The following is a 230,101-nucleotide window of genomic DNA, read 5'->3' as shown; positions in this document are numbered from 1 at the left end:
GCTGCGCAGAGCCGCCGAGCTCGCCCCGCAGGCCGCCATCGACTCCAACCCGGCGTGGGCCGCGAACGCCGAGGCGACGGCAGACATCCCCGAGGTCTCGCCGGACGACATGCTCTGGGCGGACGCGGTGATCCTCGGCACACCCACCCGGTTCGGCAACGTCACCGCCCAGCTCAAGCAGTTCCTCGACACCCTGGGCGGCCTCTGGCAGGCGGGAAAGCTCGCCGACAAGGTCTACAGCGGCTTCACCTCCACCAGCACGGCCCACGGAGGCCAGGAGTCCACGCTGCTCGCGCTCTACAACACCGTCCACCACTTCGGCGGCATCCTCGTCGCCCCCGGCTACACGGACCCGTCGAAGTTCGTCGACGGCAATCCGTACGGCACCTCGCACGTCGCGGGGCAGGGTGACATCCCGGTCGGTGAGCAGACCCTGACCGCGGCCAGGGTCCAGGCCGAACGCGTCGTGAAGTTCACCCGGGCCCTCAAGGCCGGACTCGCGGCCGAGAACTGAGAGGGATTTCCACAGGTGGCTCTCCACAAGGGTTCCCACGACAAGGTCCCGTCCGAGCAGCAGCGAAGGCTCGCCCTCAACCCCTTCTTCGGGGAGGCGGACCCCACCGCCCCGATGGACACCGCGCCGCCCAGGCACCAGCTGCCGGACGGTCCGCTGCCGCCCTCGACCGCGTACCGGCTCGTCCACGACGAGCTGATGCTCGACGGCAACTCCCGGCTGAACCTCGCCACGTTCGTCACCACCTGGATGGAGCCCCAGGCCGATGTGCTGATGAGCGAGTGCCGCGACAAGAACATGATCGACAAGGACGAGTACCCCCGCACCGCCGAACTGGAACGGCGCTGTGTGGCGATGCTCGCCGACCTCTGGCACGCCCCGGACCCGGCGACCGCCGTGGGCTGCTCGACCACCGGTTCCAGCGAGGCCTGCATGCTGGCCGGGATGGCGCTCAAGCGGCGCTGGGCGGCAAGGAACAAGGACCGCTACCCGGCGACCGCACGGCCCAATCTGGTGATGGGCGTCAATGTGCAGGTCTGCTGGGACAAATTCTGTACGTTCTGGGAGGTCGAGCCGCGGCAGGTCCCCATGGAGGGCGAGCGCTTCCATCTGGACCCGCAGGCGGCCGCCGATCTCTGCGACGAGAACACCATCGGCGTGGTGGGCATCCTCGGCTCCACCTTCGACGGTTCGTACGAGCCGATCGCCGAGCTCTGTGCCGCGCTGGACGATCTCCAGGAGCGCACCGGGCTCGACATCCCCGTCCATGTGGACGGGGCGTCCGGGGGAATGGTGGCGCCCTTCCTCGACAAGGACCTGGTGTGGGACTTCCGGCTGCCCCGGGTCTCCTCGATCAACACCTCCGGACACAAGTACGGTCTGGTCTACCCGGGGGTCGGCTGGGCCCTGTGGCGCTCACCGGCCGAACTGCCCGAGGACCTCGTCTTCCGCGTCAACTACCTGGGCGGCGACATGCCGACCTTCGCCCTGAACTTCTCCCGGCCCGGCGCGCAGGTGGTGGCCCAGTACTACACGTTCCTGCGGCTGGGCCGGGAGGGCTACCGGGCGGTTCAGCAGGCGTCCCGGGATGTGGCACGCGGGCTGGCCAAGGAGTTCGAGGCGCTGGACGGCCTCCGGCTCCTCACCCGGGGCGACCAACTGCCGGTGTTCACCGTGACGACGGAGCCCGGGGTGGACGCGTACGACGTCTTCGACGTGTCGAGGCGGCTGCGTGAGCACGGCTGGCTGGTGCCCGCGTACACCTTCCCCGCCAACCGCCAGGACCTGTCGGTGCTGCGGGTGGTGTGCCGCAACGGGTTCTCCTCGGACCTCGCGGAGCTGCTCATCGAGGACATGCGCAGACTCCTGCCCGAACTGCGCAGCCAGTCGGGACCGTTGAGCCGCAAGCACGGGACGCAGTCCGGCTTCCACCACTGAGTGAAGGCGCCGGTCAGCGGCTGAGCCGGGCGAACTTCCCTACAGCCAACGGGAGGAACAGGGCGGTCAGTGCCACCGGCCAGACCACCGCCAGCAGTTCGGCGTGTTCGGCAGCCCAGGATCCCCCGGCCCCGCCCGGGTTGCCGAACAGGTCGCGCACGGCCGTCGCCGTGGCCGACATCGGGTTCCATTCGACGACCGCGCCCAGCCAGCCCGGCATCGACTCCGGCGACGCGAAGACGTTGGAGAGGAAGCCGATCGGCCAGACCAGGATCTGCACCGCCTGCACCATCTCCGGCTTCCCCGCGACCATCGCCAGGTGGATGCCGATCCACAGCATCGCGAACCGCAGGAGGAGCAGCAGCCCCACCGCTCCCAGCGCGGCGGCCGGCCCGTTGTGCCAGCGCCAGCCGACCGCGTAGCCCACACCGATCATCACGGCGAGCGCGGCCACCGACTGGAGCATGTCCGCGACGCTCCGCCCGACCAGGACCGTGCCGGAGACCATCGGCATGGAGCGGAACCGGTCGATGACCCCCTTGTTGAGGTCCTGGGTGACGGCGAGCATCGTCCCCTCCAGGCCGAAGGCCATGGTGAGCGCGAGCATGCCGGGCACCAGGAACTCGGTGTTGTCCCCGTTGACGCCCTGGCCGCCGCCGACCAGGTAGTTGAACATCAGGAGCAGCATCACCGGGAAGACCAGGCCGACGACCATCTGCACCGGCTGCCGCGCCCAGTGCGCCAGTTCGCGCCGGGTCATCGTCCAGGAGTCGGTGAGCGCCCAGCCGATGGCGCTCCCTCCCGCCGTCGCCGTACTCATACCGCCACCGCCGCATCCGTTGCCATGTGCATCGCCTCGTCCGTCCCGGTGAGGGACAGGAACACCTCGTCGAGCGTCGGGCGGCGCACCGCGATGTCCTCCGCCTCGATGCCCGCCTCCTCCAGCGCCCGTACCGTCCGGGTCAGTGCCGCCATCCGGTCCGGGGCCGGGGCGCTGAGCAGCCGCCGGTCCTCGTCCACGCTCACGCCCTCCCCCAGGAGTCGCGCGGCGGCACCGAGCAGGGTCACGTCGTGGACGACCACATCGATCCGGTCCCCGCCGACCATCGCCTTGAGCTGGTCGGCCGTCCCTTCCGCGATGGCCCTGCCCTTGTCGATCACCGAGATCCGGTCGGCCAGCTGGTCCGCCTCCTCCAGATACTGCGTGGTCAGCAGTACGGTCGTGCCGCCCGCGGCCAGCGAGCGCACCGCACTCCACACCTCGGTCCGGCCGCGCGGGTCGAGTCCGGTCGTGGGCTCGTCCAGGAAGAGCACCTCCGGATCCGTGATCAGGGACGCGGCCAGGTCGAGGCGGCGGCGCATGCCTCCGCTGTACTGCTTGACCGCCTTGCGTCCGGTGTCCGCGAGCCCGAACCGGTCGAGGAGCTCGTCGGCCCGCGCGCCGGCCCGGCGTGCGCCCAGGTGGTACAGCCGGCCGAACATCTCCAGGTTCTGCCGGCCGCCCAGTTCCTCGTCGACGGCGGCGTTCTGCCCGAGCAGCCCGATCCTCCGGCGGATCTCGGCGGCCTTGTCCCGCACGTCGAACCCCGCCACCTCGGCCCGGCCCTCGTCGGGCCTCAGCAGGGTCGACAGGATGCGTACGGCGGTGGTCTTGCCCGCCCCGTTGGGGCCGAGCACTCCGTGTACGGCGCCGCTGCGGACGGTGAGGTCCAGTCCGTCCAGGGCCCGCTTCTCCCCGTACCGCTTGTGAAGTCCTTCGACGACGATCGCGTCGCTCACGCTCCCACCAGCCCTCCGGATCACGTAGTCAAACTTGACTAGCTCGTCGAAGGTAAGTCATCCGACCGCATTCGTCAAACTTGATTAGACGGAGTCCCCCGGGTCGGGAACCCCTGTCGCGTACGGGTTCTCCTGCCCCTCGGACAGCACCCCGACGAAGGGCTCCCCCTCGCCCGCGAAGGTGTACGCCCCGCCCTCGATCCGCTCGATCAGACCGCGGGTCCACTCGGCTCCCGCGTCCGCCGAGTGGACCCACAGATTCATGATCTCGCCGATGTGCCCGAGCGACTCGGGGCCGTCCGCCGGCGTGTAGTACTCCGTGACCGAGGCCCGCCAGCCCTCGATGGCGGCGATGCGCTCACGCAGCAGGGCGACCGCCTCGGACCGCTCGAGGTCGACGATGAAGCCGATGCCCGCGGAGAGCACGTCCATGCCCTGGTCGTACGACGTGAGCGCCGCGCGCAGCAGGGAGAGGAATTCCTCGGTGCCCTGCTCGGTGATCTCGTACTCGGTACGGGGCGGGCCACCGGCCGTGGAGGGGGCGGTCTCGTGCGCGAGGAGCAGGCCCTGCTTCGCCATCTGCTTCAGCGCGTGGTAGATCGAACCCGGCTTGGCGTTGGACCACTCGTGCGCGCCCCAGAACTCGAGGTCGTTGCGGACCTGATAGCCGTGCGCGCGGCCGTGCTGACGTACCGCACCGAGGACCAGCAGCCGGATCGCGGACATACCACCCACCCTTTGTATTCAACTTTGACTAGGGTAGCCCGCCTCCTCGGCGACCAGCTGGAGGGCGGTCCTGCCGTCCAGCGATTCGCGGATGATGTCGGCGTGACCCGCGTGGCGTGCGATCTCCTCGACGAGATGGACCAGCAGCCAGCGCATCGAGCAGCGCTCGTCCTTCGGGTACCAGGGCGCCTCGGGAAGCGGAAAGGTGTCGTTCATGCTGTCGACCCCGTGGATGAAGGCCTCGGTCTCCGCAGCGACCTTCGACCAGAACTCGACCACCTGCGGAACCGTCTCGTCACCCACGAGACGGAAGCTGTCGGCCCAGGTCTCCGCGTCGCGCTGGCGCTCGTTCGGCAGCTGCTGGGCCATCCGCAGCCAGTTCAGCTCCGTCTCGGCCACGTGCTTGACCAGCCCGGACAGGGAGAGCTCGCTGACACTGGGCCGGCTTGCCGCCTGCTCCTCGGTGAGCCCCAGAACGGAGCGCCGGACCGCGCCGCGCTGCGCCTCGACGAAGGCCAGGAGCGCACCGCGCTCGTCGCCGGGGGCCTCTGAGGGAACGTGAGTGACCATGATGTCTGCCTTCGGTGGTACGTGACGGTATTGCCTACCCCGTCAACGTACGGACCGATCAGGCCGGCCTCTGTCCCCAACCCGCGGTGTCAGAAGGGAAAAACCGTTCGCCCGTACTGGATCGAGATCCACCTCTGGGTGGTGAAGGCCTCCACGACGGCCTCCCCGTTCAGCCGTCCCATGCCGGACATCTTCTCGCCCCCGAACGCGACCAGCGGATCGTCCTGCACGGTGGCGTCGTTGACGTGGAACATCCCGCTCGTGATGCGCCGGGCGAACCGCACCCCGCGCTCCGCGTCCGCCGTGTGCACCGCGCCGCTCAGCCCGTAGGGACTGTCGTTGACGATCCGTACCGCCTCGTCCTCGCCGTCGAACGGCACGAGCAGCGCGACCGGGCCGAATATCTCCTGCTCGAGCAGCGGCGAGTCGTCGGGCAGGCCGGTCAGCACGGTGGGCTCGACGAGACTGCCGCGGGTACGGCCCCGTACGAGCGCGGTCGCTCCCGCCGCGAGCGCCTCGTCGACCAGCGTCTTGAGCGCGTCGGCCTGGAACTCGCTGATGACCGGGCCGATGCGGGTGTCCGGGTCGCGCGGGTCGCCCGTCGTGAGCGCGGCCACCGCCGCGGTGAACCTCTCGGTGAACTCCCGCTCGACCGACCGGTCGACCAGGATGCGGTTGGCGGCCATGCTGACCTGCCCCTGGTACAGGAAGCGACTGAAGACGGCCGCGCGGACCGCGTAGTCGATGTCCGCGTCCTCCAGCACCACCAGGGCGCTGTTGCCGCTCAGTTCGAGGATGGCCTTCTTGAAGAGTCCGGCCGCGGTGGCCGCGACGTGGCGCCCGACCCGGTCCGAGCCGGTGAACGAGATCACCCTGGGTACGGGGTGCTCGATGAACGCGTCGCCGATCTCCGCGCTGTCGGTGATCACGATGTTGAGCAGCCCGGCCGGCAGCCCGGCGTCCTCGAAGATCTTGGCGACCAGCCCTCCGCCGACGACCGGGGCGCTCTGGTGGGGCTTCACCACCACCGCGTTGCCGAGCGCGAGAGCGGGGGCGACGGTCTTCATCGTCACCAGGAAGGGGAAGTTGAAGGCGCTGATCACGCCTATGACACCGACAGGCAGCCGGTAGACCCGGTTCTCCTTGCTGTCGGCGACCGAGGGCAGCAGCCGCGCCGAGGGGCGGAGCGTCTGGCGGACGGCCTCGCGCAGGAACTCCTGGGCGGCATCGACCTCGTACTCGGCCTTGAACCGCGTGCCGCCGAGCTCGTCGATGATCGCCTCGACGATGTCGTTCCTGCGCTCACCTATCAGGCGTACGGCGCTTTCGAGAACGGCCCTGCGCTCGTACGCCGTGGCCGCCGCCCACCCGGTCTGGGCGCGCTCGGCAGCCCGGTAGGCGCGGTCGACCTCCGCCGCGGTGGCCACCGTGATGGCCCCGAGCTTTTCGCCGTTGTAGGGATTGAAATCAATGATGTCCCACGAGCCGCTGCCGGTCAGCCACTCGCCGTCGATGTACTGGTGGGCCAGTTCATTGAAGAAGGACATGCAATCCCTTACTGCAGGCGCAGACTCCTGTCGGTAGTCCATCGTACGTGTGAATCACGTCAGTTGAAGGAGACCGCGAAGGAGATCCCGGCTCTCTTCGGGCCCGGGGCTCTCCGCGTGCAGCCGCGCCATGGCCTTTTCGTACTGGGCGACTTCCTCGGCCTTGTCCAGATAGAGCGCACTTGTCAGCTGCTCCAAATAGACAATGTCCGACAGGTCGGATTCCGGGAAGCTCAGCATGGTGAATGCGCCGCTCTCACCCGCATGGCCGCCGAAACTGAAGGGCATCACCTGAAGCGTGATGTTCGGCTGTTCCGACATGTCGATCAGATGCCGCAACTGGGCGCGCATCACGTCGCGCTCGCCGTAAGGGCGGCGCAGCGCCGCCTCGTCGAGCACGGCGTGGAAGCGGGGCGCCCGCTCGGAGACGAGCACCTTCTGGCGCGCCAGCCGCAGCGCGACCCGGCGGTCGATCTCCGCCGCGGGAGCACCGCGCATGCCGCGCGAGACGACGGCATGGGCGTACGCCTCGGTCTGCAACAGGCCGTGGACGAACTGGACTTCGTAGATCCGGATGAGCGAGGCCGCCCCCTCCAGACCGATATACGTCTGGAACCAGCCGGGCAGCACATCGCCGTAACTGTGCCACCAGCCCGCCACATTGGCCTCACGGGCCAGACCGAGGAGGGAGTCCCGCTCCGCCTCGTCCGTGACTCCGTACAGCGTGAGCAGGTCCTCGACGTCCCTGGCCTTGAAGCTCACCCGTCCCAACTCCATGCGGCTGATCTTCGATTCGGAGGCGCGGATGGAGTAGCCGGCCGCCTCACGGGTGATGCCGCGCGACTCGCGCAGGCGCCTGAGCTGTGAGCCCAGCAGGATGCGCCGCACCACAGATCCACTCGACTCGCCTGCCGGCACTGGTCCAACCCTCCCCATCGCTTCCCGGACTCCGGGGTCCCCCCGAACCCCGGAGCCGGATTCTGCCACCAAAACGCTTCAGCCCGTACTCATTCGATTACGGAAATGGCAAGAGTTCGGGAAAGCTCCGAAACTTGATGCCGGAAGAAATGAGTAAGAACCGGCACGCTACCGGGCAGGTCCGGCGCGTGCACGTGCATCTGCCCTTGCATCTGCCGTGCGCATTCGGAACCATGGTCCTCGCGCACCTGCGTGCTCGTTCGTGTTGTGCCGCTGTACCCCGCAGTACCGCTACAACCAGCAGTGCCGCTACAGCCGCGAATCCCGGGAGTGCCTCGCATGGGGACGAATGGATCGACGATGCTCGAGCCGTTACGGCAGGGGCTTCCACCCATCGACCCCTCGGCGGTCGCGGGTTCGGCCTCCTGCGCGTTGCCGGCCCGGTTCGAAGCGGTGGGCGGCGCGCGAAAGTTCACCCGTACGACTCTGACCTCGTGGGATCTCGGCGACCACTTCGACGATGTCGCCCTGGTCGTCTCCGAGCTGGTCACCAACGCGCTGCGGCACGCCCTTCCCGCCGACCTCGCGCGTGAGCGCCAGGACACGTCCGTACGGCTGCACCTCATGCGCTGGACCTCACGGCTGGTGTGCGCGGTGCGCGATCCCAGCGACAAGAGCCCGGTGGCGGGCGAAGCCGCGGACTCGGCCGAATCGGGCCGGGGTCTCTTCCTCGTGGAGTCGTTCAGCGACGGCTGGGGCTGGCACCCCTCCCCCGTGCTGGCCGGCGAGCAGCAGACGGCCGGCGCGCGCCGCGGCAAGGTGGTCTGGGCACTGTTCCGGCTGTCGGACAGGACCGCGGCGGACGGTGCGGTTCCGGAGTGCCCGCGCCTCGACAGCGCGGTGCCGGCCGAGGCAATTCCCGACAGCGTGTAGGCAGGGCGGCGGAAGCGACGCTTTCAGCCGCCCGTCGCCAGATGGTCGAACTCCCCGTCCTTGACGCCCAGCAGCAGCGCCTCTATCTCGGCCGGCGTATAGACCAGGGCCGGCCCGTCGGGGTGGCGCGAGTTGCGCATCGCCACATTCCCGCCGGGCAGTTTCGCGAACTCCACGCAGGACCCCTGGGAGTTGCTGTGTCTGCTCTTCTGCCAGACGACTCCGCGAAGCTCTGTGGCCGCCATGCCGTTGTACACGTGGTGCACAGGACGCTCCCCGAGTTGCAAGGTGCAAGTGTCAACTAGCTCGGATCATAGCTGTGTTCATATGCCAATGCATGAGCAGATGCACGTGCACGGGGGGTATGCGCGCGATTACAGCTTTCCCGGCCGACCGGGGCACCCCGCTGAGGGAGAGACGAACGGCACGCCTATTTGGCTCCCTCTTCCGGAAGTTGTTCAGTTTTCCCCTGGTAGCTTGGCGCGGACTTTTGACCGCGAATCAACAAGGGGGAACTCCACATGGACAGGCTCGTACGTTCCGGCGCCGTCCTGGCCGCCGGCCTCGTCGCCGCTCTCACGCTGACCGCGTGCGGCAGCGGGGACGACAGCGGCAAGGCCAAGGACTCCGGCACGGGATCGGACGCCGGGCAGAGCGCGTCACCCGGCGCCGGCAGCGAGGAAAGCGGCGCCCCGGGTGCCGAGGCGGCCGCGCTGGACGGTACGTGGGCGGGTCTGTCCGACGGCAAGGCCGTCGCCCTTTCCGTCGCCTCGGGCAAGGTGGCGCTCGTCGCCGACCAGCATGTCTGCCAGGGTGATGTGAAGGACATGGGCGAGGTGATGCTCGCGCTGACGTGCACCGACGGGAACAAGGACCGCACCATGGGGTCCATCGAGTCCAACGACGGCAAGACGCTCGTCGTCTCCTGGGACGCCGGAGCCAAGGACACCCTGACGAAGACCGATCCCGGCAAGCTGCCGACCGGTCTGCCGGACGTCCCCGCCCCCTGACGCACCGCCGGCCCCGGATCCTGCCGGGCGGCCTTCGATCGCCCGGTCGGACGTCGCCCGGCCGGCTCTCACACCCTGCGCTTGCCCTTGGGGAGGTCCAGGCCCCGCGAGAACTCCTCCAGGGCGTCGAGCAGCATGGCGGCTCCGCTGCGCACGAAGGCGTTGGGCGGGGGCACCGCCTCCGGGTGGCCCTCCGGCCTGTCCCAGCCCGCGAGTACCTGGCGCACCGGTTCCCAGTCCGGCACACGGCGCTCCCGCACCGCCTTCGCGCCCTGTTCGGAGACCCGCCGCAGCGTGGCCGCCAGGTCCGCCGCCCCCGGCACCGGGGTGGCCGTACCGGGTGGCAGATGGGCCTCCATCAGCATCGTGACCCTGCCGAACTGGGCAAGGGCGTGCTGCGCCTCGTCGGCGGAGAGGCGGGAGATGCCGCGGTGGCGTACGGGTTCGTGCCGGGCGGTCGCCAGCGCCTCCTGCCAGGCGATGCGCGCCTCACGGGTGGCGAGCAGCGCGTTCCGCACATCGGCGTCGCTCCGGGAAGCCGGATCGGCGTACCCGTCGAGGACGGTCGCCGCGTACCGCGCGTCCGTGATCAGCCAGCGGGCCAGCCGGTTGCGCAGCCGCGGGGTCTCCCAGGCCGGGAAGACGGCGTACGAGACCATCGCGAGCATGCCTCCGGCGAGCGTGAGGACCACCCGTTCGGTGACGGTCTGCGACCAGTCCTCCCCCGCCATTCCGAGCAGGAAGACCACGTAGGCGGAGACGCAGGCCTGGGCGACCGCGTATCCGCTGCGCATCAGCAGGTACATCAGCCACGCGCAGATCACCGCGAGGACCGCGGCGAGCGTCACGCCCGGCTCGACCGCCTGGACGAGGCCGGTGGCCAGGGCCACTCCGACGACGGTGCCGCCGAACCGGGCGACGGACCGTGAGTAGGTCTGCGAGAAGTCCGGGCGCATCGCCATCACTGCTGCCATCGGCGCCCAGTAGCCGTGCCCGAAGGGCAGTGCGGCGCCCAGCAGGAAGCCGAGGGTGGCGACCGCCGAGAGCCTGATGGCGTGCCGCAGGATCGGCGACTCCCTGCGCAGCTCGCGACGCATAGCCGTCAGCGCCACCGGGACGAGCCGCAGCAGGCTCTGGCGGCGCCGGGTGTCCGCGGCGTGCCCGGCCGGCTCACGGGTGCCGGCGCCCTCGGCGATCTCGATGACGTCCGCGAGCAGTGCGTCGAGCCGGTCGGCGGCGCGGCGCGGCGGCCCGGCCAGGATCACCTCGTTGTCGGGGGTCCCCAGGACCCCCAGGTCGGTGGCGGCGAGGTGGACGGGCTCCCCGTGCCGGACCGCTTGGGCCGCCGCGTCCAGTACGGATCCGGCCGCGCCGAGCAGCTCCCGCACCCAGACCCGCTCCAGCCCGTCGCCGGGCACTCCCAGTGCCGGGTCCGCCAGTGAGGCGAGGACCGGCCGCAGCCGCTCGGCGACGCCCCGGGCGCCGTGCAGTTCGACGGGGAGCCGGCGGGCCTCACGGGGGGTGATGGCGGCGGCGCTGCGGGCGGTCATCAGCGGTACGGGGTCGAAGGGCGCGACCGGATCGTGGCGCAGTCTGCGGGCGTAGTCGGCCTCGGCGGCGAGGGCGTCGGCGAGCGCGTCGCGCTGGGCGCCCCATCTGCGTACCGGGAACAGCACGATCATGGCCGCCTGGACCAGCCCGCCGAACGCCATCATCGCGGCGTGTGCGGCGGCTTCGGCGACGGAGCCGGGAAGGGTGATCGTGACCAGCATGATCGCGACGTTGGATCCCGCGAGGATGCCGGCCGTGGGTCCCACTGCCCAGGTCATCCCGGCGGCGAACGTCCAGAGTGCCAGCAGCGTCAGGAACACGGCGGGCTGGCTGACGCTCACGTAGCCGACGAACGTCGAGACGGCCAGGCTGCTGCCGGAGATCAGGGCGAGCACGGGCCGGGGGCGCCAGCTGCGCTCGAAGGTGGCGATCCCCGCCTGGAAGGCCCCGAAGGCGGAACTGGCCGCGATCACCGGGCCGAAGAAGGCGAGGGACAGCCCGACGACGAGGGCGAGGCCCGCGGCACCCCGCAGAGCGATCAGCGGTTCGAGACGCTGCCGCTCGATGCTCAGCCCCGAGCGAGCGGTCTCCTTCAGCGCCCGGAGCCAGCTCATGAGGGCGAGCCTAACCGCATTCCCGCGCAAGCCCGACTTATGCCGCTCCCTCGGTGTTATCTGTCGATTTCCGGCCCTCTGCCGCCCATCCTGGCCCGGTCCGCGGCGGCTGTGCCGTGGGTCCAGCCCTCGGCGTCCGTGACGCCGCGCACCCGGGAGGTGGTGGTCCGCGGGAACATCCGCTCCGCCGTGTCCGTGACCGCGACGTCCCGGGCCGCGAGGACGGGCAGCAGACCACCGCCGGGGGCGTCGCCGGGTTCACCCGCCGATCGGCTGCCGGCATCGGCCGCCGCCGTGACGCGTGCGGTGTCGTCGGCGAGCCGACTGCCCAGACGCTGGGCGTACGCCATCAGGAAGGATTGCCGGAAGGGCTTGGTCCGCTTGCGCCCGCCGGCCCTCTGCCCTGCCTCCGCCTTCGTCATCGCGGCCGTGCCCTGCACCAGCAGTGAGGTGAAGAGCAGCTCCACGGCCTCCAGGTCCGGTTCGAAGCCGACGACCGTGGTGAAGCCGAGATCGCTGTTCCACACGGCCCGGCAGCGGTTCGCGGAGGCGATCGAGTCGAGCAGGATCGCCTTCGCGCTCTCGTACGGGGCATCGACCCCGATCCGGCAGGCTCCCGGCGTACCGGAGCCGTGGGTACGGGCGGCGAGCAATGCCTCGTCGATGCTGTGCCGGGCCATCAGCTCCTGCGCCTTGGTGGTGAGCGCCTCCGCCTCCTCCGGGAAGCCGGTCGCCTCCGCCTTGGCGAGCAGGGCACGGATCCGGGTGAGCATCCGGGGTTCCCCGTGGGCGGGCGGCCGGTGGAGGTCGTCGGCGGCGGTGCCGGGCGGCGGGCCGACCGGCTCGATCACCGGCAGCCGCAGGAGGAGGCGGTACAGCTCCAGCAGCCCGGAAGCGTACGTGAAGCGGTCGGGCCGGTTGCGCGGCGCCGGGGCGGGCAGCCCGGCGAGCTGGTCGGCCCAGCGCGGCGGGAGCTGGCCGTAACGCGCCGTCTCCGCGGTGATCAGCGCGGCGACGAGCCCGGCCCCGGCCTCGTCCAGCTCGCGCCGGACGATCCGTACGACATCGGCGGGCTGCCAGCCGCGCGCCCAGGCACGCCGCAGGAACTCCTCGCCGCGCAGGTGCAGCGCGTCGTCGGCCGACGGATCGGCGGCGAGGAGGGAGGCCCCGGTGTCGAGTCCGGCGTCACCGTCCGAGTAGAGGGCCGTCGCGCATGCCTGGTCGATCACCGATTCCATCAGGTCAGGGTAGGCGGGACGGGGCGGCCGGGGCCGGTCGGCCCGGGGCCGCCGTGCCTCTCAGTGCGCCCCGGGGAGCAGCACGAGCTTTCCGCGTACGTGCCCCGCCTCGCTCAGCTCGTGCGCCCTCGCCGCATCACGGAGCGCGAACGTCTGCGCGACCGGAATCCGCAGCTCGCCGACCGCGGCCAGCGCCGCGTACTCCGCGAGGCGTTCGGCCTCGTCCTGACGTTCGCCACCGCCCGCGGAGAAGGCCACGCCGTACTTCGCCGCGTCCGCGTCGGCGATGGTGACGATCCGGTCGGCCGTGCCTCCGCGCAGCTCGACCGAGGCGGCCAGCGCACCCTTGCCCGCGGCGTCGAACACCGCGTCCACGCCCTGCGGCGCCACCGCGCGGACCCGTTCCACGAGCCCGTCCCCGTACTCCACAGGGATCGCGCCGAGCACCCGCAGGTAGTCGTGGTTGGCCGGCGATGCCGTCCCGATGACCGTGGCGCCCCGGGACGCGGCCAGCTGGACCCCGGCGGAACCCACCGCTCCGGCCGCTCCGTGCACCAGCAGGGTGTCGCCCTCGGTCACCGCGAGCTCGTCCAGCACCCGGGCGGCGGTCGCCGTCGCCACCGGCAGGGCCGCGGCCTCCTCCCAGCCCAGCTCGTCCGGCTTGGGCGCGACGGCGTCCGCGTCGGCCAGGGCGTGGGCGGCGTACGCGCCGGTGGCGCTCCGGCCGAGGACCTCGTCGCCGACCGAGAACCTCGTGACCCCCTCACCCGTCTCGTCGACGACACCGGCGAACTCACTGCCGGGTGTGGCGGGCAGCGGGGTGGGGAAGGCCGCCTCCATCCAGCCGTTGCGGATCTTGTAGTCGACCGGGTTGACCCCGGCGGCCCTGACCGCCACCCGGATCTGCCCGGGTCCTGCGTGGACGTCGTCGGTCCGGACAAGGCGCAGTACCTCCGGGCCGCCGAACTCCTCGTACACGATCGCTTCCATCACCTGTCTCCTCCGCACTTCGCCGCACGCCGGGACACGCGGCGCGTCCCTCACCGATACTCGCGGCTGACCCGCCCTCCCGCCCGGCGAGCCGGGCCCGCCGCACCCCTGTCGATGTCAGTGCCGGGTGCCAGACTCGGACCATGACCGAACGTTGGGCTCTGGCCACCGCGGAGGCGGGCGCCGCACTCCTGGTGCCGCTGGGGCGCGACGGCCTGCCCGCCGGACCGGTCGTCTCCGAGCCCGACCTCGTCGAGTCCGTCCGCTCCCGCCCCGACGTGTTCCGGTGGGTCTGGCGGTCGACCGCGGAGATCTACCCGAGGCTGCTCGCGGCGGGCGTGCGCGTCGAGCGCTGCTACGACATGGAGTGTGCCGAGCTGCTCCTGCTCGGCCACGAGGGGCGGCTCGGGGAGCCCCGCTCCGCCGCGGCCGCCTGGGCCCGGCTGCGGAACGCCGCGGTGCCGCCGGATCCGCCGGCCCGTTCCGCCGAGCCCGGTTCCCAGTCCTCCCTCTTCGAGCCGCAGTCCGGTACGGACGTGCCGTTCGAGGCGCTGCTCCAGGTGTACGCGGAGCAGCTGCGCCGCCACGACGCGACGGAGCATCCCGACAGGATGCGACTGCTCACGGCCTCCGAGTCGGCCGGCATGCTGGTCGCCGCCGAGATGAACAGGTCCGGGCTCCCCTGGCGGGCCGACGTGCACCGGGAGGTGCTCAACGGCCTGCTGGGCGAGCGCTACGCGGGCGGCGGCGAGCCCCGCAGGCTGGCCGAGCTGGCGGACGAGGTGTCGACCGCGTTCGGCAGACGGGTGCGCCCCGATCTTCCCGCCGATGTGGTGAAGGCCTTCGCGCAGGCCGGGATCAAGGTGAAGTCGACCCGGCGCTGGGAGCTGGAGGAGCTGGACCACCCGGCGGTCGAGCCGCTGATCCAGTACAAGAAGCTGTACCGCATCTGGACGGCCCACGGCTGGAGCTGGCTCCAGGACTGGGTCCGCGAGGGCCGCTTCCGCCCCGAGTACCAGCCGGGCGGCACCGTCAGCGGGCGCTGGACGACCAACGGCGGCGGCGCGCTGCAGATCCCCAAGGTGATACGGCAGGCGGTCGTCGCCGACGAGGGCTGGCGCCTGGTCGTGGCGGACGCCGATCAGATGGAGCCGCGGGTGCTGGCCGCGATCTCCCGCGACCCGGGGCTGATGGAGGTGGCCGGCCACGACGGCGACCTCTACAAGGCCCTGTCCGACCGGGCGTTCCAGGGCGACCGCGAGCACGCCAAACTCGCGCTGCTGAGCGCCGTGTACGGTCAGACCTCCGGCGACGGCCTCAAGAACCTGGCGGCGCTGAGACGACGGTTCCCGCACGCCGTCGCCTACGTCGACGACGCGGCGAAGGCGGGCGAGGAGGGCCGCCTCGTCCGTACGTGGCTGGGCCGGACGAGCCCGCCGGCGGCGGGGGCCGGCGAGGACGAGGAGGCGGGCATCCCGCAGGAGAGCGAGGAACCGCCGGCCGGGGAGAGCTCCGGCGAGTACGGGTTCGTCCCGGGGTACGCGTCGTCCAACACCCGGGCCCGTGGCCGCTTCACGCGCAATTTCGTCGTCCAGGGCAGCGCCGCGGACTGGGCGCTGCTGCTCCTGGCGGCGCTGCGGCAGACGCTGGCCACCGGTCGCATGCGGGCCGAGCTGGTCTTCTTCCAGCACGACGAGGTGATCGTGCACTGCCCTGCCGACGAGGCGCCCGGGGTGGTGGACGCGATCCGGGCGGCGGGGGAACTGGCCGGACGGATCGCGTTCGGTGAGACGCCGGTGCGGTTCCCGTTCACGACGGCTGTCGTCGAGCGGTACTCCGACGCCAAGTAGCGGCCGTTCCTGCCGGGCCGCCGGCTGTTCCCGGTGCAGGAAAGCCGGACGGCCAGGACCGGGATCCCGGTCCTGGCCTCTGCCGCGTATCTACCCGCGTTCCCACAGCGCGGGGACCCGCGGCGGTTCCCACCCGGCCATGGCCGAGTGTGCCTGGAGGCAGCGATAGGCCACACCGTCGTACGTGACGCCGTCCCCGGCACGGTAGGAGGTCCCGACCGCCCACGTACCGGGGGAGCCGGTCGGCGGGTCCGTCGGCGGATCGGTCGGATCCGGCTGCTGGTCGACGTCGAGTACGAAGTCGAACGTGCCCTGTCTCCCGGATCCGACGGTGCGGACGTTCATCAGCAGCGCCGGATCGTAGAGGGGATCCGTGCTGTTGCGCGGCTCACCGGGGAAGTACAGCTGGGTGGTCAGCACGGGCCGGCCGGGTGCCTGGGCCTTCACGTGGATGTGCCGGGTACGCCCCGGATACAGGCCCGCCACCACGGTGGTGAGCGTGAAGGAGCCGTCCGCACCGGTGAACTGGTGGCCGCGGAAGGCGAACCCCCGCATGTCGTACGCCCCGTTGGCGTCGGCCTGCCAGAAGTCGAGCAGCACTCCGGCGACCGGCCTGCAGGCCCGGCCGAAGACGTAACCGCTCACCGTGAGCGGGGTACCCGGGGTGCTCGGTGTCACCAGGACGGTACGCAGGGGTGAGGCGGGCTTGAAGTACGGGCCCTCCATTTGCGGCGGGGTCGGGTCGTCCCCGTCGTCGCAGGCGGGAGTGGGGGCCAAGGGGCTCCCTGCGGAACCGGTGTCACGGGCGAGAGCGACACCGCCGCCCGCGATCAGTGGGGCCGCGCTCGCGGCAACGGCCGCTTTCAGGAGGCTCTTGCGGCTGATCCGGCGGTCGCCGGGGGTGCCGTCGGGGGCTTCTGGAGTCATGGCTGATTCCTCGGAGTTCCTCTGAACGGGGAAGCGGAACGGGGAAGCGGATCGGGGGGGCGAGAGGACGGGCGTGGTGGCGCCGGATCAGAGGCGCTGCCAGAGCGCGGGCACGTTCGGCGGCTGCCAGCCCGCCTGGGCCTGGTGGCCCTGCAGGCAGCGGTAGCCGGCACCGCCGTACGTGACCGTGGCGCCGGCCGCGTAGGTGGTCCCTGCCGCCCAGGTGCCGCCCGGCTCGGTCGGCGGGTCCGTCGGGTCGGTGGGCGGGTCCGTCGGCGTACCGCTGGTCATCAGGGTCAGCCCGTAGACCTGGAGCGCGGCGTTGACCGGCTGGAAGTACGTCGTGCCGCCCGAGGAGCAGTTGCCGGAGCCGCCGGACGTGACCCCCTGGGCCTGGCTGCCGGAGATGAACGAGCCGCCGGAGTCGCCGGGTTCGGCGCACACACTCGTCCGGGTCACCGGGGAGATGGTCCCCTCGGGATAGGTGACGCTGGTGTTGCGCTGCTGGATCGTGCCGCAGTGCCAGCCGGTCGTCGATCCGGAGCGGCAGACCGAGGAGCCTTCGAGCATCTCGGTGGAACCGGCCACGGTCACGTCTCCCCGGCCGTATCCGTTGACCAGGGCGCGCGGGGTCCAGTTGGCGTTGGTGGCGACCCAGGCGTAGTCGCGGCCGGGGAAGGTGGAGGCCTGGAAGGAGCCCTGGGCCTGCTGGTTGACGCCGTTGGTCGTCGTTCCGGCCCTGCCGCAGTGCCCGGCGGTGACGAAACCGTTCTGTGTGCCGCGCTTCACCGGGAAGCCTATGGAGCAGCGGCCCGAGCCGTTCATGTAGTACGCGTCGCCGCCGCGCAGGTCCGCGAGGGCACGGGGCCGCTCGCCGGACCGGTTGACCTTCACCACGGAACGGGAGACCCCCGCGGCGGTGAGGAAGGTGTCCGCCGCGGAGGTGTCGGCCGCGTTGACGACGACCCGGTTGGTGCGCACATCGACGTACCAGGAAGGCACACCCTTGGGGGTGGCGTTCCGAGCCGCCTCGTCGAGGGCGGCCTTGGCTGCTTCGAGGCGGTCGAGGCTGTGGCCGACGACTTCGGCGTCGGCGCCGGCCCCGGTGATCCGGGCGGCTTCGGAGGCGTCGGTGGTGGCGACGGTGAGAGCCGCGCCGTCACCGCTCACCCGGGCTCCGGCGAAGCTGGCGCCGAGGGACTTCTCCAGCCCTGCGGCGATGGTGGCCGCCCGGTACTCGTTGCCGGTCCGGGCGGCTGCCTCGCCGGCGTCGAGGCCGAGGTCCCGCTGCAGGGCCTTGATCAGCCCGGGCGGGAGGGTGCCGGGTGCCTCGGCCCGGACGGTGGTGGTGGTGCCGGCCGGGTCCGCCGATGCGACACCGGTCAGGCCTGCGAGGGCGAGCGCGCCCACCGCCAGGGCGGCGGTACCTGCGGTGAGTGCGCGTCTGCGGAGCATGGTTCTCTCCACGTAACTCTCCTTGGGGTAAGGGATGTCGAGCCCTCGGGTGCAGGGCGCTGTGGGGGTGGGGAACTGCCGGAAACGTAGCCGCGTCACACGTCTGCCGAGGAGATCCCGTCCGCCCCCTCCCATCGCGTTATGGGGTGCCCGCGAGCGCGCCCCGAGCCGTACCGGAGTACGGTCCGGCGCCCGCTATAGGCTCCGCCCATGGCGACGCACGAGCACGAGATCACCGAGCCCGTCGACCTCTGCCTGCCCGACGGCAAGCTGAATCCGGCAGCGGTCGGCTGGTCCAGGCAGCCGCTACACCGGGCCAATCTGCGCGGCTGGGGCCGGACCAAGCGGTGGGAGTACTGGTGCGTGACCACGCCCACCCACCTGGTGGCGCTGACCGTGAGCGACCTCGACTTCCTGGCGCTGAACGCGGTCTACGTGCTGGAGTACGGGCCCCGGGGCCGCGAGTTCGAGTGCTCCTCGATCGTCCCCGCCGGCCGTGGGGTCCATCTGCCGGACACCGTCGCGGGGGCGCCGGGCTCCGAGGACGTGGTCGTCGGACCCGCCCGGCCGAGCGGCGGCAAGGTGCGGATCGAGATCCGCGACGAGAACGCCGGCACCCGGCTGCGGGCCCGCTGCCTGACCCGCGACCGGCTGCCGCTGGAAGTCGACATCCTCGTCTCGCGGCCGGCGGGGCACGAATCGCTCTCCGTCGTCGTGCCGTGGAGCGAACAGCGCTTCCAGTACACCTCCAAGCACACCGCGCTCCCCGCCGCGGGCCGGGTCCGTATCGGCTCCGAGATCCTGGAGTTCGGCGCGTCCCGGACGAAGAACGCGGCCGACAGCGACACCTGGGCCGTCCTGGACCACGGCCGGGGCCGCTGGCCGCGCGCGGTCGACTGGAACTGGGGTGCCGCGTCCGGCCGTACGGACGGGCGCACGCTGGGCCTCCAGTTCGGCGGCCGCTGGACGGCGGGGACGGTTTCCACCGAGAACGGCCTGTGCGTGGACGGCCGGCTCACCAAGATCGGCGAGGAGCTGGACTGGCACTGGTCCGCCTCCGATCCCCTCTCCCCCTGGACCGTCCGTACGGCGTCGTCCGGCCAGGTGGACCTGACGTTCACCCCGTTCCACAACCGGTCCACCCACACGGACGTCGGACTGATCGCCAACCGCACCGACCAGTGCTTCGGCCACTACAACGGCCGGGTCCGGACCGACGACGGCACCGAGATCGCCGTGACGCAGCTCCTCGGCTGGGCCGAGGATGTCCGTATGCGCTGGTGACTCCCCCTCGCGCGGCGGCCCGGGTAGGTTTCCCCCATGCACATAGGCCATCTTCTGGGCTCAGGACGCACCGCCGATGTGTACGCACTCGACGAGTCCTGGGTCCTTCGCCGCTACCGCGACGGCGCCGACGCCACCGCGGAGCTGGCCGTGATGTCGTACCTCTCGGCTTCCGGGTTCCCCGTCCCGCGCATCGGCCCGCCGTCCGGGACGGCACTGCCCACGGACCTGGTGATGCAGCGGCTGACCGGGCCGACCATGGCCGAGGCACTTCTGGCGGGCACGCTCACCGAGGCCGAGGGGGGCGAGCTGCTGGCACGGCTGCTGCGGGACCTGCACGCGATCCCGCCCCGGCTCTCCCAGGATCCCGAGGACCGGATCCTCCACCTGGATCTGCATCCGGAGAACGTGATGCTGACTCCGCAGGGCGCCGTGGTGATCGACTGGAGCACGGCCGGCGAGGGACCGCCCGCCCTGGACCGGGCGATGTCCTCGCTGATCCTGGCCCAGGTGTCGCTCGACCCGTCGTTCGCCGCCGGTGAGCGCGTCCGGGTCCTGCTCGCGACGATGCTGGCCCGGCTCGCGGACGACGGCGGTGTCCCCTCCTGCGCCCTGGTCCGCGCCACCGCACGGCGAGCGGCGGATCCTCGGCTCTCCGCGCGGGAGTCGGCGGTGCTGGACGAGGCGGCGGATCTGGTCTCTGCGCTCGCGGGCTGACGGGATCTCGCCGCGAGCCCGGCCTGATCCGAACTAGCCCCGGAGATAGGCCAGCACGGCCAGCACGCGGCGGTTCGTCGCGTCCGTCAGGGAGAGATCGAGCTTCGTGAGGATCGAGCCGAAGTGCTTGCTGACCGTGCCTTCGCTGACGGTCAGCGCCTCGGCGACCGAGGCGTTCGACCGGCCCTCGGCCATCAGGGCCAGCACCTCCTGCTCCCGCGCGGTGAGCCTGGACAGCGGGTCACGGCGGTGCCTGAGCAACTGCCGCACCACCTCCGGGTCGACGACGGTGCCACCGTCCGCGACCCGCTGGAGGGCATCGACGAACTCCTCGACGTTCCCGACGCGTTCCTTCAGCAGATAGCCCACGCCCCGGCCGTCGCAGGAGTCGAGCAGCTCCTCGGCGTAGGCCCGCTGGACGTACTGGCTGAGGACGAGGACGGGCAGCTGCGGGCGGGCCTCGCGCAGGGCGACCGCGGCTCGGAGCCCCTCGTCCGTGAAACCCGGCGGCATCCGCACATCCGTCACCACGATGTCCGGGGCGTGCGCGGTCACCGCTTCGGTGAGCTCGTCGGCGCTGCCGGCACCCGCCACCACCTGGTGGCCGAACCGCTCCAGCAGGCCGATGAGGCCCTCCCTCAGGAGCACACTGTCCTCGGCCAGCACGATACGCAGCATCAGACCCTCATTCGACCAGGTGGGCGGGGGAGCGGGGGACGTCCAGCCGGAACACTGTCGGCCCGCCGGGCGGGCTGGAGATTAGCAGTCGGCCGCCCACCACGGAGATGCGGTCGGCCACGCCCTGGAGGCCGCTGCCCCCCGCGGTCCCGGCCCCGCCCGATCCGTCGTCCCGGACCTCGACGGTCAGCTGTTCCCCGTCGGTCCGGCCCGTCACCTGCGCCCGGCTCGCCCCGCTGTGCTTGGCGACGTTCGCCAGTGCCTCGCAGACCGCGAAGTACACCGCGGTCTCCACCGCTTGCGGAAACCTGCCCGGAATCCCGAAGTCCACATCGACCGGCACGGCCGAGCGGTCGGCGATGTCCTCGACCGCGGCGGCCAGGCCCCGGTCGGTGAGCACCTGGGGGTGGATGCCCCGGATGAGTTCCCTGATCTCCACGAGGGCCACCCCCGCCTCCTCGTGCGCCTTGGCCAGCAGGCTGCCCAGCGGCTCGGCGGGAGCTTCGAGCCTGGCCAGTCCGAGCGTCATCGAGAGGGCGACGAGCCGCTGCTGGGCGCCGTCGTGCAGATCGCGTTCGATCCGGCGGCGCTCCGCCTCGAAGGCGTCGACGAGCCGCATCCGGGAGCGCCCCAGCTCCTCCAGCCGGCTGTCGAGTCCGCCGGGCCCTGCGGACAGCAGCGTCCGGGTCAGCGCGGCGCGCGCCGCGGCCGCCCACCCCAGCGGGTAGGCGAACAGCGGCAGCAGCACCAGCCCGAGGAGCGCCAGCGCGAACGCCTGCGGGTACGAATCGGCCAGCCAGAGCTTCATGACCCGCACCTCCTCCCCGCCGGTGACGGTGGCCATGACGACGGGCGTCGCCAACAGCCCGCCGCAGACGGCCAGTACGGCGCCGACCACCAGCCCCTCCAGGGGCCACAGCACGAAGGCGAACAGCAGCACGTACCCGAACTCCCGCCAGGTGGCCTGCTCCCGGAGCCGGGTGCGCAGCCAGGCCGTCAGGCCGGTGCGCGCGGGCGCCCGGTGCGGATCGCCGAGGGGAACGGGGTCGATGAGCCGCAGCCTGCGCCGTTCCACCGCGGCCACCGGAATGCCGATGAGGGCCAGCATCAGCAGGAGCAGGACGCCGACGAGTACGAGGGTCAGCGCGCTGCCCACCACGGCGAGCAGCACGACCGACGCGAGGAGGGCCGCACCGATCGGGACGCTGCTCAGCAGGTAGAGCGCCGCGCGCCAGGGCCGGCCGCCCAGGAGGTAGCGGCGCCGGCGAAGGGCCTGCCGGAGGGTGAGGGAGCTCATGAGCGCACGGTAGACAGCGCGGGCCGGACCCCACCACCCACCTGGCGGGTGGCCGGAGGTGGAGCTGGCTCCACCCCGCAGACTCCCCCTCGCTGCGATGTGTGCGCCGCACGCCGCCGATTGACTTGAACGCATGACGAACCAGCCAACCGCCGTCAGGCTCGACTCGGTCACCCGGTCCTTCGGGAAGCATTCCGACGCGGTCACCGCCCTCGACGCTGTCAGCCTGACCATCCCCCGGGGCTCCTTCACCGCGATCATGGGCCCGTCCGGCTCCGGGAAGTCGACGCTGCTCCAGTGCACGGCCGGACTCGACCGTCCGACGGCCGGCCGGGTGTTCCTCGGCGACACGGACCTGACCGGACTGAGCGAGCGGAAGCTGACACTGCTGCGCCGGGAACGGATCGGATTCGTCTTCCAGGCCTTCAATCTGCTGCCCGCGCTCACCGCGGAGCAGAATGTGGCGCTCCCGCTCCGGCTGGCGGGCCGCAGGCCCGAACGGTCCGAGGTACGCGCGGTCCTGGAACGGGTCGGCCTGGGCGACCGGGCGCGGCACCGGCCCGGCGAGCTGTCCGGTGGGCAGCAGCAACGCGTCGCGCTGGCCAGGGCATTGGTCACCCGCCCCGAGGTGCTCTTCGGTGACGAGCCGACGGGCGCGCTCGACTCGCAGACCGGCCGCGAGGTCCTGACGCTGCTGCGGGCCATGGCCGACGGCGGCCAGACCGTGATCATGGTGACGCACGATCCGGTGGCCGCCTCCTACGCGGACCGGGTGGTGTTCCTGGCCGACGGTTCGATACGGGACGAGCTGGACGACCCGTCGGCCGAGCAGGTCGCCGCCCGGATGACCGCCCTGGCGGTGGTCCCGTGCTGATCCTGGCACTGCGCTCGATGCGGGCCCGCTGGGTCACGTTCGTCGGTTCCTTCGTCGCGCTCGCCCTGGGCGTCGGGCTGATCGCCATGACGGGCCTGGCGCTGGCGGCGACCTTCGACGCCCCGGAGCACTCCCCGGAACGGTTCGCCGCCGCCCCCGTGGTGGTGCGGGCCTCGGAGACCCTGCGGGTCGCCACGCCCGTCGGGGACCGTACCGCCCGGCTCTCCGACCCCCGGCCCGTGCCGGGGAGTCTCGCCGCCGCGCTCACCGGGCTGGGCCGTACGGCCGAGGACCGGACCTTCCCGGTGCAGCTCGCCGGAAAGAGCCTGACGGGCCACCCGTGGTCCATCGCCGCCGCCACCCCGTACCGACTCACCACGGGCCGTGCTCCCCGGACGGCCGACGAGATCGTCGTGACGGCGGGCGGCGCCACGGTCCCGCGAGTCGGCGAACGCGTCCGGGTCACCGCGCCGGGGCACATCCGGGTACGGACAGTGGTCGGCACGGTGGCGGACGCGGGCTTCGAGACCGCGGTGTTCTTCAGCGATGCCGAGGCCGCCCGTATCCACCCGGACGTCGACGCCGTGGTGGTGCACGCCGGCGCCGACGACGTACGTGAGCTGACCGGGTCCGTTCCCGGAATGAGCGTCCTCACCGGCGACGACCGGCGCCGGGCCGACCCCGATCCCGACCGGGACAGCGAGGCACTGACCGCCGTCAACGCGATGCTCGGAACGGCGGCAGGCATCACCGGCTTCGTCTCGGTCTTCGTCGTCGCCTCGACGTTCTCCTTCGCGGTGGCCCAGCGCAGGAGGGAGTTCGGGCTGCTCCGCACCGCAGGAGCCACCCCCGGGCAGGTACGGCGCATGGTCGTCGCCGAGGCGTGCGTGATCGGTGTGCTGGCCGCCGCCGCCGGATGTCTGCTGGGCGAGGCAGCCGCGCCGCGGCTGGCCGCGTGGCTCGTCGACGAGGGTCTCGCCCCGGCGTGGTTCGCCATCGGGGACGCCAACTGGCCGCTGCACACCGCGTTCTGGACGGGCCTCGGCGTGGCACTCGCCGGAGTGGTCGCCTCCTCGTACCGGGCAGGGCGGATCCGGCCCGTGGAAGCACTCCGCGAATCCGCTGTGGACAGCAGGCCCATGCCGCCGAGCCGCCTGCTGCTGGGGGCGGCGGTCCTGCTGACCGGCCTGGGACTGCTCTTCTGGTCCCTGCTGACCGACCCGGGGGACGTACTGAAGCGGAAGACGTACATCCTCCAGCCGCTGTGGCTCATCGTGGGCTTCGCCCTGCTCGCCCCCCTGTTCCTGCGCCCGCTGACACGCCTGCTCACCTGGCTGCCCGCCCGGCTCCCCGGCGCCACGGGCCTGCTCGCCCGGCAGAACGCCTCCACCTCGATCCGCCGCACCGCGGCCGTCGCCGCGCCCGTCCTCGTCACCGTCGCCCTGGCCGCCTCGCTGCTGGGCACCGTGGCCACGATCAACGAGGCAAAGGCCACCGAGACGGCGCAGCAGACCCGGGCGGACTACGTGGCAGGCGGGAACGGCCCGCTGGACCCGCGCTTCGTGCAGCGGGTACGGGGCATCCCCGAAGCCATCAGCAGCGCCTCCCGTTCCACGTCCGTCACCGTCCTGGAGGAAGGCACCGCGCTCATCAGGTCGGACGCCCGAGCGGTCGACCCGGCCGCCCTGGCCGCGACCGCGGACCTCCCCCTCGCCGCCGGCCGCATCGGCGACCTCGACGACAACTCCATCGTCGTCAACGAGGAATGGGCGACCAGGACCGTCGGGCACCGGGTGAGCGTCTGGCTGGGCGACGGCAGAAAGGTGTCGCTGCGTATCGCGGCGGTGCTGCGGGTCGGCACGGGGAACAACGGCGTGTACGTGACCCCGAAGAACGCGGCGGGCGCGGCCGTCGACCGTGTCGACATCAAACTCCGTGACGGAGCGGACCGTTCGGCTGTCGGCGCCCTGCTCGGGCAGACCGGCCGGGCCAGCGGCACCCCGGTCCTCACGAAGGACGCCTGGATGGCTGCGCACCACCCGGGAACCAGCGGGAACACCCGCGCGGGCCTGCTGCTGATCCTGGGAATCGCCCTGCTGTACACGGGCATCGCCCTGGCGAACACCCTGGTCATGGCCACCTCCGACCGGATTCGCGATCTGGCGGTGCTCCGGCTGACCGGCGCCACGAAGGCACAGGCCGTCGGACTGGTCGCGGCCGAGGCGCTGATGGTGGTGGCGGTGGGCGCCGTCCTGGGGGGCGCGGTGGCCGGGCTGAACCTGCTGGGCGTCAAGGGCGCACTGGAACTGCTCTCCGTGAGCTCCCCGGTGGTCGTGCCCTGGGCGGGTCTCGGAGCCATGGTGGCCGCGAGCGCCGTACTGGCGACGGTCTCCGCCGTACTGCCCGCGCTCGCCGCGATGCGCACCCGGCCGGTAGAAACGGCGGGCGCCCGCGAGTGACCCGGTGCCGGTTCAGCTGTTGAGCGCGTACGCCAGGGTGATCACCGGGAACGGCCACACCACCGCGCCGAGCAGGGCCAGCCGTCCCATCGGGGTCATGCGGCGCAGCGGAGGGGAGCGGTACAGGCCGGTCAGTACGGCGGCCCCCGCGGCGAGCACACCGGCCGCACCCAGCAGGAACGACGCGGGGGACTCACCGGATGCCGCGCCCCAGAGCGCCACCATCAGCACCAGGAAGCCCAGGATGCCCAGGGCGGCGAGGGGTACGCACCAGATCACGGCGACCAGGACGACCTGCCGGGTAGATGCGGGGCGGGGGCGGGCCACGGGCGGAGCGGGGGCGGGGGTGCAGGGAACATGCGCGGCTGCCTTTCAGCGCTGCGGAGTACGTGCGTCCACCGTGCGGGAGACGGTCCCACCGCAGCATGCGCGCACGTACTCAGCCGCGCGGTCCACGGCACTCATTCCGGCGTCCCTCGACGCCACCGGCCGAACAGCTCTACTCGCCGGTCACGACCGGCAGTTCCGACGGCCGCCCCCACTCGCTCCACGAACCGTCGTACACGGACACCTCGCGGTATCCGGCGAGTTCGGCACCCAGCGCCAGGACACAGGCGGTGACACCCGATCCGCAGCTGACGACCAGGCGTTCCCGCTCCCCCGCCAACGCACGGTAGGAGGCGCGCAGTTCTTCGGCCGGAAGCATCCGGCCGTCACGCTGGATCTCCCCGAACGGCAGGTTCAGCGCCCCCGGCATGTGGCCAGGCCTGAGCCCCGGCCGCGGCTCGGCCCCCGTACCGGCGAACCGCTCACGGGAACGCGCGTCGAGGACTGCGGAACGCGGGTCGGCCAGGGCGGCGACCACCGCACCGCTGCCGACCAGCATTCCGTCGCGCGGGAGGGCGGTGAAGTCACCGGCGCGCTCGGCGCCCCCCTTCGCGCAACCCGCCTCCTGCGCCGCCTGCGCCTTCCCTGCCCTTTCGACCGGCAGACCTGCCGCGGTCCATGCGGGCAGGCCACCGTCGAGCACCGCGACCCGGTCGAAGCCCATGGCCCGCAGCATCCACCAGGCGCGGGCACTGGAGTAGATCCCGGCAGCGTCGTAGACGACCACGGTGTCCGTGCCGTCGACCCCCAGGGCGCGCATCTCCTCGGTGAAGCGACGGGCACCGGGCATCGTGTGCGGCAGCGGCCCGGCGTCGTCGGACATCACCCCGTCGATGTCGAAGCGCCGCGCCCCGGGAATCCGCAGACCCGCCTCGCGGTGCGCACCCACCGAGGCGTCGAGGACCACGAGGCCCGCATCCGCGATCCGCGCCGCGAGCCAGTCGGCACCGACGAGCGGCCCCGGCAGGCTTCCGACGCCGCCGGCCGTTCCCGAGCCATCCGTCGTTCCCGTGTCGTCGGTCATGCCCGTTCTCCCCCTGGTCGTCCGTCGTCAGTTCACGTCCGCCGTACGTATCAGCCTCACCACGCGCAGCAGATCCCGGTGATGAAAATACGTGGCCGCGTCATCCCGGTAGGCGGGCGGCTCCATACCCCGCTCCAGGGCTTCGGCGCAGGCTGCCAGTCGAGCCCGCTCCCGCTCCCCCGACGCCCCGTCCGCCTCCAGGCAGTCGGCGGCACAGAGTTCCACGGTGCGGCTCAGCTCGTCGGTGAGCCCCGCGTTGCGCAGCCGTACCCGCCAATGGCCCACGGCGTGCAGCGCCGCCTCGCGCCGCGCGCCGTACCAGTACTCAGGGCTGTTCGGATTGCGCTCGCGGGGGCCCGGGGTACGGAGCCCGCGGCGTTTCGCCTCTGCCCGCTCCGCCGCGTACTCCCCCAACTCCAGCTGCCACGCCGCCCTGCTGGCCTCGATCACGCCCAGGGCGCGCAGCAGGGCGTCCTCGTCCGTGCGGAACGGGCCGGCCTTGTGCGCGAGATAGCTCACCGTCGCCTCGAAGCCGATCGGCCGGTAGAGCTGCACGCAGGAACGGAGCGAGACCACCCGGTGCCCGTACGGCAGGGAGGAGTCGCGGACCTTGCGTGCGAAGTTGGTGAAGCCCACCCACGGGAGGCTAACCGTGCCTTCGGACTTAAGGCCGAATTAAAAGCGCCTTAAGCGATCCAGGCTTTGTGACGCTCGCTCAAATAACGCCAGGTCAGGGCGATTTCATCGTTGAAACCACAGTTGGCCGAGCCGGGGCATCTGCGTACCATCAGGCTCCGTCGGCGGCGAACACCGCAGGACGAGAGCGCTCTCAGAACGCTCCCGCACGCGCTTCCGCACGTCCCCCGCCGGCTCCGCGTCCTGCTCTTCCCCACAGAAAAGGTACGTAGCCCATGGCCGCTCACCGCTCACGCAGATGGTCACTAGGCGGACTGGTCCTCCTGCTCTCCGCCGCGCTCTCCGCCGCACTCCTGATCACCACGACCGGGCCCGCCACCACGCGGGCCAACGCCGCCTCCGCCGCCGCGCAGACGTGGTCCGACGAGTTCAACGGTGCCGCGGGCAGCGCGCCGGACGCCTCGAAGTGGACCCTGGAGACCGGAGGTTCGGGCAACGGCAACAACGAATTGCAGTACTACACCAACAGCACCCAGAACGCGTCCCTGGACGGCAACGGGAACCTGGTCATCACCGCTCGCAAGAGCAGCGGCTCCGGCCTCCAGTGCTGGTACGGGGCCTGCCAGTACACCTCGGCCCGTCTGAACACCGCGAGGACGTTCACACAGGCGTACGGCCGCTACGAGGCCCGGATCAAGATTCCGCGCGGCCAGGGCATCTGGCCGGCCTTCTGGATGCTCGGCGACGACCTCGGCAGTGCGGGATGGCCGAACAGCGGCGAGATCGACATCATGGAGAACGTCGGCTACGAGCCCAACACCGTCCACGGCACCATCCACGGTCCCGGCTACTCCGGCGGTGCCGGCATCGGCGCCTCGTACAGCCTGCCGGGCGGCAAGGCGTTCGCCGACGACTTCCACACCTTCGCGGTCGACTGGAGCCCGAACGCCCTCGTCTGGTCGGTGGACGGTCAGACCTACCAGACCCGCACACCCGCCGATGTGAACGGCAACAAGTGGGTCTTCGACCACCCCTTCTTCATCATCCTGAACCTGGCCGTCGGCGGTAACTGGCCCGGCAGCCCTGATGGTTCCACCGCCTTCCCGCAGACCATGACCGTCGACTACGTACGCGTCTCCACCTCGGACGGCTCCGGCGGCGGCACCGGCAGGACCGGCCCGATCAAGGGCATCGGCGGCATGTGCGTCGACGTCGCGGGTGCCTCGAACGCCGACGGCACCCCGATCCAGCTGCACGGCTGCAACGGCGTCGACGCCCAGAAGTGGACCCTGGGCACCGACGGAACGGTGCGCGCTCTGGGCAAGTGCCTGGATGTGCAGGGCGGTTCCACCGCGGACGGCGCGGTCGTCCAGCTCTACACCTGCAACGGCACCGGGGCCCAGAAGTGGGTCCACACGCAGGCCGGCGACCTGACCAACACCGGGGCGAACAAGTGCCTCGACGCCAAGGGCGGTTCCTCGGCCGACGGCACCCGGCTCCAGATCTGGACGTGCACCGGGGCAGCCAACCAGAAGTGGACCGTCGGCTGACCCCCGGAGTCCGGCCCCCACACATCCGCCGGGGGCCGGACTCCACACAGCTCCCCACACGTACCCGCACGAAGGAAGAACCCTCACATGACCCCCCGCCACCAGCGCAACGTCTCCCGCCGCAAGCTGCTCACCGCTCTTGCCGGAGCCGCTGTGGCCGTCCCCGCCATCGCCGTGATCGCCCCGCACGCCCTCGCCACGGTCGACTCCGACGACTCGGCCGGCAGCGGTACGAAGGCCGCGGCGGCCGGCGCCCTCCCGCTGACGATCGTCAACAACTCCGGTTCGTTCGCCAACTCCTCGGTGTTCGTCTACATCGTGGGCAACCAGGACGGCAAGCAGGTCCGGGTCACGCCCGAGGGCACCCTGGCTCCGATATCCCTCTCGGACAACGGCGCGGACGGCTTCACCGACTACGCCATCGCCCTGTCTGGCAGCGGGGAGACGAAGCTGTCGCTGCCGTACATGTCCGGCCGCATCTACGTCGCCCTGGGCGACAGGCTGAAGTTCAAGGCGGTGGCGGACGGCAACGGCAACGCCGCCCTTCAGTACCCCGCGGGCTGGGTGACCTCCGACCCCAACTACTCCGTGCTGCACGACTGCGCGGAGTTCACGTACAACTCCTCCGGGATGTTCTGCAACACCACCATGGTCGACATGTTCAGCGTCCCCATGAGCATCGGTCTGACCGGCGCCAAGGACCAGACGACCGGCACCCTGCGCGACGGCGGACGCGCACAGGCCTTCGCCGCCGTCAGCGCCATCCCCGAGTTCGCACCCCTGGTCGTGGCCGACCGGCGCATCATCGCCCCCGGGCACGGTCTGGACGCGGGGATCTTCGCCAAGGACTACTTCGCCCCGTACATCGACGAGGTGTGGAGCACCTACACGGGCAAGGACCTCACCGTGACCACCAACGCGGGCGCCTTCACCGGCCGGGTCCGCGGCGACAAGTTCGTGTTCGGCGGACCGGCGTCGGTCTCGTTCAGCAGGCCGACCACCCGCGACGTGCTCTTCTGCGACGGCAACCTCGCCGCCCCCAACGACGGCACCACCGGCCCCGTCGCCGCCGTCCTCGGCGCGGGCTTCAACCGCTCCACGCTGATCAGCAACCCGTCCCAGCCCACCACGGACCCGGCCGCCTTCTACCGGTCCTCGCCGCTGACCAACCACTACTCGGCGGCCATCCACGCGGCAACCCAGGACGGCAAGGCGTACGGCTTCGCCTTCGACGACGTGGCCGACTTCGCCTCGTACATCCAGGACACCGCACCCACGGGGGCACGGCTGACCCTGACACCGTTCTAGCAGGCTGACGCCGTTCCGGTCGGCGGCCGGCGGCGCCTGCCCGGCACACGGAAAGCCCCAGGTCACAGGGGGACCTGGGGCTTTCGGACGTCCGCACCCGGAGGCGTCACCACATCGGGAAAAAGCAAAAGCCCCAGGTCACGGCGAGTGAGTCCTGAGGCTTCTACAGAGCCGCCTTCGGGATTCGAACCCGAGACCTACGCATTACGAGTGCGTTGCTCTGGCCAACTGAGCTAAGGCGGCACCGCTCTGTCGCACCATGGTGCGGTCAGCAGCGACGCCAAGTCTACACAGTTTCGAAGGGTGCTCCGTACCGCCCGTCCCCGCGGCCTTGTCCGCAGGTCAGGAGCACTTCTTGCCGTCCTTGGGCGGGGTGCCTTCGAGCAGGTACGTGTTGATCGCCGTGTCGATGCAGTCGCTCCCCCGGCCGTACGCCGTGTGCCCGTCGCCGTCGTAGGTCAGCAGGGTTGCCGAGGAGAGCTGGTCCGCGAGGGACTCGGCCCACTTGTAGGGGGTGGCGGGGTCGCGTGTGGTGCCGACCACAACGATCGGGGCGGCCCCCTTCGCCTCGGTGCGGTGGGGGGTACCGGTGGCGTCGACCGGCCAGGAGCCGCAGTTCAGGGCGGCCCAGGCGAAGCCCCTGCCGAAGACCGGGGAGGCCTTCTCGAAAGCGGGGACGGCTTCCTCGACGGCGCCGGGGCCGGAGAAGGCGGGGGGCAGGTCGAGGCAGTTCACGGCGGCGTTGGCGAACATCAGATTCGCGTACTTGCCGCTCGGGTCCCGCTCGTAGTAGCTGTCGGCCAGGGCGAGGAGCCCGGAGCCGTCACCGTGCTGGGCCCCGGCGAGGGCCTCGCGGAGCTGCGGCCAGGCCGCCTCGTCGTACATGGCGGCGATCACACCGGTGGTCGCCAGGGACTCGCCCAGTTGCCGGGTCTCGCCGGTCGGCACGGGCTTCGCGTCGAGGTCGGCGAAGAGCTTCTTCAGGGCGGTCGCCGCGTCCGCGGCGGACGTGGTGCCCAGGGGGCAGTCCGGCTGCTTCACGCAGTCCGCGGCGAAGGACTGGAACGCCGCCTCGAAGCCGGCGGTCTGGTCGCGGTTGATGTCGACCGCGGGGAGCGAGGGATCCATCGCCCCGTCCAGGACGAGGCGGCCCACCCGGTCGGGGTACAGCTCCGCGTAGGTCGCCCCCAGGAAGGTGCCGTACGAGGCGCCCACGTAATTCAGCTGCTCGTCGCCGAGCAGGGTGCGCAGGATGTCCATGTCGCGCGCCGTCTCGACGGTGGAGACATGCGGGAGGACCTCGCCGGAGTTCTTCTCGCAGCCCTCCGCGAACGCGTCGAAGGCCTTGTTCAGCTTCGCGACCTCGGCGTCGTCGTCAGGAGTCTGGTCCACCTGCGTGTACGCGTCCATCTCCTTGCCCGTCAGACACCTGACCGGCTCGCTGCGGGCCACCCCGCGCGGGTCGATCGCGACCATGTCGTACCGGGCACGGACCGGGGCCGGGTAGCCGATGCCCGCGTACCCCTGGAGGTAGTCGACGGCCGAGCCGCCGGGGCCGCCCGGGTTCACCAGGAGCGATCCGATCCGCTTGCCGGGTCCGGTGGCCTTCTTCCGGGAGACGGCCAGCTTGATGTCTCCGTCATCGGGCTTCTCGTAGTCCAGCGGCGCCTTCATCGTGGTGCACTGGAAGCCCTCCACACCGCAGTCCCGCCAGCGCAGCTTCTGCCCGTAGTACGGCTCGAGGTCCTCCGGGACAGCCGAACCGGTGGCCGACGCGCTGGGCGCCGAACTTCCGCTGCTGCAGCCGGAGACGAGGAGGCCGGCAGTGCCGAGCGCAGTGGCGAAGATGCGGAGCAGGCGCCTGGTGTCCATCCCCGGAGCGTAACCGCCGCGTGATGACTCAACCGATTCCCTACTCATACGGGTGAATTCGCGCACCCTTCGGCATTTCGCGGGTGTCAGCCCGCTCGGAGCGCCATCGTCATCGCCTCCACCGCGAGCAGCGGCGCCACGTTACGGTCCAGGGCCCGGCGACAGGCGATCACGGCCTCTATCCGGCGCAGGGTGCGCTCGGGTCCCGAGGACTCGGCGATCCGCTCGAGGGCGTCCCGTACATCGGTGTTGGAGAGGGCGATCTGCGAACCGAGCTGGAGGGCAAGGACGTCGCGGTAGAAGCCGGTGAGGTCGGTGAGCGCGAGATCGAGACTGTCGCGCTGTGTACGCGTCTTGCGGCGCTTCTGCTTGTCCTCCAGCTCCTTCATCACCCCCGCGGTGCCACGGGGCATCCGGCCCCCGGCGACGCCGCCGAGCGCGGCCTTCATGTCCTCGGTCTCCTTGACGTCGACCTCCTCGGCCACCTGCTTGGCGTCGTCGGAAGCCGTGTCGATCAGCTCCTGGGCCGCTTTGAGGCAGCCGCCTACGTCATGGACGCGGAGCGGGAGCTTGAGAACGGCGGCGCGGCGGGCGCGGGCCCGCTCGTCCGTCGCGAGGCGGCGCGCCCGGCCGATGTGGCCCTGCGTGGCACGGGCTGCCGCGGCGGCACGCTCGGGGTCGATGCCGTCACGCCGGATCAGCACATCGGCGACGGCGTCGACCGGCGGCGTACGGAGGGTGAGGTGGCGGCAGCGCGAGCGGATCGTGGGCAGCACGTCCTCGAGCGAGGGCGCGCAGAGCAGCCATACCGTGCGGGGTGCGGGCTCCTCCACCGCCTTCAGCAGGACGTTGCCCGCGCCTTCGGTGAGGCGGTCGGCGTCCTCCATGACGATGACCTGCCAGCGGCCGACGGCCGGGGAGAGCTGGGCGCGGCGGACCAGCTCACGGGTCTCCTTCACGCCGATGGAGAGGAGGTCCGTGCGGATCACGTCCACATCCGCGTGCGTACCGATCAGCGAGGTGTGGCAGCCGTCGCAGAACCCGCAGCCCGGCGCCCCGCCCAGCGCCCGGTCCGGGCTGGTGCACTGGAGGGCGGCGGCGAAGGCACGGGCGGCGGTGGACCGTCCCGAGCCCGGCGGACCGGTGAACAGCCAGGCGTGGGTCATCCTCGACCCCGGGGGCACCGGCTCCCCCGCCGAATTGGCGGTGACCAGCGCATCGGCGTCCCGGGCGGCGGCACCGAGCTGCTCCTGCACTCGGTCCTGTCCGACCAGGTCGTCCCATACGGTCATGGGTCACCGCCCTTCCGGTGGTGTGGTGCTGGGAAAGCCGGATTCCCATTGTGCGGGAAGGGTCTGACAATCCTGACTTTCCGGCTTCCGGGCATTGACGGCTCCGGGGCCGGACGGCTCAGGGCCCGGGACCCGACGGCCCGGGGCCCAGGGGCCTGACGGCTCCCCGGCTCCCGGGCTTCACGGTCTCGCGGTTCCGGGCTCCGGCCCGCCCACCTGTCAGCGGCGCGGTCGGCGCCCATCGCGCCCGGAGGTGCCCGGGTCGTCGTCCTGGCCGCCGAGCAGTTCGTCGGCCAGGGACGGCAGATCGTCGAGCGGCGTCTCCTCCGCCCAGTCGGAACGAGGACGCTTCTTGGCGCCCGTACGGCCCTGAGCAGCACGCCCGGCCTGCGGGTCGTCGCTGACCTGGGGCAGTTCGCGGGTGCGCTCGTTCTCGTTCTCGCCGGGCGCAGCAAGGCGCTCGTCACGGAAGACGCCCGGCGGCACCCGGTCCGCCGGGTCCTCGTCCCGCACGGGCGGCAGGACGGCGGTCTCGTCCGCGTCACGGGCCGGACGGGCCGGGCGGGCTGCCGGACGGTCTGCCGGGCGGTCTGCCGGGCGGTCGGAGGGCTGGGCGAGCGGGACCGGCTGCGTGATCTCGTTCGGGTTCACGACCGGGGTCGGAACCGTGAGCTCGTTGTCCGGTGCGGACGGCGCGGACCGCTTCCTCGCGGCCTCGTCCGCCTCGGCACGGGCAGCCTCCGCCTCCGCACGGGCAGCCGCCTCGGCCTCGGCACGGCGACGGGCCTCCTCGGCCCGTACCAGCGCCTCCTCCGCCTTGCGCTGCTTCTCCAGGCGCAGTGCCTCCGCCTCCTGGCGCAGCCTGGCCTCCTCCTGGGCCTGCCTGCTCAGCCGCGCCTGCTCGGCCTCGCGGACCCGCTCCTCGGCTTCGAGGCGGCTCCGCTCCTCCTCCGCACGGCGGCGGGCGTCCTCCGCACGCAGACGGGCCTCCTCGGCCTGCCGCTCGGCCTCGCGCTGCCGCGCGTCCTCCTCCTCGCGGCGCCTGCGCTCCTCCTCCTCGGCGCGGAGCTTGGCGAGCTGCGCCTGCCGCTCGCGCTCCAGCCGCTCCTCCTCCGCCTTGCGGGCGGCCTCTTCCTCCGCCTTGCGCCTGGCCTCCTCCTCGGCTGCCCTGCGCGCCTCCTCCTGAGCCCTGACCTCGGCCTCGGAGAGCGGGAGGAGCTGGTCGAGCCGGTGGCGTACGACGGTGGTGATCGTCTCCGGCTCCTGGCCGGCGTCCACCACGAGGTACCGGGACGGGTCGGCCGCGGCAAGGGTGAGGAAGCCGGACCGTACCCGGGTGTGGAACTCGGCAGGCTCGGACTCCAGCCGGTCCGGTGCCTCCGTGAAACGTTCCCGCGCGGTCTCCGGGGCGACGTCGAGGAGCACCGTCAGATGCGGTACGAGACCGCTCGTCGCCCACCGCGAGATCCGGGCGATCTCGGTCGGGGAGAGGTCGCGGCCCGCGCCCTGGTAGGCGACGGACGAGTCGATGTAGCGGTCCGAGATGACGATCGCGCCGCGCTCGAGCGCCGGGCGGACGACCGAGTCGACGTGCTCGGCGCGGTCTGCGGCGTACAGCAGGGCTTCGGCCCGGTTGGACAGCCCGGCCGACGACACGTCGAGCAGGATCGAACGCAGACGCTTGCCGACCGGGGTGGCCCCCGGCTCGCGCGTCACGACGACCTCGTGTCCCTTGGCCCGGATCCACTCGGCGAGCGCTTCGACCTGGGTCGACTTCCCGGCCCCGTCGCCGCCCTCCAGAGCGAGGAAGAAGCCGTTCGCCGCGGGCGCGACCGCCGGGTCGCCGCCACGCAGCGCCTCCCGCAGATCACGGCGGAGCGGCACCCCGGCGCGGTCGTCCGTCCTGGCGAGGACGATCACGGCGACGGGCAGCAGCAGGGCGCCGATGAGCATCAGCGCGAACGCGGCTCCGCCGTGGGCGAAGACGAAGTCGCCGGAACCCAGCCGGTGCCGTCCGATGGCGGCGGCGAGCAGCGGACCGCCCACCGCGCCGAGCGCGACCAGCACCCGGACGACGGCCTGGAGGTGCTCGGTGCTCCTGGCCTGCCGGAACTCCTCGGTCTCCTGCTCGACGATGACGTGCCCGACGCGCGCGGCGACACCAGCCGAGTAGCCGGCGAGCAGGGCGATCAGCAGCCCGGTCGCCGTGTCCGGCACCAGGCCGAGCGCGAGGAGCGCGATGCCGGTGACGGCCGTGGACAGGGCCAGCAGCCTGCGCCGCGACAGGGCGGGCAGCACCTTCTGCGCCGTACGGATTCCGAGCGCGGTGCCGCCGGTCAGGACGAGGATCAGCAGCGCGAAGGTGGCGGGGCCGCCGCCCAGGTCCGCCGCCTGCAGTACGGAGACGGCCGCGGCGGCCGAGATGGCTCCGGCGACCGCCGCGCACGCGGCGACGACGAGCGGGGCCGTGCCCGTGCGGCCCTTGTCGGGCCCCGTTCCGGTGGTCGGCCTGCGCAGGCCCTCCAGCGGGGACCGCGGGCGGGGCGTCGGAATGCCCGGCAGCTCGAGGAAGTACAGGGTCGAGATCGAGGCCGAGAAGAGGCCGGCCGCGACGTACGAGCCGAGGGCGGCCTGGTGGAAGGAGAACCAGTCGAGTCCCGAGCCGAGCAGATTGCCGACCAGCGTCGCGACCACGAGGACGGCCGCGGCTGCGGGGATCGCGAGGAAGTCCGTCCGCAGGGAGAGCCTGCGGAGTGCGTCGAGGTGGTCGGGCAGGGGGCGCACCGTGGCGCCCTCGGGGGGCGGGGCGGGGAGCAGTGCGGGGGCCGCGCTCTCCTTCGCCACCGTCCACAGACGCTCTCCGACACCGGTCACGAAGACGGTGATCAGGATCATCATGAGCGCCCTGTCCGGCATCCAGTCGATCCACAGCGGCGCGACGACCAGCAGCGCGAGCCGCAGCCCGTCCGCCCCGATCATCAGCCAGCGGCGGTCGACCGGACCGCCGGGCGCCGTGAGCGCCGTCAACGGCCCCAGGAGTACGGCTCCGAAGAGCACGGTGGAAATAATCCGGGCACCGAACACGGCGGCGACGGCAAAGGCCGCCCCGCGGTATCCGGCTCCGAATGAGCCCTCAAGGACCGCCGCCTGCAGCGACAACAGCACAAGCACAAGAACGGCGAGTGAATCGCCGATACTGCCGACGAGCTGGGCGCTCCACAACCGCCTGAGCGGGGGAACACCCAAAAGGGCTCGTACGGCGCGCTCGCGTGAGTCTGCGGCAAGTGTGTCGGAGGTGGGGCTCACGACCGGTGGCTGCTCGGCTCGCGTCATCCGCCCAGCCTATCGGGAGCGGTGCGGTGCTCGGGGGCCGCGTCCGAACATACGGCCGCCGACTGCGGGCGGGGTGCTCGCGGTGGGCACCTGCCTGCCCCGTGGCCCGCTCTTCGTAGTGCCCCGGACGCTGTCCGGGCGCCCCAGGGGCTGGATCTCCAGCCCCTGGGTTCAGGAAGCGCGAATCAGTCGTCCGAGGACGACGACGCGGGGGCGGTCTTCTTGGCCGGAGCCTTCTTCGCCGTGGCCTTCTTCGCCGTCGTCTTCTTCGCAGCCGTCGTCTTCTTGGCGGCCGTCGTCTTCGCCGCGGTCGCCTTCTTCGCGGGCGCCTTCTTGGCCGGGGCCTTCTTCGCCGTCTTCTTCTTGGCGGGTCCCTTGGCGCGCTTCTCCGCCAGGAGCTCGTAGCCGCGCTCCGGCGTGATGTCCTCGACGCTGTCGTCGGTCCGCAGCGTCGCATTCGTCTCGCCGTCGGTGACATACGCGCCGAAGCGCCCGTCCTTGACGACGACCGGAGCACCGCTCACCGGGTCCGTGCCCAGTTCCTTCAGCGGCGGCTTGGCGGCGGCCCGCCCGCGCTGCTTCGGCTGGGCGTAGATCGCGAGGGCCTCGTCGAGCGTGATGTCGAAGAGCTGGTCCTCGGACGTGAGCGAGCGCGAGTCCGTCCCCTTCTTGAGGTACGGACCGTAGCGGCCGTTCTGCGCGGTGATCTCCACACCCTCGGCGTCCTCGCCGACGACCCGGGGCAGCGACATCAGCTTGAGCGCGTCCGCCAGCGTCACCGTGTCCAGCGACATGGACTTGAAGAGGGAGGCGGTCCGCGGCTTCACCGCGTTCTTGCCGGTCTTCGGGGTGCCCTCGGGCAGAACCTCGGTGACGTACGGGCCGTAACGCCCGTCCTTGGCGATGATCTGGTTCCCGGTCACCGGGTCCGCACCGAGCTCGAAATCGCCGCTCGGCTTGGCCAGCAGCTCCTCCGCGTACTCCACGGACAGCTCGTCGGGTGCGAGGTCTTCCTGCACATCGGCGCGCTGGTGCCCCTCGGAGTCCTTCTCGCCCCGCTCGATGTACGGGCCGTACCTGCCGACCCGGAGCTTGATGTCGTTGCCGACGGGGAAGGAGGAGATCTCCCTGGCGTCGATCGCACCGAGGTCGGTGACGAGCTCCTTCAGGCCGCCGAGGTGGTCGCCGTCGCCGTTGCCCGCGTCGGAGGCCGCACCCGCACCGGCCGCACCCTCGGCACCGGCGCCGAAGTAGAAGCGCCGCAGCCACGGCACGGACTGGGCCTCACCCCGCGCGATGCGGTCGAGGTCGTCCTCCATGCGGGCGGTGAAGTCGTAGTCGACGAGCCGGCCGAAGTGCTTCTCCAGCAGGTTGACCACGGCGAACGAGAGGAACGACGGCACCAGGGCCGTGCCCTTCTTGAACACGTAGCCGCGGTCCAGGATGGTCCCGATGATCGAGGCGTACGTCGACGGGCGGCCGATCTCGCGCTCTTCGAGCTCCTTGACCAGCGAGGCCTCGGTGTAGCGGGCCGGCGGCTTGGTGGCGTGGCCGTCGACCGTGACCTCGTCGGCGGTCAGCGCGTCGCCCTCGGCCACCTGCGGCAGGCGCCGCTCGCGGTCGTCGAGCTCGGCGTTCGGGTCGTCCGCGCCTTCGACGTACGCCTTCATGAAGCCGTGGAAGGTGATCGTCTTGCCGGACGCGGAGAACTCGGCGTCCCGGCCGTCGCTCGCCCGGCCGCCGATCTTGACGGTGACGGAGTTACCGACGGCGTCCTTCATCTGGGAGGCGACGGTCCGCTTCCAGATCAGCTCGTACAGCCGGAACTGGTCACCGGTGAGGCCGGTCTCGGCCGGGGTGCGGAAACGGTCGCCGGAGGGGCGGATCGCCTCGTGCGCCTCCTGGGCGTTCTTGACCTTCCCGGCGTAGACGCGGGGCTTCTCCGGGAGGTAGTTCGCCCCGTACAGCTGCGTGACCTGCGCCCGGGCCGCGGAGATCGCGGTGCCCGAGAGCGTCGTGGAGTCGGTACGCATGTAGGTGATGAAGCCGTTCTCGTACAGCTTCTGCGCGACCTGCATCGTGGCCTTGGCCCCGAAGCCCAGCTTGCGGCTCGCCTCCTGCTGGAGGGTCGTCGTACGGAAGGGCGCGTACGGCGAGCGGCGGTACGGCTTCGACTCGACGGACCGTACGGCGAACGTGGAGTCGGCGAGCGCGGCGGCCAGGGCGCGGGCGTTCGTCTCGTCCAGGTGCAGCGTCTGGGCGGCACCGGACTTCAGCTGCCCGTCCGGACCGAAGTCGCGGCCCTGGGCGATACGGCGCCCGTCGACCGCGCTGAGGCGGGCGGTGAGCGTCGAGGGGTCGGACGCGTCACCGGTGCGGCCGGTGGCGAACGTGCCGGTCAGGTCCCAGTACTCGGCGGAACGGAAGGCGATGCGCTCGCGCTCCCGCTCGACGACGAGGCGCGTGGCGACGGACTGGACACGGCCCGCGGAGAGCCGCGGCATGACCTTCTTCCACAGGACCGGCGAGACCTCGTAGCCGTAGAGGCGGTCGAGGATACGACGGGTTTCCTGGGCGTCGACCATGCGCTGGTTCAGCTCGCGCGGGTTGGCGACGGCTGCCCGGATCGCGTCCTTGGTGATCTCGTGGAAGACCATCCGGTGGACCGGGACCTTGGGCTTGAGCACTTCCTGCAGGTGCCACGCGATGGCTTCGCCCTCGCGGTCCTCATCGGTGGCGAGGAAGAGTTCGTCGGATTCGGCGAGGAGCTGCTTGAGCTTCCTGACCTGGGCTTTCTTGTCAGCATTGACGACGTAGATCGGCTGGAAGTCGTTGTCGACGTCCACGCCGAGGCGGCGGACCTCACCGGTGTACTCGTCAGGCACCTCGGCGGCGCCGTTCGGCAGGTCGCGGATGTGCCCGACGCTCGCCTCGACGACGTATCCGGGGCCGAGGTAGCCCTTGATCGTCTTCGCCTTGGCAGGCGACTCGACAATGACGAGTCGGCGGCCTGCGGTCTCGCTGGTCGGGGACAACTTCGCTCTTCTCTCCGGTCGGCACTCGTGGGGCATCCGGGCAGCGCAATGACGCTGCTCGCGGTGCTGTCGCTGCGGAGTGTGACGGTACAACCCGCCCCCGTGTCAAACGGCAAAAGCCCGCAACGGCCACTCGAACGGTAACCCGACTTCCGCCATTCCTGCCGCCCGGACTGCCCGGTCCGCGCTTCGCAGCACTGTCGCCTGCGGGTTTCGGGGTGCCTGCGGGGCGGTGGCAGGGCCGGTGAGTCGACCCTGCCGGAGGTCTGGATCAGATGCGGGTGAAGCACCACACGCCGAGGACGAGGAAGAGTACGCCGAAGAGCGTGGCGAGAGCGGTGGAGGCGACGGGGCTCACACCGTGCGCCACCGGCGCACGGTGGATGGCGCGCGCCCCTGTCCAGATAAGGAGAGCGGCGCCGAACAGCGCGAATGCCGATCCGGCGAAGACCGCTGAGACGCTCTCCATGTCCCGTACCCCTCAAAGTCGTCGCATCGGCTGTCGCACGGCTACCAGGTACCAGCTATCCGCACCGAGGGGACGGTGCCACGCCGGGGCGTCGCCGATGCGAACCCCGGGTGAACAGCACGCTCCGAAGGCGATTCACATCACGTCGAGAGTCGCGCGGCGCCGGCTGCCGCGCTCGAATGCGGCGAGCAGGGCGACCGCGAGCAGCGCATACCCCGCCCCGACCGCGAGCTCCGCCCCGAGGAGCCCGCGGTCCAGCCCGCCGCCTGCGGACAACTGTCTGGCGGCATCCGCGGCATGGGTGAGCGGAAGCATGTCCCCGGCGGCCCGCATCCACCCGGGCAGGGTGTCGCGCGGCACGTTCGCCCCGGTCAGCAGGAGCAGTACGGATCCGGCCACATTCGACACGAGGAAGACATCCCGGAATCGGAGCCCCAGCGCCCCCAGCGCCAGTCCGAACGCGGAGCAGCCCGCGGACGCGGCGAGCAGGACGGCGGCCAGGCCGGGCACCGCCCCGAGCGGAATCCGCAGACCGAGCAGGAGCAAGCCGGCCGTGAGCGTGAAGACGCTGATCAGAAGGCCGTTGAGCACATACGGCAGAGCGCGGCCGAACCAGAGCGGAGCGCGACGGCGGGGGCTGAGGAGGACCGCGCCGAGGGTGCCGTAGCGGCGCTCGTTGGCGATGGCCATGGTGCCGCCGTAGACGCATGCGGTGGAGGAGGCGATCACGGCGTTGCCGAGCAGGTAGAACCGGTCGTCGGCAACCCCGAGCTCCCGCCCGAGGAAGACGAAGAACAGCAGTTGCAACAGCGGCCCGACGAGCAGTGTGCCGATGAACATCGGGGGTGTCGTCCAGTTGAAGAGCGCACGGTACGAGATGCCGCCGCCCACGACGACAAGTCGGGCCGTGCGGACGGCTCCTGAAACGGCGCGGGACGTGAGGGAGGGCATGCGAAGGCTCCTGAAGAGGTCCGGGGGCCGCCTGGTCGTCAGGCGAGCGAGAGAGTGGCGGCGGCCCGGGCGCGGTGTTCGACCCGGCCGAGGACCAGCACCGCGAGCAGTGCGTAGAGCGCGCCGAGGGCGAGCGCCGCACCCATCGGGATCAGCACGCCGGAGACGGCGGGACCGCCCGAGACCGCCGCGTGCACGGCCCGCGAACCCCAGGTGGTGGGCAGGACCCAGGAGACCGGCCGCGTCCAGTCCGGCAGCACGGTGATCGGCACGAGCATTCCGGACAGCAGCCACACGGGTGCGTCCAGCGGGTTGGCGAGCGCGTTGGCGTTGCGCAGCAGAACGAAGGTCGCCGCGAGCAGCAGGCCCATCAGCCCGAGCGCCAGGACGCAGACCGGCACGGCGACCAGGAAGAGCACCGGATGCGCGAAGTCGAGCGGCACATCGAAGAGCACGGCTCCCCAGAGCACGGTCGCGCCCATCGCGTACGTACCGATGACGGCAGTGGCGAGAGTGATCGGCAGCAGCACGAGCGACAGCGGGGTCGGCGAGCTGACGAGTGTTTCCAGGGTGCCGAGCCAGCGCTGGTTCTGGACGGCGCCGCCGGAGCCGAACAGCACCGAGGACCAGATGCCCATCAGCCCCGCTCCGACGGCTGCGGTGAGGAGCCGGTCGGGGTCGTCGGCGGCGCGGAAGAGGTAGACGGCGAGGGTCGCGTGGACCAGTGGGACGAGGACGGCGAAGGTGATTTCGAGCGGGGAGCGGCTCATGTACGAGACATGGGTGCGCACGCCCACGACGATCAGCCGCAGGACCCGGACCAGCGTCGTTCCCGTCGTGCCGGTCGGCCCCGTCGTGCCGGTCGGCCCCGTCACAGCGCGGCCTTCTCCCGGCCGGCGGTCTCCGCATCCTCGACGATCGCGATGTACGCGTCCTCCAGAGTGGGTTCCCGGGTGACGACCCGTCCGATCCGGATCCCTTCCAGCGCCGCAAGCACCTGCCCGTGCGGCTCCGTACCCCGGTCGGTCTGCACCGTGACCGTCTGCCCGCTGCCCCGCTCCTCGGCGGCCACGCCCCGCACACCGGGCAGGGCCCGGATGCGGTCGAGGTGTTCGGCGGCCGCCCCGTACGCCTCGATTTCCAGGATGTCGCGTTCCTGGACGCGCGACTTGAGCCGGCCGGGGGTGTCGAGTGCCCTGATCGTGCCTCCCGCGATCACCGCTATCCGGTCGCACAACTCGTCGGCCTCGGCCATGTAGTGCGTCGTCAGCAGCACGGTGGTGCCGCCGGTGCGCAGGTCCGCGACGGTACGCCGCAGGTCGCGTGCCGCGACCGGGTCGACGCCGATGGACGGCTCGTCGAGGAACAGGACCTCGGGCTTGTGCAGCAGACCGCGGGCGATGTGGAGCCGCTGGCGCATGCCCCGCGAATAGCCCTCGACCCGCTCCCCCTCCCGGCCCGCGAGACCGACGAGGTCGAGCAGTTCGGCGATGCGGCGTTTCCGGTCGCGGGGCTCGACGCCGTACAGCTCGGCGAAGTAGCGCAGGTTGTCGAGGGCGGAGAGGCGGTCGTAGAGACCTCGGTCGCCGCCGAAGACATATCCGATGCGGCGGCGCACGGCGACCGGCTCGGACGCCACGTCGTAGCCGAGCACCCGGGCCGTACCCGAGGTCGGCAGGAGAAGGGTGTTGAGCATCTTGATGGTGGTGGTCTTGCCCGCGCCGTTGGGACCGAGAAGCCCGAAGAGTTCGCCCCGTGCCACCTGGAAGCTGACGCCGCGAACGGCCTCGGTCCGGGTGCGGCGGGGGCGCAGAAAGCCCGTGCGGGCGGTGTAGGTGCGGCGGAGATCTCTCGCCTCGATGGCTGGCATGGCGGTGAGGCTAGGGCCGGCGCAGCCGCCGAGGACATCGATTCGGGGGCGGCCGAATCGTGGCGGGCGAGGCGGTGCCGGTGGCCCCGGGCCGTACGGTCCGGGGTCTCAGGACACCGCGCGCAGTACGTCCTCCCCCGACAGCAGTGCGAGCAGGGCCCTTCCCGTGTCGGTGAGTTGGTAGTACACACTGCGCCCGACACGGTGCCTGGTCACCACATCCGCGTCGGCAAGGACCGACAGATGCTCGGAGACCGTGCTCTGCGCAAGCCCCAGCCGGTCGGCTATCCCAGCCGTCGTGAGGGGCCCGCCGAGCTGGCGCAGGACCGATGCCCGGCCGCGGCCGAGCAGCAGCCCCAGCCGGTCGGCCGACCCGGCCCCCGGCTCCACGGGGCGTTCGCGCAACGCGGCGGCGCCCCGGGCCTGGAAGGACACGGCCATGACTTCGGGGTCGTCCGTGGAGTAGAGCCGGCAGCCCTCCGCGAAGACCAGCGGGACCAACAGCAGCCGCCGCTCGCCCGCCCGGTACTCGGCGTCGATGTGCTTCGTCAGTTCCAGAACGGGCGGCGTCCACCTCGCCCGCGCCTCCAGGCCGGCGAAGAGCGCGTCGATGCCTTCGGTCGCGAAGGTCCGGGCCCGGATGAGCACCTCGTCCTCGACGAGGCGGCGCATGGTCGGCCAGTGCTGTGCCAGCGCCCCGTCCCAGTAGGCCGCGTAGGCATCCGCAAGCGAACCGCAGGCGGCCTCCGGATCGTCCAGATACGGGCGGACGTACGGGTGGTCCTCGAGCCCCGCGTAGTGCTCGGCTATCCCCGCCCGCACCACACCGGCCGGCGTGGCCCGGATCAGGTCCAGCTCCGCCTCGACCGACGAGGCACCGATCGGTTTCGGCAACAGGAAGTCCGGGAAGCCGGTCGGTCCCTCACTCAACAGCCGCAACGGACGCGTCCGGTCGTCCTCCTTCAGGACCTCACGGGCCCGCACCACCCACGCCTCGTACGGCCAGGAAGGAACCCGGTGCGCCCGTGCGAGGTGCATGCTGCAGAAGGCGTCCCACAACGGGCTGATGGCGATCCGGGTCGCACCGAGTGCGGCCTCGTCCAACTCGATACGGATCACGGGGCCTGCGCCTCGTCCAGCTCGACACGGATCACGGGGCCTGCGTCACCGCGCTCACGCACCGCCCCTCACCGGCTCCAGGAAGCCCTCCTCCACCAGCAGCCGGATCGCCTGCGGGGTGCGGTCGCGCAGCAGCACCGGGTCCTCGGCCATGAGCTGGGCGATGGCGTCCAGGATCCTGCCCGCGGGCAGCGAGCCGTCGCACACACCCGCGAACCCCGCCCCGACCGCGTCGACCTTGGTGGCCCGCCGCATCCCGCGGTTCTGACGCAGCACCACATGCTCGGGGTCCTCGGCGCCCGGCAGGCCGACCTGCTCCTGCACCACCTCGTCGGAGAGGGTGAAATGCGCTGCCAGCAGCGCGGCGTCGTCATGCTCACGCAGATAGTCCTGCCGGACGAAGTGGGCTTCGACGGCCGGTCCGAGGGGCTGCTCCACGGAATGCGGCCACTCCTCGATCACGACCGACGGATCGCCGGCAGCCGCGGCAGCGGACTTCCTGAGGGTGATCCACCCGAAGCCGACCGCCTTGGTGCTGCGGGCCTCGAACTCGTCCAGCCAGGCTTCGTACCGCTCGGCGTAGGCGGCAGGGTCCGTACGGTGGTCGCCGCTGTCGCGCAGCCAGAGCTCGGCGTACTGCGTGATGTCCTGCACCTCGCGCTGCACGATCCAGGCGTCACAGCCCTGCGGCACCCAGGAGCGCAGCCGGTCCTGCCACTCCTCGCCCTCCACGTGCTGCCAGTTGGCGAGGAACTGCGCGTAGCCTCCCTCGTTCAACCGGTCGCCGGCCTGCTGCACCAGCGTCCTGCACAGGTCGTCGCCGCCCATGCCGCCGTCGCGGTACGTCAGGCGGGCGCCGGGCGAGATGACGAAGGGCGGGTTCGAGACGATCAGGTCGTACGTGCTCGTGCCGACCGGCTCGTACAGGGAACCCACACGCAGATCGGCCGGAGCGGCGCCGGACAGGGCGAGCGTGAGCCGCGTGAATTCCAGGGCGCGCGGATTGACGTCCGTGGCCGTGACCTGGGTGGCGTGCTGAGCGGCGTGGAGCGCCTGGATGCCGGAACCCGCACCCAGATCGAGGGCGGAGGCGACGGGCCTGCGCACGGTGATCCCGGCGAGCGTGGTGGACGCCCCGCCGACTCCGAGGACGACGGCCTCCTCGTGCGAGCCGATCCCGCCCGCACCGCCGACAGCACAACCCAGGTCGGAGACGATGAACCAGTCCTCGCCCTCGGGCCCGCCGTACGGCCGGACGTCGACGATCGCCCTGACGAGGTCTCCCTCACGGACCACCCAGCCGTCCTCCACGCACTCCTCCAGCGGGAGCGCTGCGGCAGCCCGGGCGGCCGGGACGGGGCTCTGCAGAAGGAACAGCCGCACCAGCGTGTCGAGCGGCGAATCCCCGCGGGTGGCCCGGAGTGCCGGGACGGTCTCGCTGCGGGCGAGCGCGGCGTAGGCGGGCGCGCCGAGCAGCTCCAGGAGGCCGTCGGCGGTGAAGGCCGCGGCGATCAGGGCCTCGCGGAGTCGGGGTGTGCGGGCGGATGCGGGAAGGCTGGTCGTACTCACCCGCCCATTGTGTCCGCTCCCACCGACAACGGCAGCGGTCCGGCACCCACGAGGGGCGACCGGACCGCTTCGAACGGGTCCCGCGGCGGCTTCTCATCCGCCGCAGGCCCTCGCTCGCAGCCGGCTTCTCACTCGGCCACGACTTCTTCCGTGCTTCTTGCTCTGCTTCCCGCTCCGCTACGCCTTCTTGCTCGCCGAGGCGGAGGGGGAGGCCGGCTTCGATGCCGGGGCGGACGGAGCGGCCGCGGGCGGGGCGGAGGCCGTCGGCTTCTGACAGCCCTTCTGCTTCGCCATCGCGGAACCGACCTCACCGGACTGGAGCTTCTTCAGAGCCTGGTCACCGTTGGTGCTGATCTTGTTCAGCTCGTCGGCGATGCCCTTGAGCCCGTCGGCGAACTTCGACTGGTCCTCCGTGTCGAGCGCGTCGACCTTCGTCTTCAGGCTCGCGTAGGCAGCCGAGGAGGCGTTGAGCTCCTTCACGGCCTCCTGCTGCGTGGTCTCGCCGTCGTCCACGGGCGGCGGGCCCGCGGACTCCACGGCTGTGCCCAGCGACTTGTACGCCTGCGAAATCTGCTGGAAGGCGGCCGAGTCGGTCTTCTGGACGTCGGCGGGCTTGCTGTTGTCGGCCGTCTGCTGCTGGATCGCGGCATTGGCGTTCGCGATTTTCTGCAGCTGCGGCTGGACCTGGTCGCAGACCTTCTTCGCCCAGTCGTTCACCTTGTCGTCGCCGTCATCGCTGCAGCCCGACAGCGTCAGTACGAGTACCGCACCGCCGGACAGTGCGGCCGCAAGCTTCTTGTTCACCGGATTGGGTCCCTTCCAAGGCTCTCGGCCCCGGAACTTACACGCCAAGTGGGCGACATTCTGGCGCCGGTCATCCGATGTGCGTGCTTTTGCAGCCATTTGCACCAAGGGGAATGAGGGAGATACAACTCACCTGAACGCTCGGCCACTCGTGCGGACACTCCCTCGCACGAGTGAAATCTCCGGGCCCGCAAAAAAGGCGGACGGCGCATCAGAATGCGCCGTCCGCCCATGCGCCACCCAGGTGCTGCCTACGCGGTCACCCGCCCGTCCCGGCGCGACTCACGAAACAGCGGCAGGATCAGTGGACTTGACGGGACGGCCACCGTCTCCGCCGTCGCCGCCCGATCCGTCGTCGTCGCCCATGGCGATCCCGCGCCGCTTGGAGACGTAGACCGCCCCGATGATGACAACGATGGCGAACACGGCCACCACCGCTCGAACTCCCGCACTCGCGTCATCGCCGTAGCTGAACTGCACCACCGCAGGGGCGATGAGCAGCGCCACCAGGTTCATCACCTTGAGGAGCGGGTTGATCGCCGGGCCCGCCGTGTCCTTGAACGGGTCACCGACCGTGTCACCGATGACCGTCGCGGCGTGGGCCTCACTGCCCTTTCCGCCGTGGTTGCCGTCCTCGACGAGCTTCTTGGCGTTGTCCCACGCCCCGCCGGAGTTGGCGAGGAAGACGGCCATCAGGGTTCCGGTGGCGATCGCTCCCGCGAGATACGAGCCGAGCGCGCCGACCCCCAACGTGAATCCGACCGCGATCGGCGCCAGGACCGCGAGCAGCCCGGGGGTGGCCAGCTCACGCAGCGCGTCCTTGGTGCAGATGTCGACGACGCGCCCGTACTCCGGCTTCTCCGTGTAGTCCATGATCCCGGGATGCTCACGGAACTGGCGCCGCACCTCGTAGACCACGGCACCCGCGGAACGGGAGACCGCGTTGATGGCCAGCCCCGAGAACAGGAACACGACGGCAGCACCGAGGATCAGACCGACCAGGTTGTTGGGCTGCGAGATGTCCAGACTCAGCCCCAACTCCCCCGCCTGGGCCCCGACGTCGTCGACCGCCGTCGCGATCGCGTCCCGGTACGAGCCGAAGAGCGCCGAAGCCGCCAGCACCGCGGTGGCGATCGCGATGCCCTTGGTGATGGCCTTGGTGGTGTTGCCGACGGCGTCCAGGTCGGTGAGGACCTGAGCCCCCGCGCCAGTGACGTCGCCCGACATCTCGGCGATGCCCTGAGCGTTGTCGGAGACCGGGCCGAAGGTGTCCATCGCCACGATGACACCCACGGTGGTGAGGAGTCCGGTTCCGGCGAGAGCCACGGCGAAGAGCGCCAGCATGATCGATGTCCCACCGAGCAGGAACGCCCCGTAGACACCGAGACCGATCAGGAGCGCGGTGTAGACGGCCGACTCCAGGCCGATGGAGATGCCGGCGAGGATCACGGTCGCCGGGCCGGTCAGGGAGGACTTCCCGATGTCCCGGACGGGGCGGCGGTTGGTCTCGGTGAAGTAGCCCGTGAGCTGCTGGATCAGTGCGGCGAGCACGATGCCGATGGCGACCGCGACCAGGGCGAAGACCCGCGGGTCGCCGCCGTGCGAGGTGATCGCACTGTCGGTGACCCCGTCCAGGTCCGCGTACGAGGACGGCAGGTAGACGAAGACCGCCACCGCGACCAGGACCAGTGAGATCACCGCGGAGATGAAGAATCCGCGGTTGATGGCCGTCATCCCGCTGCGGTCGGACCGCCGCGGGGCGACCGCGAAGATCCCGATCATCGCGGTGACCACGCCGATCGCCGGGACGATCAGCGGAAAGGCCAGCCCGGCATCACCGAAGGCCGCCTTGCCGAGGATGAGTGCGGCGACGAGCGTCACCGCGTACGACTCGAAGAGGTCGGCGGCCATCCCTGCACAGTCACCGACGTTGTCGCCCACGTTGTCGGCGATGGTGGCGGCGTTGCGCGGATCGTCCTCGGGAATGCCCTGCTCCACCTTGCCCACGAGGTCGGCACCCACGTCGGCGGCCTTGGTGAAGATGCCACCGCCGACCCTCATGAACATGGCGATCAACGCCGCGCCGAGGCCGAATCCCTCCAGCACCTTGGGCGCGTCGGCGGCGTAGACGAGGACGACACAGGAGGCGCCGAGCAGACCGAGGCCCACCGTGATCATGCCGACCACACCGCCCGTACGGAAAGCGATCTTCATCGCTTTGTGCGAGACAACGGTGAGATCCTTTTCCGGTTCGCCCTCCGCCGGAGTCGCCTCACGCGCTGCAGCGGCGACGCGCACATTGCTGCGCACGGCGAGCCGCATGCCAATGTATCCGGTGGCCGCCGAGAAAAGCGCCCCCACCAGGAAGAACAACGAGCGGCCCGCACGCTGCGACCAGTTGTCGGCCGGCAGCAGCAGAAGCAGGAAGAACACAACGACGGCAAAGATGCCGACGGTACGCAGCTGCCGGGCCAGATAGGCGTTCGCGCCCTCCTGGACGGCCGCCGCGATCTCCTTCATCCGGTCGGTGCCCTCACCGGCCGCCAGGACCTGGCGGACCAGCAGCTGGGCCACGACCAGCGCGGCGAGGGCGACGGCCGCGATGACGACGACGATCAGCCGGTTGTCATCGGTGAGTACCGCGGCTGCGAGTGAGGTGGGCCGGCCGGAAGGTACGGAAACGTGCGTCAGTTCTGCGAGTGGGGTGTTGAAGAACTCCGCCATACGTCCTCCTTGACGCTCAGCGCTCAAGACGTGGACGGATTGTAGGGAGCAGAACCGGATCAAAACAGTGGGTGGTCAATGAAATCGGCTACCGCCCACACAATGACAAATGATCTCTTCCGGGATTCCACCCGAATGCAGTAATGGGACAGTCGCATGGCACCCGTCGGGAATTCATAGATCATCGATCAAGCAGACATGAAAAAGGCCCTGCTCAGCAGGGCCAGATAATCCTGATCACATGTCTCACCCGAGGGCGCGGCACACCTCAGGGAAGCACTACCGCCGACGCCGTCGGCCAGGTCATACGGATCACTCCGCCGTCCGTGCCAGAACGGACTTCCACGTCATCGACCAACCCGCTGATGACGGCGAGGCCCATCTCGTCCTCGACATCGGCATCCGGCTCGTCGAGCCCCCCGGCTCCGCCGCCCGCCAGTGAGGTGTCACTGCCGGGGCCCGGCACTCCGTCGCCGACCTCGATGGAGAACGCCTTCTCCTCCTCGGTGAGCACGACCGTGACCGGAGCGGTGATGTCATGACTGCGGTGCAGCCCGACAGCACGACTGCACGCCTCGCCGACGGCGAGTCTGACCTCGTCGAGCACCGCCTCGTCGACGCCGGCCCTGCGTGCCACGGCGGCTGCCACAAGGCGGGCCGTCCTGACGTGTTCGGGCTGAGCGCTGAAGCGGAGTTCAACGGTTGGCATGCCATCCCCCTCAAACGTACGGGCGTGCTTCTCAGGGGCCCGGGCGTGGCGCCCGGTACCCCTGCTCTCAATTCTCCACCGGAAACCGACGAAGCCGGCAGTCGACCAAATGGGTCGACCGCCTGCTCCTGGCGGCCCGTCTGCTGCCGCCTGTCGGCCTGTCACAACCTGCCGGCCGGCCGAAGAACGGCCGGCCTGCGCCGACGTCAGTCGGTGGCCGCTACAGCCTCGTCGACCGTGGTGTGAATGGGAAACACCTTGGTCAGGCCCGTGATCCGGAAGATCTTGAGAATGCGCTCCTGGTTGCACACCAGTCGCAGCGAGCCCTCATGGGCCCGCACACGCTTCAAGCCGCCCACGAGCACGCCGAGACCGGTGGAGTCGAGGAAATCGACACCTTCCATGTCGACAACCAGGTGGTAGCTGCCGTCATTCACCAACTCGACCAACTGCTCGCGCAGCTTGGGCGCGGTATACACATCAATCTCGCCACCGACCTCGACGACCGTACGGTCGCCACCAGGGCCGGACACATTGCGAGTCGACAGGGACAGGTCCACGGATCCTCCAGCACCTTGCTATCGAGCGGTCGCCCCTCAGTCTCCCCGACGGAGGCCAGGGGACGGATCGCCAGCCGCGATGGCATTCAATCACTTACCAGCAGCCATGCACGACGCCTTGGGACCATTGTCCGTCACGCCAGTGACACACTCGATGCCGATGGCCAAGAATCACCGCCCCAGTCGACCGCCCGAGAGCGAGGGTTCCCGCCCCTCTCCGGACATGGTCCTCGACCGGCTCGCCGCAGGGGCGGGCCGGGCTGCGCGCATCACTCATACGGAGCACTTGCCCCCGCGCACGGGAACCCATGCCATCTGGCCGGATCGCATCCGGCCAGAAGTGATCGCGGCAATTGCCCAGGCAGGAATCGACCATCCGTGGGCGCACCAGGCCGCCGCCGCCGAGTACGCCCTCGACGGCGAATCCGTCGTGATCGCCACCGGAACCGCGTCCGGCAAGTCCCTCGCCTACCTCGCCCCGGTCCTGAGCACCCTCCTCGACGGCTCACAGGCCCCGAACGGCCGAGGCACCACCGCCCTGTACCTCGCGCCCACCAAGGCCCTCGCCGCCGACCAGCGGCGCTCGGTGAAGGCGCTGGCAGCACCGCTCGGCACCGCGGTCCGCCCCGCCGTCTACGACGGAGACACGCCGGTCGAAGAACGCGAATGGGTGCGCCAGTACGCCAACTACGTCCTGACGAACCCCGACATGCTGCACCGGGGAATCCTGCCCTCCCACCCCCGCTGGGCCTCCTTCCTGCGCGCCCTGCGCTTCGTCGTCATCGACGAATGCCATACCTACCGGGGCGTGTTCGGGTCCCACGTCGCCCAGGTACTACGCCGTCTGCGCCGCCTGTGCGCCCGCTACGGCTCCGATCCGGTCTTCCTCCTCGCCTCGGCCACCGCGGCCCAGCCCTCGGTCGCGGCGGGCCGCCTCACAGGCCTGCCCGTCAAGGAGGTCGCCGACGACGCCTCGCCCCGTGGCGAGACCGTCTTCGCCCTCTGGGAGCCGCCGCTGACGGAGCTGCACGGCGAGAAGGGGGCCCCGGTGCGCCGTACCGCCACGGCCGAGACCGCCGAGATCCTGACCGATCTGACCCTCCAGGGAGTCCGCTCGGTTGCCTTCGTACGCTCCCGGCGCGGCGCCGAGCTCATCTCCGTCATCGCCAAGGAACGCCTGGGCGAGGTGGACCGCTCCCTGCCGAAGCGGATCGCCGCCTACCGCGGCGGCTACCTGCCCGAGGAGCGCCGCGCCCTGGAGCGCGCCCTGCACTCCGGGGAGCTGCTCGGACTGGCCGCCACCACGGCCCTGGAGCTCGGCATCGACGTGTCGGGCCTGGATGCCGTCGTCATCGCCGGATATCCGGGTACCAGGGCGTCCCTGTGGCAACAGGCCGGCCGCGCCGGACGCTCCGGCCAGGGCGCTCTGGCCATCCTCGTCGCCAGGGACGACCCGCTGGACACATTCCTCGTCCATCACCCCGAGGCCCTGTTCCAGCAGCCCGTGGAGTCGACGGTCCTCGACCCGGACAACCCGTACGTCCTCGCCCCGCACCTGTGTGCCGCGGCCTCGGAGCTCCCGCTCACCGAAGCCGACATCGCCCTCTTCGGTCCCGCGGTGCCCGAGCTGCTACCGCAGCTGGAGGCGGCGAAGCTGCTGCGCAGACGGGCGGCGGGCTGGCACTGGACCCGCCGCGAACGGGCCGCCGACCTCACCGACATCCGCGGCGGGGGCGGCCGCCCCGTCCAGATCGTCGAGGAAGGAACCGGCCGGCTGCTGGGCACCGTCGACGAATCGGCCGCGCACACCGCAGTCCACGAGGGCGCCGTCCACCTCCACCAGGGCCGCACCTACCTGGTCAGGAAACTGGATCTGGAGGACTCGGTGGCCCTGGTCGAGGAAGCCGTCCCGCCGTACTCGACCACCGCCCGCGACACCACCGCCATCGCCGTCCTGGAGACCGACACCGAGATCCCGTGGGGCGACGGGCGGCTCTGCTTCGGCTCGGTGGAGGTCACCAACCAGGTCGTCTCCTTCCTGCGTCGCCGGGTGATCACGGGGGAGGTCCTCGGCGAGACGAAGCTCGACCTGCCTCCCCGCACCCTGCGCACCCGGGCCGTGTGGTGGACGGTCACCGAGGATCAGCTCGATGCGGCCCGGATCAATCCCGAGATCCTCGGTGGCGCCCTGCACGCCGCCGAACACGCTTCGATCGGGATGCTGCCGCTCTTCGCCACCTGCGACCGCTGGGACATCGGCGGTGTCTCCGTGCCGCTCCACCCGGACACACTCCTCCCGACCGTCTTCGTGTACGACGGACACCCGGGCGGCGCCGGATTCGCCGAACGGGCCTTCCACACCGCCCGCACATGGCTGACGGCGACCCGCCAGGCCATCGCTTCCTGCGAGTGCGAGGCGGGCTGCCCCTCCTGCATCCAGTCCCCCAAATGCGGCAACGGCAACGAACCGCTGCACAAACGCGGTGCCGTTCGCCTGCTCACCGAACTCCTCAGAACCGCGCCCCCGGACCCCGGAGAGAACCGCCCCGAGACGAAACCCGCCGAAGGCTAGACACCCGCGCGACTGTCCGGGCCGGTGCCGAGGCCTAGACACCCGCACGGCTGTCCGAGCTTGTGCCGAGGGGCTGAGCCGGTGGCGCCGTGCAGAGCAGGCCCGCAGGGCTGGGCCGGGGTCGCGGGCCAGGCCGGGGTCGCGGGCCGGGCCGGTGCCGGTGTCCCGGGCCTGTGCGGCAGGAGCCTGGCCGGAGCGGCTGTCCCCGACCGGTGCGGCAGGGCCGAACGGTGCCGCAGAACTGGGCCGGTGTCGCAGTCCCAGCCGGCTTCACTGCCCCGGCCGCGTCGGCGTGGCGGGCGGCCGGGCCGAGCGCCGGCCTGGCCGGCTTACGGCGGTGACGGCGATGGCGTGGCGGACTGCGGCGGGTTGGACGGTCCGGTCGCCGGTGGCCCGGCTCGGGACCTGACCTGCGGCGCATAGGGGCCAAAACGCGCGCGGGCCGTCACATCGGCGATCTCGCCCTGGATCGCGCACCGCACCACCTCTGCCCCCTGTGCGCCCGCTACACGCCTCGCCGCCCCGCACGCCTCAGATGAGCCCCTCAGTGCCCTGTCCGCCGCAGCGAGGGCTGCCAGGTCCGCCGCACCGGCCGCCTTGTGGCGGGCACCCACGGCCTGCCCCAGGGCAAGCACCACCGCGAACACCGCGCACAGGGTCGCCGTCGTCATGGCCACCCACACCGTCGCCAGCCCCTGGTCCCCCGCTCCGGCCCTCTTCCCCGGCCTGAGCCACTTCCCCGCTCCCTTCACGTCGCCGCCCCCTTCACGTGGCCGCCCCTTTCACGACTCGGCCCCTTTCATGACTCGGCCCCCACCGGCTCGGCTCCCACCGTGTCCTCGGCCGACGCAACCGCCTCTGCACTCAACGTCAGGGCAAGTGGCCCCGGTCCTGGGGTCGGGGCCTCCACCCGGACCCGCCACAGCTCCCCGGTCCGCTGCACATCGACCCGTGCCCTGCCCGGGGCCGCCTCCCGCGCCGCGGAGAGCACCGCCGCCTCCGGCTCCGAACGTGCCGCCGCACGCGCCCCGGCCCGTGCGGCGTCCACACAGCGGATCTGGTCCGCCGCCGCAACCAGCGCCCACACCAGGGCAAGGGCGAAGGCCACCAGCACGGGGATGGCCATGGCTGCCTCCGCCGTCACCGCGCCCCGATCCCAGTCCCGGCCCCGGTCTTGATGCCGGCCTCGGTCCCGGTCCGGGCCCCGGTCCTGGCCCCTGGGTCGGCCCTCCCTGCGAGCCGTCTCAGAACTTGGCATCGAGCGCGTCCTTGATCAGCGACTGCATCGCCGAGAGCACAGGCCCACTGGTGACCACCTTGTAGAGCACCGCCGCGAACGCACAGGCAGCGATGGTTCCCACCGCGTACTCGGATGTCGTCATCCCTCGGTCCTGCCGGCCGGACCGGACGAACCTGTCGACCCACACGCGGCGCACCGCGCTCAGTGCTCGTCCCATGACGTTCTTGCCCATCTCAACCCCCGTTGACCTTCGAATTTGGTTCGGAGCAGGTGCCCGAAGCGGCACCTGCAACTTCTGTCAGTTGCCGTGCAACAGGCCCGTCGCCAGCCCGATCACCACCGGCGCCACTCCCACCGCCAGAAAGGCGGGCAGGAAGCAGAGCCCGACGGGCGCGGTGATCAGAACGCCCGCACGCTGGGCACGTGCCACGGCGGCACTCGCGCGCTCGGCGCGCATCTCGTCCGCCAGCCGGGAGACCGATTCCGCTGCCGGCGCCCCCGTTGCCCCGGCCCGTTCCAGACAGCGGGCCAGTGGACCGGCGCCCGGTATCTCTCCGAACCGCCCCCACGCATCGCCTGGTTCGCCCCCCAGCCGGATCTCAGCCGCCGCACGGGACAGCCGGTCGCCGACGGGACCGCCCAGGGATTCCCCAACGGCCTCCGCCGCCTCCCGGGGCCCGGCGCCCGCTGAGATGCAGGCCGCCAACAAATCTGCGGCCAGGGGCAATTGCCGGGTCACCAACGTGGCCTCCGCCGCCTCCTGGGCACCGGCCTCCCGGCTTTGTCCGGATCGCTGCCACCGCCACATCCCGTACGCCACAGCCAGACCGGTCCCCCAGCCGGCCGGCCCGCCCACAAGGATCCAGCCGGTCGCCCAGACGCCCAGGAGCACCGCCCACCGCTGGGCACGGCTCCTGCCCTTCGCTCCCCGGAACTTCCACACCCGCCGCGGACCGGAGCAGACGGCCAGCAACAGCGCGCCCCTTCCGCGTATCGCCCGCTCCCGCCGCCGTCCGGCAAGAGCCAGCGCCACATACACAGCCGCGCCCAGAACTGCTCCGGCCACACCGAGCCGGTGCGCCTCTTCGGGCAGTCCGCTCACGGTGCCTCCCCGGCCCGGACGATCCGCCCCGCCCAGAACAGCCCCGCCGTTTCCAGGAGACCGCCCGTCACCAGACAGACCAGCCCTCCCGGGCTGTGCAGCAGCACCCTCAGCGGGTCCGCACCGAGCGCCGCCCCCAACCCCAGACCCACCACCGGCAGCAAGGCCAGCACCACGACCGTGGACCACGCGCCCGCCAACTGCGCCCGTAACTCCTCCCGTCGACGCCGCTCGGCCCTCAACGCCCCTTCCAAGCGGTCCAGACCGGCGGCGAGACCCGCCCCGCCGTCGACCGCCACCCGCCAGCAGGCCGCCACCCCCGCGAGCCCGTCCAGACCCGGTCCGGCCGACGCCTGCCGCAATGCGCCAGGCACATCGCCGCCGAACCGCGCAGCCGCCAGCACCGCGGCCTCGGCCGTGCCCAGAGCTCCCGCGTTCCGCCCGGCGGCGAGTAACGCCTGCCCCGGCTCTCGCCCTGCCCGCAGCTCACCCACCACGGCCCCGCAGAGCGCCGCCACCGCTTCGGCCGCCCGCTCCCGCTCGCCCCGCAACGCCCGCCGTCGCAGCCATCGCCGCACCAGAGGCACCGCCACGACCCCCGCGAGCAGGGGCAGCACCGACTCGCCAAGCACCGCGAGAAACACCGCTACAGGGGCACACAGCCATTCACGCCGCGTGTCGAAGTACGTACGGACCATGGCCCCCACGGCCCCGAGCCCCCGCCGCTGCGCCCCTCCTGCCCCGAACAACGCCCGCGCCCGCCGCACGCCCGGGTCCCGCAACACCGTCAACCCGGCCGCCAGGCCGGCGCAGACCGCCATCACCAGTGCCAGCACCTGCATCAGGGAACCCGGACCGGCGGCCGTCACGGCGCACCCCCGACCAGCGCCCCCAACTGCTCCCAGCCGCGGTCCCGGACGAATCCGTCAGCGCCCCAGCGCAGCGCGGGCACCGTGACCACCAGCCCCGCCGGATCCCGCTCCAGCACGTGCAACTCGGCGAGCTTCCGTTGCCCCGAGCGGTCCCGTACGAGATGGAGCACCACGGACAGCGCGGCGGCCAACTGGCTGTGCAGCGCTGCCCGGTCGAGCCCCGCGGCAGTTCCCAGGGCCTCCAGGCGGGCCGGGACGTGCTCCGCAGCGTTGGCGTGCACCGTGCCGCATCCGCCTTCGTGTCCGGTGTTCAGCGCGGCCAGCAACTCCGTCACCTCGGCACCTCGCACCTCTCCCACCACCAGCCGGTCGGGGCGCATGCGCAATGCCTGGCGAACCAGGTCCCGGAGCGTCACCTGCCCCGCCCCTTCCTGATTGGCGGGGCGAGACTCCAGGCGCACCACGTGCGGGTGATCCGGGCGCAGTTCCGCCGAGTCCTCGGCGAGCACGATGCGCTCCCGCTCCCCGACCGCGCCCAGCAGGCTCGACAGCAAGGTCGTCTTGCCCGCGCCGGTTCCTCCGCTGATCAGGTACGAGACCCTCGCCTCGACCAGCGCTCTCAGGAACCGGTCACCGCCGGGCGGGACCGTGCCCGCCCCGACAAGTTCCGCCAGAGCGAAGGCCCGGGGCCGAACCACCCGCAGCGACAGGCACGTCGAGCCGACGGACACCGGCGGCAGCACCGCATGCATCCGGGTCCCGTCGGGCAGTCTCGCGTCCACCCACGGCCGGGCGTCATCCAGCCGGCGCCCCGCCACTGCGGCGAGCCTCTGCGCCAGTCTCCGGACGGCTGCCGCATCCGGGAACATGACTCCGGTCAGCTCGAGTCCGCCTCCCCGGTCCACCCACACCCGGTCCGGCGCGGACACCAGTACGTCGGTCACCGCCGGGTCTGCGAGCAGCCTTTCCAGCACGCCCGTACCGACCAGCTCGCCACGCAACTCCTCTGCTGCACCCAGTACTTCCGCATCGCCGAGCAGGCGGCCCTGCGCCCTGAGGGCGGCCGCCACCCCTGCCGGGGTCGGCGCCTCGCCACTGCGGGCGAGACGTTGGCGAACCGCGTCGAGCAGGGCTTCGGTCATGACACGCCTCCCCCGGAATGCCCTGCGACAAGGCCGCCCCCGCTGCCCGGGGCGTCCGCCAGATCCCAGAACGCCGTACAGAACCGGGCCAGCGGACCGCGGGGATCGGACCCCGGAGGCCTGCCACCGTCCTGGGACGCCGGCAGTCCGGCTTCCCGGGGCAGATCTCCGACGAGGGGGAGGCCCAGCGCGTGCGCCACCCACTGCTCGTCGAGCCCCGCCGCATATGGGCCCCGCGCGACGACCCTCAGGTCCTCAAGCACCATGCCGGCCGCCGACGCGACGCGTTTGGCTGCCGCAACCGCCCTGAGCTCGCCAGGCACCACCAGAAGCCCGAGGTCCAACTGCGCAAGCGCCTCGGAGACACTTTCGTCGACTCTGCGCGGCAGGTCCACGACGACCACCCCGCCGAGCCGACGGGCGGCCGCGAGCACCGCGTGCATGGCCTGCGGCGGGATGACCACCTCGTCGTCCCGCCCCCAACTGAGCACGCGCAGGCCGTGCAGCGCGGGCAGGGACTCCTCAAGTGCGCCACTGCCGACCCTGCCTTTGGAACGGGCGAAATCCGGCCACCGCATTCCGTCGTTCCCTTCGCCCCCGAGCAGTACGTCGATGCCTCCGCCCAAGGGGTCGCCGTCGATCAGCATCGTTCGCCTGCCCGACCTGGCTGCGGTCACCGCGAGCGCACAGGCGAGCGTGGATGCGCCGGAGCCTCCCCGTCCTCCCATCACTCCGACCGTGAGCGCGGGACGGCCCACACCTTCCGCCGCATTGGCGATCTGATCGACGAGCCAGCCCTCGGAATCAGGAAGCCGCAGCACATATTCGGCCCCGATCTCCACCGCCCGGCGCCACACGCCCGGGTCGTCCTGGTTGCGCCCGACGAGCATCACCCCTCGTCTGCGGGCGGCCCCGCGACACCGAAGGACCGCGTCATCACCCACCAGAACCATCGGGGCCTGTTCCCAGCCGCCCCTCCGTCCGAGGGGGCCCTGATGAACTTCCGGCACCGCCCCGGCAGCCGCGCACAGCCTCAGCAGATCGTCCAGCAACTCCACGTCCTCGGTCACGATCAACGGTCCGCCCCGCCGCTCTTCGTCGATCGGCAGACCTTCTTGTGCGAGGGATCCAGCCACGATCTCCGCCCCCTTCTCACTGCCCCGTCAGTACGGTTCGCGGCGATCTCGGACCGATCCGAGAAGCGCGATTCCGGAACCCGCGGACTTCGCGGGTGGAATCAACATGCAGCGCCTCGGAAAAACATGTGGATCTTGCTCGAAAACTGTGGACAACTTCAGCATTGTGAATATCTCGGTAGCTCATACCGGCGACTTTCGGAGCGCAGCCCTTCCGCTACACAGCGTGACGAGGCATGCTCTGGTGAGCCCGCTACAGAGTCCGGGCCGCACAGGCGCGAAGGGAGGGGAAGGCTTGATTCCGGGCGCCGAAAACGCATCCGGACATGCGACGACCCCCGCCGGGGGGGAGAGCGGGGGTCGTCCCCACGGCCGACTCGGGGGGGGAGGAGCCGGACCGGGTTAGCACGGTCGCGAACGATCCGTGACTTCCATGGTGTACCCGAGAGCCTTCTCAGGCAAACCCACCCGCCGGAGTTTACGCCGAATGGTGGGCCCCTATGCTCACCTTTGTGGAAAACTGCTTCTCGCCGCGCACAGCAGCCTTCTTTGACCTGGACAAGACGGTCATTGCGAAGTCTTCGACGCTGACCTTCAGCAAGTCCTTCTACCAAGGCGGGCTGATCAACCGCCGTGCCGTACTGCGCACCGCGTACACACAGTTCGTGTTCCTCGCCGGGGGCGCAGATCACGACCAGATGGAGCGGATGCGCGAATACCTCTCAGCGCTCTGCAAGGGATGGAACGTCCAGCAGGTCAAGGAGATCGTCGCCGAGACCCTTCACGATCTGATCGACCCGATCATCTACGACGAGGCGGCAACCCTCATCGAGGAACACCACACAGCCGGACGGGACGTGGTCATCGTGTCGACCTCGGGCGCCGAAGTCGTCGAGCCGATCGGCGAGCTGCTCGGTGCCGACCGTGTCGTCGCGACCCGGATGGTCGTCGGCGACGACGGCTGCTTCACCGGCGAGATCGAGTACTACGCCTACGGACCGACGAAGGCCGAGGCCATCAAGGAGCTCGCCGCATCGGAGGGATACGACCTTTCGCGCTGCTACGCCTACAGCGACTCCGCCACCGATGTACCCATGCTGGAGTCCGTCGGCAACCCCCACGCGGTCAACCCCGACCGGGCATTGAGGCGCGAGGCCACCCTCCGGGAATGGCCAATTCTCGTCTTCGACCGACCGGTCCGCCTCAAGCAACGACTGCCCGCGTTCTCGATGCCGCCGCGTCCGGCACTCGTGGCCGCCGCAGCAGTCGGAGCTGCCGCCCTCACAGCGGGACTGGTCTGGTACACCAACCGCCGCCGCGCCGCCTCACTCACCACCTGACGGCGGCCGCCCCGACCCGGCCCCCGACAGAAGCCGCACGATGGCTCAGCGGACACCGCCGGACAGTGTCCGACTCACCCTTATTTGAACCTAAAAGTAAAGAAGTGCAGCCAGGGCTTCCGCTACTCCCGGTCCTGGAGTACAAAGGACTCAACGGCCCGCGAGACCAAGGACATCCGAGAGGATGACCTTCGAACGCAGAGTTGGCCCCACGGACCGCGCATGAAAGCCGAGCACCCACGCGACGTCGACCCGTCGATTACGGGCCAGCCGCACCAGGTGACGGGCAAAGTACCCGACCTGATGGGCATACATCGAGGACGCTTGGTAACTGGGCGGACATGCCAGCGGCGGTACCGGAACCGGTACCGCCGCAACCCTTTTCCGGCCACCGCCCCAAGAGCGTCCGGCGGGCTACCGACGCCCTACGCAGCGCCTCGCTGCAGTGCTTCGCACACCGCGGTCGACTCCCTGGTGCCGAGCTCCACCGAGCGTCCACAGTGCGCGATCCAGGCAGCCATACCCTCCGGCTTCCCGGAGAGATAGCCCTCGAAGCCCGCGACGTACGCCGCCCGCCCCTGCTCAGCGTGGCCGACTTCGGCGGGGCAGATCGACTTCGGGTCGAGTCCGCTGCCGATCAGCACGATCCGCTCGGCAGTCCGGGCCACCAAGCCGTTGTGCGAGCCGAAGGGGCGCAGCGCCAGCAGTTCACCGTGCACGATCGAGGCCGTCACCAGCGCAGGCGCCTCACTCCCGGCGATGATCAGCTGGGACAGCCCCTCCAGACGCCCGGCGACTTCATCGGCGTCCGGCACAGGCGCCTCGATGAGCGGCTCGTCCACCGGCTCACCTGACAGCCGCGGGCGCCCGACGGCATCGTCAGGAGTTGCGCCGCCGGCCGCCACCAGGTGCAGCCGCGCCAGGACCCGCAGGGGTGACTGCCGCCAGATGGAGAGCAACTGCCCCGCCTCCGCGGTCAGCCTCAGAGCCGCCCCGATCGTGCGCGCCTCGTCCTCGCCGCTGAAGTCGGTACGCCGGCGCACCTCCTCCAGGTTCCAGTCGGCGCCCGAGAGCGCCGCCGAGCCACGCGCACCCCGCAGGGCCGCCTCCGCGGTGACCTCGTTACTGCGGCGCCGCATGACACGGTGGCCGTACACCCTGTCCACGGCCTTGCGTACGGAGTCCACCGCATCGGCGACGCCCGGCAGGGCGCCAAGGGCAGCGAGCGGGTCTGAGGCAGTCGTACTCATAAGTAGGGAGGCTACGCGCCCCCCGCACGGATCCCTCCCCGGAGTGGCCTTCTTCACGAACTTTGACAGCAGGGAGCGACAACACCGCTACCCTAGGTGAACATGAAGATCGCTTTCGTGGGGAAGGGCGGCAGCGGAAAGACCACGCTGTCCTCGCTCTTCATCCGCCACCTCGCTGCCAATGAAGCTCACGTCGTCGCGGTGGACGCCGACATCAACCAGCATCTCGGGGCCGCGCTCGGCCTGGACGAGGCGGAAGCCGCCGCGCTGCCCGCCATGGGGGCGCAGCTGCCTCTCATCAAGGACTACCTGCGCGGCAGCAACCCCCGCATCGCGTCCGCCGAGACGATGATCAAAACGACGCCGCCGGGCGAGGGCTCACGGCTGCTGCGGGTACGCGAGGACAACCCCGTCTACGAAGCCTGCGCGCGGACGGTCAGGCTCGACGACGGGGACATCCGGCTGATGGCCACCGGCCCGTTCACCGAGTCCGACCTCGGCGTGGCTTGCTACCACTCCAAGGTCGGAGCGGTCGAGCTGTGCCTCAACCATCTGGTCGACGGTCCGGACGAATACGTGGTGGTCGACATGACGGCGGGATCGGACTCGTTCGCGTCCGGGATGTTCACGCGCTTCGACATGACATTCCTGGTGGCCGAGCCGACCCGGAAGGGAGTCTCGGTCTACCGCCAGTACAAGGAGTACGCACGGGACTTCGGCGTCGCCCTGAAAGTTGTCGGCAACAAGGTGCAGGGCGAGGACGATCTCGAATTCCTGCGCGCGGAGGTCGGCGACGACCTGTTGGTCGGCATCGGCCAGTCCAACTGGGTGCGGACCATGGAGAAGGGCAGGCCGGCCCCGTTCGATCTGCTGGAGGCCGACAACCGGATGGCCCTGCAGGCCCTGCAGAACGCCGCGGAGGACTCGTACGAACAGCGCGACTGGGAGCGCTACACGCGCCAGATGGTGCACTTCCACCTGAAGAACGCGGAGAGCTGGGGCAACGAGAAGACGGGTGCCGACCTGGCTGCCCAGGTCGACCCCGCCTTTGTGCTGAAGGAACGCTTCACGGACGTAGGCGCAGCCCAGCCGGCCTGACCCCCGAGCAGGCGGCCCGCCCACCGGCGGCCTGCCCACCGGCGACCGCTGAGCGGCGAACCACTCCCCGGCCGACGAACCCCTGACCGTCGGCGGGCCCACGACCCGATGACGGGGCGGTCGACCGGCCGGGCATGCCCCGGACGAGGGGGCCTACTCCGCGCTCCCGTCGGCGCCCTTGCCCGCCGACCGGCCGTCAGGCCCGGCCGGCACGGGGCTGCCGGCGGGCTTCCTCGGGGCGGCTCCGCCGAGGAAGGACGTCCAGCCCTGCTTGGGCTCCTGACCGACCTGCAGCGTTCCGAGCTTGGACAGCGTCGCCGGGTCCTGCGCATCCAGCCAGTCGGCAAGCTGGCGGAAGGAGACACACCGCACGTCCTGCTGGGTGCAGACGGTTTTGATCGTCTCCTCGATGGCACGCATGTAGGTGCCGCCGTTCCAGGACTCGAAGTGGTTGCCGATGATCAGAGGTGCCCGGTTGCCCGTGTACGAGCGGTTGAAGGCCTGGAGCAGACCGTCCCGCATCTGGTTGCCCCAGTAAGCGTGCTGGTTCGGGTCCCCCTGCGTCGTGCCGGACTGGTTGAACATGAAGTTGTAGTCCATCGAGAGGGTCTCGAATGCGCGGCCGGGAACCGGCACGAGCTGGAGGGGAAGGTCCCAGACGCCGTCCTTCTTCGCGGGCCAGACCTGGTTGCCGATGCCGCTCGAGTCATAGCGGAATCCCATCGTCCGAGCCGCTGCGACCATGTTCTTCTGCCCTTCGAGGCAGGGCGTGCGCGCGCCGACAAGTTCCTTGTCGTAGTCGAAGGGCAACGGCGCTTCGGTCTTGAGCAGCGGGGCGTTGGTCTTCCAGTTCTTCACGAAGGACTTCGCCTGGCTGATCTCGCTCTTCCACTCCTCGACGGACCAGGTCCCCACACCACCGTCCGGACCGCAGAAGTGTCCGTTGAAGTGGGTGCCGATCTCGTTTCCGTCGAGCCAGGCGGCACGGAGTTCGTCCAGCGTGTCGCGGATGCCCTCCGTGTCGTTGAAGCCGATGTCGGAGCGGCCGGCCGAGTGCTGCGGCGGGTTGTAGAGGGCCTTCTTCTCCTCCGGCAGCAGATACACGCCGCTGAGGAAGTACGTCATCGTCGCGTCGTACTTCTTCGCGACACTGCGGAAGTGCGAGAAGAGCTTCTGGCTGTCCTCCCCCGCCCCGTCCCAGGAGAACACGACGAACTGCGGTGGCTTCTGGCCTGCCTTCAGGCGCTTCGCCACGGGGAGTTTCGGCTGAGATCCGGTGTAGGCCGTCGAGCCGTCACCGATGACCTTGACCGCGCCCTTGGGCGCTGCCGCCGGGGAGTGCTCCTCCGCGTCGGCGGCCGACTTCTTCCCGGTGCCGGAACCGGCACCACCGGCTCCCGTACCCGAGCAGCCCGCCAGGCCGGCAATCAATGCAGTGGCTACGGCGCCCAGGGCGATCCTCTTCGTGGCGGCCATCATTCCGTCCACCCTCTTCCTTGCAGAAGTCGTGCGTTGAAGTGCCACACGGCGCCGTCAACGTCGCACGCAGTTCCGGGTGAATCAGTACGACAAGCCGGATGAAAAGCTGCTTATTCACTTGAATGAGTGACTCAATGGGCTATGTGATCGAAAACGTGGACACAGTTCTTTACTCTGCATTACGATCCGTTTACTGAGAGTTGAGAAATCCCGCCGCTGCACGCCGTGACCCACGGCCGCGTCATCACGTTCCGCGACCGCGCTGCCCCGGAGGAGACGGGAACATGTCTGCCTGCGTCCCTACCCGCAACGACCACACGTCCCGCAGTTCGCGCCCGCCCCGAGCCTCGGGGATCAAGCGACCGCACAGCCCCCCACCGCCGCCCGGAGCCCGTCGTTTCCGCATCTCGGGCGCCAATCTGTCCGCATCGATCACTGTCTTTCTGATCGCCGTCCCCATGTCGCTCGGCCTCGCCGTCGCCATGGATGCCCCGCTCGAAGCCGGACTGGTCTCAGCGGCCATCGGCGGCATCGTCGCCGGACTGCTCGGCGGCGCTCCCCTCCAGGTCAGCGGCCCGTCCGCCGGACTGACCGTGGTCACAGCCGAGCTGATCCAGATCTACGGCTGGCGAACCACCTGCGCGATCACCATCGGCGCGGGGCTCCTGCAAATCCTGCTGGGCTCGTTGAGAGCCGCCCGCAGTGCACTGGCCGTCAGTCCTGCCATCGTCCACGGCACTCTCGCCGGCATCGGTGTGGCCATCGCGCTCGCCCAGCTGCACATCGTGCTCGGCAGCACACCGCAGAGTTCCGTCCTCGACAACGCCCTTTCGCTTCCTGCCCAGTTGACACAGCTCAGCCCGGCCGCGCCCTTCATCGGCGGACTGACCATCGCCCTGCTCGTCCTGTGGCCACGACTGCCTGGACGCCTCGGGCTCATGGTGGGCAGGATTCCGGCAGCACTCGCCGCCGTGGCGATCGCGACAGCCGTGGCCGCCGTGGCCACACCCGGAATCGCCCGGGTCGATCTGCCGTCCTGGAGCTCGCACGCGCTGCCCGAACTGCCGCAAGGGCCTGCTGCCGCCCTGGCCACCGCAGTGCTCACGGTCATGCTGGTTGCCAGCCTGGAATCCCTGCTCTCCGCAGTCGCGGTGGACAAACTGGCGGCCGACCGGGCAGCCGCCCCGCCCAAGGACGGCACAACACCGGCCACGCCCGTAAAGCGCTCCGATCTCGACCGCGAGCTGCGCGCCCAGGGCATCGCCAACGCGCTGGCGGGAATGTTCGGAGGGCTCCCCGTGTCCGGGGGTGCGGTGCGCAGTTCGGCGAATGTACGCGCGGGAGCGACGGGGCGATCCGCCACGGTGCTGCACGGCGTCTGGGTGCTGCTCGCCGCCATGCTGCTGGTCGCGGCTCTCGAGTGGATCCCGCTGGCTGCGCTCGCCGCTCTGGTGATGGTGGTCGGCATCCAGATGGTCAGCTTCGCTCACATCCGTAACGTCCATAAGCACCGCGAATTCCCGGTGTACGGAGCCACGATCACCGGGGTGATCCTGGCCGGCGTCCTCAAGGGTGTGGCGATCGGAATCGCCGTGGCCGTGGTCATCGCGCTGCACCGGCTGGCCCGCACCAGGATCACGGTGTCCGAGCAGGAGGGCAGGTATGTGGTGACCGTCCGGGGGCAGCTGACCTTCCTGGCTGTTCCCAGGCTCAGCCGGACGCTCGGGCGGCTCCCCCAGGGGGCCGACGCGATCGTCGAGTTGGACGGCTTCTTCATGGACCACGCGGCGTACGAGACGATTCAGGAGTGGCGTACCAGCCAGACCGCCCTGGGCGGCCGGATCGTCTTCACCGGGCGGTCCGGGGGCCGGATCGGGGAGCCTGCGTCGGCGGCCCATTCCTGCTGCCGCCCGTGGACCCCGTGGCGCAACCACCACTGCCACGACCGGTCCGAGCACGCCATCGAGAGCGCGGCCTCCACGGCGTCGGCCTCCCCGACGACACCCTCCACGGCGGCCCCTGCGTCGACCGCCGCTGCAGGCGACCGACGCGGCGCGCACTGGCTGCTCAGGGGCCTGAGCTCCTTTCAGCGCACCACGGCCCCCTTGGTTCGCGAGGAGCTGGCCCGGCTGGCAGCCGAGGGCCAGCGGCCCTCCCAGTTGTTCCTCACCTGCGCCGATTCCCGCCTGGTGACAAGCATGATCACCTCAAGCGGCCCCGGGGACCTCTTCACCGTGAGGAACGTCGGCAATCTTGTTCCGCTGCCGGATACGGAGAGCGAGGAGAGCAGCGACGACTCCGTGGCTGCCGCGATCGAGTACGCGGTGGATGTGCTGAAGGTCGAGTCGATCACCATCTGCGGTCACTCCGGATGCGGCGCCATGCAGGCGCTGCTGGGGGGCGCACCGGATGCTCCCAGAACCCCCCTGTGGCGTTGGCTGCGGCACGGCCTGCCGAGCCTGGAACGCATGAGGTCCCGCCACCACACCTGGGCACGCATCTCCGGCCGGCTGCCCACCGATGCGGTGGAGCAGCTCTGTCTGACCAACGTGGTCCAGCAGTTGGATCATCTGCGGGCCCATGAGTCGGTCGCGCGCCGGCTCGCCGCGGGCACCTTGCAGCTCCACGGCATGTATTTCCACGTCGGCGAGGCGCAGGCGTACCTGCTGACCGAGGGAGAGAGTTCCGGCACCGGCCCCGACGAGGTCTTCGCCCGGGTCGCACCCGGCCCGGAGCCCGGCCCGGAGCCCAGCTGGGACCCCAGCCGGGGCCCCGGCCCTGAGCTCACCGCTGAACTCGCCCCTGAGCCCAGCCCCCAACCCTGCGGTTCCCCTGTCCGAGCTGCCCACGCAGTACCCGGCACAGCGGTCGACGCCTGAACCGCATGTGTCCCAGGTCCGTGAGACCTTGTGGTCCCGCTTCCACAGTGCGCAAAAGCCACTTGTGGAAGCGGGGCGCGTGCCCCCATACACGAGACACAGGTCTAAACCAATTCCCGGCAGACACTTGTCACCTGGCCTGCGGCCTGATGAGCTGTCCTCCGGGACACAACGGACACCCTGGGAATGGGAGATGTCGTGAGCAACGAAAGCCTGGCCAATCTGCTCAAGGAGGAGCGGCGGTTCGAACCGCCTGCCGATCTGGCCGCGAACGCCAACGTGACAGTGGAGGCGTACGAGCAGGCCGATGCGGACCGGCTGGGCTTCTGGGCCGAGCAGGCCCGCCGCCTGACCTGGGCCACTGAGCCGACCGAGACGCTCGACTGGAGCAACCCGCCCTTCGCGAAGTGGTTCGCGGACGGCAAGCTCAACGTCGCGTACAACTGCGTGGACCGCCACGTCGAAGCAGGGAACGGCGACCGGGTCGCCATCCACTTCGAGGGCGAGCCCGGAGACACGCGCGCGATCACCTACGCGGAGCTGAAGGACGAGGTCTCCCGCGCCGCCAATGCGCTCACCGAGCTCGGTGTCGGCAAGGGCGACCGGGTCGCCGTCTATCTGCCGATGATCCCCGAGGCAGCCGTCGCGATGCTGGCCTGCGCCCGCATCGGCGCCGCCCACTCGGTCGTCTTCGGCGGCTTCTCCGCCGACGCCATCGCGGCCCGCATCCAGGACGCGGACGCCAAGGTCGTCATCACCGCCGACGGCGGCTACCGCCGCGGGAAGCCGACCGCGCTCAAGCCCGCCGTGGACGACGCGGTCTCCCGTTTCGACAGCGTCGAGCATGTCCTCGTGGTCCGCCGCACCGGGCAGGACACCGCCTGGACCGAGGGCCGGGACGTCTGGTGGCACGAGATCACCGGCCGGCAGTCCGTCGAGCACACCCCCGAGGCCTTCGAGGCGGAGCACCCGCTCTTCATCCTCTACACCTCGGGTACGACGGGTAAGCCGAAGGGCATCCTGCACACCTCGGGCGGATACCTCACGCAGGCGGCGTACACGCACCACGCGGTCTTCGACCTCAAGCCCGAGTCGGACGTGTACTGGTGCACCGCCGACATCGGCTGGGTCACCGGACACTCGTACATCGTCTACGGCCCGCTGGCCAACGGCGCGACCCAGGTCATGTACGAGGGCACGCCCGACACCCCGCACCAGGGGCGCTTCTGGGAGATCGTCCAGAAGTACGGCGTCACGATCCTCTACACCGCGCCGACCGCGATCCGTACGTTCATGAAGTGGGGAGACGACATCCCCGCCAAGTTCGACCTGTCGTCGCTGCGTGTCCTCGGTTCGGTCGGTGAGCCGATCAACCCCGAGGCATGGATGTGGTACCGCAAGCACATCGGTGCCGACACCTGTCCGATCGTGGACACCTGGTGGCAGACGGAGACCGGCGCGATGATGATCTCGCCGCTTCCCGGGGTCACCGCGACCAAGCCCGGTTCCGCCCAGCGCGCGCTGCCCGGCATCTCGGCCACCGTCGTCGACGACGAGGCCCGCGAGGTACCGGACGGCGGGGGCGGCTACCTCGTCCTCACCGAGCCGTGGCCGTCGATGCTCCGCACCATCTGGGGCGACGACGAGCGCTTCATCGACACCTACTGGTCGCGCTTCGAGGGCAAGTACTTCGCCGGCGACGGTGCCAAGAAGGACGACGACGGCGACATCTGGCTGCTCGGCCGGGTCGACGACGTGATGCTCGTGTCCGGGCACAACATCTCGACCACCGAGGTCGAGTCGGCTCTCGTGTCGCACCCGTCGGTCGCCGAGGCGGCCGTGGTCGGCGCCAACGACGAGACCACCGGTCAGGCCATCGTCGCGTTCGTGATCCTGCGCGGCACGGCCACCGCTTCCGAGGAGCTCGTCGCCGAGCTGCGGAACCACGTCGGCGCCACGCTCGGCCCGATCGCCAAGCCCAAGCGTGTCCTGCCGGTCGCCGAACTGCCGAAGACCCGCTCCGGCAAGATCATGCGGCGTCTGCTGCGTGACGTCGCCGAGAACCGTGAGCTGGGCGATGTCACCACGCTCACCGACTCCTCGGTGATGGACCTCATCCAGACGCAGCTGCCGTCGGCGTCCGCGGAGGACTGAGCCGATCCGCGGAGGACTGAGCCGATCCAGTTCCTTCCGTACGGCTGCGAGGGGCATCCGGCAACGCGCCGGGTGCCCCTTCGCGTGTCCAGGGGCGAAGATGAGCTTCGATGGACGTCGATGGGCGACGAGCACTGGATACGTCCATCGGCGCCCCGGGTACAGTGACGACGGCGACCTGTTGGTCAAGGGAACAGGTCGACAACCTCATATCAAATCTTCACAGGGGCGCCGGGAAGTCTGGTCGGCACGTGCATCTGCCATGCCATCGCTGCCGTAACCGACCCGGAGGTCTCCCCTCGTGGCCGCGCCTGTACCCCCGCCCCCCCGCCGTGCGCTGCTCGGCCGCCTCTCCCTGCCCGAGCGGAACTACGTCGCGGAGGCGCTGCGTGCCGAGACGGTCGGCGGCATCATCCTGCTGCTCGCCGCCGTCACCGCGCTGATCTGGGCGAACACCCTCGGTTCCAGCTACGAAGCCGTCAGCGACTTCCACTTCGGACCCGAATCGCTGGGGCTCGATCTCTCCGTGTCCCACTGGGCGGCCGACGGACTCCTCGCGATCTTCTTCTTCGTCGCAGGCGTCGAACTCAAGCGCGAACTGGTCGCGGGCGAACTGCGCGACCCCCGGGCAGCGGCCCTGCCCGTGGCCGCCGCGCTGTGCGGAATGGCCGTTCCCGCCGTCGTCTACACCCTGGCCGCCGTGTTCGGGAAAGGCTCCACAGCCGGCTGGGCGGTACCCACCGCCACCGACATCGCGTTCGCCCTGGCAGTTCTCGCGGTCATCGGTACCTCGCTGCCGGCGGCGCTGCGCGCGTTCCTGCTCACGCTCGCCGTGGTCGACGACCTGTTCGCGATCCTGATCATCGCGATCTTCTTCACCGATAGCATCAACTTCCTCGCCCTCGCGGGGGCCTTCGCCGGCCTGGCCGTCTTCTACCTCCTCCTGCGCGTGGAGGTCCGGGGCTGGTACGTCTATCTGCCGCTCGCCCTGGTGATCTGGGGGCTGATGTACAACAGCGGCGTCCACGCCACGATCGCCGGTGTCGCGATGGGCCTCATGCTCCGTTGCACCAAGCGCGAAGGCGAGTCGCAATCCCCCGGCGAACACATCGAGCACCTGGTGCGGCCCCTTTCCGCCGGGTTCGCGGTGCCGGTGTTCGCACTCTTCTCGGCCGGCGTCACCCTCAAGGGCGATGCCCTGGCAGGCGTTTTCACCCGGCCCGAAACGCTCGGCGTGGTCCTCGGACTGGTCGTCGGCAAGACGATCGGCATCTTCGGCGGCACCTGGCTCGTCGCCCGCTTCACCAAGGCGGAGCTGAACAAGGACCTGGCCTGGGCGGATGTGCTGGCCGTCGCGGCGCTCGCCGGTATCGGCTTCACCGTTTCGCTGCTCATCGGGGAGCTCGCCTTCGCGGGCGACGAGGACATGATCAACGAGGTCAAGGCCGCGGTCCTGCTCGGTTCCCTCATTGCCGCCGTACTCTCCGGTGTACTGCTGAAAGTCCGGGTACGCAGATACAGGGCCCTGTACGAGGCGGAGGAGCGCGACGAGGACGAATCGGGAGTGCCCGACATCTACGAGCAGGACGATCCGGAGTACCACCTGCGGATGGCTGCGATCCACGAGAGGAAAGCTGCCGAGCACCGCCGCCTTGCCGAACAGGCGGGGGCAGCGAGCAGCAAGCCGGACAGTCCGGCATGATCTGACATCGGATGTACTGAAGAGGAGAGGGAGTCAGGGATGAGCGACCCCGGCAACTACGCGGGCAGCGCCGACCGTAGTCTCGGACAGCTGTTCGCGTCCGCGACGGCTGAGATGTCCGCGCTGGTGCACGACGAGATCGCCCTGGCCAAGGCCGAGGTACGCCAGGACGTCAAGCGCGGCGTGATCGGCAGCGTGGCGTTCATCGTCACAGGGGTGCTGATCCTCTTCGCGATCCCCGTGCTCAGCTTCGCGGCGGCCTACGGGATCCACAATCTGGGGCTGGGGCTCGCCTGGTCGTTCCTGATCGTGGGCGGCGCGTTCATTCTGCTGGGGATCCTTCTCGCCCTCTTCGGGCTCGCCAAGTTCAAGAAGGTCAAGCCGCCGGAGAAGTCCATCGCTTCGGCCAAGCAGACCGCGGCGGTCCTGCAGGGCGTCAAGCCGCACCCCCGCCCCGCCGAACCCGTAGGTGCGCTCGGCCGGGCGCAGGGCAGCACGCTCGCTGACAGGGCCATCGAGAGCCGCCCGGTCCAGGACAAGGCGGCCTCTGTGGCACGCTCATCGACATGACCGACCCCGATTTCAGCGCATCCGGCCCGTACGTCCCAGTGGGACCGTTGGGACCGGCTGCCGGTTCCGGCGGTCCCGTACGGCTCGAAGGTCCCTGGACCCACCGCGATGTGGCGGCCAACGGTGCGCGCTTCCACATCGCCGAGCTCGGCGACGGACCGCTCGTGCTCCTGCTGCACGGCTTCCCGCAGTTCTGGTGGACCTGGCGCCATCAGCTGACCGCGCTCGCCGATGCCGGTTTCCGCGCGGTCGCGATGGACCTGCGCGGGGTGGGCGGCAGCGACCGTACGCCCCGGGGCTACGACCCGGCCAATCTGGCGCTCGACGTCACCGGTGTGATCCGCTCGCTCGGTGAGCCCGACGCGGCGCTGGTCGGACACGACATGGGGGGCTATCTCGCCTGGACGGCCGCGGTGATGCGGCCCAAGCTCGTACGGCGTCTCGCGGTGTCGTCGATGCCGCACCCTCGGCGGTGGCGGTCCTCGATGCTCTCCGACTTGGCACAGTCCAGGGCCGGCTCGCACATCTGGGGGTTCCAGCGTCCGTGGGTGCCGGAGCGTCAGCTCGTCGCGGACGAGGCGGCGTTGGTGGCACGGCTGATCCGGGACTGGTCCGGTCCGCGGACCTCGGACTTCCCCGACGACAAGACGGTGGACGTCTACCGCCGCGCCATGTGCATCCCTTCGACGGCTCACTGCTCGATCGAGCCGTACCGCTGGATGGTGCGTTCGCTGGCCCGTCCGGACGGCGTCCAGTTCAACCGGCGGATGAAGCGCCCGGTGCGCGTACCGACGCTGCACCTGCACGGTTCACTCGATCCGGCGATCCGTACACGTAGTTCGGCGGGATCCGGGGAGTACGTCGAAGCGCCGTACCGTTGGCGACTTTTCGACGGTCTGGGGCACTTCCCCCACGAGGAGGATCCGGTCGCGTTCTCGACCGAACTCATCAACTGGCTCAAGGATCCCGAGCCCGACCGGTAGCGGACAGGTACGGGTGTCCGACGAACAGCCAATTGCCTGCCGCATAAGCCAATTGGCTGACTCCCACGCGATTACCGACCTTGGGTCACGGGCAGACGTCGGGGTATGGGCTGGACGCGCGACTTCAGTGACGCAGCACGCAACCACCGCTCGACCGCTCCTGCTGGTCCGAGCACTCATGAGGGGGGCGGCTCTCCGAGCCGGGTGCATGATGTGAGTGATTTCCATGATCTCCGGCTGGGCATTCCGCGCATTCTGCATCGCCGGGCCCGCTGGGTCTCGGCGCGGCTGCGGCATCCCCGTGGATGACAGAGCGGTCCTCCGACGCACCGCGGCGTAGACGCAGGGCGGGCCGTGGCTGACGACGTACCCGGCGCACCTGCCTCGCGGACGCGCCGGGTGTCGCGTCACTTCCCGGTCAGAGCGCGCAGCCCTGACTGTCGACCTGCTGATTGGCGGCCTTGCCGAGCTCGATGTCCTCGCGGATCTCGTCGGCCGTCAGCGCGTATCCCGTGTCCGGGTCGTCGAGCGACTTGGCGAACACCACTCCGTAGACCTTGCCGTCCGGAGTGAGCAGCGGGCCGCCGGAGTTGCCCTGACGCACGGTCGCGAACAGGGAGTACACATCGCGCCGCACTGTGCCCCGGTGGTAGATGTCCGGGCCGTCGGCGTCGATGCGGCCCCGGATACGAGCGGAGCGTACGTCGTAGGCGCCGTTCTCCGGGAAGCCGGCGACGATGGCGTCGTCGCCGCTCTCCGCGTCGCTCCGGGTGTCGGTGAAGCGCAGCGGCTGCGCGTCGAGGTCCGGGACGTCCAGTACGGCGATGTCGCGCTGCCAGTCGTAGAGAACGACCTTCGCGTCGTACAGCCGGCCTTCGCCGCCGATCTGCACGGTCGGCTCGTCCACGCCTCCGACCACATGGGCGTTGGTCATCACGCGGCGGTTCGAGAAGACGAAGCCGGTGCCCTCCAGGACCTTGCCGCAGCCCGGCGCCGTGCCGACGACCTTGACGATGGACTTCTTGGCGCGGGCGGCGACGGGGCTGCCCGCAAGCGCCGGGTCCGGGGCCTTGACCTCGGTGATCGGTTCATTGGCGAAGGGACTGAAGACCTGCGGGAAGCCGTTCTGGGCCAGGACCGAGGAGAAGTCCGTGAACCAGGTGGAGGCCTCGTCGGGCATCACCCGGGAGACTCCGAGCAGGACCGAGGAACTACGGACCTCCTTGCCCAGGGTCGGCAGTGACGTGCCTGCGAGCGCGGAGCCGATCAGCCAGGCGACCAGCAGCATGGCCACCACGTTGACCAGGGAGCCGCCCGTGGCGTCCAGGGCGCGCGCGGGCGACCACGTGATGTACCGGCGGAGTTTGTTGCCGAGGTGGGTGGTGAACGCCTGCCCGACGGAGGCGCACACGATCACGATCACGACCGCGACGATGGCAGCTGTGGAGGAGACTTCCGACCCGTCGGTCATCTGGTCCCAGATGACCGGCAGCAGGTAGACGGCGACGAGGCCGCCGCCCAGAAAGCCGATCACGGACAGAATGCCGACGACGAAACCCTGGCGGTATCCGATGACCGCGAACCACACGGCGCCGACCAGCAGCAGGATGTCCAGCACATTCACCGTCTATAGCCTCGCAGATTCGTCACCTGGCCCGTCCGGTTCGACGGGGTCCGGGCCAGGCCCGGAACAGCGCAGCACGGGAGTCAGCCTGTCATGCGCGCCAGTCGAGCGGCACCTGCTTGGCCCTGTCCCAGGGGCGTTCCCACCCCGCGTAGTGCAGAATCCGGTCGATCACACCGGCTGTGAATCCCCAGACCAGGGCTGATTCGACCAGAAATGCCGGACCTCGGTGGCCGCTCGGATGAACGGCCGTGGCCCGGTTGGCCGGATCCGTGAGATCCGCCACGGGGACGGTGAAGACGCGGGCGGTCTCTGCCGGGTCGACCACGCCGACGGGGCTCGGCGTCCGCCACCAGCCGAGGACGGGCGTGACCACGAAGCTGCTCACCGGGATGTAGAGGCGGGGCAGGACACCGAAGATCTGGACACCGCTCGGATCGAGGCCTGTCTCCTCCTCGGCCTCCCGCAGCGCCGCCCTGAGCGGGCCTGTGGTCGCCTGGTCGCCGTCCTCCGGGTCGAGGGAGCCCCCGGGGAAGGACGGCTGGCCGGGGTGGGAGCGCAGGGATCCGGAGCGCTCCATCAGGAGCAGCTCGGGGCCGCGCTCTCCCTCCCCGAAGAGGATCAGGACGGCCGACTGGCGGCCGGCTCCGCTCTCGGGCGGCAGGAACCGGCTGAGCTGCTGGGCCCGGACGCTCCGCGCCGCGCTCGCGACGGGGTCGAGCCAGCCGGGCAGTCCTTCGGTGGTGACGGTGACCGCGCTGTCGTGGGGCGCACCTGTCTGCGACGCGTCCGTCCGCGTCGTGGCCGCCTGTGTGGTGGCCGCGTTCCGTGCGGCCCGTGTGCTCTGTGCGTGCGTCATGGGCACCCCCGTCGTTGCAACGCCTGTCGTCGGCCATTTCGTTCCGCGTACGGGCGGGGCACCCCTGCGGGGACCCCCGCGTACGGGCGGGGCACCCCTGCGGGGACCGTGGCCGTCACCCGGCTCCCAGGGGTGGCGCGGGCATGCCCGGGTAGTCCGGGGGCGGGCTGAGGCGCTGGCCGGGATATCCGCCCATCTCGTACTTGAGGAGCTTCCTGGCCTTCTCCGGGTCCGTCTCGCCCTCACCGTACGAGGGACAGAGCGGGGCGATCGGACAGGCGCCGCAGGCGGGCTTGCGGGAGTGGCAGATGCGGCGGCCGTGGAAGACGACGCGGTGCGAGAGCATCGTCCAGTCGCTCTTCGGGAAGATCTCCGCGATTTCCGCCTCGACCTTCTCCGGGTCCTCCTGCTCCGTCCATTTCCAGCGGCGGACCAGCCGGCCGAAGTGGGTGTCGACCGTGATGCCGGGTACGCCGAAGGCATTGCCGAGGACGACGTTGGCCGTCTTGCGGCCGACGCCGGGCAGCTTCACGAGATCGGCGAGGCGGCCGGGGACCTCACCGCCGAAGTCGTCCCGGAGGGCCGCCGACAGGCCGATCAGGGACCGCGACTTGGCCCGGAAGAAACCGGTCGGCCGGATGATCTCCTCGAGCTTCTCGGGTACGGCGGCTGCCATGTCCTCGGGGGTCGGATAGGCGGCGAAGAGCGCGGGAGTCGTCTGGTTGACCCTCAGGTCGGTGGTCTGGGCGGAGAGCACCGTGGCCACCAGGAGCTCGAACGGGTTGCGGAAGTCCAGCTCGGGATGGGCGTACGGATAGAGCTCGGCCAGTTCGCGGTTGATCCTGCGGGCACGGCGGACCATCGCGAGGCGCGATTCCGGTTTCGCCGTCCTCTTGGCTGCCGGCGTTGGCCCGGTCGGGCGTTTTACGGCTTTTTTACGACCCCGTACGGGCTGTTCGCCCACAGCGGAATTCTTGTCCTCCGACACCCCATCAGCCCCCTTGGCCTGCGCTCTCACCGGCTTTCCGGACACTCCGCCAGCCTAGAGCCAGGCACCGACATCCGCCCCGGTCACTGCCCATCCACGCCCAATCGGCCCCCTGCCGTAGGGTCCGGCACGCCCGTGCGTCAAACTGGTTTGTGATTGATCGCACTGTTTTACCGTCCGGCATCATGGGGACCACGGTTCCCTGAACAGGCCGACAAGGAGAGAACTCGTGGACGACGTTCTGCGGCGCGCCCCGCTTTTCGCGGCGCTCGATGATGAGCAGGCCGCGGAGCTCCGCGCCTCGATGAGTGAGGTGACCCTCGCGCGCGGTGACGCGCTGTTCCACGAGGGCGACCCCGGCGACCGCCTGTATGTGGTCACCGAGGGCAAGGTGAAGCTCCACCGCACCTCCCCCGACGGACGCGAGAACATGCTGGCCGTCCTCGGTCCCGGCGAGCTGATCGGAGAGCTGTCGCTCTTCGACCCGGGCCCGCGCACCGCCACGGCGACCGCGCTCACCGAGGTCAAGCTGCTCGGCCTCGGCCACGGCGACCTCCAGCCCTGGCTGAACGCGCGCCCCGAGGTGGCCACCGCGCTGCTGCGCGCCGTCGCCCGCAGGCTGCGCAAGACCAACGACCAGATGTCCGACCTGGTCTTCTCCGATGTGCCGGGCCGTGTCGCCCGTGCGCTCCTCGACCTGTCGCGCCGCTTCGGCGTCCAGTCGGAGGAGGGCATTCACGTCGTGCACGACCTGACCCAGGAAGAGCTGGCCCAGCTGGTCGGCGCCTCCCGCGAGACGGTCAACAAGGCACTCGCGGACTTCGCGGGCCGCGGCTGGCTGCGCCTCGAGGCACGTGCCGTGATCCTGCTGGACGTGGAGCGGCTGGCGAAGCGTTCGCGCTGATCGCCGACGCCCACCGGGTACGAAATCGCGAGAGGCCCCACCTGCCGGTTGGGGCCTCTCGCGCGTCCGGGAAGGGCCCTGATCACTCGATCAGGCCGTGTTCCCCCAGGTACTCCAGCTGGGCACGCACCGACAGCTCCGCGGCGGGCCACAGGGAACGGTCCACGTCCGCGTACACCGCCGCCACCACCTCCGCCGGTGTCCGGTGACCGGCCTCCACGGCCGTCTCCACCTGGGCCAGCCGGTGTGCCCTGTGAGCGAGGTAGAACTCGACCGCCCCCTGGGCGTCCTCCAGCACAGGGCCGTGTCCCGGGAGCACCGTGTGCACGCCGTCGTCGACCGTCAGCGAGCGCAGTCTCCGCAGCGTGTCGAGGTAGTCGCCGAGCCGGCCGTCCGGGTGCGCGACGACCGTCGTGCCACGCCCGAGAATCGTGTCGCCCGTCAGCACCGCACGGTCGGCGGGCAGGTGGAAGGAGAGCGAGTCCGCGGTGTGCCCCGGAGTGGGCACGACCCGGAGTTCGAGGCCCCCGGTGGTGATCACGTCGCCCGCCGTCAGCCCCTCGTCGCCCAGGCGCAGCGCCACGTCCAGGGCACGCACCTTCGTACGGGTGAGCTCGGCGAAGCGGGCCGCGCCCTCGGCGTGGTCGGGATGGCCGTGCGTGAGCAGCGTGAGGCCGACGCGCCGCCCGGACTTCTCCGCGGTGTCGATGACGGCCCGCAGGTGTTCCTCGTCGAGCGGCCCCGGGTCGATGACGACCGCGAGATCGGAATCCGGCTCCGCGACGATCCAGGTGTTGGTGCCGTCCAGAGTCATCGCCGACGCGTTGGGCGCGAGGACGTTGACCGTACGGGTGGTGGCGGGGCCGGAGAGGATGCCGCCGCGGGGCTGCCCGGGCAGCGCTGCCGCGTCACTCATGCGGAATCGCCCCCGGCGTCGCCGTCGGGATGAGTTTGGTGAACTCCTCGTGCCCCGGCCAGCTCAGCACCAACGCGTCACCCTCCATACGGGCCTGTGCGAGCACAGGAGTCAGGTCCTGGGAATCCGCCGCCTTCAGCGCCTCTGCGGCCGTCCCGTACGGCCTCAGCGCCCGCAGCGTGGCCACGGTCGGCGGCATCATCAGCAGTTCGCCCTTGTCGTAGCCGTCGGCGGCCTCGCCCGGGCGGATCCACACCGTCCGGTCGGCCTCGGTGGACGCGTTCCGGGTGCGCTGGCCCTCCGGGAGCGCGGCCACGAAGAACCAGGTGTCGTACCGGCGCGGTTCGAACTCCGGAGTGATCCAGCGCGCCCACGCGCCCAGCAGGTCGGAGCGAAGGACCAGGCCCCGCCGGTCGAGGAAGGCGGCGAAGGACAGCTCACGGGCCACCAGTGCCTCGCGGTCGGCCTCCCAGTCGGCGCCCGTGGTGTCGCTCACGACGGTGTCGGCAGTGGGTCCGGCCAGCAGGACGCCCGCCTCCTCGTACGTCTCACGGACCGCCGCACAGACGACGGCCTGCGCCTCGGTGACCGTCTCCACGCCCAGCCGTTCGGCCCAGTGCTCCAGGGACGGTCCCGCCCACCCCACGAGGTGGTCGTCGTCGCGCGGGTCGACGCCGCCACCCGGATAGGCGTACGCGCCCCCGGCAAAGGCCATGGAGGTGCGCCGGCGCAGCATGTGGACGGCCGGACCGGCGGTGCCCGTCCCGGACGGGCCGTCCCGCAGCAGCATCACGGTGGCCGCACGCCTGGGGTCCACGGCCGTCAGGTCGCCGCTGGCGAGGGCCCTGATCCGTGCGGGCCATTCCGGGGGGTACCACTGACCATTGGGCATGGCCGGAGGCTATCCGGAACCGCGCCGATGTTCGAGGGCTCCCCGGCTCCGTGACTGCCCCTTACACGCAACATCCCGCCCGGTCACAGGGACCGGGCGGGATGACAGGGAAGGTGAGGGTACGGCTCAGGCCTCGACGAGCTCGACCTGGACCTCGATCTCCACCGGTGCGTCCAGGGGCAGTACGGCTACGCCCACGGCGCTGCGCGCGTGCACGCCCTTGTCGCCCAGGACCGCGCCCAGCAGCTCACTCGCGCCGTTGACCACGCCCGGCTGCCCGGTGAAGTCGCTGGCCGAGGCGACGAAGCCCACGACCTTCACGACCCGGGCGATCCGGTCCAGGTCCCCGGCGACGGACTTCACGGCCGCCAGGGCGTTGAGCGCGCAGGTCTTCGCGAGCTCCTTGGCCTCGTCCGGCGTCACCTCGGCGCCGACCTTGCCGGTCACCGCGAGCTTGCCGTCCACCATCGGCAGCTGGCCGGAGGTGTACACGTACACCCCGGACTGCACGGCCGGCTGGTACGAGGCCAGCGGCGGGACGACGCCCGGGAGCGTCAGGCCGAGCTCGGCGAGTTTCGCCTCGACGGCGCCCGCCACTACGGCTTCTCCCGCTTCAGGTAGGCCACGAGCTGCTCGGGGTTGTTCGGGCCGGGAACGACCTGGACCAGCTCCCAGCCGTCCTCGCCCCAGGTGTCCAGAATCTGCTTGGTCGCGTGCACGAGAAGGGGCACGGTCGCGTATTCCCACTTGGTCATGAGCCGACTGTAATGCCTGGCACAGGCGGCCTCGTGCGTAGCCTGCCTGCCGACTGGTTAGGCTCGAAGACGTGAGCAGGTTCCAGGTCGTCAGCGGCAAGGGCGGGACCGGTAAGACCACGGTCGCCGCCGCACTCGCGCTCGCCCTCGCGACCGAGGGCAGGCGCACCCTCCTCGTCGAGGTCGAGGGCAGGCAGGGCATCGCCCAGCTCTTCGAGTCCGAAGCCCTCCCGTACGAGGAACGCAAGATCGCCGTGGCGCCCGGTGGCGGGGAGGTCCATGCGCTGGCGATCGACGCCGAACGCGCGCTGCTCGACTACCTCCAGATGTTCTACAAGCTGGGTGGTGCCGGCAGGGCGCTGAAGAAGCTCGGCGCGATCGACTTCGCCACCACCATCGCGCCCGGCGTCCGGGATGTCCTGCTGACCGGCAAGGCCTGTGAGGCAGTTCGCCGCAAGGACAAGCAGGGCCGGTACATCTACGACTACGTGATCATGGACGCGCCGCCCACCGGCCGCATCACCCGCTTCCTCAACGTGAACGACGAAGTGGCGGGGCTGGCGCGGATCGGTCCGATACACAATCAGGCGCAGGCCGTGATGCGGGTCCTGAAGTCTCCCGAGACGGCGGTCCACCTGGTGACGCTCCTCGAGGAGATGCCGGTCCAGGAGACCGTGGACGGCATCGCGGAGCTCCGGGCCGCCGAGCTGCCCGTGGGACAGGTCGTGGTGAACATGGTGCGCCCCCATCTGCTGGACGAGGAGGCGCTGCGTACGGCGTCGGGAGGCCGCCGCAAGGAGATCGCGAAGACGCTGACCAGGGCGGGCGTGACGGGTTCCGCCGGCCTCGTACGGCCACTGGTCGCACAGGCCGCCGAACACGCCCAGCGAGTGGGCCTGGAGCGCGAACAGCGCGCGGTGCTCGCCGGGCTGGGGCTCCCCACCGCCGAGCTGCCACTGATGGGCGAAGGGGTGAGCCTCTCCGCGCTGTACGAGCTGGCGGCGGAGTTCCGTAAACAGGGCGTGGGCGACGAGACGGTGGACGCGGCGGGGCAGGGGCCCGCAAGGGGCGCGCGGCGCCCCGGACAAGGGGTGGGTTCATGACGCTTGGCACGGACATCGCACCGGGGCTGGACACCGACGCGCTTCTCGACGACCCGGGCATCCGGATCGTCGTGTGCTGCGGCTCGGGCGGCGTCGGCAAGACGACGACCGCCGCGGCGCTCGGTGTACGCGCGGCCGAGCGCGGACGCAAGGTCGTCGTCCTCACGATCGACCCGGCCCGCCGGCTCGCCCAGTCCATGGGCATCGACCAGCTCGACAACATCCCGCGCCGGGTCGAGGACATCGGCGGTGACGGCGAACTGCACGCCATGATGCTCGACATGAAGCGCACCTTCGACGAGACCGTCGAGGCGCACACGGACGCCGAGCGGGCCCGCGCGATCCTGGAGAACCCCTTCTACCAGTCCCTGTCTGCCGGTTTCGCGGGCACGCAGGAGTACATGGCGATGGAGAAGCTCGGGCAGCTGAGGGCACGCGACGAGTGGGACCTGATCGTCGTCGACACCCCGCCGTCCCGCTCGGCACTGGACTTCCTGGACGCGCCGAAACGTCTCGGCTCGTTCCTGGACGGAAAGTTCATCCGGCTCCTGATCGCCCCCGCGAAGATCGGCGGGCGGGCCGGGATGAAGTTCCTCAATGTCGGCATGTCGATGATGACGGGGACGCTCGGCAAGTTGCTCGGCGGACAGTTCCTCCGGGACGTACAGACCTTCGTCGCGGCGATGGACTCCATGTTCGGCGGATTCCGTACCCGCGCCGATGCCACGTACAAGCTGCTCCAGGCCCCCGGCACGGCGTTCCTCGTCGTGGCGACGCCGGAGCGGGACGCGTTGCGCGAGGCCGCGTACTTCGTGGAACGGCTGGCTGCGGAGGAGATGCCACTGGCCGGTCTGGTGCTCAACCGGGTGCACGGCAGCGAGGCCGCGCGGCTCTCCTCGGAGCGGGCGCTGGCCGCCGCAGAAAATCTTGACGGCGTCGGCATTGTGGATCAGACGGCCGGGAAGGCTGGCCTTTGTGACCCGGCGGACCCGGCGGCTGTCACCTCTCCCGAAGCCTCCGAGTCACCGCTCCCCCCCGAGCGAAACGAGTCGACGTCGCACGACCAAGAGCCGCACACCAAAAAGCCGCAGGAGCCGCACGACCCGAAGCCGCATGCCCAGTCCAGGAAGCCCGAGCACACGGAGGAGGACGACGCCTCCATCGCCGACACCGTTTCCGTCGAGCAGCTGACCGCGGGTCTGCTGCGGCTGCATGCTGAGCGGATGCAGGTCGTCGCGCGCGAACAGCACACACGCGACCGCTTCACCGCGCTGCACCCCGAGGTCCCGATGGCCGAGGTGGCCGCGCTGCCCGGTGATGTGCACGACCTCTCAGGCCTTCGGACCATCGGGGAACGGCTCGCGGCCGGTTCCGTTCCCGCTCCGGCCGGAGCTGTGTAGGACCGCCGCCGGGCCCCCCTTACGGGGCCGCCCCGCGTGCGGATCTACCCGACGGCTGCGTACGTCTCGTGCAGTTCGTCGTCCTCCAGGCCGACCGCTGCGGGCAGCAAGCCCGTGGACCGCTCGTACTCACTGCGTGCGGTCTCCAGCAGACGACGCCAGGACGTGACTGTGGGCCGTCTGCGCAGCAGTGCGCGGCGCTCCCGCTCCGTCATTCCGCCCCATACGCCGAATTCGACGCGATTATCCAGCGCATCAGCCAGGCACTCGGTCCGCACCGGGCAACCGGTGCACACCGCCTTGGCCCTGTTCTGCGCTGCCCCTTGTACGAACAGTTCATCCGGATCGGTAGTGCGGCAGGCTGCCTGCGCACTCCAGTCGGTTACCCAGCCCATGCCGGCGCCGTCCTCTCCCGAATCGAGGCTCCCCCACGGCGGTAGCGGCATATTCACCGCTGCCAGTTGAGGACGTTACGGAAGCAGGCGACAGCACAACACCCCCTTCGGGCCCAATCTTGAATGGCCCGAACGGACTATGCGTACGCGGCAGATCACCCAGGGGAGTGAGGTGAGGACATGCGGGACTATCCCGGCCGAACTGGGACAGTAAGCCCAAGTCGCAACGGACATTCGGTGACACATAAGGCGAATTCGGGAACGCCTCGGTGTGTGGCTGAGTTGCGCTGGGCCGTGCACGGGGGTTGCTGCAAAACCGGACTGCTGTGACAGTTGAGAGCAGCTTAGGCCAAGGCCTGTACGCGTGTCCGGCGAATGAGAACGTAGGCGCCTCACGTTGCTGTGCCGTCAGATTCGCGCGACGAGCCCCCCGAACACGGCGCGATCATGGAGCCGCTGGTGCCACTCGTCGGCGTCCGGTCCGAAACGGGGGACGAGGGCCTTCGCTTCCTCCCCCGTGACCGGCCCGGTATCGAACGGAGCTGCCGGTCGCATCTGTCGATCTCTTCCTCGCTCGCGTCCCAGTCGGGCAGCGGGCCGTCGGCGGCGAACGTACGCACTTCGGGACTTCGGGTCCCATGGGCGAATGGTCGATTGCCCCCCGCACGGAGGACAAGGCGTCTTCGCAGGCCAGGCGGCCGCCACGACCTCCCGTGACGCCGGGACCGGGACAGCGTCGGGCGTCCGTCCGGAACCCTCGTGCCCGCCACCGCCCAGGGCGCCACCACCGCGCACCCATCCACGTGGAGGCCCTGGCCTGCGGCCGCGCCCGGATGTCACGGTCTGGTACTCGAACGCTCCGAGGAGCCCCCGCCCCTGCGGAACGTCGCCAACTACGGATTAGGCTGCCCCCATGCCAAAGAAGCGCTCAGGCGGGGGTCTCACCACGACTCAGCAGGCCGCCAAGTTCCTCGGTGTCGCCGCGCTGTCCGGAGCTGTGCTGGCAGGCATCGCGCTGCCGGCCGCCGGAGCGCTGGGCCTCGCAGCCAAGGGGACGGTCGAGGGATTCGACGAGATCCCTTCCAACCTCAAGACTCCGCCGCTGAGCCAGCGGACCACGATCCTGGACAGCGAGGGCGGTCTCATCGCGACCGACTACTCCCGCGACCGGACCGTCGTCCCGCTCAAGGACATCTCCCCGTACATGCAGGACGCGATCATCGCGATCGAGGACTCACGGTTCTACGAGCACGGGGCCGTCGACCTCAAGGGCATCCTGCGTGCGATGAACCGCAACGTGCAGGCAGGCGGTGCCGCGCAGGGCGCCTCGACCCTCACCCAGCAGTACGTGAAGAACGTCTTCGTGGAGGAGGCGGGCGACGACCCGGACAAGGTCGCGCAGGCCACCCAGCAGACCCTGGGCCGCAAGGTCCGTGAGCTGAAGTACGCGATCCAGGTCGAGGAAGAGCTCGGCAAGAAGAAGATCCTGGAGAACTACCTCAACATCACGTTCTTCGGGCAGCAGGCCTACGGCATCGAGGCCGCCTCCCAGCGGTACTTCTCCAAGCACGCCAAGGACCTGAAGGTGGAGGAGGCCGCGCTGCTCGCCGGCCTCGTCCAGTCGCCGACCCGGTACGACCCGGTCAACGACACGGAGGAAGCGACCAAGCGTCGCAACACCGTGCTGCAGCGTATGGCGGCCGTCGGGGACATCTCGCAGGACGAAGCCGACAAGGCCATCGCCAACCCGATCAAGCTGAAGGTCAGCGAGCCGAAGAACGGCTGCATCACGGCCGTCGCCGGCTCCGGCTTCTTCTGCAACTACGTACGCCAGATCGTCCTCAACGACCCGGCCTTCGGGAAGACCGACGAGGAGCGCGCCAAGCTCTGGAACCTCGGTGGTCTGACGGTCAAGACGACGCTCGACCCGAAGGCGCAGCGGGCCGCCAACGAGGCAGCGACCTCGAAGGTGAACAAGGACGACAAGGTCGCCGCCTCGGTGGTGCAGGTCCAGCCCGGCAGCGGCAAGATCCTCTCGATGGCCCAGTCGCGCCCGTACGGCCTGGACCAGAAGAAGCACCAGACGATGCTGAACCTCGGCGTCAGCAACAAGATGGGCGGCAGCACCTACGGCTTCCAGGTCGGTTCGACCTTCAAGCCGATCACCGCCGCCGCGGCTCTGGAGAAGGGCATCAGCCCCGCCCAGAGCTTCTCCACCGGCTGGAAGCTCTCGCTGCCGCAGGACTCGTACCGCACCTGCTCGGGTGCCCCCGCCGGCGGTGGCAACTGGGACCTGCAGAACGAGATGGAGTCCGAGAAGGGCTCCTGGGACATGACGGGTGCGCTCGGCAAGTCCATCAACACCTACTTCGCCCTGCTGGAGCAGAAGGCCGGTCTGTGCGAGACGGTCGAGATGGCGAAGAAGGTCGGCTACGAGCGGGGTGACGGCAAGGAGATCGAGGAGCACGCCTCGATCACCCTCGGCGGCGAGGTGAGCACCCCGCTGTCGATGGCCTCCGTGTACGCCACGTTCGCCAACCGGGGCACGTACTGCTCGCCGATCGCCATCGAGGCGATCATCGACCCCGACGGCAAGAAGATCGAGGTACCGAAGTCCGAGTGCTCCCGGGCGATGAGTGAGCCGACGGCGGACACCATCAGCCAGATGCTCAAGGGCGTGGTCGAGGACGGCACCGGCACGCTGGCCGGTCTCACCGACCGCGACAACGCCGGTAAGACGGGTACGACCAACGACCGCCTGGACGCCTGGTTCGTCGGCTACACCCCGAACCTCTCGACGGCGGTGTGGGTCGGCGACGACATCGGCGAGAAGACCACCAAGATGTACAACATCACCATCGGTGGCCAGTACTACGACAAGGTCTGCGGCGGCTGTCTTCCCGGTCCCATCTGGAAGATCGCGATGACCGGTGCGCTGAGCGCTTCGGAGACGCCGTCCTTCAACCCGATCTCGGTGCCTCGGGCCAAGCCGAAGGAAGACAAGGACAAGGACAAGGGCAAGGGCCGGGACCGCGAGGACGGCGACGACAAGCCGGGAACCGACGACCCGATCGGCGGCATCACCTTCCCGCCGGGCGTCATCGGCGGAAACGACGGTGGCACGCGCGGCGGTGGCAACGGTCCCTGACCCGTCAGGGCAGGCACGGACATGAAGGAGGGCGCCCCCCGGACCGGGGGGCGCCCTCCTTCGTCACCCCGTACGCCTCGCCGGCTCTCAGCCCGCGAGGAGCTTCTTCACCGTGGCGGCGACCCGGCCGCCCTCGGCGAGACCCGTCACCTTCGGGTTCACGATCTTCATGACGGCACCCATCGCGCGCGGCCCCTCGGCGCCGGCGGCCTTCGCCTCCTCGACCGCGGCGGCGACGATGCCCGTCAGCTCCTCGTCCGTGAGCTGCTTGGGGAGGTACGCGTCGAGCAGCTCGCCCTCCGCCCTCTCCCGCTCGGCCGACTCGGTCCGGCCGCCCTGTGCGAAGGCCTCGGCCGCCTCGCGGCGCTTCTTCGCCTCCTTGGCGATCACCTTCTGCACCTCGTCGTCGGAGAGCTCGCGCGACGTCTTGCCGCTGACCTCTTCCTTGGTGATCGCGGTGAGGGTGAGCCGGAGGGTGGACGAGGTGAGCTCGTCACGCGCCTTCATGGCCGTGGTGAGGTCTTCCTTGAGCTTGGACTTGAGCGTGGTCATGCGGCGATTGTGACAGGTACGGGGCACCTGCCGCCCGCCGGTTTTCCTCTCGCCGCACCGTGTCTGCGACGATGGGCACATGCGCGCACGCTACGGAGTACCCCTGAAAGTCACGGCAGTCGGCGCAGCGGTCGGTGCCGCCGGCCTCGTGTACGCCGCCGGATTCGAGGCCCGCTCGTTCCGCCTGCGACGGATCGCGATCCCCGTACTCCCGCAAGGAGCACGCCCGTTGCGCGTACTCCAGGTCTCCGACATCCACATGGTGAGCGGCCAGCGCAAGAAGCGCGCCTGGCTGCAGTCACTGGCAGGGCTGCGCCCGGACTTCGTGGTGAACACCGGCGACAACCTCTCCGACCCCGAGGCGGTGCCCGAGCTGCTCGACGCCCTCGGCCCGCTGATGGAGTTCCCCGGCGTGTACGTCTTCGGCTCGAACGACTACTACGGTCCCAAGCTGCGCAACCCGGCCCTCTACCTCCTGGAGAAGATGCAGGGCAAGCACGGCCTCAACGGAAACGCCCCGGCGGTCGGCGTTGTCCACAACCCGTGGGAGCCGATGCGGGACGCCTTCGACGTGGCGGGCTGGCAGAACCTGTCCAACACGCGCGGACACCTCAAGCTGGACGGCCTGGAGCTCGGGTTCACCGGCCTGGACGACCCGCACATCAGGCGGGACCGCTACGCCGAGGTCTCCGGCGGCCCCGAAACGGGCGCCGACCTCTCGATCGGCGTGGTCCATGCCCCGTACCTGCGCTCCCTGGACGCCTTCACCGCGGACGGCTACCCCCTGGTCCTGGCGGGCCACACCCATGGGGGACAGCTCTGCATCCCCTTCTACGGTGCCCTCGTCACCAACTGCGACCTGGACACGGACCGAGTGAAGGGCCTCTCCAGCCACACGGTCGGCGACAAGCGCGCCTACCTCCACGTATCGGCCGGCTGCGGCACGAACCGCTACACCCCGGTCCGCTTCGCCTGCCCGCCGGAGGCGACCCTGCTGACACTGACCCCGCGCGACTGAGGGTGACCGGGTACTCACGGCGGCCCCGTGCCGACCGAGACAAAACCGGATTTCGCCTCCGGCCACCGGTGGGCTAAAGTAATCGATGTCGCCGGGCAACCGGTGGGCATCGGGGTGTAGCGCAGCTTGGCAGCGCGCTTCGTTCGGGACGAAGAGGTCGTGGGTTCAAATCCCGCCACCCCGACAGCCGAAACACCAGGTGAGGCGCCTAGGAACGTTCCTAGGCGCCTCACCTGTTTTCGTGTGCGTGACTGCCTGTGCGACTACGGTTACGGATCTGCCTGCCGCCCCTGGCCACTGTTCCCGTCCGGATCACCGGGCGGATCCGCTTCCGGTTGGCCTCCTCGATGGCGGTGGTCCGGTAACCGCACGACCGTCGTCAGGCACGGCGCTCGCCCGCTTGAAGGACGAGGGAGGCCCCGTGCACGACGTCGCCTTCCTGGTGCAGGGCCCGCTGCACCTGTATTGCCTCTTGGTGTTCGTCTGGGAACTGGACCGCCAGACCCGCGGACGGGATCCGAGGAAGCCGTGGCTCTTCTCCGCGGTAGCAGCGATCGCTCTTGCTGAACTGCTCGAAGGCTGAGTTCCTCACCGCACGACAACGGCACCGCACTTGGGCGCGGCGGACCGGGGCCCGCGACGAAAGTGCTGGCGCCGTTTCGCCGCAACTCGGTAGCCGACCGTGCGGTGCTTCAGGCAGGCTCTCGTGCATGGTCTCGGTATTGCAGAACGTGGCGGTCGACTGTGCGGATGCCTATGCGCTGGCTCGGTTCTGGAGTGAGGTGCTCGGTTCTCCGCTGCATCAGGATGACGAGCCGGGTTCGCCGGAGGCCGAGGTGATGCTGCCCGAGGGCCCGCTGCTGCATTTCAACCAGGTGCCGGAACGGAAGACGATCAAGAACAGGTTCCACCTGTGCCTGCGCCCTGAGACCACGCGCGAGGAGGAGGTCGAGCGACTGCTGAAGCTCGGGGCCACCCTCGTCGACGATCGCCGGGAACCCGATGGCGCCGGCTGGGCTGTCCTCGCGGACCCCGAGGGCAACGAGTTCTGTGTGCTCCGCAGCGAGGCCGACCGCGCAGCGATGTCTTCCTGACGCTCACCCACGCAACGGCCGGATGCTCCGCGGCAGTTGGTCACGGCCATCCGTTGACCGCAGCGACGAGGACGGTCGCTTCGTAGCGCCGGGGAGGTCGCGGGACGACGCGTCCAGGACCATGTGGCCTTCCTCACAGCGAAAGCGCACGCAGTGAAAGCAACTGCACCCTTTCGTCTTTTCTGTCTGTCCCCGTGGCGCGGCGACGGCCGGAACGGGTGAAGAAATCGTGATGAGTGATCGTTGGCGCGGCCATACGATCACCTCAAGTCGCATCTGCGTGTCCCATTCCGCTGCGACCCCTTCTTTCTTTTTCGGACCCCGAAGGGCTCTTGTGAAGATTCGCCGGATTCTTGCCACAGCCGTTGCCGCCGCAGTGACCACACCTGCCCTCCTGCTGTCGGTCACCCCCGCGTTCGCCGACGACAAGCCGGCTTCGCAGACGCAGGAAAAGCCCTCCATCGCGGAGCTGGAGAAGGCCGCGGAAGCAGCGCAGGCGGTGTACGACGCCGCCGTACTGGCCGAGAAGGCCGCCCTCGCGGCTCTGAAAGCGTTCGAGTCCGATACCCACCCACTGACCGAGGCGGTCGCGGCAGCCAAGACCGCTGCGGCCTTGGCCACTACGGCCAAGGCCGAGGCCGACCAAGCGGTCATCGACGCCCAGGCTGCGGTCGATGCCCTTCCGGAGACGGCCACCGAGGAGGAGAAGACCGCCGCGGCGACGACTCTCACCGACGCGGAAAGCGCCGCCGTCACCGCCTCCGATGCCAAGGCCGCCGCCGATGCCGAGGTCGTGGCAGCCGACGAGGCGCGTGACGACGCGCGGGTCGCCGCGGCCCGGGCAATCGGCGAGGCGCAGAAGGCCACCAAGAAGGCGCTCGCCGACAAGAACGCCGCCGACGAGGCGCTGGCCAAGGCGAAGGAAGAGGAGGCCGAGGAGGGCGAGGACTGCGTCCCCGAGGCCAAGCTCACCACGGTCGTCACCGGTCTGCCGTCCACAGTCGTCGCCGGCACGAAGGTCAACTTCAAGCTCCGGGTGACCAACGGCACCGACAAGACGATGGACGAGGTGCTTCCCTTCGTCTACGTCCACGCGACCGACCAGAGTGGGTTCAACGACATCGACGACCTGGTGCACCTGCAGTGGTCGTCCGCCTCCTCCTCGAAGTGGGAGACCGTCGACAACGAGCACTACATGGACGCCATCAGCCCGCTGAAGGCCGGCGCCCACGCCGACGTGAAGATGCGCCTCACGATCGACGCCTCGGCCCCCGCGGGCAATGGCGTCACCTTCGTCGCCGGTGACTACTTCAACGACAACGGCACCTGCGGCGGGACCCCGGACCTCGAGGGCTACGAGTTCCTGATCGCCGCCGCCGGCACCAAGCCCGGCAAGGTCCCCGATGCCAAGCCCACCACCTCGAACCTCACGCCGCAGAGCGGCGCGTCGGCCACACCCGTAAGCGGCAGCCTCGCCGCCACGGGCTCGTCCGGGACCTCGCAGCTCGCCCTCGCGAGCGGCGCGGCCATGGCGATCGGCGCCGGCGCGGTGTTCGTCGTACGCCGCCGCAAGGCCGGCTCGCACGTCTGACGCATGAGCCGGGGCGCCCGCCGGGCACCCCGGCCCACGCGCTGACCGCCCAACGGGCCCGACACCGAACGGTGTCGGGCCCGTTGTTGTGGCACGGGAGTTCGGAGCGCACGGCACGAAGGGGTCCGTAGGAGGAGGCAAGGCCCTCTTCGCGGCCCGCATGCCCCGTACGAGAATGGCGCCGTGAAGTCACCCGGTCCGATCATCGTTGCCCTGGATTTCGACAGTCGCCGAGCGGCTGAAGCGGTCGTCGACCGACTCGGCGGCGAGTGCCGCTTCTACAAGGTCGGGGAGCTGCTCACAGCGGCAGGCCCCGACCTCGTCAGGCACCTCGTCGCGCAGGGCCATGAGGTGTTCCTGGACCTGAAGCTCTTCGAGATCCCGAACTCCGTTTCCGGAGCGGTCCGTGCCGCGGGCTCACTCGGTGCGTCGATGGTGACGGTCCACAGCATGGGCGGCACCGGCATCATGGCCGCCGCGGTCGCCGCGGCCCGCGACTTTCCCCGCCTGCGTGTCCTGGCTCTGACCGTCGTCACCAGCATGACCGGCACCGACCTCGCCGACATCGGGGTCGCCGACCCGGCCGGGGAGCAGGTGCTGCGCCTGGCAGGGCTGGCGCGGAAGGCCGGATGCCATGGCGTGATCGCGTCGCCGCAGGAGACCGCGCAGTTGCGCGGCCTGTTGGGCCCCGACTCCCTGATCGTGACTCCAGGAGTCACGCTGCCCGGTGAGTCCGGGGCCGACCACGCCCGCCCCGGTACACCGCGTGCTGCCGTCGTCGCCGGTGCCTCGCACATTGTCGTGGGGCGGTCGGTCACACGAGCGGCAGACCCCGCAGCGGCGCTCCGACTGGTCCGCACCGACGCGGGGCTGTAACCCCAAGCACCTTCGGTCCGGGCCCCGTTCGTGACAACCGGCCCGGTCCGTCACGGGGCACACTGGCCGACATGCCTCTCTCGCTGCACCACATCGTCATCGACGCCCACGACCTGCCCGCCCTGGCCCGGTTCTGGGCCGAGGTGCTGGGCTGGCGCATCCTGTCCGAGCGGGAGCGTGAGGTCGTGATCGGGCCGGACGAGTCCGCCCCGGTGGGCATCTGCTTCATGCCGGTGACGGACCGCAAGGTCGTCAAGAACCGTCTGCACCTGGATCTGACCAGCGGTGCGAAGGACAGGGAGGCGGAGATCGAGCGCGTCCTGGCACTCGGCGCCCGCAGGGTGGACGTCGGGCAGAGCGGCAACGAGTCGTGGACCGTGCTGGCCGATCCGGAGGGGAACGAGTTCTGCGTCGTCCGTCCGAAGGAGACCCTCATCGGCTAGGCCCTCGGGGCGTAACCGGCGAAGCCTGCCGCCGGTTACGCGTCAGCCATGCTCCTCCGGTGCGGCGCACACAAGCACGGTCATGCCCGCGATCCGTCCTGCCAGCTGTACGCGATCGCAGGCGTAGCGGACAGAACCTGACCTAATGCCCTCCTATGGTCGAGCCATGACACAGACGCAGAAGATTCTTGTCACCGGCGCCACCGGAACTGTCGGCCGTCAGGTCGTCGCCGAACTGGTCTCCCGCGGCCACGCGGTCCGTGCCCTCACCCGGGATGCGTCGAAGGCCGTCTTCCCGGCGGGCGTCGAGGTCGTTCAGGGCGACCTGACCGAACCCGACAGTCTGATCCCGGCTCTGGAGGGCGTCACGGGCCTTCACTTGATCACCTTCGGCGCCCATTTCGCTCCGCTGGAGACAGGCCCGCGGATCATGGAGCTGGCGCGCGCGGCAGGCGTGCACCGGGTCACGGTGCTGCACGGTGGCGGTTCGTCGCCGCTGGAGGACGCCGTGCGTGCCGAGGACGGTGTGGAGTGGACCGTGCTCATGCCGGTCGAGTTCATGGCCAACGCCCTGGAGTGGGCGGGCGGGATCTCGGCCTCGGGCGAGGTTCGCGAGCCGTTCGTGTCCCGGCTCAGCGCCATGGTCCACGAGGGCGACATCGGCGCCGTCGGCGCGGTCGCCCTCACGGAGGAGGGCCACGGGGGCCAGGAGTACGTGCTCACCGGCCCCGAGCTGCTGACCGTCGGCGACAAGGTGGCGACGATCGCCGCCGCCCGCGGCAGGGAGATCGCCCTGGTCGAGCTGACCGAGGAGGAGGCTGTCGCGCAGTGGCGGGCAGCGGGCATGCCGGAGGGAGTGATCGGCTTCCTGCTCGAGGCGTACGGGAACACACCGGAGGTGGGCCGTACGGTCGTCGACACCGTCGAGAAGGTCACCGGACGTCCGGCGCGCACGTTCACCCATTGGGCTGCGGAGCACGTGGACGCCTTCGTCGCACAGCCCCTCGCGTCCTAGCCCACACCGCACGGAGCGCCGCAGGAGCGCCGCAGGACAGCAGGCCGACGGACACCGCGCAGCTGCGCCGCCCGGCGCGAGCGCGGGCGGCGCAGTGACGTGTGTACGAACGGCGGCGCGGCATCCTCGGCGCGCCGCCGTCGGGGTGAGCTGCGTCAGGCAGCCGCGGCGGCGGTCCGCTCGGTGACCTGGCGGATGACCTCGGTCAGCGAGGTGACGACCTCGGCGTCGTCGGCCGGGTGGATCTCGGCGAAGCGGGTCACGGAGCCGGCGATGGACAGCTTGGCGTCCTCGAGGACGGCGCCGCCCGCGATGCCGACTGCCTTGCGGGCATCGTCCTGGGCCCAGACGCCGCCGAACTGGCCGAAGGCGGTGCCGACCACGGCGGCCGGCTTACCGGTCAGGGCGCCCGCACCGTACGGGCGCGACAGCCAGTCGATCGCGTTCTTCAGCACGGCCGGCATGGTGCCGTTGTACTCCGGCGAGAACAGCAGGAAGGCGTCGGCCTGGCCGGCTGCCTCACGCAGTCGGGCGGCAGCGGCGGGGACGCTGCCCTCGACGTCGATGTCCTCGTTGTAGAAGGGCACCTCGGCGAGGCCCTCGAACAGCTCGACGTCGGTGCCCGTGGGCGCGTGCTTGGCGGCGGCCTCGGCGAGCTGACGGTTGTGGGAGCCGGCGCGGAGGCTGCCGACGAGGGCGAGGATGCGTACAGACATGGGGAACTCCTGGGAGACGGAGACTGCGGAGCAAGCGGACCACGGTCCGTTTAAAGTTGTACCACCTAAACGGACCACGGTCCACTTTTTCTTCCCTGGCGTTAGGCTGAAGCCATGACCGGTCCCGTCCCTCCGCCCTCCAGGCCGCCCGAAGCCGGCGAGGAGCGGACACATCTCCCGCTCGCGCCGGCCGGTGAGCCGCCGGAGCAGCTGCGGGCGGACGCGGCGCGCAATCGCACGCGTCTGCTGGACGCCGCCTCCCGCCTGCTGACCGGGTGCGGCGCGGCGGACCTCACCATGGAATCGGTGGCCAACGCCGCAGGAGTGGGCAAGGGCACCGTCTTCCGGCGCTTCGGCGACCGCACCGGCCTCCTCCTCGCGCTCCTCGACCATCGCGAGGGGCTGCTCCAGGCCGCCTTCCTCTCAGGACCGCCACCCATGGGACCGGGCGCCCCCGCAGTGGAGCGGCTGCACGCCTTCGGCCCCGCCGTCATGCGCCACGAACGAGGTCACCACGAGCTGATCCTGGCCTCCCGCACCGATCCGCTGCGCGCGTACGCCGTCCCGGCCAACCGTCTGCGACTGAGCCATATCACCATGCTGCTGCGCCAGTTGGACGTCGCCGGCAACCCGGAACTCCTCGCACACACCCTGCTGGGATCGGTCGACACCGCCCTCGTGCACCATCTGACCCGCGAACGCGGCTTCACGCTCGATCAGTTGGAGCAGGGCTGGCACGACCTCGTGACCCGCCTCGTGGAGAAGCCGCCGCAGCCCTAGGATCCGCCCCGGCCGCGCGCCTGGATCAGGGCGTGCGTGCCACTGGTGCGCCAGGCCCCGCCCGATGCGTCGAGCGCGCTCAGCGTCTGCGGCTCCAGCCCGACGACGACGTCGGACTTCAACGTACGCAGCGCGGCCACGGGCCCGGGGAAGTACGCCGTACGGTCCGCGAAGGGCGTCGTCGGGTCCCACAGCCGGTCGCCCACGAGACGGCGGTAGTTGAGGTCGCCCTTCAGGATCGTGAGCGCACCGGCCCCCCATTCCTCACGCAGGTCCTCGGGCATCTCCTCGTACGGCAGCGGCGCGCAGAAGAACGCATGGGCGCGTACCTCCAGGCGCCCCGCCCCCATCGCCTCCCAGAGACGCCGTCCGATCCCGCCAGCGGCACCCGGTGCCCGGACGAGGCGGCGCAGGGAATCGACGACGTCGGCGGTCGTCGCGTCGGAGACGTAGTACGGACCTGGCTTCACGTGCAGCACGGCACGCTCCGCACGACCTCGGCGCAGCAGGTGGTCGATCAGGACCAGGTCGGGGATCAGCTCCCGGCCGGCATTGTCCGCCACCACGGAAACAGTCGCCGGGGCCCCCACGGGAAGCAGCGACCACAGCAGGGCGCTGTCGTCGGCGACAAGCCCGGGGTCCGCTTCCCCCATGGGTTCGTCCGCGGCCACCCGGAAACCGAGATCGGCGCGGTTGCCCCAGAGCGAGGCGTGCAGCAGAGCCGTCGCCCGCTCGTCGGCCGGGGCGTCGGCGAGCCGGCCCAGGGAACGGAACTCGTCGTCGACCGCGCTGCCGTTCAGTTCCGCCAGCTTGAAGGGCGCGAAGGGGTCGATGCCCTGCCACGGTCCTTCGTCGAAGTACTCGATGGCCGCGAGGAGCCTGCGGTAGAAGTAGCTCTCGGCCCAGAGGAACGGGGCGTCGAACCACGACCGCCCGAAGTGCTCGCGCCCCCAGGCCTGCCAGATTCCGTGGTCCGGGTCCGCGGCGTCGAGCGGCTCCACGACCCCGTGCGTGATCTCGTCCAGCAGCGCATCGAGTGCCCGGTGCTGTCGGGGACCGTACGGAAAGGCATCGCGCACCTGCTTGATCAGCGCCGGATGGCGCTCGGCCAGCACGCCCCGGGCGAACGAACCGGGCTCGTTGCCGAGGATCACCGGTGCACCGGAGTCTCCTGCCGTCGCTGAAGCCGCTCGCATATCGCCCATGCGCCCCAGTCTGCCGGGTCACGAGGCGGGTCGGCCGGACGGGGAGGGCGGGGCGACCCATAGCCGTATACCCACGACTCCTAGGGGTTGAAGGTATACGGCAGCCCGTGCCACACTTCCAGCGATACCCAAGAGGGCTTGGGGCATCAACTATCAGGGGGCTGGTTCGATGATCCACATCACGTTGGGCGACATGAAGTCCGTCGAACCCGAGGACGACTTCCTCGGACGCTCGGTCATCGGCTGGAGTCCCGGCATGACCGACGATCAGCTGTACGAAGCCGGGCGCGGCTGCTGGGTCCTCGGCGCCCGCGCCGACCGCGAGCACTACGCGCTGATCAGCGCCCACGGCATCGTCCGCCAGGCCATCCGGATCGAGGGAATCGCGCCGGCCGGGCCCGCACGCCGGGCCATCGAGGGGACTGTCCTCAGGGCGGGCGAGGACCCCGTGTACGACGCCTTCGTCGGGAAACCGTCCCCCGTCGAGGGGGCGCGCAACCCCATCACCTACTTCGACTCCCCCCACGGCGCCCGCACATGCGCCTGCGGTTGCGACGCACGCGTCGCCCTCGGGCACTTCCTGCCCGGGCACGACCAGATCGCCCTCCACAAGCGTGTGGCCCTGATCGGCACGGTCTACGAGTTCATCAACTGGTTCGACGAGACCCACGGCGGGCTCGTCTACGTCACGGCCTCGGGCGACAAGTGGCACCTCAAGGAGGACTGCCCCGGCATCAAGGCCGGACAGAGGACGGCCGGCATCGACCACAAGGTCGAGGAGACCAGCCGAGCCCGGGCGGCAGCACGCGGCAAGAGCCCGTGCGGCAACTGCGCCACCGGCCCGTGAGTCCCATCGCCCCCTGTGGGCAAGCTGCTTGAGGCAGCGGGCCGGGCGCCTCCACCCCGGCGCCCGGCCCGCTGAACGCATCCGGGAACCGGCACATGAGCACCGCGAGGGCTGGTTACGATATGTCTCGGCTCAGATGACTTACCCCAGAAAGGGAACCTGCACCCATGCCGGCCGAGACATTCGAGTTCCAGGTAGAAGCGCGTCAGCTCCTGCAGATGATGATCCATTCGATCTACTCGAACAAGGACGTCTTTCTGCGGGAGCTCATTTCCAATTCCTCGGACGCACTCGACAAACTGCGCCTTGAAACTCTCCGTGACGACACACTCCAGGCGGACTCTTCCGACCTCCATATCGCCGTCGAGGCAGATAAGGAGGAGCGCACGCTGACCGTGCGCGACAACGGAATCGGAATGTCGCACGACGAGGTCGTGCAGTTGATCGGAACGATCGCGAACTCCGGAACGGCGAAATTCCTGCAGGAATTGAAGGAAGCCAAGGACTCCGCAACGTCCGAGGAACTCATCGGGCAGTTCGGTGTCGGTTTCTATTCGAGCTTCATGGTGGCCGACGAGGTCACGCTCCTCACCCGGCGCGCGGGTGAGAGCCAGGGCACGCGCTGGACGTCCAGCGGCGAGGGAACGTACACCGTCGAGTCCGTCGACGACGCCCCGCAGGGCACCGCGGCCACTCTGCGGCTCAAGCCCGAGGACACCGAGGACCAGCTCTTCGACTACACGTCGCCCTGGAAGCTCAGGGAGATCGTCAAGCGCTACTCGGACTTCATCACCTGGCCCATCCGCATGGCCGCCGCGACGGCGGGCGAGGACGGAGCAGCGCCCGAGACCGAGACGGTCAACTCGATGAAGGCGCTGTGGGCCCGGTCGAAGAACTCCGTGACCGATGAGGAGTACAGCGAGCTGTACAAGCACATCAGTCACGACTGGACGGACCCGCTCGAGACCATCCGCATGCAGGCGGAGGGCACTTTCGAATATCAGGCACTGCTCTTCCTGCCGTCCCACGCACCGCAGGACCTGTTCATGCAGGGGCACAAGCGCGGCGTTCAGCTCTACGTCAAGCGCGTGTTCATCATGGATGACTGCGAAGCGCTCATGCCGACGTATCTCCGCTTCGTGAAGGGCGTAGTCGACGCGCAGGACCTGTCGCTCAACGTGTCGCGGGAAATCCTTCAACAGGACCGCCAGATCGAGCTGATGCGCCGCCGGCTGGTCAAGAAGGTTCTCTCCACGGTGAAGGACATGATGTCCGCCGCCCCGGAGAAGTACGGGACGCTCTGGAAGGAATTCGGCCGGGTTCTCAAGGAAGGCCTGCTCCAGGACTTCGAGAACCAGGACGCGATCCTGGAGATCTCCTCGTTCGCCTCCACCCAGGACGAGGAGGGGCTGACCACGCTGCGCTCGTACGTGGAGCGCATGAAGGAGGGTCAGGAGCAGATCTTCTACATGACGGGCGAGTCACGCGCGGCCATGGAGAGCTCGCCCCACATGGAGGCCTTCCGCGCCAAGGGCTTCGAGGTCCTCCTCCTGACGGATCCGGTCGACGAGGTCTGGGTCCAGTCCGTGCCGGAGTTCGACGGCAAGCAGTTGCAGTCGATCGCCAAGGGCGAGGTCGACCTCGACACCGACGAGGAGAAGAAGCAGGTCGAGGCGGAGCGCGAGAAGCAGCAGCAGGACTACGCCGGTCTGCTGACCTGGATGACCGAGCAGCTCGGCGAGAACGTGAAGGAGGTCCGGCTCTCCTCGCGGCTCACCGTCTCACCCGCGTGCATCGTCTCGGACACGCACGATGCCACCCCTGCCCTGGAGAACATGTACCGCGCCATGGGCCAGGAGGTACCGCACATCAAGCGGATCCTCGAGCTCAACCCCTCGCACCCGCTGATCGGCGGACTGAAGAAGGCGCACGCCGAGCAGGGGGAGGGCACGGACGCCGGTACGGAGCTGGCCGAGGCGGCCGAGCTCGTCCACGGGCTCGCACTCCTGTCGGACGGTGGCGAACTGAGCGACCCGTCGCGCTTCAGCAGGCTGATGGCGGACAGGCTGGAACGCACGCTGTAGACAGACCCACCACCCGAACCGCGGCCGCCAGGTGCTCCTGGCGGCCGCAGTCGTGTTCGGGGTGCGAAGGCAGTTGTGAAGGCGGATTCCCACGGCGTACGGGCGCCGCGCGGCCGCGAATCGTACGTCTCATGGTGACGCAGAGGAGTCACGGGGATGGCTCGGATGATCCACAACTTCACCCATTCGAGGGCCAGTTGAAGGTTTATCTACGCGCGGAGCATCGACCCCCGAACGATCATTCGGGCATATCAGACGACTTCCTGCAGCGCCATTACCGGCGGGTACCGGGAGCTGCTACAAACATGCTCGCCCCACGAACTCCCCACCCGTCCCCCACACTTCGAAGGGCTGGCAGTCATGTCAGTACGAACCTTCTGGGCCTCCGCATCCACCCTCGCCATCGCCGCCGTGGCCGCACTCGGCATGGCACAGCCGGCGTCCGCCGCCGGCGACAACTACGTAGCTCTCGGTGACTCCTACTCCTCAGGTGTAGGCGCCGGGAACTACACCTCGGAAAGCGGTGACTGCATGCGCAGCACCAACGCCTACCCGTCCCTCTGGGCAGCCGCGAACGCTCCGTCGTCGTTTAAGTTCGTCGCCTGCTCGGGCGCGACGACGGGCTCCGTCTCCAGCGGTCAGCTGGGCGCGCTGAGTTCATCGACCACGTTGGTCAGCGTCACGGCCGGCGGCAACGACGTCGGGTTCGCGGACGTCATGCAGACCTGTGTCCTGCAGAGCGAGGCCACGTGTGTGAGCCGCGTGAACACGGCGATCTCACAGGTGCAGAACTCGCTGCCGGCGAGCCTCAACTCGCTTTACGGAAACATCCGTTCAAGGGCACCGCAGGCGCATGTGGTCGTGCTCGGCTACCCGCGCTTCTACAAGCTCTCGGGCAGTTGCATCGCCGGGCTCACGGAGACCGAGCGCGGGGCGATCAACAACGCGTCCAACGTCCTGAACGGAGTGCTCGCCAAGCGGGCAGCGGACGCCGGGTTCACCTTCTCCAGCGTGGTGGACGAGTTCACGGGTCACGAACTGTGCTCGGGTGACGCCTGGATCCACAGCGTGTCGATTCCGATCTCCAACTCCTACCACCCCAAGGCGATCGGGCAGTCGAACGGGTATCTGCCCGCCTTCCGCTCTGTGGCGTAACGCGCGTAGAAACCCCTCAGTCAGGCGGCGGCACCACCGGGTTCGTCCGTTCCGGTGGCGCCGCCGCACTGCTGTCGGTGGGGAAGAGCTCAGGCACGGCGGACTTCCGGCGCGGGGCGGGGCAGCGTCAGTGCCGCGGCGGCTGCGAGTACGGCGGTGGCGACCGCCACCCACCAGCCCTGGCGGAACCCGTCGAGGGCCGCTTCGGAGGCGGCGGGGGTGCCGAGCAGGGTGACCATCAGGGCTACACCCAGGACGGCACCGGTCTGGCGGGCCATGGTGGTGACGGCCGATCCGGTGGCGAAGCGGGTGGGCGGCAGGGCTGCGGCCGCCGCGCCGACCAGGGTGGGGAGCGCGAAGCCGACCCCGATGCCGGTGATCAGCATGCCGGGGAGGAACCCGGTTGCGTACCGGGGGTCGGTGCCGAGCGCCGTGGCCCACCAGGCCAGTCCCGCCCCGAACAACAGGCAGCCGAGAGCTGCCGTCCGGCCGGCGCCCAGGCGGCGCACGACGGGGCCTGACGTGACGGCGAGCAGCGGAACGACCAGGGGCCCTGGGGCGATCGCCAGGCCCGTACGGATCGCCGAGTACCCCCACACCTGCTGACACCAGAGCACCGAGGTGAGCAGCATCGCCGCGAAGGCGACCGTGAAGAGCAGGGCCGCCAGCGTGGCGGCGGCGAAGGCGGGGGTGCGCAGCAGGGGAAGTTCGATCACCGGAGCCGCGTGCCGGGCGGAGCGCAGCAGAAATGCCGCGGTGAGGACGACAACCGCGAGGAGTGCGACGACGACTCCGGGCGAACTCCAGCCCCAGGCATCCGCCTTGACCAGTCCGAGCGCCAGGGCGCCGATCGCCAGGGTGAGGAGCGCAGCTCCCACGAGGTCCGGGAGGCGGCCCTCACGGTCCGGGCGGGTGTCGGGCAGCAGCCTGGCCCCGGCGACCAGACCGACCACACCGACCGGCACGTTGACCAGGAACACCCAGCGCCAGTCGGCCTCGACGAGCAGCCCGCCGACGACCGGGCCGAGGCCGGCGGCTATCCCGCCGATCGCCGCCCAGCCGCGAATGGCCTGCGGGCGGCGCTCCGGCGGGGTACCGACGAGAAGCAGGGCGAGCGACGTCGGAATCAGGGCCGCGGCACCGGCCGCCTGGAGGACGCGGGCAGCCACCAGCCAGCCGACGTCGGGCGCGAGGGCACAGAGGGCGGAGGCGACCGTGAAGACCGCCAGGCCCAGCAGAAAGCCACGGCGGTGGCCGTACCGGTCGGCCAGCCGGCCCGCGACGACGAGCAGCGCGGCGAAGACGATCGCGTACGCGTTGAGCACCCACGAGAGCGAGGAGAGCGAACTGCCTTCGAAGGAGTCGCCCAGCGCGGGGACCGCGACGTTGACGATGAACAGATCGAGGTTCACGACGAAGACTCCGGCCGAGACGATCCAGACGGAGCCGCGAGAAGCACGGGAGGCAGTGGGTGCGGCGGATGCGGGGTCCTGGTGCGCTCGGGGGCGCGGGGAAGCAGGTGGGTTTGATTCTCCAACTGTCATGACGGCAAGCTAGCGCCAGTGAGTTTGAGATGGCAACCTAGTAGGGATGAGTGCCTCGGAAAGTCCTGCCGCCAACCACCCGGCCGACCCTGCCGCAGCCCGCCCGGCCGCGCCCCGCCCTGCCGCTGCGCTGCCCGGGCGGCCCTGTTCCGCCGCCGCCACGCTCCAGGTGGTGGGCGAGAAATGGGCGCTGCTCGCGGTGCGCGAGATCTTCTTCGGCAACCACCGGTTCGAGGCGATCGCCCGCAACACCGGTGCGCCCCGCGACCGGCTCGCCGCCCGGCTGCGCACGCTGGAGGAGGCGGGGGTGATCGAGCGGCGGCCCTACAACGAGCGCCCGCCGCGCTACGAGTACCACCTCACGCCATCCGGCCGGGATCTCGCTCCGGTGATCCGGGCCCTGCTGGACTGGGGCGACCGCTGGGTCAACGAGGAGCCGCCGGTGGTCATGGTCCACGATCCCCGCACGGCGAAAGCCGAGGAGTCCGCGCACGACCTCGATGCCGCATGGGTCTGTCGTACCTGTGGCGAGGAGGTCGCCATGAACACCCTCACCGTGGACGTCCGCGCCCCCGGCTGGGACCGGGCAGGCCCGGTCGCGGCGTCGTAAGCAGCCGCGGTTCGGCCGGCAGGAGGGACGGGGTGGTTCAGTACCGCTCGACCAGGTGCTCCCGCCCCGCCGGGGGCTCGTAGGGCTCGGGCCAGAAGTCCGTGACCGCGGTGATCAGCCCCTGGGTGTCGAACGTGAAGAAGTGGATGGCGTGCATCCGGTCGGGGCCATCCGTGACCAGCGTCCGGGCGGCAGCCTGCAACCCCTCCCCGTCGGCCACGATCCGCTCGATCCGGACGTGCCAGTCCCCCGGAAAGTCCCGGTTGAACGCGACGTACCGCTCCTTGCCGAGGATCCGCTCACGGCTCTGCGGCAGGTCGTAGACCACGTCGTCGGCGAGCGTCGCGGCGAAGGCGGCCCAGTCGCGGGCGTCGGCCGCGGCCCAGTACGCCTCCACCGCGCCCCGCACCTCGGCCGTTCCGACAGCCCTGCCGGAGCTGCTTCCGGCCCCGTCCGCTCTGTCCGTCCTGCCAGCCGTGTCAGCCGTCTCAGTCATGGGAACGAGTGTGACCCCTGCCACTGACAATCGGCCGCAGATCCTGCCGGTCAGCCGCTGACCGGGCGCGACGCCTTGACCGAGTACATCATCGGGATCCGCGGACGGTCCGCCGCGAATCGGTAGTAGCCGTCCGCGTGCCGCTTCAGCGCCGGGTAGCGCGCGAAGAGCGAGGCGTCGTGCTCGTGCAGGAAGTCGATCCGCAGCCCGGCCGCGGCCAGCGCCGAAACCACCTCGCCGACCGGGTGCTGCCATTCGACGCTGCGGTTGTGGACGGTCTCGGCGTCGAAATCGGCGTACGTGCCCGGCGTCTTGTCCACCCAGGGATCACGGCTGAAGTAGTCGTACGTGATCGTCGAGCCGGTCTCGTCGTCGAGGCAGTCGGTCAGCGGATGGAACTCGGCGAGGTAGAGAAATCCGCCCGCCGCGACCAGCGAGGCGGCGATCTCCGCCCACCGGTCCACGTCCGGCAGCCAGTTCAGCGCACCGAGCCCGGTGTAGACGATGTCGTACGAGGAGTCGGGCACGGCCTGCGCCGCGTCGTACACATCGGCGGCCACGAACGCCGCTCGCTCCGGCGGCAGTCCCAGCGAACGGGCCAGCCCGCGGGCCGTCTCGACTGCGGGTTCGGAGAAGTCGAGGCCGACGACGTGCGCGGCGCCGTGACGGGCCCAGGAGAGGGTGTCGAGTCCGATGTGGCACTGCAGGTGCAGCAGCGTCCGGCCGGTGACATCTCCGACCTCGGCGAGCTCGAAGTCGCGCAGGGCGTCCTTGCCTGCGCGGAAGGCGTCGAGGTCGTAGAAGTCGCCGGCGGCGTGAATGGCCACGCGTTCGTCCCAGCGCGCACGGTTCGCTTCATGCCAGTCGTCAGGCGTCGGTGCATACATGCCGGGAAAGTTACCCACAGGCTGGGGGTGCGTGCGAACAGTTATCCACAGGCCTCCCGGCTCCGCAGCCGAATCGGGTTGGATGGGGTCATGAGCGACACACAGAACGACCCGTCCGTACCTGAGTGGGAGCAGCGCTTCCGCGCTGCCCGCGTGTCCCTGCCCGACTGGGCGGAGGACGCTCCCGACCGCTCGCTCTTCGTCTCCAACGCGACCGGCACGTACGAGCTGTACGCATGGGACCGGGCGACCGGGGAGCAGCGCCAGGTGACGGACCGGCCCAACGGGACGACCGATGGGGTGCTGACGCCGGACGGCGAGGCCGTCTGGTGGTTCGCCGACACCGACGGCGACGAGTTCGGCGTGTGGATGCGGCAGCCCTTCGGCGGCGGCGCGGACGAGCCGGCCGCACCCGGTCTGGAGCCGTCCTACCCGGCCGGTCTCGCGATCGGACGGGACGGGACAGCGGTGGTCGGCCGGTCCACGGACGAGGACGGCACGACCGTCCACCTCGTGCGCCCCGGGTCCGAGCCGGTCGTGATCTACCGGCACCGGGAGTCCGCCGGGGTCGGAGACCTGTCGCACGACGGCAGTCTGATCGCCCTCGAACACACCGAGCACGGGGATGCGATGCACTCCGCGCTGCGGGTCGTGCGGCCGGACGGTTCGACGGTCGCCGAGCTGGACGACACCGAGGGCGGTACGAAGGAGCTCGGCCTGTCGGTGCTGGGCTTCGCCCCCGTGGCAGGTGACACCCGGCTGCTCGTCGGGCATCAGCGCCGCGGCCGCTGGGAGCCGATGATCTGGGATCCGGTAACCGGGACGGAGACGGATCTCCCCGTCGATCTGCCCGGCGATGTGGGCGCCGAGTGGTATCCGGACGGGTCCGCGCTGCTGATCGAGCACGGCTTCGAGGCGCGCAGCGAGCTGTGGAGGTACGAGCCGGGCGCGAAGGGCCCGGTGCGCGTCGAGACCCCCGCCGGTACGGTGTCGGGCGCCACGGCCCGCCCCGACGGCACGGTGGAGTACCTGTGGTCGTCGGCCGCGCAGCCGCCCGCCGTACGGGCCACGACGGGCGCGGTCGTCCTCGATCCGCCCGGCGCGAAGGCTCCGGCTTCCGTGCCCGTGCAGGACGCCTGGGTGGACGGGCCCGGAGGCCGCATCCATGCCCTGGTGCAGACGCCCGCCACCGGTGACGGACCGTTCCCCACCATCTTCGAGATACACGGCGGGCCCACCTGGCACGACAGCGACGCGTTCGCGTCCGGTCCGGCCGCCTGGGTGGACCACGGTTTCGCCGTCGTGCGGGTCAACTACCGCGGGTCGACCGGTTACGGGCGCGCCTGGACGGACGCGCTGAAGCACCGGGTCGGGCTGATCGAGCTGGAGGACATCGCGGCGGTCCGGGACTGGGCGGTGAAGTCGGGGCTGGCGGACCCGGCGCGGCTGGTCCTCGCCGGCGGCTCGTGGGGCGGCTATCTGACCCTGCTCGGGCTCGGCACGCAGCCGGACTCCTGGGCGCTGGGACTGGCGGCGGTCCCGGTCGCGGACTACGTCACCGCGTACCACGACGAGATGGAGGCCCTGAAGGCGATGGACCGCACACTGCTGGGCGGGACACCGGAGGAAGTACCGGATCGGTTCGAGGCGTCGTCCCCGCTGACGTACGTGGATGCCGTGCGCGCGCCGGTCTACATCTCGGCGGGAGTCAACGACCCGCGCTGCCCCATCCGCCAGGTGGAGAACTACGTGGACCGCCTCGCCGCGCGCGGCGCCGTCCACGAGGTGTACCGGTACGACGCGGGGCACGGCTCGCTCGTCGTGGAGGAGCGGATCAAGCAGGTCCGGCTGGAGCTCGATTTCGCGCTGAGGCATCTGGGGCAGGCAGCCGGGACGGACAGCTGAAGCGGACGGGGGCGACGGGCAACGCGGACAGTCCACTCGGCGGGGCGTCCTGGTGGGCAGCCGGGACGGGCAACGGGCCCGTCCGGCAGGGGTAGGGCGCGAATAAATGGGGCACCCCGCTCCGGGCTCCCGGAGCGGGGAACCGTACCGTGGAGGGGTGTACCGGTTCCTGCTGACCCCGCGATGGTGGGGGATCAACCTCTTCGTCGTGCTGGCCATCCCGTTCTGCGTGTTCATGGGCACCTGGCAGCTCGGCCGCTTCGAGGACCGCGTGCAGTCGCACGAGGAGGCCGAGAAGCAGCCCGATCCGGGCACCCGGACCGCGAAGCCGCTCGCCGAGCTGCTGCCCGTGGACCAGGAGACCTCCGGCCGGCCCGCTGTCACGACCGGGACGTACGCCGACCAGTTCCTGGTCCCCGGGCGCAAGCTGGACGACCGTGACGGCTTCTACGTGCTGAATCTGCTGCGTACCGACAGCGGCAAGGCCCTCCCGGTCGTACGGGGCTGGCTGCCCGGCACCGCGGGTCGCGCGGACGTGCCCGCGGCTCCGGCCGGTGAGGTCACCGTGACCGGCGATCTGCAGGCTTCCGAGAACACCGGCAGCGACGGTGTCAGCACCAGGGGCGGGCTCCCCGAGGGGCAGCTCGGCATGATCAGCGCCGCGTCCCTGGTGAACCTCGTCCCGTACGACGTGTACGACGCCTGGGTGACCCTGACGGAGCCCGAGGCGGGTGGCTCGGGCGGTTCGATGAAGCCCGTGCCCGCCGCGGCGGCACAGGGCAGCGGGCTCGACCTGAAGGCCTTCCAGAACCTCGGCTACACCGGCGAGTGGTTCGTCTTCGGCGGCTTCGTTCTGTTCATGTGGTTCAGGCTGCTGCGCCGCGAGGCGGAGGCCGCACGCGACGTGGAGCTGGGACTCGCGGCCGACGCCGACTGAGGCGTACGGGCGCAGGAGGTACGCGAGAGGCAGAAGCACACAGGCCCAAGCACGCGAGAGGCCCGCCGGATCCTGTCCGGCGGGCCTCTCGACGTACGTACCGTCGTACCGTCGTTCCGTCGTTCCGTCGTTCCGTCGTTCCGTCGTTCCGTCGTTCCGGCTACGAGGCGTTCAGTACGCCCGTGCGGTAGATCGTGCCCGCGCAGGCGTGGGAGATCGTGGTCTCCGCCGTCGGCGCTCCCACCTCCGGGGTGTGCGTCACCGCGACGCTGCCGTCCGCCGGGCCATCGTCCGCGCTGCCGAACTGCGGTGCCATGTCCGCCGTCGTCCCCGCTCCGGCGGCACCACCGCCTCCGTCGCCCTCGGTGGGCGTCGGGCTGGGTGAACCGCCGGTGGTCGGGCAGTTCTCCGTCGGCACCCAGGCGAACTGCACCTCGTACGCCATCGTCGGCTTCAGCAGCACCGTGCCCGGCTCCAGCGACGGATCCGGCAGCCCGGCCGCCGGGTCACCCGCGGCATGCTGCACGACCGCGATCTTCTGCGCGTCGGCGGCACCCGCCACCTGGAAGCCGACCGTGCCGTTGCTGGTCACCGAACAGCCCTTGTCGGACGCGTTGGCGATCCTGAAGGTGCCGTACACCTTGCCTTCCGCATCCGCCTCGCCCGACTCGGCGGAGGCGACGCGGAGCTGGCTGGGGTCGCAGGCCGGCAGGGCCGCCACCTCGGACTGCGGCAGGTCGTCGACGCCCGTCCCGCTGCCCTCGGAGTCCGAGCCCTCGTCCTGCGACGGCGCCGTGGAGTTGCCGGCCTCGCCGTCGCTGCCCTCGATCTGCTGATCGGCGGGGTCGGCGTTCTGACCGCTGTCGGCCACGGCACCGGAATCATCGCCGTTGCCGCCCTGGGCCTGCTCGCCGTGACCGGCGATAGCCGGATTGGCGCTGTTCGAGCCGTCCGAATTCGCCACGTGGACGAACGCGGGCACCGCCGTGCCGATCAGCAGCGCCGCAGCCGCCGCGCCCACCACGGCCTGACGCCGCTTGGCGCGCCGCGCGGGCACCGCACGGTGCAGACGGTCGAGCGTGCCGTCCGGGGGTTCGAGGGTCCGGACCGCGCCATGGAGCATGCGGCGCAGCGCGGCCTCGTCCATGTCCGTACCGCCGCGGCCGCTCCCGAAGAGCTCGGTCAGCGTGCCGCCTCCGCCGGACGCAGCAGCATGGGCCCCGCCGGTGGTATCGGCTCCGTCCGGGGCGTCGGCCCCGTCCGTCGCGCCGGTCCCGCCGGAGGCGGCGACGCCCTCGCCCGCGGCCACGTTCTTGCCCTGCTCGCCCTGGCCGCCGTGCTCCGGCTCGGTGTTCGGGGTCTTCTCCGGCCCGTGGTTCACAATTCCGTTTCCAGTCCGGTCATCGTCGTGCCTGTGCTCGGGTCCGCTCATGCCTGCGCCTCCATCACGACGCGCAGTGCCGCAATTCCCCGGGAGCCGTACGCCTTCACCGAACCGAGCGATATACCCAGCGTCTCCGCGACCTGGGCCTCCGTCATGTCCGAGAAGTAGCGCAGCACCAGCACCTCGCGCTGGCGGCGCTGCAGCCCCTTCATCGCCTTGATCAGCGCATCGCGCTCCAGCTGGTCGTAAGCCCCCTCCTCGGCGCTCGCCATGTCCGGCATCGGCTTGGACAGCAGCTTCAGCCCGAGGATGCGGCGGCGCAGCGCGGACCGGGAGAGGTTGACCACCGTCTGCCGGAGGTACGCGAGCGTCTTCTCCGGATCGCGCACCCGGTTGCGCGCCGAGTGCACGCGGATGAACGCCTCCTGCACCACGTCCTCGCAGGACGCGGTGTCGTCGAGAAGGAGGGCCGCGAGGCCCAGCAGCGAACGGTAGTGGGCGCGATACGTCTCGGTGAGATGGTCGACCGTGGTTCCTGCCGCCACCGTCTCGTCAGCGCCCTCTCGCTGCGACGGCAGCGCGGTGGGCCGCGCAGCGGGCATGGGCGCAATCACCGGCATACCGCCGGCTGCGCGGGGCCGCCGGAGCGAGCGCACCGAAGCGCCGCGCAACGGGCCCACCACTGTGATGTCGAGAACCTCTGCCACGCCAGTTGGACACGCTTCCCCCCGTCAGGGTTGTACGCGAACGGCACCGCGTTCGATGCTGTGCGACATGCCCTCATTCGTACCTGCTCTTCCCCAAATGCCCCGAAAACGCATCCAGCCTCGCAAGAAGTGACGGCATAGACGCGCCGCATCCGGCTAGCGGTTGCAGGAGGCCAGGAGATCATCGTCGGATATGGCAACGCCCCAGCTCAAGAGGTTCAGACCAGCAAGTTGCTCACAGGGCGTACACAGATCCTACAAAACGGGTTCGATCAACCTCGAGGGAATTCCTTGGCCACGGCTTCGGCGATCTGGGCCACGTTGAGAGCCGCACCTTTTCGGAGGTTGTCTCCGCAGATGAACATCTCGACCGCCCGCGGATCGTCCATCGACTGCCGTACCCGCCCCACCCAGGTCGGGTCGGTGCCCACTACATCGGACGGCGTGGGGAAGTCGCCGGCCGCCGGACTGTCGAACAGCACCACTCCGGGCGCGGTCGCCAGGATCTCGTGCGCCCGGTCCACCGCCACCTCGTTCTCGAAGCGTGCGTGGACGGACATGGAGTGCGTCGCGATGACGGGGACGTAGACGCAGGTCGCCGTGACCTTCAGTTCCGGCAGGCCCAGGACCTTGCGGCACTCCCGGCGGATCGCGAGCTCCTCGGACGACCAGCCGCCCCCCGCGTCGGCGCCCGCCCACGGCACCACGTTCAGCGCGACAGGAGCCGCGAAGGGGCTCTTCTCCCCGTCTCCCAGCGCCCGGCGTACGTCCCCGGGACGGGTGCCCAGCTCCGTACCGGCCACCAGCGACAGCTGCTCGCGGAGCGCGGCGACGCCGTCGCGACCCGCGCCACTCACCGCCTGGTAGGACGAGACGATCAGCTCCCGCAGCCCGAACTCGGCATGCAGAGCGCCGACCGCGACGATCAGCGACAGCGTCGTGCAGTTCGGGGACGCGACGATGCCGCGCGGCCTCAGCCGCGCGGCATGCGGGTTGATCTCGGGGACGACCATGGGCACGTCGTCGTCCAGGCGGAACGCCGCCGAGTCGTCGATGACCACGGCACCCTTGGACGCGGCGACCGGCCCCCACAGCGCGGACACCTCGTCCGGCACCAGGAACAGGGCCACGTCCACGCCGTCGAACACGTCCTCGCCGAGCGCGAGGACCTCGGTCTCCTCACCGCGCACGACCAGCTTGCGGCCGGCCGAACGCGGAGAGGCGATCAGTTTCACCTCGCCCCAGACATCCGCGTGCTCGGAGAGGATCTGGAGCATGACGCCACCGATCGCCCCGGTCGCACCTACGACCGCGAGCGAAGGGCGGCGCTGCGTCATCGGCCGCTGCCCCCGTACACGACAGCCTCGTCGGAGTCGCTGTCGAGACCGAAGGCGGTGTGCACGGCGCGCACGGCCTCGTTGACGTCGTCGACCCGGGTGACCACCGAGATGCGGATCTCGGACGTCGAGATCAGCTCGATGTTCACGCCGACGTCGGACAGCGCCTCGAAGAAGAGCGCGGTGACGCCCGGGTTGGTCTTCATACCGGCGCCGACCAGGGAGATCTTGGCGATCTGGTCGTCGTAGCGCAGCGACTCGAAGCCGATGCCCGCCCGGGCGCGCTCCAGGGCGTCGATGGCCTTGCGGCCCTCCGCCTTGGGCAGCGTGAAGGTGATGTCGGTCAGACCGGTCGACGCGGCGGAGACGTTCTGGACGACCATGTCCATGTTGATCTCGGCGTCCGCGATCGCACGGAAGATCGCCGCGGCCTCGCCGGGCTTGTCGGGCACGCCGACGACCGTGACCTTGGCCTCGGAGACGTCGTGGGCGACTCCGGAGATGATGGCGTGCTCCACCTGCTGGTCCCCTTGCGGCTCGTTGCTGACCCAGGTGCCGCGCAGTCCGGAGAAGGACGAGCGCACGTGGATCGGGATGTTGTAACGGCGTGCGTACTCGACGCAGCGGTGCAGCAGCACCTTGGAGCCGGACGCGGCCAGCTCCAGCATGTCCTCGAAGGAGATCCAGTCGATCTTCTGGGCCTTCTTGACGACCCGGGGGTCGGCGGTGAAGACACCGTCCACGTCGGTGTAGATCTCACAGACCTCGGCGTCCAGCGCTGCGGCCAGCGCGACAGCGGTGGTGTCGGACCCGCCGCGGCCGAGGGTGGTGATGTTCTTGCCCTCCTGGCTCACACCCTGGAACCCGGCGACGATGGCGATGTTGCCCTCGTCGATCGAGGTCCTGATGCGGCCCGGCGTGACATCGATGATGCGCGCTTTGTTGTGGACCGAGTCGGTGATGACACCGGCCTGGCTGCCCGTGAACGACTGGGCCTCGTGGCCCAGGTTTTTGATCGCCATCGCCAGCAGGGCCATGGAGATCCGCTCTCCGGCGGTCAGCAGCATGTCGAACTCACGCCCGGCAGGCATCGGTGACACCTGCTCGGCGAGATCGATCAACTCGTCCGTCGTGTCGCCCATCGCGGACACCACGACAACCACCTGGTTGCCGTTCTTCTTGGCATCGACGACTCGCTTGGCGACGCGCTTGATGCCCTCGGCATCGGCTACGGAGGAGCCTCCGTACTTCTGCACGACAAGGCCCACGTGCGCTCCTCGCTCAATAATGTTCCGGTCGGCTCAGTTTAACGAGCAGTCCGGAATCGACCCGCCCTTACCAGATGGTGAGATGTCCCGCCCACCAGATGGTCCGGCGTGTCGACCCGAACTGCTCGTGACCGTCTGCTGCCCACTGCCCTGCCCCGCACGCCTGTTTGTGTCCCAGGCCACAGGAGTGGCCGGGTGTCACTTGACCGGCCGCAGCCCCAGTGGTCCCGCGATCTCCTCCGCCATCACACGGCCCGCCTCCTCGGCCAGGTCGTCCTCGCCCGGGTCCTGGTCCGTGTCCAGGCCGTCGAGCTCCTGGAGGGGCTGGTTCAGCCGGATGTGGGCGATCAGGGACTGGAGGGCGCGCAGGGTCGCCGACGCGGTGGAGCCCCAGTTGGAGAAGTACGAGAACTGCCACCACCACATGGCCTCGGCGGTACGGTCCGCCTCGTAGTGGGCCAGGCCGTGGCCGAGGTCCGTGACCAGGTCGGCCAGGTCGTCGGAGATGCGGTGCGGAACGGGCGACTTGCGGGGCTCGTACGGGTCGAAGACCTCGGAGTAGACGTCGATCGGCTCCAGGAGGGCCGCGAAGCGCTCACGCAGGCCGTCGGCGTCCGGTTCGGGGCCCAGATCCGGCTCGTAGCGCTCGTCCGGGAGGATGTCCTCGTACGCGCCGAGCCTGCCCCCCGCCAGCAGGAGCTGGGAGACCTGGAGGAGCAGGACGGGGACGGCCTCCTCCGGCTCCTCGGCCTTGGACACCTCGGTGACCGCGACGATGAACGTCTTGATCTGGTCCGCGATCTGGACGGCGAAGTCGTCCGGGTCCTGCGTGACGGAGTTCAGCGTGGCGTCAGACATCGAGGAGACCTCCCGTGGGCACGGTCGCGGACGGTGGGTAGAACATAGCGTCGCCGTACGTAAAACCGCCGTCAGACATCGAGCAGCCGCCTCCCCTCGAACGCGCGGCCGAGGGTGACCTCGTCCGCGTACTCCAGGTCGCCGCCCACCGGCAGGCCGCTGGCCAGCCGCGTCACCCGCAGGCCCATCGGCTTGACCATCCGCGCCAGGTACGTCGCGGTGGCCTCGCCCTCCAGGTTGGGGTCCGTCGCGAGGATCAGCTCCGTGATGGAACCGTCCGCGAGCCGGGCCAGCAGCTCACGGATGCGCAGATCGTCGGGGCCGACACCCTCGATCGGGCTGATCGCGCCGCCGAGGACGTGATAGCGGCCCCGGAACTCACGGGTCCGCTCGATCGCGACGACGTCCTTCGGTTCCTCGACCACGCAGATGACCGTGCGGTCGCGGCGCGCGTCCCGGCAGATCCCGCACTGCTCCTGCTGGGCGACGTTGCCGCAGATCTCGCAGAAGCGGACCTTGTCCTTGACCTCGAGGAGGGCATGGGCGAGACGGCGTACGTCGGTGGGCTCCGCCTGCAGGATGTGGAAGGCGATCCGCTGCGCGCTCTTGGGGCCGACGCCGGGCAGCCTGCCCAGTTCGTCGATGAGCTCCTGAACCACGCCTTCGTACAACGGAAACGCCTTTCCCTATTCGTGCTCGTACCGTAGCCCGTACGCCCGGGTAGCCACAGGTCCCTGCGTGAAGGTCAGAAGGGGAGACCGGGCATGCCGCCCAGGCCCTGCGCCAGCGGGCCCAGCTTCTGCTGCTGGAGCTGCTGGGCGTTCTCGTTCGCCGCCTGCACCGCGGCCACCACCAGGTCGGCGAGCGTCTCCGTGTCCTCCGGGTCCACCGCCTTGGGGTCGATCACCAGGGCGCGGAGCTCGCCGGACCCGGTCACGGTGGCCTTCACCAGACCGCCGCCCGCCTGACCCTCGACCTCGGTCCTCGCCAGCTCCTCCTGGGCCTCGGCAAGATCCTGCTGCATCTTCTGGGCCTGCTGGAGCAGCTGCTGCATATTGGGCTGGCCACCACCGGGAATCACTGTCACTCCTGGCATTTCGACGACGAATTGTTTCGGTACGCCGAGCCTACGTGCTCCCCGGACGCAGCGCCCCACCCGCCGGGGACCAACTCTTTCGAGTGAGTTCTGGAAATGGCCTGCTGCACTCCTATACCTGACCAGAGGCCGTGTGCACGCGGGAATCCCGCGATTTCGACCCCATGCCCCACCATTCGGCGGTAGGAAGGGCATGCGTATCCGTACGCACACGCACATCACGGGTAACGCAGAGTTACATGGGTGGGGCCCCCGTCATATGCCGGAGTCCGCCCCGACCGTGTCCAGAACCGTGCCGATCCGCGTAGTCACGCGCCGATACGCGCCGAACGCAGAGTGCAGAGGAGTGCCCCGGTGAGTCAGCCGGAGATGCAGCCCGAGGGGCCGCACCGCAAGGAGTCCGGCGGATCCGGTGCAGATACCGGAATCGAGTCGTCCGGTTCGCGCTACGGTGCGGGTTCCGGGGACCTGACCGGCCGCGCCTTCCCCCTCGGCGACTGGGGCGAACCCGCGGAACGGCTCGACGAGCTCTACCGCTGGGTCGAGGCGGGCGCCCTGGACACCGCCGACTGGTATCTGCGCGACCGGATCCGCAAGCGGCGCGCGGCCAGGCTCCTGCGCTTCGGCACGGCGGCCGGGGTGGTCGCGGGCGCCGCCCTCCCGCTGCTCGACCTGACCGGGGAGCTGACCGGGTCGGCCGGCTGGGGCTATCTGTCCCTGCTGCTGGGGGCCGCGTGCATGGCGTGCGACCGGTACTTCGGACTGACCTCGGGATGGATAAGGAACCTCGCGACGGCACAGGCCGTGCAGCGGCGTCTGCAGGTGCTCCAGTTCGACTGGGCCTCGGAGTGCGTACGGGAGATGCTCGGGCCGACCGAGGGAACGGCCAGCGAGGCCGCGGAGCGCTGCCTGGGCGTCCTGCGCCGGTTCTCGGAGGACGTCACCGAACTGGTGCGCATGGAGACCGCGGACTGGATGGTGGAGTTCCGGGCGGGGCCCGCGCCCATGGGGATGCAGTCGCTGGTCTCGGGCGGGGCCGGCCCGCGACCGGAGCAGGGGGCACCGCCGGGGCGCCTCACCATGCCCTCGGTGACCCGGCCGAACATGCCGCGCCAGCGACCGCCGGAGCCGCCCCGCTGAACCCTGCACGCCCGGCGGCCGAACGAACCTCGCCCGCCGGGCCCCCGGAGCCGCTCCGCCGGACCTCCGGAGCGGCTCACGGTCGGCCGGTCAGCTGAAGATGATCATCGAGCCCTGCGCGAGGCTGCGGGTCGCCGCCGCGTGCAGGCCCAGCCAGACGTGCCGCTCGCGCGCGAACGGACTGTCGTCGTACGGAATCGGGCCGGCCGGCTCCTCCAGCGAGGTCGGGCCGGCGGGCGGAAGCGGTGCGGCCGGCGGATTCGCCGGGTCGATGCCGATCGAGGGGCCGACCGACTCCAGTTCCCGCAGCAGCCCGTGCGAGGAGCCCAGTGGGCCACCGCCCTCCAGCAGCTGGTCGTCGGAGAGCGGGGCGGGGAAGTCGACCGGGACGTACGCCCCGGCGTGGTCGTAGTGCCAGACCAGGTGCGACTGCTGTGCGCTCTGCTCGAACATCTCCAGCAACTGCTCGTAGTCCCCGCCCAGTTCATCGACGGGAGTGACGGCGAGTCCGCTCAGCTGGAGGAGGTACGCGCGCCGCAGGAAGTGCAGTGCGTCGTAGTCGAAGCCCGCGACCGGGGCGACGTCCCCCGTGAGTCCGGGCATGTAGGCGTAGACGGGAACGGGGGGAAGCCCCGCCTCGCTCAGCGCCTTGTCGTAGATGGCGATCTCTTCGGCGAACGGATTGTCGGGGCTGTGGCACAGCACATCGACGAGGGGGACCAGCCACAGGTCACAGGCCACGAAGTCTCGCTCTCCAACGGGTTCTTGCGATGGTCGGAACAGCGTAATGCGGCCGGAACCCCGCGCACAGTGCCCGGGTCAGCCCCGGCCGGGGTGCGGGGGGTCGTCCGCGGCCAGCCGGTCCGCCCACTTCAGCCCGTGCGCGTAGTAGCCGTCGAGGATCGCGCGTACCTCGTCGCCGTCCGCGGCGATGATCGCCTCCACCAGCACCTGGTGGCCGTTCCACAGCCAGTCCCGCACATCGGTGTCGCCCCGCAGGTACGGGACGGCGAAGACCCACGCCTGCACGCGCAGCCGGTGCAGGAAGTCGGTGATGTACGTGTTCCCGACGACCGCGCCCAGCTCCCGCCAGAACCGCAGGTCGTATCCGATGAGGATGTCGAGGTCACCGCCGCGCGCCGCCCGTGCGGCCTCCTCGGCCCGGCGGCGTACGGAGACCAGGGCGTCACGGTGGGCGCCCAGGACCTCCGGCGCCGAGCCCGTACCGTCGAAGATCTTCCGGAACACCCCGTCTATGACGAGGGCGCGCGCCTCCACCATCGAGCGGTAGTCGGCGACGGTGAACTGGCGCACCCGGAAGCCCCGGTGCTGGTCGGATTCGAGGAGCCCCTGCGCGGAGAGGTCGAAGAGCGCCTCGCGGACGGGCGTCGCGGACACCCCGTACTGCTCGGCGATCTGCTTGACGGTGAACTCCAGCCCCGGCTGCAGACGCCCCGCAAGCACCTCGTCACGCAGCGCGTCGGTGATCTGCTGCCGCAGCGTACTGCGGGTCACACCTCCGCTCGCACACATGACGCCCCCTCCCGGTTCTCGGCTCCGGTCACCTTAAGCCAGGGCCCGTGCCCGGATCCGGGCACGGGGGCGGCGTTCCCTTCGGTGTCGCCTACATGTGTGCGCGGCGGACGTGTGCGCCCGGTCAGACGGTGTGCTCGTCGGCGACCGCGAGGGCCACGTCCAGGGCGGCGAGGCCTTCCTTCGCCTCGGCCTCGGTGACGTTGCAGGCGGGGACCGCGTGGGTGCGGTTCATGTTGATGAAGGGCCACAGGCCGTTCTTCTTGCAGGCCGCGCCGAAGGCGGCCATGGGGGCGTTGGCCTCGCCGGTCGCGTTGTACGGGACCAGCGGCTCGCGTGTCTCCTTGTTGCGGACCAGTTCGAGCGCCCAGAAGGCGCCGAGACCGCGGACCTCGCCGACCGACGGGTGGCGTTCGGCGAGCTCGCGCAGACCGGGGCCGAGGACGTGCTCACCGAGGTGTGCGGCGTTCTCGATGACCTTCTCGTCCTCCATGACCTTGATCGTCGCGACGGCCGCCGCACAGGCAAGGGGGTGACCGGAGTAGGTGAGTCCGCCGGGGTAGGGCCGCGTCTCGAAGGTGGCGGCGATCTCGGCGCTGATCGCGACGCCGCCGAGCGGTACGTAACCGGAGTTGACGCCCTTCGCGAACGTCATCAGGTCCGGCACGACGTCGTAGTGGTCGGCCGCGAACCACGTGCCGGTGCGCCCGAAGCCGGCCATCACCTCGTCGAGGACGAAGACGATCCCGTACCGGTCGCAGATCTCACGGACGCCCGCGAGGTAGCCGGGCGGCGGCGTCATGATGCCCGCCGTGCCGGGGATGGTCTCCAGGATCACCGCGGCGACGGTCGACGGGCCCTCGAAGGCGAGGGTGTCCTCCAGGTGCTGCAGGGCGCGGGCGCACTCCTCGGCCTCGGTCTGCGCGTAGAAGGGCGAGCGGTAGAGGAACGGCGCCCAGAAGCGGACGACACCCGCCGAGCCGTTGTCGGACGCCCAGCGGCGCGGGTCGCCGGTGAGGTTGATCGCGGTGGAGGTGGCGCCGTGGTACGAGCGGTAGGCGGAGAGCACCTTCGTACGGCCGGTGTGCAGCCGGGCCATGCGGACGGCGTTCTCGACGGCCTCGGCGCCGCCGTTGGTGAAGAAGATCTTGTCCAGGTCGCCGGGGGTGCGCTCGGCGATGAGGCGTGCGGCCTCGGAGCGCGACTCGACGGCGAACGCGGGGGCGAAGGTGGTGAGCTTGCCCGCCTGCTCCTGGATCGCGGCGACGACGGCGGGGTGCTGGTAGCCGATGTTGGTGAAGACGAGGCCGCTGGTGAAGTCCAGGTAGCGGTTTCCGTCGTAGTCCCAGAAGTACGCCCCCTCGGCGCCGGCGACGGCGAGCGGGTCGATCAGGCCCTGGGCGGACCAGGAGTGGAACACGTGCGCGCGGTCGGCGGCCTTCACGGCCGCACCGGCGGCGGAGTCGACGTACGGGGCGCGAGAGGCATGAGGGGTCATACGGCGAGAGTAGGTCGGCTCAGGGGCGGTGCTCCATGGCCACTGTGTATGGCGTGGAGCGCCCGGCTCGGCAGGATGTCGGGTCCGCGGCCGGACTCCGGAACCGGACTCGACCCGCGCCCAACAATTGACAACATGCTGTCGTCATGACAGTCTTCTGTCATAAGAGTTCCACGAGGGTCCCACATCCCCTTCCGGAGGTCACCATGACCAGCACGAGCGTCCATCTGGCCGTCTACGACACCCTCGCCGACTGGGAGCCGGGCTTCGCCACGGCCCACCTCACCCAGAACGGCCACACCGTGCGCACCGTCGGAGCCACCACCGACCCGGTCACCACCATGGGCGGCATGCGCGTCCGGCCCGACCTCGCACTCGACGACCTGCGCCCCGAGGACAGCACCCTGCTCATCCTCGGCGGCGCCGGCCTCTGGGACACCGGCGACAGCCTCGCCCCCTTCGCGCGCACGGCCCGCGCCTTCCTGGACGCGGGGGTGCCCGTCGCGGCGATCTGCGGGGCGACGGCGGGGCTGGCCCGCGAGGGGCTGCTCGACGACCGGACCCACACGAGTGCCGTCTCCTTCTATCTGGCGGCGACCGGGTACGCGGGCGGCCCGCACTACATCGACGCCGACGCGGTGACGGATTCCGGCGGTGCCTCGCGCGGCGCGCTCGTCACGGCCGGGCCGACCGAGCCCGTGGCCTTCGCCCGCGAGATCTTCGGACTGCTCGGGGTGTACGAGCCGAAGAAACTGGACGCCTGGTACCGGCTGTTCCACGACTCCGACGCGAGCGCGTACGAGGTGCTCCAGGGATGAGCAGCGAGAACCAGGACCGGTTCAGCCGGACGGCGATCGGGGTGTTCAGGCTCAACGGGCAGTTCCTGTCCGTGGCGGAGGAGCTGGCCAAGCCGTCCGGACTCACCGCGGCGTGGTGGCAGGTCCTCGGTGCCGTCCTCGGCGAGCCGCTCCCGGTGTCGGGGATCGCCCGGTCGATGGGGATCACCCGGCAGAGCGTGCAGCGGATCGCGGATCTGCTGGTGGCCAGGGGCCTCGCGGAGTACGTGCCGAACCCGGCCCACCGGCGGGCCAAGCTCGTCCGGCCCACCGAGGAGGGGCGCGCGGCGGTGAGCCGGATCGGCCCCGCTCACGCGGAGTTCGCCGCGCGGCTGGCCGAGGAACTGGGCGAGGAGGAGTTCGCGCAGACCGTACGGGTGCTGGAGCGGCTGTCGGAGGCGCTGGCGGCGGTGGACTCCGGGCCGGCCGCACCCCCGCCGGAGGGCTGAGGCCGGAACGGGTGCTGGGCAAGGGGGTGGGGGGCGCAGCTATCCTCAAGCACGGTCTGCCACGACCGCACGGGGGAGGAAGCGCACCATGGAGAAGCTGGGCTCCGGCGATCCGCAACGCATCGGCGCCTACCGGCTGCTGGGACGCCTCGGCGCCGGCGGCATGGGACAGGTGTACCTGGCACGCTCCGAGCGGGGCCGTACCGTCGCCATCAAGCTGGTCCGGCCCGATCTCGCCGAGGTGCAGCAGTTCCGCGACCGCTTCCGGCAGGAGGTGCAGGCCGGCCGCCGGGTCGGCGGCGCCTGGACCGCGCCGGTGCTGGACGCCGACATCGACGCGCCGGTGCCCTGGGTCGCCACCGGTTACGTCGCCGGCCCCTCGCTCCAGCGCACCGTCTCCGGAGTGCCGGGCACCCCGGTGACCGCGTCGGGGGCGTACGGTCCGCTCCCCGCGCGTACCGTCCGCATCCTGGGCGCCGGGCTCGCGAGCGCCCTCCAGGACATCCACCGCGCCGGGCTGATCCACCGCGATCTGAAGCCCTCCAACGTCCTGATCACGATCGACGGTCCACGGGTCATCGACTTCGGCATAGCCCGGGCGCTGGACACGGCCACCGACGGCGGCCTGACCCGCACGGGCGCGCTGATCGGCTCACCCGGATTCATGGCGCCCGAGCAGGTGCGGGGCGAGCCCGTGACTGCGGCGTGCGACGTGTTCTGCCTCGGCTCCGTGCTCGCGTACGCGTCCACCGGCAGGCTTCCGTTCGGCGGGGCGGACAGCGGGGTCCACGCCCTGATGTTCCGGATCGCGCAGGATGCCCCGGACCTCACCGGAGTCCCCGCGGACCTGGTCGAACTCATCCAGGACTGCCTGGCCAAGGACCCGGCGGCGCGGCCCTCCACCGACAGCATCCTGGAGCGGCTGGGCGGTCCCGAGACCGGGGAACCGTGGCTGCCCGGTGCGCTGATCGCCCAACTCGGCCGGCACGCGGTGGAGCTGCTCGATTCCGAGGACCCGGAAGAGGGCCCTGCACCGTCCCCGGCCGGCCCCGTGGCACCGGCACCCCCGGCCACCACGCCCGCACCCCAACCGCCGCCCGGCCAGGCGCCCCAGCTGCCGCCCGGCCAGGTACAGGCGCCCCGGCCGACGCCCGGTCAGACACCTCAGCCGACGCCCGGTCCCGCACAGGCGCCCCACGTGCCGCCCAACCGGCCCGTGCACACGCTGCCCACGATGGTCGGCCCGCCCGCACTGCCGCCGCAGGCACCCGTACCCCCGCGCTACGGCAACCCGCAGCCGCCCGCCCAGGGATACGGCTACCCGCAGCCGCCCGCCCAGGGGTACGGCCATCCGCAGGCACCCGTACCCCCGGCCTACGGCCATCCGCAGCCGCCCGCCCAGGGGTTCGGGCCCACGCCCGCGTACGGCGCGACTCCCCCGTACGGCCCGCCCCACCACCTCGCGCCCCCTCCTGCTCCCGAACCGGAGCGCCGGCGCTCCGCGGGTTCGACCGTGCTGCTGGTGGCGGTGGCCCTGCTCGTCGCGGTCGGAGTGGGCTGGTCGGTGTACGCGTTCATGAAGGACGGCGACGGGCACACCACAAGCTCCCCGGACCCCACTCCCACGCCCACCTCGTCCCGGTCCGTCTCCCCGTCGCCCTCGGCCCCGGACCCCGGACCCTCGACGGACGGGAAGAACGCCGAGGGCGCCGTCCCCAGCGGCTACCTGGGCACCTGGTCGGGCACCATCGACAGCGCTTCGGGACAGTCCACCCGTCAACTCGTCATCCAGCAGGGCGAAGTGGGCGACACCGTGCTGTCCCTCACCGCCGAGGGGCCGCTCGACACCGGAGGCTCGTACCACTGCGTCTTCCAGGCCCCCCTCCAGGGCGAACCCTCCTCCGGCTCCCCGGTCAGCATCGGTCCGTCCACGGTCACCGTCGGCGAACCGATGACGTCGTGCACCCCGGGCAAGGCCACTGTCCTGACGCTGCTGCCCGACGGCACCCTGCGCCGCGAGATCACGGACACCGGCGAGAGCCTCACGTACACGAGGACGGGCTGATCACGGGCCGGACCCGGCACCCGCCCGGTCCGGCTCACCCACCGTCAGGTCCGTCGCCCTGAACGCCATCCACAGGTCGTGGCGCGCGCTCGGGGTCTGGAGCAGCGAGCGGCGGAGCACGGCTTCGAGCCGGGTCAGGCGTTTGCGCGCACCGGGTACGGAGATGCCCAGCTCCGCTGCGGTCGGGCCCAGTTGGGCCTCGCACCGCAGCCAGGTACGCAGGGTCTCCTCGGCCGTGGGGCCTGCCGGGTCGAGGAGGCGCAGCTGCTGGGACGCCCAGTCCTGGACGCCGGGGCCGCGCAGGATCTCGTCGAGGCTCCCGGCCGCCCCGCCAGGTCGCTCACCCGGGCGCCCGGGCCGGACGAGCGCGGGGGTCGCCCTGATGCTGAGCGCCAGGTCGAGGGCCGCCTGGTCCGCGACCCGGTTCAGGTCCAGGCCGAGCAGCTCGCCGATCAGCTTGAGCCGGGCGGCGAGGGTGTTGCGGTGGATCTTCAGGTGCTGGGTGGCGTGCGAGGAGAACGCCAGCCAGGAGGCGAGGGTCGCCGCCAGTTCCTGGCTCCCGGGGTCCTGCGAGCGGCGCGGCAGATAGGCGAGCAGCGGCGCGAGCAGCGCGTCGGCCCACTGCGCTCCCGCACTGCCCACGACCAGGGCGGGTTCCGGCGAGGAGCCGAACCGGGCGTGCCTGCCGGGGAGTCCGCGGGCCACGGCCAGGGCGTGGAAGGCCTGCCGGTAGCCCGTCGCCGTGTCGGACAGCCGCACTTCCTCGCTGACGCCCACGACGCAGTCGTCCACCAGCTCGGCGACGGTCCGGTCCAGTGCGGCACCGTCGTTCGGCGTCCCGCCGTCCGGTGCCGCGTCCGTCTCCGGGACCGCCGGCATGACGAGGATCAGATGACGTGCGTACACCGGGCACCGGACGATCCACGTCCTGCCGCCCGAGGCGTCGGCGCAGACGCGCGCCACCTCGTCGCGCTGTCCGCCCGAACACTCGACGACACAGACCCGCACGGGGTCGGGGAGCTTCGGCCGCAGTGCCCCTGCCACCTGGTGGGCGATGGACAGCTGACCGGTCATGAGCAGGTGCAGAACCGCCTCGCGGCCCCGGGACTCCGCGAGGTCGACCCGGCGCCGCCTGCGTTCGAGGGTCTCCCCCGCCCAGGCCAGGGTCAGGGGCATCATCGCGTCGGCGAGCAGCACGGACAGCCCGCCGGGCAGCGGCCGGGGGGCGGCGACGGCGAGAACCGGGGCGCGGTCCTGCGGCTGTCCGTCGAGGGGGAGCACCAGCACGGTGCAGCGGTCCGCGTCGAGCGAATAGGCGCGCGCATCGCGGGACTTCAGTTCCCGGGCGGCCTCGGCGGCGAGGGCGGCGGCCTCCTGGCCGGGTTGCCCGGAGGGCCCGGCCGCGGCCTGGAGCACCGTGCCGTCACCGTCGAGCAGTCCGGCCCAGCCCTCGGCGCGGTGCGCCAGCCAGCGCAGGAGTTCCGGCGATCCGCCTGTCCGGGCGAGCCGGTACATCCGCAGGACGTCGTCGGCCCGTTCCCACCCGCGCACACATCCCCCGCTCGTACCCGAAAACCGGAGTGCAGAGTACCGGTTCGGCTGTGCGGTCTGATACCCCCGCGAGACCCTCACCATGCGAATTGAATCTCCCGGTCCACCGCCCCGTCCGCCTAGAGTCCGAGGGGTGTTCCGGGACGTCCGGGGGACGTCGGGGGACGTCAAGGCGTCCCGGATCCGGGGGACGCCGGCAGGCGTGGCGGCAGCGGCCCACGGGGGTGGTCGCTGTCGTCTCCACCGGTGATTGTCAGTGGCGGCGCCTACCGTGTTTCTCGACCGTGTCGCACACCGGACGAGAGGCCCCTGCCATGGAGTTCAGCATCGAGCGCGGCGCACTGGCCGATGCGGTGGCCTGGGCGGCGCGCGTGCTGCCGACGCGGTCACCCGTGCCCGTTCTGGGCGGCCTGCTTCTCGAGGTGTCCGGCGGCCGGCTGAGTGTCTGCGGGCTGGACTTCGAGGCCTCCGCGCGCATCGAGGTGGAGGCCCGGACCGTACGGACCGGGAAGGCGCTGGTCATGGGCCGGCGGCTGCTCGACATCTGCAAGGTGCTCCCCGACGGACCCGTGGAGTGCGCGGTGGAGGGCTCGCGGTTCACGGTGACGGGGGACGGCGTCCGGTTCGGGCTCTCGTTGCTGCCGCTCGACGACTATCCCGCGCTGCCGCCGCTGCCCGAGGTCCGCGGCGCTGTGGACGCCGCCGCGTTCGCCGCGGCCGTCGCCCAGGTGACGGTGGCCGCGGGGCGGGACGACACCCTGCCGACGCTCACCGGGATCCGGCTCGGGCTCGACGGCTCCACGATGACGCTGGCGGCCACCGACCGGTACCGCTTCGCGGTGCGCACCCTGCCCTGGAAGGCGACGGCGCCCGATGTCTCCGCCGATGTCGTGGTGTCGGCCCGCAGGCTGACCGAGATCGCCCGGTCGATGGGCCGGTCGGGTCTGGTCAGCGTCGCCGTGGACGCGGGTTCGGTCGGCTTCGAGCACGCCGGGATGCGTACGACGGTGCGCCTGCTGGACGGCCGACTGCCGCGCCACGACAAGCTGTTCGCGCTGGCGGACCCCGCGTTCGCGGTGACGGACCGCGTCCGGCTGGTGGAGGCGGTGAAGCGCGTCTCCGTCGTGGCGGACGGCGGCAGCCCGCTGCAGATGACCTTCTCGGCACCGGACGGTTCGGTGCTGCTGCAGGCGGGTTACGAGGACGATGTGGCCTCGCAGCGGCTGCCGGCCACGCTGGAGGGCGCCGAGGAGATGACGGTCGCCTTCAACCCCGCGTACCTCCTGGACGCCCTGTCCTCCTTGGAGGAGCCGACGGTCCGGATGAGCCTGATGGGGCCCGGCCAACGCGCGATGATCACGGGCGCCGAGGACACGCGGCAGCACCAGCACCTGCTGATGTCCGTGAAACCGGCGCTGCTCTGACTCCGCCCGACCTCTACGCGGGCAGCGTCGCGGTCTCGCCGACGGCGGCGAGCAGCCAGATGGGGAATTCGGGATCGGCCTGACCCACGGCCAGGCCGAGCCAGCGCCCGCCCTGCGGCTCACCGTCCCCTCCGCCCTCCCGCTCCCCCGGCGGAAGGCGCCAGACCTGCATGCTGCCCGCCAGATTGCAGAGCTGCCCCATCGGTTCCGGGGCCGGGCCGCCCAGGTCCAGATAGGGCCACAGGTCAACGGTGTCCGGCTCGCCCCACCGCTCCGTCAACGCGGTGGCGACAGCGCTGAATTCGGCTTCGATCTCCTGCTCGGCCGGTTCGACGAGCTCGGGGGAGCGGTCGTCCCAGAAGTCCTGACTCGCCCGCAGGATCACAAGGTGGTGCCCAGGGCCGCTGCTGCGTACGCCGCCGTCCTCGCTCTCCTCCCCCGCGGGGAAGGGCAGGGCGAGGACGCTGTCGATCAGGGCGAGCCGGGCCCCGGTGCTGGCGGGCGGTGTCGTGCTGTCCGGTGTCATGCTGCGTGATCCTGCCAACCGGCTGCCCCGGAAACCGAATCGGGGGGCGCACCCGGCCGCAGTGGCCGGGCACGCCCCCCGTCCGGGTGGGGGCACCGAAACGTCAGCAGCTCAGGTTGCCGCCGGGGGTCGTGCCGAGGATCTGGACGAACGCCTGGTACTTGTCGATGCGGCTCTGCACCTGGGCGGGGTTGCCGCCGTTGCACTCGATGCTGCCGTTGATCGAGCGGATCGTCTCGCCGAATCCGGCGCCGTTGACGATGGCGTTGTGGGGCGTCATCGTGCCGGGGCCGCTCTGGGTGTTCCAGTACCAGAGACCGGTCTTCCAGGCGATGGAGGCGTTCTGCTCCACCTGCCACGGGTTGCCGAGCAGGTCGATGCCGAGCGCGTCACCGGCGGCCTTGTAGTTGAAGTTCCAGCTGAGCTGGATCGGGCCGCGGCCGTAGTAGGCGGCCTGGCCTGCGGGGCAGCCGTAGGACTGGCTGGTGTCGCAGTAGTGGGGGTAGTTGGCCGTGTTCTGCTCCACGATGTGGACCAGTCCGCCGGTCTCGTGGCTGACGTTGGCGAGGAACGCCGCCGCTTCCTGCTTCTTGACGGTGTCGCTGCCCGTGTTGGCGAAGCCCGGGTAGGCGCTCAGTGCCGCCGTCAGGCCGCTGTAGGTGTAGAACGAGTTCCGGCCCGGGAACATCTGGTTGAACTGGGCCTCGCTGACGACGAATCCGGAGGGGTTCGGCTCACCCGGGTCCGTACCGCCACCGCAGCTGCCCTGGTCGGCCCAGACGTCGACGGTGCCGGGACGCTCGTTCTGGGTCCACCACTTCGCCAGCCAGTTGTGCCCGTTGTACGAGGCGGTTCCGCCGCCCCAGTACACGGACGAGGAGTTCCAGGCCGGGGCGCAGGCCGCAGCCGAGGCAGTGGCGGCGGGGAGAAAGACGAGGGCCGCGACGACCGCACACAAGGCGGTCAACAGGCTCATGACACGTTTGACCACGTGATCACTCCTTCGGCGCGGCGCCGGCGATGACCATGCGCCGCCATGGGGGTGACCGACACTCAACCGTCGATGGTCTGGACCTGTCAAGGTCTAGACCAGGATTCCCCCTGCCCGAAACCCCCGCGCCAACTGCCCCCGAAGACCGTCAGGTTGAACGCAGGACGAACTTCATCCGAAGGAATCCGGCCACCCGCCCCCCGGCCTGCCCCGGACCGTACGGTGACGCGAACCGGCACACCGCACCCACGAGGGAGCGCAGGCAACCATGGCGTGGTTCGACCCCGAGAACGTCATCGCCGTCCTCACCGCCGCAGTGGGCGTGGCGACCTCCGCGGGCGTGCTCTGGTACGAACGCCGTGTACCGCGCCGCAAACGCATCGGCTACCGCGTCCAGATGGACACCCCGATAGGCAGCGGGGTCAGCCAGGGCCGGGCCAACGTACGGCTCGGACTCTTCAGCGAGACCCCGGACATGGCCGACGCCACCCTCGTACTGCTCCGCGTCGAGAACGACGGCTCGCAGTCGATCGCCAACGACGACTACACCGGGCGCGGCGAGCAGCTCCACGGCCTGACCGCCGAGTTCACCGGCCGTACCGTCCGCGGGGTCGCCGTGACCCACTCCCCGGGCGCCGACCACCTGATGGACCACTTCACACCGGCGGCCGGGCTGCGGCACACCGGGTCCCTCATCCGGCTGCCGCGCGTCCCGCTCAACCGGAACGAGCACTTCAAGCTCCTGGTCCTGCTCACCGGCTCCCACGTGGGCAGCCCGATCAGGGTCACCGGCGGCATCCGGGACGGCGAGGTGACCCCGAACCAGGCACTCCGGCCGGACGAGAAGCCCCCCGTGTTCAGCCGCTCCGCACGGATCATCACGGTGGCCCTGACGGCCTGCGTCGTCACGCTCGCCTCGATCATCCTCGTACGGAACGCCCCGCCGCCGCCGATCGAGTGCGCCCCGGGCAGCCTGACGGTCACCGGCTCCACGGCGTTCGGTCCTGTCCTGGACGCGGTGGAGGAGCAGCTCGAGGAGAAGTGCGACGGCGTCCGCATCGAGGTGAAGGCGCGCGGCAGCGCGGAGGGCCTGCGCCGGCTCGCCGGCGAGGCGAAGTCCCGGCCCGGCAACGCGGTCGTCGCCTTCTCCGACGGCGTGAAGCCCTCGGCGTACACGAAGCTGAGCGAGACCCCCATCGGCGTCTCGCTCTTCCACCTCGTCGTCAACGACCACGTCCGGGTGCGGAACCTGAGCCTCGACACCATCCGGAGGATCTACCGCGGCGAGATCACCAACTGGAACGAGGCGGGCGGCCCCGATCTGACGATCAAGCTGATCAGCAGGGACGCCGACTCCGGCACGCGCGAGGTGTTCGGGCGCCGGGTGCTGGGGGGCGGCGAACCCACGTTCTCCTCCCGCGACTGCACCACCAAGGACGACCCGTCGGTCCCCTACATCCGCTGCGAGCTCAACGGCACCCAGGAGGTCCTGGACCAGGTCGCCTCGGTCGAGGGCGCGATCGGCTACAGCGAACTGCGCAAGGGCGAGGACCTGAGGGGGCTGCACCAGCTGGCCATCGACGGCACCACCCCGTCCATCGACGACATCGACGCCTCCACGTACCCGTTCCGCGAGATCGAGTACGCCTACACCTACGGCCGCCCGCCCGCCGGCTCGCCCGCCGCGGGATTCCTCGACTATCTGAGCCGCGGCGGCGGACAGGGGATCATGCTCAACCACGGCCATCTGCCGTGCGCCATGCCCAAGGGGACGCGGGTGTGTGCCGAAGGCTGAACCCTCCGCGCCCCGTTCGGGAACGCGTGACGGCGGCCGCCCTGCCGAGGCAGGGGCGGCCGCCGTCACGGCGACTACTGGACGACTCCTACAGGAAGGAGTTGATCTCGATCGTCTCGGTGCGGCCGGGGCCGACACCGATCGCGGAGATCGGAGCGCCGGACATCTCCTCCAGCGCCTTCACGTAGTCCCGCGCGTTCTTCGGCAGGTCGTCGAAGGTCTTGGCCTTCGTGATGTCCTCGGACCAGCCCGGCAGCATCTCGTAGATCGGCTTCGCGTGGTGGAAGTCGCTCTGGTTGTACGGGAGCTCCTCGACGCGCTTGCCGTCGATCTCGTACGCCACACACACCGGGATCTGCTCCCAGCCGGTCAGCACGTCCAGCTTGGTGAGGAAGAAGTCCGTGAGTCCGTTGACCCGGGTCGCGTACCGCGCGATCGGGGCGTCGAACCAGCCGCAGCGGCGGTCACGGCCGGTGGTGACACCGCGTTCGCCGCCGATACGGCGCAGTGCCTCGCCGTCCTCGTCGAGAAGTTCGGTCGGGAAGGGTCCGGCACCGACGCGGGTGGTGTACGCCTTGAGGATGCCGATGACCCGGCTGATCTTCGTCGGGCCCACGCCGGAACCGGTGCAGGCACCGCCCGCGGTCGGGTTCGACGAGGTGACGAAGGGATACGTGCCGTGGTCGACGTCCAGCAGAGTGCCCTGGCCGCCCTCGAAGAGGACGACCTTGCCCTCGTCGATGGCGTTGTTCAGGATCAGCGTCGTGTCGGCGACGTACGGCTTGATCTGCTCCGCGTAGGTGAGCAGCTCCTCCACGATCTTGCCGGCTTCGATCGCGCGCCGGTTGTAGAGCTTGGCGAGGATCTGGTTCTTGAAGTCGAGAGCGGCTTCGACCTTCTGGACGAGGATCGACTCGTCGTAGAGGTCCTGGACCCGGATGCCGACGCGGTTGATCTTGTCCGCGTACGTGGGTCCGATTCCGCGACCGGTGGTACCGATCTTGCGGGAGCCGAGGAAGCGTTCCGTCACCTTGTCGACCGTGGTGTGGTACGAGGTGATCAAATGAGCATTGCCGCTGATCAGAAGCTTGGACGTGTCGACGCCTCGCTCGTTCAGACCGCTCAGCTCGGAGAGCAGGACCGCCGGGTCGATCACGACACCGTTACCGATCACCGGCGTACAGCTCGGCGACAGGATTCCGGAGGGGAGGAGATGCAGTGCGTACTTCTGGTCGCCAACGACGACCGTGTGGCCGGCATTGTTGCCGCCTTGGTAGCGCACCACATAGTCCACGGATCCACCGAGGAGGTCGGTGGCCTTCCCCTTGCCCTCGTCACCCCACTGAGCACCGAGCAGCACAAGTGCGGGCACAGGCGTACACCCCTTCCGGGCGGGGCATGTCCAAGGTCAGGGGGCGTACGTAAAGGTCGTACCTGCCGCACGACGATGTGCGGCAAAGCCTGAGCCGTCGAACCGGGTGCCCCGGAATAGACGAAGCCCCTGGCGCAATAGCGCAAGGGGCTCTTGCACCAAGATGCTACCCGAGGAAGGACCGAGGTGTCGGCTGCAGAGCCCCCCGGCGACGGCGACCACCAGCTACTGGTACTCATCGACCCCCTTGCCCGCCGCTTCGACGGCGAGTCCGTGCGTATCGCGAAGGACGTGCTGAGCGCGGGTTCGCACGCCAAGATCTGCCTTCCGGACAGTCCGGACGAGTTCGCCCGGGCCTTGTCCCGGCGGGGCGGACGACGGCCCGTGGTCGTCGGCGACGACCACGCGCTGCTGCGCGCCGTGGCCCAGCTCCACCGGGAACGGGAGCTGGCCGACAGTGCGCTCTCCCTGATCCCGGTCGGCGCGCCGCACGCGCTGGAACTGGCCCATGCCCTCGGCGTGCCCCGGGGCGCCGTGGCCGCTGCCCGTGCGGCGCTCGAGGGCGCCGCACGTCGGCTGGACCTCCTGGTCGACGACAGCGACGGCGTCGTGCTGGGCGATCTCCGCATCCCCGCGCTGAGCCCGGCGCCGGGCCCCGAGGCGCCCCATACGGGCGTCACGGCGGTCTGGGACACCTGCCGGAGCCTGGTGGCGGCCCTGGTCCGCCCGGCCCCGCCCTCGTCCCCACCGCGCGCGCACCGGCTGCGGGTGGAGGCGGACGGGGTGCTGCTGAACGACCTCGACCGGCCGGTCGAGGGAGTGTCGGTGACCACGCAGGGCGACGGGGGCCTCGCGGACGTGGTGATCCACACGACGTCCGGCGAAACGGTCACGGTGGAGGCCAAGGCGGTCACGGTCTCCGGCCCGGACTTCCGCTACCGCGCGGACATACAGGTCGCGGGCCCCGTCCGGACCCGGACGTGGACGGTGCGGGCGGGGGCGTGGGGGCTGATACTTCCGCCGGCGACGGCCCCGGGCAGGTGACGTGACCGGCACAGGGGCTGCCGGACAGCGATCCGGCGGCCCCACCGGTCCGGTGGCTCGCTGAGCCCGCGAACCCGCGTGGGTGTCACCCGTGCGGGCGCCCGCCGACCGCCCGGGACCGTTCCCGGGATCAGTTCCCGCCCGCCGCCCCTCGGCTCTCGCGCCACCGGTCCATCACGCCGACCAGCTCCGTCTGCAGGAACTCGAAGAACTCCGCGGTCTCGGCGATCCGCGCACCGGCCGGTGTGTCCTCGCCCAGGGAGCGCGCACCGTCCCTGAGGGTGCGCTCCCAGCGCGTCAGCACCTGGTCACGGCTCGCGAAGGTGGCGTACCAGATCTCGTTGTGCAGCCGGTAGCGGTCGCGGCGCGATCCCGGGTCGCGCTCCCGGCCGACCATGCTGACCTGGGTGAGGTAGTTGATCGCCCCCGAGACCGCGGCCGGACTGATCTGCAGCTGCTCGCCGAGCTCGGCCGAGGTCATGGAGGCGTCGTCGTCCGCGAGGAGCGCCGCGAAGACCCGTGAGGCCATCCGCTGCATACCCGCCTCCGTCATCTCGGCCGCGAAGCGCTCGACGAACCGCGACACCGCCTCCTCGTCGCGCTCGGCGCCTTCCCCTGCCCGGCTGGTCATCGCTCTGTCGCCTCCCCTGCCCCGATCATGGGACCAACTTTATACGCTTCCTTAACTTCACAACTTTGTGAATCTAGCGTACGTTCAAAATCATGACGAAGGCAATCACCGTCGCCGGACTGCACAAGTCGTTCGGCCGGACACACGCACTGGACGGCCTCGACCTGGACGTCGAAACGGGCGAGGTCCATGGCTTCCTCGGGCCCAACGGCGCCGGAAAGTCCACCACCATCCGGGTCCTGCTGGGGCTCCTGCGCGCCGACTCGGGCGCGGCACAGCTGCTGGGCAAGGACCCGTGGAACGACGCCGTCGAGCTGCACCGGCGCCTGGCCTATGTGCCCGGCGACGTCGAGCTGTGGCCCAACCTCACCGGCGGCGAGGCCATCGACCTGCTCTCGCGGCTGCGCGGGGCGAGCAACCCGAAGCGCCGTGCCGAGCTCATCGAGCGCTTCGACCTCGACCCGACGAAGAAGGGCCGGGCCTACTCCAAGGGCAACCGGCAGAAGGTCGCGATCGTCGCCGCGCTCGCATCCGACGCGGAGCTGCTGCTGCTCGACGAACCGACCGCCGGACTCGACCCCCTGATGGAGGTCGTCTTCCAGGACGTGATCCTTCAGGCGAGGACCGCGGGGAAGACGGTGCTGCTCTCCAGCCACATCCTGGCCCAGGTCGAGAAGCTGGCCGACCGCGTCAGCATCATCCGGCTCGGCCGGATCGTGCAGTCCGGGTCGCTGAGCGAGATGCGTCATCTGACGCGTACGACGATCGAGGCGGAGACGGCCCGCCCGGCCACCGGGCTCGACGGACTGCCCGGCGTGCACGGGGTGCAGGTCGTCACCGAAGGCACCGAGGGCGCCGGCCGGGTGCGGTTCGACGTGGACGGCGGCCACCTCGACGACACGGTCCGCCAGCTCGCCGAGTTCGGCGTCCGCAGCCTGACCAGTCACCCGCCGACCCTGGAGGAGCTCATGCTGCGCCACTACGGCGACGAGCTCTCCGTGGGCGGCCACCCGCACGGAGACGGCCGATGACCGCCACGACCACGACCCGGGCACCCGCGGCCGACCGGTCCCTCGCGGGCGGTGGCGGCACCCTCGCCGGAACCCGCACCCTGATCCGGTTCAACCTGCGCAGGGACCGCGTCCGGCTCCCCGTGTGGATCCTCGCCCTGTTCATCGGAACTGCCTCGACTGCGGACAAGTACAAGACGCTGTACGCCGATCCGGCCGACCGCGCCTCCGTCGTCACCACCATGGAGAGCCCCGCCGGGCTCGCCATGACAGGGCCCGGGCACTACCTCGACGACTACACCTTCGGCTCGATGCTGGGCCACCAGATGCTCGGCTTCACGGCCGTCCTGGTCGGCCTCATGAGCATCCTGATCGTCACCCGGCACACCCGCGACGAGGAGGAGACGAACCGGGCCGAGCTGGTCCGCTCCACCGTCGTCGGCCGGCATGCTCACCTGGCCGCCGCCCTGTCCGTCGCGGTGCTCGCCAATCTCGCACTCGCCACTCTGCTGGCCCTCGGCCTCGGCACGATGGGCATCAGCTCCATCGACGGCGGCGGCTCGCTGCTCTACGGGTTCGCCCACGCGGCCGTGGGCATCGTCTTCGCCTCCGTCGCGGCGGTCACCGCACAGATCACCGCGCACACCCGGGGCGCCTCCGGCATGGCCATGGCCGCCATCGGCCTCGCCTACGTCCTGCGGGCCGCCGGCGACTCGGGCGGCAGCGACGCACTGTCCTGGCTGTCCCCGATCGGCTGGGTGCAGCGCACCTACGTCTACGTGGACGACCGCTGGTGGCCGCTGCTGCTCTGCCTCGCACTGGCCGTGCTGTCGGCGGGCGCGGGATTCGTCCTGTCCACGCGGCGGGACGTGGGAGCCGGACTGCGTGCCGCACGGCTCGGCAGCCCGGTCGCGTCCCCGTTCCTGACCCGGCCGCTGGGCTTCGCCCTGCGGCTGCACCGTTCCGTGCTGGCCGGCTTCGGCGCCGGCGTGTTCCTGATGGGCGCCATGTACGGGTCGATCCTCGGCAGCGCGGACGACATGCTGAAGAACATCGACCAGCTCCACGAGGCGCTGGAGGACGTCGGCGGCACGACCATGGCCGAGTCGTTCGCGTCGATGGTCATGGTGGTCCTCGCCGTCGTCACCGCCGTGTACGTGGTGATGGCCGCCCTGCGGCCGAGGTCCGAGGAGAACGCGGGCCGGGTGGAGCCCCTCCTCGCGACCGGCCTGTCCCGCACCCGCTGGGCGGGCAGCCACCTCGCCGTCGCACTGGCCGGCGGCACGCTCCTGCTGCTCCTCGCCGGGCTCGGCATCGGTGCCGCGGGGGCGGCGTCGGCCGGGGACACCGGGCTGTTCCCGAAGCTGGTGGGAGCCTCGCTGGCGTACGCACCGGCGCTCTGGGTCACCGTCGGAGTCGCGGCCGTCCTCTTCGGCTGGCTGCCCCGGGCGGCCTCCGCGGCGTGGGCCGTACCGGTGTACGCGTTCGTCGTCGGCTACCTGGGCAAACTGCTGCGGTTCCCGCACTGGATGAACAACGTGTCGCCCTTCGGGCACGTACCCCAGCTGCCTGCCGCGGAGATGAGCTGGACGCCGATGGCGGTGCTCACCCTGATCGCGGCCGCCCTCCTGTGGCTGGGCCTGGAGGGCTTCCGCCGACGGGACCTGGAGACGAAGTAGCGGAACGGGGGCCCGGCACTCCGGGCCCCCTCCTCAGATCTCCACCCGTAGCTCCCGGAGCCCCCGGATCACGTACCCCGGCTTCCACTCCGGTTCCGCCGACAGCCGCATTGCGGGTGCCCTGCGCAGCAACTCACCGAACGAAGCCGCCAGTTCGAGGCGGGCCAGCGGTGCGCCCAGGCAGTAGTGGATGCCCGCCCCGAACGCGATGTGCGGGTTGTCCTCACGGGACAGATCCAGCGTCCCGGCCTCGGCGAAGCGCTCCGGGTCCCTGTTCGCCGAGCCGAAGAGCAGCGCGACCTGCGAGCCGCGCGGGATGACGGTGCCGTCGATCTCGATGTCGTCCAGGACCCAGCGGGCGAACATGGGCACCGGGGTGTCGTACCGCAGCAGTTCCTCCACCGCGGTCGGCAGCAGACTGTGGTCGCCGCGCAGGGAGGCCAGCTTCTCGGGGTGCTGGAAAAGCGTCCACCAGCCGTTCGCGGTGGCGTTGACCGTCGCCTCGTGGCCCGCGTTGAGCAGCAGCACACAGGTGGAGATGATCTCCTGCTCGGTCAGCCGCTCCTCCTCGTCGTGGGCGGTGATGAGCGCGGTGATCAGATCCGTGCCGGGGTCCCCGCGCCGCTCCTCGATCAGCCCCCGCAGATACGCGGAGAACTCGACCGACGCCTGCACGGCGGCCCGTGCCCTCTCCTCCGGCGGGTTCAGCTCGAACATCCCGCAGATCGCCGAAGACCAGGGACGCAGCAGCCCCCGGTCGGACTCCGGGATGCCGAGCATCTCGGCGATGACCGCCACGGGCAGCGGCTCGGCGACCGCGGTGAGCAGATCGCCGCCGCCCGCTGCGGCAAAGTCCTCGACGAGCCCGGCGGCCAGCCGCTCCACGGCCGGGGCGAGCATCTCGACCGTGCGGGGCGTGAAGGCCTTGGCGACCAGCCGTCTGATCCGGGTGTGGTCGGGGGCCTCCAGATCGAGGATCCCCTGCCCGTTGAGCGTGTGGAAGGGCTCGTGGGCGGCGGGCGGGGCTTCGAGGCCGAACTCGTCGTGGGTGAAGCGGTGCAGATACGTCCGGCCGAGGCGCCGGTCGCGCAGCAGCCCCGACACATCGGAGTAGTGCGGGATCAGCCACTGCCGGGTCGGCTCGAAGTAGTGCGCCCGGCCGGTGGCGCGCAGCGCGGCGTAGGCGGGGTACGGATCGGCGACGAACGCCGGCGACCAGGGGTCGAAGGACACATGCATGAGCCCGACGCTATCCGGGTGTGACCAGCCGCGCCTCGTACGCGAACACGGCCGCCTGGGTCCTGTCCCTGAGCCCCAGCTTCACCAGGATGCGGCTGACATGCGTCTTGATCGTGGACTCGGCGACCACCAGGTGCGAGGCGATCTCCAGATTCGACAGCCCCTGGGCGATCAGCACGAGCACCTCCGTCTCGCGCTCGGTGAGGTCACCGATCCTGGCCATGGCGGGCGGCCGGGGTGCTTCGGCGAGCTTCGAGAACTCCTTGATCAGCCGCCTGGTCACGGTCGGCGCGAGCAGCGCCTCGCCCGACGCCACCACCCGTACCCCGTCGGCGAGCTGGCGGGCGGAGGCGTCCTTGAGCAGGAAGCCCGAGGCTCCTGCGCGCAGCGCCTGGTACACGTACTCGTCCAGGTCGAACGTGGTCAGGACGAGCACCTTGGCGTCCGCGTCGGCGGCGACGATCTCGCGGGTGGCCTCGATGCCGTTCAGCTCCGGCATCCGGATGTCCATCAGCACCACGTCGGGGCGCAGGGCCGCGACCTGCGAGACGGCCTGCCGGCCGTCGACGGCCTCGCCGACGACCTCGATGCCGGGCATCGCGTTGAGCAGCACGGAGAAACCCTCGCGGACCATCATCTGGTCGTCGACGATCAGCACCCGGATGGTGGAGTCGTTCACGCGTCCCCACCCTCCCCCGCACCTGTCCGCTCGGCCGCCACGGGCAGGAACACGGCAACCTCGTAACCGCCGTCCCCCGTGGCCCCGGCCGTCATCTCACCGTTCAGCATCGCGACCCGCTCCCGCATCCCCGTGATCCCGTGCCCGGCGCCGGGCGACGGCTTGACCAGCCCCGTCGCGGGCCCGTTGACGACCCGCAGCCCCAGCCCGCCGAGCACGTACCCGATCTCCACCTTGGCCGTGGCGCCGGGAGCGTGGCGGAGGGTGTTGCTCAGGGCCTCCTGGATGATCCGGTACGCCGACAGTTCGACGCCCGGCGGAAGCTCGCGCACCGCGCCGGTGACCGTCTTCTCCGTCTCCAGGCCCGCTTCCCGCACATTGGCCAGCAGCCGGTCGGTCTCGGCCAGGGTGGGCTGCGGGGCGTCGGGTGCCTCGTAGTCGTCGGCCCGTACGACACCGAGGACGCGGCGCAACTCGGTGAGCGCGGCGACCGCGTTCTCCCGGATCGTGACGAAGGCCTGCTCCAGCTCGGGCGGCGGGTTCTCCACACGGTAGGGGGCGGCCTCGGCCTGGATCGCGACGACGGACATGTGGTGGGCGACGACGTCGTGCAGCTCACGGGCGATGGTGGTGCGCTCCTCCAGAAGCGTGCGCCGGTCGCGCTCGACGGCGGTGACGGTGCGCTGCACGGTCACCTCGCGCTCGGCGTCACGGCGTACCTGCACGACGGTGACCAGGAGCAGGGCGAAGGCGGAGGCGACGGCCATGGGCCCGGTGGTGGGGGAGTAACCGCTTCCGAAGTTCTCCAGGAAGGACCCGGCGACCAGGGTGATCAGCCACATCCACGCGGCCGTACGCGGCCGGGTCCTCGCCGCGACGACGATCAGCACACCCAGGTGGCAGGCGAAGGCGTTCGGCCCCCACGGCCAGTCCCCGTGGCCCGCGACGGCCACCAGCGGCGTGGTCGCGAGCGACACCCAGAACGCGAGAACGGGGCGGACCAGCGTCATCAGCAGGGCGGCGGACGGCACCACACCGGCGATGAGCGTCGCTATCCCGAACACCGAGTAGGTGTTCGCCTCGAACACTCCGGCCAGCAGCGAGATCAGCGCGACCACGCCGACCACCGCGTGCGGCGTCCAGACCGCCCGCTTCCGGATCGCCCTGGGCAGCCTCTTGACCACCGGACCGCCGGTGCCCAGGGGGTCCAGCGGACGGTAGTCGAAAACGTTGTGGAAGAGGTCCTGCCGCAGGCCGTCTATCGCCCCTGCGGCCAGCCGGAGCTCGGGGCTTCTGGTCTTCGTCTCGGTCACGCTCCCCAAGGTAGGCGCCACCGCGGCCGGGGTCGTCAGCAGTGATGCGGATCCTGGGCCGTCCGTCGCAAGTACTACCAGGCCAGCTGGGCGATCTCCTCCGCCACCACCGCGCACGCGTCGGCCGACGGGTCGATCAGCGGAAAGTGCCCCACCGCGTCCAGCAGCGTCAGCCCGACCATCTCCCCCGCCTTCGCCGCGGCGTCCACGAACGCCTCCGCGACCGCCTGCGGCACGGTGAGGTCGTCGACGCCCTGGACGACGGCCGTCGCGATCCCGGTCGGGAGCAGCTCGGCCGGATCGGCGTGCAACCTGCGTTCCTCGAAGTCCGCTTCCTTGCCTAGGAGTTGCCGCACGGCACCGGAGCAGACGTCCAGCTCGACGGCGCTCGTGAAGTCACCGATCGGCGCCAGCGCGACGACTCCGCGCAGCGGCGGCGGCGCGGGCAGCCGCCACGGCGAACCGAGCGGAAGCACGTGCCGGGCGGCGGCCCACAGGGCCAGCTGTCCGCCCGCCGAGTGCCCGGTGACCACGGTCCGCCGTATGTCGGCCTGCGGCAGCTCCCGGGCGGCGAGCACCGGCAGGGCGTCCATCGCCGCGGCCACGTCGTCGAACGTCTCGGGCCAGCGCCCCGCGACCGGACCGGCCCCGCCCTGCTGCGGGATCTCGCTGCCGCGCCGGTACTCGACGCTGGCGACGGCGAACCCGCGCCGGGCCAGGAAGTCCGCGAACGGCGACACATGATGCCGGTCGTACGGGGCACGCCAGGCCCCGCCGTGCAGGACGACCACGAGCGGCGCCCCGGTCCGGCCGTCGCGCGGAGCGAAGAAGTCGATCACCTGGTCGGGGTGGCTGCCATAGGCCGCGGACCGATCGGGGGCGACCACCGGATGCGCGAACGCCGACTCGGTCTCGGCGGCGTCACGATCACGCGCGGCAGAATCCGACATGCTGCTCCAACCGTCCTACGCATATGCCCAACTGGACTGACCTGCGGGGACGGTATCAGTACGGCGGGCCGTCGTCGGACCGGCGGCAGGACCGGACGGACCCGGTCATCGAGGACCGGGCCCGTCCGGGACAGGAGGCCTAGGCGGCCAGTACCTCCGCCAGGATCCGCGCGGCGCGTTCCGCGTCCGCGAAGCCGACGTACAGCGGGGTGAAGCCGAACCGCAGCACGTCCGGGCGGCGCAGGTCGCCGATCACGCCACGCTCGATGAGCGCGCGCATCACCGGCTCGGTGTCGTCCGCGTTCTCGCACCGCAGCGAGACCTGGCTCCCGCGCTCCGCGTGGCCGGCCGGGGTGACCGGGACGACCCGGCCCTCGGGGACGTACGCGGCGACGCACTCCAGGAAGAAGTCCGTCAGGGCGAGGGACTTGGCCCGTACGGCCTCGACCGTGACGCCCTCCCACACGTCCAGCGCCGCTTCGAGCGCCAGCATGGAGAGGATGTCCGGGGTGCCGACCCGGCCCCGTACGGAACCGTCCGCCGGGGTGTACTCGGGGGTCATCCCGAACGGGTCGGCGTGCGAGGTCCAGCCGGGCAGGGGCGAGTCGAAGGCCGCCTGGTGGCGTTCGGCGACGTACAGGTAGGCGGGCGAACCGGGGCCGCCGTTCAGGTACTTGTACGTGCAGCCGACGGCCAGGTCCACCCCGTGGGCGTCGAGGCCGACCGGCAGGGCGCCCGCACTGTGGCACAGGTCCCAGACCGCGAGGGCACCCGCCGCGTGGACGGCGTCGGTGAGACCCGGCAGGTCGTGCAGCCTGCCCGTGCGGTAGTCGACGTGATTGAGCAGGACGACCGCCGTACGGGGGCCGAGTGCGGCCGGCACGTCGGCCGGGACGACCGGGACGATGCGGTGGCCCGTCATCCGGGCCGCGGACTCGGCGATGTACCCGTCCGTGGGGAACGTCGTGGCGTCGACCAGGATCTCGTCGCGGCCGTCGGCGGCCAGACGGCTCGCGGCGACCACCGCCTTGAAGACGTTCACGCTGGTGGAGTCGCCGACCACGATCTGCCCGGCGGCGGCCCCGACCAGCGGGGCGATCCGGTCGCCGATCCGCTCGGGTGCGGTCCACCAGCCGCTCTCGTCCCAGGAGCGGATGCGCAGGGCGCCCCACTCCCGGGTGATGACGTCCTGCATGCGTGCGGGGACGTGGCTGGGCAGCGCGCCCAGCGAGTTCCCGTCGAGGTAGACGGTGTCGTCGAGGCTGAACAGCTCGCGTCGGCCGGCCAGCTCGTCGGCGGCGTCGAGCGCCTGTGCACGCTCGTAGAGATCAGACATGGCTGCGCGCCGTCCACAGCTCGGGGAACACGTTCTTGGTGGCCCGCTTCTCCAGCCAGGCGACCCCGGCCGAACCTCCGGTACCGGTCTTCGAACCCATCGCACGCCGGGTGGCGACCAGGTGGTCGTTGCGCCAGCGCCACACCAGCTCGCCGACGTCGGTCAGCACCTCGCCGAGCCGCACGAGCTCGTCGTTCTGGTCGGGACTGGCGTAGATCTCCGCCCAGATCGCCTCGACCACGGGGGACGGCTCGTACTTCTGCGACAGGTCCCGGTCGAGCACCGACTGCGGCACCGCGTGACCGCGCCGGGCGAGCAGGGCGAGCGTCTCGTCGTACAGGCCCGGCTCGTGGAGCGCCTTCTCCAGCTCGGCGTGGACACGGGGAGCACCCCGGTGCGGCACGAGCATGGACGCGGACTTGTCACCCAGCAGGAACTCCATCCGCCGGTACATCGCCGACTGGAAACCGGAGCCCTCGCCGAGGGAGCCCCGGTAGGAGTTGAACTGGGCGGGAGTGAGGCCGGCCAGCGGCTTCCAGGAGGCGTTCAGTGCCTCGAGCTCCCGGAGCGAACGCTTCAGGGCGTCGCGTGCGACGGGTATGCGGTCCTCGCGCAGGGCACGGGTCGCGGTCTCCCACTCATGGACGATGACCGTGAACCACAGCTCCATGACCTGGGTGGTGACCAGGAAGACCATCTCGCCGGGATCGTCCGAGCGAAGGTGCTGGAGATGGGTCAGGACATCCGCCTGGACATAGTCCTCGTACGGAGTCGTTCCCGCGAAGTCCAGGTGCGGGGTGTCCGCACCGGTGGCTTCGGGGTCGGGGTTGATCGTCGACATTTCTGTCTCCTCGACACGAGCTTCCGGGTAGCGGTCCGCCCCTTCCTCTGAGGTGGTGGAGCTCCGGTCCCCTGCTCGCATCCTAAACCGGAGCCGCGCGGGACGCGTCGGGCCCCGCAGGCGAGGGTGCTGCCTGCGGGGCCCGACGGGTGCGGAGGGGGCTCAGCCCAGGGTGTCGGCTGCGGTCTGCGAGGAGTCGCGGAGGAACGACGAGCAGCGCTCGTACTCCTCCTGCTCACCGATCGACTGCGCGGCGCGCGCGAGGGCGTGCAGGGCGCGCAGGAAGCCACGGTTCGGCTCGTGCTCGAACGGGACGGGGCCGTGGCCCTTCCAGCCCGCCCGGCGCAGCGCGTCGAGACCACGGTGGTAGCCGGTACGGGCGTACGCGTACGACTCGATGACCCGGCCTCCCTCGTACGCCTCGTCGGCGAGCTGGGCCCAGGCCAGCGAGGACGTGGGGTACTTCGCCGCGACATCGGCGGGCGCGGCGCCGCCGGCGAGGAGCTCGCGCGGCTCCGGGTCGTCGGGCAGGTGGGTCGGGGCGGGGCCCCCGAGCAGGTTCTCGTGGATGGACATGGTTCAAGTGTGCCTGGCTCCGCCCGCATCGTGGACACCCGGGCGACTACGTTCCGCCCGCCCGTCCCGCCGTCTGCCGTTCCGGCTCGAGGGGCGGGGCCGTTACCCCGCAGTGCGTCGTGCATTCGGGCCTGCACCCGCGTGCCGCCTCCGGGGTCGTCCGTACCGTCGACCAGGCGATCACCGACCCCGCCACCAGCAGCCCGGCGCACATCGGCATCGCCCGGCGGAAGGTCGCGGCGAACTCCCCGGCATCGCGGTACGCCTCCGGGCCCATCCCGGCGAGGAGCGGCAGCGCGGCCACGGCGAGCAGTCCCGCCGCCCGCGCCGCCGCGTTGTTGATCCCGCTGGCGAGCCCGGCCCGCCCCGTGTCCACGGCGGCCAGGACGGTCGCGGTGAGCGGCGCCACCAGGATGACCATGCCGATGCCCAGCACCAGGACGGCCGGCAGGACGTCCTGGAAGTACGAGGAGAGCGAGGCGCCCGGGCCGACCCGCAGGAACAGCAGCATCCCGGCCGCCGCCAGCAGGGGGCCGACCGTGAGCGGGATCCGTGGCCCGATGCGCCGGCCGAGGTCACCGGCGGACGCGGAGAAGAGCAGCATGAGCACGGTGGTCGGCAGGAGCGCCGTGCCCGCGCCGAGCGCCGAGTAGCCGGCGACGACCTGGAGCTGGATCGCGGAGAGGAAGAAGAATCCGCCGAGAGCCGCGTACACGCAGAACGTCACGATGTTGACGGCGGTGAACTGCCGGGACGCGAAGATCGACGGCGGCACCATGGGGTCGGCCCGGTGGCGTTCCACCTGGACGAACGCCACCCCGAGCAGCACGCCGCCGATCGCAGCCCCGACGACCGTTGCGGACGCGCCCTGCACCGGTACCTCGATCAGCGCGTAGGTGACCAGAGCGAGCGCCAGGGCCGCGAGCGCGGCTCCGAGCACGTCGAACCGGCCATGGGCCTCCGGATCCCGGGACTCCGGTACGTGGCGCAGGGCGACGGGCAGGCAGACCGCGGCGAGCGGGAGGTTGAGCAGGAACACCCAGCGCCAGCCGGGCCCGTCCACGAGCCAGCCCCCGACGAACGGCCCGACGGCGGCACCGACCCCGCCGAGCCCCGACCACAGCCCCACGGCGCGGGCCCGGTCGTCGGGATGGAAACTCGCCTGGATGAGCGCCAGCGAACCGGGGGTGAGCAGGGCGCCACCGACGCCCTGGAGGGCGCGCGCCGCGATCAGGACGGCAGCGTTGGGCGCCAGCCCGCAGAGCAGCGAGGCCACGGCGAACCAGACGACGCCGATCACGAAGACCCGCCGCCTGCCGAACCTGTCCCCGAGCGCACCGCCGAGCAGGATCAGCCCGGCCAGCGTGAGCATGTAGGCGTTGACGGTCCACTGGAGCGCGGCGAGGTCGGTGTCGAGGTCCTCGCCGATCCGGGGGAGGGCGACGTTGATGACCGTGGAGTCGAGGAGGGCCATGCTCGACCCGAGGACGGTCGTCAGGACGATCCACCGCCCGGCGGGCGAGGCAACCCGGATTGCGCCGTCGGCCGCGTCTGTCATACGAGCAGCATCGCGGCTCCCTCCGCCCCGGGCCATCGGGGCGAGCCCACATGAAGTCCTGCCGGCGATTGCCGGCCCACATCCAAGCCCCTCCGGCGATTGAGGAGCGGGGTCCGGGGCGGAGCCCCGGTTCGGGAAGGGGCGGGCAGGGGAACAGCCCGCCGCAGGCGCACCCCGCACCGCGGCCCCGCAACCCGCATCCTCTACCGAACCGCCCCCACGCCCCGCACCAGCGCCGCCACCCCGGCCTCCACCTTGCTCCGCGGGCACCCCGCGTTCAGCCGGAGGAACCCCGGCGCCCCGTACACCGCACCCGGCATGATCGCGACCTTCTCCCGATCGATCAGCACCCGCTGCAGCGCCTCGTCGTCCACACCCAGGGGGCGCAGATCGATCCAGGCCAGATAGCCCGCCTGGGGCGGCTCCCACCCGAGCTCGGGGAACGCCCCGTTCAGCCGCTCCGCGATCAGCGCGAGATTCCCGGCGACGTACTCCCGTACCTCGTCCAGCCACGCCCCGCCCTCCCGGTACGCGGCGATGTGCGCCGTCAGCGACAGCACGGCCGGTGAGGCGAGCCCCTCCGCCGTCTCCATGCGCCGCAGGTACTCCGCCCGGTCCGCCGGATCGCCGATGATCCCGTACGAACCGGTCAGCGCCGGAAAGTTGAACGACTTCGAAGCGGAGCTGATCACCGCCCAGCGCCCGTCACCGGCCACCCGTGTCCACGGCACGTGCACGTATCCGTCGTGCACGAAGTCCGCGTGGATCTCATCGCTGATCACAGCGACCCCGTGGCGCCGGGCGAGCGCCGCCGTCTCCCGCAGCTCGGCCTCCGTCCACACCCGCCCCGTCGGGTTGTGCGGGGAGCACAGCACGAGCACCTTCGCGTCGGCCCGCTCCAGCTCCCGCTCGAGCGCCTCGGTGTCCCCCACCGGCACCCCCCGCAGCTCCCGCCCGAGCCCGGTGATCGCCTTCCGGAAGCCGTCGTACGTGGGGGTGTGGACGACCACGCCGTCCCCCTCGCCCGTCCACATCTGCAGCAGCTGCGAGAGCTGGCTGAGCACGGAGGGCCCGTAGACGAGCCGGCCGGTGTCGAGCTCCGTGCCGTACCTGGTCGCGTACCAGTGCGCGATCGCCGACCGGAAGTCGTCCTGCTGCCAGGTCGTGTAGCCGAGGACCCCGTGGTCGAGCCGGGCGCGCAGCGCGCCCAGCACCTCGGGCGCGGTCTCGAAGTCCATGTCGGAGATCGTGAACGGCAGCAGCCCGTCCACCCCGAACCGGTCGGCGACCCCGTCCCATTGGACGCACCAGGTGCCACGGCGGTCGATGACGGTGTCGAAGTCGTAGCGCGCAGGCGTACTCACAGCGGTTTCCTCATGGTTCGGTCGGACACGGAACGGGCCCGGCACCCCAGGAAAGGGGGACCGGGCCCGGTGCGTCCGTGACGTACTTACTTCAGCTTGGTGCCCGTGGAGCGCAGGTCGGCACAGGCCTGCGTGACACGCGCGGCCATGCCCGCCTCGGCGGACTTGCCCCAGCTGCGCGGGTCGTAGACCTTCTTGTTGCCGACCTCGCCGTCGACCTTCAGCACACCGTCGTAGTTGCGGAACATGTGGTCCACGATCGGGCGGGTGAAGGCGTACTGGGTGTCGGTGTCGAGGTTCATCTTCACGACGCCGTTCTCCAGCGCGGTGGCGATCTCCTCGGCCGTGGAGCCGGAGCCGCCGTGGAAGACGAAGTCGAACGGCTGGCTGCCCGCGGCCTTGCCGTACTTGGCGCCGACGCCCTCCTGAAGGTCCTTGAGGAGCTCGGGACGCAGGACGACGTTGCCCGGCTTGTAGACGCCGTGGACGTTGCCGAAGGACGCTGCCAGCAGGTAGCGGCCCTTCTCGCCCAGACCGAGCGCCTCGGCGGTACGCAGCGCGTCGTCGACGGTCGTGTACAGCTCGTCGTTGATCTCGTGCGTGACGCCGTCCTCCTCGCCACCGGTCGGGGTGATCTCGACCTCAAGGATGATCTTGGCGGCGGCGGCCTTGGCGAGCAGCTCCTGGCCGATGGCCAGGTTGTCGGCGAGGGTCTCGGCCGAACCGTCCCACATGTGGGACTGGAACAGCGGGTTCAGGCCCTTGGCGACGCGCTCCGCGGAGACCTCGATCAGCGGACGGACGTACGTGTCCAGCTTGTCCTTGGGGCAGTGGTCGGTGTGCAGGGCGACCGTGACGTCGTACTTGGCGGCGACGATGTGCGCGAACTCGGCCAGGGCTACGGCGCCCGTCACCATGTCCTTGTTGTGCTGGCCGCCCAGGAATTCAGCCCCACCGGTGGAGATCTGGACGATGCCGTCGCTCTCCGCCTCCGCGAAGCCGCGCAGCGCAGCGTGCAGGGTCTGGGTCGACGTCACATTGATGGCCGGGTAGGCGAACTTGCCTGCCTTCGCCCGGTCGAGCATCTCGGCGTAGACCTCGGGGGTTGCGATGGGCATCTGTCCGCTCCTTGGGATGTGCGGGTGTGCAGTGCTGGTCCCTGACCTGGGGGCGACGTCATCGTCGCCCCCATCTTTCCAGACTCTCGCCCCGGCTCCACCCGGCCCGTGGCCGGAGCATCTTTACGGGCGTACGCGAAGGGCGGCCGGTTTCACGTGAAACCGGCCGCCCTTCAGGAAACGTGCAGGTCAGGCCAGGTCGAGGTCCGCGACCCCGTAGGCGTTGACGTAGGGCAGACCGGCCTCGGCGATCGCCGGAGCGGCACCCCGCTCCACGATCACGGCGACGGCGACGACCTCACCCCCGGCCTCGCGCACCGCCTCGACCGCGGTCAGCGGGGAACCACCGGTGGTCGAGGTGTCCTCGACGACGAGGCAGCGGCGGCCCTTGACGTCCGTGCCCTCGATCCGGCGCTGCATCCCGTGCGCCTTCTGAGCCTTGCGGACGACGAACGCGTCGAGGCTCTTCCCGCGCGCCGCGGAGGCGTGCAGCATCGAGGTGGCGACCGGGTCGGCGCCCAGCGTCAGACCGCCGACGCAGTCGTAGTCCAGCTCGGCGGTGGCATCGAGCATCACCTGGCCGACCAGCGGCGCGGCCTTGCCGTCCAGCGTGATCCGGCGCAGGTCGATGTACCAGTCGGCTTCCAGACCCGAGGAGAGGGTCACTTTGCCGTGCACCACGGCCTTGTCCTTGATCTGCTGGAGCAGCTCAGCGCGTACGTCAGTCATGCTCACGAGGGTAAGCGCTGCCGCGGCCGCGCCGCGGCCAGGTCTCAGAGCCGCACCCAGCTCCAGGTCGTCACGATCTCGAGCGGGTCGATCGGGGTGACCAGCCGGGGCAGGGTGTTCAGCCCGTTCGGCGGGCCCGACTGCGGCTCCACACACACGGCCTCGGGCTGCTCGTCATAGATGACCACCCACTCGTCCCGGCTCTTCACCGTCAGCTCCAGCTGCTCGGGCCAGGTGAGCTTCACATCGACGCCCTCGGGCATCCCGAAGCAGTCGTCCCAGGGGCCGGGGAGGGGGTCGATCCGGCGGCCGGTCGGCAGGTGGTTGTCGCCGCGCTCCTCCTGCCAGGCGGCGTCGAAGTCGATCCGCACATCCTGGCCGCCGGTGTTACGGAGGAACCAGGGGTGCCAGCCCGCCTGTGCCGGGAAGGAATTCCCGTACGTCTCGACGCCCATACGGAGCGTCAGCGCGTCCTCGGTCAGTTCGAAGGACTGCGTCACCCGGCCCTCGTACGGCCACGGGTCGGTCAGGTCGTAGAAGAAGGCAGCCTCCGCCTCGTCCTGCCGGGCGGGCTGCCAGGCGGTGTCGCGGCCGGTGCCGTGGATCGCGTGCGGCGGGGAGTCCACCGGCAGCCGGTGCAGCTCGCTGCCGTTGCGGAACAGGCCGTTCTCGGTGCGGCCGCACCACGGCACCATCGGGAAGCAGCCGTACCGCTCGCCCTGGCGCAGCAGTTCGGTGCCACCGATCCGCAGGCTGCGGATCCGGCAGCCATGGACGGGGTCAACGGTCAACTCGGCGTCGCCGGCGGTCAGCCGGACGTCCTTCGCAGCTCTGCTCACCCCAGAACACTACTGGCGCGGCCAGGGGCTGTCCCGCCGTCCCCGGACAGGGACGGTGGTTACCGCCGACGCCTCAGAGCCCGGCCCACGACCACGGCCGAGGCGATCGCGAGGGCGGCCGCGGGAGCGATCCAGCGAAGCGTGACGCCGGCGGTCATGTCGTCCTGCGAGGGCACGGGGGCGTACCGGCCGCGCGGCGGAGCGTGGTCGACCTCCTCCGTACTCCGGCCGATCATGGTGCGCCGGGCGTGTGCGGCCTCGGCAGGCGGTCCGTCCGGCACGGTGAACTCCAGCTCCGCCGCGGGGTCGAGCGAGGGCGGCGGGACGGGGGCATCGAACACCGAGCCCTTGTCGCGCACCTCGCCGGAGGCCGAAGCCTCGGAGGGCTCGGAGGCGGACGGCTCGGGCTTCGACGCGTCGTCCGGAGTGGAGTCCGCGGCACCGGGCTCGTCCGAGGCGGAGTCGGTGGACCGTCCGGGCTCACCCGAGCCGGAGCCGGAGCGCGCACCGCCCCCCGACGCCCCGTCGTCCCCTGAAGGCTCGGCGTCGGCCGACGCCCGGTCGTCCCCGGACGCGCGGCCGGGCTCCGGCACAGCTCCGGGAGCGGTCTCCTGCGCATCCCGGGCGGCCAGGGACTCCGTCACCAGCTGCTGCGTGAAGCGGTCCAGCAGCCGTTGCGCCGCGGCGAGCGCCGCCGCCTCCTCCAGCTCCACGATGCGGCCCTCGCCGCTCGCCGACCCGCTGAAGGCGACCGTCGTACCGCCGTCGGTCTCCGTGAGCCCGACGGTCAGGGACAGCTTCGCCGAACCCGCGCCCCGGGCCTCCACGCCCTCCCCGGACACGAGGAAGGCGTCGTCGCCCCGGCCGGTGAGCGTCAGCGCTCCCCGGTACGTGATCGTGTGGCCGTCGATCCGGATCTTCAGCCGGCCGGTCAGGGGACCCGCCGACGCATCGGCGTCCTGCTGGAGGCCGGGGACACAGCGCGCCACACGGGCGGGGTCACCCAGCGTCCGACGAAGGGACGCGGCCGGAACCGGAACGAACACCTCATGCTCCATACCGACCGAGCCTACTCAGCCGGGGCCGTCCCGTCAGCGCTTCCACACCCCGTACACCGTGAGGTCCACACCGCCCCGTCCCGCTCACGGTTCCTCCCAGTAACGCGGATGCACCAGCGTCGACGGCATCGCACCCCTCAGCCGTACCCGCTGCGCCGAGCGCTCGGCCGCCAGCAACTCCCGCTCCCCCAGGGAGCGCGGCCCCGGCACCCGCCCGTCGAGGCCGAGCGGGCCCACCGCACGCGGAGCGGCGAGCACGAAACCCCAGTCGTGCGGCGCCTGCGACCCGCCCGTGGCCCGGTCCGGGCCCGCGGCGAACCCGGTGAGCCTGCCCTCGATGCGGTACGGGCGGGTCGCCAGGCCGCCCGCCCTCATCGACGCCTCCACCGTCCAGAACGTCTCCGGCCTGCTGCCCAGCGGCCCCGCGTGCACCACCAGCCGGCCACCCGGCTCCAGGGCCTCCTCGATCAGGCCGTAGAACTCCGCCGAGTAGAGCTTCGTACTGGCCGTGATCCCCGGGTCGGGAAGGTCCGAGATCACCACGTCGTAGCGCTCCCCCGTGGCCCGCAGCCAGTTGAACGCGTCCCCGTCGGCCGCTGTCAGCCTCGGATCCCGGTACGCGTGCCCGTTCAGCCCGGAAAGCGCAGGGTCCGTACGGGCCAACCGGGTGACGGCCGGGTCGAGCTCGACCACCACGACGGACTCGACGTCGGGATAGCGCAGCACCTCGCGGGCGGCCAGCCCGTCGCCCCCGCCGAGGATCAGCACCCTCTCGTGCCGGCCCTTCATCGCCGGGTGCACCAGCGCCTCGTGGTAGCGGTACTCGTCGCGCGAGCTGACCCTCAGCCGGCCGTCCAGATAGAGGTCGAGCGAGCCCCGCCCCGCGCCGGTGAGGACGACCTCCTGCACCTCGGTCTGCACGGCGACCCGCACCTCGTCCCCGTACACCGCACGCCGGGCCGCCCTCTCGAAGTCGTCGGCCAGGACCGTGGCCGTGGCCAGCACCGTGATCACCACGGCGTTGGCGGCGATCAGCAGCCAGCGCTCGCGGGTGCCGAGGTCCCGCCGGAACACCCAGAGCACCAGCGCACCGCCCGCCGCCGCGTTGACGGAGCCCGTGAACAGCGCCCCGGTGAGCTGCCCCATCATCGGCAGCAGCAGGAACGGGAACGCGAGCCCGCCGACCAGGGCGCCCACGTAGTCGGCGGCGAAGAGATCGGCGACGGCCCCGCCCGCGTCCTGCCGGTCGACCCGCTGGATCAGCGTCATCAGCAGCGGGATCTCCGCGCCGATCAGGATCCCGATCGCCATCGAGAACCCCACCAGTGCGTAGCGCGACTCCCCGAGCCAGGCGAACGACGCGTACAGCACGAGGGCCGACGATCCGCCGACCAGCGCGAGGGCGGCTTCGATCAGCCCGAATCCGACGGCGGCGCGGCTGCGTAAACGTTTCGCGAGAAGCGAGCCGATGCCCATCGCGAACACCATCACGGACAGCACGACGGAGGCCTGGGTGACCGAGTCACCGATCAAGTAGGAAGCCAGCGCGACCAGTTCGAGCTCGTACACCAGACCGCAGGCGGCACAGATGAAGACCACGGCCAGCACGAGGAAACGGCCGGTCCTCGGCCGTACGGGAAGCCGCGCCGCGCCCCCTCGCAGCGACACCTGCTGGTCGATCATGTCGCGAACGCTACGTTACGGCGACGTCGCCGCTTGTCACCCACAAGGGTGTAAGTGAGGCACTCCGGAGGCACGCCGAATGCGCCCCGCACCTACGCAGACCGGCCCCGCGCCCGGCCACGGACCTGCGCAGACCTGCCCCGCGCCCGCTCACAGCGCCGGCGCGGGCATCCGCACACCCACCCGGGTCCGGGTCACCACCAACTGCCCCTCCTGCGGGTACGCGTGCCAGGTGCGCCACCTCACCTGGCCCTCCGAGTACTGCGCCAGCATGGCCGTGAAGGCGTACGGGCTACCGGGAAAGGTCCCCGCAAGTCCGTGCGGATGGTCGGTCACCAGCGCGAGCAGCTCCTGTGCGCGCCCCGCGAACGAGCCCTCCGAGAGAGTCTCCACGCGCGCCGCGAACTCGTACTCCCACTCGCCCATCCGCTTGGCGACGCCGAGCGGCAGGGGTGTGCTGCTGCCCGGAATGCAGGCGACGGTCTCGGAACAGGTACCGCGCTCCTCCTCCAGGAGGACCTGATGGGAGGCACCGAGCAGCCTCATCTGCAGCTTGGCGCAAGGCAGTTGGAGATCGAGGACGGCGAGGGCCGGCAGTGGCTCGCGCCCCAGCGCCCAGGCCAGATCGGCGGCACGGGTATCGGAATAGGCGGTCTGGAGGGACGTGAGCATGGGTCGGCTCCGCAAAACACACATGGACACACGGACAGGAGGTGCCCCCGGTGCGTCGCACCTAGGGGAGGAGGAACGCCTGAACCGGCCCGATCAGGGTCCGATGGCTGAATGTTCCCTACAGCGAGGGAATCATGAAGTACGCCACACTCACAGCGTTTTTACCCAACTTGACGTGGTTTCCATCCCCTCGGGGGCAGCACGGTTCATCTGTTCCAGAAAAGCCCAACGAAAAGGTGCCCGGCGGGAGTTCACCCGCCGGGCACCTCACGGACGCGGCGTCCGCCTCACGGACGCGGCGTCCGCCTCCCGGTCGGCCGACCGGGTTCAGCTGCCCCCGCCGCCGCATCCGCCCCCGCCGCCGCACGACGAGCTGCTGCCACCGCACGACGAGCTGCTGCTGCCGCACGAATGGCCACCGGAGTGACCGGCGCCGCTGTCACCCGCCCACCAACTGCCGCCGTCCGAACCGCTGGAGCCGCTGCCCGAACTCCGGCGCCCGCCACGCCCCCTGCGTGCCCCCAGCGGCTTCTTCCTGCTCCCCGACCGCGACATCAGGGCTGCCACCCCCACGCACACCAGCACCATGAACACGATGAAGACGAACAATGCCACCGACCTCACATCCTTCTCTTCCCCCGAAGCGAGGTCCCCGCTTCTCACGTGACACGGGGATTCCCGCGCCCCACCGCGGCCAAAGCAGACTTGAGCAACTCCAGAGCTTCGGCACAGGATGGCGCCCATGACACAGGGACGACAGGGACGACCGCTGCTCAACCGCCGCCTCGCCGAGTTCGGCACGACGATCTTCGCGGAGATGTCGGCGCTGGCCGTACGGACCGGATCGATCAATCTCGGCCAGGGCTTCCCCGACACCGACGGCCCGGAGGAGATCCGTGAGGCCGCGGTCCGGGCGCTGCGCGCCGGCCACGGCAACCAGTACCCACCGGGCCCCGGCGTCCCCGAGCTGCGCTCCGCGATCACGGAGCACCAGCAGAGGCGATACGGACTGGCGTACGACCCCGACACCGAGGTCCTCGTCACGGCGGGCGCCACCGAGGCCATCGCCGCCACCCTGCTGGCCCTCCTGGAGCCCGGCGACGAGGTCATCGCCCTGGAGCCGTACTACGACTCCTACGCGGCCTGCATCGCCATGGCGGGCGGTACCCGCGTCCCCGTCACGCTCCACCCCCACGAGGGCGCCTACCGGCTCGACCTCGACGAACTCCGCGCCGCCGTCACCCCCCGCACCCGGCTGATCCTGCTCAACACCCCGCACAACCCCACCGGCACCGTCCTGACGCGCGAGGAGCTGGCCGCCGTCGCCGGGCTCGCGTGCGAGCGCGACCTCCTCGTCGTCACGGACGAGGTCTACGAGCACCTGGTCTTCGAGGGCGAGCACATTCCCCTCGCCTCCTTCCCCGGCATGCGCGAGCGCACGGTCACCATCAGCAGTGCGGGAAAGACGTTCTCGTTCACCGGCTGGAAGGTCGGCTGGATCACGGCGAGCCCCGCCCTGGTCACCGCGGTCCGGTCCGCCAAGCAGTTCCTGACGTACGTGTCGGCCGGGCCCTTCCAGTACGCGGTCGCCGAGGCACTGCGCCTGCCCGACAGCTACTTCGACGGACTGCGCGCGGACCTGCGCGCCAAGCGCGACCTGCTGAGCAGCGGCCTCGCCGAGGCCGGGTTCGAGGTCTACAAGCCCGCCGGAACGTACTTCGTCACCACCGACATCCGGCCGCTCGGCGGTGGGCAGGACGGCTTCGCGTTCTGCCGTGCGCTGCCGGAGCGGTGCGGGGTCGTCGCCATCCCCAACGCGGTGTTCTACGACCACCGCGAGCAGGGCGCGCCCTTCGTGCGCTTCGCCTTCTGCAAGCGCACGGATGTACTCGCCGAGGCGGTGACCCGTCTGAAGAGCCTCGCCGCGGGCTGATCACCGGGGCAGGAGGAAGCCCGGCCCGGCGGCGCGGTCGCGATGACCGCCGCCCCCGGCCGGGCTGTCGCACCGGCGCCGGATCAGGCCTCCGGGGAGTCCTCGTCCGCGGTCTTGTCCTCGGCGGGCTCCAGGCCCAGGCGCTCCACGAGCCACTTGTCGAACTCGATGGAGGCCCGCACCCAGCTGACCGTCGAGGAGACGAAGTGCTCCAGGCTGACGCCGGTGCCGATGAGCATCTGCGCCTCACCGATCAGCCGCACGGAGGCGGCAGCGCCCTCCTCGCCCTCGTGGGCGTGCGTGTAGACCTTGGGCCACAGGGTGCGGCGGTTCCAGTCGTCGATCGCGTCGAGGAGGACGGGACGCTGGTCGACGGGGTGGGGGCGGTCGTAGAACGTACGGACCGAGAAGACCTGCTGCTCCTCCTCGCCGCGGAACATGAAGTACGTGCGGAACTCTTCCCACGGCGCTGCGAGGTCGCCCTCGTCATCGACGACGTACTTCAGCTCCATCTGCTCGAGAAGCTGCTTGACGAGGTCCTGGTCAGGGACAACGGGTCCCTCGGGTCCTGCCGCCTGCGGCTCGGGCTGGCCCCCGAAGTTGGGAATCGAGGACGGGTCGATAGACATCGCTGGGTACTCCTGTGGATCGCTCGTGGTTTCCTGCCATCGACCCTAGCCGCGATCGGCGGCCAGTAGTCCTACGCCCTCAGGGGAATCGTCCCTGCGCCGGTCCCCCGGGCCCGCGACCAGGCGAAGGCGACCAGGATCGCGCACGATGTCCCGACAAGTCCCGCCCCTCCGATCGTGTCCGAGGACGATCCGGACAGCTCCGCCGCCAGACCTCCCGCCGCGACACCGATCCCCTGCATGGCGGTCAGCCCCGACCTGGCGAGTCCCAGCACCTGGCCGCGCTGGCCGGCCGGGGTGAGCAGGACGAAGGTGGCTCCGGCGGTGATCTGGTAGGCCGAGCACACCCCCGATGCCATCAGCAGCAGGACAGCCACCGCGACACCGGGGCCCGTCCAGTACAGGAGCAGCGGCAGATTCGCGCCGACCGCCAGCGGCCCGAGCAGCCGGCGGCGCCACTCGTCCCCGACGCTCGCGCGCCCGAGCAGAGCCGCGCCCAGCACCATTCCCGCCGGGTGCGCGGCGAGCAGGAGCCCCACGGAGGCACCGCCCCCGCCGGCCTCGTCCGCGAACGGGGCGGCCAGCCCCTCCGGCAGCACGATGAACCCGGCCAGCCATCCCAGGGCGACCAGCGCCCGCAGCCTGGGGTCCGCCCAGATCAGCGCCGCCGCACTCCTGACCTGCATGTGCAGCCTCTTCTGCCGCACGTCGTCGCCCGCGATCGGCCGGGCCTTCACACCGAACCTGATCAGGGACGCGGAGAGCAGGAACGAAGCCGCGTTCAGCCCCAGGGAGACGTGGCTGCCCAGCCACACGACGAGCACACCGCCACCGGCGAAGCCGACCAGCTGCCCGGCCTGGTGGGTGATCAGCATGACGCGCTGGCCGCGCTCGTACCTCCGCTCGCCGAGCACGGTCGGCAGCAGAGCGCCCTGCGCGGCGCCGAAGGGCGCCTCCGCCAGCTGCGCCAGCACCAGCAGTCCGGCCAGCAGGGGCAGGGGTGTTCCCGGCAGGGCCATCAGCCCGACCAGGGCGGCGCGCACCAGGTCGCATCCGACCATGACGGTCCGTCGGGGGAAGCGGTCCGCGAGCCCGGACAGCAGCACCCCGGACAGCAGGGCGGGCAGGGTGGTCAGGGCGTACGTCGCCGCGGTCCAGCCGGCCGACTCGGTTCGTTGGAAGACCAGCAGCGACAACGCCACCCGCGCCAGCTGGTCACCGAGGACCGACTGAGCATAAGCCGCCCAAAGAGTGCGAAATTCGCTGAGGCGAATTAGATTGTCACTTTTGCAATCCTTCGACTCCGGGCTTATCTCATCAGGTATGCGCTCGGTCATGCGCGTACCTTACCGGCTGCCGAATTCCGCATATACCCCCTCCCACAGATCATGAAAGGTGGTCCGGAGTGTCCTGATATTGAGCGGAAACCGGTCTGTTGCCTGGCCGTTGACCGGAGTGTGATCGGGATACGGATATGCACCCACCTCGCCCGGAGAACACCCGGGGGCGGCACAGCGCGTCTGCCATCCGGCCACGGAATGGAAATTTTCGGCTCGATTTAGTGGGCAACCGCCGGTACGGCCCGACTTACTTCTCGGGCGCACCACCAGGGCGCTTCCTCAATCAAGGGTGTCGGATGCACGCATCAATGCAAACGACACCGCGCACAAACGTGCCCCCGGCCCGGACACAGGGTCCGGGGGCCGGGGGCACGACGAGTGGTCTACCTGGCCTTCTCCGGGGGAACGGGCCCGACGAGCAGACCGTCCCCGGCCCGGTCCACCCGCACGGTGTCGCCGTCCTTGACCTCGCCCGCGAGGATCTCCTTCGCGAGCCGGTCGCCGATCGCCGTCTGGATCAGCCGTCGCAGCGGCCGGGCGCCGTACGCCGGGTCGTTGCCCTCCTCGGCCAGCCAGGCCAGGGCGTCCGGGGTCACGTCGAGGGTGATCCGCCGGTCGGCCAGCCGGCCGGCGAGGCGGCCCACCTGGAGACCCGCGATGTGGGCGAGCTCGTCACCGGACAGGGCGGAGAAGACCACCAGGTCGTCGAGCCGGTTGAGGAACTCCGGCTTGAAGGACGCCCGCACGACGTCCATGACCTGCTGCTTCTTCACGTCCGGCTTGGTCAGGGGGTCGACCAGGAACTGGCTGCCGAGGTTCGACGTGAGGATCAGGATGGTGTTGCGGAAGTCCACCGTCCTGCCCTGCCCGTCGGTGAGCCGGCCGTCGTCGAGCACCTGCAGCAGGATGTCGAAGACCTCGGGGTGCGCCTTCTCCACCTCGTCGAGCAGGACGACGCTGTACGGGCGGCGGCGGACGGCCTCCGTGAGCTGGCCGCCCTCCTCGTAGCCGACGTAGCCGGGCGGGGCGCCGACGAGCCGGGCGACGCTGTGCTTCTCCCCGTACTCGCTCATGTCGATGCGGATCATGGCCCGTTCGTCGTCGAACAGGAAGTCGGCGAGTGCCTTGGCCAGCTCCGTCTTGCCGACCCCGGTGGGGCCGAGGAAGAGGAACGAGCCGGTGGGCCGGTCGGGGTCGGCGATCCCGGCGCGGGTGCGGCGTACCGCGTCCGACACGGAGCGCACGGCCTCGGTCTGGCCGATGAGCCGGCGGCCCAGCTCGTCCTCCATGCGCAGGAGCTTCTGGGTCTCGCCCTCCAGGAGGCGTCCGGCCGGGATGCCCGTCCACGCCCCGACGACGTCGGCGATGTCGTCCGGCCCGACCTCCTCCTTGACCATGGTGTCCTGGGAGGCCTCCTGCTCGGCCTCGGCCGCTTCGGCCAGTTCGCGCTCCAGGCCGGGGATCTCCCCGTAGAGCAGCTTGGACGCGGTGTCGAAGTCGCCGTCGCGCTGGGCGCGTTCGGCCTGGCCGCGCAGTTCGTCCAGGCGCTCCTTCAGCTCGCCGACGCGGTTGAGCCCCTGCTTCTCCTTCTCCCAGCGGGCGGTCAGGCCACGCAGCTCCTCCTCCTTGTCGGCGAGGTCGCGGCGGAGCTTCTCCAGGCGCTGCCTGGAGCCCGCGTCGGTCTCGTTCTTGAGGGCGAGCTCCTCCATGTGCAGGCGGTCGACGGCCCGCTGGAGCTCGTCGATCTCCAGGGGCGAGGAGTCGATCTCCATACGGAGCCGGGAGGCCGCCTCGTCGACGAGGTCGATGGCCTTGTCGGGGAGGAAGCGGGAGGTGATGTAGCGGTCGGAGAGGGTCGCGGCGGCGACCAGCGAGGAGTCCGCGATCTGGACCTTGTGGTGCGCCTCGTACCTGCCCTTGAGACCACGCAGGATCGCGATCGTGTCCTCGACGGACGGCTCGGCGACCAGGACCTGCTGGAAGCGGCGCTCCAGGGCCGGGTCCTTCTCGATGCGCTCGCGGTACTCGTCCAGCGTGGTGGCACCGACCATGCGGAGCTCACCTCGGGCGAGCATCGGCTTGAGCATGTTGCCCGCGTCCATCGAGGAGTCGCCGCCGGCGCCCGCGCCGACGACGGTGTGCAGCTCGTCGATGAAGGTGATGATCTGGCCGTCGCTCTCCTTGATCTCGGAGAGGACGGTCTTGAGGCGTTCCTCGAACTCACCGCGGTACTTGGCTCCCGCGACCATCGCGCCGAGGTCGAGGGAGACGAGCCGCTTGTTCTTCAGCGACTCGGGGACGTCGCCCTTGATGATGCGCTGGGCGAGCCCTTCGACGACGGCGGTCTTGCCGACGCCGGGCTCCCCGATGAGCACGGGGTTGTTCTTCGTGCGGCGGGACAGCACCTGGACGACGCGGCGGATCTCCTGGTCGCGTCCGATGACGGGGTCCAGCTTGCCCTCGCGCGCGGCGGCCGTGAAGTCGGTGCCGAACTTCTCCAGGGCCTTGTACTGGCCCTCCGGGTCGGGTGTGGTCACCCGGCGCCCTCCCCTGCTCTTCTCGAATGCGTCCAGCAGCTTCTTCGCACTGGCTCCCTGCTGAGTGAGGATCTCACCGGCGCGGCCGCCCTTGGCGGCGATACCGATCAGCAGGTGCTCGGTGGAGAGGTAGTCGTCGCCGAGTTCCTTCGCCCGCTGGTCGGCGTCGGAGATGACGGCGAGCAGCTCACGGTTGGGCTGCGGCGGGGCGACGGTGGATCCGGTGACGCTGGGCAGTGCGCCGAGAAGCCGCTCGGTCTCGGCACGCACGACCACCTGGTCGGCGTCGGCCGCGGCCAGCAGGTCGGTGATGTTCGCGTTGTCCTCGCCCGCGAGCAGTGCAAGCAGCAGATGCCCGGGGGTGAGGTCGGGGTGCCCGTCCTTGACGGCCCTGCTGGTGGCCGCGTTGAGGGCGTCCCGGCTCCTGTTGGTCAGCTCGGCGTCCACGGGCGCTGTCTCCTCCTTGTGCTGGTGCTTCTCGGCTTCACTGAAGCATGACTCGAACAACGGGTACAAAGTTGAGTCTATTCCACTCAAGCCTGACCGGGTGCGGGAGTCGGGACCGTTCTCTCTAGGCTGACCCCATGCCTGACGTTCGCAACCCCGGCCCCGAGTACCTCGCCTTCTGGCGGGAGCGCCATGTGTGCACCCTGACGACACTCCGCCCGAACGGCACCCCGCACGTGGTCCCGGTCGGCGTGACGTACGACCCGCAGACACGGCTGGCACGTGTCATCACCAGCGGGAAGAGCCGGAAGGTCGCCCACGTCCTGGCAGCCGGCCCCCAGGGCGCACGGGTCGCGGTCTGCCAGATGCAGGGACGCCGCTGGGCGACCCTGGAGGGCGTCGCGACAGTCCGCACGGAGGCCGTGCAGGTGGAGGACGCGGTACGCCGTTACGCGGAGCGGTACGAGCGCACTCCGGCGCCCAACCCCGAGAGGGTCGTCATCGAGATCGCCGTGGACCGGGCGCTCGGCAGAGGCTGAGAAAATCCGGGCCGAGAAACTCCGGGCTGAGAAAATCCACCCGGGCAGCACAACGGCGCCATCGTGTTCAGGTCACGATGGCGCCGTTGTGTGGGGGAAGCGCCTGAACGACATGGAACGACGGGGGAATCGTTCAGGCACTGCGGGGGGTGGCGGAGATGGCTTCTTGTTCGAACAGCTCGTGGTCCCGCTGATCGAGATTGACGAAAATCATGCCGTACCTCACGGCACAGCGAACCGGTTGCGGCGCCCCACGGGGCCGGCGGAGACAGCGATAGGCGCGGACGTCGTCGTCCGTTTCCATCACCACGACGATCGGCTCTCCGAACAGGGTGACCATCAACGAATCGCCACGGCCGGTGAGCGCCGTGAGCAGATCGATGAAGTGCCACCCGGACCGATAGGCCGTGGCCATCTCCCGCCGGAAGGTGCGGTCGTCCGGAGGGGTGGTCATGCGCCGATAAGGGCCGGAGCGGACCAGGCGATGTCACCCGGTGCGGAAGCAGCCGGAGCGCCCCAGGCGATGTCACCCGATGCGGACGCGGCCTGGACACCCCAGGCGATGTCACCCGATGCGGACGCGGCCGGAACGCCCCAGGCGATGTCACCCGGTGCAGGCGCGGCCTGGACACCCCAGGCGATGTCACCCGATGCTGCGACAGCCTCCCCGCCCCATGCGATGTCGCCCCCGCCCGCCAGTCCAATGCCCAAGGCTGCAACGAACGAGGCGGCAAGCGCCGAGCGAAGCATTCGCTTATACATAGTCGGCTTCGTCCTCACTTGTGGATTCTTCTCCCCCGCTCTTAAGACGATGTCTCACCCAGGCACTCGAACACCACCGAGTCGATGCATCATGTTCCTGCATGTTCAGGAACCTGGGGGGTGGAGATATGACTACAAGCTACACAAAGCCGACACATCCTCACGGGATCACCGAACTGTGCGAAGAGGGAGGGCGGCTTTACGCCAGCGCATTGCGCTCCGGGCGCATCGCCCGCGCCGAGGTGGCAGCCGCTCCGTGCCTGATCGACTTCGCCCTACTGCATCCCGATCCCGACGACGCGGACTGGCTCCGGCCCGTGCCCCCGTCCGCAGCGCTGGCCAAACACCTGCACCCGCTCGAACGCGAGATCCTGGAACGCCGCCGGCGCTCCGTCCTGCTCACGGAGTCCTTCGAGCCCTACATGGACATCAGCGCCCAGGACCCGCCGACCACCCACGCCATCACCGTCCTTGAAGGCGCCAACCGGATCAACGCGGCACTGGACCTCGCCACGGCCGAATGCCGGACCGAGGTCCTGACCGTCCAGCCGGGGGGCGGCCGGAGCGAGGACCGCCTCATCGAGGCCCTGGAGCGGGGCCTGTCCGTCGTGGACCGCGGTGTACGCATCCGCACGCTCTACCAGCACACCGTGCGGCACAGCCCCGCCACACTGGCGTACGCCGAACGCATCGCGGACGAGAACGTGGAGATCCGCACGCTCGAAGAACTCATCGAGCGCCTGATCATCTTCGACCGCACGGTCGCGTTCATCCCCGCCACGGACGACCGTCAAGTCGCCCTGGAACTCCGGCACACGGGACTGGTCGAGTACCTCGCCAAGGTCTTCGAACAGCTCTGGACCCGAGCCGCTCCTCTGCTGGAGGAGGTCAAGTACAACCCGACGACGCTCGGCATCAGTGGAGTTCAGCATGCGATAGCCCAACTCCTCGTCGAGGGACACGTCGACGACTCGATTGCGCGCCGTCTCGGCATGAATGTCCGCACCTGCCGCGCACATGTGGCCAAACTGAACGCCGCGCTCGGCAGCAACAGTCGCGCCCAACTCGGTTATCTGATAGCGCAGTCAGGGATCCTGGATCAGGAGTGACCCGCTCCCGGCACACCACCATTCCCCCGGAGCCGGGCTTCCGCCACCGTCATCTTGTTGCAGTGCAGAAGAATGAGGGCCCCAAATCGACGTGGAAAAGGCAAAACCGACCCATTCTCATGGGAATCGAGAGCTGTGCGACCCGGCGATACGCCTGTACAAGGAAGCGCTGCGCGCGGGACGCCTCCCCCGCTCCGACCTGGACTCCGCTCCGTGCCTGCTGGAGATGGTCCTCGTCCAGCCCGACCCGGGCGACGACGCGTGGCTCCGTCCGGTCCCGCCGTCCGCCGCCCTGGCCCACCTGCTGCAGCCGATCACCAGGGAGATAGACGAGCGGATTCGGCTGACCTCCGCACTGTCGGGGGCGCTGGCGCCGCTGATGGCCGTCGCCGATGAGGACCCCAACCACGCGATCACCGTGCTCGAAGGGCGGTCGCTGATCATCTCCGTGCTCCGGGAGGCCTCCACCCATGCCAAGGAGGAGGTCCTGACGGCGCAGCCAGGGGGCAACAGGCTCACGCACAACATGCGGCAGGGTCTGGAGAACGCCCGCTCCGCGATCGCCTCGGGGGCCCGTCTGAAGCACATCTACCAGCACCCCGCACGCTACAGCCCGGGGCTCAAGGACTACGTGGCGGAGATACCGCCCGACCGCCTCCAGGTACGGACCGTCGAGCAGACCGTCGAACGGCTCATCATCTTCGACCGCGCCGTGGCCTACATCCCTGCCACTCCCACACGGGAGACCGCACTGGAAATCCGCCATCCCGCGCTCGTCACCTATCTCACCCAGGTCTACGAGGTCCTCTGGGCGCAGGCCACCCCCCTCACCCAGCAGCTGCCCGCGACCGTCCCCGGCGCCCCGGTCACCGCCGTCCAGCAGAGCGTCGCCCGGCTGCTGGCCGAGGGTCACGTCGACGACGTGGTCGCCCGCAAGCTGGGCATCAGCGTCCGCACCTGCCGCTCCCACATCTCCAAGCTCATGCAGACGCTCGACGCCCGCAGCCGGACCCACCTGGGAGCGCTCATCGTCCGGTCCGGCATCGCCGAGGCCGGCACCGGGACAGCACAGAGGCCCGCCCCCGGGGTCATGAACGGGTCATGACGCCCCTGGGGCGGGCCTCCGCAGCCGGTCTCAGTCCTTCGGCCTCTTGGGCCGCCAGACGACCAGTGCGCTGGTCTGCTGCACGTCCTGGTACGGCACCAGGTCGCGCCGGTAGGAGGCGTGCACCTGGGCCTCGCGCTGCTGCATGGCCACGGCCGCGCCGTCCACCGCCGCCGAGAGCTCGGCGACGCGCTGCTGGAGCGCGGCGACCTGGTTCTCCAGCTCGATGATGCGCTTGATGCCCGCCAGGTTGATGCCCTCGTCCTGCGACAGCTGCTGCACCGTGCGCAGCAGCTCGATGTCGCGGGCCGAGTAGCGCCTGCCGCGTCCGGCCGTACGGTCCGGCGAGACCAGGCCGAGGCGGTCGTACTGGCGCAGCGTCTGCGGATGCAGGCCCGAGAGCTGGGCCGCGATCGAGATCACGTACACCGGTGATTCATCGGTCAGCTGGTACGGATTGCGTCGACGGCCGTCCATCTCAAGCTCCCTTCGCAGCCTGGAACAGCTCCGCCCGCGGGTCCTCCCCCGCGGTCGCCTTCCGGTAGGCCTCCAGCGCTTCCTGAGCCTCTGCGCCGAGGTCCTTGGGCACGGACACCTCCACGGTGACCAGGAGGTCGCCACGGGTGCCGTCCTTGCGCACGGCTCCCTTGCCGCGGGCCCGCATCGTACGCCCGTTGGGGGTGCCGGCCGGGAGTTTCAGGGTGACCGGAGGTCCGCCGAGCGTGGGGACCTTCACCTCGCCGCCGAGTGCCGCCTCCGCGAAGGTGACGGGCACGGTGACGGTGAGGTTGTCGCCCTTGCGGCCGAAGACCGGATGGGCGTCGACATGGACGACGACGTAGAGGTCGCCGGCCGGGCCGCCGCGCTCGCCCGGGCTGCCCTTGCCGCGCAGCCGGATCCGCTGGCCGTCCAGCACGCCCGCCGGGATCCGCACCTGCATGGTGCGGGCCGACTTCGCCCGGCCGCTGCCCTTGCAGACCTCACAGGGGTCCTGGGCGATGAGGCCCCGGCCCTTGCAGTCCACACAGGGGTCGGTGAGCGAGAACCCGCCGCCGCTGCCGCGTGACACCTGACCGGTGCCGACGCAGGTCGGACAGACCCTGGGGGTGCCGTTCCTGTCGCCCGTGCCCGAACACGCCTTGCAGGGCGCCTGGCTGGACATCCGCAGCGGGACCGTGGCCCCGTCGACGGCCTCGGTGAAGCTGAGCGTCACCTCGGACTCGATGTCCTGGCCCCGGCGCGGCTGGACACGGGTGCCCGCACCGCCCCGGTTGAACAGTCCGCCGAAGACGTCGCCCAGGCCGCCGCCGCCACCGCCGAACCCGCCGGCACCGCCGCCCTGGCCCGCACCCGGGGCACCCCCGAAGAGGTCGCCCAGGTCGAAGTTGAAGTTGCCGCCCGCGCCGCCGGGACCCGCCCGGAAGCCTCCGTTGCCGAAGAGGGCGCGCGCCTCGTCGTACTCCTTGCGCTTCTTGGGGTCACCGAGGACGTCGTTCGCCTCGGAGATCTCCTTGAAGCGCTCCTCCGCCTTGGCGTCGCCCTTGTTGGCGTCCGGGTGGAACTCGCGGGCGAGCTTCCGGTACGCCTTCTTGACCTCGGCATCGGTGGCGTCCTTGGGGACGCCGAGGACCTTGTAGTAGTCCTTCTCGACGAAGTCCTTCGTGCTCATCGACGTCCCTCCTTCCGGACGATCGGCCGTGCGGCCGGCCCTGTGGCCGGCCGCACGCCCCGTCGGTGTTCACCGCAGTGGTCGGACTGGACGTCAGACCTCTTCGGTGCCACCGCTCTCCTCGTCGTCTGCCTTCTCTTCCTTCGCCGCCGCGGGCGTCGCACCCGGCTGCGGCTCGGCCACGGCCACCCGCGCGGGGCGGATGGTGCGCTCCCCGATGCGGTACCCCGGCTGCAGGATCGCCACGCAGGTCGTCTCGGTGACGTCCGGCGCATACGAGTGCATCAGGGCCTCGTGGATCGTCGGGTCGAAGGGCTCGCCCTCCTTGCCGAACTGGTGCAGGCCCAGCTTCGCGACGACCGTCTCCAGCGATTCGGCCACCGACTTGAAGCCGCCGACCAGCTCGCCGTGCTCCCGTGCGCGGCCGACGTCGTCCAGCACGGGCAGGAGCTCGGACAGAAGGCCCGCGACTGCGACCTCCTTGACCTGCACCCTGTCCCGCTCGACCCGCCGGCGGTAGTTCTGGTACTCGGCCTGGAGCCGCTGGAGGTCGGCCGTGCGCTCACTGAGCGCGGTACGGACCTGGTCCAGCTGCGCCGTGAGGGCCGCTGTCTGCTGTACGTCCCCGGCCGGGGCCGCCGCCTCCTCCGAGGAGGGGGCGGCGGCCTTCGGCTCGACGTCGTCGGAGTTGGCGCCGGAGGGGACGTCGGGCTTCTCGTCGAAGCCCGGAGTCTCCTCGGTCACGCCGCACCGCCCTTGTTGTCCTTCTCGTCGTCCACGATCTCGGCGTCGACGACATCGTCGTCGGCCTTGGCGCTGTCGTCACCCGGGGTGTCGGCGCCGGGCGTCGCACCTTCGGCCTGGGCGTTGGCGTACATCGCCTGGCCCAGCTTCTGGGAGACGGCCGCGACCTTCTCGGTGGCGGTACGGATCTCGGCGGTGTCCTCGCCCTTGAGCTTCTCCTTCAGCTCGGTGAGCGCGGTCTCCACCTCCGTCTTCACGTCACCGGGGACCTTGTCCTCGTTGTCCTTGAGGAACTTCTCCGTCTGGTAGACGAGCTGCTCGCCCTGGTTGCGCGACTCGGCGGCCTCGCGGCGACGGTGGTCCTCGTCCGCGTACTGCTCGGCCTCTTCGCGCATCCGGTTGACCTCGTCCTTCGGCAGCGAGGAGCCACCGGTGACGGTCATCTTCTGCTCCTTGCCGGTGCCGAGGTCCTTGGCAGCGACGTGCATGATGCCGTTCGCGTCGATGTCGAACGCGACCTCGATCTGCGGGACGCCACGCGGGGCCGGCGGCAGGCCGGTCAGCTCGAACATTCCGAGCTTCTTGTTGTACGCCGCGATCTCGCGCTCACCCTGGTAGACCTGGATCTGCACGGACGGCTGGTTGTCCTCGGCCGTCGTGAAGATCTCGGAACGCTTGGTCGGGATCGTGGTGTTGCGCTCGATGAGCTTGGTCATGATCCCTCCCTTGGTCTCGATACCGAGGGACAGCGGGGTCACGTCGAGGAGCAGGACGTCCTTGACCTCACCCTTGAGGACACCGGCCTGGAGCGAGGCGCCGATGGCGACGACCTCGTCCGGGTTCACACCCTTGTTGGCGTCCTGACCGCCCGTGAGCTCCTTGACGAGCTCGGCGACGGCCGGCATACGGGTCGAGCCACCGACGAGAACGACGTGGTCGATCTCGGAGAGCTGGATGCCCGCGTCCTTGATGACGTTCTGGAACGGGTTCTTGCAGCGGTCCAGGAGGTCCGCGGTGAGCTGCTGGAACTGCGAGCGCGTGAGCTTCTCGTCCAGGTGCAGCGGGCCCTCGGCCGAAGCGGTGATGTAGGGCAGGTTGATCGTGGTCTCGGTCGAGGACGAGAGCTCGATCTTCGCCTTCTCCGCGGCCTCGCGGAGACGCTGGAGAGCCATCTTGTCCTTGGACAGGTCCACGCCGTGCCCGTTGGCGAACTGCTTCACCAGGTAGTCGACGACACGCTGGTCCCAGTCGTCACCACCGAGGTGGTTGTCACCGTTGGTGGCCTTCACCTCGACGACGCCGTCACCGATCTCCAGGAGCGACACGTCGAAGGTGCCGCCACCGAGGTCGAAGACGAGGATCGTCTGGTCGTCCTTGTCGAGCCCGTACGCCAGCGCGGCGGCCGTCGGCTCGTTGACGATGCGCAGGACGTTCAGGCCCGCGATCTCGCCGGCCTCCTTCGTCGCCTGGCGCTCGGAGTCGTTGAAGTACGCCGGGACGGTGATGACAGCGTCGGCCACCTTCTCGCCCAGGTACGCCTCGGCGTCACGCTTGAGCTTCTGCAGGATGAAGGCGCTCATCTGCTGCGGGTTGAAGCCCTTGCCGTCGATCTCGATCTTCCAGTCAGTGCCCATGTGGCGCTTGACCGAACGGATCGTCCTGTCGACGTTCGTGACTGCCTGGCGCTTGGCGACCTCGCCGACGAGCACCTCGCCGTTCTTCGCGAAGGCGACGACGGACGGCGTGGTCCTGGCGCCTTCGGCGTTGGTGATGACGGTGGGCTCGCCGCCTTCGAGAACGCTGACGACGGAGTTAGTCGTGCCCAGGTCGATGCCGACCGCACGTGCCATTTCGATTCCTCCAACTGACTACTTGAGTGGATCTGACTCAAGGATGCATGACACCCGCCCCCGAGTCAAAGGACCTGAGTCACCTGGACTCAACTAAGGTGCTCAGACCCATCACCACCTGGGCTTTTTATCTGATGCACACAGGAACGCGAACCTGCCGCCGAGCGCGACACCCGGCACTCCCGTCACGCCGAGCACCTCCGCCCCACCATCGCATCGTGGGATCGTTCTGTCACAAAATGCAGCGAGACGGTCATAACGGCACGTCACGGATTCCGGGCAGGTGCGATGCAGAACGCGAAGCAGACTGCGGTACGAAGAAGGACGGCGCACCCCGCCACAGCCGCGGTGGCACGGGCGGCGGCCCGCGCCGCCCGGTTCACGGCGGCGCGGCTGGCAGCCATGACCGCCAAGCGGAGCCTGGACCTGGCGCTCGGCTCGGTCCTACTGGCCCTGGCCTCCCCCGCCCTCGTCCTCGGCGCCCTCACCCTCGCGCTCAGGCCGGGCCGCCGCCCCGGAGGCGTACTGAGGCGCGACATCCGGACCGGCCTCGGCGGCCGGCCCTTCGAGCTGCGCTCCCTGCGCACCCGAAGGCTCCGTCTCGACCTGCTGTCCCGGCTGCCCCACGTCGTACGCGGGGAGCTCTCCCTGGTCGGCCCGGCACCCCTCGCACCCGGCGACCCGGCGGCCGAGGGACCGGGGGGCCGCAACTGGCGGCAGGAGCTGCGGCCGGGCCTGACCGGCCTGGCACAGGTGCGCGCCCGCTCCGGAATGCCCTGGGACGAACCCGCCCTCCTGGACGCGTACTACGCCGAGCATCATGGGACAGGACTCGACCTGGCGATCCTGGCTCAATCCGCACGCATCCAGCTGCGCACGGCACTCCACGGGCTCGCCCGGCGGAGGAAGGCTCACCTGAGCGACACAAATCACCGCCTGCCCCGCTACAGCACTGCGGAATAAGTGGATAGTGTCAGCACAGAATCATTAAGTTACCGCTTAGTATCCTACCCTCGCAGGCCCGAGGAGCCCCCAAAATGCAACTCGCCGCGATCATCGTGTCGCTGGTCATCACGGTGGTGGCCGTCGCACTCTTCGGCCGCGCCATCGCGCAGATCTACCGCTATGTGCGACTCGGTCAGCCCGTGCCCGCGGGCACCCGCACGGGTGATCCCACACAGCGCACCATCACGCTGGTCAAGGAGTTCCTCGGCCACACCCGCATGAACCGCTGGGGCATCGTCGGCTTCGCGCACTGGTTCGTGGCGGTGGGGTTCTTCTCGCTGCTGCTCACGATCGTCAACGCCTTCGGCCAGCTCTTCCAGGCCGACTGGCTGATCCCGTTCATCGGCGACTGGCTGCCGTACGAGATCTTCACCGAGTTCCTCGGTCTGATGACGGTCCTCGGCATCGTGACCCTGATCGTGATCCGGCAGCTGAGCAGGCCGGGCAACGCGGGCCGCAAGTCCCGCTTCGCGGGCTCGAAGACCGGCCAGGCGTACTTCGTCGAAGCCGTCATCCTCATCGTCGGCCTCTGCATCATGACGCTGCGCGGCCTGGAGGGTGCCCAGCACCACGTGACCAGCTGGGAGCCCGGCTTCTTCGCCTCGTACCCGCTGGTCGCCGCCTTCGACGGGCTGAGCATCGGCACGCTCCAATACATCACCTACGGCGTCGCGGCGCTCAAGATCGTCACGTCCTTCACCTGGATGATCACGGTCTCGCTCAACACCAACATGGGTGTCGCCTGGCACCGCTTCCTCGGCTTCCCGAACATCTGGTTCAAGCGGAACGCCGACGGCGCGGTCGCGCTCGGCGCCCTCCTGCCGATGACCTCGGGCGGCAAGGAGATCGACTTCGAGGACCCGGGCGAGGACGACGTCTTCGGTGCCTCCCAGGTCGAGCAGTTCTCCTGGAAGGGCATCCTCGACTTCTCCACGTGCACCGAGTGCGGTCGCTGCCAGTCGCAGTGCCCCGCCTGGAACACGGGCAAGCCGCTCTCCCCGAAGCTCCTGATCATGTCCCTGCGCGACCACGCGCACGCCAAGGCCCCGTACCTGCTGGCCGGCGGCGGCAAGGACATGGAGGGCAACGAGAAGGCCACCGAGGAGCAGCTCAAGGACGTTCCCGCGGCCGCCCTCGCGGAGGCCGAGCGCCCCCTCATCGGCACCGCCGAGGAGAACGGCGTCATCGACCCGGACGTGCTCTGGTCCTGCACCACCTGCGGTGCGTGCGTGGAGCAGTGCCCGGTCGACATCGAGCACATCGACCACATCGTCGACATGCGCCGCTACCAGGTGATGATCGAGTCCGCGTTCCCGTCCGAGGCGGGCACGATGCTCAAGAACCTGGAGAAGAAGGGCAACCCCTGGGGGCTCGCCAAGAAGCAGCGCGTCGAGTGGACCAAGGAGGTCGACTTCGAGGTCCCGATCGTCGGCAAGGACGTCGAGGACCTCACCGAGGTCGACTACCTCTACTGGGTCGGCTGCGCCGGAGCCCTGGAGGACCGGGCGAAGAAGACCACGAAGGCCTTCGCGGAGCTCCTCCACATCGCGGGCGTCAAGTTCGCGATCATGGGCGGCGACGAGAAGTGCACCGGTGACTCGGCCCGCCGCCTCGGCAACGAGCCGCTGTTCCAGCAGCTCGGCCAGGAGAACGTCGCGATGCTGAACATGGCGTTCGGCGAGGACGACGAGGACGACTCGACGAAGAAGGCAAAGGCGACGAAGAAGATCGTCGCGACCTGCCCGCACTGCTTCAACACCATCGCGAACGAGTACCCGCAGCTCGGCGGCGAGTACGAGGTCATCCACCACACGCAGCTGCTCCAGCACCTGGTGGACGAGGGCAAGCTGATCCCGGTGACGCCGGTCGAGGGTCTGATCACGTACCACGACCCCTGCTACCTGGGCCGTCACAACAAGATCTACACGCCCCCGCGCGAGATCATCGCGAAGGTCCCGGGCCTGCGGAACGAGGAGATGCACCGCCACAAGGAGCGCGGCTTCTGCTGCGGCGCCGGTGGTGCCCGGATGTGGATGGAGGAGCGGATCGGCAAGCGCATCAACAACGAGCGCGTCGACGAAGCCCTCTCCCTCAACCCGGACATCGTCTCCACGGCCTGCCCGTTCTGCCTCGTCATGCTGACCGACTCGGTCAACGGCAAGAAGAACGACGGCCAGGCGAAGGAGTCGATCCAGGTGGTCGACGTCTCGCAGCTCCTCCTGGAGTCGGTGAAGACCCCTGCGGACCCGGCGGACGACACGGAGCCGGCGGACCAGCCGGAACCCGAGCCGGTGAAGTAACACACGCTGTCGCGCGGCGGAAGCGGCCGGACCTGCCTCGGGGGCAGGACCGGCCGCTTCCGCCGTTTCATGCATCATGTGGGTCGCACAGAACCCACAGAGACGTACGAGACGGATGAGGTGCCCCCGTGCGGATACGGATCGCAACGGCGAAGGCCGCGACGGCAGCACCGCTCGCGGCGGCCTGCGTCGGCATGCTCCTGCTGACGGCCTGCACGGGCCCCTCCGCGGCGCACGCACCCTCCTCGGCGTCCGCCGCCCCGACGGGCAAGAACGGCGACACCCCGCCCGAAGCCCTCGCCGGCCGGGCGGACACCCCGCGGCTGCCCGTCCCGCGCGGCAGCGGCAGCCGTACCGCCGACGACTTCAACGGGGACGGCCACCGGGACCTCGTCATCGACGACCTGGTGAAGGCACCCGAGGACAGCCACGGCGACGACGCCGGCATCGGCATCGTCTACGGCTCAGCCGGCCGCGCCCTCGAACCGGGCACCCGCCAGCTGCTGAGCGCCCGGACCCACGCGGCGAAGTTCGGCGACACCCTCCCCGCGGCGTTCGACGCGCAGACGGCGTGCGACCTCGACGAGGACGGCTTCACCGACCTGATCGTGGCCACCGATCCCCCGTACGACGGCATCGGCCGCCCTCCCGTGCCGCTGCAGGTCCTCTTCGGCTCGCCCGGAGGCCTGACCGGCAGGGCCGTCACCCTCCGCATCCCGGACACGGCCAGATACGGCAACGAGTGGCCCGACCACCCCGTGTGCGGCGACTTCGACGGGGACGAGCACACCGACCTCGTCGTGACGGCGGGCGAGGGCCGGGTCAGCAACCTCCGCGGCCCCTTCACCCGCGCCGGTGCGCCGCGCGGCGCCGAGTCCCTCCCCGGCGGCGGACCGTACCTCTTCGCCCCCGTCCCGAAGGCCGACACGAACGGCGACGGCTACGACGACCTCGTCCACGCCGCCAAGCCCCACGCACCCGGCGAGGCGGCCAGGGGCACCCTGCTGCTAGGCACCCCGAACGGCCCGACCCGCCCCGGCGGCACGTACCGCTTCGAGGCCCCGCCGATCGGCATCCCGGCGGCGCCGGTCCGCGGCTCCGGTTCGGCCGCGCCCGCGGAGACGGCGCTGCTCGGCTACGCGGACTTCGACGGCGACAAGAAGCGGGACACCGTGGTCCGTACGCACCGGGGCGAGGAGACGGACCTGATCGCCCTGTACCCGGCCACCACTCCCGGCCGCCCCGGGATCAGCTTCTCCACGGCACTGTTCCTGCGCTGAGCCCCTGCGGCAGGCCCCCCAGGGTTCCCCTAGGGGATGTCACAGGTAGGCCGCAATGGCACCCGTGTTCCCCTGGGCAACGCACCACGCCCGTACGGACCAGGTACGTTCGATGCGTGGCTGGATTCAGGATCGGACGCGGCCGGGACAACCGCACACCGCAGCAACACCCGCAGCAGCAACAGCCGTACGGCACGCAGGCACCACCGCAGCCGTACGGCCGGCAGTCGTGGCCTCCGGCAGGCGGCAACGGCGCACCGTACGGCGGCCCTCAGGGCGCCCCGTACAACGGCGGGCACGGCGGCAACGGACACGGGCAGGGGGGCGGACACGTGCAGGGTGGCGGACACGGCGAACCGGAGTACTTCGGCGACCCGTACCACCAGCCACCCCAGCAGGACCCGTACGCCAACGCCCCGGGCCACACACAGGCCTTCAGCATCAACGAGGACCCGTACGACGACGGGGACACGTACCACGCCGGCCAGGCACCCGCCCAGCCCGCAGGCCCGCGCCTGCACTGGAAGCAGCTGCTGAGCGGTGTCGTGATGCGTCCGGGCCCGACGTTCTGGCAGATGCGCGACTACCCGGTCTGGGGCACCGCGCTCGTCGTCACGTTCGTGTACGGCCTGCTCGCGCTCTTCGGCTTCGACCAGGCCCGCGACGAGGCGATCCACGCGGAGGTCTCCACGGCCGTCCCGTACGTCGTGATCACGGGCATCGGCTTCGTCATCGGCGGCCTGGTCCTCGGCGCGGTCACCCACACCCTGGCCCGCCAGCTCGGCGGCACGGGCTCCTGGCAGCCGACCGTGGGCCTGTCCATGCTGATCATGTCGATCACGGACGCCCCCCGCCTCGTCTTCGCCCTGTTCCTCGGCGGTGAGAACTCCCTGGTGCAGATCGTCGGCTGGCTGACCTGGCTGGCAGCCGGAGCGCTGTTCACCTCCATGGTGAGCAAGTCGCACGACCTGCCGTGGCCGAAGGCGCTGGGAGCCTCCGCGATCCAGTTGATCGCCCTGCTGTCGATCATCAAGCTCGGCACGATCTGACCCGGACACCACGCGGAAGGGCCCCGGTGCTCAGCACCGGGGCCCTTCCCACGTCCGCCCGCGGGTCTACGAGTCGAGGACCTGCCCCGTGCGGCGCACGACGGGCTTCTCGACACTCCACGGGAAGTTGATCCACTGATCGGTCTTCTTCCACACGTACTCGCATTTCACGAGCGACTGCGGCTTCTCGTAGATGACCGCGCTGCGCACCTCGGCCACGTGGTCGATACAGAAGTCGCGCACCAGCTTCAGCGTCTTGCCCGTGTCCGCGACATCGTCGGCGATGAGGACTTTCTTCCGCGTGAAATCAATGGCGTTCGGCACGGGCGCCAGCATGACGGGCATTTCCAGGGTCGTCCCGACCCCGGTGTAGAACTCCACGTTCACCAGGTGGATGTTCTTGCAGTCCAGCGCGTACGCCAGACCACCCGCGACAAAGACCCCGCCGCGCGCGATGCTCAGCACGACATCCGGCTCGTACCCGTCGTCGGCCACCGCCTGCGCCAGTTCACGCACGGCGAGCCCGAAAGCCTCGTACGTCAGATTCTCCCGCGCCTCATCAGCCATGCCGCATCACACCTGGGTCCGATGGAAATTCATGTACGAACGCGAGGCCGTCGGCCCCCGCTGCCCCTGGTAGCGCGACCCGTACCGCTCGGAACCGTAGGGGAACTCGGACGGCGAGGTCAGCCGGAACATGCACAGCTGCCCGATCTTCATCCCCGGCCAGAGCTTTATCGGCAGCGTCGCCAGATTCGAGAGCTCCAGGGTCACGTGCCCCGAAAACCCGGGGTCGATGAAGCCGGCCGTCGAATGCGTCACCAGCCCGAGGCGCCCCAGGGAGCTCTTTCCCTCCAGCCGCGACGCGAGATCGTCGGGGAGCGAGATGACCTCGTACGTCGACGCCAGTACGAATTCGCCCGGGTGAAGGATGAACGCCTCGTCACCCTCCGGCTCGACCGTACGCGTCAGGTCCACCTGCTCGACCGCTGGATCGATATGCGGATAGCGGTGGTTCTCGAACACCCGGAAGTAGCGGTCAAGCCGCACATCGATGCTCGAGGGCTGCACCATCGAAGCGTCGAACGGATCAATGCGAACCCGCCCTGCATCGATCTCGGCCCGGAGGTCCTTATCTGAGAGAAGCACGCACCGAGGATACGCAGAACGCGCGGGCCCGCCCCAACCGGACCGCCCCGCGCGCCTGCTCCACGACTCCCCGCCGCCGCTACCGCTCCCCGAGCACCACGGGAACGGCCTGCCTCAACCGGGCACAGCGCGGGCAGCGGATGAGCCGCCCGGGACCGATCCGGTCGGACCCGAGCTGCTGCATCGGGAACGACGAGGTAGCAAAAACGTGCCCTTCGGCACAGCGGACGACGGTGCGCTCCATCGACTCCATCAAGTCCCTTCCCCAACCAAGCCTTGGACGAGACCGCCACATTAGGGGATGAACAGGACGCCACTCCAGGCGGCACTCCGCCCACCCACGCTACGCCCCCAACTCCCGCCCCCCACAACCGCGTCCCGTCGCCGAAACGCCGGATGGACCCCGCGGCGAAGACGCCGGGGGCCTGCGATGAGGTAGAGTGTGCGGCGATGCACTGCCGATCATCGGCGCGCTTCGCGGGTGTAGTTTAATGGTAGAACATGAGCTTCCCAAGCTCAGAGCGCGAGTTCGATTCTCGTCACCCGCTCCATGAAAAAGCCCCAGGCCAGCGGCCGGGGGCTTCTTTGTTGTCCGGACCGGTTCAAGCGTCCCGTGCCATATCCGTGCCAGATGCCTGGTCATCAGCGGCTTCGCGCCGAGCCCGTACGAGCTGGTCGAGGCCGGCCGCAACCTCCCGCTGCCGCTCGAGGTCCGAGTGCTGATAGATGAGCGCGGCCCGCTCGGTCGACTGCCCCGCGCGCACCATCGTGTCCTTCAACGTGGCCCCGGACCGGGTCGTCAGGGTGTGCCCGGTGTGACGAAGGTCGTAGAAGCGGAAGCCGTCGGGAAGACCCACCTTCGAGCGAGCCGCGCGCCACTTCCGCCCGAACGTGGAGCGGCGGAACGGCTTGCCCTTCTCCCCCACGAACAGCAGTCCGTCCGGGCCCTTCTCCGCGTACCAGTCGAGATGCCGACGAAGGTCGGTCCGCAGAAAGGCCGGCAGAACGACGAGCCGCTTGCCCGCTTCCGACTTGGTGGGCCCTTCCGCCCGCCTGCCCGTGGTCAGCTCCGGGGCCGCCTGCCTGACGCGGACGGTGAGGTTGTCCAGGTCGACGTCCTTGCGCGCAGCTCGGCTTGCTCCTCGGGACGAAGGGGTCCGTACGCGCCGAGGTAGAAGATCATGGCCCCAACGTCGTGCTTTAACGGGCAGGTCCACAGACTGCCCGACTCGCCGCAAGCTTAAGGGGCCATGATCACTCGACCCCAAGCAGCTCCAGCCCAAAGCCGCTCCGCCGACCTCGCGGGAAGCGGCGACCCGGGGAACACCGGTGCCGGTATCCGAACCGACTCATCAGGTTCGGCCTCCAAAGGAACGATCAGACAGCTTCAGGCTCCTACTCTGAACCCTTCTCATTGGCGGCCGCTGCCTGGGACTGCCGGCGCAAGCCCTCCCGTACCGCACCCGTCAGCACCTTGGCCGCCACGCCGATCAGAAGGAGATCGAGCGCCATCTGCCCCATGGTCAACACCCGTGCCAGTTGGCTGTGTGGTGAGATATCTCCGAAGCCAACCGTGCTGAATACGGTCAGCGTGAAGTACAGGGCGTCGGTCCGCGACAGCGATCCGCCAAAACTCTCTGGTTCGCTGCGCTGCAGCAGGTAGTAGGCGGCAGCGTAAAGCAGCAGGAAAAGCGGGAGGCTGGTAGCCAGTGACTCGACCGCCCGCAGCGTGGGCCGCTCAGAGCGTTTGATCACGCCGACGTGCCAGAACAGCAGCATTGCCACCGCTGCCATGCCGCCGATGAGCGCGATGACGGTAGCAGGGGTGGAGGCCGATGCCAGCGGCAGCAGGTAGTAGGCGGTGAGGAGGACGCCGGTTGTCGTCAGGGATCGTGCGACGGCTAGCAGCGTGTGCAGGCGGTCGCTCCTACTCCCCATGGTGTCCCTTCGCATAGCCCGGAACCGGTGCCTACAGCTGTCCTGAGCTGTCTTGCAGTACCTACTTACCAGGGACTCACTCTCCTGGGCGATCGGCATCTCGTGCAGCAGGACACGAGGGCAGTCACCGGCCTGGCGGTACTTTGCGTGGCGTTTTAGCGACGACCTTTGAAAGATCTCCGTCGGCGGCTGAGTTGGAGCGGAGCACGATCAGGCTGATTGTGCTGGCGCTTTGGCGGTGTGCTTGGCGAGCATGCCTGCAAGAAGCATGCCGAGCAGAGCGATCCCCACGCCGGACAACGTCCACAGCACCCGGTAGCCCTCGGAGGCATAGTCGGAGGGCTGCGGAAGGTCCACCAGGATGAGCACGCCCATGGTGATGGCCGCTGAGTAGAGGGCGTAGTTCAAGGTGTGAGCCGCAACCGCGTGCATCAACACGACGAGTGCGACCACTTCGAGTCCGTGCTCGACCGCGAAGAGCTTGGGTCCGTGTTCATTGGCGGGCAACAGCAGGAGCAGCCCAGCCGCGCCGGCGCCGATCAGCGTGCCGACAAGGCGCTGCGCGGCGACGAGCGTGGTCTGCTCCAGGCTCGGCTTCATCGCGATGATGGCCGCGATCGGCATCCAAAAGCCGTGCGACAGGTCCAGGCCGAACGCAAGCGCGACGGTGCCAGCCATGACCAGAGCGCGGATCACCGCGAAAATGATCAGCGGCCGGGTCAGCTTTCGCCGGGAGGTGTCACCAGGGATCTCCGCGACCATCGGGGGGTGGTCCTTGCGCCCGCGGATAAGCCAGCCAGCGAACGTCATTACGATCCACAGCGCGGCCCCCCCGGCCCAGGCGAGCACCTGGGCCCAAGTGTAGGTGGTGATGCGGGCGGAATGATGAAGGCTGAACGCTTGCCCGAGGGCGGCGATGAACCAAATGTTGAGAAACAGGGCGGCAACGAACCTGCGCACCCCGAACGCGACCGACAGGCCTGCCACCAGCGTGACCGCGAAGGCCGCCAGCACCAGCCAGCCCCAGGCCTCTCCCCCGATGCCGAACCCCAGCGCGGTCACTCCTGCGCCGGTCACCGCAAAGACGGCGATGTGCGAGGCGCGGTAGCCATAGCTGCCTCCCGGGTCATTCAGCCACGTAAACACCAGGCCGAACAACGCGCTGACAAGATACTGCTCATGCCCAATCGCCCAGAAGACGATCAGCGGCACCAGTGCGATGTCCAGGAACAGCACCCCCCGCGGCCAGTTGAGTCCCGCGGGGTTGAGCTCGAACACCTTCGACAGCCAGCTCATAACCTTGCCCCTGTGAACGGGCTGCACTTCTCGTCCACTCGCACTGGTCATGGCTCGTCCTCGTTCTCGCTAGACGCCAGGTGTGCCGCTCCGGTCCCGCATTCTCCGATCTCGCCAGAATCACCTCGAAGCGACCCACAGGCCCGGATCAAAGACGCCGCGTCCACCAGTCGTACGGCCCAGCACAGCCACCGCGCTGCGAGAATTTCCCCGCCGGGCCGTGGAACGCCGACGCGCTGTAAAACCGTCCGCTGAGCGCGGTCGGTTAGCCAAGGACGCGTCGTACAGACCGGGGCGACGCCTGGATGCATACAGTGCGAGGCCGACCAACGCTCACAGACAGCACCTATCGGTGATCGCCCTTACCCTGCTCTGGCCTTGTCCCCGCCCAGGTTGCTTCGGGACGAAGAAGTCTGCGTGCCAGACTCGTGCCAGAAAGGCTGGCGAACATCGGTCAGCAACGGTCAACCAGATACTCGTCATGGCCCCGCAGAGGGCGCCATCGTCGCAGTTCGACACTCGACCGCCCGTACTCTGCCCGGTGATTCCCAAGCTCAGAGCGCGAGTTCGATTCTCGTCACCCGCTCCATGCAAAAGCCCCAGGCCAGCGGCCGGGGGCTTCTTTGTTGTCTGGACCAGTTCAAGGCCCTTGCACCAGATCCGCACCAGAAGGCCCTGGATCAGCCTTCTTACGGGCGGACCGCACGAGGTCATTAAGGCCACTCGCGACTTCCTGCTGTCGCTCAAGGCTCCTCGCTCCGCTCGTCGCGCGCTCCCCGGCTCACCGCCGGGGCCCTGCGCTCCTGTCTCCGCCCCGCTCTGGGCCCCGGCTACGCCGGTCGCGCAACTAGAGCGAGAGAACCTGACCGAGGGGAACCGTCGGGCATGAGACATGCCTCCGGCGGGGGCGCTCAGACTCCGGGATGGGAGGGGCGCCGTTCGCGGGTGCCGGCGGATTCGTGGCGAGCGTGGTGGGCTCCCATCCCGACCACCTTCGACCCAGGCAGAGCCGAGCAGGGGTGAGTGGTGGGTCAGGGAGGTATGTACCGTCTCCGCAGACGATCACAGGGGAGGGATCAAATGTCGAGTGATCTCCAGTTCAGTTGGAGTCTGACCGGATCTGGTTGGGCAACGTATCGAATCGCGGATGGTGAGTCGGAGCAGAAGTGCAGTCCGAGCTACTGCACGAATGCGCTTGCTGATCTACTCGTTGGCGTTGCAGGACTGTACGGTCCTGACGCTCCTCGGCGGTTCTCGTTCGACTTGGAGCCCCCAGAAGTGAGGTGGGTCCTCAACAGCCGCGGGACAGCCGTCGAGATGGGTATCTACCGGTTCCCCGACATGTCCAAGAGCTTCGATCTGCCGGACGACAAAGGCGAGCTCTTGTGGCGCTCAGTCCAGTCGCGCAGCGCTATCGGTCACGTGGTCATGGAAGCCGCGCAAGACGTCCTTCAGCTGCACGGCGAGGACGGATACCTGAAGAAGTGGGTGCAGCATCCCTTCCCTGTCGCCGAGCTAGGAGAGCTCCGTCACCTGCACCTGGAGCGGGACGCTTGCGATCTTCCACACGAGTTGTCGCCCTCGGAGTGAGTCGTGCCCCTCGCGTGCCCGATCGGACGGGGATCTAGGGGCAACAGCGGTACGGAGCGGGCACCGGACATAGCGAAGGCCCCCAACCGATCTTGCTGGTCAGGGGCCTTTCACCTGCGGTGGGTGTGGGATTTGAACCCATGGTCACATCGCTGCGACGACGGTTTTCAAGATTGCTCACAGTTTGGTAGAGACGCCCCGGCCGTGGGGGTGAAAGGATCCCGCTGTATCCGACGCCACCCAGGAGAGTTCGTATGCATGTCGCAATAGCGGTGGCGGCTCCCAGGGGGTATCTGGACTATCTGGCCATCGACGGCGCGCGGTTCTGTGTGGAGATGGCCCTAAGGAGTTTCGGGGGACCGCCCGCCGGGTTCTGGGTGTTCCAGCGGAAGCCGGTCCGGATTCCGGTACCCGGACCGGAAGAAATGGCGCGATGGGCCGACGAGTGGTTCGCCAGGGACGACCCCGTGGACGCCATGCGGGGCAAGGGGCGTGGCAACGCGGCCGAGCGTTTTGTGAAGAAGAACCAGGCTTTCGGACCAGGGGAGTTCACGCTCGCCCCGACGCTGCAGGCAATTATCGAGGCGACGGGTGACCTGGCCGGCCACACGGTCGCCGTCGTCGTACTGACTTCCGCACCGGGCGACGGCGCCGCCGTCATCGCCACGTTGAAGAGGGCTGCCCGCTATCCCGTCTTCTGGGTGTTCGTCGGAGCGAATTATGACATCGAGCGTGTTCTGCACCTCGGCGTACTGGACACTTTAGGAGAGCGCCCCGACGACCCGGAGAACATCCTGGTCCTGAAGACGAGCGGGTGGGGGTCGGAGTTCGGCGGGTGGTGGCGGACCCGGCAGATCAAAAAGGCGTCGGGCCGCTGGCGCCGCCGCGCCCCGCTGGGTTGAGATACCCGGGCCTGGCGCAGCTCGGGAGAAGAACCGGAGCATTTCCCACCGCTTCTGCCTCATCAACACCGTAAGGCCGTGCCATTCTCGTGCGAGAACGGGCGGAGACTCACGGGGACTTGGCGGCAACAACGGTGCAGACTCAGGGCCTTGCTCCAAGCCACGTCTTCGCAGCTCACGTCAGCAATCGCCCAACCTCGCTCCTAAAGCGAGTGTCAGGCGGGCAGCCCATCGCCGACGATGCGCTCATGAGCGATGACGTGGTGGAGTTCCTGCGAGCGCGGCTGGACGAGGTAGCCGAGCTGGCCGGCCGATGCGACGGCGATGGCTGCGGACAGTGGACCGCCCACGGAGACACTGTCGACTTCTGTCAGATGGATCTCTCCGGATTTCGCCCGACGGTCGCCCAGCACGTGGCACTCCACGATCCCGCCCACGTTCTCCGTGACGTAGAAGCCAAGCGCCGTGTCTTGGCGCGACACGTGCTCAGCCCCGCAATCGACGATCCAGAGTTGCCCTGGGACAACCGAAACGACTGCCAGTACGACGGCGAGGACTGGCCCTGTCCCGACCTCCTGGACCTGGCCCTGCCGTACGCCGATCATCCGGACCACCGTGAACAGTGGCGGCCGCACCAGATACGCACCAGGTAGGCCAGGGATCAGCGGTCAACCACGGTCAGGCGGTACGCCCCTTCCCACCCGATCCCGGTCGTTTTCGCAGTTCAACAGGCCTTACAGAGCGAATCCACTCGTGATACCCAAGCTCAGAGCGCGAGTTCGATTCTCGTCACCCGCTCTTCGAGCAAGGCCCTGGTCAATGACCCGGGCCTTTCGTTTTGCTACCAAGACGCCGCTGCCGGACCTCGACGCGCCGCGAATACCGGAGCGCCGCAAGCCGCACTCCCCCGGGTCATGCGGCCGCGACCCCATAGACCGCAGCCCGAGCCTCCCGCGCATACTCCAGTATGCTGGCCATATGTCCTCAACGACTCGCATCACCGTCACGCTCCCCAGCGACCAGGTGGCGGAGCTCCGCAAGCTCACGGACAACGTCTCCGGCTATGTAGCGGAAGCTGTGGCCCGCCAGATCAGGCACCAGCTTCTGGGCGACGACCTTCGCCGCCACGCGGAAGAACACGGGCACTTCAGCGACGAGGAACTCGCCGAGGCCCGCTCGAAGATCTTCGGCGTCGACGGCACCTCCAAGGACGCGGACGCCGCGTGAGCGAGCGCATCGAGACCGTTGTCCTGGACCCCGAAGGGCTCTCCGCCTGGATCGCGCAGGACCGCAAGTTCCTCGCGATGCTGCAGGTCTTCCACGACATGGGGGCCGACCTCGTGATCGGGGCGAACACCATCGTGGAAGTCACCCACTCCCGCACCAACATCCCGAGCCTGAACTGGGCCCTGTCCCGCGTCAAGGTGGAGCCGGTCACCGAGCAGGCGGCCAAGGCGGCGGCGGAACTACTCAAAAGCGCCGGGCTGCACGGGCACAAGTACGCCATCGACGCCACGGTCGCCGAGGTCGCCCTGCGCCAGCCGAAACCGGTCGCCCTCCTGACGTCCGACAGCGACGACATGACCAAGCTCTGCGGCAACCAGGTCCGCATCATCCCTCTCTGACCCGCCGGTCCATCCGGAGCACGCACCCTGGCAGGTTTCGTTGCTGCCGGCCTCGTGCCTCATCCGTGCCCATCAGAGCGGACGACAGCGGTCAGATGCGGCTTCCGCAGACCAGGTTATCTAGGCCGTCCCACGAGAAAGACCAGGTCAGAACCTCTTCAGTGGTCCAAGGACCGCTGATTCCCAAGCTCAGAGCGCGAGTTCGATTCTCCTCACCCGCTCCGTGAAGGGCCCTCGGGCCAGCGGCCGGGGTGGAGGTCGGATCCGACGTGACGCTGGGACGATCATGTCTCAACGCCTGCGCCTGGAAGGCCAATCGGCCGCGCCGGGAACAGCCGGACGGGCCGACACGGTTGCAACCCGGGGGACCGGCGCCGTACGGGCAGGGAACACGGAGAGCACAAGGTCGTGCGCCCCACCAGGACCCGGGTCCCGGGGATCGCGGTACGCCCGCCGCGCACTCGGACCAAGACGTAGCTCTGCAGGAGGACTGTTTCTCATGACTGACCGGCCCTTGACGCTCATGGCGGTACACGCCCACCCCGACGACGAGGCCACCGGAACCGGAGGGGTCCTCGCGCGGTATGCGGCGGAAGGCATCCGCACGGTTCTCGTGACGTGTACCGACGGTGGTTGCGGTGACGGAGCGGAGGGTGTCAAACCGGGCGATCCCGGGCACGATGCGGCGGCCGTCGCCTTGATGCGCCGTCAAGAACTCGAGGCGAGCTGTGACGTCCTGAAGGTCAGCGATCTGGAGATGCTGGACTATGCCGACTCCGGGATGGCGGGCTGGCCGAGCAACGACGCCCCCGGGTCCTTCTGGCAGACCCCCGTGGAGGAAGGCGCCGCCCGGCTTGCGGAACTCATGCGGCACTACCGGCCCGATGTGGTCGTCACCTATGACGAGAACGGCTTCTACGGCCATCCCGACCACATCCAGGCCCACCGCATCACGATGGCGGCGCTGGAGATGACCGCGTTGACGCCGAAGGTGTACTGGACGACGATGCCCCGCTCGATGATGCAGCGGTTCGGGGAGACCATGCGCGAGTTTGATGAGGACATGCCCGAGCCGGATCCTGCCGAGGCCGCCGCGATGGCCGAGATCGGCCTTCCCGACGATGAGATCACCACCTGGGTGGACACCACCGCGTTCAGCGGCCAGAAGTTCGATGCGCTGGCCGCGCACGCCAGTCAGGGCGAGAACATCTTCTTCCTCAAGATGGGCAAGGAGAGGTTCGGCGAGTTGATGGGCACGGAGACCTTCGTACGCGTCAAGGACACCACCGGCGGTGCCGTACCCGAGAACGATCTCTTCGCCGGACTGCGCTGATCCGCTCGCCCGCCCCGGGCCCGGGGCAGCTCATCCTCGGCTTGCCCTGAGCCGCCGCGCAGGGCTGGTCCGCAGGGCTTCTCGGGGTGCGCCAGGATGGCGGCGCGAGGTCGTCACGGATCGCCCACGCCGCAGAAGTGGGCAAAGGGGGATTCGAGAGGAAACGAGCCGTACGCCACATCCTCGGACGTGTGCGCACCTGCCAGTTCCGGGCGGGCGCGCGCCACTTCACCCCACGGACGGTGAGTCCACCGCCTCAGTACCACGGCGGTGTTCGGCGTTGATGCGCTGGGCTTCTTCGAGCTGGTCTTCGAGGATGACGATGCGGCAGGCGGCCTCGATGGGGGTGCCCTGGTCGACGAGTTCCCGGGCTCGGGCTGCGATGCGCAGCTGGTAGCGGGAGTAGCGGCGGTGGCCGCCCGCGGAGCGGAGCGGGGTGATCAGGCGGGCCTCTCCGATGGCGCGGAGGAATCCCTGGGTGGTGCCGAGCATCTCAGCGGCTCGGCCCATGGTGTAGGCGGGGTAGTCGTCGTCATCGAGACGGCCGAACGTGTCGCCTGCTGTCATCGCACCTCTCTGTGCAACCAGTGGAGGGGCCCTGGTGCCGTACTGGCACCAGGGCCCCGAAGGAACTGCTACACCATCTGCCGACCCTGATACTGCGCCGGCCCTGTGTTTCCGCAGACCCGACCTGAACGCTGTCGGGGACGCGGGGATCGCGGTTGCTTGACCGGAGACCACCTCACTATCGATGTCCTGCGGTACCCGGGCCCAATGACGTCCGCCCGGGCGATCCTGATGGCGCTGGGCTCCTCCGTTCTTCCCTCTGGATGAACTGCTTACCGAACGAGACCTGCGTACTGCTGATACTGCGAACCACTGGCGGCCTCGAACCACAGCCGCTCTTCGACAGCCAGCCCCGTCGCCCGTCCTGCATCCGCTCTGGCTTGGAACCCCACTGCCGAACCTCCCGGCACGCGCGCCCGCAGCCGACGCCTTCACCGAGGTGCTGCTCACTGACTTCACTGCCGTGTACTGCGCACTGCGTATTACTCCGCGGCTGCCCCTGATCACTGCGGGCCACCCGGTCCGGTCGTCAGTCCCGTCGCCGTCCTGCAACAGCCCTGGCTTCGAAACTCCACCACCGCACCGTCCTGCGCACTGCAACTACCTGTACTGCCTGGCAGTTCATCTCTGCCGGGCCTTGCTCGATCTCGGCTACGAGAGAAACCATAGCCACCACGCCACCCAATGTCTACTGCCGCCGAAATAGATTTCCATGCACTGGACAGAGAGATAGTCGGCCTCGACCGCCGAAGGGTGCGGGCGGACCGTTCAGCCGAGGACACGCCTCCGACCGGCGCCCCTGTCGGCGGCCTCGAGCTGTCCCTCATGGCCAGGGTGTGGCCGGTGGGAGAAAGGTCGTGGAAGCAGAAAACCGTGCACCCATGCATCGCCGGCCACGCCTCCTTCCGGGCCTCACCCGGCTCACGCCGGGCGGGGGCGGTGGGCCTGCCCACATCGGTACCGCTCAGGAGCAGTGCGCGCAGGCCCCTGGCGGTCAGCTCCGCGCGCCTCGCGTGGAGCGCCGCCCCGAGACCGCGCCTGGAGGCGCTCAGCCGCGGGGTGGCATAGCGTTTCCCGTGACGGGCCGGGGCCGACAGTGGTGATACGGAACGGCGGATGAACGGTGGAGCAGCACGAGATCAGCGCTTCCCGCCAAGCAGATGACGGATGGTGGTCGGGCCATCTGCATGAGCTCTGGCGGGTTGCCGACACAGCGTCGGACGTGACGGGGCTGGCCGATTCCCTCTACTGCATGCTGCTCCGTATGCCCGGCGTGCTGGCCGTCGTAGGCACCCGCTGGAGCGGCGGGCTGCTGCACTATCTGCGTAGCATCACTGCGGCGGACACGGCGCCGTCGTTCGTGGAACTCGAACAGGATTTCGGCGCATCGGGCGCCGACGGGGCACCGGACGGCGAGCCGACCGTCACGGTTCACGAGGTGTCGGGGCTCGACGCCGCCATGCCGTATGTCCAGGTTCTGGCCGCAGCGGGCGCGCGGAGTGTGGCCGAGTGTGCCGTACCGCTGGGGCAGGACGGCTGGGCGTCGTTCATGGTCGGCACCGCAGACGCGGACGCAGTCGATGCGACGCTCCGGAGCCGGCTGAAGCAGGTGGCCGAGGTCGCCATGGTCTCGGACAGGCGCATCATGGCGCGCCGCGACGACGAGATGCGTCAGGTGAGTGACGCCTTCCTGGCGGAGGCGTCGTTGCAGATGGATTCGAGCCTTGATGTGGAGAAGACCGTGCGGCGGGTGGCCCGCACGGCTGTTCCCGCCGTCGCCGAAGGCTGCGTCCTGCATCTTGTTCTTCCCGAAGAGGGACTGACACTCGTTTCCTTCGCGCATGTGGACGCGGGTGAACAGCAGTGGCTCGGCAGGGTTGCTGCCGAGGACCCCTGGCTGACGGATCTGCTCCAGCGAGTACTCGACAGTGGCCAGGGGCTGGTACTGAAAGGTAAGGGGCTGGAAGGGGGGCCTTTCGGGGCCGCGTCGTCCGGGGCGGGCCGTGCCGTGTATGCGCTCAGTGTGAATCCGCTCAAGGCTCGGGGCCGGGCCCTGGGCACCCTGACATTTCTCTACCACCAGGTGGTCGTCGCCGAGGGGGCCTCACGGTTCCTTGCGAATCTTGCCGACCGGGCCGCGCTGGCCATCGACAGCAGCGCCCTGTACGAACAGCGGCGCCGCAACGTGGTCTCTCTCCAGCGACATCTGCTCCCGAGCGAACTGCCGCAGGTTGCGGGGCTCACGTTGAGTTCGGCGTACGAGGTGGGCGACGTCTCGCTCGATGTGGGCGGTGACTTCTACGACGCCGTCCCGAGTGCGCAGGGTGGTGTGACCCTCCTCATCGGTGATGTCTGCGGTCGCGGGGCGGAGGCAGCGGCACTCACGGGGCTGGCCCGCCATACCCTGCGCGCTCTTCTCGAGGACGGCAGTTCGCCCGAGCACGCGTTGGGACGGTTGAATCAGGCTCTGTCCAGGGAGGGCATGTCCCGTTTCGTGACAGCGCTCGTAGCGGTGCTGGTGCCCGACGAGAAGGGATTCCGGCTGCGCTATTGGAGTGCCGGTCATCCGGCGCCTCTGATACGGCGTGAGCACGGCACCGTGGAGGAGCTCCCGGCCCACGGGGATCTGCTGGGTGTGCTGGAGGACATCGAGTACGGATCCGGGTCGGCACACATGGCACCGGGCGACACGCTGGTGATGTTCACCGACGGGGTGACCGAGGCCAGAGCGGCCGACGGGACGTTCTTCGAGTCACGTCTGCGGACCGCGGTGGCGCAGATGGGCGCCGGTGAGGCCCTGGGGTTCGCCGAGCGCCTGGCAGAGGCTGTCGTGGAGTTCCGCGCGACGGGCGCCGACGACATCGCCGTGCTCGCCGCACGGGCGGAGGCGATCGTATGAGCGGGGCTGCCGGGGAGTACAGAATCGATCACAACCTTGTCTGGGTGGTCGAGGATTCGGCGGAGGACGCCGAGGCCATTGCGCGGGCGCTCGGTCGCACCCACCCGGGTCTGACTCTGGAATTCACCGACCGGGGAACCGGATTCGTCGAGCGCTTGCTGGAAGCCGCACGCCGACCGGGGCTCGTCCTCCTGGACCTGAACCTGCCTGGTCTCAGTGGAGGAGCGGTGCTGCGTTCGATCCGCTCCCGGCCCGAACTGAACGACGTGGCGGTGGTGGCCTTCACCTCGTCCACCGGACCGGACGAGGTGGACACGACCTACGCGGCAGGCGCCGACAGTTACATCTACAAGCCGGTCAACTTCGAACTCTTCCGCACGGTACTGAAGGGGGCGGTGGACTACTGGCAGAGAAAGGCGACGGGCGGGGACGAGGGCCCCGCCGCTCAGCCTCCTTCCTGACTCAGGGTGAAGAAGAAGGTTGTCCCGCGGCCCGGTTCGCTGTCGAGCCACAGTTCGCCGCCGTGCCGCTCCACGATCCGCTTGACGATCGCGAGCCCCACGCCGGTGCCGCCACCGTGCTCGCCCTCCCCGTGCAGCCTGCGGAACAGCTCGAACACCTCGTGCTGCCGGTCGGACGGGATGCCGATGCCGTTGTCCCGGACCACGACGGTCTGCTGCGGGTGCCCGCCTGCCGGTGGGCGGAGCGTGTCGACCAGGACCTCGACCGTGCGATCTTCCTTGTCCGCAGCGTACTTGGCCGCATTCACCAGGAGGTTGACCAGGACTTCGTAGAGCCGGTTCTCGTCGGCGTACACCTCGGGCAGATCATTTCTGATGACCCGCACGTGGGCCTCGGCCAGACGTTCCCCGGCCACGTCGAGCGCGGAGTCCAGCACCCGGTCCAGTGGCACACGGGTGCGGTGCAGCCCGCCTCGGCCCAGTCGGGCGAAATGCAGCAGCGAGTTGAGCAGGTCGTCCATCCGGCCGGCCAGTCGCCGCATGGTGAGCAACCGTCGGACGGTGGTCGCGTCGAGCTCCGCTGCGGCATCCTCGATGACGAAGGTCGCGGCGTTGGAGATGCCTCGTAGCGGTTCCTTGAGGTCGTGGGCTGCCACATGGGCGAATGAGTCGAGGTCGGAGTTGGTGAGGCGCAGCTGTTCGTTCAACGCTGCCAGTTCCGCCTCGTGCCGGAGTACGAGTCCTGTCAGCGTGCGCCAGAGTTCCTGCGCGGTGACGCTGTCGGTCGGCGTCCAGGGCAGGCTCCGTCCGCGTACCACCGCGCGAAAGACGGCACCTGAACCGCGAGGGGTGAGCCGTTCGCCTCGCGGTCCGACCTGGACGGGCGTGGAAGGGTCGGTGGCCCACTGGCGGGCGGTCGGACGGGCCCTGCGGAACCAGGCGAGGAAGTCACCCGAGTGGCTGAGCGTCACCATCAGAACCCCTGCCGGACCGTCTTCCGGCACGTCGTCGTGATGGTCCGGTTCCTCGGACAGGCGGTCCGTAGTCCAGACCGTGCCGGGTGCCGGCCCTGCCGCGCGGACCTGGAGGGTGTCCAGCAGAGCGGGCGGAACACTCATCCCGCTCATGACGCTGCGGCCGCCTCTGCAGAGCACCGCGCCATCGGCGTCCAACAGTGATCTGAGGGCGTCGTCACCTGCCAGGAGCGAGTCCTCCAGGTCTGCCGTCACCCGGGACATGATCTGCCCAAGACGCTCCCGGGATGCGGTGAGCGCCTCGGCCTGTTCTCGTTCCTCGATGACGGCGAGTTGGAGGGAGAAGGCCACGCCGAAGAACTCACATGCTGCCCGGAGCTCCGGAGGGACGGTGACGGCGGCGTAGCCATGACAGGCGATCAGCCCCCAGAGCTCGCCCTCCCGGAGGACGCTCACCGACATCGACGACTTCACACCGATGTTCCGCAGGTACTCCAGATGGAAGCCGGACACGGTGCGCAGTACAGAGTTCGACAGATCCAGTGGCAGGCTCGAATCGGCTCGGCGCGGAGGGTGCAGGCCGACACTGGTGTCGTCCACGTCGGCGATCGCCCGGATCCAGTTGTCGCGGTACAGCCGCCTCGCCTGGGGCGGGATGTCGCTGGCAGGGAACCACAGCCCCAGCCAGGGCTCGTGGCCGGCGGTGAGTTCCTCCGCGACCACCTCTCCTGGCCCGTCCTGTCCGTCGAAGCGGTAGGCGACCACCCGGTCGAAGCCGGTCAGCGCACGGATCTCACGCGTGGCCTCCTGGCAGCACTCAACCGTTGTCGTCGAGGACCGTAGACGCGTCAGGGCTCGCCGGACCCCCTGGTAGAAGTGTGCGAAGTGCGGTGCCGCGACGATGCGCGGCTCGCACTCCAGGACCAGTAAAGGCCCCTGCCGGTGGGCGGTCACGTCGAACATCCGAGGGGCGCCCGCCACATCGATGGAGACGGGGAGAACCAGGCTTGCCGCCGCATGCTGAGCGCCGACCTCGAGCGCCTCGGCCCACTGCTCGGGGGACAGCACCCGCGTGATGGGCCCCCCGACCAACTCCTCGGCAGCGATCCCCAGCAGGCAACCGGTGTTCAGGGCCGCGGTGTCCACGGTGCCGGTGGCGGCCTCCACTGCGAGCAGGGTGCCGTGGGACTGGATCCTGCCCAGCAGGTGGATGGGTTCCTGGATGCACTCACTGAGGTCGAAGCCGATGGCCGCCGCGGCTTCTTCCTCCCGTCCCGGGTCCGGAAGGGACATCTCTTCTCCCACGTTCCGAGTTCTCGGGCCGGTCCTGTCGGCCGCCCCGATCGCCGCGATCCTTCCACGGCGCCCTGCAGCGGAGAGTCTGCTGCGGGTGCGTGTCGTCGCTCCCGGAGGCAGCCGCCTGTGCCGCCGCAGGAGGCCCGCCCCCGCAGGCCGTGGTGGCACGTGAGGGCGGCGCTGCGGCAGGACGCATGCCGCAGCAGGACCAGGCGCCGTGAGTCGCCTGTGGTCACGGAGTCTCCTGGTGCTGGTGGCCGACATCGCGCGCGAGGTCCAGCCCGAGCACGCGGTCGAGATGTGCGAAGGTCTCGAACTTGGCGCCGGCAGGTACGTCGGCGTTCTCCTCCACGCTGCGCAGCATGTCCAGGACGGCGGGGACGCCGAGATCGTCGGCGAGTGCGGCATGAGCCTGACGCAACAGGTCGGCGGGGATCGGCCTGGATGGTTCCTGCGCCCAGTCGGCCACCAGCTGCCGCCAGTGCCGCAGTGTCCGCCGGGCCTGGGCGAGCGCGGCGCCGGTGACCAGGACGGGCGTGCTGTGGGGATGGCCGAGCAACAGCATCCTCAGAGCCAGCGGATCGCTTCCCTCCGGGGCGGCTGCGTCCGGGGAGCCTGGGCCTCCCTCGTCCGGGGGTGCCGTGCTGACCTCGCCGACATCGATCCGTACCCCGCCGGAGCTGTCCTGCTGGTCGGCGCCGTACGCGAGCACGTGCACTTCGGCAGGAGCGCTCGGTGTCTGACTCGGATCGTGAGCACGGACGGTGGCCGGCGGGTGGATGCCGAGTACGGCCATGACCCTGTCGAGCGCCTGCACTTGCTCCTGCGGCAGGTCCGGCGCGGTGAGCACCGTGAGGGTCTGCAGGTGGTGCAGCTCAGCGGTGCGCGCCAGTACGTCGCCGAGCAACAGTACGCGCAGGTGCACCGGGCCGATCCCGTCGTCGATGACCGGCAGATGGACGCAGATGCGCATGAGGTGGCGGTGCGCAGAGGGAAACTCCACGAGGTGGCCCGTGCGGGCGTCAGCGATACGCAGCATGCTGCGGAGGCTAGTCGTGGAGACCTCCGGTACGGAGGAAGCCGGCAGATGAAGCCCATCGGGCCGTAGAAACCCGGGGGCCTGCCTGACGCGGACGGTGAGGTCGTCCAGGTCGACGTCCTTGCGGCGCAGCGGCCGAGGGACAGCGCACACGAGAGCGACCCCCGACCCGTTCCCCAGGTCAGGGGCCGTTCAACTGCGGTGGGTGTGGGATCTGAACACACGGTGGCATCACCGACACGACGGTTTCAAGTCACTGTCGGGTTGAGTCGGACCTTGCTTTCACGGAGGCGATCACGGCGGTTGCGGCGCAGGTCACGATGAGAGACCCCACCATGATCATCACCACGCCGACCAGGAACAGTCCGCTGGAGTCGTCCGACCAGTCGTAACCGGCGGCGACGGTCAGGCCGACCGGGACGCCGAACGCGGCGCCTGCGATGTAGCGCCGGGATGCCGCCCAGTACACCGGCGCCAGCAGAGTCAGCACCAGCCCGATCACCTGCCACGCCTCGTAGGGGCCGGTCTCGGAACCATCAGGCTGCACGTCTCGGTGCTGGTCCCAGCCCAGCCAGGCAGCCCACACGACTAGCGTCATCACAGCAAGCACGAGGATCGCTATCAGCTGGGGAACGAGTTTCAGAGGTCGTTGCGGCATGGCTCAAGCGTGTCGGATCACCCTGCAACCGGCCAGAGTCCACATACTCAGCCCCGCTTGAGTAACTCGGCCACGGATCACAAGTTCCCCGTGCCGCAACCGCGCCGGATCGTTCAGGGACTCACGGGGAACTGCGGCTGCCTGCGGAGCTCACAGTCAGCAGTCACCGAGGCCCGCGTTCCGCAGGTGCGCACGCGAGGGACGGGAAGCTCCCATCAACGTGGCGTCGGTGGAACTTTATTGACCGCTCGTTCTGTAATGGACTACGGTCTCCGATGTGGCCAGGACCAAGGAATTCGATCCGGATGCCGCGCTGCAGTCAGCCCTTGAGCTGTTCTGGCGGCGCGGCTACGAAGCGACGTCGATCGCCGACCTCGTCGAGCACCTCGGCATCGGTCGCGCCAGCATCTACGCCACGTTCGGCAACAAGCACGAGCTGTACCTGAAGGCCGTGGACCGGTACTCGGAGGAGCGCGATCCGCTGCTCCTCACCGAGCTGTCACAGCCGGGACCCGCGCTGCCCGCGGTGCGGGCGACCGTACGCCGTTTCGCCTCGGAAGCAGCCTCCCCCGAGGACCGGCTGAATGGCTGTCTCATCACCAACACGGCAGCCGAACTGGCCCCGCACGACCCCGCCGCGGCCCGCCGGGTCGAGGTCAGCTGGGAGCACTTCGAGACGCTGCTGCAGTCCGCGCTCGTACGGGCCCGGGCCCAGGGCGAGCTGCCCGAGGATCGTGATCCGCGTGCGCTGGCCCGCATGCTGCTCGTCCTGCTGCAGGGCGTACGGATCGTCGGCAAGGCATCCAGCGATCCCGCCCGGGTGCGGGATGCGACCGAGCAGGCGCTGACCCTGCTGGACTGAATCACACGCGCCGGAACCACCGCGCCCGCTCCCGCACGCCCGAATAATGGACCGATCGATCAAATATGAGGAGGGGTATGACCGCCGGGGGAGCCACCCACGTCGTCGACGTGCAGCACCGATACGCCTTCGTCCTTCTCGGAAGCGTCCAGACCACGCTGATCTTCACGCTCGCCGCGATCGCTGTGCCGCTGCCTCTCATCGGGCGGGAATTCGGCCTGCAGCGGGCCGACTTGATCCTGCTCAGCGCCTCATACGGACTGACCTTCGCCGGCCTGCTGCTCTTCGGTGGCCGCCTCGCCGACCGCTTCGGCGGGCGGCGTACCCTCGCCGTCGGCCTCCTCCTCTTCGCCGCGGCCTCGGCCGCCGCCCCGTTCGCTCCCGGCATCGGGGCACTGCTCGCGGCACGTCTCGCACAGGGCGCAGGCGCGGCCCTTGTCGCGCCCGCCGCCATGGCGGTGCTGCGCACCGTCTTCCGCTCCCCCGCCGCGTACGGCAGGGCGATGGCCACCTGGGGCGGACTCTCCGTACTCGGCGCGACCGCCGGCAATCTGCTCTCCGGCGTCATCCTGTCGTGGCTCTCGTGGCGTTGGACCTTCGTCGTACCACTCGTGGTCGCGGTCACCTCCCTGGCTCTCGCGCCCCGGCTACTGCCGCACACCGCTCCGAACCGGGGCAGGACTCTGGACCTGCCGGGTGCGCTGCTCGCCACCACCGGGATCACTCTCGCCAGTTACGGACTCGTCGTCACCGACGTCCGGCCCTGGTCGTCGACCGGCGTGCTCGTGCCACTGCTCGGCGGGGCCGTACTGCTTGCCGCGTTCCTGTACGCCGAGCGTCACGCCCGCGACCCGCTGCTACCGATTCGCTTCCTGCTCGACCGGCGGCGGGCCCTCGCCCTCACGGCCATCGCGCTGAGCGCCTGCGGGACCGCGATGACCTTCGTGGTCCTCTCACTGCACCTCCAGCAGACCCGTGACTGGTCACCGCTGCAGACCTCGGCCGCCTTCGTGCCGTTCGCCGTCGCGCTGATCGCCTCGGGCCGCGCGGCAGGGCCCCTCGTCATCCGGTACGGGGCCGGAGCCGTCACGACCGCCGGGCTCGGCACCGGCGCGGCCGGGCTCGCCTTCCTCGCCTCCACCGGACTCCACGCACACACCCCGTACGTGTACGGGCTGCTGCCGGGCCTCGTGCTGCTGTCGGCCGGTACCGCGGCCTCCTTCGGCGGAGCCGCCGTGCTCGCCACCGCAGGCGTACCGCCGCAGCAGACCGGGCTCGCCGGCGGTGTGCTGAACAGCGCGATGGAGCTCGGTCCGACCGTCCTGTTCGCCCTCCTGCTCACGCTCGGCGGCGACGCCCTGTCCCTGGCCGCGACGGGGTCCGCCCTTGCCGTCGCAGCCTTTCTGAACCATCGCACCGACTAATCCACCGCTCGAAGGAGTTGCCGAACAATGAAGCACTTCACTGGCAAGACCGTGCTCGTCACGGGCGCGGGCTCCGGTCTCGGCCGCGCGATCGCGCTCGCCTTCGCCGCCGAGGACGCGTCCGTGATCGCCGCGGGTCGCACCGCGGCCTCCCTGGAGGAGACGGTCGGCCTCATAGAGGCGGCCGGCGGCACGGCCGCCGCCGTCACCGTCGACGTCACGGACTCCGGCCGGGTCCGGGACCTCGTACGCGAGAGCGTCACCCGTTTCGGCGGGCTCGACATCGCAGTCAACAACGCCGGGATACTCCGCGGCACCGTCCCTGTCGGAGAGGTGAGCGAGGAGGACTGGGACGCGGTACTTCGGACCAATGTCACCGGCGTCTGGCTGGCCATGAAGCACGAGATCGCGCACATGAAGGACAACGGTGGCGGGGTCATCGTCAATATCTCCTCCAACCTGGGCGCCCACCTGCGTATCCCGAACGCCGCCGCGTACATCACCTCGAAGGCAGCGGTCTCCGCGCTGACCCGCGCTGCCGCTCTCGACCACATCCACCAGGGCGTTCGCATCAACGCGGTCAGCCCCGGCGCCTCCGCCGCTCCCATGTCGCTACGACCCGGCGAGACCGAGGCCGACCGTGCCGAGCGGGTGAAGTCGGAGAACCCGCTCGGCCGGGTCGCGGAGGCCGAAGAAGTGGCGGCTGCGGTGCTCTACCTCGCCTCGCCCACGGCGGGCGCGGTGGTCGGCACCGACCTGGTCGTCGACAGTGGGGCATCGGCCTGACGTTCGGCAGGCAGGGGTGACCACCCCAGCAAAAGGCTTCACCACGACGGGCTGGAGGCGGACCCGCGTCTCCACGGGCCGCCCCCATTCGGCCCGTCCCTGGCGCACTCCGGGTGCCTGGTGACGCCTGCGCCGAAAATGATCGAAGAAATGAGATGCCTTGATGACGGTCTTCCAGTGCCGCGGCTGCCACCGAGCGGTAACCCCGACGGTCAGCGAGCGGTCCCTGCCGGACCCTGATGTGGATGAAGGGTGGTACCGGGCGGAGGCGTCACCCCCGGATGCAAGCGGGCATTCCGCTGAACCCATCGTGCGGATGCCTCCGGGGGCGTTTGCGGTCGATCCCGATGCGTCAGGCCCACCGTACGTACTGGATAAGTCGTCCGGCTTCCTGGTGGAGTCCGGCCCGAGCGGCACCATCGTGCTCAACCCCGGCGACAGCCTCGGTCTGGAGGAGCACCCCGACATCGCGATGCGCCGTGGCTACTGCTGCGGGATGGACGGCGAATGGGGGCCCAACCTGGCATGCACGTGCGGCGCAATCATCGCCACCATCTACTCCGACTGCTATCAGGTCCAGGAGCTGAGACTGCAATCCGACGCTGTTGAACGATGCGATTAATGGTCAGGTGACCCGCCTCCACGCGTGGCCCTTCTGCGCCCGACCGCCTGGCCAGAGGTCGTTCACCTGCTGTGGGTATGGGATTTGATTCCACAGTCGGTTTCGGGATCGCGGTCAGTCGCCGACGAACCAGAGGTATCGATGTGTCCCGCTCTGCACTACCTGGCACAAGTCACGGGCTTGGTCCACCCAGGCACCTCCGTAGGCTTCGGGAAGTCGATCGAGCTCCTCGAGCAGGAGCGGAACCTGTCGCTCGTTGAAGACAGCATCCCCGTAGGGACTCAGCGCCCACAGCATCGGGAAGTTCACCGGATCGAGCGCCGGGAGGAGGTCCGTCCACTCCAGTCCACCCTGGGCACGAGCCACGGCCCTTCCCCGGTCCCCACGCACCACCATATTGATCACTCGCCGACCCTACCGACCCTTGACCCCGAGCTGACAAGGCACAGGTCTCCGCGCCATCGGACACAGCACCAACAGGCAGCCGCGGCCGACGGACCCGAGCGCGGCCGTCCATCGGCAGCCTTTCGCGGAGGGCCCCCGGCACCCTCTGTGGTGTACCGACGGTCGAAGTCCGGTCCCTTGACGCCGACGGCCTGGCCCCTTCCCTGCGGCCAGGCCGATGTGTCCCTGTCCTGCCGGTCAGCCGTGCATCGCGGTGCTGTAGACGTAGAGCGCGATCACACCGGCGATGCAGGCGAGGACCACCCACGAGCCGAAACCGGTGTGCCTCCCACTGCTCCTGGGCCGCGTAGCCTTCGCGGACCTACGGGACCGCCCGGGCGCTGCCCGTCCCGGAGCGACCGGCGCCACATCGGCCGCCGCCTCGGCGAGCAGGCGCCGACAGGTCGCGGCGAGCACGCCCGTACCGGCGGAGAGGGGCACCACGGCCTCCGAACGCGCCGGAGCGGTGGTCCCGCCGTCCAGGATGCGCCCCGCGCGTACGAGGACCTCGTCCCGGCCGCCCGCCGGAGCGAGGCTGATCCACCGCCGTACGTGCTCACCCCGGATGACCACACCGCCGGACCGCTCCCGGTACACGGTGTGCTCCCGCCACAGAATCTCTGCCAACTGCCCCGCAGTGTCCCTCAGTTGTGTACCCACAACCCCTCCCCCTCCGCCTCTCGGCGAATCGAACAAGCATCGCACTCTAGTAGGAGGCGCAGAGCGGAGGTCAGCAGCCCCCACCGTGACCGCACCGTGCACCGGCCAAGACCGCACAAGTCCCCGGCTCCACCCACCTGGGCGGACCTGGGGGTGAGGCGCGCTTCCGTCCCGACACCGCTTAACCTCTGCTGGTCCGCCCGGTCCAGGGCGTTTCAGGGGAGGGTGTTCATGCGTCAGCGGATAGCAGGCAGCGGGCTGAGAGTCGCGGGCTGGGTACTGGTGCCACTCGGGCTGCTCCTGGCGGTGGGAGGCATCGGGTACTTCTTCACGCATTACCAGGGGGCCACCGTCATGAGCGAGGCGATGGAGCCCACGTACCGCCAGGGCGATCGGCTGGTCATCGAGAGCATCGACGCGGGCGAGGTGCGCAGGGGTGATGTCGTACTCGTCGATGTGCCCGATCGCTACCAGGGCGGTCCCGTCCTGCAGCGGGTCATCGGGATGGGCGGCGATCACGTGGTGTGCGACGGAAATCGGATCACGGTGAACGGCAAGCCGGTCGACGAGCCGTATCTGATGCGCGGCGAAGTGAACCCGGCGACCGGGCCGTACGACGTGCGTGTGCCGGACGGGCGGTTGTTCCTGCTGGGCGACCACCGGGGCAACTCGAACGACTCGCGGTTCTTCCTCGACGAGCAGCAGGGCAGCGTCGCGGCCTCCGGGGTGCTCGGGCGCGTGCACAAGGGTTCCGCCGCCCCGGTGGCGTCGGGGGCGCTCGGAGTCCTCGGGGTCTTGCTGGCCCTGGTCGGGATCGGCCTGGGGATCGGGGGGTACGCCGCCGGACGGAGTGCCCGGCGGCCGCTCGCGGCCGTGCCGCCGTGGGCCACGGCTTAGGAGAACGCCGCCGGCAGGTCCTGCGACTGCTTCTTCGTGCCGGGGACGGCGTCCCGTTGCGGGTTGACCTCAGTCGTAGAGGAGCGAGGCCGATGGCGCGGTCGTTCCCTGGCGGCCCGGCGTGGTGTACGCGAAGTTGAGCACCGTACGCCGCAGCCCCGGACGCCCGAGCGGGGTGACGCGGTGGGCGGTGCGGTCGCTCCGCAGGAGGTAGCCGTCGCCGGGCCCGTGGTGCACGAGCCGGGCGCCGGGCGTGTCGAGCTCGTCGAGGTCCCTGCCGGGGTGGAACTCCAGCAGTCCGCCGTCGGCAGGGTGCGGCGGGGCTTCCAGGAAGAGGACCAGGGCGAGCGGGTAGTCATCGGTGTGCGCGCCATGGGTGTCGCCCGGGCGGTGCAGGACGTTCAGGACGTGGCGTTCGACGGGGTCATGGACGGCGACGACCGTCTCACCCAGGAGCGAGGACAGGAGCCGCATCAGTTCCCGGTCCTCGTAGAGACGCGTGATGAGCGGTGAAGCGTCGGCGATCTGGTGTCCGCCGAGCGTGGTCATGTGCCGGGGGCTGTCCGCCATGTACGGCATGCGGAAGTCCCGGCGTACCGCATCGGACTCCAGCCGGCGCGCTTCCCCTCCGAGCTTCGCGAGCCCCGCGGGGCTGATGAGCCCGGGCAGGGCGACGTAGCTGTCGGAGGAGAACCGTCGGCGCAGGGAGTCCCGGCGCGAGTCCACGGGCAACGAGAACATGGACGATCCATCCCTCATGCCCGAACAGGGCAAACCCACCTCGACCCGGTCCGCTCAAGACGAAAGCGTGCCCGTCGGGCTGCTCAGGCTCGGCGGACGTGCCCCCCACGCTTCCTGTCAGGTCGCCACGCGAAAGCCGATGTTCCCCGTCGAGCTGTCCGGCGTGTTGGAGCTTCGGGCCGCGACGCGGTAGCGGTTGCAGTACGAGTCGTGGCACAGGTAGGAGCCGCCCCGCATCACGCGGGACCCGTCCGGTGTGAACCAGTCCTCGCACCACTCCCAGACATTGCCCACCACGTTGTAGAGGCCGTAGCCGTTGGGGCGGTAGGACGTCACCGGGGCTGTGCCGACGTAGCCGTCCTCACCCGTGTTGTGCAGGGGGAACTCCCCTTGCCAGATGTTGCACATATGCCGTCCCCCGGGCGTCAGTTCGTCGCCCCACGGGTAGCGCTGCTGCTCCAGGCCGCCCCGCGCGGCGTACTCCCACTCCGTCTCCGTCGGCAGCCGCGTACCGGACCACGCGCAGTACGCCTGTGCGTCGTTCCATGAGACGTGCACGACCGGATGGTTCTGCCGGGTGCCGAACGAGGAGCCCGGGCCCTCCGGGTGTCTCCAGGTGGCACCGGGCACCGCTCGCCACCACGGAACTGCCGCCACCGGCTGCGACGAGGCGGCGAGTTCGTCGGGCAGCAGGCCGGCGAAGACGAAGGAGAAGCCGAAGTGCTCGGCTTCGGTGACATGGCCCGTGGCCTTGACGAAGGTGGCGAACTGGGCGTTGGTCACGGCTGTGGGCGCGATACGGAAGGGGGCGATCCCGGTTTCGCGGACCGGGCCTTCACCATCGGCCGGAAAGCCGTCCGGGTCGTCGGTGCCCATGAGGAAGCGCCCGCCGGGGAGGGCGAGCAGTTGCTTGGCGACGCGGAGGGCGGATGCCGACCGGGGCGGAGGCGGCGCGAGGGAGACCGTGACGGTCGTGGCGTCACCGTGGCCCGGTGTGCAGCAGGAGGAGGACACAGCAACTCCTTCGGTAGGACGGTCCGGCAGGGCCCTGGAGCCGGCGCTCCAGGCCCCTGCCGGAGGCTTGGTTCCTTGCTAGCTGACGCGGTCGGTGGCGAGCTGGGCCGCCAGTGCGGGTATGCCGAGGTTCTGCTCGTCCTGCGGGGTCGCCTGGTGGAGGCTGTTCTTCAGCTGGTGCGGGTCGCCCGCGAGGTCGTAGTGCTCCCGGAACTTCAGCTGTCCCGTGCCGGACACCCCGCCGTCGGCGTCGGTCGTCAGGTCGTAGTACTCGGTGTACTGCTTGTTCTTGGCCACGTACGACGCCCAGGTCGGCGGCCCGCCCGCGGCGGTGCCCTGCTTCCAGAACTCGACGAGCAGGTGGTCGCGGCTGTACGAGGTCAGCAGCGACCTGCCGTCCTGCGCGTGCCCCGGCGTGACCCCGGCCGCGTCGAGGACCGTGGGCGCGATGTCGATGTTGGCGACGATGCGGTTGTCCGTGGTTCCTGCGCCCAGGCCACCGGCCGGCCAGGAGAGGTAGAACGGGACCTCATGGGCGGGGCTGTAGGGCACCGACTTCTTGGTCCAGCCGTGGTCCGCCCAGCCGAAGCCGTTGTCGGCGATGTAGATGACCAGGGTGTTGTCCAGCTGACCGAGGGCCGTCAGCTTGTCCCTGAACGCCTGCACCGCGTCGTCGACGGAACGAAGGCTCCGCAACTGCTCCGCGCGGATCCGCCGGCCCTCGGCCAGGGTCCCCGTCGCGTTCTGGATGAAGACCGGCTTGTCGCTCCGGTCGGCCTCGGGGACGGAGGGCCGCCCGTTCCAGTCCGGCACGGCGGTACCCGCGTACTTGGCCTCGGGCGTACGGGGGCCGTGCGAGGCGTACGGAGTGACGTACGCGAACCAGGGGCGGCTGTCGGTCGCGGCCTTGTCCAGGAAGTCCAGCGTCCGGTTCTTGATGATGCTGGTGGTGTAGCCGTTGATCGTCTGGACGTTGCCGTTGACGTTCCACCGAGCGTCGACGTAGGCCGGCTGGAGCAGCGCGAAGTCCTCGAAGTGCGGCGGATTCTCGGCGAGCGTCCATGCGTTGAGGAACTTGCCGAACAGGCCGGTGCGGTAGCCCGCCTGCTTGAGGTACCGCTGAAGGGTGGTGCTCTGGTCCAGTTGGTACGAGGCCGCGTTGTTCCGCACGCCGTGGTTGTGGGCGTACTGCCCGGACAGGACCGACGACCGCGACGGCGAGCAGAGCGGCGTGGTGACATGGCCGTTGGTGAACCGCACGCCTCGTCCGGCGAGCCAGTCGACGGTCTTGGGGAGCGCCCACTCCGTCTGCTTGGGCTGGTCGTCGGTCACGATCAGAAGGATGTTCGGGCGGCTCGCGGCGGCCGCGGAGCCTGCGGCGGCCACCTGCGCCAGCGCGGGCACGGCCGCCGTGGCAGCTGCCGCCGCCGTACCGGCGAGAAAGCCGCGCCGGCTCACCTGCGGTCTGTCGTTGTGACTCATGGATCGTTCCTCCTGTGGTCCATCAATGGGGCGGCGGGGTGCGGAAACCGCATGCTGGACACGCGGAACTCATGGACACCGCGCGCCCGCACGGGCACGGCAATTCCTGCCGGAAACAAGGAAGGGACGGAATCAGGCGTGAGGACGGCCGGGCGCCGAGTGGGATCCCGCAACGAAGTCCGTACGGCGTGAACTGACCGGATCTGAACCGGGTCACTGCCGCGAAGGGTGCCGGACAAGGGCTGCTCGAAGGTCGGGCGACAAGCGACCGGCCTCGGCGGTCACGCCGTGTCGGCGGTACACAGCGCGCTCGCCAGCCTGCCGAAATCGACATGGCGGCGAGCAGCGAGCATTCCTTCTGCTGCCATGCCAGGAGACTAGGGGGAGCGGAGCGTGCCGTTCTATGCACGGCGTATGAAATCTGAAGCCGCCTGTGAGCGACCGGGTCGTAGGCTGCCGGCCATGGCGCGATTCGATGAGATCAGGGCGACGTTCTGGGATGACGGTGACTACGGTGCCCAGCAGCCTCTGACGGACGAGACGGTGCGAGAGGCCGAGCGTGTGCTCGGCGTGACGCTGCCCTCGGCGCTGCTTGACCTTCTGCGGGCTCAGAACGGCGGCATCGTGGCTGCCGGTCACGATGCGTTCCCCACCAGCCGGCCGACCTCGTGGAGCGAGGACCACGTTCCCTTCGACCACCTGATGGGCATCGGGCGACAGGACGGAGCGACCTCGCTGCTCGACACTCCCTACTTGGTCGAGGAATGGGGCATGCCGGCTCCCCTTGTGCTGCTCTCCGGTGACGGGCACTGCTGGATCGGGCTCGACTACCGCGCTTGCGGGCGGGACGGCGATCCCTCGGTCACATGGTTCGAGACCGATCTCGAAACGGAGCTCGTGCTGGCCGGCGACTTCCGCTCGTTCGTCGAGGGCCTGACTGCGGGCAGCTCGTACGGTGACGGCTCGCCTGCCGACGTCGTACCGGCTTGATCAACGCGGCGTCTTCCGGGCCGAAAGATCACGAGCTGTCCGGCCTGAGCAGATGCGGGTTGCGCGCCTCCATGGTCCATGGGGTGGGATGAGCTGAAGGGGAGGACGCTTGTGGAGCAGCACTTGCCGGAAGGGCCGAACGCCGATCCTGATGCGGCAAGAGATCGCCACACCGCAGACATGCGGGCATCACGAGCGGCGAAGGGCGCCGTGCGCGCCGCATACAAGTTCACCTTTGGTTGGGCAGAGTGGATCACGCCGTAGCGGCGTGCCCCATCGGTGCCCGAGCGTGCTTCCGTGCGTCGCGTATACGCCTTCCCCAGCGCAATCGCCGTGTAGAAGCCTCCCTGAGGTCACTACTCGGCGGCTCGTAGGGGGTACGGAGTGGCGTCTCAATCCAGGTGTGGCGCACGCACCAAGGCGGGCACAGCGTGCCGGAACCTCGCGGTGGTCGGCACCTCTCGTTGTGCGAAGCATCAAGGCCCGTGGTCGGCCTACGGGGTCGCGCAGCGCAAGGAGAAGGAAGCCAAAGCGAAGAAGCGCAAGATCCGCGGGAAACGGTAGGCGCCAGCTGTTCATGGCCGTGCGGGCCGTTCGGCTTCCCGGCGAGTGCGGCCCGCCCCGACGTGGACGTGCGCGACCAAGGTGAGCACGCCCATGGGAAGCAACGACGTAGGAAGCTCTCAGCTATGGGCTGACCTGGGCTTATCCGCTACTCTCCCGTGAGATCCGCAGCTCAGGGTGGGGGCACCGTGAACAAGAAGAACAAGCTGGTTCTGGCAGCATTGGCAGCGCTAGTCGCGGCTGTGCCAACCACGTTGGTGGTGCACGACAGGATCGAAACAGCGGAGCGGGAGTCGCTCGAGCAAGCGGCTCTGAGGGTCTTCCAGCGCGACGCAGACCTCGCCACGGCGTACTGGCGGAGCCTTGAGCCACCACCGGGCAAAGTGTGGGACAAGGCCGTTGCCAGTGCTGTCGTCTCCGACGTCGAGATGCAGGGTGACCGGGCCAAGGTGTGGGTCGACGAGTACACGACGCCGTACGCCACCGATCCGTCCGGCAAGGACTCACAGCCGACCACGCCTTATGCGGGCTCCCACCTCTTTCTGTTCGAGCCGGCGGGAGACGGCTGGCGGCTCGCCAAGGATCTCACCGAGTCCGATGCCTAGGACTACTGACGTGCCGAGCGCCGCCGCACCTGGGCCGCCCCCGAGGACGGGTGTGGGCGGTTGCGCCACGGTGTTGGAGCACGCGGACCGCCGCCGGTGGTGACACTGTTCGTGTTGGCGGCGAACTCGCCAGTCCGGTCACCGGGAACAGGGCCCTGGCATCGCAGCGTTCACGGCTCTCGATCGCGATCTCGCGGGCCTGTGGACGACCTACTCCCAGCCATCCCGGGGGCGGGTCTCACTCACCGCACGGGGAAGCCGAAGGAGTAGCCCTGCTCCTTCAGCCACGGCAGGATCTCGCGCAGGGCGGCCACGGTCTCCGAGCGTTCTCCTCCCGCGTCGTGGAAGAGGACCGTCGGCCCGTTGGCGATCTCGCTCTTGACGGTGGCGACCATGGCGTCCACACCGGGATGCTCGAAGTCCTTGGTGTCGACGTTCCAGCCCAGCGGGCGCATTCCCCGGGACGCGGCGAGCTGTCGGCTGTACGGGGTGAACGCACCGCCCGGGGCCCGGTAGTACTGCGGACGGACGCCCCCGGACGCCTTGGTGATCATGCGTTCGGCATCCAGGATCTGCTGGGACTGGTAGGCCTCGGACTTCTTGTCCATGGTGGTGTCGTGCGAGACGGTGTGGTTGCACAGTCGGTGCCCGTCCGCCACGACCGCCTTGACCAGGTCCGGGTGCGCCTGGGCCTGCGTGCCCACCATGCAGAACGTGGCCTTCACACCGCTGTCCTTCAGCAGTTGCAGCACCTGCGGCGTCCAGACCGGGTCCGGCCCGTCGTCGATGGTGATGTTGACGCCCTGGGGGCCACGGTCCGAGGCGTGCGCGATGTCCGCCGCCACCTTGGCCACGGGCTGGGCGACACGCGCTTGCGGCTGGCGCCCTCCGGCGGGGTCCGCCTGCGCGGTCCACACGGAGGTGACAGCGGCCAAGGTAGTCACCCCGAGTGCCGCCGCGAGAAGTTTGCCGTTCCATCCCCTTCCCTTGTGCCTTGCCATGTCCGCCCGCCCTCTGTTGTCTCCGCCGATGCCGTGCGCCCATGAAGACATACGAACGCCCGTACAAGCTGCCTCTGTTACCGACCGAGGACGAATCCACCGGGAGCCGGCGACAAAGACAGGGATTCCGCGACAGATGAGGAGTGCAACGTCCCGGCCGGGCTTCGGGGGCGGGCGTCGGGCGGCGGGCCTCGCGCGGAACGTGTCGCCGCGACCGGGCCGCGCCGAGCGCTCGTGTTGCGGGGTACCGCGCCGCGTGTGAGGTTCTCCGGGAGGACAAGCCCGCGCCCTCGGACGGCCCCTTGTGACAGCGACCGGAGGAACGATGCCGTACGCCCCGAAGGAAGCCAGTCCGGCCACCGTGGCGGCGAACCGGAACGCCGCGTCCCTCTACGCGCTCGACGACCGTGAGGACTTCGAGACCGCCCGCCGGGGCCTGGTCGCGCCGATCCCGGACGGGAAGGTCCACCGCGAGGACGGCTCGGTCCTCTACGACGCGGCGAGCACGGCGTTCCTGGCCGGTGACGCCCCGGCGCCTCCGACGGTCAACCCGAGTCTGTGGCGGCAGTCCCAGGTCATCCGTGAGCCCGGGCTCTACCGGGTCGTCGACCGGCTCTACCAGGTCCGCAACACCGACACCGGGAACCTCACCGTCGTCGAGGGCGACGACGGGCTGATCGTCATCGACTGCATGACCTCCGTGGAGGCGGCGCGTGCGGGCATGGCGCTGTTCCGCGAGCATGTCGCCGACAAGCCGGTCGCGGCCGTGATCTACACCCACACACACGTCGATCACTACGGCGGGGTCAAGGGCATCGTGGACGAGGCGGACGTCGTATCCGGGAAAGTGCCGATCATCGCGCCGGGCACCATCGCCTCGTTCGACAGGTTCGCGATCGGGGAGAACATCGTCGCCGGCAACGCGATGACCCGCAGGGCGAGCTACGCCTTCGGGGCGCTCCTGGACTTCGACCCGCACCAGGTGTGCTCGTGCGGCATCGCGGTGGCCGCCCCTGGGGCCAAGACCATCACGTACATCTCCCCGACCGACCCGATCACCGAGACCGGGCAGCAGCGGGTGATCTCGGGCCTCACCTTCGAGTTCCTCTACGCACCGGACACCGAGGCGCCGGAGGAGATGCACATCTGGATCCCCGAGCTGAAGGCCCTGACCTGCGCGGAGAACGCCAACCACTCCCTGCACAACATCCAGACGCTGCGCGGCGCCCGCACCCGCGACGCCCGCAACTTCGCCCGCTACCTGGACGAGACCCTGGAGCGCTGGGGCGACGAGGCCGAGGTCCACTACGGGCCGCACACCTGGCCCGTGTGGGGCAACGCCGAGGTCGTCGCCTTCCTGGAGTCCCAGCGCGACACCTACAAGTACATCCACGACCAGGCGCTGAGGCTGGCCAACAAGGGCTGCACGCCGCTGGAGGCCGCCGAAGCCGTCCAGCTGCCCGAGGTACTGGGGCGCAAGTGGTTCAACCGCGACTACCACGGCACCCTCCACCACGATGTGCGTGCGGTCTTCACCAAGGAACTGGGCATGTGGGACGGCGACCCCGTCTCGCTGCACCCTCTTCCCCCGGTCGAGTCCTCCCAGAAGTGGGTGCGGCTGGTCGGCGCGGACGCCCTGCTGGCCGAGGGCAGGCGCGCGGTCGAGGCCGGGGAGTACCGGTGGGCGGTCGAGGTCCTGCACCCGCTGGTCTTCGCCACTCCGGACGACCAGGAGGCCAGGCACCTCCAGGCCGACGCCTACGAGCAGATGGGCTACCAGGCCGAGGGCCCGCAGTGGCGTCACATCTTCCTGACCGCCGCCCGCGAGCTCCGCGAGGGCGTCGTCCCGGCGCAGTTCACCACCGTGAGCCCGGACATGGTCCTGGCCATGCCGTTCGACATCCTCTTCGACTACGCGGCGGTCCACGTGATCGGTGAGAAGGCCGCCCACGCCGATGTCCGGATCGACTTCGTGTTCACCGACAAGGGGGAGACCTGGACCATGTGGGTGAAGAACGGCGTGCTCAACGCGCGAAGCGGTGCCTCGAAGAACCCGCAGGTCACGGTCAGTGGCCCGAAAGAAGCCGTGGTCGGCGCTGTCCTGCAGCCGGCTGCCGCGGCGAAGCTCGCGGAGGCCGGTCGCATCACGCTCGACGGAGACACGTCCGCCCTCGACGCCTACGCGGGGCTCCTCGACGAGTTCGACCCGAACTTCGCGATCGTCACCCCGTGACCGGGCAGACGGCAGACGCAGGGCCCGCGACCCGTCACCCCGCTCCGGAGTCCTGTGCCGCGCCGGGGCCGGCCGGTGCCTGCACATCCTTCGTCGCCGGCTTCTCGGGATGCGCCGGACTCCTCTCGGCCGCCTTCGCCCCGGTCCCGGCCTGCTGCTCGCCCTCCAGCAGCCGCTCGCAGTAGCCCGGTACGGCCTTCCGGCTGCCGGCCGCCTCCTCGAGCCGGGTGGTCGCCGCGTCCCCGGGTGCCCTGCCCCGTCCCTGTGCTGCCGCCAGGTGGACGCGGCAGTGCGCGGCGGTGTCCTGCGCCGTGCCCGGGCGTTCCCTCGGGGGCTCCTGCGGGGCGGTCGACGGGAAGGACCTCGGCGGACGCTGCGGTGCCTGCCACCCGCTCCCCTCATCAGCCGATGCCTCACCCGAGCCGGGTACGGTGGGCGCGTTCTGCCCCGGCTTCGGCTCCGCGCCGCCGCCGAACGGCAACGGGACGGCCCCCTCCTCCACCGCCACCGCGACCCCGCCCAGCGCCACCGCTGTGACAACACCCGCCAGCAGCACCTTCAGCGACCGCGACCGGCGACGCTCGTCGGCGGGCCGCCAGTCGTCCCGTCGGCGCCGCCACCGCAGCGGCGACGCGTGCACGCCGTTCTCACGTGCCGTGCGGAACGCACGGAGCGCCTTCTCCTCAGCGGCCGGGCCGAGGCCGCCGGGGCGGCTCGCCGCGTCGAGGAGCGCCTCCAGCTCCGGAGGCCGGGGATCTTCCCGTTCGGGGTTCATGTCTCATCCTTCAGCGTGCGCCGGACCCCAGGCGTCACACCACCTGCTCCGGCCCTTGTGAGGTGCTCCGCCAGTCCCTTCAGTCCCCGGTATGCCGCGGTGCGAACGGCCCCGGCCCGCTTGCCCAGCACCCGCGCGCTCGCCGGCCCGTCGAGCCCGACGACCACGCGCAGCAGTACGGCCTCCGCCTGCTCGCGCGGCAGGCTGCCGATCAGTTCGAGAGCCTGCTCCGTGGAGAGCTTCTCCAGGGCCGCGGCAGCGGTGTCGTGCCCGCCCGGCATCTCCAGCATGTCCTGTTCCAGGACTGAGGTGCGCGGTCGCCGTTTCTGCCTGCGCAGATGGTCCAGAGCACGGTGCCGCGCGATCGTCGCCGTCCACCCCCGGAAACCCGCACCGTCGCCGCGGAAGCGGCCCAGGTCGCGTGAGATCTCCAGCCAGGCGTCGGAGGCCACGTCCTCGGCGTCGTCGCCGACCAGTCCCCGGACGTAGCCGATCAGCCCCGGCTGCACCAGCCGATACGCGATAGCGAACCCTTCGTCGTCCCCCTGCTGAGCTCGCTCGACAGCAGCGCCGAGCTCCGCGTCGTACGCCCCCACACTTCCCTCTCCGTACCGGCACCCCGTTGTACCTGCCCCCTCCATCTCTGCGTCCGGAGGTGAAGAAGCGTCACTGGTGGGACGTCAGCGACCGCAGCAGGTCCTTGGGTTGGCGGTCCTGCCGGTGACGTTTCGCAGGTGGGATGCGCTGGGTATGGCAGTCCGCCCATGTGGCGGGTTCCTACGAGGGAGCATCATGATGAGAAGCAGCGCGCTGGGTCGTAGCGTTGCCCGCGCGGCGACCGTACTCACAGCGGCTTTCGCACTGGCGGCGACGGTGGCCCCTCTTGCAGGCACGGCGCAGGCCCATGAAGCGGTGACGGGATCGCTCAGCTTCAGCGGCGAGCCGGGAGAGTACATTTCCGGCGGACAGTCCTACTCCTACACCCCGGAGACGACGGAGATGTTCGACATCTCCGGGCCGACCTCGGAGTCCGCGGTGGGCGCCACGGTCGTCACGCCCGAGGGCGAGCGCTGGGCCCTGTCCATGGAAGCGCCGTACGGCCAGAAGCTGACCGCCGGCACGACCTATTCCAACGCCCTCAGTTGGCCCGAGGCCCAACCGGAGGACCCCAAGCTGCAGTTCAGCGTGACCGACAGGTACTGCGAGAGCGGCACCGGCTCCTTCACCGTCTCGCACATCGTCTACGGTCCCCACGGCTACATCCGTGAGGTCGACGCCACGTTCGAGCGGTACTGCAGCGGATCCACCCTGCCCGTGCGCGGTGAGCTCCATGCCCGTATGCCCGAGCCGCCCGCGGAACTCGCCATCGGCGTACAACTGGACACCACGGGCACCGTGGCCACCCGCACCGGTGAGATCACCGTCGGCGGCACGGCCACCTGCAACAAGCCGGCCCGCATCAGCATCAACGTCAGCGCCTACCAGACACAGAAGCGTGCGACGGCGACCGGCTCCCACGAGGGCCTGATCGTCGTCTGCGAGCCCGGCGCCCCGGTCCCGTGGACCACGTCCTTCCCCAGCAACATCGACCCCACCGCCTCCTTCCAGCCGGGCGCCGCCGTGCTCCGGGGACTGGCCAGGGCGGACGACCGTGACTACCCGGTGAGCGTCTCCGCCTTCCAGAGCACCGACATCACTCTCGTCAGGTCCTGACCCCGCGGCGGGCCCGGCCCGGCCGGGCCCGCCCTGTCCGCCGGAGGCCGGAGCGCCACCGGTCGGACGGTAGTATCCGCGGGTCTTCGTACGGGGGAGGAATCATGGCCGAGGGTGGCAGCACCGAAGGAACCGACAACAGCACGGGAGCCTCTGACGGTGTGACGGAAGGACGGACCGCGGTCCAGTTGGCGTACCTGCCACAGGCTGCCGACACACTGGTCGGCCTGCGGGTCCGCGAGCGGATCAAGCGGACCGGGCTGATTCTGCGCTGGGTCTTCCTCGCGCTGTGGGCAGGGCAGTGGCTGCTCTCCGCTGTTGGCCGCGGGAGTATCGACGTGGTCTCGACGGTTCTGTTCCTGTTCGTCCTCCTGGTCGTGTGGGGGTACCCGCGGCTGCAGGCCGCCCACGTGCAGCGGCTCGTCGGATGGCAGGGCGAGTACCGCGCCACGGTGTCCCCGGACGGGATCACCTGCCGCAACGACCACAGCACACTGGTCCAGAAGTGGTCCCTCTTCCAGGGCTACCGGGAGACGGCCGGCCACTTCGTCCTGCTCAGCCGGGACCCCAACATCATGTGCCTGGATGTCCTGCCCAAGCGGGCCGTGCAGGAGTCCGGGGGCGTCGACCGGCTGCGGGCCATCCTCGACGAGCACACCCCGCGCGTGTGACGGTCCGCGCGCTTCGTTCCCCCTGACGGCCTACATCCGGTAGTCCCCTCCTGCCACGCGAGCAAGAGTGGCAGGAGGCGTGCGCGACCGGTGCGCCGACGGTTTCCGCACACCGTGGACAAGGGAGAGACGATGTCCCCCGGCTTCGCCGTCGTCACGCCGTGAGCCCGCGACACGGCGGCGCGTCATGACCCACCCGGGCACACTCGTCCTGATCATGGCAGCCGCCGTCCTGGCACCCGTCCTCGTACACGCCACGGGCCGGCGGATCCGCGTTCCCCTGGTCATCTTCGAGATCACCCTCGGCATCCTCATGGGCCCCGATGTCCTGGGCTGGGCCCACCCCGACGACGTCGTCGACACGCTCGCCGACCTCGGTCTCGCCATGCTGATCTTCCTCGCCGGGTACGAGATCGACTTCGCGGCCGTCCGGGGCGACACCCTGCGCCGTTCCATGTGGTCCTGGCTGGTCTCCCTCGCCCTCGGCATCGGACTGGCCGTCCTCATCAGCGGCGGTGACATCTTCGAGGCGTTCGTCATCGGCACCGCGCTCACCAGCACGGCACTCGGCACCGTCCTGCCGATGCTGCGGGACAGCGGGGAGCTCCGCGGCCGGTTCGGAACGGTGATGTCGGCGTTCGGGGCGGTCGGCGAGTTCGGCCCCGTCGTCGCCGTGGCGCTGCTGCTCAGCGGACGCCGGCCGGCCGAGTCGGCGGCCCTGCTGGCCGCGTTCGGGGCGATCACGGCCGTCGCCGTGTTCTGGGCGCTGCGTCCCCGGCCTGCCTGGTTCGCCCGGCTGACCGAACGGACCCTGCACAGCAGCGGCCAGTTCGCGGTCCGGTTCGTCATGCTGCTGCTCGCCTGCATGCTGGGCCTCGCCGAGGTCTTCGGCCTCGACGTGCTGCTGGGCGCCTTCGCGGCCGGCGTCCTCACCCGTCTCGTACTGCACCGTGCGGCTCCCGCGAGCAGCGGGGAGGTGCTCGGCAAGGTGGAGGCGATGGGCTTCGGCTTCCTCGTGCCCCTGTTCTACGTGGTCACGGGCATCGAGTTCGACCTGGACGCCCTGCTGCACGACCCGGAAGCGCTGCTGCTGGTCCCGGTCTTCCTGCTGCTGGTCCTGTTCGTGCGCGGCGGCCCGGTGTACGTGTTCGCCCCGAAGGATCTCGGCCGTACGGACCGGGTGGCCCTTTCGCTGTTCGCCTCGACATGCCTGCCGCTGGTCGTCGCCATCACGACCATCGGCGTCGATCAGGACCTCCTCGGCTCGGACGAGGCGGCGTCGCTGGTCGGCGCAGGGATGATCTCCGTACTCGTCCTTCCGCTGCTCGCGATGCGGATGCGGTCGAAGGCCGGTGCGAAGGCACGGCCGGCGCCCGCGCAGGAGGAGGCCGATGACACGGAGGCGTGGTGAGGCGTGGCGGGAGGGCGGTCCGCGCGTCGGAGATCAGGGGCGCTCGAAGAACTGGAGCACCCCTCCGACGGCGAAGCAGAGTGCTCCCGTGAGGGTGCCCCAGTTGGCGATGTCGAGGTTCACGACGCTTCCCGTCGCGGGGCGGGTGAAGTCCGCCAGTGCCGCTACCAGGAAGAGCGCGGATCCGAGTTGGTTGACCGCGACGATCCACCAGCCGAGGTCGTGCGCACGGATGCCCGGTCGGCCGTGGCAGACCTCGGCCAGGGCAAGGTGCCCCGAGACGAGGAACAGGATGCACCCGACCATGTCCGGGGCCCAGACCAGCCTGTTCACCTGCTGCACCGAGAGCCCCTGCAGCAGGGAACTCAGCAGGTTGATCCCGAACACGAGCGTTCCCGCGAACAGCAGGAAGGTACTGAGCCAGTCGATCCGGCCGGGCTCGTAGCTCCACCATCTCCAGCGCCGTGCGGCAAGCGCCCCGGTTCCGCCGTCCTGGCGGGGAGCGTTGACCGCCTGGAGAAGTGACACGTAGCCGCCCGTGTTGAAGAACAGGCCGCCGGCGAAGTAGATCCAGGCACCCGTCAGGCCGCCCGTGCCGAACTGACCCACCGCGGCCCCCGAGGCGAACAGGCACCCACCGACCGTGAACGCACCCGCCGCAATGGCATTCAGCCTGCCCAGACGGGCGACCGATCCGCTGTCCGCTCTTCGGGAGTGGGACTTCGACTCGCCTGCGGCCCGCACGGTGAGCAGGCCGCGCTTGCGTGCCGGGCGCGACTCCCAGACCGCGGTGCCTCCATCGCTCAGGCTCCAGGTCAACCGGGTCGTGAACGGCCCCGCGCCCTCGGCGTTCCTCGCGATTCGGCTCACCCGGCGACCCTAGCCTTTCGTGTGCAAATATCCCGTGTGCGGCTCGAGCCACCGCACAGGTCGCCGGGACGGGCAGGGCGTCCCGTCGTCCGCGCGGAACCGGCCGCGGCCGTGCCGACCGGCTGCCCCGGCCGGGCGTTCGCTGCGCATTTCGACGAATGCGCCGTTCCGTTCGGGTGACTACCGTTCGCGCCGCCCGTGTCCGGCACTCGTCGGGGGCCATACCTGAGCCCATGGACAGGAAACTGCCGAGACGAACGGTGCGTGGTGCGGTGCGAGCAGAGAATTCCGGATCTTTTAGGCGTCGCGTGGTCGCCGGATGCTGTGCCCTGCTGCTCCTGGCCCTGACGTCGAGCGCGGCAGCACAGGCGGCCTCGTCGCCCGACGACGACGGTTCCGACCGGCTCGACCCGCGGATCACGGAGATCATGGAGAAGCCGGACTACCCCAACGCCCGGTGGGGCCTTCTCCAGCAGGACCCGGACAGCGGGCAGGTCGTCCACAGCCGGCTCGCCGACCAGCTCTTCATCCCCGGGTCGGTGGCCAAGCTGTTCGGCACCTCCGGGGCGTGGGACACCCTCGGCGGCGACCACCGCTTCAGGACACCGGTCTACGCGGTCGGCGATCGCCGAGGCAGCACGCTGAACGGCGATCTCGACCTCGTCGCCCAGGGCGACCTGACCATGGGCGGCAGGACCCGCCCCGACGGCACGGTCGACTACACCGACCTCGACCACACGTACGCCAATGACTTCCCCGGCGCCACGCTCACCCCGGAGAACCCGCTCGCCGGGATCAACCGGATCGCCCAGCAGGTACGGCGCTCCGGCATCACCCGCGTCAACGGGAACGTGGTCGTCGACAACCGGCTCTTCCAGCCCGAGCCGGTCTTCATCCCCGTCCCGACGCCGCTGATCATCAACGACAACCTCATCGACCTGCTGTCCACCCCCGGCGCGCGCCCCGGCGCGCCCGCCCGGCTGGACTGGCGGCCGAAGGTCGCCCCGTACCGGGTCACATCGACGGTGAGGACCGTGGCAGCCGGGCAGCCGACGGACATCGAGGTGACGACCTCCGAGAACGGCACCCGGATCAAGCTGTCCGGCACGATCGCGGCCGACTCCGAACCCGCGCTGAAGGTCTCCCCCATCACCGACCCGGCGGCCTTCGGACGCACCGCGCTGATCGAGGCGCTCGGACGGGCCGGGGTGAGGGTCACCGCCGACCCGACGGGAGCCAACCCGGTGGGCCGGCTGCCCGACGGGTACGAGGGGCGGCCGCGCGTCGCCCAGTACACCTCCCCGCCCTACTCCCAGTACGCCAAACTCATCTTCAAGGTCAGCCACAACCTGGGCGGGAACCTCGCGATCTGCCTGATGGCCGTCGCGAAGGGCAGCCAGGACTGCATGGACGGCTTCCCGGTGCTGGCCGACTTCCTGGACCGCGCGGGCGTCGACCGCAAACAGATCCAGCTCCTCGACGGCCGGGGCGGCAACCCCGTCGACCGGACCACGCCCACGGCCGTGGTGCAGCTCCTGACGTACTGGCACCGCACCCCCGAGGCCGAGGTCTTCCGGAACGCGCTGCCCATCCTCGGCGTGGACGGCCTGCTGGCGGAGAACTGCACCGACTGTCCCGCGCGCGGCAAGGTGTTCGCCAAGACCGGCGCCGCCGTCGGTCTCGACGCCCTCAACAACCGCCTGGCCGTCGGCGCCATCACGATCGCGGGCTACCTGGACAAGGGCAACGGCCGCTTCGACGTCTTCTTCGCGGGCGTCAACGGCGCCTCCACCCCGACGACCGACGTCAACGGCGTGCTGGACATCGCCGACGACCTCGCCATGATCTCCGCCTACCTGCAGGAGGACGCGGAGCGGCGAGAAGACTGAGAGCGGCAGCGCATCGTCGAGAAGCCCCGGGCCGACGGCCCGGGGCTTCTTCGCTGAGGCCGTTTCCTGCCCGGCAGGGGCGGATGTCGCGCAGAGTACTCCGTATGACGGCACCCGCAGAGCTGCTCCGCTCCTTCGCCCGCACCCGCGCCTCGCTCGACGGCGAGGAGGTCACGTACTGGTGGTCGGGAGACGTGTACTCCTGGGCCCCCGACGAGCCCTACCGGCGCGTCTTCGGCTTCGAAGGGCTCAACGTCGCCCGCCTGGTCGAGGACGCCGAAGCCGGGCCCGACGCCTACCGGCTGCTCACCCGCGAGGCGGCTTTCTACCTGGACCCCGCCACCCGCGAGATCCTGGAGACCTGGCAGGACCTGCCGGTGGTGCACGTCTGGAACGACCCGGCGAACCAGAAGTGGCGCCCCTTCCCGATCCCGACGACCGAGCTCGGCGGACAGCTCTGCTTCAGCCTGGAGATCCCGCTCGCCTACCCCTCGCCGCTGCCGGTCGCCCAGTACCCCGTCCACTCGGCCGGCGACACGTACAAGGCCCTGGAGCTCTTCCAGTTCTTCGCCGACCGGGCCGACCTGGACGGCCCGGCTCCGAGCGTCCCGGCCACCATGTCGTGGACCCGGATGTCCCCGTGGCTCCCGTGGATGGCCCGCGGCCAGGAGCCCGGCGGGCTCACCTTCCACTGCCGGGGCCGCAAGCTCGGCTCGTACGCCGAGGTCCCCGAGCGGACCCGCGCCTACATCGCCGCCCACCAGCCGGAGTTCGCCCGGGCCCCGGACAGGTGGAGCGAGCCGAACGAGACGAGCTGGACGTACTTCCGCAGGCTCAACCCGCCGCGGTAGCCGCCGGGGCCTTCAGAAGTTCGGAATGCCTCCGTGGACCTCGTCCGCTTCCTCCTTGCGCCCCAGTGCCCGCAGGTTCATCTCCAGACGGCTGCGCGTCCGCTCGGTGGCCGCGTGGTCCTTCCCGACCGCGCGCTCGAACTTCGGCAGCAGGTCCGCGTTGACGGCGCGTGCCGCCTCGTGGTCCCCGAGCTTGTGGAGGGCGATGGAGACGTCGGCTTCCGCGCGAAGCGCCGCCAGGGAGTCCGCACCCGACGCCCGCAGGTGCCGCCGGTGGATGTCCCGGTAGAGAGCCAGTGCCTTCCGGTACTCGCCGAGTCCGAACAGGCTGCCGGCGAGGTTCCCCGTGGCCAGGACGGTCGTTCCGTCGTCCTTGCCGAGTCGCTGCTCGCACAGCCGTGCGGTGACGCGGTTCAGCTCGGACGCCGCTTCGTAGTCCTGGAGCTGGTTGAGGCAGGCGCCCAGATTGCAGGATGCGAGGAGGGTGGAGGGATCGGTGCTGCCGAACATCCTCGTCCGCAGGACGAGGATCCTCTCGAAGAGTGGCCGGGACCGTTCCGAGTCGCCGCCCGCGTGCAGGCAGGCGCCGAGTCGTTCGGCGGCCTTGAGCGTGTCGGCGTGCGACTCACCGAGCCGTGCCTCCCAGTCACCGTGGACCATCTCCGCCAGCAGGACGCCGGGGGCCGCTCGGTCGGCTTCGTAGAGGTAGTGGAGGACGCGGATCAGCAGGGAACGGAAGCGCTCCGGTTCGCTGCTCGGGACCCCGGCCTCGCGCAGGTAGCCGAGGAGTGTCTGTACATCCCGCGTGATCAGGGCGTACGAGCTCCAGGTCCGCGGATCGTGCGGATCGAGGGCCGGCAGCAGCGCGAGCCGGTCCCGGGCCGCGCGGCACACCGCTCCCAGCCCGATGGGGTCCGCGGCGGGATTGCTGAGGAACAGGTCCAGGACGTCCGTGTGCGCCTGTTCCACCGCGGGGTCGACGGGGCGCGTCATGATGCCCGCCCGGTGGCGACGAGTCGGTCCAGACGGACGCCGTCCACCACGTCGGGTGCCGTGCCGTCAGGCGAGGTGCAGGCGAGCGCGCGGGCCATGGCCGAGCCGAAGGTGGCGGCCAGGTCGGTGTCCAGTGCGTCGATCAGGGCGTCCGCCCCGCGTTCCAGCAGCTCCATGGCGAAGGCCCAGTCCGCCGAGACGACGCCGTAGAACCTGCGCAGCGCGACGGCCGGCGCGCGCTCCAGCAGCACGGGGAACAGACGGACCACGACGTCGGCGGGAATCCAGTGCTCGCCCGGCCAGCCGAACGTGCAGCGTTCCGCTTCGTGGAGGAGGCCGACAGGATCCACCAGGTCGCCGAGTACGGGCGATGCCACCAGGACGGCCAGCGCGTCCACGCCGGTCGCGGAACCGTCACGGGCTTTCGCGACGACCTCGGCGGCCAGTGCACGGATCTCGTCCCGGTTCTCCGGCCTGGCCTCCGCGGCGAAGGCGACCAGACCGGCCGCCGCGGGCAGCGGTCCGGTGTCCAGCAGCCCTCGGAGCCTGCGCGTGAAGGAGGGGCTGAGGGAGGCGGCGCCGGGGGCGGGAGTCACCAGGTCCACGGCTGCCGCGTAGATCGGGGCATCGATGCGTACCTTCGGTGGGTGAAAGGTGTATCCGGGCACCTCGCGTGCGATCCGGAACTCCTGGTACGCGGCTGCGGCCACTCTGCTCAGGCTTGTCTCATCGCTCTGGTCCAGCTTCTCGGCGAGGTTCTCCAGATGGGTCTCCGTGAAGACCTGATGGGGCCGCTTCCGCCGGATCATGTCGGCGGCGAACACCTTGGACGCCCACGACAGCATGGCGTGCCGTTGTACGTGGGCCAGGAAGGTCAGCCCCTGGAGCCCCTGCATGTCCGCCTTCCGGCATCCCAGTGCACGCACGGCCAGCTCGAAGCGGACGCGGATGTCGGGGCGTGCGTAGGCCCACGCCTTGTGCCGCTCGGAGTCGTCGCCCTGGGCGACCGTCCACCGGTGCCGCGGCAGTTCGTCGAGGGAACGGTCGATCTCCTTGGCGAACGCGTCCGCCTCGGGGCCGTGGTGGGAGTCGCTGCTGTCGGGGCCGTGCGCGGCCCGGTGGAGCTCCGCGAAACCGATGGCCCGTTCTCCGGGATCGGCGATCGCGCGTACGAGAGCGCCCGCCCGGTCCAGGTCCCGGTGCGCCAGCCGCCCCGCGAGACCCCGGATCGCTCTGGCCGTGTTGCCTGACGGCCCCAGCTCGACAGCGCGGACCACGTCCACCGGTTCGCGGAAGAAGTGCCCACGCGCGCGGGCGGCCCAATGATGGCTCAGGTTGAACATGCCCATGACCGCGTGGATGTTCGCCTTCTCCAGTTGGCTCCTGGCGGGCGGCGCACTCGATTCGGGCGACGCGGTCGTGAAGCCCGTACCGGCACCGCCGCTCCCGCGGAGCGGGGCAGGGTGCTCGACGCTCCTCAGTACCTCCTCCAGGAGCGCGGTGGCCTGCGAAGCCTCGCCCCGGTCGAGGTGGCGGTGGGCGATGTCGGCGAGCAGCTCGTACCGGGTGGAGGAACCTGCGATGCCTCCGGCCATCTGCGCCGCCCTGGCGAGGTCGTACTCGGCCATGCGCCGGACCACGCCGCCCAGGTCGTCCTCCCTCTGCCGCGCCGCCCATCCGTACGCCGTCGGATCGGCCGGCGGCTCGGGGATGTCGGCATGGACCTTCTCGATGAGCCGCAGGTCCTCCGCCCGGTCCGACTGACCGAGGGCCTTCCTGGCGGACAGCTCCGCCCACGGGCTGCTGGACCGGGCGAGGCACCGGTCGACGAGAACCCGCGCGCGCTCGGGCGACCCCCAACGGGTCCACAGGCCGGCAGCGTCGAGGAGGGCGCGTTCGGTGATGCCGTTGACGACGACGGTGTCCAGTCGGGCCAGCAGAAGGCGGGCGGCATCGGGGGCGATGTTCCTCAACGCCTTCGCGGCCCCGGTCAGCTCGGGGGCGAGCTGCCCTTCGTCGCCCGCATCGAATACCTGCGCGAGCGCCTTGGCGAGGAACCGCCGGCCGGTGTCCGGATCGTGCGGCGCCCACGCGGAGGCCAGTCTCGACAGGGCCAGGACCCGTACCGCCGGCCCGAGGGTGTCCAAGGACCTCTCGGCCGCCCACAGCAGCTCGGTGGCCCGTCCGGGGTCGGCGCGCTCCGCCAGGTCCAGGTAGTCCGTCCAACGGTCCCCGCGGATCCTGCCGATGAGGACACGGGCCCTGTCCACGTCCTGCTCGGCGACGGCGGCGGCTCGGTACACGGCGTCCGGCTCCTCCTCAGGACGGGACGCCCGCTCCGACCACTCCCGGCCGTGCCGCCACAGCCGCAGTGCGCGTTCGAGATCGTGCGGTGCGAGCAGCAGCGCGGCTGTCTCCGCCGCGTTCTTCGCATCCATGCCCCGGTAGTGGTCGTTGCCGTGCCTCGGAATGGTCAGCACGGACTCGACCAGGAGGTCCAGCAGTTCCTCGTACGGGGGCTCGCCGGAGCCGGGATTCGCGTACTTCAGGATCTCCGTGACGGCGGTGAACTGCTGTGCCGAGGGCGTCATCCCGGCCACGTACTCCAGGGCCTCCTGGCGGCGGCCCGTCCGGGCGAGGAGGCCGATCACCCGTGTCGGCAGTGCGTTGACGGACTGGGCGGCCTGCTGGCGTACGACGCCGAGGTACATCAGCGCGGGCAGTCCGGCGCCCACGGGTGCGCTGTCCGCGACGTGGTGGGCGACGCTGTCGACGAGTTCGAGGAACCTGCCGTGGGCTCCGAACTCCGTTCTGACAGCCCGCCGCAGACCGGGGCAGACCAGGTGGACCGCCTCCTCTAAGCGGCGCGGCCGTGCCCTCAGGAGGTGGGTGACGAGGTGGACCAGGCCGTAGCGGTCCACCTCCGTCCAGTTCACCTCCTCCCAGTTCGCCGCGGCGCCGCGGTAGTGCCGCACGATCTGTTCGTGCCACTCGGTCTCGTCGACCCAGCACTCCGGGTGCTTCGTCCGGGCTTCCTCCCCCGCGAGGAATTCACTGATCGAGGTGTGGAAGAAGGCGATCCGGCCGTCACTGCGGTCCAGCAGCCACCGCAGGCTCTCGAGGACCTTCCGGGCGGGGCCGTCCTGTACGGGTGTGCCGGACAGTGCGCTGAGCTGGTCCTCCGTCAGCGCCTCTCTCGCCACCGTCAGCACACCGATGACCGGCAGGCCCACCCCGTCCCAGCCGGCCGGTTCACCGGCCCTGTGCCTCGGCCACGGGGTGAGTTCCTCGCGTGCCAGCTCCACGAAGAACCCGTACAGCCCGGGGAGACTGCCCGGTACGCCGCTGAAGACCAGCAGCCTGTCGACCAGTTCGCCGTCCTGTCCCGCGACCGCGTCGTTCAGCGCCCGTGCGTACGTCGCCAGATACAGGAAGTTGCCGGCGGCCCTCTTGACCGCGTGCCGCTTCGCGCTGCCCGGGAGGTGGCCTCTGGCCTGTTCCATGGCGATGACCGCGTCCGTCTCCAGGACGCGGTCCGCGTAGACGCGCAGGTCGTTGACGACCTGGGGTGAGCCCGCGTCGACGACCACCTCGGTGAGCCGCTCCTCCCGGGCCGCCCGGAACAGCCGGAGACCGGAGTGCGGCCGGGAGGTCATGACCACCTGGACGTTGGCGGGCAGTTCGGGGGAGCGGGCCAGCCAGTGCAGGAGCCCTTTCCTGGGCTCGGTGGTGTCGTCGTCGGCTATCTCGTCCAGCGCGTCGAGCAGGATGACGATCCTGGCCTCGGGATCCTGTGCGGCCAGTACCTGTGCCGGCCCGATCAGCGCCAGGTGCGCGAGGTTGTCGGGGTCCAGCAGGCGGGGCTCCAGGTGCGCCGTGCCGATCTGGACGGCGACGGCCTCGCCCGCCAGGTCTTCGATGTCCTGTTCGACCTCCAGGGTGGCGGTGCGCTGGAACGGCGACACCCTCAGGTCCTCGATCCTGATCCCGACCACGCGGCCCTCGGCCTCGACGGCGTCGATGTGCTGCTTGACCACCACGGAGAGGGACTCCAGGTCGAAGAGCTCCGGGCGCACCCGCGCGAGCTGGTGCCCGATGGTCAGCAGGAAGGACTGGGTGTCACCTCCGGTGAGGGCGGTCCGGCTGTCCCGTCTGAAGAAGTACCGGAGCCGTTCGGGACGGGCACGCGCCATACCGGCGAGCAGGCTGGTCTTGCCCGCGCCCGGCTCGCCCGTCACCAGGACGTACTGACCGCGCTCCGAGTCCAGGGCCCGCTCGATCTCGGCGTACAGCCAGTCGCGCTCGACGAAGTCCGCCTCCGTCCGGGCACGGACCACGTCCTCGAAGGCCCGGCCCTTCCCGGCCCGGTCGGCGCTCACTTCTCACCGCCGGCGCCGCGGATGTCCACCCCGACCACTGTTCCGGTGGACGCCACCCGATCGACCTTGACGGTGCCGTTGAAGCTGCCCGACTGCTGGTCGGTGCGCACCCCGACCGCCTCCCCGGCCACCTCACCGGCGACCACGTTTCCCCGCACCTCGGTCGTGTGGCGCTGCCCGCTCCCGGAAACCTCGTCCACCTCGTCCGCAGCGGCGGTGGCAGTGGCAGCAGTGGCGGACCCCTTCGGACGCCGTGGCCCTTCCACAGCACCCGGGACCCAGATCCAGGCCTTCCCCCGGAACTCCTTCTCCTTGACCCGCACCTGCCGGAACTCGTCCTTGCGGAGAGTGGTGTGCGCCTCGCCCCGCACGACGTCACGGAAGACGGTCGCCGACACCCCGACGGCCAGGCAGGCCTCCGGTGCCTCCTTCAGGGCGGTGCGCAGTGCCGCGGAGTCGCGGATACGGGCGATCTCGACCGGGGCCGTGTCCACGAAACCGTTGGCACCCGGCGAGGCAGGGCCGAAGTGGACCGCCGCCCTGAGCCTGAGCCGTGCCTGCGGATTCCGGTTGTGGTTGAAGACCCGCAGGCCGGCGTCCAGGCTGCGCATGAACGCGTCGACCAGGACGGGCTCGGAGGCCTCCGGGGGCAGGACCGCGAACACGGAGTCCCCGCCCACCTGCGTCGTCCACCCCTCGCGGTCCAGCCGTGCGGCGTCGGCGGCCTCGCCCAGCAGCCGCGTGATCGCCTCCTGGAACTCGCGCTGCGTCACCACGTCGGCGCGGCCGTAACCCTCCGCATCGACTGCCAGCAGCAGTCTGCGCCCGAACTCTCCCATGCCACCCCGCCCATCGAGACCGTTCCCTGCCATGACACCTCTCGGGCTACACGTGCTCCCCGGGAGAAGATGCCGTTTCACTCGAACTCCCCGGAAATCAACGGAGTCACCACATTCCGGCCGGACCGCCCGGCAGCCCTCCGCGGACTCCCGCGGAAGGTACCGGCGCCCGCTCCCCCGAAAGCGGGCACCGGTACTGAAGTGGTACACCCGCGCACCGGCGTGAACCCCGTGGAAATACGGATTGCCGCGATCTGTGACTTCTCCCGAAGTCCGGAGAAACCGCAGAAGTGACTGGTTCGGCCGGGGCGTTCGCCCCCTTACTGGACGCGACACACCCCCCGTCGACCGGAGGAGGAGACTTCCGTGGCACCAACCGTGCAGGTCACCGACAGCCGCCCTGCGCAGTACATGTTCACCGCGCTGCACGCGACCCACCAGCACGCGGACACGAAGGCCGGCATCCTGGCAGCGGCGCAGGCGGCGCTGGCCGGCACGGCGGGAACGTGGAGCCGCCAGGCCGTGCGCGCCTGTGAACAGGGCGGTGCGGGAGCGGTGTTCGCCGGAGCCCTGCTGGTCCTGTTCGTCTGCGGCCTGATCGGCGGGGCGGTGAGCCTGGCGGTGACGCTGAGCCCCCGCGTACTGCAGGCGCCGGCCGTCAACCGGTACAGCTTCGTCCATCTGGCATCGGGCCCCGACATCCTGCCCGCCGACGGGACGCCCCCGGACGAGACCGCGGACCGCCGGGAGCTGTCGCACACCGTACGGTTCCTCGCCCGCGTCGCCGTACGCAAGTACCGCTGGCTGGCGAGGGCGGTGGTGTGCACGGCCGTCATGGGCGTGAGTGCGGGACTGGGAGTGATCCTGCTGCCGGTCCTGGGCTGACCGGCCCGGTGGACGCGGGCACCCAGGCACCCTCCGCGGGGCCTCGCCGCCCGCCCGAAAATCGGTGGAGCCGCGTCCCCGTACGCCGATACCTTCCTTGCGCCAGCTGTCGCCCCGTCAAGGACGTCCCGTTGTACACCAAGTGAGACCCCCCGAGCGCTGAACCGTCGCGCGTCGCACCTGTGCGCCGTGCTCCTTTTCGCTGCGGTCCTCTCACTGAACCGGTGTACTTCTGTGTCCAGAACCTGGGTGGTTGTGCCCACCTGCCTGCCGATAGTCCTCCGCCGTTGCCACAGGTGCGCCTCCGGGCGCTTCCGCGCGAACGGCAAATTCCGCGTCAACGCGAACCACAAGCTCCTCGACGCCTGGCTCCTCGCCCTGTGCACGGAATGCGGGGACACCACCAAGCTCACTGTCCTGGAGCGGACGCACGTACGTTCCGTGCAGCCGGAGCTCCTGAACCTGCTGCACGACAACGACCCCGGCCTGGCGGCCGAACTGCTCCAGGACCCCGTCGTACGGCGCCGCAATCGCATCGCCCTCGACTGGGACGACGCCTGGCGCCTCGACAGCGGCCCGCCGGATCGGCCGGATCAGCCGGAGGGTGAGGCGATCGAGGTCTCGGTCCGCTTCGCGGCGCGGATCCCCGTGCGGCCGGTGCGGCTGATCGCCGAGGGCTTCGGCCTTTCGCGGGCCGAGGCCGGGAGGCTGCTCAGCGAGGGGAACCTCGTGTCGACGGTCCGCCTGAGCGGCAAGCTCTCGGGCGACTTCACCTTCACGCTCAAGCGCTGAGCCTTCCGGCCCGGGGCCTGTCCGGCAGTATCCGATCCGCCGGACAGGCCCTACCGGGGCCCCTCCCCCGCCAGGTCCGCGAGCTTCCTGAGCCTGGGCAGGTCCCGGATGGTGGTGGAACGGTAGCCGGTCACCAGCAGGTCCTCGTCGCGGAGTTCACGCAGCACCTTGTGCACGGTCGTCTCCGCGGCGCCGATCAGGGTCGCCAGCTCGGGCTGTGTCAGCCGGCAGCCGATCACCACGCCACCGGTCCCCTCCGTTCCGTACGACACGGCGAGTTCCACCAGCAGCCGGGCGAGGCGCACCTTCGCCGGATACCCGCGGAAGTCCAGCCGCCGCCGGTTCGCCCAGCGCAACCGGTCGGCGACGATGGCGGTCAGGGCGAGGGCGACCTCGGGGCGGCGCAACAGCAGCCCCCGCAGTACCTGCCCCGGCACCTTCCGGGCGGTCAGCGGACTGCAGGCGGTGACCGTCGCGGAGCGCGCGGCGCCGGTCATCGGGGCCATCTCGCCGACCGTGTCCCCGGCGGCCCGGACCGCGAGGAGCGAACCCTCACCGTTCTCCACGGTCGCCGTGACCTTGGCCAGGCCGGACAGCAGCAGCAATACGTGCTGGTCGTCCGCTCCCTCGCTGAGCAGCACGTCACCCGCGTCGAACCGTGACCGGGTGCCCAGGCCGAGCAGCTCCTGCCGGGCAGGCGGCGACAGCATCCCCAGCAGACTGCGCGCCGGCCACTCCTCGGACCCGATGGGCACATCCATGTGCATCCCCCCGTATCCAGCTGCGTCCGGGCCTCCGGGCGTCCGCTCGCGCCGGCCCGAACCTCAGTCTGGTCGATGCCGAGCCGTGCCGTCGCCCTTCCGAAGATCCTGGACGGTGAACGCCTGTGGCGGAGGGGGACGGCCCTCAGCGCGGTGCGGTGTCGTCGGCGGGGAAGGCGGGGCCGTGGCCGGGCACGATCAGGTCGGCGGCGGCGAGTACCCGGAGCCGGGATGCCAGCAGCATCTCCTGGTCCGGGGCGACCGGGTCGTCCACCGGGCCGTTGGGGCGCCACCACAGGTCCCCGACGAAGGCCACGACACCCGAGTCCGTACCTGCCAGCAGCGTGATGTCCTCGCGGCTGTGCCCCGGGGTGCGGATGAGCCTGAGCGAGGGGGTCAGTTCGTAGCCCTCGGCGTCGCGGTCGGTCCACTGGTCGTTCAGGTAGATCGCCTTGTGGTCGTGGACGCGGGCCCGGCCGAAGAGGCCGACGTTCATGGTGTTGTCCGGATGGTGGTGGCTGAGCACCACATCGGTGATGTCGTCGGGGCCGGTACCCGACTCCGCGAGCGGCCCGAGGATCCGCTCACGGCCGGCCACCATGCCCGGGTCGACGATCACGTGAAGTCCCCCGTCGCTGATGTAGGAGACGGTGGCGGCCACCCCCGGGCCGGTGGAGAGGGTGTAGCCGGTGGTCAGGATCCTGTACGTGGCGCTGCGGCCGAGCGGTGCGTCTGTCATGGCCCCAAGTCTTCGCGTCGGCACCCCTCTTCACGAGTGGCCGTGCTGCCACCGATCGCGTGAATCGTGCCAGACTGCCCGCATGCCGCCCTTCGTGACCGTCGCCGCCTACGCCCCGCCCGGTGTCGGGATGCTCGGCGCGGGCATCGCCTCCGAGGTGTTCGACGCGCGCGGCCAGGACCTTCCCCGCTTCGACTTCGCCCTGTGCACCGACCGGCCGGGACGGATCCGCACCGACGTCGGGCTCCCGGTCGTCGTCGAGCACGGCCTGGACCGGCTGGCCGCGGCCGACCTGGTGATCGCCCTGCCCTGGGCGGACTTCCGTACACCGCCGGGACCCGCCGTGCTCGATGCGCTGAACTCCGCGCACGAGCGCGGCGCGCTGGTCGCCGGACACTGCGTCGGCGCCTTCGCGCTCGCCGCGGCGGGGCTGCTCGACGGGCTTCGCGCCACCACGCACTGGCGTTTCACCGGCCTGCTGGCCGACCGCCACCCGGACGTCACCGTGGAACCCGACGCCCTGTACATCGACGAGGGCCGGATCGTCACGGGCGCGGGAGCCGCCGCCGGTTTCGACCTGTGCCTGCACCTCCTGCGCCGGGAGTACGGCGCCACCACGGCCAACGCCATCGCCCGGGACCTGGTCCTGCCGTCCCACCGCGACGGTGGACAGGCCCAGTACCTGGCCGCCCCGGCGCCCGAGGACTGCAACGACGACCGGCTCGCCGAGGTGCTCGCCTGGGCCCGCGAGCACCTCCACGAGTCGCTTCCTGTGGCGGAGCTGGCCCGCCGGTGCCTGATGAGCAGGCGCTCCTTCGCCCGCCGCTTCGCCGCGTCGACGGGCACCACCCCCCACGCCTGGCTCCTCGGCCTGCGGCTCAGCCGCGCCGAGGAGCTCCTGGAGACCACGGACCTCCCCGTCGAGGAGATCGCCCGCCTGGTCGGCTTCGGGAGCGCGGCCGTCCTGCGCTCACAGTTCGTACGGCGCCGGGGAGTTCCGCCCCGCTCCTACCGCCGTTCCTTCACCCGCACTCCGTAGGTGAACCGCCGGCGTCCACAGCGTCGGGAACGGTCAGCGCTCCCGCGCCTCCTTCAAGGTGGACCGCAGGGCGAAGTAGGCGGGCTTGCGGGTGAGGTCGTCCGTCATGACCGTCGCGGAGCCCTCTCCCTCGAAGAACACGGGGACCCAGGAGTACTTGTCGGTGAAGCCCCAGATCGTGAAGGAGTTGCAGTCCTTCACGGCCAGGCACGCCGACAGGGCCTGCTGGTAGTAGTCGGCCTGCTGCTCCAGCTGTGCGTCGGTGGGCTCGCCGCCCTCCGGCAGGTCCATGCGCACGTCCAGTTCGGTGATGGCCGTCTCGAGGCCCAGCTCGTCGAACCGGCGCAGGCTCGCCTCGAGGCCGCCCGGGAAGCCGTAGCGCGTGCTCAGGTGCGCCTGCGAGGAGAATCCGTCCACGGGCACGCGCTGCTTGAGCAGCTCCTTGACGAGTGCGTAGTACGCGTCGCTCTTGGCGTTGACGTCCTCGACGCCGTAGTCGTTGAAGAAGAGCTTCGCCTTGGGGTCGGCCTCGTGCGCCCATCGGAAGGCGTCGGCGATGATGCCCGGACCGAGCTCGCGGATCCAGATGTTCTCCTCGGTGCGCAGCTTGCCCTCGCCGTCGAAGATCTCGTTCGCCACGTCCCACTGCTGGATCCGGCCCGCGTAGCGGCCGACGACGGTGGTGATGTGCTTGCGCAGGATGGAGCGCAGCTCCTCGTCGGAGAAGTCGCCCTCCTCCAGCCATGCCGGGTTCTGGCTGTGCCACAGGAGCGTGTGCCCGCGCACGACCTGGTTGTTGCGGTCGGCGAAGTCGACGATGGCGTCGGCCATCTTGAAGTTGTAGCGGTTCCGCTCGGGGTGGATGTACTCCCACTTCATCTGGTTCTCGGGGGAGAGCGAGCTGAACTCCTGCCCCATGGCCTTCCGGTACTTCTTGTCCGAGGTGAAGGGGTCCGGGTAGTCCTGCTCGAGGTGGTGCCCGCCACCGGCCACGGCGGTGCCCACGAAGAAGCCGTCGGGAGCGGCCCGGCGCAGCGTGTCGGACTTGCCGTGGGAGTGATGCGCGTCCCGGTGGCCCGAGGACGGGTCGGCCGTGGCCGAGCTCGCCGCCAGTGGCAGCGTCAGGGCGGCCGTGGCGAGGGCAGCGGTGGCGAATCGGAGGTATCTCATCGGAGGACTCTCATTCCGGTCGGCTTTTTCGAAAGTTTCGATAAAATTTACGAACAAGCGCTCACGGACGTTAAGAGCTATCGGCCAGGGCGTCAATAGATCGCGGGGAACCTTCTGACCGCCGGGCGTTCGCGGGACATCCGCCGGCAGTTCCTCGCGCATCGGCGGGGTCACCTGCGCCGAAGAGGCCGTATGGTCGTGCGGATTTCGGCAGTTCGGGCCGTCACATCAACCCGGTTCGTCAGCAACGCCGTTGGCCGGCGGGGCCGTCGGGTCCGGGCAGGGGAACGATTCGCGGGGGCGGAATGAAGGTCGCGGGCAGAGGCGGATCACGGCTGCACCGGGAGGGCGTGCGCTACTTCCACGCGGTGGAGGAAGGCCTGACGGGAGTGTCCGGGCCCGAGGTACCCGCCGACAACGAGGCCGGAGTGATCGGCTGGGGAACGTCCTGGCGGATGCAGGGTTACCTGATGATGGCCGAGCGCACCGGCGACCCCCGGTACTCCGAACGTCTCGCCGAGCTGATCGACCAGGTCTTGGACGCCCGTGACGACGTACGGGGCATCGAGGACCACCGCGGCCGCAGCCGCCCGGTGTGGAGCACCGCGGGGAAGTTCACCGCGTGCTCCGTCACCGTCCCGGACAGCGAGGGCCGTCCGGCGCTGGACGTGAGCATCTGCCCACCGCACACACGCAATCTGCAGGTCACCGTGGAGCCCGGAACCGAGGACCGGTTCACGCTGACGGTCACCGGATCCGCGCGCAAGCATGCCTTCACGGTCGACGGACTGAGCCTGGACCCCGAGTGCGCCGATCGCGCCGATCACGCCCTCTACAAGGCGTACAGGCAGCGCAGCGGCGTCACCGCCCGGCTGCTGACGACAGCTCACCGCCAGGTCCGTGCCGGTACGTACACCGCTCGTCCCGCCATGGTGGCGCTCGCCGCGCAGACCGGGATGATCGCCTACCCCCTGGCCGGTCTGGTCCGACTCGCCCGGGAGCGACCCGACACGGTGGCGCCGTCCGTCCACGCCCGGCTGGACGGATACCTCGACGCCGCGGTGAGCGCCGTCCGCGCCCACGACGAGCAGTGGGGAACCACGAGCGACGGCCGCGGCTTCTACCGCTGGCTGCCCGACGAGCCCGTCTCCTTCGCGGGCGCGGAACTCCCCACCAACGAGTTCCTGGCGATGGGCCGCACCCTGGTCCAGCTGGCCGCCGTCACGCGCGACGAGGAGTTCACCCAGCGCGCCGCCGCGATCGCGCGGTCGCTGCGCGACGACCTGACCGTGACGAACGGCGTGGCGACATGGCCGTACTGGCCGAGCTTCGGCCGGGTGTACACGGGCTGGTCGGCCACCGGCTCACCGGCGGACGACGGCTCCCTCTACCGGCCGTCGTACGCCGCCGTCACCGTTCCCGAGGACGTCACCCACGCCCTGATAGACATCGACTTCCTGCGGATCTACCACGACACCCCGGCACTGCCACCGGTGTTCACCGCTGACCGGATGCGCGCCGTGGCAGCCACCTTCACCAGCCATGTCGTCCGGCGCCGCCGGCTGCGCAGCCGTGTCCTGCACGACGTGGGCGGCGACGGCCGTCCGGGCACCGACCGCGAACAGGCGCACGTCGCGGGCTGGCTGCCGTTGCACCAGTGGTCCCCGGCAGTGGCCCGCCATGTACGCGCGGTCCAGCCCACCCTGCCCCCACCGCCGCTGATGGGCGTCGACACCTACTGCGGCGCGTTGCTGGCGAGATGGGCCTGAGCCCGGCCCCTCCGCGTGGGCGTCCGTCACGGACAGGCGTCCGGTGATCCGGCGATCCGGTCGAGAACCTCCCGGGCGTGGAGCACCGCTTCCTCGGCGGTCAGCCGGGCGCCGTGGTCGAACGCCTCCGTGAAGGCGGACGCGCCCAGGGCGGCTCGTGCCGCTGACGTGATGCGGTCGACGTCGGCGCGTTCGGCGGGTGGCAGCGGCGCTCCCGCGCGACGGCGGGCCGCGGCAGCGGCACCGAGGAGGACGGCCGAGCAGCCGGCGGACGCCTCGCCGTGCAGGGCGGCCGCGCCGGCCAGGCCCTCCAGGGAGAGGGCGAGGGCGCGCGGCTCGGCGAGGGAGCGGGCGATGTCCAGACCGCGCAGGTGGTGGACCGCGGCCCGGCGCGCGTCGCCCCGGAGCTCGGCGACGAAGCCGAGTTCGGCGAGGACCAGGTGGTCGCCCGCCTCGGACGACACATCGGCGTAGCCGTCGCGCAGGTGCAGCAGGTGCGCCTCGGCGGCATCGAGGTCGCCGGAGCGGCGCGCGCCGAGGGCCAGGCCCATCCCGGAGTGGATCTCGCCGTACTTGTAGCCCTGTTCGGCGGCGATACGGCGTGCCTGTTCGTGCAGGTCGCGGGCCCGTTCCCAGTCGTGGGCGAGCAGTGCCAGCCGGCCGAGACCGGAGAGCCGCGCCGAGACCTCCGCCTCCAGACCCAGCTCCCGTGCCATCCGGAGCCCCTCGTGCTGGCGTCGCGCCGCGTCCTCGTACTCGCCCTTGATCTCGGCGAGCGCGGAGAGCGGCGACACCGTCTGCAACTCGCCCCACGGGTCGCCCAGTTCGCGAAAGATCGTGGCGCTGCGCAGGCCGTCGCGGCCGAGGCCGGCGAGGTCGCCGCGCACCAGTGCGAGCGTCGCCCGCAGGCCGAGCGCGGCCGCTGTGCCCCACTGGTCGCCCGCGTCGGTGAACAGGGTGAGGGCGCGGGTGTTCAGCTCGTCGCCGTCGGCTGTGTCGCCCGCGCTGAACAGGCCGTACGCACACAGCCACAGCGCACGGGCGCGGCGCACGGGGTCCGGGATGGCGTCGGCGGTCCCGGTGGCGGCGACACCGGTGCCGGTGGCCCCGCCGGCGGCCGCGTGGTCGCCGGTGAGCAGTGCGAACGCGGTGTGGAGGAGAGCCAGTTCGGCGGGGGCCGCAGCCGTGGGGTCGGAGACGGCGGCCAGGACGGACCGCAGGCTGCGGCGGGCCTCGGTGAGGCGGCCGCGCAGGAGCCACCACCAGGCCAGTGCGGTGGCGAGCCGCACCGCCTCGTCCGCTTCGCCCGCGCCGGCGCGCCGCACCGCCTCGTCGAGTGCCACGCGCAGATTGCCGGCCTCGGCGTCCAGACGTGCCAGCCAGGATCGCTGTCCCGCGCCGCGCAGGTGGGGCTCGGCGCGCTCGGCGAGCGCGAGGTGGTGGCGCAGATGGCGGTCGCGTACGGCGGCGAGGTCCTCCATCTCGTGCAGCCGTTCCGTCGCGTACGCGGCGACCGACTCCATGAGCCGGTAGCGGGGCCCCGTGGGCCCGTCCACCACGACGACGAGGGACCGGTCGACGAGCCGCGTGACGAGGTCGAGCACCTCGTCCCGGGCGACGCCGTCGCCCGAGCACACCGCTTCCGCGGCGTCCAGGTCGCAGCCGTCGCTGTGCACGGCGAGGCGGCGCAGGACGATGCGCTCGGGCGCGCTGAGCAGCTCCCAGCTCCAGTCGATCACCGCCCGCAGGGTCTGCTGACGCGCGGGCGCGCCGCGCTGCCCGGAGGTCAGGACCCGGAAACGGTCGCTCAGACGGGCCGCCAGTTCCCGTACGCCCAGGACGTGCACGCGGGTGGCGGCGAGTTCGAGGGCGAGCGGGATGCCGTCGAGCCGGCGGCAGATCCCGGCGACGGCCTCGCGCTCCGACGCGTCCGGTTCACGCGGAAAGCCCGGCGCGGAAGCGGCGGCGCGTTCCATGAACAACTGGACGGCGTCCGCGGTCGGGAGGGGCTTGACCAGGAACACCGCCTCGCCCGCCAGACCGAGCGGCTCCTGGCCGGTGGCCAGGACGCGCAGCCCGGGGGCCGTGCGCAGGAGCAGATCGGCGAGTTCGGCGGCGGCGTCGACGACGTGCTCGCAGTTGTCCAGGACGAGCAGGGTGCGGCGGTCCCGGAGGGCGGCGGCCAGGCGATGCGGCGGGGAGGGGGTGCTGGTGCCGGTGCCCGGCAGGGCGGAGGGGGCGTCGTCCCGGATACCGAGGGTGGCGGCGACGACCTGGGCGAGGTCGGCAGGGGTGCCTGCGCGGACGCCGGCGAACTCGACGAGCCAGATGCCGTCCGGGAGTTCACCGGCCTGCGCGCTGTCCCGTTCCGCGGCTGCGGCTGCCACGGCCAGGCGCGTCTTGCCGACGCCGCCGGGGCCCGTGAGGGTCACCAGCCTGGCCTGTCCGAGGAGCTGGGACAGGTGGGCGAGGGATCGGCGGCGTCCGATCAGGGGGGTGAGGGGGACGGGAAGGTTCGACTGCGCGTGCGGGCCCGCAGCGGCGAGGTCCGCCGCCTCCGCGGGGACGCCGTCGGCGGGGCCGGCTGCCGTCGGCCCGGGGGTCAGCACCGGGTCCTGCCGGAGCACCGCCTGGCGCAGTGCGCCGAGCTCGGGGCCGGGGTCGACCCCCAGTTCCCCGGCGAGCCGGGCCCTCAGGTCGTCGTACGACGCGAGGGCCTCGCTCTGGCGGCCCACCGCGTACAGCGCCCGCATCTGTACGGCGCGCAGCCGCTCCCTCAGCGGGTACTGCGACACGAGGTCGGCGAGCTCCCCGCCCAGGAGCACGTGGTCGCCGGCCTCCAGGCGGGCCTCCGCCTGTTCCTCCAGCACGGTCAGCCGCTGCTCCGCGAGGCGCTGCGTCGCCCCCCGTACGAACTCCTCGTCCGCGAAGTCCGCGTACGCCGGTCCCCGCCACAGCTGGAGGGCCTCGGTGAGCAGTGCGGCACGGGCGCGCGGGTCCCGCAGCGGGCGGGCCCGGGTCACGAGGGCGCGGAAGCGTGCGGCGTCCACCTCCTCGGAGCCGTCGCCGAGCCGCAGCCGGTAGCCCGGCGGCTGCCGCACCACCCGGTCCCGTCCGATGACCCGGCGCAGCTGGGAGACCTTGGCCTGCAGCGCACCCGTGGGCTTGCCCGGCGGTTCGTCGCCCCAGAGGTCCTGGATGAGACGGTCCGCGGAGACGGGGCTCCCGTCGCGCGCGAGCAGATCCGCGAGCAGCGCCCGGACCTTGACCTCGGGGACCTTGACTTCCTGTCCCTCGTCGTCCCACACCACCAGTGGCCCGAGCACCCCAAACCGCATACGCGCCACCGTACATGTCCGGGGGTCCGCGTCCCGGAGCCGACGGATCCCGCGCCCGGGGCGGTTCGCCGTCCGGACCGTCAGCGCTTCCGAAGGTTCCCCGAAGTGCCACGGCGCACAGTCGTACCCGCCGGGCGGCACCACGCACCGGCAGGAGACGACAGCCCGGGAGGGAGCGGCAGCCGTGACCAAGTACGCGAGCAGGAAGGCCCTGGTCGTCGGTGAGGACACCGGCATCGGCCTGGCCATCGCCAAGCGCCTCGTGGAAGGCGGTGCGACGGTCCTGCTGACCGCCCGCACCGCCCAGGACCGCGTCCACGCGGGCTCCGAACTCGGCTCCGCCGCCCGCGTCCTGGCCCCGGACGCCGTAGAGGCCGGTCTCGGCCCCGACGGTGGGATCGATCTGCTCTTCGCCGACGCGGTACCCACCGTGCTGCCGCTGCTGCGGCACCTCGGGGACGGCGGCGCGATCGTGCTCACGGCCCCGGCCCCGTCCCCCGTCGCCGTCACGGCGCTCGCCGCGGAGCTCGTCTCGCGCGGTATCCGCGTCAACGCGGTGGCCCCGGGCTGTATCGCGGCGCCGGGCGCCGGCGCCGCACCCCTGCCGCCGATGGGCCGTCTCGGCGCCGCCGAGGAGGTGGCCCGTGCCGCGCTCTTCCTGGCCACGGAGGCGACCTTCACGACGGGCGCCCGGCTCCCCGTGGACGGCGGCCTCGGGCCGCCGTGACCCGGAGCACCACGTCCCCAGATTCCCAGATTCCCCCAGAAGATCCGGAGTCCACCACATGAGCACCGTGCCCGACACCGCGGCCGATTCAGCCGCGGCACCGGAAACGAAGAGCGGCGGCCAGGAGCAGCAGAAGCTCCCGCTCCTGGCCCTGCTCGCCCTCGCCACCGCCGTCTTCATCACCTGCCTCACCGAGACGCTCCCCGCGGGGCTGCTCACCGCGATGAGCGACGACCTGCGGGTGAGCGAGTCCGCGACCGGCCAGACCGTGACGATCTACGCGATCGGCACCGCCCTGACCGCGATCCCGCTGACCGCGGCCACCGCGGGCTGGCGGCGCAAGGGGCTGCTGCTCGCCGCCATGGCCGGATTCGCCCTGGCCAACACCGTCACAGCGGTGTCGTCCGTCTACGAGCTGACGATGGTGGCCCGGTTCGTCGCGGGTGTCGCGGCCGGTCTGGCCTGGGCCCTGCTCGCCGGCTACGCGCGGCGTCTCGCGCCCGTACATCTCCAGGGCAGGGCGATCGCCATCGCCATGGCGGGCATTCCCGTCGCACTCTCCATCGGCGTACCCGCCGGGACCTTCCTCGGCGAGGCGCTCGGCTGGCGCGTGGCGTTCCTCTCGATGACGGCGCTCACGGTGGTGCTCCTGCTGTGGATCTTCGCGGCCGTGCCGGACTACCCGGGGCAGGAACGCGGCGAGCGGCCGAAGATGCTGCGCACCCTGCGCATCCCCGGCGTGACCCCGGTCCTGTTCGTCACGCTCGTCTTCGTGCTGGCCCACACCATCCTGTACGCCTATATCGCCGCGTTCCTCGACGACCTGGGCCTGGACGACAGCACCGGCCTGGTCCTCCTCGTCTTCGGCGCCGCCTCGCTGGCGAGCATCTGGATCGTCGGCGCCCAGATCCAGCACCGGCTGCGCAGCCTCACGATCGCCGGCGCCCTGCTGGTCGCCGTGGCCGCCGCGCTCCTGGCCGTTGTCTCCGACACGACCGCACTCGTGTACGTCGCGGCCGTCCTGTGGGGCCTGGGCTGGGGCGGGGTGCCCACCCTGCTGCAGACCGCGGTCGGTGACGCGGGCGGTGAATCCGCCGACGCGGCCCAGGCCATGCTCGTCACCCTCTGGAACGTCGCCATGGCGGGCGGCGGCATCATCGGCGGCATCCTGCTCGACGTGGCCGGCAGCGAATCCTTCCCCTGGACCGTCCTGCTGCTCCTGCTGCCGGTGATCGCGGTCGTCCTCTACGCACGCGGCGCCGGCTTCCCCGCCACGCGCCAGGTGTCCCAGGACGTCGGCCCGGAGCCGAGCTGATCCGCCACGCGCGGGGCCCGTCCCACGCCGCCGGGATGTTCATGATGTTTTGACACTTCACCGACCGGGTTCAGGTAATGGCTCCACCACTGGTGGAGCCGTTTCCGCTGCCCGCCCGAATCCCTCCCGCACACCCTTCCGTGCAGCGTTTGCGCAGGTCAGGCCGCGAAGTTGCAGAATAGGCGGCCAACCCAGGAAAACGACTCCCCGGACGGTACTTTCGCCTCGTACGTACGTGCCATGTATCCACCTGGGTGCGAGCGAATACGAGTATCGAAGGGGCGTAGCGTTACATGTCGTCAAGGGAGTTACGCACAGCCGTGCCGGGCGAATGGGCGCGCATGCAGACGTTCATGGACGAGATCTTCCGGCCGTTCCGCCGGGCGGAGCAACGCCGTTGGGCCCAGTTGTACCTGTGGGCCCTGATCCATGTCTCCGGCAAGAAGACCCCGCGGCGCATGGCGCTGGCGAAGCCGCTGCCCTCGGCCGCGGCACACGGGCTGCACCGGTTCATCAACGCCAGCCCGTGGGACTGGCAGCCGGTGCGCCGCAAGCTCGCCCGGCGGATCGCCGCGAGTGCGACACCGCACGCCTGGACCGTCGCCGAACTCATCATCCCCAAACGCGGCGAGCACTCGGTGGGCGTACACCGGCGCGTGGACACGGCAACCGGACAGACCGTCAACTGCCAGCGCGCCATGGGCCTCTTCCTGGCCACCGCCACCCACTGCTTCCCGGTGGACTGGAGCATCGTGCTCGACGGACCCTGGGACTCGGACAGGGAACGCAGGCGCCGTGCACGCATACCGGAGACCGAGACCGGGCGCCCCGCCGGCGCCTACGTCCTCGGCTACGCCGCCGACGTGTCCGCGCAGCCCCAACTGCCCCGTATCCCCTGGGTACTCGACCTGACGGGGTGGGACGACGCGTGCAGGGTACTCGCGGGGCTCGCCCGGCTACGGCACGACGTGGTGTGCGAGGTGGACCCGGACCGGCTCGTGCTCACCGGCCAGCACACGCCCACCGTGAGCACCGTGGGCGAGCTGATGGAGCTGCGGCACGCCCGGCAGACCCATGTACTGGTCCGGCGAACCGCACAGGGCCGCACCGAAGCGGTGCCGATCCACGCGTACGCGGGAACGGTGCGGCTGCCGGGACTCGGCGCCGGTGACGAGAGCGCCTCCCGCACGTACCGCGTCCTGGAGCGGCCCGACCCGGACGGCCGGCAGCCCGCCCGGTACTGGATGACCACGCTCACGGACCGGCGCGTGGAGGAGGTCCTGCGGCTCACGCGCAGCCGCGCCGCGGCCCTGTCGACCGTCGCCACGCTACAGAAACGGTTCGGCGTCCTGGACTTCGAGGGCCGCTCCTTCCCCGGCTGGCACCACCACATGACCATGGCCTTGGCCGCGTACGCCTACCAGCACCTGTACGCCGCTCCTGGCACGCTGCCCCCCGAACCGGCCGAGCCGTCGGGCGAACTCGCCGGTGCCGCGAGCTGACAACAGGCCGGGGAGAAGGGGTTGGTACTCGTGACGAACGTACTCGTGGTGGAGCGGAACGCCTCCGCGGCCGAAGCCATGGTCAGCGATCTGCGGCGGCAGGGATACACCGCCCGCGGCGTCGGCACAGGAGCGCGGGCCCTGCAAGCCTGCGCCGACGCGGACCTGGTGCTGCTTTCCCTGAACCTGCCCGACATCGACGGACTGGAGTTGTGCCGGTCCTTGCGGAAAGACAATGACACACCCCTGATTGCGATAACCGATGCCGACGATGAACTGGAGCGTGTTCTCGCCCTGAAAGCGGGCGCGGACGACTGCGTGGTGAAAACCTGGGGATTCCGGGAGATCAGTGCCCGCATCGAAGCGGTGCTGCGCCGGTCCCGCCCCAGACCGTCCCTTCTCGACGCCATTTCCCTGAGTCGGCTCCATATCGATCCGCGAACCCGTGAAGTGCGTCTGCACAACCGGCTCATCGATGTCACGTCGAAGGAATTCGAGCTGCTGTACACCCTGGCCGCGACCCCCGAAACCGTGGTGACGCGGAGGGAGTTGATGGAAAGGGTCTGGGGAAGCAGCTGGGGGCACCCCAGCCGCACCATCGACACGCATGTGAGCAGCCTGCGGGCGAAACTCGGCCACCCCTGCTGGATCCACACGGTCCGGGGCGTCGGCTACCGGATGGGGCACCGCTGGCGCATGCCCGAGGCATCCACCGGCTGAGCCGTCGGCGCGTGCACGAGGGCCCCGGGGAGGGCAGCGGCGCCGCCCCCCGGGGCCGCTCGGCGTCACGCGGCCGCGGGCTCCAGCAGCCGCAGCAGCGGGTGCGCCGCGCCGGGCGCGCCCCCCACCGCGCGCCGCGCCCACCAGGCCGACGCCAGGTTCGAGGTCAGCAGGGTCCGGCGGGGTTCCTCCCTGGCGAGCTCGGCGAGGGCGCCCAGCGTGCCCATGCCCGTACCGGTGAACAGCAGGGCGGTGCCGGCCGGGATCTCCCGCTCCCGTATGTGCCGCAGGACCGTCCCGGTCGTCACCTCGTACGGGTCGTAGTGGCCGCCACCGGCCGGATCCGTCGCCGCCGGCACGAGCACGACACCGTCGACGGTCAGGCCCGCCCGCTCCCAGAACGCGCGGGACGTGTCGGTGAGCCACGGCTCGTACGGCGAGACGAGCGTCAGCCGGTTCACCCCGAGCGCGTCGCACGCCGCGAGGATGGCCTGGGTCGAGGACTGCACGGGGAAGCCCGCACGCTCGGACAGCTCGGCGCAGAACGCGCGATCACCGTCGGGGTCCAGCAGGTAGTGCGAGGCGCTGCACGCCACCACGGCCGCGTCCAGGCGCATGCCGCCGAAGCTTCCGAGGATGCCGGGGAGTACGTCGTTGTACGTCTCCAGCATGGCCCTGAGGCCGACTCCCGGAGTCACCGGGAACCGGGACGTGTACACATTCATTCCGGATCCGAGCAGATGGTTGAACTCGGGTTCCGCGGTGGGGTTCTCCGGCGGCACGACGACCCCGAGCCGGGGCAGCGAGAAGATATCCATGGCCGCACAGTAGGACGCCGGTCACATCAATGGCGGTCCGGTGCGCTCGATTTGTCGTCGGCCGCACAACGGTCTTGCACTCCCTTGCCCTCCTGACATTCCCTGACAGTCCCCCACACACCCCTGACACAAACGATCTTGCCCTTTCCGGCCGCGCGGCGGAGGCTATGAGCAGCGCCTGCCGAATCCCCAGGAATTCGACCCACAGGCTCTGCAGGAAACCAAGCCAGGTCGGAATCACAGACCCTGTCGGGAACAAGGAGTGAAGAAATGGCAGCAGCAGAAAGCCTTGAGGAAGCGCCGAGGCTGCCCCGTATATCCGACGCGACCCTGCGGGACTCGGCGCATATGGCAGGTGTCGAATTCGGCCCCGCGGACGCCGCCGTCATCGCGGACCTGCTGGTGCGCACCGGCGTCGAACTCGTCGAGGTCGGCATGGTGTCCGGCCCGGACTCCAAGGACGCCGACCTCGTCCTCGCCACCCACGAGGCCGTCGGCCCCGAGCGCAGCATGACGCTCGTCGTCGTACGCGACCGCCGGCAGGTCGCGCAGGCCCTCGACGAGGCCGAGCGCCTGGGCGTGCGCCACATCATGTACTCCATCCCCACCTCCGAGCAGCACGCCCGGCTGAAGCTCGACTCGCACAGCCCCAGGTACGTCGAGAAGCTGGCCCGTTCTGCGGTCTCCCAGGCCAAGGAGCGCGGCTTCCACGTCACCTTCAGCGGCGAGGACGGCGCCCGCACCCCCAAGGAGCGGCTCGTCCCCTACGTCACCGCGGGCTTCGAGGCCGGCGCCGAC

204 protein-coding genes, 3 tRNA genes and 1 pseudogene (2 of these 208 cut by a window edge) are annotated in these 230,101 nt (G+C 70.3%); 87 read left to right on the top strand and 121 right to left on the bottom strand.

Annotation, left to right across the window (positions count from 1 at the left end; all coding sequences use genetic code 11):
- Both wrbA and OG257_RS21320 read left to right on the top strand, forming a co-directional pair.
- Positions 1-514 carry the 3' portion of an NAD(P)H:quinone oxidoreductase gene (gene wrbA, locus OG257_RS21325; RefSeq protein WP_329209737.1) on the top strand. Its footprint begins 110 nt before the window's first position, so the window shows 514 of its 624 coding nt (coding positions 111-624); its start codon lies beyond the left edge, outside the window; its stop codon occupies positions 512-514.
- Positions 515-529: 15 nt separating this feature from the next.
- Positions 530-1,951: a glutamate decarboxylase gene (locus OG257_RS21320; RefSeq protein WP_329209735.1), complete on the top strand. Its 1,422-nt coding sequence runs from the start codon at positions 530-532 to the stop codon at positions 1,949-1,951.
- A 13-nt stretch (positions 1,952-1,964) separates the two neighbouring features.
- Here the strand turns inward: OG257_RS21320 and OG257_RS21315 are convergent, their stop codons facing one another.
- The 6 genes from OG257_RS21315 to OG257_RS21290 all read right to left on the bottom strand — a co-directional run bounded on the left by OG257_RS21315 (position 1,965) and on the right by OG257_RS21290 (position 7,509).
- On the bottom strand, positions 1,965-2,771 hold the full coding sequence (locus OG257_RS21315; RefSeq protein ID WP_329209733.1) for an ABC transporter permease: 807 nt from the start codon (positions 2,769-2,771) through the stop codon (positions 1,965-1,967).
- On the bottom strand, positions 2,768-3,730 hold the full coding sequence (locus OG257_RS21310; RefSeq protein ID WP_329209731.1) for an ATP-binding cassette domain-containing protein: 963 nt from the start codon (positions 3,728-3,730) through the stop codon (positions 2,768-2,770). Before OG257_RS21310 ends, OG257_RS21315 begins: the two co-directional genes overlap by 4 nt.
- Positions 3,731-3,814: 84 nt before the next feature.
- On the bottom strand, positions 3,815-4,456 hold the full coding sequence (locus tag OG257_RS21305) for a PadR family transcriptional regulator (protein WP_329209729.1): 642 nt from the start codon (positions 4,454-4,456) through the stop codon (positions 3,815-3,817).
- Positions 4,457-4,474: 18 nt separating this feature from the next.
- Positions 4,475-5,026 (bottom strand): DinB family protein, encoded by a 552-nt coding sequence (locus OG257_RS21300; protein ID WP_329209727.1) that lies wholly within the window; start codon positions 5,024-5,026, stop codon positions 4,475-4,477.
- 89 nt (positions 5,027-5,115) lie between these two features.
- Positions 5,116-6,573 carry an aldehyde dehydrogenase family protein gene (locus OG257_RS21295; RefSeq protein ID WP_329209725.1) on the bottom strand — a complete coding sequence of 486 codons (1,458 nt, stop codon included), beginning with the start codon at positions 6,571-6,573 and terminating at the stop codon, positions 5,116-5,118.
- 54 nt (positions 6,574-6,627) lie between these two features.
- Complete coding sequence (locus tag OG257_RS21290; protein WP_329209723.1) at positions 6,628-7,509, bottom strand: helix-turn-helix domain-containing protein; 882 nt, start codon at positions 7,507-7,509, stop codon at positions 6,628-6,630.
- 321 nt (positions 7,510-7,830) lie between these two features.
- Here OG257_RS21290 and OG257_RS21285 point away from each other — a divergent pair, with 321 nt between their 5' ends.
- Positions 7,831-8,424: an ATP-binding protein gene (locus OG257_RS21285; RefSeq protein WP_329209721.1), complete on the top strand. Its 594-nt coding sequence runs from the start codon at positions 7,831-7,833 to the stop codon at positions 8,422-8,424.
- Between the two features lie 23 nt (positions 8,425-8,447).
- Here the strand turns inward: OG257_RS21285 and OG257_RS21280 are convergent, their stop codons facing one another.
- Positions 8,448-8,690, bottom strand: a complete 243-nt coding sequence (locus OG257_RS21280; RefSeq protein WP_056793446.1) for a DUF397 domain-containing protein — start codon at positions 8,688-8,690, stop codon at positions 8,448-8,450.
- 255 nt (positions 8,691-8,945) lie between these two features.
- Here OG257_RS21280 and OG257_RS21275 point away from each other — a divergent pair, with 255 nt between their 5' ends.
- Positions 8,946-9,434, top strand: coding sequence for a hypothetical protein (locus tag OG257_RS21275; RefSeq protein ID WP_329209719.1), 489 nt, complete (start codon positions 8,946-8,948; stop codon positions 9,432-9,434).
- Between the two features lie 68 nt (positions 9,435-9,502).
- On the opposite strand, the gene OG257_RS21270 is transcribed toward OG257_RS21275, so the two are convergent.
- The 3 genes from OG257_RS21270 to OG257_RS21260 are packed head-to-tail and all read right to left on the bottom strand — an operon-like array spanning position 9,503 to position 13,827.
- On the bottom strand, positions 9,503-11,599 hold the full coding sequence (locus OG257_RS21270; RefSeq protein ID WP_329209717.1) for an FUSC family protein: 2,097 nt from the start codon (positions 11,597-11,599) through the stop codon (positions 9,503-9,505).
- A 56-nt stretch (positions 11,600-11,655) separates the two neighbouring features.
- A complete protein-coding gene (locus OG257_RS21265; protein WP_329209715.1) occupies positions 11,656-12,837 on the bottom strand; it encodes a DUF2786 domain-containing protein in 1,182 nt (393 codons plus the stop codon).
- Positions 12,838-12,897: 60 nt separating this feature from the next.
- The gene (locus OG257_RS21260; protein WP_329209712.1) at positions 12,898-13,827 is read right to left on the bottom strand and encodes an NADP-dependent oxidoreductase; all 930 of its coding nucleotides are present in this window, start codon (positions 13,825-13,827) and stop codon (positions 12,898-12,900) included.
- A 143-nt stretch (positions 13,828-13,970) separates the two neighbouring features.
- Here OG257_RS21260 and OG257_RS21255 point away from each other — a divergent pair, with 143 nt between their 5' ends.
- The gene (locus tag OG257_RS21255; RefSeq protein WP_329209710.1) at positions 13,971-15,677 is read left to right on the top strand and encodes a bifunctional 3'-5' exonuclease/DNA polymerase; all 1,707 of its coding nucleotides are present in this window, start codon (positions 13,971-13,973) and stop codon (positions 15,675-15,677) included.
- A gap of 90 nt (positions 15,678-15,767) precedes the next feature.
- Here OG257_RS21255 and OG257_RS21250 read toward each other — a convergent pair whose 3' ends face one another.
- Together OG257_RS21250 and OG257_RS21245 are read right to left on the bottom strand one after the other, a co-directional pair.
- Entirely contained in the window at positions 15,768-16,604 is an 837-nt protein-coding gene (locus OG257_RS21250; protein ID WP_329209708.1) for a carbohydrate-binding protein, read from the bottom strand.
- Positions 16,605-16,691: 87 nt separating this feature from the next.
- Entirely contained in the window at positions 16,692-18,071 is a 1,380-nt protein-coding gene (locus OG257_RS21245) for an alpha-lytic protease prodomain-containing protein (RefSeq protein ID WP_329209706.1), read from the bottom strand.
- 198 nt (positions 18,072-18,269) lie between these two features.
- Between OG257_RS21245 and OG257_RS21240 the strand changes: the two genes are divergently transcribed.
- On the top strand, positions 18,270-19,343 hold the full coding sequence (locus OG257_RS21240; protein WP_329209704.1) for a DUF2804 domain-containing protein: 1,074 nt from the start codon (positions 18,270-18,272) through the stop codon (positions 19,341-19,343).
- A 36-nt stretch (positions 19,344-19,379) separates the two neighbouring features.
- Complete coding sequence (locus tag OG257_RS21235; RefSeq protein WP_329209702.1) at positions 19,380-20,060, top strand: phosphotransferase; 681 nt, start codon at positions 19,380-19,382, stop codon at positions 20,058-20,060.
- A 33-nt stretch (positions 20,061-20,093) separates the two neighbouring features.
- Here OG257_RS21235 and OG257_RS21230 read toward each other — a convergent pair whose 3' ends face one another.
- Complete coding sequence (locus OG257_RS21230) at positions 20,094-20,738, bottom strand: response regulator transcription factor (RefSeq protein ID WP_329209700.1); 645 nt, start codon at positions 20,736-20,738, stop codon at positions 20,094-20,096.
- A 7-nt stretch (positions 20,739-20,745) separates the two neighbouring features.
- Entirely contained in the window at positions 20,746-22,035 is a 1,290-nt protein-coding gene (locus OG257_RS21225) for a sensor histidine kinase (protein WP_329209698.1), read from the bottom strand.
- Between the two features lie 133 nt (positions 22,036-22,168).
- Here OG257_RS21225 and OG257_RS21220 point away from each other — a divergent pair, with 133 nt between their 5' ends.
- The gene (locus tag OG257_RS21220; RefSeq protein ID WP_329209696.1) at positions 22,169-22,909 is read left to right on the top strand and encodes an ABC transporter ATP-binding protein; all 741 of its coding nucleotides are present in this window, start codon (positions 22,169-22,171) and stop codon (positions 22,907-22,909) included.
- The gene (locus tag OG257_RS21215) at positions 22,903-25,368 is read left to right on the top strand and encodes an ABC transporter permease (protein WP_329209694.1); all 2,466 of its coding nucleotides are present in this window, start codon (positions 22,903-22,905) and stop codon (positions 25,366-25,368) included. Before OG257_RS21220 ends, OG257_RS21215 begins: the two co-directional genes overlap by 7 nt.
- Before the next feature lie 12 nt (positions 25,369-25,380).
- Here the strand turns inward: OG257_RS21215 and OG257_RS21210 are convergent, their stop codons facing one another.
- The 3 genes from OG257_RS21210 to OG257_RS21200 all read right to left on the bottom strand — a co-directional run bounded on the left by OG257_RS21210 (position 25,381) and on the right by OG257_RS21200 (position 27,415).
- Positions 25,381-25,695, bottom strand: a complete 315-nt coding sequence (locus OG257_RS21210) for a hypothetical protein (RefSeq protein WP_329209692.1) — start codon at positions 25,693-25,695, stop codon at positions 25,381-25,383.
- Between the two features lie 172 nt (positions 25,696-25,867).
- Positions 25,868-26,779: a sulfurtransferase gene (locus OG257_RS21205; RefSeq protein WP_329209690.1), complete on the bottom strand. Its 912-nt coding sequence runs from the start codon at positions 26,777-26,779 to the stop codon at positions 25,868-25,870.
- Between the two features lie 27 nt (positions 26,780-26,806).
- Positions 26,807-27,415 (bottom strand): hypothetical protein, encoded by a 609-nt coding sequence (locus tag OG257_RS21200; protein ID WP_329209689.1) that lies wholly within the window; start codon positions 27,413-27,415, stop codon positions 26,807-26,809.
- Positions 27,416-27,690: 275 nt separating this feature from the next.
- On the opposite strand from OG257_RS21200, the gene OG257_RS21195 reads away from it, so the two are divergent.
- Both OG257_RS21195 and OG257_RS21190 read left to right on the top strand, forming a co-directional pair.
- The gene (locus tag OG257_RS21195; protein WP_329209687.1) at positions 27,691-28,965 is read left to right on the top strand and encodes a family 16 glycosylhydrolase; all 1,275 of its coding nucleotides are present in this window, start codon (positions 27,691-27,693) and stop codon (positions 28,963-28,965) included.
- Positions 28,966-29,052: 87 nt separating this feature from the next.
- Positions 29,053-30,273 (top strand): beta-1,3-glucanase family protein, encoded by a 1,221-nt coding sequence (locus tag OG257_RS21190; RefSeq protein WP_329209686.1) that lies wholly within the window; start codon positions 29,053-29,055, stop codon positions 30,271-30,273.
- Positions 30,274-30,442: 169 nt separating this feature from the next.
- Here OG257_RS21190 and OG257_RS21185 read toward each other — a convergent pair.
- From OG257_RS21185 to OG257_RS21115, 15 genes are all read right to left on the bottom strand, one after another.
- A tRNA-Thr gene (locus OG257_RS21185) sits at positions 30,443-30,516 on the bottom strand.
- A gap of 99 nt (positions 30,517-30,615) precedes the next feature.
- Positions 30,616-32,145, bottom strand: coding sequence for an alpha/beta hydrolase (locus OG257_RS21180; RefSeq protein WP_329209685.1), 1,530 nt, complete (start codon positions 32,143-32,145; stop codon positions 30,616-30,618).
- 86 nt (positions 32,146-32,231) lie between these two features.
- A complete protein-coding gene (locus tag OG257_RS21175; RefSeq protein WP_329209683.1) occupies positions 32,232-33,437 on the bottom strand; it encodes a DNA polymerase III subunit delta' in 1,206 nt (401 codons plus the stop codon).
- Positions 33,438-33,656: 219 nt separating this feature from the next.
- On the bottom strand, positions 33,657-36,770 hold the full coding sequence (gene tmk / locus OG257_RS21170; protein ID WP_329209681.1) for a dTMP kinase: 3,114 nt from the start codon (positions 36,768-36,770) through the stop codon (positions 33,657-33,659).
- Between the two features lie 185 nt (positions 36,771-36,955).
- Positions 36,956-39,805 (bottom strand): type I DNA topoisomerase, encoded by a 2,850-nt coding sequence (topA, locus tag OG257_RS21165; RefSeq protein ID WP_329209679.1) that lies wholly within the window; start codon positions 39,803-39,805, stop codon positions 36,956-36,958.
- Positions 39,806-40,076: 271 nt separating this feature from the next.
- Positions 40,077-40,274 (bottom strand): hypothetical protein, encoded by a 198-nt coding sequence (locus tag OG257_RS21160; RefSeq protein WP_329209678.1) that lies wholly within the window; start codon positions 40,272-40,274, stop codon positions 40,077-40,079.
- A 135-nt stretch (positions 40,275-40,409) separates the two neighbouring features.
- On the bottom strand, positions 40,410-41,225 hold the full coding sequence (locus tag OG257_RS21155; RefSeq protein ID WP_329209676.1) for an ABC transporter permease: 816 nt from the start codon (positions 41,223-41,225) through the stop codon (positions 40,410-40,412).
- 38 nt (positions 41,226-41,263) lie between these two features.
- On the bottom strand, positions 41,264-42,100 hold the full coding sequence (locus OG257_RS21150; RefSeq protein ID WP_443054449.1) for an ABC transporter permease: 837 nt from the start codon (positions 42,098-42,100) through the stop codon (positions 41,264-41,266).
- Entirely contained in the window at positions 42,097-43,095 is a 999-nt protein-coding gene (locus tag OG257_RS21145) for an ABC transporter ATP-binding protein (RefSeq protein ID WP_329209674.1), read from the bottom strand. The genes OG257_RS21150 and OG257_RS21145 overlap by 4 nt, the downstream gene beginning before the upstream one ends.
- A gap of 108 nt (positions 43,096-43,203) precedes the next feature.
- Complete coding sequence (locus tag OG257_RS21140) at positions 43,204-44,214, bottom strand: ArsR/SmtB family transcription factor (RefSeq protein ID WP_329209672.1); 1,011 nt, start codon at positions 44,212-44,214, stop codon at positions 43,204-43,206.
- Positions 44,215-44,268: 54 nt separating this feature from the next.
- Positions 44,269-45,783, bottom strand: coding sequence for a DUF7059 domain-containing protein (locus tag OG257_RS21135; protein WP_329209670.1), 1,515 nt, complete (start codon positions 45,781-45,783; stop codon positions 44,269-44,271).
- A gap of 177 nt (positions 45,784-45,960) precedes the next feature.
- Complete coding sequence (locus OG257_RS21130; protein ID WP_329209669.1) at positions 45,961-46,587, bottom strand: small secreted protein; 627 nt, start codon at positions 46,585-46,587, stop codon at positions 45,961-45,963.
- A 282-nt stretch (positions 46,588-46,869) separates the two neighbouring features.
- Entirely contained in the window at positions 46,870-49,311 is a 2,442-nt protein-coding gene (locus OG257_RS21125; RefSeq protein ID WP_329209667.1) for a sodium-translocating pyrophosphatase, read from the bottom strand.
- A gap of 268 nt (positions 49,312-49,579) precedes the next feature.
- On the bottom strand, positions 49,580-50,020 hold the full coding sequence (locus OG257_RS21120; RefSeq protein WP_329209665.1) for an ATP-binding protein: 441 nt from the start codon (positions 50,018-50,020) through the stop codon (positions 49,580-49,582).
- Positions 50,021-50,226: 206 nt separating this feature from the next.
- Complete coding sequence (locus OG257_RS21115; protein WP_003967428.1) at positions 50,227-50,580, bottom strand: STAS domain-containing protein; 354 nt, start codon at positions 50,578-50,580, stop codon at positions 50,227-50,229.
- A 79-nt stretch (positions 50,581-50,659) separates the two neighbouring features.
- Between OG257_RS21115 and OG257_RS21110 the strand changes: the two genes are divergently transcribed.
- Complete coding sequence (locus OG257_RS21110) at positions 50,660-53,152, top strand: DEAD/DEAH box helicase (protein ID WP_329209663.1); 2,493 nt, start codon at positions 50,660-50,662, stop codon at positions 53,150-53,152.
- Between the two features lie 329 nt (positions 53,153-53,481).
- On the opposite strand, the gene OG257_RS21105 is transcribed toward OG257_RS21110, so the two are convergent.
- From OG257_RS21105 to ssd, 7 genes are all read right to left on the bottom strand, one after another.
- Positions 53,482-53,904, bottom strand: coding sequence for an Rv3654c family TadE-like protein (locus tag OG257_RS21105; RefSeq protein WP_329209661.1), 423 nt, complete (start codon positions 53,902-53,904; stop codon positions 53,482-53,484).
- A 47-nt stretch (positions 53,905-53,951) separates the two neighbouring features.
- A complete protein-coding gene (locus OG257_RS21100; RefSeq protein WP_443054448.1) occupies positions 53,952-54,410 on the bottom strand; it encodes a TadE family type IV pilus minor pilin in 459 nt (152 codons plus the stop codon).
- Positions 54,397-54,609, bottom strand: coding sequence for a DUF4244 domain-containing protein (locus OG257_RS21095; protein WP_329215238.1), 213 nt, complete (start codon positions 54,607-54,609; stop codon positions 54,397-54,399). Before OG257_RS21095 ends, OG257_RS21100 begins: the two co-directional genes overlap by 14 nt.
- Before the next feature lie 81 nt (positions 54,610-54,690).
- Entirely contained in the window at positions 54,691-55,494 is an 804-nt protein-coding gene (locus tag OG257_RS21090; RefSeq protein WP_329209657.1) for a type II secretion system F family protein, read from the bottom strand.
- Positions 55,491-56,336: a type II secretion system F family protein gene (locus OG257_RS21085; protein ID WP_329215236.1), complete on the bottom strand. Its 846-nt coding sequence runs from the start codon at positions 56,334-56,336 to the stop codon at positions 55,491-55,493. Before OG257_RS21085 ends, OG257_RS21090 begins: the two co-directional genes overlap by 4 nt.
- Positions 56,337-56,359: 23 nt before the next feature.
- Positions 56,360-57,508: a TadA family conjugal transfer-associated ATPase gene (locus OG257_RS21080; protein ID WP_329209655.1), complete on the bottom strand. Its 1,149-nt coding sequence runs from the start codon at positions 57,506-57,508 to the stop codon at positions 56,360-56,362.
- Complete coding sequence (ssd, locus tag OG257_RS21075; RefSeq protein WP_329209653.1) at positions 57,505-58,644, bottom strand: septum site-determining protein Ssd; 1,140 nt, start codon at positions 58,642-58,644, stop codon at positions 57,505-57,507. Before ssd ends, OG257_RS21080 begins: the two co-directional genes overlap by 4 nt.
- 500 nt (positions 58,645-59,144) lie before the next feature.
- On the opposite strand from ssd, the gene OG257_RS21070 reads away from it, so the two are divergent.
- Positions 59,145-59,984, top strand: coding sequence for an HAD family hydrolase (locus OG257_RS21070; protein WP_329209651.1), 840 nt, complete (start codon positions 59,145-59,147; stop codon positions 59,982-59,984).
- A gap of 425 nt (positions 59,985-60,409) precedes the next feature.
- Here the strand turns inward: OG257_RS21070 and OG257_RS21065 are convergent, their stop codons facing one another.
- A complete protein-coding gene (locus OG257_RS21065; RefSeq protein WP_329209649.1) occupies positions 60,410-61,234 on the bottom strand; it encodes an oxidoreductase in 825 nt (274 codons plus the stop codon).
- Between the two features lie 102 nt (positions 61,235-61,336).
- On the opposite strand from OG257_RS21065, the gene OG257_RS21060 reads away from it, so the two are divergent.
- Positions 61,337-62,332: an ATP-binding protein gene (locus OG257_RS21060; protein WP_329209647.1), complete on the top strand. Its 996-nt coding sequence runs from the start codon at positions 61,337-61,339 to the stop codon at positions 62,330-62,332.
- A gap of 153 nt (positions 62,333-62,485) precedes the next feature.
- Here the strand turns inward: OG257_RS21060 and OG257_RS21055 are convergent, their stop codons facing one another.
- Positions 62,486-63,811 (bottom strand): hypothetical protein, encoded by a 1,326-nt coding sequence (locus OG257_RS21055; RefSeq protein ID WP_329215234.1) that lies wholly within the window; start codon positions 63,809-63,811, stop codon positions 62,486-62,488.
- A gap of 284 nt (positions 63,812-64,095) precedes the next feature.
- On the opposite strand from OG257_RS21055, the gene OG257_RS21050 reads away from it, so the two are divergent.
- The 6 genes from OG257_RS21050 (at position 64,096) to OG257_RS21025 (ending at position 72,408) form a co-directional block, all read left to right on the top strand.
- The gene (locus OG257_RS21050; protein ID WP_329209645.1) at positions 64,096-66,690 is read left to right on the top strand and encodes a SulP family inorganic anion transporter; all 2,595 of its coding nucleotides are present in this window, start codon (positions 64,096-64,098) and stop codon (positions 66,688-66,690) included.
- A gap of 186 nt (positions 66,691-66,876) precedes the next feature.
- Positions 66,877-68,844 (top strand): acetate--CoA ligase, encoded by a 1,968-nt coding sequence (acs, locus tag OG257_RS21045; RefSeq protein WP_329209643.1) that lies wholly within the window; start codon positions 66,877-66,879, stop codon positions 68,842-68,844.
- Positions 68,845-69,145: 301 nt separating this feature from the next.
- The gene (gene nhaA, locus OG257_RS21040; RefSeq protein WP_329209641.1) at positions 69,146-70,546 is read left to right on the top strand and encodes a Na+/H+ antiporter NhaA; all 1,401 of its coding nucleotides are present in this window, start codon (positions 69,146-69,148) and stop codon (positions 70,544-70,546) included.
- Positions 70,547-70,585: 39 nt separating this feature from the next.
- A complete protein-coding gene (locus tag OG257_RS21035) occupies positions 70,586-71,116 on the top strand; it encodes a phage holin family protein (RefSeq protein WP_329209639.1) in 531 nt (176 codons plus the stop codon).
- Complete coding sequence (locus OG257_RS21030; protein WP_329209637.1) at positions 71,113-72,099, top strand: alpha/beta fold hydrolase; 987 nt, start codon at positions 71,113-71,115, stop codon at positions 72,097-72,099. The genes OG257_RS21035 and OG257_RS21030 overlap by 4 nt, the downstream gene beginning before the upstream one ends.
- 105 nt (positions 72,100-72,204) lie before the next feature.
- Positions 72,205-72,408, top strand: coding sequence for a hypothetical protein (locus OG257_RS21025; RefSeq protein ID WP_329209635.1), 204 nt, complete (start codon positions 72,205-72,207; stop codon positions 72,406-72,408).
- A 109-nt stretch (positions 72,409-72,517) separates the two neighbouring features.
- Here the strand turns inward: OG257_RS21025 and OG257_RS21020 are convergent, their stop codons facing one another.
- The 3 genes from OG257_RS21020 to nth form a co-directional block, all read right to left on the bottom strand.
- Positions 72,518-73,723 (bottom strand): MarP family serine protease, encoded by a 1,206-nt coding sequence (locus OG257_RS21020; protein WP_329209633.1) that lies wholly within the window; start codon positions 73,721-73,723, stop codon positions 72,518-72,520.
- A 91-nt stretch (positions 73,724-73,814) separates the two neighbouring features.
- On the bottom strand, positions 73,815-74,582 hold the full coding sequence (locus OG257_RS21015) for an NUDIX hydrolase (protein WP_329209631.1): 768 nt from the start codon (positions 74,580-74,582) through the stop codon (positions 73,815-73,817).
- Between the two features lie 115 nt (positions 74,583-74,697).
- Positions 74,698-75,546 carry an endonuclease III gene (gene nth, locus OG257_RS21010; RefSeq protein WP_443054565.1) on the bottom strand — a complete coding sequence of 283 codons (849 nt, stop codon included), beginning with the start codon at positions 75,544-75,546 and terminating at the stop codon, positions 74,698-74,700.
- 253 nt (positions 75,547-75,799) lie between these two features.
- Between nth and OG257_RS21005 the strand changes: the two genes are divergently transcribed.
- Positions 75,800-76,474: a Crp/Fnr family transcriptional regulator gene (locus OG257_RS21005; protein ID WP_014046869.1), complete on the top strand. Its 675-nt coding sequence runs from the start codon at positions 75,800-75,802 to the stop codon at positions 76,472-76,474.
- Between the two features lie 82 nt (positions 76,475-76,556).
- Here the strand turns inward: OG257_RS21005 and OG257_RS21000 are convergent, their stop codons facing one another.
- The 4 genes from OG257_RS21000 to OG257_RS20985 form a co-directional block, all read right to left on the bottom strand.
- Entirely contained in the window at positions 76,557-77,390 is an 834-nt protein-coding gene (locus OG257_RS21000; RefSeq protein WP_329209628.1) for an MBL fold metallo-hydrolase, read from the bottom strand.
- A complete protein-coding gene (locus OG257_RS20995; RefSeq protein ID WP_329209626.1) occupies positions 77,383-78,282 on the bottom strand; it encodes an NUDIX hydrolase in 900 nt (299 codons plus the stop codon). The genes OG257_RS21000 and OG257_RS20995 overlap by 8 nt, the downstream gene beginning before the upstream one ends.
- Before the next feature lie 126 nt (positions 78,283-78,408).
- Positions 78,409-78,879 carry a RidA family protein gene (locus tag OG257_RS20990; RefSeq protein ID WP_329209624.1) on the bottom strand — a complete coding sequence of 157 codons (471 nt, stop codon included), beginning with the start codon at positions 78,877-78,879 and terminating at the stop codon, positions 78,409-78,411.
- A complete protein-coding gene (locus tag OG257_RS20985) occupies positions 78,879-79,037 on the bottom strand; it encodes a DUF4177 domain-containing protein (protein WP_019992579.1) in 159 nt (52 codons plus the stop codon). The genes OG257_RS20990 and OG257_RS20985 overlap by 1 nt, the downstream gene beginning before the upstream one ends.
- A gap of 71 nt (positions 79,038-79,108) precedes the next feature.
- Here OG257_RS20985 and OG257_RS20980 point away from each other — a divergent pair, with 71 nt between their 5' ends.
- Both OG257_RS20980 and OG257_RS20975 read left to right on the top strand, forming a co-directional pair.
- The gene (locus tag OG257_RS20980) at positions 79,109-80,140 is read left to right on the top strand and encodes an ArsA family ATPase (RefSeq protein WP_329209622.1); all 1,032 of its coding nucleotides are present in this window, start codon (positions 79,109-79,111) and stop codon (positions 80,138-80,140) included.
- A complete protein-coding gene (locus OG257_RS20975) occupies positions 80,137-81,540 on the top strand; it encodes an ArsA family ATPase (RefSeq protein ID WP_329209620.1) in 1,404 nt (467 codons plus the stop codon). Before OG257_RS20980 ends, OG257_RS20975 begins: the two co-directional genes overlap by 4 nt.
- A 44-nt stretch (positions 81,541-81,584) precedes the next feature.
- Here OG257_RS20975 and OG257_RS20970 read toward each other — a convergent pair whose 3' ends face one another.
- Positions 81,585-81,935, bottom strand: a complete 351-nt coding sequence (locus OG257_RS20970; protein WP_329209618.1) for a WhiB family transcriptional regulator — start codon at positions 81,933-81,935, stop codon at positions 81,585-81,587.
- Between the two features lie 913 nt (positions 81,936-82,848).
- Between OG257_RS20970 and OG257_RS20965 the strand changes: the two genes are divergently transcribed.
- A complete protein-coding gene (locus OG257_RS20965) occupies positions 82,849-85,083 on the top strand; it encodes a transglycosylase domain-containing protein (protein WP_329209616.1) in 2,235 nt (744 codons plus the stop codon).
- An 87-nt stretch (positions 85,084-85,170) separates the two neighbouring features.
- Here OG257_RS20965 and OG257_RS20960 read toward each other — a convergent pair whose 3' ends face one another.
- Positions 85,171-85,635, bottom strand: a complete 465-nt coding sequence (locus tag OG257_RS20960) for a GatB/YqeY domain-containing protein (RefSeq protein ID WP_329209614.1) — start codon at positions 85,633-85,635, stop codon at positions 85,171-85,173.
- A 79-nt stretch (positions 85,636-85,714) separates the two neighbouring features.
- Here OG257_RS20960 and OG257_RS20955 point away from each other — a divergent pair, with 79 nt between their 5' ends.
- From OG257_RS20955 to OG257_RS20920, 8 genes are all read left to right on the top strand, one after another.
- Positions 85,715-86,653, top strand: a complete 939-nt coding sequence (locus OG257_RS20955) for a metallophosphoesterase (RefSeq protein WP_329209612.1) — start codon at positions 85,715-85,717, stop codon at positions 86,651-86,653.
- A 110-nt stretch (positions 86,654-86,763) separates the two neighbouring features.
- Positions 86,764-86,837: transfer RNA gene (locus tag OG257_RS20950), tRNA-Pro, on the top strand.
- Positions 86,838-87,074: 237 nt separating this feature from the next.
- Complete coding sequence (locus tag OG257_RS20945; RefSeq protein ID WP_329209610.1) at positions 87,075-87,236, top strand: hypothetical protein; 162 nt, start codon at positions 87,075-87,077, stop codon at positions 87,234-87,236.
- 127 nt (positions 87,237-87,363) lie between these two features.
- A complete protein-coding gene (locus OG257_RS20940) occupies positions 87,364-87,747 on the top strand; it encodes a VOC family protein (RefSeq protein ID WP_329209609.1) in 384 nt (127 codons plus the stop codon).
- 334 nt (positions 87,748-88,081) lie between these two features.
- Positions 88,082-89,338 (top strand): LPXTG cell wall anchor domain-containing protein, encoded by a 1,257-nt coding sequence (locus OG257_RS20935; protein WP_329209608.1) that lies wholly within the window; start codon positions 88,082-88,084, stop codon positions 89,336-89,338.
- A 183-nt stretch (positions 89,339-89,521) separates the two neighbouring features.
- Positions 89,522-90,214, top strand: coding sequence for an orotidine-5'-phosphate decarboxylase (pyrF, locus tag OG257_RS20930; protein ID WP_329209606.1), 693 nt, complete (start codon positions 89,522-89,524; stop codon positions 90,212-90,214).
- A gap of 71 nt (positions 90,215-90,285) precedes the next feature.
- Complete coding sequence (locus OG257_RS20925; protein WP_329209604.1) at positions 90,286-90,657, top strand: VOC family protein; 372 nt, start codon at positions 90,286-90,288, stop codon at positions 90,655-90,657.
- 166 nt (positions 90,658-90,823) lie between these two features.
- Entirely contained in the window at positions 90,824-91,672 is an 849-nt protein-coding gene (locus tag OG257_RS20920; protein ID WP_329209602.1) for an NmrA family NAD(P)-binding protein, read from the top strand.
- 155 nt (positions 91,673-91,827) lie between these two features.
- On the opposite strand, the gene OG257_RS20915 is transcribed toward OG257_RS20920, so the two are convergent.
- Positions 91,828-92,388 (bottom strand): NAD(P)H-dependent oxidoreductase, encoded by a 561-nt coding sequence (locus OG257_RS20915; RefSeq protein ID WP_329209600.1) that lies wholly within the window; start codon positions 92,386-92,388, stop codon positions 91,828-91,830.
- 114 nt (positions 92,389-92,502) lie between these two features.
- Here OG257_RS20915 and OG257_RS20910 point away from each other — a divergent pair, with 114 nt between their 5' ends.
- The gene (locus OG257_RS20910; protein ID WP_329209598.1) at positions 92,503-93,168 is read left to right on the top strand and encodes a TetR/AcrR family transcriptional regulator; all 666 of its coding nucleotides are present in this window, start codon (positions 92,503-92,505) and stop codon (positions 93,166-93,168) included.
- On the opposite strand, the gene OG257_RS20905 is transcribed toward OG257_RS20910, so the two are convergent.
- Positions 93,165-94,373, bottom strand: a complete 1,209-nt coding sequence (locus tag OG257_RS20905) for a damage-control phosphatase ARMT1 family protein (RefSeq protein ID WP_443054447.1) — start codon at positions 94,371-94,373, stop codon at positions 93,165-93,167. The genes OG257_RS20910 and OG257_RS20905 overlap by 4 nt on opposite strands.
- Positions 94,374-94,542: 169 nt before the next feature.
- Here OG257_RS20905 and OG257_RS20900 point away from each other — a divergent pair, with 169 nt between their 5' ends.
- From OG257_RS20900 to OG257_RS20890, 3 genes are all read left to right on the top strand, one after another.
- Positions 94,543-95,220 (top strand): hypothetical protein, encoded by a 678-nt coding sequence (locus OG257_RS20900; RefSeq protein WP_329209597.1) that lies wholly within the window; start codon positions 94,543-94,545, stop codon positions 95,218-95,220.
- Positions 95,221-95,387: 167 nt separating this feature from the next.
- The gene (htpG, locus tag OG257_RS20895) at positions 95,388-97,304 is read left to right on the top strand and encodes a molecular chaperone HtpG (protein WP_329209595.1); all 1,917 of its coding nucleotides are present in this window, start codon (positions 95,388-95,390) and stop codon (positions 97,302-97,304) included.
- Positions 97,305-97,664: 360 nt separating this feature from the next.
- Positions 97,665-98,459, top strand: coding sequence for an SGNH/GDSL hydrolase family protein (locus OG257_RS20890; RefSeq protein WP_329209593.1), 795 nt, complete (start codon positions 97,665-97,667; stop codon positions 98,457-98,459).
- Positions 98,460-98,548: 89 nt separating this feature from the next.
- Here the strand turns inward: OG257_RS20890 and OG257_RS20885 are convergent, their stop codons facing one another.
- On the bottom strand, positions 98,549-100,003 hold the full coding sequence (locus tag OG257_RS20885) for an MFS transporter (RefSeq protein ID WP_443054446.1): 1,455 nt from the start codon (positions 100,001-100,003) through the stop codon (positions 98,549-98,551).
- 46 nt (positions 100,004-100,049) lie between these two features.
- Between OG257_RS20885 and OG257_RS20880 the strand changes: the two genes are divergently transcribed.
- Positions 100,050-100,613, top strand: a complete 564-nt coding sequence (locus OG257_RS20880; protein ID WP_329209589.1) for a winged helix-turn-helix transcriptional regulator — start codon at positions 100,050-100,052, stop codon at positions 100,611-100,613.
- Between the two features lie 37 nt (positions 100,614-100,650).
- Here OG257_RS20880 and OG257_RS20875 read toward each other — a convergent pair whose 3' ends face one another.
- Both OG257_RS20875 and OG257_RS20870 read right to left on the bottom strand, forming a co-directional pair.
- Positions 100,651-101,109 (bottom strand): nuclear transport factor 2 family protein, encoded by a 459-nt coding sequence (locus OG257_RS20875; protein ID WP_329209587.1) that lies wholly within the window; start codon positions 101,107-101,109, stop codon positions 100,651-100,653.
- Positions 101,110-101,159: 50 nt separating this feature from the next.
- Complete coding sequence (locus tag OG257_RS20870; RefSeq protein WP_329209585.1) at positions 101,160-101,996, bottom strand: class I SAM-dependent methyltransferase; 837 nt, start codon at positions 101,994-101,996, stop codon at positions 101,160-101,162.
- 90 nt (positions 101,997-102,086) lie between these two features.
- Here OG257_RS20870 and OG257_RS20865 point away from each other — a divergent pair, with 90 nt between their 5' ends.
- Positions 102,087-103,901 carry a S9 family peptidase gene (locus OG257_RS20865; RefSeq protein ID WP_329209583.1) on the top strand — a complete coding sequence of 605 codons (1,815 nt, stop codon included), beginning with the start codon at positions 102,087-102,089 and terminating at the stop codon, positions 103,899-103,901.
- Between the two features lie 157 nt (positions 103,902-104,058).
- Positions 104,059-104,838, top strand: coding sequence for an SURF1 family protein (locus OG257_RS20860; RefSeq protein ID WP_329209582.1), 780 nt, complete (start codon positions 104,059-104,061; stop codon positions 104,836-104,838).
- Between the two features lie 160 nt (positions 104,839-104,998).
- Here OG257_RS20860 and OG257_RS20855 read toward each other — a convergent pair whose 3' ends face one another.
- The 7 genes from OG257_RS20855 to OG257_RS20825 form a co-directional block, all read right to left on the bottom strand.
- Entirely contained in the window at positions 104,999-106,270 is a 1,272-nt protein-coding gene (locus tag OG257_RS20855) for a hypothetical protein (protein WP_329209580.1), read from the bottom strand.
- Positions 106,267-106,842 (bottom strand): SigE family RNA polymerase sigma factor, encoded by a 576-nt coding sequence (locus OG257_RS20850; protein WP_329215230.1) that lies wholly within the window; start codon positions 106,840-106,842, stop codon positions 106,267-106,269. The genes OG257_RS20855 and OG257_RS20850 overlap by 4 nt, the downstream gene beginning before the upstream one ends.
- Positions 106,843-107,201: 359 nt before the next feature.
- Positions 107,202-108,266 (bottom strand): aspartate-semialdehyde dehydrogenase, encoded by a 1,065-nt coding sequence (locus OG257_RS20845; protein ID WP_329209578.1) that lies wholly within the window; start codon positions 108,264-108,266, stop codon positions 107,202-107,204.
- A complete protein-coding gene (locus OG257_RS20840; protein ID WP_329209576.1) occupies positions 108,263-109,534 on the bottom strand; it encodes an aspartate kinase in 1,272 nt (423 codons plus the stop codon). The genes OG257_RS20845 and OG257_RS20840 overlap by 4 nt, the downstream gene beginning before the upstream one ends.
- Positions 109,535-109,732: 198 nt before the next feature.
- Positions 109,733-110,392, bottom strand: a complete 660-nt coding sequence (locus OG257_RS20835; protein ID WP_329209574.1) for a DUF5063 domain-containing protein — start codon at positions 110,390-110,392, stop codon at positions 109,733-109,735.
- Between the two features lie 71 nt (positions 110,393-110,463).
- Positions 110,464-111,063, bottom strand: coding sequence for a recombination mediator RecR (gene recR, locus OG257_RS20830; protein WP_031090791.1), 600 nt, complete (start codon positions 111,061-111,063; stop codon positions 110,464-110,466).
- A gap of 74 nt (positions 111,064-111,137) precedes the next feature.
- Positions 111,138-111,473, bottom strand: a complete 336-nt coding sequence (locus OG257_RS20825; RefSeq protein ID WP_277329769.1) for a YbaB/EbfC family nucleoid-associated protein — start codon at positions 111,471-111,473, stop codon at positions 111,138-111,140.
- Between the two features lie 369 nt (positions 111,474-111,842).
- Here OG257_RS20825 and OG257_RS20820 point away from each other — a divergent pair, with 369 nt between their 5' ends.
- Positions 111,843-112,628: an SLATT domain-containing protein gene (locus OG257_RS20820; protein WP_329209570.1), complete on the top strand. Its 786-nt coding sequence runs from the start codon at positions 111,843-111,845 to the stop codon at positions 112,626-112,628.
- Positions 112,629-112,718: 90 nt separating this feature from the next.
- On the opposite strand, the gene OG257_RS20815 is transcribed toward OG257_RS20820, so the two are convergent.
- The 3 genes from OG257_RS20815 to OG257_RS20805 form a co-directional block, all read right to left on the bottom strand.
- Positions 112,719-113,369: a hypothetical protein gene (locus OG257_RS20815; RefSeq protein WP_329209568.1), complete on the bottom strand. Its 651-nt coding sequence runs from the start codon at positions 113,367-113,369 to the stop codon at positions 112,719-112,721.
- Between the two features lie 78 nt (positions 113,370-113,447).
- The gene (locus OG257_RS20810) at positions 113,448-114,161 is read right to left on the bottom strand and encodes a GntR family transcriptional regulator (RefSeq protein WP_329209566.1); all 714 of its coding nucleotides are present in this window, start codon (positions 114,159-114,161) and stop codon (positions 113,448-113,450) included.
- 124 nt (positions 114,162-114,285) lie between these two features.
- Positions 114,286-115,659 (bottom strand): aspartate aminotransferase family protein, encoded by a 1,374-nt coding sequence (locus OG257_RS20805; protein WP_329209564.1) that lies wholly within the window; start codon positions 115,657-115,659, stop codon positions 114,286-114,288.
- A gap of 206 nt (positions 115,660-115,865) precedes the next feature.
- Here OG257_RS20805 and OG257_RS20800 point away from each other — a divergent pair, with 206 nt between their 5' ends.
- From OG257_RS20800 to OG257_RS20790, 3 genes are all read left to right on the top strand, one after another.
- Complete coding sequence (locus tag OG257_RS20800) at positions 115,866-116,477, top strand: DJ-1/PfpI family protein (RefSeq protein WP_329209562.1); 612 nt, start codon at positions 115,866-115,868, stop codon at positions 116,475-116,477.
- On the top strand, positions 116,474-116,944 hold the full coding sequence (locus OG257_RS20795) for a MarR family winged helix-turn-helix transcriptional regulator (protein WP_329209560.1): 471 nt from the start codon (positions 116,474-116,476) through the stop codon (positions 116,942-116,944). Before OG257_RS20800 ends, OG257_RS20795 begins: the two co-directional genes overlap by 4 nt.
- A gap of 88 nt (positions 116,945-117,032) precedes the next feature.
- Positions 117,033-119,009 carry a serine/threonine-protein kinase gene (locus OG257_RS20790; RefSeq protein WP_329209558.1) on the top strand — a complete coding sequence of 659 codons (1,977 nt, stop codon included), beginning with the start codon at positions 117,033-117,035 and terminating at the stop codon, positions 119,007-119,009.
- Here the strand turns inward: OG257_RS20790 and OG257_RS20785 are convergent, their stop codons facing one another.
- Positions 119,010-120,524: a helix-turn-helix domain-containing protein gene (locus OG257_RS20785; RefSeq protein WP_329215227.1), complete on the bottom strand. Its 1,515-nt coding sequence runs from the start codon at positions 120,522-120,524 to the stop codon at positions 119,010-119,012.
- Between the two features lie 350 nt (positions 120,525-120,874).
- On the opposite strand from OG257_RS20785, the gene dnaN reads away from it, so the two are divergent.
- Positions 120,875-121,984: a DNA polymerase III subunit beta gene (gene dnaN / locus OG257_RS20780; protein WP_329209556.1), complete on the top strand. Its 1,110-nt coding sequence runs from the start codon at positions 120,875-120,877 to the stop codon at positions 121,982-121,984.
- A gap of 13 nt (positions 121,985-121,997) precedes the next feature.
- Here dnaN and OG257_RS20775 read toward each other — a convergent pair whose 3' ends face one another.
- Positions 121,998-122,510, bottom strand: a complete 513-nt coding sequence (locus OG257_RS20775) for a hypothetical protein (RefSeq protein ID WP_329209554.1) — start codon at positions 122,508-122,510, stop codon at positions 121,998-122,000.
- A 103-nt stretch (positions 122,511-122,613) separates the two neighbouring features.
- Entirely contained in the window at positions 122,614-123,501 is an 888-nt protein-coding gene (locus OG257_RS20770) for a glycoside hydrolase family 19 protein (protein ID WP_329209553.1), read from the bottom strand.
- 268 nt (positions 123,502-123,769) lie between these two features.
- On the opposite strand from OG257_RS20770, the gene OG257_RS20765 reads away from it, so the two are divergent.
- On the top strand, positions 123,770-125,296 hold the full coding sequence (locus tag OG257_RS20765) for a PstS family phosphate ABC transporter substrate-binding protein (RefSeq protein WP_329209551.1): 1,527 nt from the start codon (positions 123,770-123,772) through the stop codon (positions 125,294-125,296).
- A gap of 88 nt (positions 125,297-125,384) precedes the next feature.
- Here the strand turns inward: OG257_RS20765 and OG257_RS20760 are convergent, their stop codons facing one another.
- Positions 125,385-126,668: an adenylosuccinate synthase gene (locus OG257_RS20760; protein ID WP_329209549.1), complete on the bottom strand. Its 1,284-nt coding sequence runs from the start codon at positions 126,666-126,668 to the stop codon at positions 125,385-125,387.
- 186 nt (positions 126,669-126,854) lie between these two features.
- Here OG257_RS20760 and OG257_RS20755 point away from each other — a divergent pair, with 186 nt between their 5' ends.
- Positions 126,855-127,712: a diacylglycerol kinase gene (locus OG257_RS20755; protein ID WP_329209548.1), complete on the top strand. Its 858-nt coding sequence runs from the start codon at positions 126,855-126,857 to the stop codon at positions 127,710-127,712.
- A 130-nt stretch (positions 127,713-127,842) separates the two neighbouring features.
- Here the strand turns inward: OG257_RS20755 and OG257_RS20750 are convergent, their stop codons facing one another.
- Complete coding sequence (locus OG257_RS20750; RefSeq protein WP_329209547.1) at positions 127,843-128,343, bottom strand: GbsR/MarR family transcriptional regulator; 501 nt, start codon at positions 128,341-128,343, stop codon at positions 127,843-127,845.
- 92 nt (positions 128,344-128,435) lie between these two features.
- On the opposite strand from OG257_RS20750, the gene OG257_RS20745 reads away from it, so the two are divergent.
- Both OG257_RS20745 and OG257_RS20740 read left to right on the top strand, forming a co-directional pair.
- The gene (locus tag OG257_RS20745; protein ID WP_329209545.1) at positions 128,436-129,374 is read left to right on the top strand and encodes an ABC transporter ATP-binding protein; all 939 of its coding nucleotides are present in this window, start codon (positions 128,436-128,438) and stop codon (positions 129,372-129,374) included.
- Positions 129,371-131,032, top strand: a complete 1,662-nt coding sequence (locus tag OG257_RS20740) for an ABC transporter permease (protein WP_329209543.1) — start codon at positions 129,371-129,373, stop codon at positions 131,030-131,032. The genes OG257_RS20745 and OG257_RS20740 overlap by 4 nt, the downstream gene beginning before the upstream one ends.
- A 33-nt stretch (positions 131,033-131,065) precedes the next feature.
- On the opposite strand, the gene OG257_RS20735 is transcribed toward OG257_RS20740, so the two are convergent.
- From OG257_RS20735 to OG257_RS20660, 16 genes are all read right to left on the bottom strand, one after another.
- The gene (locus OG257_RS20735) at positions 131,066-132,271 is read right to left on the bottom strand and encodes a cytochrome P450 (protein WP_329209541.1); all 1,206 of its coding nucleotides are present in this window, start codon (positions 132,269-132,271) and stop codon (positions 131,066-131,068) included.
- Between the two features lie 10 nt (positions 132,272-132,281).
- On the bottom strand, positions 132,282-132,950 hold the full coding sequence (locus tag OG257_RS20730; protein ID WP_329209540.1) for a response regulator transcription factor: 669 nt from the start codon (positions 132,948-132,950) through the stop codon (positions 132,282-132,284).
- Complete coding sequence (locus OG257_RS20725) at positions 132,947-134,263, bottom strand: sensor histidine kinase (RefSeq protein ID WP_329209538.1); 1,317 nt, start codon at positions 134,261-134,263, stop codon at positions 132,947-132,949. Before OG257_RS20725 ends, OG257_RS20730 begins: the two co-directional genes overlap by 4 nt.
- A gap of 74 nt (positions 134,264-134,337) precedes the next feature.
- Entirely contained in the window at positions 134,338-135,213 is an 876-nt protein-coding gene (locus tag OG257_RS20720) for an alpha/beta hydrolase family protein (protein ID WP_329209536.1), read from the bottom strand.
- Between the two features lie 139 nt (positions 135,214-135,352).
- On the bottom strand, positions 135,353-136,549 hold the full coding sequence (gene kynU, locus OG257_RS20715; protein ID WP_329209535.1) for a kynureninase: 1,197 nt from the start codon (positions 136,547-136,549) through the stop codon (positions 135,353-135,355).
- Positions 136,542-137,390 carry a tryptophan 2,3-dioxygenase family protein gene (locus OG257_RS20710; RefSeq protein ID WP_329209533.1) on the bottom strand — a complete coding sequence of 283 codons (849 nt, stop codon included), beginning with the start codon at positions 137,388-137,390 and terminating at the stop codon, positions 136,542-136,544. Before OG257_RS20710 ends, kynU begins: the two co-directional genes overlap by 8 nt.
- A gap of 162 nt (positions 137,391-137,552) precedes the next feature.
- Positions 137,553-137,966 carry a DUF3151 domain-containing protein gene (locus OG257_RS20705; protein ID WP_329209531.1) on the bottom strand — a complete coding sequence of 138 codons (414 nt, stop codon included), beginning with the start codon at positions 137,964-137,966 and terminating at the stop codon, positions 137,553-137,555.
- 46 nt (positions 137,967-138,012) lie between these two features.
- Positions 138,013-139,524, bottom strand: coding sequence for an MFS transporter (locus tag OG257_RS20700; RefSeq protein WP_329209530.1), 1,512 nt, complete (start codon positions 139,522-139,524; stop codon positions 138,013-138,015).
- A gap of 203 nt (positions 139,525-139,727) precedes the next feature.
- Positions 139,728-140,888: a MalY/PatB family protein gene (locus OG257_RS20695; protein WP_329209528.1), complete on the bottom strand. Its 1,161-nt coding sequence runs from the start codon at positions 140,886-140,888 to the stop codon at positions 139,728-139,730.
- Between the two features lie 86 nt (positions 140,889-140,974).
- Entirely contained in the window at positions 140,975-142,006 is a 1,032-nt protein-coding gene (fbaA, locus tag OG257_RS20690) for a class II fructose-bisphosphate aldolase (RefSeq protein ID WP_329209526.1), read from the bottom strand.
- A 189-nt stretch (positions 142,007-142,195) separates the two neighbouring features.
- Positions 142,196-142,735: an orotate phosphoribosyltransferase gene (gene pyrE / locus OG257_RS20685; protein ID WP_329209525.1), complete on the bottom strand. Its 540-nt coding sequence runs from the start codon at positions 142,733-142,735 to the stop codon at positions 142,196-142,198.
- 44 nt (positions 142,736-142,779) lie between these two features.
- Positions 142,780-143,574 (bottom strand): aldose epimerase family protein, encoded by a 795-nt coding sequence (locus tag OG257_RS20680; RefSeq protein WP_329209523.1) that lies wholly within the window; start codon positions 143,572-143,574, stop codon positions 142,780-142,782.
- Positions 143,575-143,633: 59 nt separating this feature from the next.
- Entirely contained in the window at positions 143,634-144,632 is a 999-nt protein-coding gene (locus OG257_RS20675; protein ID WP_329209521.1) for an SRPBCC domain-containing protein, read from the bottom strand.
- An 84-nt stretch (positions 144,633-144,716) separates the two neighbouring features.
- Entirely contained in the window at positions 144,717-146,315 is a 1,599-nt protein-coding gene (locus tag OG257_RS20670; protein ID WP_329209520.1) for a polyamine aminopropyltransferase, read from the bottom strand.
- 150 nt (positions 146,316-146,465) lie between these two features.
- Positions 146,466-146,987, bottom strand: coding sequence for a DUF2617 family protein (locus OG257_RS20665; RefSeq protein ID WP_329209518.1), 522 nt, complete (start codon positions 146,985-146,987; stop codon positions 146,466-146,468).
- Positions 146,988-147,314: 327 nt separating this feature from the next.
- Complete coding sequence (locus tag OG257_RS20660; RefSeq protein WP_329209516.1) at positions 147,315-147,602, bottom strand: hypothetical protein; 288 nt, start codon at positions 147,600-147,602, stop codon at positions 147,315-147,317.
- 127 nt (positions 147,603-147,729) lie between these two features.
- Here OG257_RS20660 and OG257_RS20655 point away from each other — a divergent pair, with 127 nt between their 5' ends.
- Positions 147,730-148,920, top strand: coding sequence for a pyridoxal phosphate-dependent aminotransferase (locus OG257_RS20655; protein ID WP_329209514.1), 1,191 nt, complete (start codon positions 147,730-147,732; stop codon positions 148,918-148,920).
- 83 nt (positions 148,921-149,003) lie between these two features.
- On the opposite strand, the gene OG257_RS20650 is transcribed toward OG257_RS20655, so the two are convergent.
- The 3 genes from OG257_RS20650 to clpB all read right to left on the bottom strand — a co-directional run bounded on the left by OG257_RS20650 (position 149,004) and on the right by clpB (position 153,873).
- Positions 149,004-149,549 (bottom strand): YbjN domain-containing protein, encoded by a 546-nt coding sequence (locus OG257_RS20650; protein ID WP_329209512.1) that lies wholly within the window; start codon positions 149,547-149,549, stop codon positions 149,004-149,006.
- Between the two features lie 71 nt (positions 149,550-149,620).
- Positions 149,621-150,886, bottom strand: coding sequence for an MFS transporter (locus tag OG257_RS20645; protein WP_329209510.1), 1,266 nt, complete (start codon positions 150,884-150,886; stop codon positions 149,621-149,623).
- Between the two features lie 386 nt (positions 150,887-151,272).
- Positions 151,273-153,873, bottom strand: coding sequence for an ATP-dependent chaperone ClpB (gene clpB, locus OG257_RS20640; protein WP_329209509.1), 2,601 nt, complete (start codon positions 153,871-153,873; stop codon positions 151,273-151,275).
- Between the two features lie 137 nt (positions 153,874-154,010).
- Here clpB and OG257_RS20635 point away from each other — a divergent pair, with 137 nt between their 5' ends.
- Positions 154,011-154,412 carry a pyridoxamine 5'-phosphate oxidase family protein gene (locus OG257_RS20635; RefSeq protein WP_329209506.1) on the top strand — a complete coding sequence of 134 codons (402 nt, stop codon included), beginning with the start codon at positions 154,011-154,013 and terminating at the stop codon, positions 154,410-154,412.
- A gap of 133 nt (positions 154,413-154,545) precedes the next feature.
- Here OG257_RS20635 and OG257_RS20630 read toward each other — a convergent pair whose 3' ends face one another.
- Both OG257_RS20630 and OG257_RS20625 read right to left on the bottom strand, forming a co-directional pair.
- Positions 154,546-154,866 carry a (2Fe-2S)-binding protein gene (locus tag OG257_RS20630; RefSeq protein WP_329209504.1) on the bottom strand — a complete coding sequence of 107 codons (321 nt, stop codon included), beginning with the start codon at positions 154,864-154,866 and terminating at the stop codon, positions 154,546-154,548.
- Positions 154,863-155,123, bottom strand: a complete 261-nt coding sequence (locus tag OG257_RS20625; protein WP_329209502.1) for a 5'-nucleotidase — start codon at positions 155,121-155,123, stop codon at positions 154,863-154,865. The genes OG257_RS20630 and OG257_RS20625 overlap by 4 nt, the downstream gene beginning before the upstream one ends.
- Positions 155,124-155,275: 152 nt before the next feature.
- Here OG257_RS20625 and OG257_RS20620 point away from each other — a divergent pair, with 152 nt between their 5' ends.
- Both OG257_RS20620 and OG257_RS20615 read left to right on the top strand, forming a co-directional pair.
- A complete protein-coding gene (locus OG257_RS20620; RefSeq protein WP_329209500.1) occupies positions 155,276-156,283 on the top strand; it encodes a helix-turn-helix transcriptional regulator in 1,008 nt (335 codons plus the stop codon).
- Positions 156,284-156,368: 85 nt separating this feature from the next.
- Positions 156,369-157,388, top strand: coding sequence for a helix-turn-helix transcriptional regulator (locus OG257_RS20615; RefSeq protein ID WP_329215225.1), 1,020 nt, complete (start codon positions 156,369-156,371; stop codon positions 157,386-157,388).
- Between the two features lie 30 nt (positions 157,389-157,418).
- Here the strand turns inward: OG257_RS20615 and OG257_RS20610 are convergent, their stop codons facing one another.
- The 4 genes from OG257_RS20610 to dnaK all read right to left on the bottom strand — a co-directional run bounded on the left by OG257_RS20610 (position 157,419) and on the right by dnaK (position 161,651).
- Complete coding sequence (locus tag OG257_RS20610) at positions 157,419-157,865, bottom strand: heat shock protein transcriptional repressor HspR (RefSeq protein WP_014155378.1); 447 nt, start codon at positions 157,863-157,865, stop codon at positions 157,419-157,421.
- Between the two features lies 1 nt (position 157,866).
- The gene (gene dnaJ, locus OG257_RS20605; RefSeq protein WP_329209498.1) at positions 157,867-159,057 is read right to left on the bottom strand and encodes a molecular chaperone DnaJ; all 1,191 of its coding nucleotides are present in this window, start codon (positions 159,055-159,057) and stop codon (positions 157,867-157,869) included.
- Positions 159,058-159,150: 93 nt separating this feature from the next.
- Positions 159,151-159,801: a nucleotide exchange factor GrpE gene (gene grpE, locus OG257_RS20600; protein ID WP_329209496.1), complete on the bottom strand. Its 651-nt coding sequence runs from the start codon at positions 159,799-159,801 to the stop codon at positions 159,151-159,153.
- Complete coding sequence (gene dnaK / locus OG257_RS20595) at positions 159,798-161,651, bottom strand: molecular chaperone DnaK (protein ID WP_329209494.1); 1,854 nt, start codon at positions 161,649-161,651, stop codon at positions 159,798-159,800. Before dnaK ends, grpE begins: the two co-directional genes overlap by 4 nt.
- Positions 161,652-161,939: 288 nt before the next feature.
- Between dnaK and OG257_RS20590 the strand changes: the two genes are divergently transcribed.
- The 4 genes from OG257_RS20590 (at position 161,940) to OG257_RS20575 (ending at position 167,285) form a co-directional block, all read left to right on the top strand.
- Positions 161,940-162,614, top strand: a complete 675-nt coding sequence (locus OG257_RS20590; protein ID WP_443054445.1) for a sugar transferase — start codon at positions 161,940-161,942, stop codon at positions 162,612-162,614.
- A 74-nt stretch (positions 162,615-162,688) separates the two neighbouring features.
- Complete coding sequence (locus tag OG257_RS20585) at positions 162,689-164,956, top strand: (Fe-S)-binding protein (protein WP_329209492.1); 2,268 nt, start codon at positions 162,689-162,691, stop codon at positions 164,954-164,956.
- 128 nt (positions 164,957-165,084) lie between these two features.
- Positions 165,085-166,236: an FG-GAP repeat domain-containing protein gene (locus OG257_RS20580; RefSeq protein ID WP_443054444.1), complete on the top strand. Its 1,152-nt coding sequence runs from the start codon at positions 165,085-165,087 to the stop codon at positions 166,234-166,236.
- Positions 166,237-166,352: 116 nt separating this feature from the next.
- On the top strand, positions 166,353-167,285 hold the full coding sequence (locus OG257_RS20575) for a Yip1 family protein (RefSeq protein ID WP_329209490.1): 933 nt from the start codon (positions 166,353-166,355) through the stop codon (positions 167,283-167,285).
- A 66-nt stretch (positions 167,286-167,351) separates the two neighbouring features.
- Here OG257_RS20575 and OG257_RS20570 read toward each other — a convergent pair whose 3' ends face one another.
- The gene (locus tag OG257_RS20570) at positions 167,352-167,852 is read right to left on the bottom strand and encodes a phosphoribosyltransferase (RefSeq protein ID WP_329209488.1); all 501 of its coding nucleotides are present in this window, start codon (positions 167,850-167,852) and stop codon (positions 167,352-167,354) included.
- 6 nt (positions 167,853-167,858) lie between these two features.
- Positions 167,859-168,434, bottom strand: a complete 576-nt coding sequence (gene dcd / locus OG257_RS20565) for a dCTP deaminase (RefSeq protein WP_329209486.1) — start codon at positions 168,432-168,434, stop codon at positions 167,859-167,861.
- A gap of 477 nt (positions 168,435-168,911) precedes the next feature.
- On the opposite strand from dcd, the gene OG257_RS20560 reads away from it, so the two are divergent.
- Positions 168,912-168,985, top strand: a tRNA-Gly gene (locus tag OG257_RS20560).
- 51 nt (positions 168,986-169,036) lie between these two features.
- Here the strand turns inward: OG257_RS20560 and OG257_RS20555 are convergent.
- From OG257_RS20555 to OG257_RS20545, 3 genes and pseudogenes are all read right to left on the bottom strand, one after another.
- Positions 169,037-169,617 (bottom strand): annotated as a pseudogene (locus tag OG257_RS20555) (tyrosine-type recombinase/integrase); the annotation flags it as partial.
- A 212-nt stretch (positions 169,618-169,829) separates the two neighbouring features.
- Complete coding sequence (locus OG257_RS20550; RefSeq protein ID WP_329209484.1) at positions 169,830-170,372, bottom strand: potassium channel family protein; 543 nt, start codon at positions 170,370-170,372, stop codon at positions 169,830-169,832.
- A 210-nt stretch (positions 170,373-170,582) separates the two neighbouring features.
- The gene (locus tag OG257_RS20545) at positions 170,583-171,668 is read right to left on the bottom strand and encodes an FUSC family protein (protein WP_329209482.1); all 1,086 of its coding nucleotides are present in this window, start codon (positions 171,666-171,668) and stop codon (positions 170,583-170,585) included.
- Between the two features lie 1,080 nt (positions 171,669-172,748).
- Here OG257_RS20545 and OG257_RS20540 point away from each other — a divergent pair.
- From OG257_RS20540 to OG257_RS20515, 6 genes are all read left to right on the top strand, one after another.
- A complete protein-coding gene (locus OG257_RS20540; RefSeq protein ID WP_329209480.1) occupies positions 172,749-173,258 on the top strand; it encodes a hypothetical protein in 510 nt (169 codons plus the stop codon).
- Between the two features lie 254 nt (positions 173,259-173,512).
- Positions 173,513-174,160, top strand: a complete 648-nt coding sequence (locus OG257_RS20535) for a hypothetical protein (RefSeq protein WP_329209478.1) — start codon at positions 173,513-173,515, stop codon at positions 174,158-174,160.
- 248 nt (positions 174,161-174,408) lie between these two features.
- Entirely contained in the window at positions 174,409-174,813 is a 405-nt protein-coding gene (locus OG257_RS20530) for a DUF6221 family protein (RefSeq protein WP_329209476.1), read from the top strand.
- A 325-nt stretch (positions 174,814-175,138) separates the two neighbouring features.
- Entirely contained in the window at positions 175,139-175,387 is a 249-nt protein-coding gene (locus OG257_RS20525) for a type II toxin-antitoxin system CcdA family antitoxin (RefSeq protein WP_329209474.1), read from the top strand.
- Positions 175,384-175,785: a DNA-binding protein gene (locus OG257_RS20520; RefSeq protein WP_329209471.1), complete on the top strand. Its 402-nt coding sequence runs from the start codon at positions 175,384-175,386 to the stop codon at positions 175,783-175,785. Before OG257_RS20525 ends, OG257_RS20520 begins: the two co-directional genes overlap by 4 nt.
- A 499-nt stretch (positions 175,786-176,284) precedes the next feature.
- Positions 176,285-177,118: a PIG-L family deacetylase gene (locus OG257_RS20515; RefSeq protein WP_329209469.1), complete on the top strand. Its 834-nt coding sequence runs from the start codon at positions 176,285-176,287 to the stop codon at positions 177,116-177,118.
- Positions 177,119-177,346: 228 nt separating this feature from the next.
- Here OG257_RS20515 and OG257_RS20510 read toward each other — a convergent pair whose 3' ends face one another.
- Entirely contained in the window at positions 177,347-177,685 is a 339-nt protein-coding gene (locus tag OG257_RS20510; RefSeq protein ID WP_329209467.1) for a helix-turn-helix domain-containing protein, read from the bottom strand.
- A gap of 1,123 nt (positions 177,686-178,808) precedes the next feature.
- Here OG257_RS20510 and OG257_RS20505 point away from each other — a divergent pair.
- The gene (locus tag OG257_RS20505; protein WP_329209465.1) at positions 178,809-180,584 is read left to right on the top strand and encodes a PP2C family protein-serine/threonine phosphatase; all 1,776 of its coding nucleotides are present in this window, start codon (positions 178,809-178,811) and stop codon (positions 180,582-180,584) included.
- Entirely contained in the window at positions 180,581-181,045 is a 465-nt protein-coding gene (locus OG257_RS20500; RefSeq protein ID WP_329209462.1) for a response regulator, read from the top strand. The genes OG257_RS20505 and OG257_RS20500 overlap by 4 nt, the downstream gene beginning before the upstream one ends.
- Here the strand turns inward: OG257_RS20500 and OG257_RS20495 are convergent.
- The 3 genes from OG257_RS20495 to OG257_RS20485 all read right to left on the bottom strand — a co-directional run bounded on the left by OG257_RS20495 (position 181,030) and on the right by OG257_RS20485 (position 185,012).
- Entirely contained in the window at positions 181,030-183,312 is a 2,283-nt protein-coding gene (locus OG257_RS20495) for an ATP-binding protein (protein ID WP_329209461.1), read from the bottom strand. The two genes, OG257_RS20500 and OG257_RS20495, sit on opposite strands and share 16 nt — an antisense overlap.
- A 235-nt stretch (positions 183,313-183,547) precedes the next feature.
- Entirely contained in the window at positions 183,548-184,354 is an 807-nt protein-coding gene (locus OG257_RS20490) for a hypothetical protein (protein WP_329209460.1), read from the bottom strand.
- Between the two features lie 253 nt (positions 184,355-184,607).
- Positions 184,608-185,012 (bottom strand): hypothetical protein, encoded by a 405-nt coding sequence (locus OG257_RS20485; protein ID WP_329209458.1) that lies wholly within the window; start codon positions 185,010-185,012, stop codon positions 184,608-184,610.
- Positions 185,013-185,289: 277 nt separating this feature from the next.
- Between OG257_RS20485 and OG257_RS20480 the strand changes: the two genes are divergently transcribed.
- From OG257_RS20480 to OG257_RS20465, 4 genes are all read left to right on the top strand, one after another.
- The gene (locus OG257_RS20480; RefSeq protein ID WP_329209457.1) at positions 185,290-185,874 is read left to right on the top strand and encodes a TetR/AcrR family transcriptional regulator; all 585 of its coding nucleotides are present in this window, start codon (positions 185,290-185,292) and stop codon (positions 185,872-185,874) included.
- 77 nt (positions 185,875-185,951) lie between these two features.
- A complete protein-coding gene (locus OG257_RS20475; RefSeq protein ID WP_329209455.1) occupies positions 185,952-187,298 on the top strand; it encodes an MFS transporter in 1,347 nt (448 codons plus the stop codon).
- Between the two features lie 27 nt (positions 187,299-187,325).
- A complete protein-coding gene (locus OG257_RS20470; RefSeq protein WP_329209453.1) occupies positions 187,326-188,084 on the top strand; it encodes an SDR family NAD(P)-dependent oxidoreductase in 759 nt (252 codons plus the stop codon).
- Between the two features lie 163 nt (positions 188,085-188,247).
- Positions 188,248-188,706: a hypothetical protein gene (locus OG257_RS20465; RefSeq protein ID WP_329209451.1), complete on the top strand. Its 459-nt coding sequence runs from the start codon at positions 188,248-188,250 to the stop codon at positions 188,704-188,706.
- 114 nt (positions 188,707-188,820) lie between these two features.
- On the opposite strand, the gene OG257_RS20460 is transcribed toward OG257_RS20465, so the two are convergent.
- Both OG257_RS20460 and OG257_RS20455 read right to left on the bottom strand, forming a co-directional pair.
- A complete protein-coding gene (locus tag OG257_RS20460; RefSeq protein WP_329215218.1) occupies positions 188,821-189,102 on the bottom strand; it encodes a hypothetical protein in 282 nt (93 codons plus the stop codon).
- Between the two features lie 246 nt (positions 189,103-189,348).
- Positions 189,349-189,768, bottom strand: coding sequence for a hypothetical protein (locus tag OG257_RS20455; protein ID WP_329215216.1), 420 nt, complete (start codon positions 189,766-189,768; stop codon positions 189,349-189,351).
- Positions 189,769-190,041: 273 nt separating this feature from the next.
- Here OG257_RS20455 and lepB point away from each other — a divergent pair, with 273 nt between their 5' ends.
- Positions 190,042-190,707: a signal peptidase I gene (lepB, locus tag OG257_RS20450; RefSeq protein ID WP_329209449.1), complete on the top strand. Its 666-nt coding sequence runs from the start codon at positions 190,042-190,044 to the stop codon at positions 190,705-190,707.
- A gap of 69 nt (positions 190,708-190,776) precedes the next feature.
- Here the strand turns inward: lepB and OG257_RS20445 are convergent, their stop codons facing one another.
- From OG257_RS20445 to OG257_RS20435, 3 genes are all read right to left on the bottom strand, one after another.
- Positions 190,777-191,448 (bottom strand): HalD/BesD family halogenase, encoded by a 672-nt coding sequence (locus OG257_RS20445; protein ID WP_329209447.1) that lies wholly within the window; start codon positions 191,446-191,448, stop codon positions 190,777-190,779.
- 117 nt (positions 191,449-191,565) lie between these two features.
- Positions 191,566-192,462 carry a formylglycine-generating enzyme family protein gene (locus OG257_RS20440; RefSeq protein ID WP_329209445.1) on the bottom strand — a complete coding sequence of 299 codons (897 nt, stop codon included), beginning with the start codon at positions 192,460-192,462 and terminating at the stop codon, positions 191,566-191,568.
- A 78-nt stretch (positions 192,463-192,540) separates the two neighbouring features.
- Positions 192,541-193,944: a sulfatase family protein gene (locus OG257_RS20435; protein WP_329209443.1), complete on the bottom strand. Its 1,404-nt coding sequence runs from the start codon at positions 193,942-193,944 to the stop codon at positions 192,541-192,543.
- A 462-nt stretch (positions 193,945-194,406) separates the two neighbouring features.
- Here OG257_RS20435 and OG257_RS20430 point away from each other — a divergent pair, with 462 nt between their 5' ends.
- Together OG257_RS20430 and OG257_RS20425 are read left to right on the top strand one after the other, a co-directional pair.
- Positions 194,407-194,934, top strand: a complete 528-nt coding sequence (locus OG257_RS20430) for an SMI1/KNR4 family protein (RefSeq protein WP_329209440.1) — start codon at positions 194,407-194,409, stop codon at positions 194,932-194,934.
- A 752-nt stretch (positions 194,935-195,686) separates the two neighbouring features.
- A complete protein-coding gene (locus OG257_RS20425; protein WP_329209438.1) occupies positions 195,687-196,103 on the top strand; it encodes a hypothetical protein in 417 nt (138 codons plus the stop codon).
- Between the two features lie 242 nt (positions 196,104-196,345).
- Here OG257_RS20425 and OG257_RS20420 read toward each other — a convergent pair whose 3' ends face one another.
- Positions 196,346-197,104, bottom strand: a complete 759-nt coding sequence (locus OG257_RS20420; RefSeq protein WP_329209436.1) for a polysaccharide deacetylase family protein — start codon at positions 197,102-197,104, stop codon at positions 196,346-196,348.
- 325 nt (positions 197,105-197,429) lie between these two features.
- Between OG257_RS20420 and OG257_RS20415 the strand changes: the two genes are divergently transcribed.
- The gene (locus tag OG257_RS20415; RefSeq protein WP_329209435.1) at positions 197,430-199,337 is read left to right on the top strand and encodes an alkyl/aryl-sulfatase; all 1,908 of its coding nucleotides are present in this window, start codon (positions 197,430-197,432) and stop codon (positions 199,335-199,337) included.
- Positions 199,338-199,371: 34 nt separating this feature from the next.
- Here the strand turns inward: OG257_RS20415 and OG257_RS20410 are convergent, their stop codons facing one another.
- Together OG257_RS20410 and OG257_RS20405 are read right to left on the bottom strand one after the other, a co-directional pair.
- Positions 199,372-200,112: a hypothetical protein gene (locus OG257_RS20410; protein ID WP_329209433.1), complete on the bottom strand. Its 741-nt coding sequence runs from the start codon at positions 200,110-200,112 to the stop codon at positions 199,372-199,374.
- A complete protein-coding gene (locus tag OG257_RS20405) occupies positions 200,109-200,708 on the bottom strand; it encodes an RNA polymerase sigma factor (RefSeq protein ID WP_329209431.1) in 600 nt (199 codons plus the stop codon). Before OG257_RS20405 ends, OG257_RS20410 begins: the two co-directional genes overlap by 4 nt.
- A 196-nt stretch (positions 200,709-200,904) precedes the next feature.
- Here OG257_RS20405 and OG257_RS20400 point away from each other — a divergent pair, with 196 nt between their 5' ends.
- The 3 genes from OG257_RS20400 (at position 200,905) to OG257_RS20390 (ending at position 203,907) form a co-directional block, all read left to right on the top strand.
- Entirely contained in the window at positions 200,905-201,825 is a 921-nt protein-coding gene (locus OG257_RS20400; RefSeq protein WP_329209429.1) for a hypothetical protein, read from the top strand.
- A gap of 104 nt (positions 201,826-201,929) precedes the next feature.
- Positions 201,930-202,496 carry a YcxB family protein gene (locus OG257_RS20395; protein WP_329209427.1) on the top strand — a complete coding sequence of 189 codons (567 nt, stop codon included), beginning with the start codon at positions 201,930-201,932 and terminating at the stop codon, positions 202,494-202,496.
- Positions 202,497-202,683: 187 nt separating this feature from the next.
- Positions 202,684-203,907, top strand: coding sequence for a cation:proton antiporter (locus OG257_RS20390; RefSeq protein WP_329209425.1), 1,224 nt, complete (start codon positions 202,684-202,686; stop codon positions 203,905-203,907).
- Positions 203,908-203,940: 33 nt separating this feature from the next.
- Here the strand turns inward: OG257_RS20390 and OG257_RS20385 are convergent, their stop codons facing one another.
- Positions 203,941-204,777 (bottom strand): hypothetical protein, encoded by an 837-nt coding sequence (locus OG257_RS20385; protein ID WP_329209423.1) that lies wholly within the window; start codon positions 204,775-204,777, stop codon positions 203,941-203,943.
- 308 nt (positions 204,778-205,085) lie between these two features.
- On the opposite strand from OG257_RS20385, the gene dacB reads away from it, so the two are divergent.
- Both dacB and OG257_RS20375 read left to right on the top strand, forming a co-directional pair.
- On the top strand, positions 205,086-206,666 hold the full coding sequence (gene dacB / locus OG257_RS20380; RefSeq protein WP_329209422.1) for a D-alanyl-D-alanine carboxypeptidase/D-alanyl-D-alanine endopeptidase: 1,581 nt from the start codon (positions 205,086-205,088) through the stop codon (positions 206,664-206,666).
- A gap of 104 nt (positions 206,667-206,770) precedes the next feature.
- On the top strand, positions 206,771-207,517 hold the full coding sequence (locus tag OG257_RS20375; protein ID WP_329209421.1) for a DUF1838 family protein: 747 nt from the start codon (positions 206,771-206,773) through the stop codon (positions 207,515-207,517).
- Positions 207,518-207,529: 12 nt separating this feature from the next.
- On the opposite strand, the gene OG257_RS20370 is transcribed toward OG257_RS20375, so the two are convergent.
- From OG257_RS20370 to OG257_RS20360, 3 genes are read right to left on the bottom strand one after another with little or no spacing between them, the layout of a single operon-like run.
- The gene (locus OG257_RS20370) at positions 207,530-208,510 is read right to left on the bottom strand and encodes a tetratricopeptide repeat protein (RefSeq protein ID WP_329209419.1); all 981 of its coding nucleotides are present in this window, start codon (positions 208,508-208,510) and stop codon (positions 207,530-207,532) included.
- Positions 208,507-212,889 carry an ATP-binding protein gene (locus tag OG257_RS20365; RefSeq protein ID WP_329209418.1) on the bottom strand — a complete coding sequence of 1,461 codons (4,383 nt, stop codon included), beginning with the start codon at positions 212,887-212,889 and terminating at the stop codon, positions 208,507-208,509. Before OG257_RS20365 ends, OG257_RS20370 begins: the two co-directional genes overlap by 4 nt.
- Complete coding sequence (locus OG257_RS20360) at positions 212,886-213,761, bottom strand: hypothetical protein (protein WP_329209416.1); 876 nt, start codon at positions 213,759-213,761, stop codon at positions 212,886-212,888. Before OG257_RS20360 ends, OG257_RS20365 begins: the two co-directional genes overlap by 4 nt.
- A 333-nt stretch (positions 213,762-214,094) precedes the next feature.
- Between OG257_RS20360 and OG257_RS20355 the strand changes: the two genes are divergently transcribed.
- Together OG257_RS20355 and OG257_RS20350 are read left to right on the top strand one after the other, a co-directional pair.
- Positions 214,095-214,613 carry a Pycsar system effector family protein gene (locus OG257_RS20355; protein WP_329209414.1) on the top strand — a complete coding sequence of 173 codons (519 nt, stop codon included), beginning with the start codon at positions 214,095-214,097 and terminating at the stop codon, positions 214,611-214,613.
- A gap of 234 nt (positions 214,614-214,847) precedes the next feature.
- The gene (locus OG257_RS20350; RefSeq protein ID WP_329209412.1) at positions 214,848-215,405 is read left to right on the top strand and encodes a DUF1062 domain-containing protein; all 558 of its coding nucleotides are present in this window, start codon (positions 214,848-214,850) and stop codon (positions 215,403-215,405) included.
- A 50-nt stretch (positions 215,406-215,455) separates the two neighbouring features.
- Here OG257_RS20350 and OG257_RS20345 read toward each other — a convergent pair whose 3' ends face one another.
- Positions 215,456-216,166 carry a Crp/Fnr family transcriptional regulator gene (locus OG257_RS20345; RefSeq protein ID WP_329209411.1) on the bottom strand — a complete coding sequence of 237 codons (711 nt, stop codon included), beginning with the start codon at positions 216,164-216,166 and terminating at the stop codon, positions 215,456-215,458.
- 145 nt (positions 216,167-216,311) lie between these two features.
- Positions 216,312-216,905 carry an MBL fold metallo-hydrolase gene (locus tag OG257_RS20340; protein WP_329209409.1) on the bottom strand — a complete coding sequence of 198 codons (594 nt, stop codon included), beginning with the start codon at positions 216,903-216,905 and terminating at the stop codon, positions 216,312-216,314.
- 82 nt (positions 216,906-216,987) lie between these two features.
- Between OG257_RS20340 and OG257_RS20335 the strand changes: the two genes are divergently transcribed.
- Positions 216,988-217,944: a GlxA family transcriptional regulator gene (locus OG257_RS20335; protein WP_329209407.1), complete on the top strand. Its 957-nt coding sequence runs from the start codon at positions 216,988-216,990 to the stop codon at positions 217,942-217,944.
- A gap of 33 nt (positions 217,945-217,977) precedes the next feature.
- On the opposite strand, the gene OG257_RS20330 is transcribed toward OG257_RS20335, so the two are convergent.
- Complete coding sequence (locus OG257_RS20330) at positions 217,978-219,114, bottom strand: endo-1,4-beta-xylanase (RefSeq protein WP_329209405.1); 1,137 nt, start codon at positions 219,112-219,114, stop codon at positions 217,978-217,980.
- Positions 219,115-219,419: 305 nt separating this feature from the next.
- Here OG257_RS20330 and OG257_RS20325 point away from each other — a divergent pair, with 305 nt between their 5' ends.
- Positions 219,420-220,883, top strand: a complete 1,464-nt coding sequence (locus tag OG257_RS20325; protein ID WP_329209403.1) for a hypothetical protein — start codon at positions 219,420-219,422, stop codon at positions 220,881-220,883.
- Positions 220,884-220,909: 26 nt separating this feature from the next.
- Here the strand turns inward: OG257_RS20325 and OG257_RS20320 are convergent, their stop codons facing one another.
- Positions 220,910-224,221 carry a BTAD domain-containing putative transcriptional regulator gene (locus OG257_RS20320; RefSeq protein ID WP_329209401.1) on the bottom strand — a complete coding sequence of 1,104 codons (3,312 nt, stop codon included), beginning with the start codon at positions 224,219-224,221 and terminating at the stop codon, positions 220,910-220,912.
- A gap of 184 nt (positions 224,222-224,405) precedes the next feature.
- On the opposite strand from OG257_RS20320, the gene OG257_RS20315 reads away from it, so the two are divergent.
- The 4 genes from OG257_RS20315 to OG257_RS20300 all read left to right on the top strand — a co-directional run bounded on the left by OG257_RS20315 (position 224,406) and on the right by OG257_RS20300 (position 228,485).
- Entirely contained in the window at positions 224,406-224,948 is a 543-nt protein-coding gene (locus OG257_RS20315) for an SDR family oxidoreductase (RefSeq protein ID WP_329209399.1), read from the top strand.
- Between the two features lie 58 nt (positions 224,949-225,006).
- The gene (locus tag OG257_RS20310) at positions 225,007-226,263 is read left to right on the top strand and encodes an MFS transporter (protein WP_329209397.1); all 1,257 of its coding nucleotides are present in this window, start codon (positions 225,007-225,009) and stop codon (positions 226,261-226,263) included.
- A 293-nt stretch (positions 226,264-226,556) separates the two neighbouring features.
- Positions 226,557-227,765, top strand: coding sequence for an IS701 family transposase (locus OG257_RS20305; protein WP_443054443.1), 1,209 nt, complete (start codon positions 226,557-226,559; stop codon positions 227,763-227,765).
- A gap of 30 nt (positions 227,766-227,795) precedes the next feature.
- Complete coding sequence (locus OG257_RS20300) at positions 227,796-228,485, top strand: response regulator transcription factor (RefSeq protein ID WP_329209393.1); 690 nt, start codon at positions 227,796-227,798, stop codon at positions 228,483-228,485.
- Positions 228,486-228,550: 65 nt separating this feature from the next.
- Here the strand turns inward: OG257_RS20300 and OG257_RS20295 are convergent, their stop codons facing one another.
- On the bottom strand, positions 228,551-229,303 hold the full coding sequence (locus OG257_RS20295) for a maleate cis-trans isomerase family protein (RefSeq protein WP_329209391.1): 753 nt from the start codon (positions 229,301-229,303) through the stop codon (positions 228,551-228,553).
- 270 nt (positions 229,304-229,573) lie between these two features.
- Here OG257_RS20295 and OG257_RS20290 point away from each other — a divergent pair, with 270 nt between their 5' ends.
- On the top strand, positions 229,574-230,101 hold the start of the coding sequence (locus OG257_RS20290; RefSeq protein ID WP_329209389.1) for a LeuA family protein. The gene runs 624 nt beyond the window's last position; only the first 528 of its 1,152 coding nucleotides appear in the window; it begins with the start codon at positions 229,574-229,576; the stop codon falls past the right edge of the window.

The organism is Streptomyces sp. NBC_00683 (genome assembly GCF_036226745.1).
Taxonomy (GTDB): domain Bacteria; phylum Actinomycetota; class Actinomycetes; order Streptomycetales; family Streptomycetaceae; genus Streptomyces.
This window is presented reverse-complemented; position numbering and strand designations above follow the sequence as displayed.

Bases quoted from the DNA above. Each gene is read 5' to 3' on its own strand.
- OG257_RS21315 (WP_329209733.1), bottom strand. From the start codon at position 2,771: ATGAGTACGGCGACGGCGGGAGGGAGCGCCATCGGCTGGGCGCTCACC.
- OG257_RS21305 (WP_329209729.1), bottom strand. From the start codon at position 4,456: ATGTCCGCGATCCGGCTGCTGGTCCTCGGTGCGGTACGTCAGCACGGC.
- OG257_RS21300 (WP_329209727.1), bottom strand. From the start codon at position 5,026: ATGGTCACTCACGTTCCCTCAGAGGCCCCCGGCGACGAGCGCGGTGCG.
- OG257_RS21295 (WP_329209725.1), bottom strand. From the start codon at position 6,573: ATGTCCTTCTTCAATGAACTGGCCCACCAGTACATCGACGGCGAGTGG.
- OG257_RS21290 (WP_329209723.1), bottom strand. From the start codon at position 7,509: ATGGGGAGGGTTGGACCAGTGCCGGCAGGCGAGTCGAGTGGATCTGTG.
- OG257_RS21285 (WP_329209721.1), top strand. From the start codon at position 7,831: ATGGGGACGAATGGATCGACGATGCTCGAGCCGTTACGGCAGGGGCTT.
- OG257_RS21275 (WP_329209719.1), top strand. From the start codon at position 8,946: ATGGACAGGCTCGTACGTTCCGGCGCCGTCCTGGCCGCCGGCCTCGTC.
- OG257_RS21270 (WP_329209717.1), bottom strand. From the start codon at position 11,599: ATGAGCTGGCTCCGGGCGCTGAAGGAGACCGCTCGCTCGGGGCTGAGC.
- OG257_RS21265 (WP_329209715.1), bottom strand. From the start codon at position 12,837: ATGGAATCGGTGATCGACCAGGCATGCGCGACGGCCCTCTACTCGGAC.
- OG257_RS21260 (WP_329209712.1), bottom strand. From the start codon at position 13,827: ATGGAAGCGATCGTGTACGAGGAGTTCGGCGGCCCGGAGGTACTGCGC.
- OG257_RS21255 (WP_329209710.1), top strand. From the start codon at position 13,971: ATGACCGAACGTTGGGCTCTGGCCACCGCGGAGGCGGGCGCCGCACTC.
- OG257_RS21250 (WP_329209708.1), bottom strand. From the start codon at position 16,604: ATGACTCCAGAAGCCCCCGACGGCACCCCCGGCGACCGCCGGATCAGC.
- OG257_RS21240 (WP_329209704.1), top strand. From the start codon at position 18,270: ATGGCGACGCACGAGCACGAGATCACCGAGCCCGTCGACCTCTGCCTG.
- OG257_RS21235 (WP_329209702.1), top strand. From the start codon at position 19,380: ATGCACATAGGCCATCTTCTGGGCTCAGGACGCACCGCCGATGTGTAC.
- OG257_RS21230 (WP_329209700.1), bottom strand. From the start codon at position 20,738: ATGCTGCGTATCGTGCTGGCCGAGGACAGTGTGCTCCTGAGGGAGGGC.
- OG257_RS21225 (WP_329209698.1), bottom strand. From the start codon at position 22,035: ATGAGCTCCCTCACCCTCCGGCAGGCCCTTCGCCGGCGCCGCTACCTC.
- OG257_RS21220 (WP_329209696.1), top strand. From the start codon at position 22,169: ATGACGAACCAGCCAACCGCCGTCAGGCTCGACTCGGTCACCCGGTCC.
- OG257_RS21205 (WP_329209690.1), bottom strand. From the start codon at position 26,779: ATGACCGACGACACGGGAACGACGGATGGCTCGGGAACGGCCGGCGGC.
- OG257_RS21195 (WP_329209687.1), top strand. From the start codon at position 27,691: ATGGCCGCTCACCGCTCACGCAGATGGTCACTAGGCGGACTGGTCCTC.
- OG257_RS21190 (WP_329209686.1), top strand. From the start codon at position 29,053: ATGACCCCCCGCCACCAGCGCAACGTCTCCCGCCGCAAGCTGCTCACC.
- OG257_RS21180 (WP_329209685.1), bottom strand. From the start codon at position 32,145: ATGGACACCAGGCGCCTGCTCCGCATCTTCGCCACTGCGCTCGGCACT.
- OG257_RS21175 (WP_329209683.1), bottom strand. From the start codon at position 33,437: ATGACCGTATGGGACGACCTGGTCGGACAGGACCGAGTGCAGGAGCAG.
- tmk (WP_329209681.1), bottom strand. From the start codon at position 36,770: ATGACGCGAGCCGAGCAGCCACCGGTCGTGAGCCCCACCTCCGACACA.
- OG257_RS21160 (WP_329209678.1), bottom strand. From the start codon at position 40,274: ATGGAGAGCGTCTCAGCGGTCTTCGCCGGATCGGCATTCGCGCTGTTC.
- OG257_RS21155 (WP_329209676.1), bottom strand. From the start codon at position 41,225: ATGCCCTCCCTCACGTCCCGCGCCGTTTCAGGAGCCGTCCGCACGGCC.
- OG257_RS21145 (WP_329209674.1), bottom strand. From the start codon at position 43,095: ATGCCAGCCATCGAGGCGAGAGATCTCCGCCGCACCTACACCGCCCGC.
- OG257_RS21125 (WP_329209667.1), bottom strand. From the start codon at position 49,311: ATGGCGGAGTTCTTCAACACCCCACTCGCAGAACTGACGCACGTTTCC.
- OG257_RS21120 (WP_329209665.1), bottom strand. From the start codon at position 50,020: ATGCCAACCGTTGAACTCCGCTTCAGCGCTCAGCCCGAACACGTCAGG.
- OG257_RS21110 (WP_329209663.1), top strand. From the start codon at position 50,660: ATGGCATTCAATCACTTACCAGCAGCCATGCACGACGCCTTGGGACCA.
- OG257_RS21100 (WP_443054448.1), bottom strand. From the start codon at position 54,410: ATGCCAAGTTCTGAGACGGCTCGCAGGGAGGGCCGACCCAGGGGCCAG.
- OG257_RS21095 (WP_329215238.1), bottom strand. From the start codon at position 54,609: ATGGGACGAGCACTGAGCGCGGTGCGCCGCGTGTGGGTCGACAGGTTC.
- OG257_RS21085 (WP_329215236.1), bottom strand. From the start codon at position 56,336: ATGCAGGTGCTGGCACTGGTGATGGCGGTCTGCGCCGGCCTGGCGGCC.
- OG257_RS21080 (WP_329209655.1), bottom strand. From the start codon at position 57,508: ATGACCGAAGCCCTGCTCGACGCGGTTCGCCAACGTCTCGCCCGCAGT.
- OG257_RS21070 (WP_329209651.1), top strand. From the start codon at position 59,145: ATGCTCACCTTTGTGGAAAACTGCTTCTCGCCGCGCACAGCAGCCTTC.
- OG257_RS21065 (WP_329209649.1), bottom strand. From the start codon at position 61,234: ATGAGTACGACTGCCTCAGACCCGCTCGCTGCCCTTGGCGCCCTGCCG.
- OG257_RS21060 (WP_329209647.1), top strand. From the start codon at position 61,337: ATGAAGATCGCTTTCGTGGGGAAGGGCGGCAGCGGAAAGACCACGCTG.
- OG257_RS21055 (WP_329215234.1), bottom strand. From the start codon at position 63,811: ATGATGGCCGCCACGAAGAGGATCGCCCTGGGCGCCGTAGCCACTGCA.
- OG257_RS21050 (WP_329209645.1), top strand. From the start codon at position 64,096: ATGTCTGCCTGCGTCCCTACCCGCAACGACCACACGTCCCGCAGTTCG.
- acs (WP_329209643.1), top strand. From the start codon at position 66,877: ATGGGAGATGTCGTGAGCAACGAAAGCCTGGCCAATCTGCTCAAGGAG.
- OG257_RS21035 (WP_329209639.1), top strand. From the start codon at position 70,586: ATGAGCGACCCCGGCAACTACGCGGGCAGCGCCGACCGTAGTCTCGGA.
- OG257_RS21030 (WP_329209637.1), top strand. From the start codon at position 71,113: ATGACCGACCCCGATTTCAGCGCATCCGGCCCGTACGTCCCAGTGGGA.
- OG257_RS21025 (WP_329209635.1), top strand. From the start codon at position 72,205: ATGGGCTGGACGCGCGACTTCAGTGACGCAGCACGCAACCACCGCTCG.
- OG257_RS21015 (WP_329209631.1), bottom strand. From the start codon at position 74,582: ATGACGCACGCACAGAGCACACGGGCCGCACGGAACGCGGCCACCACA.
- OG257_RS21000 (WP_329209628.1), bottom strand. From the start codon at position 77,390: ATGAGTGACGCGGCAGCGCTGCCCGGGCAGCCCCGCGGCGGCATCCTC.
- OG257_RS20995 (WP_329209626.1), bottom strand. From the start codon at position 78,282: ATGCCCAATGGTCAGTGGTACCCCCCGGAATGGCCCGCACGGATCAGG.
- OG257_RS20985 (WP_019992579.1), bottom strand. From the start codon at position 79,037: ATGACCAAGTGGGAATACGCGACCGTGCCCCTTCTCGTGCACGCGACC.
- OG257_RS20975 (WP_329209620.1), top strand. From the start codon at position 80,137: ATGACGCTTGGCACGGACATCGCACCGGGGCTGGACACCGACGCGCTT.
- OG257_RS20970 (WP_329209618.1), bottom strand. From the start codon at position 81,935: ATGGGCTGGGTAACCGACTGGAGTGCGCAGGCAGCCTGCCGCACTACC.
- OG257_RS20965 (WP_329209616.1), top strand. From the start codon at position 82,849: ATGCCAAAGAAGCGCTCAGGCGGGGGTCTCACCACGACTCAGCAGGCC.
- OG257_RS20960 (WP_329209614.1), bottom strand. From the start codon at position 85,635: ATGACCACGCTCAAGTCCAAGCTCAAGGAAGACCTCACCACGGCCATG.
- OG257_RS20955 (WP_329209612.1), top strand. From the start codon at position 85,715: ATGCGCGCACGCTACGGAGTACCCCTGAAAGTCACGGCAGTCGGCGCA.
- OG257_RS20940 (WP_329209609.1), top strand. From the start codon at position 87,364: ATGGTCTCGGTATTGCAGAACGTGGCGGTCGACTGTGCGGATGCCTAT.
- OG257_RS20925 (WP_329209604.1), top strand. From the start codon at position 90,286: ATGCCTCTCTCGCTGCACCACATCGTCATCGACGCCCACGACCTGCCC.
- OG257_RS20920 (WP_329209602.1), top strand. From the start codon at position 90,824: ATGACACAGACGCAGAAGATTCTTGTCACCGGCGCCACCGGAACTGTC.
- OG257_RS20915 (WP_329209600.1), bottom strand. From the start codon at position 92,388: ATGTCTGTACGCATCCTCGCCCTCGTCGGCAGCCTCCGCGCCGGCTCC.
- OG257_RS20910 (WP_329209598.1), top strand. From the start codon at position 92,503: ATGACCGGTCCCGTCCCTCCGCCCTCCAGGCCGCCCGAAGCCGGCGAG.
- OG257_RS20905 (WP_443054447.1), bottom strand. From the start codon at position 94,373: ATGGGCGATATGCGAGCGGCTTCAGCGACGGCAGGAGACTCCGGTGCA.
- OG257_RS20900 (WP_329209597.1), top strand. From the start codon at position 94,543: ATGATCCACATCACGTTGGGCGACATGAAGTCCGTCGAACCCGAGGAC.
- htpG (WP_329209595.1), top strand. From the start codon at position 95,388: ATGCCGGCCGAGACATTCGAGTTCCAGGTAGAAGCGCGTCAGCTCCTG.
- OG257_RS20890 (WP_329209593.1), top strand. From the start codon at position 97,665: ATGTCAGTACGAACCTTCTGGGCCTCCGCATCCACCCTCGCCATCGCC.
- OG257_RS20885 (WP_443054446.1), bottom strand. From the start codon at position 100,003: ATGACAGTTGGAGAATCAAACCCACCTGCTTCCCCGCGCCCCCGAGCG.
- OG257_RS20880 (WP_329209589.1), top strand. From the start codon at position 100,050: ATGAGTGCCTCGGAAAGTCCTGCCGCCAACCACCCGGCCGACCCTGCC.
- OG257_RS20875 (WP_329209587.1), bottom strand. From the start codon at position 101,109: ATGACTGAGACGGCTGACACGGCTGGCAGGACGGACAGAGCGGACGGG.
- OG257_RS20870 (WP_329209585.1), bottom strand. From the start codon at position 101,996: ATGTATGCACCGACGCCTGACGACTGGCATGAAGCGAACCGTGCGCGC.
- OG257_RS20865 (WP_329209583.1), top strand. From the start codon at position 102,087: ATGAGCGACACACAGAACGACCCGTCCGTACCTGAGTGGGAGCAGCGC.
- OG257_RS20855 (WP_329209580.1), bottom strand. From the start codon at position 106,270: ATGAGCGGACCCGAGCACAGGCACGACGATGACCGGACTGGAAACGGA.
- OG257_RS20850 (WP_329215230.1), bottom strand. From the start codon at position 106,842: ATGCCGGTGATTGCGCCCATGCCCGCTGCGCGGCCCACCGCGCTGCCG.
- OG257_RS20845 (WP_329209578.1), bottom strand. From the start codon at position 108,266: ATGACGCAGCGCCGCCCTTCGCTCGCGGTCGTAGGTGCGACCGGGGCG.
- OG257_RS20835 (WP_329209574.1), bottom strand. From the start codon at position 110,392: ATGTCTGACGCCACGCTGAACTCCGTCACGCAGGACCCGGACGACTTC.
- OG257_RS20810 (WP_329209566.1), bottom strand. From the start codon at position 114,161: ATGTGTGCGAGCGGAGGTGTGACCCGCAGTACGCTGCGGCAGCAGATC.
- OG257_RS20805 (WP_329209564.1), bottom strand. From the start codon at position 115,659: ATGACCCCTCATGCCTCTCGCGCCCCGTACGTCGACTCCGCCGCCGGT.
- OG257_RS20800 (WP_329209562.1), top strand. From the start codon at position 115,866: ATGACCAGCACGAGCGTCCATCTGGCCGTCTACGACACCCTCGCCGAC.
- OG257_RS20795 (WP_329209560.1), top strand. From the start codon at position 116,474: ATGAGCAGCGAGAACCAGGACCGGTTCAGCCGGACGGCGATCGGGGTG.
- OG257_RS20790 (WP_329209558.1), top strand. From the start codon at position 117,033: ATGGAGAAGCTGGGCTCCGGCGATCCGCAACGCATCGGCGCCTACCGG.
- OG257_RS20785 (WP_329215227.1), bottom strand. From the start codon at position 120,524: ATGTACCGGCTCGCCCGGACAGGCGGATCGCCGGAACTCCTGCGCTGG.
- dnaN (WP_329209556.1), top strand. From the start codon at position 120,875: ATGGAGTTCAGCATCGAGCGCGGCGCACTGGCCGATGCGGTGGCCTGG.
- OG257_RS20775 (WP_329209554.1), bottom strand. From the start codon at position 122,510: ATGACACCGGACAGCACGACACCGCCCGCCAGCACCGGGGCCCGGCTC.
- OG257_RS20765 (WP_329209551.1), top strand. From the start codon at position 123,770: ATGGCGTGGTTCGACCCCGAGAACGTCATCGCCGTCCTCACCGCCGCA.
- OG257_RS20750 (WP_329209547.1), bottom strand. From the start codon at position 128,343: ATGACCAGCCGGGCAGGGGAAGGCGCCGAGCGCGACGAGGAGGCGGTG.
- OG257_RS20745 (WP_329209545.1), top strand. From the start codon at position 128,436: ATGACGAAGGCAATCACCGTCGCCGGACTGCACAAGTCGTTCGGCCGG.
- OG257_RS20740 (WP_329209543.1), top strand. From the start codon at position 129,371: ATGACCGCCACGACCACGACCCGGGCACCCGCGGCCGACCGGTCCCTC.
- OG257_RS20735 (WP_329209541.1), bottom strand. From the start codon at position 132,271: ATGCATGTGTCCTTCGACCCCTGGTCGCCGGCGTTCGTCGCCGATCCG.
- OG257_RS20720 (WP_329209536.1), bottom strand. From the start codon at position 135,213: ATGTCGGATTCTGCCGCGCGTGATCGTGACGCCGCCGAGACCGAGTCG.
- kynU (WP_329209535.1), bottom strand. From the start codon at position 136,549: ATGTCTGATCTCTACGAGCGTGCACAGGCGCTCGACGCCGCCGACGAG.
- OG257_RS20710 (WP_329209533.1), bottom strand. From the start codon at position 137,390: ATGTCGACGATCAACCCCGACCCCGAAGCCACCGGTGCGGACACCCCG.
- OG257_RS20705 (WP_329209531.1), bottom strand. From the start codon at position 137,966: ATGTCCATCCACGAGAACCTGCTCGGGGGCCCCGCCCCGACCCACCTG.
- OG257_RS20700 (WP_329209530.1), bottom strand. From the start codon at position 139,524: ATGACAGACGCGGCCGACGGCGCAATCCGGGTTGCCTCGCCCGCCGGG.
- fbaA (WP_329209526.1), bottom strand. From the start codon at position 142,006: ATGCCCATCGCAACCCCCGAGGTCTACGCCGAGATGCTCGACCGGGCG.
- pyrE (WP_329209525.1), bottom strand. From the start codon at position 142,735: ATGACTGACGTACGCGCTGAGCTGCTCCAGCAGATCAAGGACAAGGCC.
- OG257_RS20675 (WP_329209521.1), bottom strand. From the start codon at position 144,632: ATGGAGCATGAGGTGTTCGTTCCGGTTCCGGCCGCGTCCCTTCGTCGG.
- OG257_RS20670 (WP_329209520.1), bottom strand. From the start codon at position 146,315: ATGATCGACCAGCAGGTGTCGCTGCGAGGGGGCGCGGCGCGGCTTCCC.
- OG257_RS20665 (WP_329209518.1), bottom strand. From the start codon at position 146,987: ATGCTCACGTCCCTCCAGACCGCCTATTCCGATACCCGTGCCGCCGAT.
- OG257_RS20655 (WP_329209514.1), top strand. From the start codon at position 147,730: ATGACACAGGGACGACAGGGACGACCGCTGCTCAACCGCCGCCTCGCC.
- OG257_RS20650 (WP_329209512.1), bottom strand. From the start codon at position 149,549: ATGTCTATCGACCCGTCCTCGATTCCCAACTTCGGGGGCCAGCCCGAG.
- OG257_RS20645 (WP_329209510.1), bottom strand. From the start codon at position 150,886: ATGACCGAGCGCATACCTGATGAGATAAGCCCGGAGTCGAAGGATTGC.
- OG257_RS20635 (WP_329209506.1), top strand. From the start codon at position 154,011: ATGCCTGACGTTCGCAACCCCGGCCCCGAGTACCTCGCCTTCTGGCGG.
- OG257_RS20630 (WP_329209504.1), bottom strand. From the start codon at position 154,866: ATGACCACCCCTCCGGACGACCGCACCTTCCGGCGGGAGATGGCCACG.
- OG257_RS20620 (WP_329209500.1), top strand. From the start codon at position 155,276: ATGTTCAGGAACCTGGGGGGTGGAGATATGACTACAAGCTACACAAAG.
- OG257_RS20610 (WP_014155378.1), bottom strand. From the start codon at position 157,865: ATGGACGGCCGTCGACGCAATCCGTACCAGCTGACCGATGAATCACCG.
- dnaJ (WP_329209498.1), bottom strand. From the start codon at position 159,057: ATGAGCACGAAGGACTTCGTCGAGAAGGACTACTACAAGGTCCTCGGC.
- dnaK (WP_329209494.1), bottom strand. From the start codon at position 161,651: ATGGCACGTGCGGTCGGCATCGACCTGGGCACGACTAACTCCGTCGTC.
- OG257_RS20590 (WP_443054445.1), top strand. From the start codon at position 161,940: ATGCAGAACGCGAAGCAGACTGCGGTACGAAGAAGGACGGCGCACCCC.
- OG257_RS20585 (WP_329209492.1), top strand. From the start codon at position 162,689: ATGCAACTCGCCGCGATCATCGTGTCGCTGGTCATCACGGTGGTGGCC.
- OG257_RS20570 (WP_329209488.1), bottom strand. From the start codon at position 167,852: ATGGCTGATGAGGCGCGGGAGAATCTGACGTACGAGGCTTTCGGGCTC.
- OG257_RS20550 (WP_329209484.1), bottom strand. From the start codon at position 170,372: ATGGGGAGTAGGAGCGACCGCCTGCACACGCTGCTAGCCGTCGCACGA.
- OG257_RS20545 (WP_329209482.1), bottom strand. From the start codon at position 171,668: ATGAGCTGGCTGTCGAAGGTGTTCGAGCTCAACCCCGCGGGACTCAAC.
- OG257_RS20540 (WP_329209480.1), top strand. From the start codon at position 172,749: ATGTCGAGTGATCTCCAGTTCAGTTGGAGTCTGACCGGATCTGGTTGG.
- OG257_RS20535 (WP_329209478.1), top strand. From the start codon at position 173,513: ATGCATGTCGCAATAGCGGTGGCGGCTCCCAGGGGGTATCTGGACTAT.
- OG257_RS20530 (WP_329209476.1), top strand. From the start codon at position 174,409: ATGAGCGATGACGTGGTGGAGTTCCTGCGAGCGCGGCTGGACGAGGTA.
- OG257_RS20525 (WP_329209474.1), top strand. From the start codon at position 175,139: ATGTCCTCAACGACTCGCATCACCGTCACGCTCCCCAGCGACCAGGTG.
- OG257_RS20515 (WP_329209469.1), top strand. From the start codon at position 176,285: ATGACTGACCGGCCCTTGACGCTCATGGCGGTACACGCCCACCCCGAC.
- OG257_RS20510 (WP_329209467.1), bottom strand. From the start codon at position 177,685: ATGACAGCAGGCGACACGTTCGGCCGTCTCGATGACGACGACTACCCC.
- OG257_RS20500 (WP_329209462.1), top strand. From the start codon at position 180,581: ATGAGCGGGGCTGCCGGGGAGTACAGAATCGATCACAACCTTGTCTGG.
- OG257_RS20495 (WP_329209461.1), bottom strand. From the start codon at position 183,312: ATGTCCCTTCCGGACCCGGGACGGGAGGAAGAAGCCGCGGCGGCCATC.
- OG257_RS20490 (WP_329209460.1), bottom strand. From the start codon at position 184,354: ATGCTGCGTATCGCTGACGCCCGCACGGGCCACCTCGTGGAGTTTCCC.
- OG257_RS20485 (WP_329209458.1), bottom strand. From the start codon at position 185,012: ATGCCGCAACGACCTCTGAAACTCGTTCCCCAGCTGATAGCGATCCTC.
- OG257_RS20475 (WP_329209455.1), top strand. From the start codon at position 185,952: ATGACCGCCGGGGGAGCCACCCACGTCGTCGACGTGCAGCACCGATAC.
- OG257_RS20470 (WP_329209453.1), top strand. From the start codon at position 187,326: ATGAAGCACTTCACTGGCAAGACCGTGCTCGTCACGGGCGCGGGCTCC.
- OG257_RS20465 (WP_329209451.1), top strand. From the start codon at position 188,248: ATGACGGTCTTCCAGTGCCGCGGCTGCCACCGAGCGGTAACCCCGACG.
- OG257_RS20460 (WP_329215218.1), bottom strand. From the start codon at position 189,102: ATGGTGGTGCGTGGGGACCGGGGAAGGGCCGTGGCTCGTGCCCAGGGT.
- lepB (WP_329209449.1), top strand. From the start codon at position 190,042: ATGCGTCAGCGGATAGCAGGCAGCGGGCTGAGAGTCGCGGGCTGGGTA.
- OG257_RS20445 (WP_329209447.1), bottom strand. From the start codon at position 191,448: ATGTTCTCGTTGCCCGTGGACTCGCGCCGGGACTCCCTGCGCCGACGG.
- OG257_RS20435 (WP_329209443.1), bottom strand. From the start codon at position 193,944: ATGAGTCACAACGACAGACCGCAGGTGAGCCGGCGCGGCTTTCTCGCC.
- OG257_RS20430 (WP_329209440.1), top strand. From the start codon at position 194,407: ATGGCGCGATTCGATGAGATCAGGGCGACGTTCTGGGATGACGGTGAC.
- OG257_RS20420 (WP_329209436.1), bottom strand. From the start codon at position 197,104: ATGGCAAGGCACAAGGGAAGGGGATGGAACGGCAAACTTCTCGCGGCG.
- OG257_RS20415 (WP_329209435.1), top strand. From the start codon at position 197,430: ATGCCGTACGCCCCGAAGGAAGCCAGTCCGGCCACCGTGGCGGCGAAC.
- OG257_RS20410 (WP_329209433.1), bottom strand. From the start codon at position 200,112: ATGAACCCCGAACGGGAAGATCCCCGGCCTCCGGAGCTGGAGGCGCTC.
- OG257_RS20400 (WP_329209429.1), top strand. From the start codon at position 200,905: ATGATGAGAAGCAGCGCGCTGGGTCGTAGCGTTGCCCGCGCGGCGACC.
- OG257_RS20395 (WP_329209427.1), top strand. From the start codon at position 201,930: ATGGCCGAGGGTGGCAGCACCGAAGGAACCGACAACAGCACGGGAGCC.
- OG257_RS20390 (WP_329209425.1), top strand. From the start codon at position 202,684: ATGACCCACCCGGGCACACTCGTCCTGATCATGGCAGCCGCCGTCCTG.
- OG257_RS20375 (WP_329209421.1), top strand. From the start codon at position 206,771: ATGACGGCACCCGCAGAGCTGCTCCGCTCCTTCGCCCGCACCCGCGCC.
- OG257_RS20370 (WP_329209419.1), bottom strand. From the start codon at position 208,510: ATGACGCGCCCCGTCGACCCCGCGGTGGAACAGGCGCACACGGACGTC.
- OG257_RS20360 (WP_329209416.1), bottom strand. From the start codon at position 213,761: ATGGCAGGGAACGGTCTCGATGGGCGGGGTGGCATGGGAGAGTTCGGG.
- OG257_RS20345 (WP_329209411.1), bottom strand. From the start codon at position 216,166: ATGGATGTGCCCATCGGGTCCGAGGAGTGGCCGGCGCGCAGTCTGCTG.
- OG257_RS20340 (WP_329209409.1), bottom strand. From the start codon at position 216,905: ATGACAGACGCACCGCTCGGCCGCAGCGCCACGTACAGGATCCTGACC.
- OG257_RS20335 (WP_329209407.1), top strand. From the start codon at position 216,988: ATGCCGCCCTTCGTGACCGTCGCCGCCTACGCCCCGCCCGGTGTCGGG.
- OG257_RS20330 (WP_329209405.1), bottom strand. From the start codon at position 219,114: ATGAGATACCTCCGATTCGCCACCGCTGCCCTCGCCACGGCCGCCCTG.
- OG257_RS20325 (WP_329209403.1), top strand. From the start codon at position 219,420: ATGAAGGTCGCGGGCAGAGGCGGATCACGGCTGCACCGGGAGGGCGTG.
- OG257_RS20320 (WP_329209401.1), bottom strand. From the start codon at position 224,221: ATGCGGTTTGGGGTGCTCGGGCCACTGGTGGTGTGGGACGACGAGGGA.
- OG257_RS20310 (WP_329209397.1), top strand. From the start codon at position 225,007: ATGAGCACCGTGCCCGACACCGCGGCCGATTCAGCCGCGGCACCGGAA.
- OG257_RS20305 (WP_443054443.1), top strand. From the start codon at position 226,557: ATGTCGTCAAGGGAGTTACGCACAGCCGTGCCGGGCGAATGGGCGCGC.
- OG257_RS20295 (WP_329209391.1), bottom strand. From the start codon at position 229,303: ATGGATATCTTCTCGCTGCCCCGGCTCGGGGTCGTCGTGCCGCCGGAG.